Raw genomic sequence first — 227,306 nt, 5'->3', positions numbered from 1 at the left:
CGCGGCCAAGACCCCGGACACCGAACTCCCCTGGGCCGAACTGGGCCTGAAGCAGAACGAGTTCGACGAGGTCGTGAAGGTCCTGGGCCGCCGCCCCACCGGCGCGGAACTCGCCATGTACTCGGTGATGTGGAGCGAACACTGCTCCTACAAGTCCTCGAAGAACCACCTGCGCCAGTTCGGCGACAAGGTGACCGAGGAAATGAAGAAGGACATGCTCGTGGGTATCGGCGAAAACGCCGGTGTCACCAACCTGGGCGACGGCTGGGCCGTGACGTTCAAGATCGAGTCCCACAACTCGCCGTCGTTCGTGGAGCCCTACCAGGGTGCCGCAACCGGCATTGGCGGCATTGTCCGCGACATCATCTCCATGGGCGCCCGCCCGGTCGCGGTGATGGATCCGCTGCGCTTCGGCGCCATTGACCACCCGGACACCGCCCGCGTCATGCACGGCGCCGTGGCAGGGATCGGCGGCTACGGCAACTCGCTGGGCCTGCCCAACATCGGCGGCGAAATGGTCTTCGACTCCGTCTACCAAGGCAACCCGCTGGTGAACGCGCTGGCCGTCGGCGTGATGCGCCACGAGGACATCCGCCTCGCCAACGCCTCCGGCAAGGGCAACAAGGTGGTGCTGTTCGGTGCCCGCACCGGCGGCGACGGCATCGGCGGCGCCTCCGTGCTGGCCTCGGAGTCCTTCGATGACAGCAAGCCGTCCAAGCGCCCCGCGGTCCAGGTGGGCGACCCGTTCGCCGAGAAGGTCCTGATCGAGTGCTGCCTGGAGCTGTTCAAGGGATCCCTGGTCGAAGGCATCCAGGACCTCGGCGCCGCAGGCATCTCCTGCGCCACCTCCGAGCTCGCCTCCAACGGCGACGGCGGCATGGAAGTCGAGCTGACCTCCGTGCTGCTCCGCGACCCCACCCTGACCCCGGGCGAAATCCTGATGTCCGAGTCGCAGGAACGCATGATGGCCGTGGTCACCCCGGAGAACATCGCCGCGTTCGAAGCGGTCATGGACAAGTGGGCGGTGGAGTACTCCTGGCTGGGCGAGGTGACCGATACCGGCCGCCTCATCATCACGTGGGAAGGCGAAGTCATTGTCGACGTCGACCCGCGCACCGTGGCCCACGACGGTCCGGTCTACGACCGCCCGTACGCCCGCCCCGAATGGCAGGACGCCGTCCAGGCCGACTCCTTCACCGGGTCCGTGCAGGACGCCGGACGCCCCTCCGCCCCCGCGGAGCTGGCCGCCGCCATCACCGAACTCGTCGCCTCGCCGAACATGTGCGACAAGTCCTGGATCACCAAGCAGTACGACCGCTACGTCGGCGGCAACACCGCCATGGCGTTCCCGGACGACGCCGGCGTGGTCCGGGTGGACGAGGAAACCGGCCTGGGCGTGGCCCTGGCCACCGACGCCAACGGCCGCTACACCTACCTGGACCCGTACCACGGCGCGCAGCTGGCCCTGGCCGAGGCCTACCGCAACGTCGCCACCTCCGGCGCCGTGCCGATGGCCGTCAGCGACTGCCTGAACTTCGGCTCCCCGGAGGACCCCGACGTCATGTGGCAGCTGGCCGAAGCCATCCGCGGCCTGTCCGACGCCTGCATGGTCCTCGGCATCCCGGTCACCGGCGGCAACGTCTCGCTGTACAACCAGACCGGGACCACCCCCATCCACCCCTCCCCCGTGGTGGCTGTACTGGGCAAGTTCGACGACGTCGCCCGCCGCACCCCGTCGGGCTGGAAGGAAGACGGCCAGGCCATCTACCTGCTGGGCACGACGGCGGCTGAGCTGGACGGCTCGGAATGGTCCAACATGCGCGGACACCTGGGCGGCCTGCCGCCGAAGGTTGACCTCGATGCCGAGCGTGAACTCGGTCAGATCCTGATCAACGCCTCCCGCGACGGCATGGTGGATTCGGCCCACGACCTCTCCGAAGGTGGCCTTGCCGCGGCCCTCGTGGAGTCGTCCCTGCGCTACGGCGTGGGCGCCCGGATCGCCCTGCAGGACGTCCTGGACCGCGACGGCGTGGACCTGTTCACGGCGCTGTTCTCCGAAACCCAGGGCCGCGCCGTCGTCGCTGTGCCCCGCTCGGAGGAAATCCGATTCACGGACATGTGCACCGCCCGCGGCTTCGCGCACGTCCGGATCGGTGTGGTGGACGCCGAGGGCGGCACGCTGGAGATCAACGGCGTCGAGACCATGAGCCTCGACGCGCTCCGCGAAGCCCACGAGGCGACCCTGCCGAAGTACTTCGGCTAACAAGATCCATCGATTGCTCCGCAGCTGCCCTTTTGAACCCTCAAAACGGCAGTTGCGGAGCAATCGTTCGTTAACGGCCGGGCCGCCAGCCCGCCTGCAGGAGCGCGGCACGGACCTTGGCCACCGCGGCCTTGGCATCATCGTGCATGTGCCGCTTGGAGATCCGGACCTCGGTCCAGCTGAGGGCCGTGTACTTCTCCGAACGGGCGATGTCCCGGACGATCTGGCCCTCCTCACCGTGGAGTTCGCCCTCGTACTCGACGCCGATTCTGTATTTCCGGTAGGACAGGTCGGGTTCGTGGTGCCGGGTTCCTGCATCGTCGATGATCGGCACGTTCAGCTCTGGTTCGGGAAGACCGGCCCGGACTATGGCCAGCCTCAGCAAGGACTCCTGCGGCGAATCCGAGCCCACGCGGATGAGGGCGATGGCTTCCTTCGCCTTGCGGAGCCCGCGTTTTCCCTTGTGGCGGTCGATCATCCGCTGCAGATCCTGCAGGCTGCAGAGCGGCACATCCCTGCCGTCGAGCTCAGGCCGGGGCATCCGGACGCAGCTGTCGCCGGCCACGACGAGTTGGTCTACGGTCAGCATTTCGGCCAGATCCAGCCAGGTCCGCTCCGGGGTGGTGATGGGAATCCCGTCCAGCAGCGTGATCTCGTCGTCGTAGAGCTTCATGCGGTGGACGATTACGTGTGGCCGGTTGAGATGGGCCGCGCCCTCGGGCCTGATCACGTGGTACATCGGTGCTGCCTCCTTCTGCTGCCGCACGGGAAGCGAACCAAGCTCCGCCGCGGTGAAGTGCGACGCGGCGCATCGCTCATTGACCTCAATGAATGGCCGCACCCGCACGCACAGGGGAAGCCCCGGCGTCGGGCTTTGCACCCGGATTCCCCGGCCCAGCGCGGCCAGGGACCGGTGGCGGAGCCTTTTCGGGGACACACCGGCCGCTGCCGCTTCGACGACGGTAAAGGGGCGTCGCCGGAAATCGTCCGGCAGCGGGCGCGCGGTCTTCATGGCTTCATCAGACCAGTTCGGCGCGTACGCCGCAGGAGTTATCCACAACGCCCATCGACTGCTCCATAAGTGCCGTTATGAGGCCTCAAAAGGGCGACTACGGAGCAGTCGACGGGGGTTGGCGGAGCAATCCGCGGGGATCAGTCGTCGCTGCGGAGCTCCCGTTGCCGTGTGCTGAGGAGTTCGAGTTCGGGCCGGGCTGCCACGAAGCGTTCGACGGCGGTCAGCACCTCCACGACGTGTGCCCGGTCTGCTGCCACCAGGCCGGCGCCCAACTGCGTGCGCCGGTGCTGCTCATGGTCCCCGACCTCGGCCACGGAGACATCAAAGCGGCGCTTCAGCTCGGCCAGGAGCGGCCGCACCACGGAGCGCTTCTCCTTCAGGCTGTGAACGTCGCCCAGAAGGATGTCGAATTCAATCCAGCCGATCCACATGCCTGAATTTTCCCATCGATTACTCCCCACCGGCCCCCTCGCCTCGCAAGCTCGGCCAGGGAACCCTGCCGTCGGTTGCTCCGCAAACGCCGTTTTCAGGCCTCAAAAGGGCGGTTACGGAGCAATCGACGGGGTGAGACGGGCGAGATGGGTGAGCCGGGGTCAGATGGTGAGCTCGCCCATCCGGTCCCAGCCGTCGCCGTCGAGCTGCCGGCTGATGATCCGGGGCGTCTCGGCCAGCGCCTGCGGCATGTCCGCCATGGCCTGCTTGAAGTGGGCGCTGTTCACGTGGTCCCCGGCGGCGTCGTCCTTGAAGGCTTCTACGAGGACGAATTCATTGGGGTCCTCCACACTGCGGGACCAGTCGAACCACAGGTTGCCGGGCTCCTGGCGGGTGGCCTGGGTGAAACCGTCCACGAGTCCCAGCCAGCGCTCCGACCAGTCCGGCTTGACCTTGAATTTGACGACGATGAAGATCATTGGAAAGTGCCTTTCGGTGCGGCGGGACGGTCTTCCATTCTTGCAACAACCCAACGCGGGGTCACTTCCGGCCCATTCCGGGGGCATCTATGGGCCGTAAGTGACCCCGCGTTGCAGTTGAAGGGCGGATCAGCAGGCCTTGATGGCCTCGCGGGCGAGTTCCTGCTGCCGCGGGGTGCCGATCCGGTCGGCCCACTGTTCCGCGAGCTGGAACTCCACCATGGCCTCGGTGCAGCGGCCGGCGTCGTGCAGCGTCCAGCCGAGGTTGTTGTGCAGCGAGACCACCCACCGTTTGGTCCGCTCGTCGTGGACCGTGGAGGCATACTCCAGGGCGCTCCGGGTCCAGGTCTCGGCGTGGGCGGAGTCGGCGATGGCGAGCATGTGCAGCGCGTCCACGGCCAGGAATTCCTCGCCCAGGTGGTCTGCCAGTTCGGCCGCTTGCTCAAAGAGCGGCACAGCCATCTCCGGATGGCCGCTGGAATTGAGCACCCGGCCGCGTTCCAGCAGCACCCGCACGGCCACGGTGGGCTCGTCGGCGTCGACCGAATCCAGCAGGGCGTCGGCTTCCTCGAAGCGGCCCTGCAGCCCGATGGCCCGCCCCAGCTGGGTGGTGAGTTCGGCGCGTTCGTCGGCGTCGTAGCTGTCATCCGCCGCGGCGGCCCGGAACCGGGCTTCGGATCCGGCGGGGTCCTCGAAGTTCCACAATTGGTCAAGGGTTTTCTGTTCCAGCATCCATCTGCTCCTGATCAGCTTTCACCTGCGGCGAGTTGACGTGCCCCTTCAATGTATCGGGAAGTGATGCGCCGCTGCGCCGACCGGGCCAGGAGGCCGCCGGCTGCGTAGAACCAGTTGGAGTGCCGGCTGAAGGCGGTGATGGTCAGGAAAACAAGCCCCGCAGCATCGATCTCCACTTCAAACGCCTCTTCGCCGCGCTCCGGATGACCCGGCAGTGTGCCGTACCCGAAGCCCGCGCTTTGCGGCCCGCCGCCGGGCACCGGCCGGCGCACCCACACCACCTCGCAGGGCGCGTTGATCCGGAAGGGTCTGACGCCGAATCCGCTCACCACCCGCGCTCCGGGCACCACGGCGTCGGAGGTGGTGCGGACGCGCAGCCCGGACCGCTTCTGAAGCTCCCAGGCAAGGATTCCCTGCGCCACCCTCCGATAGGTTTCCGGCCCGTCGCCGAGGTAGGTCCGGGACACTAGGGACGGGTATCCCGGAGGGGCCTGGCCGTGCTCGGTGGAGCCAATGCCCGGATAGTTCAGCGCGCCCCGCGCGATGCGGCCGGCGGGGTTGCCGCTCATGCGCCGTCGCCCCGGGTGAGGCCCGCCCAGCCCAGTTGCTCCCGCTGCTTTTGGCTGAGGGATGCCACCACCAGGTCGTAGGAGTCCTCCACCATGTCCCGGATCATGTCATCCGGCAGCGAGCCGTCCAGCCGGACCCCGTTCCAGTGCGTTTTGTTCATGTGCCAGGCACCGGTGATTTCCGGGTGGAGGGCGCGCAGCTGTTCGGCCAGGGCCGGCTCGCATTTGAGGCTCACGGACCAGTCGGCCGGGTCCATAGCCGACGCCGCGAACATCTTGGCATCCTGCCGCGCGCCGCCTGCGACGGCAGCCCGCACTTTGAAGACGGATGTCTCCGGCCCGAAGGGAAAGTCCTCAAAGGCGCCGGGGAAGCTCAGGCAGATCTCGCGGAGGGTGGCAACGTCCATGGCACGAGCCTATCCGGCTGCGGGCTATCCGGCAGTGCGGGCGTCGCCGATGCTGTGCAGCCCTTCGGGAGTGGTGCCGTTGACTTCGTAGTCGCCCACGGTGCGCGCCTTGAACACGGCGGGGTTGTGGGTGGCCACGGTCCGGGCGTTGCGCCAGTGCCGGTCCAGCGATTTCGACTTCGACGTGGCGGACGCTCCGGTCACGTCGAAGAGCTGCTGGGCCGCGGACTGGACAAGTTCGGGCACCAGCAGCTGCGCCTTTTCCACCGCGATCTCGCCGCGGACGTAGCGCTCCCCCGCGGTGAGGTCCAGGCCCTGGTCGGCACCGGCGTCGAGCTCCCGGGCGGCGGCCAGCACCACGGACTCCGCCGCGAAGACTTTGGCCGAGAGCTGGCCCACGAGCTGCAGGATCAGCGGGTCGCTGCGGAACAGGTCGCCGGACCCGGTGTTGAACGTGCGCTTGCGGTCGCGCACGAGTGCCCTCGCATCGGACAGCGCCGCCCGGCCGATGCCCGCCAGGACGGCGAGCAGGACCAGCTGGAAGAAGGCCGGCTCGTGCGTGGTGGATTCCGAGCGCCGGATGATATTGGCGTCCGGCACCACGGCGTCGCGGAAAATCGTGGTGCCGGTGCCGGTCAGCTGCTGGCCGAACCCGTCCCAGTCGTCGAGGATCTCAACCCCCGGCTGGGTGGTGCTGACCACGGCGTACTGCCGGCCCTCCACGCCCTCGGTGCTGGCCATGACGGCAATCCACTCGGCGAAGATGGTGCCCGTGGTGTAGTACTTCCTGCCGTTGAGCAGCCAGTCCCCGCCGTGGCGCGTCAGCTTCGTTCCGGTGGTGCCGAGGACATTTCCGGACTTCTCCGTGGCGGCGTTTCCAAAGATCTCCCCGGCCACCACCTTCGGGTACCAGCGGTTCCGGAAAGCCACTGATTCCAGCCCGACGGTTTCCACGAAGGCGAAGTGCGAGCGGTAGAGGTGGGCCACGGAGGAATCCGCCGCGGCGAGTTCGATGAGCAGCCGGAAGAAGGGCTCGAAGCCGATGCCGTCGCCGCCGTGTTCCGTGGGCACCCGCAGCCGGCCGAAGCCTTCCTCGTTCAGCCAGCGGACCTGTTCGAAGGGCAGGACCCGGTCCTGCTCGCGGGCCAGCGCGCCCTCCGCGATCCGGGCAAACACGGGCCGGAAACGCTGCGCGAGCGTCTCGTAGGCAGCTTCAGCCGAAGGTGCTCCGGCCGATGGCGCTGCGGGGGCTGTGGTCTCTGGTGCGTAGGACATGCGTTCCCTCGGTTGCTGGTGGCCGGACTAGAACTTGGCGACGTCGGCGGCGGGATCCTGGTCCCAAGGGGTGGGCAGGATGCCCTTCTGGTAGCTGGCAAACCAGGCTTTGACCTCCGGGGACTGGAAGGCGGCCTTGAGTGCCGCGGCCTTCTCCGACCCGGCGAAATCCTTCCGCCCGGCAACCACGATCCGGAACGGGACCTGGTCCGCATCCGTTTCGAAGGCCAGCGCGTCGTCTTTGCTGTGCCCGGCGTCGGCGGCCATCCGGGCGACGAGGAAGCCGGCGTCGACGTCGGGAAGGGTCTTGGCGAGGGACTGCTGGTCCACTTCCACGAACTGCAGCTTCTTCGGGTTGGCGGTGATGTTCTTCTGCGAGGTGTGGATCACGGTTGCGTCGGACAGCCCCAGCAGGCCGGCATCGCGCAGCATGAACAGGGCCCGGCCGTTGTTCGCCGGGTCTACGGGGATGCCGATCTTGGCGCCGTCCGGGAGCTCGTCCAGGGACTTGTACTTGTCAGACCAGATGCCGCCCGGCGCGCTGTAGACGTAGAACAGTCCCACGTTCTCCAGGCCCTTGTCCTGGTTGAACTGCTTCAGGTAGGCATTGTGCTGGAAGAAGTTGGCGTCGAATTCGCCGTTGGCCACGGCCAGGTTGGGCTGGATGATGTCCGTGACGTACGTGGGCTCCAGGGTCCAGCCCTGGGCCGCGAGCAGCTTCTGGGCCAGCTTGGTCGGTTCCTGGTACGGGGCGGACTCGGTGACGATGATCTTGATCGTCTTGCCGCCGCTGGCGCCGGCACCGCCGGGGTTGGTGAGGCCGCAGCCGGTCAGTGCCGCGGCGGACACTGCGCCAGCGCCGGCGAGGGCATACTTGAGGAAATTTCTACGCTGCATGGTCTTGGTCCTTTGTGGTGGTTCGCGCTGAGCTATGACTGGGCGGTGACGGTCGCGGGCTGGTTTTCGGCCGCCGCGGAGAATTCGGCGAAGGCTCCCCGGAAGGCGGCGGCGGGGTGGCGGCCGTTGAGGCGCGGCCCGGCGCCGAAGAGCTTCTCGCGCAGGGTTCCCGGCGCGTAGCCGGTCTGGGCCAGGCCACGGCTGCGCAGTTCCGGCAGCACCCCGTCGATGAAGTCGGTGTAGGAGCCGGGGATGGTCTGGTTGATGATGTTGATGCCGTCGATTCCGGCGTCCTGCCACTGCTCGAGGCGGTCGGCTATCTGGTCCGGCGTTCCCACCACCCGGTTGGCCCGGCTGCGGTAGAGCGCAATGTCGCGGAGGGTGGGGTTGCCGCCGCGGACGGAGGCACGGATGGCCGTGAGATGGCCCTGGCTGCCTTCGGTCTCCAAGTCACCGAGCGGGGTGTCCAGCGGCAGGCCGCCGAGGTCAACGCCGAACCCGCCGCCCACGTGGGCCAGCAGGGCCTCAATGTCCAGGCTGTCCTCGAGTTCGTCGGCCTTGCGGTTCGCCTCGGCCTCGGTGCCGCCCACCACGAAGTGCATGCCCTGCAGGAACTTCACGTCATCCGGATGGCGGCCGGCGGCAACGGCCTGTTCCCGGACGGCCGCGGTGTACTTCGCGGCCACCTCGGTGCTCGGCGCGAGGGTGAAGGTGGCCTCGGCGTTGGCGGCGCAGAACTGCTGGCCGCGGCCGGAGCTCCCGGCCTGGAAAAGCACCGGGGTGCGTTGCGGCGACGGGGCCGCGAGGTGGGGCCCGTCGATCGAGTACCGGGGTCCGCGGTGGTAGATCTTGCTGACTTTCTCCGGGTCCGCGTGGACTCCGGTCTCCTTGTCCCGGACCAGCGCATCGTCTGCCCAGGACCCTTCCCACAATTTGTAGGCAGCCTCGACGTATTCGTCCGCCCAGTCGTAGCGTTCGTCATGCTTGGTCAGCTCGGTGGCGTTGAAGTTCCGGTGCGCGTTTTCCAGCACGCTGGTGACGATGTTCCAGGCCACGCGGCCGCCGCTGATGTGGTCCAGCGTGGACATCTGCCGGGCGAACTGGAACGGGTGGCTCTGGATCACCGACGACGTCGCGGCCAGTCCGATCTCCCGCGTTCCGGTGGCGAGCGCGGACAGCAGGATGAGGGGGTCGTTGGAGGGCACCTGCAGGCCCTTTTTCAGCAGCGACGCCCAGCCGCCGTCGTAGTCGCCGTAGAGACCGACGACGTCGGCGAAGAAGATCGCGTCAAACTTGGCGTCCTCAAGCTGGCGGGCCAGGTCGACCCAGAGCTGGAGTTCGTTGAACCGGTGCTGCTGGGCCTCCGGGCGCCGCCACTGGCCGCCCATGATGTGGCTGGACGTGTTCATCACGAAGGCGCTGATCAGCAGGCGGGGGCGGGGTCCGTCGAAGCGGGTACTGGGTGTTGAAGTCATGGGGTGCTTTCCGCTGGGGAGGTGGGAAGAGGGTGCTGCGGGCGCTCAGAGGCGCTTGTCCAGGCGCCGGGCAACATAGGACCCGCCCAGCTGAACGATGGTGACCAGCAGGATCATCAGGACAATCGCGGTGATCATGAGCGGAGTTTCGTAGCGGTAGTAGCCGTACCGGATGGCGAAGTCGCCGATTCCGCCGCCACCCACCAGGCCGGCCATCGCCGAGTAGGAGATGAAGCTGACGGTCATGATGGTGATGGAGCTGACGAGTCCGGGCTTCGCCTCCACAATCAGGACGTCCCGGACGATCTGGGACCGGCTGGCGCCCATGGACCGTGCCGCTTCGACCACTCCGCCGCCGAGCTGGCTCAGGTTCTGTTCCACAAAGCGGGCGAAATAGGGGATGGCGTTGAGAGTCAGCGGGACAATGACGGCGGCCGTGCCGATGGTCGTGCCGACAATGAACCTGGTCACGGGAATGATCGCGATCAGCAGGATCAGGAACGGGAACGAGCGGAGCAGGTTGACCAGTCCGTCCAGGACGCGGTGCAGCTTTGGCCGGTGCTTGAGCCCGTTGGGACCGATGGTGTAGAGCAGGACACCCAGTGGTGTCCCGAGGAGCACCGCCAGCGGGATGGCCACCAGCAGCATGGTGAGGGTCTGGCCCATGGCGACGCCGATTTCGGGCAGGACTTCCAGGATGCGGTCAAACATTGATCAGGCCCTCCGACGCGGCTGTGGTGTGGGTGCCCCTCCCGGAGCGGTCCAACTGGATCTCATCGGAGACCAGGTAGCGGCCGATCGACGTCGCCGGGTGGAAGCCGGGGCGCTGGAGTTCGGTGAGATCGAACTGCTCCACCACCCGGCCCTCTTCCATGACCGCGACGTTGTCCGCGATGGCCTTGATGACGTTCATCTCGTGGGTGACCACCACGATCGTGATGCCGAATTCGGCGTTGACATCGGCCAGGTACTGCAGGACCGATGACGTCGTCCGGGGATCGACAGCCGACGTCGGCTCGTCGCAGAGCAGCACCTTGGGACCGGTGGCGAGGGCGCGGGCGATCGCCACCCGCTGTTTCTGGCCCCCCGAGAGTTTGGCCGGATATGTCCCCGCTTTGTCGGCGAGGTCCACGATTTCCAGGGTTTCGGCGGCCCGCCGGCGGCGTTCTGCCTTCCCGACGCCGGCGAACTTCAGGGACAGCTCCACATTTTCCTGGGCCGTGAGGTTGTTGAGGAGATTGAAGTGCTGGAAAATCATGCCGATGTCGTGCCGCTTGGTCCGGAGCTCGGCGTCGGAGAGGGTCACCAGGTCCACGCCGTCCACCAGGACGCGTCCCGACGTCGGGCGCTCGAGGAGGTTGATGTTGCGCAGCAGCGTGGATTTGCCGGCGCCGGAGAACCCGATGATGCCCTGGATGGTGCCCCGCCTGATGTGCAGGCTGACATCGTCGACGGCCGTGAAGGGGCCTGCGGCCGAAGCGAAGGACGTGCTGACATTCTGGATCTCGATCACAGGCCCCCACCTGCTCGGGGCCGCGGCGCTGCCGCTGTCTGCGTGTTCATGATTTCCTCCGGGCTCGCCCGAGGAAAGCCCTGGGTCCTGGCTTCCGGGCAGCGCTGAGCGAAGCCGCGGAGCCTAAGAACACAGTGGTTCTCCATCGGTCCTGGCGGTAGCACCGTCCTCAAAGAGGGGGTTGCTGCGGCGTCACAGAGCCAGATCTCTCAGCCGCTCGGGATGGTTACGAGTCCATCTCACACGGCAATGCGGCGAATACGGAAAAAGCCGGTCACATTTTGTAACCGACTCTTCCCAACCTGTTGATCGTCATTCCCGGGCCGTTAGATGCCCACGCGCCAGCCTTCGCGGGCCGGGCACGCGTCCACGACGACGTCCAGCCCGGCGGCCTTGGCGCGGTCCGCCGCGGCGTCGTCGAAGACGCCCAGCTGCAGCCAGACGGCCTTGGCGCCTACGGCGATGGCCTCGTCTATGACTGCCCCCACCCTGTGGGAGTTGACGAAGCAGTCCACGACGTCGATCGGGTGCTTCTCCGCCGGGATGTCCGCGAGGGAACGGTACCCCTTCTCCCCGTGGACGTCGTCGCCGGGAAGGTTGACCGGAATGATGGTCATGCCCATCCGGTCCCGGACATAGAGGGAGACTTCGTACGCCGAGCGCCATTCGTTGGTGCTGAGGCCGACCACCGCCCACGTGCCTTTGGTTCGCATGAGGCGGTCAATGACTGCCGGATCGTTAACATGGGCCATGCGTCAACCTTACTCCTGCGGCCTTTCCGGGCAATCGTCGAATAAATGAATGATTTCGACCGGACGCAGGCCGGGTGAACGAATATTACAGCGCTCCCGGGCGCCGATTTTGTGGAATCCTGCATCTCGGCTCTAGTAGGTAATGACCATCCCGAGCGGCCGAGAGACCTGGATCGATGACGCCGCAGCAACCCCCGGTGACGTGAGACGACCATTCCCACGGAACTGTTCCGCCCTCCTTCGAGGAAATTCGAGGGAACCGGAGGGACCAAGGGTGCTACTGCCAGGACCGATGGAGTGCAGCAATGACCCCTGAGAATTATTCCGCCCTGCCCACCTTTGCCCGGACCGCGTCCGAGGCATTCCCACAAACCACTTCGGACGCGACGGCGAACGAAGCAGGGCCGCGTGACGCGCCCGGCTCCTCTCGCGGCTCTTCGGGATGGTCCCTGAACGAGCCCACGGACGACGCAGTGCACGGCGTCCCCACCGACGGGCCGGCGCGTCACCGCAGCACCACCCCCGGAAACTACCTTCCCCGGCACGGCGCCGCCGCGACGGCGGGAACTGCCCAGGCAGAGACGGTTGCGTTCTGGGAAACCCAGGCTCTCCGCCTCGACTGGGCGGACGTGCCCGGCGGCACAACGGAGCGTGCCAAACCCTGGCACACCGCGCACCGCCGGGTCCCGGCCGACGTCGAGGACGGCGTCGGACCGCAGATCACCTGGTTCGAAGGGGGCAGACTCAATGTCGCCCACAACTGCGTCGACCGCCACGTAGCGGCGGGGCGCGGGGACAAGGTGGCCCTGCACTTCGAGGGCGAGCCCGGTGACCGCCGTGCCGTCACCTACGCCGACCTCCAGCGCGAGGTCTCCAAAGCCGCCAACGCCCTCCTGGACCTGGGCATCACCAAGGGCGACCGGGTGGTCATCTACCTCCCCGTCATCCCCGAAACCGTCATCATCACCCTCGCCGTGGCCCGCATCGGCGCCATCCATTCCCTGGTCTTCGGCGGGTTCTCCGCGGAGGCCCTGAAGTTCCGGGTCGAGGACACCGGCGCCAAGCTCCTGGTCACCACCGACGGCCAGTTCCGCCGCGGCACCGCCGTGCCGGTCAAGGACAACGCGGACGCCGCCGTCTCCGGCGACAACGCCATCGAACACGTCCTGGTGGTCAACCGGACCACTCCCGCGGGCGAGCTGGACACCGTCCCGATGACCGCGGGCCGCGATGTGTGGTGGCACGACGCCGTCGGGTCCGCCTCCGAGACTCACGAGGCCGAGGCGTTCGACGCCGAGACGCCGCTGTTCATCATGTACACCTCCGGCACCACCGGCAAGCCAAAGGGCCTGGTCCACACCTCCGGCGGCTACCTCACGCAGGCGTCCTGGAGCTTCGAGCACCTGTTCAGCAACCCGGACCCGGCGCTGCGGGAGAAGGACGTGCACTGGTGCACGGCCGACCTCGCCTGGGTCACCGCGCACACCTACGAGCTCTACGGCCCGCTCTCCAACGGCGCCACGCAGGTCATCTTCGAGGGCACACCCAACACCCCGCACCCGGGCCGGCACTTCGAGATCATCGAACGCTACGCGGTCACGCAGTACTACACCGCGCCCACCCTGGTCCGCTCCCTCATGGGCTGGTTCCCGGACGGCGTCCCGGACACGTACGACCTCTCCTCCATCCGTCTGCTCGGCACGGTGGGCGAGGCCATCAACCCCGAGGCCTGGCGCTGGTTCCGGGCCAACATCGGCGCCGGCACCGCCCCGGTGGTGGACACCTGGTGGCAGTCCGAAACCGGCGCCACCATCCTCTCCCCCGCGCCGACGGACCCCGGGTTCAAACCCGGCTGCGCGGCCCGCCCGCTGCCCGGCGTCAGCACACGGATCGTGGACGACGCCGGCAACACGGTACCGCCAGGCGTCCAGGGTTTCATCGTGGTGGACTCCCCCGGCCCCGCGATCGCCCGGACGGTCTGGGGCAACCCGCGCCGCTACTTCGACTCGTACTGGCGCCAATACGCCGAGCAGGGCTGGTTCCTCGCCGGTGACGGCGCCAAGTACGACGACGACGGCGACATCTGGATCCTCGGGCGGGTGGATGACACCCTCAACGTCTCCGGACACCTGCTCTCCACCATCGAGGTCGAATCGGCGCTCGTCTCCCACCCGGACGTGGTGGAGGCCGGCGTCTGCCCGGTCGCGGACCCGAAGACCGGCCACGCGATCGTCGCGTTCGTGGTGCTGAAGGATTCGGCGGCCACCCCCGACATCCAGGGTGTCCTGAAGGCGCACGTCGCGCAGCAGATCGGGCCGATCGCGAAGCCGCGGGACGTCGTCGTCGTTCCCGATGTGCCGAAGACCCGCAGCGGCAAGATCATGCGCCGGCTGCTGACCCAGCTGTTCGAAGGCACAACGCTCGGTGACACCACCTCGCTGCAGAACGAACCATCCATCGCGGGCATCCAGGATGTGCTGCGCGACCGCGCGGCGGAATCCCTGGCAACAGCAAGCCCCACCCGGAAGTAAAGGAACACCCATGACTGAGATCAGCAACGTCGCCCGTCCTTCCGAACCGCTCAAGTTCGCCTACTGGGTCCCCAACGTCTCCGGCGGCCTGGTGGTGTCCACCATCGAACAGCGCACCGGCTGGGACTTCGAGTACAACAAGAAGCTGGCCAGGATCGCGGAAAACTCCGGCTTCGAATACGCCCTGACCCAGACCCGGTACGCCGCCTCCTACGGCGCGGACAAGCAGCACGAGGCCACCTCGTTCAGCCTGGCGCTGCTGGCCGCCACCGAGCGCCTCAAGGTGATCTCCGCCGTCCACCCAGGCATGTGGCACCCCGGCGTGCTGGCGAAGTACATCATCACCGCGGACCACATCTCCAACGGCCGCGCCGCCGTGAACATCGTCTCCGGCTGGCTCAAGGATGAATTCACCAACTTCGGCCTCGAATGGCTCGAACACGACGAGCGCTACGTCCGCACCGAGGAGTTCATCAAGGTCCTCCGCGGGCTCTGGACCGAGCAGGACTACAGCCAGTCCGGCAAGTACTACAACATCACCGACTTCACCCTGAACCCGGCACCGGTGGACGTGCCGGGCCGGGCACACCCGGAGATCTTCTTCGGCGGCAACTCCACGGCCGCGCAGGCCACCGCCGGCCGGGTGGCTGACTGGTACTTCTCCAACGGCAAGGACCTCGAGGGGTTCAAGGAGAACATCGCCGGCGTCGTCGCCGCCGCCGGCGACAGCGGACGCGGGGCCGGGAACGCCCTGCCCACACTCCCCTCTCCCAGGTTTGGCCTCAACGGCTTCGTGATCGCCCGGGATTCCGAGAAGGAAGCCCGCGACACCCTCCGCGAGATCGTCGAGAAGGCGCACAAGCCCGCCGTGGAGGGGTTCCGCGCCGCCGTCCAGGAAGCCGGGGCGTCCACCAAGGACGGCAAGGGCATGTGGGCCGACTCGAGCTTCGAGGACCTGGTCCAGTACAACGACGGCTTCAAGACCCAGCTGATCGGCACCCCGGAGCAGATCGCCGAGCGGATCGTGGAGTACAAGAAGATCGGCGTGAACCTGTTCCTGACCGGCTACCTGCACTTCCAGGAGGAAGTCGCCGCGTTCGGCGCGGACGTCCTGCCGATTGTCCGCGAACTCGAGGCCGACCTCGCACGGAAGAACGGCGTCGAGCTGGACCTGTCCCGGACCCCGGCGGCAACCGGCACTACCAGCAAGCTGGTGAACGCGTAATGGCTGACCGCAAGTACGGATTCCGCACCCGCGCGCTGCACGCCGGCGGCACCCCCGACGCCGAGCACGGCGCCCGGGCCGTGCCGATCTACCAGACCACCTCCTTCGTGTTCAAGGACACCCAGGACGCCGCGAACCTCTTCGCGCTGCAGAAATACGGCAACATCTATTCCCGGATCGGCAACCCCACCGTGGCCGCGTTCGAGGAGCGCATCGCCTCCCTGGAGGGCGGCATCGGCGCGGTGGCGACGTCCTCGGGGATGGCGGCGGAGTTCATCACCTTTGCCGCCCTGACCCAGGCCGGGGACCACATCGTGGCCGCCTCCCAGCTCTACGGCGGCACGGTGACCCAGCTGGACGTCACCCTGCGCCGCTTTGGCGTGGACACCACCTTCGTCGCCGGCACCGATCCGGCGGACTACGCCGCCGCCGTGCGGGAGAACACCAAGGCGATCTTCGTGGAGGTGGTGGCCAACCCGTCCTCGGAGGTCCAGGACCTCGCGGCCCTCGCGAAGGTGGCGCACGACGCCGGCGTCCCGCTCGTCGTCGACGCCACCTTGAGCACGCCCTACCTCGTGCGGCCGATCGAGCACGGGGCGGACATCGTGATCCACTCCGCCACCAAGTTCCTCGGCGGCCACGGCACCACCCTGGGCGGCGTGATCGTCGAAAGCGGCCGCTTCGATTGGGGCAACGGCAATTTCCCGACCATGACCGAGCCCGTGGCCTCCTACGGAGACGTGTCCTGGTGGGGCAACTTCGGCGAGTACGGGTTCCTCACCAAGCTGCGCTGCGAACAGTTGCGCGACATCGGCCCGGCGCTGTCCCCACAGTCGGCGTTCCAGCTGCTGCAGGGCGTGGAGACGCTCCCCCAGCGCCTCGACGAGCACCTGAAGAACGCCCAGGCCGTGGCCGAATGGCTGGAAGCGGACGAGCGCGTGGCCTACGTGAACTTCTCCGGCCTGCCCTCGCACCCGCACTTCGAGCGGGCGAAGAAGTACCTGCCGCTGGGTCCGGGCTCGGTGTTCTCCTTCGGCGTCAAGGGCGGCCGGGCCGCGGGCCAGAAGTTCATCGAGTCCCTGCAGCTGGCCTCGCACCTGGCCAATGTGGGCGACTCCCGGACCCTGGTCATCCACCCCGGGTCCACCACCCACCAGCAACTGAGCCCCGAACAGCTCGAGTCAGCAGGTGTCCCCGAGGACCTGGTCCGCATCTCCGTTGGCCTCGAGGACATCGACGACATCCTCTGGGACCTGGACCAAGCGCTGGACGCGGCGTCCCAGGCGGCCGTTGAGCCCGCCCCGGAGGAGCTGAATGCCGGGCCGGATGAAGCCGCCGCCTGCACGATCGGAGTGAACGCATGAGCACGGAAGATGCCAGGACTTGGACCGGACCGTCGGCGCCGGAGCGCCTGAACCTGCTGCGGCAGGCGAAGTCGATCGCGATTGTGGGCGCCTCGGACAAGCCGTCGCGGGCGAGCTATTTCGTGGCCACCTATCTGCAGTCCTCCACCCGGTACAAGGTCTATTTCGTGAACCCGGTGGTGAAGGAAATCCTGGGTCAGCCGACGTATGCGTCGCTCGCGGACCTGCCGGAGAGCCCGGACATTGTGGACGTGTTCCGCAAGCACGGCGATTTGCCGGGGGTGCTGGACGAGGCCATCGCCGCCGGCGCCAAGACTCTCTGGCTGCAACTGGGTTCCTGGCATGAGGACGTTGCCAAGGAGGCCGAGGCCGCCGGGCTCGACGTCGTGATGGACCGCTGCGTGAAGATTGAGCATGCCCGGTTCCACGGCGGCCTGCACCTGGCCGGGTTCGACACCGGCGTCATCTCTTCCAAGCGGCAGGTCCTGGCCTAAGTCCAGCCCACCTGCCAACCCACCCGTTGCGCTATCACTTACGGTCGTTCTCAGCGGGCAAAGTCAACTGGTCGGTGCAACGCGGGTGTTTAGGCTGCTGTTTGCAGCAGCTGGTTCAGCCGGTTGGCTGGGGTCTGCAGGTTGAGGGTGGGACGGGGCCGGCGGTTGAGTTTCGCTGCGACCTGGCGGAGGTCTTCGGGGGTGTGGACGGAGAGGTCCGAGCCTTTCTCGAACCAGAATCTCAGCAGCCGGTTGGTGTTCTCGTTGGTGCCGCGCTGCCAGGGCGAGTGCGGGTCGCAGAAGTAGAGCGTGGTGTCCAGGGCGGTCTGGATCCGGTCATACTCGGCGAGTTCGGTTCCGCGGTCCCAGGTGATCGAGCGTCGCAGGTGATCCGGGAGGTGGCCCATCTCCCGGATCATCGCGGCAGCGACGGTGTCGGCGGTGTGGTCCCCGGGGAGGTGGAGGAGGATCGTGAACCGGGTCGAGCGTTCCACGAGGGTGCCGATCGCGGTCCCGTTAGAGCCGATGATCAGGTCTCCCTCCCAATGCCCGGGCACGGCCCGGTCCTGGACTTCGGCCGGGCGTTCGCTGATCTTGAAGGCCTCCTTGTAGGGGCTGTTCTTGTGCCGGTCCGCGGCATGCGGGACGCGCTGCTTCCGTTTCAGGCTGAGCTTTTCCGCCAGGTCCGCCCGCAGACTTCCGCGGGTTTGGACGTACAGCGCCTGGTAGATCGTTTCGTGGCTCACCTGCATAGTCTGATCGTCGGCGAAGTAGAAGGCCAACATCTCCGAGATCAGTTTCGGGCTCCACCCGTCATCCATCCATACCCCGATCAGCCGGCACAACGCCTCGTCCTGGACCAGTTTCAGCGGTTTGGGCCGGCGCCTGGCCTGGTGGGCCCTCGTGTGGGCGACCGAGGCGTAATACACCCCGTCGTCGCCGGTGTTGCGGTTGACCTCACGCCAGACCACGGATCTGTCCCGGCCGATCAGCTCGGCGATCTTGGCGTAACTGAGCCCGCTGCGCTGGCCCATCTGGATCATCCCCCGCTCAGCCAGGTCCAGCGCCCGGCCCGGGCCCCCGGGCGAGGGCGCCGGATCCGCCAGGCCCCCGACTGGCCCCATGTCCATAGTCATCATCCGGCCAGACTGGGCCCACCAGTTCCTCCCGGTCCCATGCGTGGCCCCGACACACCGGGCGGCAGCAAGAATCGACCTCCCCGAGCACACCAGATCAAAGAACTCAGTGCGCGCTTCCAGGGAAAATACATTGACCATCAAACGCTCCATCAATGAGAGCGTTGCTACGACCATAAGAATTTGCCGGCGCTCGTGACCGCCCTAGGTGATAGCGCAACCGGGTTAACAAAGGGCTTTAAAGGGCGGCCTATGGCTGGCCGGGGGCCTTGGTCGGAACGACGCCGGGCAGGGTTGGCGTGATGTGGCCCGGAACGCGCGGCAGGTCCTTGCCTGCGTTTCCGCCGCCGCCCGGAAGGCCGGGTGACTCTGGCAGTCCCGGCGCCCCGGGCCGCTGGCCGGGGGTCGGCAGGATGCCGTCGCGGCCGACGGCGGGCGGCATGGCGGGCGGGGCGTGTCCGGCCGCCGGGGAGCCCGGAGTGCTCGAGTTGCTGCGCGCCGATGCTCCGGACGGGGCAGCGCCGGGCGTGCCGGGACCCGGCGTGGCGCCGGGCACGGGAAGGGCGGGGATGGTGGACGGCGAGGGCGCGACATGCTCCGGGGCCGGCGCGCCGTGGCCCGCGGGCTGGAAGATAACCCCGACGGTGTGGCTGACGCTGTGCCGGAAGTCCTCGCTGGATGCCGCCACGGCGCCGGCACCAAGGGTCATGGCACCCACGACGGCGCCGCCGACGATGGCCAGCCGACGCTTCCGGCCGCGGCGCTCGGCGAGGCTCGTGACCCCGGCTGGCAGCGATGCATCGGCGTCATTCTTCGCGGACGCGACCGTGGCCAGCGCCATCGTCGTGGCTGAGTCAGGGGCGGCTGGACCGGCTGCTCCGGCCGTTCCGGCGGCGAACAAGGCCTCGAGGTCGGCGCGGGGTGCGGGAGCCGCATCCGGGACCACGGCGCGGAGCTGTTCCAGGGCGCTCCGAAGCTCGGCCGCGGATTCGAGGCCGGAGTCGCCCAGCATCGCCTGGATGGTGTCATCCTGCTGGGGGTCGCGGGTGCCGGTCATGATGCTGCGTGGTCCTTTTCGGTTACGAGTTCGCGCAGGGCACTGAGCCCGCGGCGCTGAAGCTGCTTGATGGCACCCGGCGTCTTGTCCATGATGCCGGCCACCTGTTCGATGGAAAGGTCCGCGACGATCCGCAGGACCAGAACTTCGCGCTGCTCCTCATTGAGCCTCGCGAGAGTGTCCGAGATACCGCCCAGGGATCCGAGCGCTTCGTCCTCGGCCGATGCCGAGTACCGTGCGTCGTTCAGGGGGTCGTATTCGGTCAGGTGCGGCGTGCGTTCTGCCCGCCGCCTGTAGTCGACCAGCCGGGCGTGGGCGACGGAGAAAATGAACGTCCGCAAACCCGTGTGGCCGCCGCGGACGCCGGCCAGTTTCGGCAGCACGTCCACGAACACGTCCTGGGTGAGGGCCTCGGCGTCGTCCACGCCCCGGGCCCGGAAGTAGCCCAGCACGGCCGGGGAAATGACCGCGTACACCGCGCTGAAACCAGAAGGGTCACCAGCTAAAGCGGCTGACAATTCGTCGTCGCTTAGCTGCTGTGCCAAGAGGCTGTCCTTCCGTTACTGCTGGGGTGCGGCCCCCCGCAATTCTAGCGGCCGCACCCCCGAGCCCTTCAAAGTGAGGGCTCCCTCCTTGCTGTCAGACCCGTGCCGGGTCCAGGCAATACAGCCGGATATTACTTGTCGTGCTGGGGCAACTCGACGGACGGCTGGGCCGGAACGGCCGGCACGGCCGGAGTTGCCGGAACGCCGTCGGCGCCCGGAACCGCGGGGACGGCCGGGGTTGCCGGAACTGCGGCGTTCACGTTGGCGTTGGCGTGCGCCTCGCCGGCAGCCCCCTTGACACTGGCACCGCCCTTGACGGTGGCACCCTCCTTCGAGTCCACGGAGCCGTCGACGGAGCCCTCGGTGCCATCAACCTCGGCGTCGGCCTCGGTCTGGCCCTTGGCGGAGCCGTCAGCGGCCGGAGTGGCCGGAACGGCGGGGACGGCGGGCTTCGCCGGGAGCGTCGGAGTGGCCGGAACTGCCGGGACAGCCGGCGTGGCGGGCGTAGCGTGGTTCACGTCGGACTGCTGGGTGCTGGAAACCTGGGCCGCGTTGGCCAGTCCGATGCCGGAGAACCCTCCGACTGCCAGGATGGCGGCGCCGACGGCAATCTTGGTGGTCTTGCTAACACTCTTCATAACAGACATACATCCTTTGTTTTTTGGTGGAGGCGGGCTGATGCCTCGGGGGCAGTCGACAGCCCGCTCTCGCCGTGGAAGGCTTGCCGGCGCCCATGGGGGCAGGCGCCGGCAAGCGCTTACGGTAAAGGGCCGACCGGAGACCAGATGGGGGGAAGGCGCCGGTCGGCGCTTACGGTGGAAGGCCAGCCGGTGTCTGGTGGGGGGTCCGAACTCCGGCGGCGCTTACAAAGAGGTAATCGCTGGGCGGGCCCGAAAGGTTACGCACCGATCGGAATTTTCTTGACTTCTTTTTTAGCCGGCGCTGGCGGGGCATAAAGACGACCGCGGTCCCGCCAGGGAACCCGCCGCCGTCGTGCGCCGTGTCAGGACCGGAAGAGCCCGCTGTAGGCGTTGAGGGCGATCTGGCCGCCGAGGTGGGCGTAGAGGACATTGCTGCCGGCCCGAATCTCCCGGCTCTTCACGAGGTCGATTAGCCCGGCGAGGGACTTTCCTTCATAGACGGGGTCGGTGATCATGGCCTCGAGCGAGGCGCCAAGGCGGATGGCCTCCAGGGTGGACTCGACGGGAATTCCATAACGGTCCCCGGCCCAACCCTCCATGACGTTGATTTCGTCGTCGCGGAGTTCCCGGCCCAGGCCGATCAGCTCGGCGGTGTTCCGGGCGATGCGTTCAACCTGGTCGCGGGTCTTCGCCAGCGTCGCGGAAGCATCGATGCCGATCACGCGGCGCGGCTTGTCCTGGCCGGCGAAACCCGCGATCATCCCGGCGTGGGTGGAGCCGGTGACGGTGCAGACGATGATCGTGTCGAAGAAGATGCCGAGCTCGCGCTCCTGCTCTTCCACCTCGTAGGCCCAGTTGGCGAAGCCCAGCCCGCCCAGCCTGTGGTCGGACGCGCCGGCCGGGATCGCGTACGGCTTGCCACCGGCAGCCTCAACCTCCTCGATCGCGGTCTCCCAGCTGCTGCGAATGCCGATGTCGAAGCCCGCACTGTCCAGCCGGACGTCGGCGCCCATGATGCGCGAGAGCAGGATGTTGCCTACCCGGTCGGACAGCGGATCCGGCCAGTCGACCCAGTTTTCCTGAACCAGGCGGGCTTTGAGGCCAAGTTTCGCGGCCACCGCCGCGACCTGGCGGGTGTGGTTGGACTGGTAGCCGCCAATCGAGACGAGGGTGTCCGCACCCTGCGCCAAGGCATCCGGGACGAAGTATTCAAGCTTGCGCGTCTTGTTCCCGCCAAACGCGAGGCCGCTGTTGACGTCCTCCCGTTTCGCCCAGATTTGCGCCCCGCCCAGGTGCGCGCTGAGCCGCGGCAGCGGGTGGATGGGGCTCGGTCCAAACATCAGGGGGTAGCGCTCAAAATCGGTGATGGCCATCGTCGGTCTTTCGCTCGCGGTGGGAAACGGCTGGGTGAACAACAAATATGCAATATATTGCATTGTCGGATACCTGCCCCGGGAGGGGCAAGGGCAATATACGATATGTTGCATGCCCGTTCCCTCGCTCGCCGGAGTCCACAAGCGGCCGCTGCTGCGGGACAACGTCTTTGAATCGATCCGGAACGCGATCGTCGACGGCACTTTCGAGCCCGGCGAACGGCTAAAAGACACAGAACTGGAAGCCTGGCTGGGCGTGAGCCGGACACCCATCCGGGAGGCGCTGTTGCGGCTGGAACGCGCCGGACTGATCGTTGCACTGCCGGGCAAGGCGACAATCGTCGCCCCCTGCGACCAGGCGTCGACGCTGAGCACGCAGCAGGTGGTGGCAGGACTGCACGAACTGGCCGCCCGCCTGGCCGTCCCGCTCCTGTCGGCGGAGCACCTCTCCGCCATGGGCGAGGCCAATGCGCGCTTCGAACAGGCCCTGCAGGCCGCGGAGGTCGAGTCGGCGCTGCAGGCCGATGACGATTTCCACGCCGTCTTTGTCACGGTCAGCGGCAACCCGGTGCTCCAGGAACTCCTGGAACAAACCACCCCCGTGCTGCGCCGGGTGGAGCGGATGCGCTTCGGTTCCTTTGCCGCCCGGGAATCGGTGGCGCAACACGCCGAAATCATCCGGCTCGCCCGCCTCGGCGACGCCGAGGCCGCCGCCAGGGCATGCCGGGAGAACTGGCTCTCGCTGCAGTTCACGTCCGCGGAGGACCCCGCTGAGACCCGGCCTTAACTGCGACGGCGGCGGGCCGCCTTTGTCAGGTGACCCGCCGCCGTCGTGCGCCAGCTGGTGACGCGTCAGTTGGTGTCAGTCGGCGCTAATCGTTGATGAGGTCGTTGACCACGATTGTCTGGTCGCGGTCCGGGCCGACGCCGATCGCGGAGAACCGCGTGCCGGAGAGCTTTTCGAGGGCCAGGACGTAGTTCCGGGCGTTTTCCGGCAGGTCGTCCAGGGTGCGGGCGCCGGTGATGTCCTCGGTCCAGCCTTCGAAGTATTCGAAGATCGGCTTGGCGTGGTGGAACTCGGTCTGGGTCATGGGCATTTCGTCGTGCCGCATGCCGTCGACGTCGTAGGCCACGCAGACCGGGATCTGCTCGATGCCGGTCAGCACGTCCAGCTTGGTGACGAAGTAGTCCGTGAAGCCGTTGACCCGGGAGGCGTGCCGCGCCAGCACGGCGTCGTACCAGCCGCAGCGGCGGGGACGGCCGGTGTTGACGCCGAACTCGCCGCCGGTCTTCTGCAGGTACATGCCCATCTCATCGAACAGTTCCGTCGGGAACGGACCTGCGCCCACGCGCGTGGTGTAGGCCTTGATGATGCCGATGGAGCGCGAGATCCGGGTGGGGCCGATGCCGGAGCCCACAGAGGCGCCGCCCGCGGTCGGGTTCGAGGACGTCACGAAGGGGTAGGTGCCGTGGTCAACGTCCAGGAAGGTGGCCTGGCCGCCCTCCATGAGGACCACCTTGCCCTCGTCCAGGGCGGTGTTCAGGACGTAGGTGCTGTCGATCACCAGAGGGCGGAGGCGCTCGGCGAAGGACAGGAAGTACTCCACGATCTCGTCCACCTCGATGTCGCGGCGGTTGTAGACCTTGACCAGGAGCTCGTTCTTCTGGCGCAGCGATCCCTCTACCTTCTGGCGCAGGATAGAGGCGTCAAAGACGTCCTGGACCCGGATGCCGAGGCGGGCCACCTTGTCCATGTAGGCAGGGCCGATGCCGCGGCCGGTGGTGCCGATGGCGCGGCTGCCGAGGAACCGCTCGGTGACCTTGTCCAGGACCTGGTGGTAGGGCGCCACGAGGTGCGCGTTGGCGGAGACGCGCAGCTTGGAGGTGTCCGCGCCGCGGGCCTCCAGTCCGTCGATCTCCTGGAACAGGGCTTCCAGGTTCACTACGCAGCCGTTGCCGATGATCGGAATCGCGTTCGGGCTCAGGATGCCGGCCGGAAGGAGCTTGAGCTCATACTTCTCACCGCCTACGACGACGGTGTGCCCGGCGTTGTTGCCGCCGTTGGGCTTGACGACATAGTCAACGCGGCCGCCAAGCAGGTCAGTGGCCTTACCTTTGCCTTCGTCGCCCCATTGGGCTCCGACGATCACGATTGCTGGCATGGGATCCTCCCCCATTCGTTCGGGCCGAGCTGCGTTTAATGACCAGGCGGTCACGGCAGCTCAGCGCCGTTCATGAGAATGCCCCGAATCTATCGCTGTGTTCGTATCCAACGCCAGAGTTCCGGGGCTCTTACCACCCAAGTTTAGCCGAAATCGGTGGCCGGCATCGCTTTGGGTCCTTGCTTGGACGCGCCGCCTGGCCGGTGGTGAACGCCAGGGCGGCTTCCGCGAGGGCGGGCGACGCGTCCCGACACATAGCATGCACCACTTGCGGGACCGCGCGGTGTGGAATTGAGTGGGAGTGAGAATCCCGAGCGGCTGAAAGGAAACCGCGCCATGTCCCGGACCACCGACCACATCCGTGTGACCCATGCTGGCTCGTTGCCCCGCACGCCGGAGCTGATCGCCGCGAACGAGGCCAAGGAAACTGACGGCATCACGCCCGAATTCCTGGACCTGCTCGAAACTTCGGTGGTGGACGTCGTCCAGCACCAGAAGGACCTGGGCATCGACATCCCCAATGACGGCGAGTACGGGCACACGATGTCCAGTTCCGTGGACTACGGCGCCTGGTGGAATTACTCCTTTTCAAGGCTCGGCGGCCTGGAACCGACCGACGTGGACCGCTGGGCCGACGCCAGGGTGCACCGCTCCTCTCCCGGCCACATCGTCCTGACCTCCTTCACCGACCGGCGGGACCGGCTGAAGTTCGAAGACGCCTACGACGACCCTTCCTCCGGGATCCTGGCCCACCGCAAGGCCGTCACGCAGCCGAAGATCGCCGGGCCGCTGACGTACACGGGCCAGGAGCTCGTCGCCTCGGACGTTGCCAACCTCAAGACAGGCCTGGCCGCGGCCGGGCTCGCCGAGGGGTTCATCGCCTCCCTCTCCCCCGGTTCGTGCGCCCGGGTGGCCAACGATTACTACGGCAGCGACGAAGAACTCCTCTACGCCTGCGCCGACGCGATGCGCGAGGAATACCAGGCCATCATCGACGCGGGCCTGACGGTCCAGCTCGACGACCCCTCCCTGGCCGAGAGCTGGGACCAGATCAACCCCGAGCCGAGCCTGGCGGACTACCTGAAGTTCATCCAGCTCCGGGTCGAAGCTACCAACTGGGCGCTGCGCGGCCTTCCCCAGGAGCAGATCCGGCTGCATGTCTGCTGGGGTTCCTGGCACGGCCCGCACACCACGGACATCCCCTTCGCGGACATCGTCGACTCAGTCCTGCAGATCAATGCCGGCGGTTACTCCTTCGAGGCGGCCAACGTCCGGCACGAGCACGAATGGCGCGTCTGGGAGGATGCGAAGCTTCCCGAGGGGAAGGTCATCATCCCCGGCGTCGTCTCCCATGCCACCAACGTCGTGGAGCATCCGGACCTCGTGGCCGACCGGATCGTGCGCTTCACCGAGCTCGTGGGACGTGAAAACGTGATTGCGTCCACCGATTGCGGGCTGGGCGGCAGGGTGCATCCCCAAATCGCGTACGCCAAGCTGGAGGCCCTCGGCGAAGGGGCACGCCGCGCCACCAAGCGGCTCTGGTAGCAGCGCGGGGGCGGCAGGGTCCCGTCCGGCGCTGCATTTCGCGGGGCTTGATAGACTGATAAGGATCGACCAGGAATCGGTCCACACCACATTTTCAAACCACACCATTGCTCCGCATGCCCATATTCGGCGTGCCTGCATCCGGTGTGGCTGCTTTGCCAATCCCGCAGGAGACCCAGCAACATATGACAGCCCTGGCCACCGAAAATTTCCGCGAAGAGCTTCTGAGCCGCCGGTACGAACCTAACGTCGCCCCCGTCAACGAGCTCCTTGACGTCCTCCAGGCAACCAAAGCTGGCACCGCTGTCCCCTACGTGGACCCCATGCACGACGTCGACGAGTGCCGGATCATCAGCCTGTACTCCAACATCGGCACCGCGGACGCGTCAGGCTTCATCACCGCCGGCGACGACGAGGCCGCCACCCGCATGCTGGGCATCCAGTGGAAGCTGGGCCTGCGCCCCGAATTCGTCATGCCGTGGAACGTCCACCCGTGGCACGTCCCCGGCGAGCCGAACGGCAAGTTCACGCCGGACCAGATTTCGGCGGGCCTGAAGCCGCTGCTGAAGTTCCTGGCCCTCGTGCCCCGCGCCTCCGTGATCGTGGCCCACGGCACCGAGGCCAACCGCCTGGCCAACCTTCTGCTCAAGACCGAAGTGCCCATGATCTGGCGCCGCGGCCTGAAGACCTACAAGGTCCGCTCGCTCAGCGGCCGGGCGTTCGCCGGCACCCCGGCCCGGCAGGAAGAGTACCTGGCGGAGATGCACACCGCGTACGCCGATGCCATGGCCCGCACGGGCCTGGCCAAAGCCAGCTAGTCCCCACCCGCACCACCCATTACGAACGACGGCGGGCTTCCACCTCAGGGTGGGAGCCCGCCGTCGCCGCTTAAACCCCAACGCGGGGTCACTTACGGCCCATCCACCGGGGTGGAATGGGCCGTAAGTGACCCCGCGTTGGGGTTGATTGCCCGCCTCAGCCTTCGGCTTCGATGGCCGCCTTCGCGCCGGGATCGGAATCCTTCAGGAACTTTTCAATCCGCTCCGGCTCCTCGGCCTCGCCGATCGCCGCGGATGCACGGCCAAGCGAGTAGAGGGAGCGCAGGAAGCCGCGGTTGGGTTCGTGCTCCCACGGGATCGGCCCGACCCCGCGCCAGCCGTTGCGGCGCAGCGAATCCAGGCCGCGGTGGTAGCCGACCCGCGAGTACGCGTAGGAATCGATGGTGCGGCCCTCGTTCCAGGCCTCCTCGGCGAGGATGGCCCACAGGAGCGAGGACGTGGGGTGCTTCGCCACGAGGTCCACGGCTTCCTGGCCGAGCGCGAGATGCTGGTAGATCTCGCTCTCGGCAGGCAGGAGCGTGGGTTCGGGACCCATCAGGTTTTTGCGGAACTCGTCGGACATGGCTAGAAGGTCTTGCCGGTGGAGCCCAGCTGCTGGGCGGCCTCGACCACGCGGGCGGCCAGGCCGGCCTCGGCCGAAGCGCCCCAGACGCGGGGATCGTAGAGCTTCTTGTTGCCGACCTCGCCGTCGACCTTCAGCACGCCGTCGTAGTTGCGGAGCATGTGGTCCACCACCGGGCGGGTGTAGGCGTACTGGGTGTCGGTGTCGATGTTCATCTTGATGACGCCGTAGGAGACGGCGTCCGCGATTTCCTTGTCCGAGGAGCCGGAGCCGCCGTGGAACACGAGGTCGAACGGGTTGGCCTTGCCGATCTTGGCGCCGACCTGCTCCTGGATGTCCTTGAGGATCTCCGGGCGGAGCTTGACGCCGCCGGGCTTGTAGACGCCGTGCACGTTGCCGAAGGTCAGCGCCGTGATGTAGCGGCCGTTTTCGCCGGAACCGAGCGCGTCGATGGTGGCCAGGGCGTCCTCGACAGTGGTGTAGAGCTTGTCGTTGATGGCGTTCTCGACGCCGTCTTCCTCGCCGCCCACGGTGCCGATCTCGACTTCGAGGATCATCTTGGCGGCCGCGGTGCGCTCGAGCAGTTCACGGGCGATCCGCAGGTTTTCCTGCAGGGTCTCGGCGGAGCCGTCCCACATGTGCGAGTTGAAGAGGGGGTTGCGGCCTGCCTTGACCTCGGCCTCGGAGGCGGCGAGCAGCGGGAGCACGAAGCCGTCCAGCTTGTCCTTGGGGCAGTGGTCCGTGTGCAGGGCGATGTTCACGCCGTAGTTCTTCGCGACCTCGCGGGCGAACGCGGCAAAGCCGAGGGAACCGGCAACCATGTCCTTGGTGGCGGCGCCGGACCAGTAGGCCGCACCGCCGGTGGAGACCTGGACGATGCCGTCGGACTCGGCCTCGGCGAAGCCGCGGAGGGCGGCGTTCAGGGTCTGGGAGGACGTGACGTTGACCGCCGGGAAGGCGAAGCCGCCCGTCTTTGCGCGGTCGATCATCTCGGAGTAGATCTCTGGGGTTGCAATGGGCATGCTGACTCCTAATGTGAATTTCGTCTACGGGCTGGTGATCCTGGAGGGAACCTCGTCGGCTAGGAACCATCCTAGCCATTCCTGCGCCGGGGCCGTGTCTCCGGTCACGTGGGCCCTGTAACACTCGCGGGCTGGCACTTCGGTCATGGTTCCGGCCCGCCAGCGGACTGGCCGGCGCCGGCCTCGCCGCTGGCGTTGCGCCGGGCGCTGGCGTTACGCGTGGCACGGGCTTTCCGGATCCGCCACGTGATCACGGCGGCCACGACGACTACCGCGACCACCGCGGTGACGCCGCGTCCGGCAGACGTGGCTGCCGCGTCGTAGGAGTTCCCGGCCAGGTAACCGAGCAGGACAAATCCTGCACCCCACACCAGGCCGCCGGCGGCGTTGAAGGCCAGAAACTTCAGGTAGGGCATCCGTGAACTGCCAGCCAGTGCGGGCATGACGGCGCGGAAAAATGCCACAAACCGGCCCAGGAACACCGCCGACCCGCCTCGGAGGCGCAGGAATTCCTGGGCCTTTTCAAGTCTGGCCAGACGCCTGTTCATGACGTTCAGACTCAGAAGTCTCGGTCCCAGGTGTCTGCCGACCTCGTATCCGGCTGAGTCCCCGAAGATTGCGGCCAGCACGACCACGACCATCACGGACCACAAGGGCAGGACCCCGCGGCTGGCCACGACCCCGCCCAGAACCGCGGCGGTCTCCCCGGGGACAACGAAGCCGACGAAGAGGGCGTCCTCGGCGAAGACCAGCAGGCCCACGATGATCAGGGCCAGCCGCGGGTCGACATTCAGGACGGTGTCCGCAAACCCGCTCACCGGGTTTCCGCTCCCCTGCCGGACGGGACGGCCTCATCCGACGTGCAACGGTGATGTCCTCGTTTCTGGTCCACATCCTTCTCCTCGCGCGTTCGCCTTGCACCGACAGCGTCTGCTGGTTTGCGACCCAAGTCAACGGCTCGCCTGTCGGTACGGAACCCCCGGGGCCACGGACGCCTAGGAGTGGCTTTAGCCCGGGAGTTGGCCGAACACGTGGCGGCGGATCCAGGCGTGCATCGCGATCGCGGCGGCGGAGGCGGCGTTGATGGAGCGGGTGGAGCCGAACTGCTCGATCGACAGGGTGTCCAGCGCCGCTTCGTGGACTTCAGGGGTCAGGCCCGGGCCCTTCCTGGCCAAAGACCAGGACGCAGTCCCTGGGCAGTTCGTAGGTCTCGAGCGGCACCGAGTCCGGGAAGATGTCGATCCCGATGATCGCCAGCCCCTCCCCCTGCGCCCAGGCCACGAAGTCCTCAACGGTGGGGTGGTGGCGGACGTGCTGGTAGCGGTCGGTGACCATGGCTCCGCGGCGGTTCCACCGGCGTCGTCCGATGATGTGGACTTCCTTGGCGAGGAACGCGTTGGCGGTCCGGACCACGGTGCCGATGTTGAGGTCGTGCTGCCAGTTCTCGATCGCTATGTGGAAGTTGTGCCGCTTGGAGTCCAGGTCGGCCACGATCGCCTCGTGCTTCCAGTAGCGGTATTTGTCCACCACGTTGCGCCGGTCGCCGTCCGCCAGCAGGTCCGGGTCCCAGTGCTCGCCCTGGGGAACTTCGCCTTCCCAGGGTCCGACGCCGACCTCCGCCTTCGGTTCCGGCCCTTCCTCTGCGGCGGGAAGGGAAGGGGCGGGGATCTCGGGTTCAGTCACGCCTCAACATTAGACTGGGTGACAGGAAGCGGCACACTTAGGCGGAGGACAGCATGGCAGATCAGCGCGAAGAGCAGGGTACCGATTCAGACGAAGGCCGTTCATACGCCTCGATGTACCGCAGCGGCCAGGAAATCGAATGCTGGCTCACGGACATGGACGGCGTTTTGGTCCACGAGAACCAGCCCATCCCGGGCGCATCGGAGCTGATCCAGCGCTGGGTGGACACCTCCAAGCGGTTCCTCGTGCTGACCAACAACTCGATTTTCACGCCCCGGGACCTCGCGGCCCGGCTGAGTTCCTCCGGCCTGGAAATCCCGGAGGAGAACATCTGGACCTCGGCCCTGGCCACGGCCCAGTTCCTCAAAGACCAGGTCCGCGGGTCGGAATCGGGGAATCGCGCCTACACGATCGGCGAAGCAGGACTCACGACGGCGCTCCACGAGGCCGGCTTCATCCTCACCGACCAGAACCCCGACTTCGTGGTGCTCGGCGAGACCCGCACCTATTCGTTTGAAGCCATCACCATGGCCATCCGCCTGATCCTCGCCGGCGCGCGTTTCATCGCCACCAACCCGGACGCCACCGGGCCCTCGAAGGACGGCCCCATGCCTGCCACCGGGGCCATCGCGGCCCTCATCACCAAGGCCACGGGCCGGGAACCGTACATTGTGGGCAAGCCCAACCCGATGATGTTCCGGTCGGCAATGAACCAGATCGACGCGCACTCGGAAACCACGGCCATGATCGGCGACCGCATGGACACGGACATCATTGCCGGCATGGAGGCGGGCCTGCACACGGTGCTGGTGCTCAGCGGCATCACCCACCGGGACGACATCGCCGCGTACCCGTTCCGGCCGAACCAGATCCTGAATTCCGTGGCGGACCTCAAGAACCAGATCTGAGCAAAACCCCCGGAACCCAATACCTCAGAACGCGGTCTTCTTCCCGCCGCCGCCCGGCAGCGGGAAGAGGCCGTCCTGGAGGTTTTCGATGATGGGCCGGTAGATGAACGGGCTCCAGCCCGGGCTCGCGTGCTCCGGCCTCGCCCCGTCAGTGCGCAGGTCATCCGAGGCCATGTTGGCTTTGAAGGACAGTGACCAGGTGTCCCGGGCGGTCTCGTAATCCACCGTCTTGTCCCGGGGGTTGCCGATGAACGCCATCTTCGTTTCGCCCAGCTTCCCGATGAAACGGCTGGCCTCAAAGTGATAGATGTAGGCGGATTCGGACTGGATCAGCACGCTGGATGGCGCGATCGGGGACAGCTGCTCCAGCGTCTGGTCCACCACCTGGCCCCAACTGCGCTCATTCTTGTGCAGCATCCGCTCGCCGAGCTCGTAGCCGCCGCGCAGCACTGTGGGGAACCGGAACCCGCTTTCGTAGAGCAGCACCACGCCCTCGAACCAGCTCTGGTCCAGCACGTCGTGGCGGCTCGACGGGCTGGAGTCGAGGAGGATGAACGCCACTTCGACGCCGTGCAGTTCGCGCAGCCGGGCCGCCACCTGGGTTGCCACCATGCCGCCGAAGCTATGGCCGTAGAAGTAGAGGGTGGTGAGATTGTGGGCCCGGACGTGCTCGATCACGGCGATGACCACCTCGTCGATGTCCAGGCCTTCGTTGGAATACCCGACGGCGGCAAGCTGGCCCCTCTTGTTCAGGGAGCCGCGCAGGGCGTTCAGGATCCACAGGGCTTCTTCCCAGCTCGTTTTGTAGCCGGGGAACAGGATCCAGCTGGCGTGGGGGTAATACCGTTCGGCAACGTCATCGGGTACTTCGAGGATCCGGCTGGCACGCCGCTCGGCCTGCACGCGCTGCGTGAACAGCATGTCCGCCGCCAGCAGCGACGCGGACCCGGCGCCGATCAGGAACGATCGCCGGGAAACCCGCTTAAGCTCGACGGCGCGGCGGAGCATGCGGGCCTCGGACGCACCGGGGCCTCGCGGATGGTTCGGATCCATCTCGGCCGGCACATCTCTACCGTATCCACGGTTCGGCGGGGATGAGAAACCGGACCATCCGCGGTCCCGCAGGTCAGCCTGGAAGCGCGGTTGGAAGGCCGCTGGAGCGCGGTTGGCGCGCGTGGCGCCGTTGCCGGCTACGCGGGTTCGGACTCGCGGCCAACCTCGCGGCGGCTGATCTCCATGCCGATCTCGTCATAGGTCGCCAGGAGTTCCGAGCGGGCCATGTCAGCGGGATCATCGAGGAGGCCGAACACCGAGTCGCTCGCGGCGAAGAGTTCGTCGTCGGAGAACCGGGTCAGCTTCCCGGTGCCTGAGGGATCGATCGAAGCCATGAATTCCCCGGCCATGTCCAGTGTGGGCAATCCGGCGGAATCGTCGCGGTGCGCGGCCAGTTCCAGGGAGACGCCGCCCGGGGCCGGCATGCCGGCGACCTCCGAGCCGGGGGTCCCGCCGTCGATCGCGTTGAGGTCGTTGCGCAGGCCGGCCAGCGCCGAAGATTCCACAAAGGCGGCCAGGCCGAGATCGACGCGGATGTGCGAGATGATCCCCATGCGGCGAACGCGCTGGATAATTTGCATCAGGGCGGGGCGGGAGGCTTGCGTGAGGCTCCCCCGGACACTAATCCGGACGACGTCGGAGACGACATCGAGTTTGACGTGGGCTTGCAGTGTTTGGTCCATAGGTACTCCAAAGAAGGATGACTATGGCCGACGGCTCAACCGCATTCAGCGTATCCGCGCTAGTGGTCGCACACAAGTCATAGGCCGCTGCCGGTTCAGCCAGCCTGTCGCCGGCTCGGCTCTTCGTAGTGCGTCCGGGTAGCCGTTCCGCCGACGGATTGCACCAGTGAGGCGGCGATGTCGCGGAGTTTGACGTTGCCGTTGCTGGAGGCATCGGTGAGGATCCGGACCGCGGTTTCCTGGTCGCAGCGGTTCTGCGCCATGACGATCCCGATCGCCATGTCGATCACGGTCCGGGATTCGAGTGTGGCGCGCAGGTTCGTGGCACTGTCCGTGTGCAGCGAGAACCTCACTGCCAGCCGCAGCGCCTGCGAGATTTCACGGGTGTAGCCGCGGGCCCGGACCGCGACGTCGCCGTCGAATTTGTGCGGGACATCGGAGTACAGGTTCAGCGCCGCCTGGGCCTCGCCCTGGAGGTGGAACGGCACCGACAACACCGAGCGCAGGCCATGCGAGGCGACGGCGGAGGCGTAGTCAGGGCCCCAGCGGTCCTCGTCGAAGAGGTCCGGGACGTAGACTTCCCGTTCTTCCTTGGCGGCGGTCAGGCAGGGGCCCTGGGACAGGGAGTACTGGATCTCATCCACTTCGCGGGCGGAGTCGCTGCTCCACCCGATCGTGGCAGCCTTACGGTCCCGGAGCAGCGTAATTCCGCACAGCGCGTCGTCGCCGGAGCCGGCCACCTGGTGCGCGGAAAAACGCGCGAGCTCGTTCAGGAACTCTTCGAAGTCCGCGCTGTCCAGGATCAGGTTCTGGATCTGGTCGACCGTGCCCACCGAGATGTCGGCGCCCTGCCCTTCAGGGCCGCGATTCACACCGCTGTTCAGGGACTTTTCGGACGGGAGCATGGCGCGTGTTCTCCAGATAAAAGGATGGACGGGTATGGGACAAATGATAGGTCACGGCCCATACCCAGTCCACCTTTGGCGTCGGGCGCCGAAAGTCTAGCTAAGGCCCAGTTCGTCCTTGCCGAAGGCGAAGAGATACGGAACACCGGCTTCGGCCTCGATCTTTTCCTTGGCCCCGGTGTCGCGGTCCACGATCACGGCGACGGCCACCACGTTGCCGCCGGCCTTGCGGACGCCTTCGACGGCGGTCAGCGCGGATCCGCCGGTGGTTGACGTGTCCTCCAGGACCAGGACCTTGCGGCCCTCGACCGAGGGGCCTTCCACCTGGCGGCCCATGCCGTAGGACTTCTGCGCCTTGCGGACCACGAAAGCGTCCACCGGGCGGCCGGCGTCGACGGCGGCATGCATGACGGCGGTGCCCACCGGGTCCGCCCCCATGGTGAGTCCCCCGGCGCACTCGAAATCGATCCCGGCGTCCTCCATCAGGGAGAGCATGACCTGTCCGACGAGTTTGGACGCCTCGTGGTGCAGGGTGATGCGGCGCAGGTCGATGTAGTAGTCGGCCTCGGCGCCGCTGGAGAGGATGACCTTGCCGCGGACTACGGCCAGTTCCTTGATCAGTTCCAGGAGTCGGGCACGGGCAGCGGCAGCGTCGGCTGCGAAGTCACGGGTGGCAGTCATGGCTCCCAGTTTAGTGGCTGGTCCGCCGCGGATTCTAAGCCGGAACCGTGTATGTCGGTCCCGGGACCTTTTGCTCTGGGCGGCGCCGGCAGACGGGAGTCCGATGGAACCATGACGGCAGGAACCGAACCCTCCATCCGCTGGCCTGCGATCAACAAAGACATCGGCAGGTTCCGGGTGCAGCCGAATCTGGTGGACTACGACGCGATGTGCGCGGACTTCACCTGGGATGAGGGCCGGCGGGCCCTGTCCGGACTCCCCGGAGGCCGTGGACTGAACATCGCCTACGAGGCGGTGGACCGGCACGCGGCCGGCAGCGGCGCCGGCCGCGAGGCGTTGCGGTTTGTCCGGGCCGATGGCAGCACCCATTCCCTGGGCTACGCCGAACTCGCCGAACAGACCAACCGCTTCGCCGGGGTCCTGCGCGGTCTCGGCGTCGGCCGCGGGGAACGCGTCTTCTCCCTCACCGGCCGCGGCCCCGCCCTGTACGTCGCGGTGCTTGGCACGTTCAAGAACGCGAGCGTGTTCTGCCCGCTGTTCTCCGCGTTCGGTCCCGAGCCGGTGCGGCAGCGCCTCATGCTGGGCTCCGGCCGGGCGCTGGTCACCACGCGGGCGCTGTACCGCAAGAAGATCGCCCAGCTGCGCGGGCAGCTCCCGGAGTTGCGCCACGTCCTGCTCATCGACGCCGACGGCGATCCCGAGCCCGGAACTCTGGACCTGGCCGCCCTCATGCGCCAAGCCCCGCCGGACGGGGAGATCGCGGCCACCCAGCCGGAGGACATGGCCCTGCTGCACTTCACGTCCGGCACCACCGGCACTCCGAAGGGCGCGATACACGTGCACGACGCCGTGACCGCCCACCACGCGACCGGCACCTTCGCCCTGGACCTGCACCCCGGAGACGTCTACTGGTGCACGGCCGACCCGGGCTGGGTCACGGGCACCTCGTACGGCGTGATCGCACCCCTGAGCCACGGCGTGACGGCCATCGTGGACGAGGAGGAAATGGACGCCGACCGGTGGTACCGGATCCTCGACGAACAGCGGGTCACCGTCTGGTACACGGCACCGACGGCCTTGCGCATGCTGATGAAGGCCGGGGCCGACCGCGCCGCGGGCCACGACCTGTCCGCCCTGCGCTTCGTCGCCAGCGTCGGCGAACCGCTCAACCCGGAGGTGGTGGTGTGGGGGCAGGAGGCTTTCGGCCAGCCGGTGCACGACAACTGGTGGCAGACCGAAACCGGCGGCATCATGATTTCGAACTATGCCGCCACCGAGATCCGGCCCGGTTCCATGGGCCGGCCGCTCCCCGGCGTCGAGGCGGCCCTCGTGGCCCGGGCGGCGGACGGCACGCCGGTCATCCGCGACGGCGAAGCGGTGCTGGTCACGGCGCCGGACACGATGGGTGAACTGGCCCTCCGGCCCGGCTGGCCCTCCATGTTCCGCGGCTATCTGCACGAGGAGGAGCGCTACCGCCGCTGCTTCGCGGGCGGCTGGTACCTGACCGGGGACCTCGCCAAACGCGACGCCGACGGCTACTACTGGTTTGTCGGCCGGGGCGACGACGTCATCAAGTCCTCGGGGCACCTGATCGGGCCGTTCGAAGTGGAGAGTTCCCTCATGGAGCACCCGGCCGTGGCCGAGGCCGGCGTGATCGGGGTTCCGGACCCGGTGGCCGGCGAGGTGGTCAAGGCCTTCGTCGAGCTCCGCACCGGTTGGGAACCGTCCGGGGAACTGGCGCTGGAGATCATCGGCTTCGCCCGCAAGCGGCTGGGCCCCGCCGTCGCGCCGCGGCTGCTCGACTTCACGACCGCGCTGCCCAAGACCCGCAGCGGAAAGATCCTCCGGCGCCTGCTCAAGGCCCGCGAGCTCGGCCTGCCCGAGGGTGACACCTCCACCATCGAGACGCCCCCGGCCCCACCAAACCCAAGCCCGCCCCACGTCGAACAGACCAGCCCGGATCAGGCCAGCCCAGAACACGCCAGCACGGGGCACGCCGGCACCGAACAGGCGGCGAAATGACCGGCCCTGCAGGCGCGCGCGGAGGCACTGTGGACGCGGCCCACGGCCGGCACCTGCTGCTGCAGATGGTGCGCGTCCGCCAGCTCGAAGAGAAATGCGTCGAGCTGTACAGTGCGGCCAAGATCCGCGGCTTCCTGCACGTCTACATTGGCGAGGAGGCCGTCGCCGCCGGCGTCCTCGCGTCGTTGGGACCGGAGGACGCCGTGGTCGCGACGTACCGGGAGCATGGGCATGCGCTGTTGCGGGGCGTATCGGCCGGGGCGATCCTCGCCGAAATGTACGGCTACGTTGAAGGGTGCTGCCGCGGCCGGGGCGGGTCGATGCACCTGTTCGATGCCGCCACCCGCTTCTTCGGCGGCAACGCGATCGTCGCCGGGGGCCTGCCGCTCGCCATCGGCCTGGCACTGGCCGACAAGATGGCGGGGCGCTCCAATGTCACGGTGTGCTTCTTCGGCGAAGGCGCGGTGGCCGAAGGCGCATTCCACGAGAGCATGAATCTGGCGGCCCTGTGGCAACTGCCCGTGCTGTTCTGCTGCGAGAACAACCTCTATGCCATGGGTACCGCGCTGGCCCGTTCCGAATCGCAGACGGACATCGCCCTCAAGGCTGCCGGGTACGAGATCGCCGCGTGGGCCGTGGACGGCATGGACGTCCTGGCCGTCGAGGAGGGTGCACGCCGCGCGGTGGACGCCGTCCGCTCCGGCGGCGGACCGCACTTCCTGGAGCTGCGGACCTACCGTTTCCGGGCCCACTCGATGTTCGATCCCGAACGCTACCGGACGAAGGACGAGGTGGCGCGGTGGATGGAACGGGACCCGATCACGCTGCTGCGGACCGCGCTGGAGTCCGCGGGCCACCTCTCACCCGCCGAGTGGGAGCAGCTACAGGCGGACGCGCAGGCGGAGATCGCGGCCGCCGTCGAGTTCGCCGAGGCCGGAACCCCGGAACCGGTGGAGGAACTGACCCGCTTTGTCTACAGCGAGCGCGGGACCGGAGACGGCGCGGACGAAGCCACTGGCGCGGACGCAGCCGGGCAGCCTGCGGGGAAGGCAGCCGGGGCGCCATGAAATCCAGCTACCGCGAAGCACTCCGGGCGGGCATCCGCGACGCTTTGATCCGCGACGAACGCGTGTTCCTGATGGGCGAGGACGTGGGCGCCTACGGCGGCTCGTTCGCGGTCAGCCTGGGCCTGCTGGAGGAGTTCGGCCCGGGCCGGATCCGCGATACCCCGCTGTCGGAATCGGGATTTGTCGGCGCCGGGATCGGGGCCGCGCTTGGCGGCATGCGCCCGATCGTGGAAATCATGACCGTCAATTTCAGCCTTCTGGCCCTGGACCAGATAGTGAACAACGCCGCCACCTTGCTGCACATGTCCGGCGGGCAGTTCCACGTACCGCTCGTGATCCGGATGACCACGGGGGCGGGCCGCCAGCTCGGCGCCCAGCACTCGCACAGCCTCGAGGGCTGGTATGCGCATATCCCGGGCCTGCGGATCCTCGCCCCGGCTACCCTCGAAGACGCCCGCGGCATGCTGTGGACGGCCCTCCAGGACCCGGATCCCGTGCTGATCTTCGAGCACGGCTCGCTATACAACGTCCCCGGTGAACTGGCCAACGACGCCGGCCCGGTGGACATCGTCACGGCTGCCATCCGGCGCCCTGGCAACGACATCTCGCTGATCACCTACGGCGGGACCCTTCCCATCGTGCTCGACGCCGCAGAGCAGCTCGCGGCGGAGGGGATCGACGCCGAGGTACTGGACCTGCGCACGCTCCGGCCGCTCGATGACGCCGCCATCCTGGCTTCCGTCGCCCGGACGCACCGGGCCGTCGTGGTCGACGAAGGCTGGCGCAGCGGCAGCCTGTCGGCCGAGGTAAGCGCACGGATCACCGAGCAGGCGTTTTTCGACCTCGATGCGCCGGTGGGCCGGGTCTGCAGCGCCGAGGTGCCAATCCCCTATGCCAAGCACCTCGAGCTGGCTGCGCTGCCTTCCGCGGCAAGGGTCGTGGCCGCGGCCAAGACGGCGGTGGCCGCCGGTGGGTGACTTCCTCATGCCCTCGCTCGGGGCGGACATGCAGCACGGCAAGCTGGTCGAATGGCTCGTCAAGCCCGGCGATTACGTGCGCCGCGGCGACCTCGTGGCGGTCGTGGACACGGACAAGACCGTCATGGACGTGGAGTCCTTCCAAGAGGGCGTCGTGGCAGACCTTTTGGTGGGCATCGGTGAAAACCGTTCCGGTGGGAACCCCGCTGGCCCGGATCACCCAGACCCCTGCGGAGGTCGGGTCTCCGGCGCACGAGGCGCCCACACCGCGGGCGCCCACGAAGGCCCACGCGGTCAAACCGCAACATCCGGAAGCGCCCGGCCCTGCCCTAGGCCCCCCGATCGCGCCACCGGTGCGGCATTTGGCACACCGGCTGGGCGTGGACACCGGAAAGATCCAAGGCACCGGCAAAGACGGCGCCATCACCCGAGCGGACGTGGAACACGCAATGGCGGCCGGTGGCACAAGCAGGGTGCGTTCCTCACCGCGGGCCCGGCGGCTCGCGGCGGAGCTCGGGATCGGGCTTTCGACCGTGACCGGCACCGGTCCGGACGGTGCCGTGACAGTGGCCGACGTGCAGGGCGCTGCAGCCAATGTTCCAACGCCGGGTCCCCCGGAGCCCGGTCCCCCGGAGCCCGGTCCGGTCGCATCCGCGCCGGAATCGCCGGCCAAGGGGAGGGCGCCGGCAGAGGAGGCCCGCGAGCGGGTGACCAGCCTGCGCCGCGCCATCGGCGCCCTGATGACGCGCTCGAAGCAGACCATCCCGCACTACTACCTCAGCACCACGCTGGACCTGCGGGCCGCCGTTGCATGGATGCAGTCCGTCAACGCGCACCGGCCCGTGGCCGCCCGGCTGGTCCCATCGGCGCTCCTGCTCAAGGCCGCGGCACTCGCGGCAAGGGATGTGCCCGAGGTCAACGGCTTCTATGACGACGGCGGGTTCCGGCCCAGCGCGGCGGTGCACTTGGGCGTCGCGGTGGCCCTGCGCCGGGGCGGCCTGGTGGCCCCCGCGATCCACGACGCCGAGACCCTGCCCCTGGACGTACTGATGGAGCAGCTGCGGGATCTCGTCAGCCGGGCCCGAGCCGGGCGACTGCAGCGCGCCGAGATGGCCGACCCGACTCTGACCGTGACCAACCTCGGAGATCTCGGCGTGGACAGTGTCTACGGCGTAATCTACCCGCCCCAGGTGGCCATGGTGGGCCTCGGCCGCGTGATGGAACAGCCTTGGGCCGAGAACGGGCTGCTCGGGGTCCGGTACGCTGCCATCGCCACGCTCTCGGCAGACCACCGGGTCAGCGACGGACTGCGCGGCGCCCGCTACCTCGCCCGGATCAACGAGCTGTTACAGGAACCTGAGCACTTATGAGACCGGAGGAACCATGAACGAACAGGACGCCCGGGCGGCGGTGCACGCCGCGATCGGCGAGGTGGCACCCGACGTCGAGTTTGACGACGTCGACGAGGACGCCCGGCTGCGCCAGGACCTGGAACTCGATTCGCTGGATTTCCTGCGGCTCGTGGAAACCATCGACAAAGCCACCGGCGTGGACATTCCCGAGCGCGACTACCCTGCGGTCGCCACCGTCAAGGGCCTGATCGGCTACCTCACGCAGCACGGCTGACCCCTATCCGCTGCTCCGTAGACGCCCTATTGGAGGCTCGAAAGGGCGGTTACGGAGCAATCGACGGGGTGAGGCCGGCGCCCTGTGCGGCTAGGGCTGCGGCTGGGGTTCGGCACGCCGCGCGAAGGCCGGTGCGTGCTCGGGGCGCGGACCAAAGGCGATGAAGCGGGGAATGATCGTGCGGAACGCCGGAACGTGCCGGGCGAAGAAGAGTGCCGCGGCCGGAAATTTTGTCCGCTTCCCGGTCAGGATCGGGCCGAAGATCGCGTGTTGCATGAGCCGTTGGACGCTCTGCACAATGACGGTGGGCAGCCGGCGCCGTCGTTCGACTTTCTCCAGGTCTGCCGTGGTCACCCGGCCCCGGAGCAGCGCGGGGGCAAGGTACTCGGCGGCGGCTGCCGCGTCCTGGATGGCGAGGTTGATTCCGACGCCTCCGGCCGGGGACATCGCGTGCGCGGCGTCCCCGATGAACAGCAGCCCGTTGATGTGCCACGAGTGCAGCCGGTTCAGGCGCACGTCCAGCCAGTGGAGGTCATCGAGGGATGCGATGGCGTCAACCCGGTCCGCAAGGTCCGGGCGGAGGGCCGCGACCCGCCGTCGGAAGCCCTCGACGCCTTCTGCCCGGATCCGGGCGTCGGCGCCCTTGGCGGCGAGGTAGCCCATTTGGTAGTAGTCGTTGCGGAACAGGGCCAGCAGCGCCTCGCCGGGGCCGAACGCCGGCACGAGCCCGGCCACCTCACCCGTTTCGGAGGGATAACGGGGCAGCCTGAACCACCAGGTGTCGAAGGGCACCGGGAACTCCTTTGGCGCCAGCCCGGCCGCGGTGCGCAGCACGGAATGGCGGCCGTCCGTGGCAACCACCAGGTCGGCCAGGAGTTCGTCCTGCGTGCCGTCGGCGGTCCGGAAGCGGACTCCGCGGACGCGGCCTCCGTTGCGAACCAGGCCCGTGGCGGTGTGGCTCATGAGTAGCGTGAACCCCGGCTCCTGGGCCGCGGCGTCGGCGAGGAAGCTCAGGAAATCCCATTGCGGCATCATGGCGATGTAGTTGTACGGCGGCGGCAGGGCGTCAAAGTCGCCCATGGTCACGGCCGCCCCGCCCGGGACCGGGAAAACGACATTCTTCAGGCGGCTCTGCGGCAGCCGGCGGAACTCCTGGCCGAGTCCGAGTTCGTCAATGAGCCGGATGGTGGACGGGTGCACGGTGTCGCCGCGGAAGTCGCGCAGAAAATCGGCGTGCTTCTCCAACACCGTCACCCGCACCCCGGCCCGTGCCAGGAGCAAGCCCAGCATCATCCCCGCAGGTCCACCGCCCACCACCGCGCATCCGGTCTTCTCCATGGCCCCACGCTACGCCTGCGAGGGGTGCCGCGGGAGGGGGTTTTCGCGCCGGTTTCGGGCGTCCGCGGCGCAAAATACCCTGCGCTACCGGAATCCCCGTAGCGCAGGGTATTTTGCGCCGCGTCAGGTCAGGAACGCAGCGTGGTTCAGAGCCGGGTGTCGAAGGAGTCGCAGAAGACGTTCTCGTTGAACGTGCCCTGGAACTCCGACTTGCCCTGGATCTTCTCGATCGCGGCCCGGATGGCTGCCGGCGTGCCCGCGTGGGCGTGGATGGCGGTCTTGACCATCGGCACGTCAATGAGGTGGTTCGGCTGGTTGAGCGAGACGAACACCGTGGGGACCTCGGTGGTGTACCAGGGGATCTCGGCGGCCATCGGCGTGGACCACTTGATCCGGATCGCGGCCTCCTGCGCGAAGCCCTTCACATTGGCGAACACGAACGCGGCATCATACTTGTCCGCGTAGTCCCCGGTGGCTTCCTCGGAGATGACGGACATGAAATTCACGCCTTCCTCCCCTGCCGCCTTGCGCTGCGCCGCCGTCTTGAAGAGGTGCACCTCAAAACCGGCCCGTTCCAGTTCCCCGGCCACCACATCGAGGTAGGCCAGAGGATCCGCCATGGTGAAGTCCGCGCCGCCGGAAATGCCGTACAGCCGGATCCGCTTGTGCGTCTGCGGGGTGATGGGCAGGTTCTGCGCAGTGTCCTTCACCAGGGTGACGGTCTTGTCCGCAACCTCGGCGGCGATGGCCAAATGCGCCTCGCTGCCGATCCGTGCCAGCGCCTCCGCCGGCGGAACCAGGGCCTCCCGGGACTTGAGGTGCAGTCCGAGCGAGGCCTTGAGGGCCAGGATCCGGCGCAGGGCGTCATTCAGCCGCGCCTCGGTGATGATCCCGGACTTGTAGCCGTCCAGCATGTACCCGAAGTCCTCGGCCGGGTTCCGGAAGAACAGGAACATATCGCACCCGGCCGCAATGGTGGCCGGGACCAGCTCGCTGCGCTTCATGGCCTGGGTGAGGCCGATCATCTGGGACGCGTCGGTGAGGATCAGCCCGTTGAAGCCGAGCTCGCCGCGCAGCAGGTCCTGGAGGAGTTCCGGCGCCAGGGTCGCGGGCAGGATGTCCTGCGCCGCAAGGCCGGGGCGGAAATGCCGTGACAGGTCCGGCGCACCGATGTGCCCGACCATGATGGACTGCACGCCGTGCCCGATCATCTCCCGGTACACGTGCCCGTAGGTCTGGTTCCACTGCTCGTAGCCGAACGTGTTGTAGGACGTGACCACGTGCTGGTCGCGTTCGTCCAGGCCGTCACCGGGGAAGTGCTTCATGGCGCACACTGTGGGCGATTCGCTGATGCCGTCGAAGTACTCCTTGGCCCGTTCCACCACGATTTCCGGGGTGTTGCCGAAGGCCCGGGTGGAGATGACGGTGTTGCGCCAGTTGTAGTGGATGTCCACGATGGGCGCGAAGGCCCAGTTGCAGCCCAGCGCGGCTGTCTCCACCCCGGCAACGCGTCCCATCTGGCGGGCGATGCCTTTGTCCGGGTGCGAGCCAGCCTGCAGGTGGGTCGAGACGAACGTCCCGTCGTCGCAACTGCCGGCGCCGCCCATTTCGGGGTTCGACGCGATCAGCAGCGGCACCCGTGTCTTGGACTGCGCGTAGCGGATGTGTTCCTGTACCTCGGCCGACGGCCCCGGCCGGTACCGCATGCCGCCCACGTGGTACTGCTCCAGGACACCGTCGAGGTATTCCGGGGAGTAGTCGTTGTTGTGGTTGATGAACAGCTGGCCGATCTTTTCCTCGTCCGACATGGAGCCGATGGTGGACTCCACCCACGCAATCGCGGCATCGTCGAGGTTGAACGGTGCGGCCTTCAGGTCCACCAGGAACCGGGTGGCCCCGTCCTGCAGCCCGTCAAGGGCCGCAACGGTGTCGTCAACGATCTGGTTCACTGGCCTGGCGATATCCACTACAACACTCGCTTCGTCGGTTTGGAGTTCTTCCAGGGTTTCCAGCTGCGAATCCAGCAGCGAGAGCGGCATAAAGTGCCCGGGACGCGCGGCCATACGGCTGCTGAGCAGTTCCCGGGTCCCGTGCAGGTGCACGAACACCACGGAGGAGTCCCCGCTGCGGATGATGTCGCGGTAGGAACGCTTGAGCGCGCTGCACGCGATGACCAGGCCGGAGTCCGACGCCGCGAAGCGCCTGCCGATCTCGGCCAGCCAGGGTGCCCGGTCGTCGTCGTCCAGCGGGGTACCCGAGGCCATCTTGTCGATGTTCGACTGCGGGTGCAGCGAGTCGCCGTCGAGGAATTCCGCGCCGAGACGGTCGGCGATGGCCGCGCCCACGGTGCTTTTGCCGCAGCTGGTCACGCCCATCACCACGAGGTGGCGGCGGCCGGGACCGGCGGGCTTTAGCTCACCGGTCGTGGCCGGGTCACCGGTCGTGGCCGGGGTACTTTTCATGGCCGGATCACCAGTCATGGACGGTGCCGTCGACGAGGCGGTTGTAGGGCAGGTAGGCCTGCTGGTAGGGGAACGCGGCGGCGGCTTCTTCGTTGAATTCGACGCCGATGCCGGGCTTGTCGCCCGGGTGCAGGTAGCCGTCGGTGAACGTCATGGATTGTTCGAAGACCTCGTTGGTCGCCTCCGAGTGCTGCATGTATTCCTGGATCCCGTAGTTGTGGATCGCCAGGCCCACGTGCAGCTGCGCGGCGAACCCGACCGGGGAGATGTCGGTGGGGCCGTGGAAGCCGGACTTGATCTGGTACTGCGCGGCGTAGTCCATGACCTTCTTCAGCGGGCTGATCCCGCCGAAGTGCGTGGACGCGGCCCGGACGTAGTCGATCAGCTGTTCCTTGATCAGGGCCTGGTAGTCGTAGACGGTGTTGAAGATCTCCCCGATCGCCAGCGGGGTGGTGGTGTGCGCCCGGACCAGGCGGAGGGCTTCCTGGTTCTCGGCCGGGGTGCAGTCCTCGAGCCAGAACAGGTCGTAGGGTTCCAGCGCCTTGCCCAGCTTCGCGGCCTGGATCGGGGTCATCCGGTGGTGCCCGTCGTGCAGCAACGGGATTTCCGGGCCGAACTCGTTCCGGACCGCCTCGAACACGCCCGGCAGGTGGCGGAGGTAGGCGCGGGTGTCCCAGTCCTCTTCCTGCGGGAACGCGCCGCGCCCGGCCGGTTCGTAGTCGTACCGCTCCCCGGAGGCCTGGGCCTGGGCCGCGACGCCGTAGACGGCCTTGATCCCGGGGACCGCGGTCTGGATCCGGATCGACTTGTACCCGAGCTCCAGGTGTTCGCGGACCGAGTCGAAGAGCGAGGGCAGGTCCGCGCCGGAGGCGTGCCCGTAGGCGCGCAGCCCGTTCCGGGACGCCCCGCCCAGGAGCTGGTAGACCGGCATCCCGGCGAGCTTGCCCTTGATGTCCCACAACGCCATGTCCACCGCGGCGATCGCGGCCATCGTGACCGGCCCGCGGCGCCAGTACGAGGACCGGTACAGGAACTGCCAGGTGTCCTCGATCCGGTGCGGGTCCTTGCCGATCAGCAGCTGCGCGACGTGCTCCTTCAAATACGCGGCCACGGCCAGCTCGCGCCCGTTCAGGGTCGCGTCCCCGATCCCGGTCACACCGTCCTCGGTGGTGATCCGCAAGGTCACGAAGTTCCGGGAGGGGCTGGTGACGAACACTTCAGCGGCAATGATTTTCACAACAGGTCCTTATCTGCTCTAACGGGGATGTCTTAATTGCCCGGCACCAACGGCGCCGCGCCGGGCGAAACGGCGGGGGCGGCGCCGTCGGAATCGGAGGGCCGGTCGCCGGCCGACGATCCGTCGCCGCCGGTGCGGCGGGCCTGGATCTCGGTGAGGATCCGGGCGTGCATGGTGTCGGTGAGCGTGTACTTGGCCATGACGATCACGGCCAGGATGGTCATGACCGCCGGCAGGGCGCCGGCGGCGAGCTGGATGCCGAAGACGGCGTCGGGCGTCTGGACGGCGCCGGACTTGTAGCCGCCGAGGGCCAGGGCGTAGGCCGCGAGCGCGCCGCCGACTGCCTGGCCGGTCTTGCGGGTGAAGGAGAACAGCGCGTATGTGATGCCCTCGGTGCGGACGCCGGTCTTCCATTCGCCGTATTCGACCGTGTCGGCTTCGAGGGCCCACACCACGATGTTGACTGCGAGGACGCCCACGAGGCTGACCACCAGGCCGGTGAAACCGATCCAGACCTGGCTGGGCCGGGGTGAAGAAGACGACGGCGCCGCCAATCACGGTGAGCAGCGACGAGAGGATGTAGACCCGCTTCTTGCCGAGCTTGCGGACCAGCCTGGGCATGAAGGCGGCCAGCACGAAGGTGAGGACGAGCTGGATGATGGACAGCACCGGGTACAGGTCCAGCCGTCCGAGGACATCGCGGAGGTAGTAGAGCTGGACCGAGGTGAGGGCCAGGTAGCCGGTCAGGAAGAAGAAGGAGCTCAGGCACAGCATCAGCAGCGGCCGGTTGCCCTTGAGGGTGTCCATGCTCTGCTTGAACGTGACGTTGGGGACGGCGCGGTAGACCCGCTCCTTGGCGGTCAGGACGGTGAAGAAGTACAGGGCCGCGCCGATGACGACGAAGGACAGGGTGATGGTGGTGAAGGTTGCCTGCAGGTCGGCGCCGGGCTTGATCAGCGGGGCCACGAAGATGCCCAGGGCGGAGCCGACCAGCAGCGCGCCGATCATCCGGGCGGAGCCGAGCTTGGCGCGTTCCGCCGGGTCCTGGGTCATGGCGCTGGCGAGGGAGCCGTAGGGGATGTTGACCAGGCTGTAGGCCAGGCCCAGGGCGGCGTACGTGACGTAGGCGTAGAGCAGGGTGCCGGATTCGCCGAGCTCAGGGATGGAGAAGGTGGCCACGCTCAGCAGCAGCAACGGGATGGAGCCGAACATGATGAACGGACGGAACTTGCCGAACCGCTTGCTGTAGGTCCGGTCCACCACGCGGCCGGCGAAGACGTCCGCGAAGGCATCGAAGATCCGCACCACCAGCAGCAGGGTGCCGGCGGCCGCGGCGGAGATTCCGGCCACATCCGTGTAGTACACGAGCAGGAACATGGTGGCGGTGGTGAAGGCCAGATTGTTTGCGGCGTCGCCGGCGCCATAGCCGACGATGCTGAGCTTGTTCAGCTTTTTCATGATTGGGCTCCTTTACCCGTTGCCGGACCTGGGTCCGGCGAAAAATGTGCGGTAAGGCCTACGCCTTGGAGGTGCTGTTCTTGGTGCCGGCCAGTGCCGTCCACCGTTGGCGCAGGGCATAGGCGGCGGGTTTGGGCCGCCTGTCCCGGGTGAAGACGCCCTTCTTGTTGCCGTCCACGCGCATGATGCCGTTGGAGGTCTGGAAGTCCGCGAAGTTCCAGACCTGTTCACCGGCCATGGCGTCCACCCGGTCGAAGACCCGGTGGTACATGGCCAGGAACGCTGCCTGGTATTCCTCGCTCCAGGGCTGTTCATAGATGGAGTGGAAGCCGGGCATGGTGTCCGGTCCGTACTCGGTCATGATCATGGGCTTGCCGTACTTGGCTTCCCATTCGCGCAGCTCCTTCTCGAGGTGCTGTTCGGCGGTTTCGAGGTCGCCGTTGTCGACGTACCAGCCGTAGTAGCGGTTGAGCATGATCACGTCGAACAGCTCCCCGAGCAGTTCCTTGTCCGGGGTGTCGAACAGGACGTTGACGTAGCCGACGGGCCGGGTGGGGTCCAGACTGCGGGTCAGCTCCACGAGGGGTGCGAAGTACTCGCGGGCGCCCTCCTCGGAACCGTTCGGTTCGTTGGCGATCGACCAGATCACGACCGAGGGGTGGTTCTTGTCGCGGGCGACGAGTTCGGTAATCGCCTGCCGGTGGTTGGCGCCGGTGTTGGCGTCCACGCCGCCGTCGACGTAGGTCTTCTTGGCGATGCCGCCGAAGACGGCGCCGAAGCCCAGGTGCAGCCCGACGGCGGCGGTTTCGTCGATCACCACAATGCCGTGCCGGTCCGCGAACTCCATGACTTCCTCGGCGTAGGGGTAGTGCGAGGTCCGGAACGAGTTGGCGCCCACCCAGTCCAGGAGCTGGAAGTCGTTGACCATCTGGGCGTTGCTGTGGCCCTTGCCGATGGCCACGTGGTCCTCGTGCATGCCGAAGCCGGTGAAGTAGAACGGTTCGCCGTTGATGAGGAATTCCTTGCCGCTGACTTCCACGGTGCGGACGCCGACCGGCAGGGTGTAGCTGTCCAGCAGCCGGCCGCCGTCGCGGATCTGCGCGGTGAGGCTGTACAGGTAGGCGGCGCCGGGCTTCCAGAGCACGACGTCGGCGCGGGCGACCTCGGCGCCGTCGGCGTCGCGGAGGGAAACGGTGACCGTTTCGCTGCCGGTCCCGCCGGCGGTGGCAATCGTGTAGCCGAGGCTGCCGGTGGTTCCCTCGAAGCCGGTGACGACGGTGATGTCATCGACCGTGACCGCGGGGGTGCTGAAGAGCCAGAGGCTGCGGTGCAGGCCGGCGTAGTTGTAGAAATCGTGGAGGTAGCTCTGCTGGCGGCGGCCGTCCCCGGTGACGGTGATGGTGCCGGGCGGGATGGTGGCCTGCGTGAGCTCGTTGTTGACCGAGACCGTCAGGCGGAAGACCTGCCCCGGTGTCACGTGGTCCGTGATGTCCGCGCTGAAAGGCATGTAGCCGCCGGTGTGCTGGGCCACCAGGGTGTCATCCACCCACACCATGCCCTCGTGGGTGGCCGAGTCGAGGCGGACGTGGATCCGCTCCCCCGCCCAGCCGCGCGGGACCCGGACGTCGCGCTGGTACCAGACGTAGCCCACGTGGTCCCGGACGGCCTTGTCGGGGAAGACATCGTTGTAGCTGGCCGGGACGCCCATTTCCAGCCCGGTTTCCAGGGGCGCCTTGAACCATTCGTCCCGGTGGCCTGAGCGGTCAAAGTCGACCTTGAAGCGGTACAGGCCGTCGAGATTGACGATCTCGCGGGTTTCGCTGGCCTGGGGCTTGAGCATTGGGAGGTCCTATCGCGTCTTTGCGGGCAGTGCCGGGGAGTGTTTTTTGGGGTCCGGCCGCGGGGCCGGTTTGTGCTCTTGCTGTAATCCTAATCACTTGGCAATCAAATGGCAAGCGGTTGCCATAATTTTAGTGAAAGTTCATCCAAACACTGCTGCCCGGCTCCCCATGGTCGGGGGCCGGGCAGCAGTCCTCGCACGCAGGGCGTTACGGGGAGACAGCCTGCTCCCCGAACGTTCCGCGCAAGCCTTCAATGAGGTCCACGGCGGAACTGTCTCCGGCCAGGGCAGGATCCACCAGGGCCAGCAAGGCACGGGTCCGCTCGGCGCCCGCGAGCCGGTTGGCTGCGGCCACCTCGTCGGCCAGCGGATCCAGGAACGCGGCGGAGGCGGCGCTGTAGTCCATCCAGGCGGCAATCATGAGCGCGGCCGCCGCGCCGGGCCTGCCCGCGGCACGCTCGGCCCGCAGCACCGGAATGGCGCGCATCCGCAGCTTCGTGCTGCCGTCCACCGCGATCTGTGCGAGGTGGTGGGCAATCCGGGCGTTGCCGAATCGCTCCAGCAGGGCGGCGCGGTAGGCCGGGATCTGCAGGTCCGCGGCATGTCCCTCCGGTCCGGACAGGTTTGCCTCCGCCTCGTCCCAGAACTTCTCAACGGCCCGCAGGCACAGCGGGTCCGCCAGGGCCTGAGCCACGGTGGTGTGGCCGCGCAGCTGCCCGGCGTAGGCCAGCAGGGAGTGTGCGCCGTTCAGGAGCCAGAGTTTGCGGTTCTCGTACGGCTCGATCTCGGCGACGAACACGGCACCGGCGTCTTCCCAGCGCGGCCGCCCGGCGGGGAACTCCCCGCTGAGCACCCAGTTGGAGAAGGGCTCGGCCACCACGGGCGAATTGTCGCGGTAGCCGCACGCGGCCTGGACGGCGGCGATGTCCGCGGCCGTCGTGCGGGGAGTGATGCGGTCCACCGAGGTGCTGACGAAGCTGACGTTGGCGTCGATCCATCCGGCCAGGCCTGCGTCCCAGGCCCCGGCCATGCCTGCCACGGCGTTGTGCGCGACGGTGCCGTTGTTGGAAAGGTTGTCGCAGCAGACGACGGCGAGCGGTCCCGACCCGGCAGCCCGGCGGGCCGCGAGGGCCAGCACCAGCCGGCCCAGCGGCGTCGCCGGGCTTCCGCTGCCGGACGCCAGCAGCGCAAGGTCGGCGGCGACGTCGGGCGCGGTGCGGTCAAGCTGCCCGTCCGCGCGGAGCCGGTAGGCCGCCTCGGTGATGGTCAGGGTGATCACCGCTGTGGCCGGCGCGGCGACCAGCTCCGCGAGCCGCTGCACATCCGCCCCGTCCACGGCTTCGACGATGCTGCTGACAACGGTGAAGGAGTCGCCGCCGTCGGCCCGGTTCACGATCGTGTAGAGCCCGTCCTGTTCGGCCAGCGCCAGGGCGGCGTCGGGGCGGCGGCCGGTGAAGGCCGCGATGCCCCAGTCCGCGGCGTCGGACGCCTGGTGGGTGTACCACCCCTGGTGCGAGCGGTGGAAGGCGCCCAGGCCCAGGTGGATGATCCGCACGGGTGCCTTGGCGCCGGGGCGCAGGCGGCGGCTCAGTTGGGGAAGTTCCACGCCGGCCGGGGCCCCGGTGTGCTGTTCGACGCTCACAGTTTGAACACCCGTCGGGGTGAGCCGTCCACGATGTCGACGATCAGTTCATGGGCGCGGTCCTCGCTGACGCGGTGTTCCGCGACCAGCCGCGCCAGGAAGGAGGCCTCGATCCGGCGGGAGGCGTCGTGGCGCGCGGGGATGGAACAGAAGGCGCGGGTGTCATCGATGAAGCCGGACGAGCGGGAGAATCCTGCGGTTTCGGTCACGGCCGAGCGGAAGCGCAGCATCGCGTCGGGTGCGTCCAGGAACCACCACGGGGCGCCGAGGTAGACGGAGGGGTAGAAGCCTGCCAACGGCGCGAGTTCGCGGGAGAACACGGTCTCATCGAGGGTGAAGAGCACCAGGTGGAAGTCCTTGGCGGTGCCGAAGTCCTGCAGCAGCGGACGGATCGCCTCGGTGTAGTTGACGGCGAACGGGATGTCGTGGCCGGTGTCGGCGCCGAAGGCGTTGAACGTGGGTTCGTGGTGGTTGCGGTAGGACCCCGGGTGGATGGTCATGACCAGGCCGTCCTCCACGGACATCCGGGCCATCTGGTACATCATGTGGGCTTCGAAGTCGTCGCGGTCGGCCGCCGTGGCCTGGCCCGAGCGGGCGCGGTCGAACAGCCTGGCAGCGTCGCCGGCGTCGAGCTTGAGCGTTGCCGGGGTCCGGACGCCGTGGTCGGCCGAGACTGCGCCATGGTCCACGAAGTAGCGACGCCGGTTTTCCAGGGCGGTGATGTAGCCGGCATAGCCGGTGGCGCCGTCGCCCGCTGCCGCGACGAGCCGGTCCACGTTCGCGGACCATGTGGGGTGCGCGATGTTGAGGTAGGCGTCGGGGCGGAAGGTGGGCAGGACGCGGCCGTGGAACGTGGGGTCCTCGGCGATCGCCGCGTGGCTGGCGAGGCTGTCCAGGGGGTCGTCCGTGGTGGCCAGCACCTCGATGTTGAAGTCCTTGAAGAGCTGGCGGGGACGGAAGCCGGGCTCCAGCAGCTTGGCGGAGATCGCATCGTAGCTGGCATCGGCGGTCTCGGCGCTGATCTCCTGCCGGAGGCCGAAGACGCCGCTGAACTGGGTGCGGAGCCAGTAGCCGGAGGCCGTGCCTTCGAACAGCGGCCACGCCTTGCAGAACTCGCGCCAGACCGTGCGGGAGTCCGGCTCCGCCGCGGCCGAGCCCCGCAGCCGGTCCAGCGGGACGCCGCTGGCGTGGATCAGCCGGGTGACGTAGTGGTCCGGGCTGACCAGCAGCGCTGCCGGGTCCGGGAAGGGGCTGTTGTGCTCGATGACCGCGGCGTCAACGTGCCCGTGCGGGGAAATGATGGGGAGGTCCTGGACGCGCTGCAGGAGGTCGCGCGCAATGCTGCGCGTTCCGGGATCCGCGGGCAGGAGCCGGTCTGGGTTGGCGGCAATCGACTGTGACATAGATCAATGGTCCGGCTTGCCTCCGGCATTTGTCAACCGGTTGCCAAAAATTGCCACCAAGTTGCGGGTGGCCCTCCAGGCGTGGCTAGCCCGCGGGCAGCAGCCGCCCGCTCGAGCCGCGCAGCACCAGCTCCGTCTCGACGCGCAGGGTGGCGGCAGGTTCCCCCGCGCTGCGCGGGAGATCACTGCGCGGGAGATCGCCGTGCAGCAGATCCAGGAGCAGCGTGGCGGCGCCCGAGCCGCACTCCCCCAGCTGCGAGCGCACGGTGGTGAGCGGAGGCGTGGTGAAATCCGCCCCGAAGATGTCGTCAAAGCCCACGATGCTGATCTGGTCCGGGACTACCATGCCGGCGGCCTGGAGTTCCTGCATGAGCCCGATGGCCAGGAGGTCGTTGTAGGTCAGCACGGCTGTGGCCCCGCTGGCACGGACGTCGCGCGCCACCTGGCGGCCGCCGTCGACGGTGGGTTTGGCGGATTCCAGCCGCACGGCCTCGAGCCGGGACCATTCGCAGGCCGCCTGCACGCCTTCCCAGCGGCGCGCGGACATCCAGGACTGCGGCGGCCCGGCAACAAAGGCAACCTTGTGGTGCCCGTTGGCGGCCAGGCTGCGGACGGCCTCGCTGATGCCCTTGTTGACGTCGGGAACAACGCACGGCACGCCGTCGACCTCGCGGTTGATGACCACCACCGGCTTGTCCCGGGCGATGGCGCGGATATCGTCGTCGTCCATGCGGGGGCTGGCAAGGATGAGTCCGTCCACGGTGGCCATCATCCGGCGTGCTGCCGTCAGTTCGGTGACGCCGGACTCGGCCGACTCGGCCAGCACCAGGGTGTAGTCCCTCAGGGTGGCCGTCGTTTCCGCCCCGCGGATGATGTCGAAAAACGTGGGGTTGGTGATGTCCGCGACGATCAGGCCGAAGGTGTTGGTGCGGCCCGTGGGCAGCGCGCGGGCGAACGGATTGACCTGGTAGTTCAGCTCGGCGGCGGCGTCCTCGATGAGTTTCTGCGTCTTGGCGCTGACCCGGCCGGGCTTGCTGAGCGCCCGTGAGACGGTGGAAGGATTGACGCCGGCAACCTTGGCAATGTCGTAGATGGTGGCGTGGGACTTTCCGGACCGGGAATGCTTCTTGGCCGGCTCTGTTGTTGCGGCAGCGTCCGGCGTCTTGGGTTCAGTCACCGCCCCATCCTAACGAGGAAACAACCCAACCGGCTCGCGGCAGGGGCCGTTTTGAGCGCTCAAAACGGCCCCTGCCGCGACTGGGGCGGGTGGGCTAGGAGCGCTCGGGGAACTTGCCTTCCTCCGCGATGCGCTTGTTCAGCTCGGCGAGGAACTCGTCCTCGTCGAAGTCCAGCGCCACCTCGGTGCCGGTCCAGCTGGAGAGGTGGATGGCGTTGGCCAGGCGGACGCCCTTGATGCCGTCCGATCCCGGGGCCAGCAGCGGCGTCCCGTCCAGGATGTTGGCGGCGAAGTTCGCCAGGACGCCGGAGTGCTGCGCGCCCCAGGCGGACTCGAACTCGATGACCTCGGTGGTGTAGTACTCCCCGGGGTTCAGCTCGCCCATGAAGAGCTTGCGGACATCGTCCATGCCCATGCCGTCGCTGAGTTCACGCTCGGGCTTCTTCAGCCGGGTCACGGTGGCGGTCTTGCTGTTCTCCACCACGATCTTGCCCTTCTCGCCCAGGATCTCGAAGCGGTCGGTACCCACGAGGTCGTGCGTCGCGGTGACGAAGACGCCGGTGGCGCCGTTGCCGTAGTCCACGACGGCCGTGACTTCGTCCTCCACGGCGATGTCGCGGCGGAAGCCGTAGGCAACCTTGGCGTACACGGACTTCGGCACGCCGCAGATCCACTGCCACAGGTCCAGCTGGTGCGGGGCCTGGTTGACCAGGACGCCGCCGCCCTCGCCGCCCCAGGTGGCGCGCCATTCGCTGGAGTTGTAATAGCCCTGCGGGCGCCACCAGTTGGTGATGATCCAGTTGGTGCGGCGGATGCCGCCGATCTCGCCGCCGTCGACGATCTCTTTCAGCTTCTGGTACAGCGGGTTGTTGCGCTGGTTGAACATGATGGCGAAGGACAGCTCGGGCTTGCTGGCGGCAAATTCGTTGAGCTCCCTGACCTGCTTGGTGTACACGCCGGCCGGCTTCTCCACGAGGGCGTGGAGGTTGCGCTTGAGGGTCTCGATCCCCATTTCCGGGTGCAGGAAGTGCGGCACGCAAGTCACGACCGCGTCGACGTCGCCGCTTTCCAGCATGGCGATGTAGTCGTCGTAGAAGGGTGCGTCGGGGTACCTGGCGGCCGCCAGTTCCTTTTTCGCGGGGTCGGTGTCGCAAATGGCACCGATCACCATGTTCGGGACCAGGCCGTCGGTGATGAACTGGGCGTAGGCGCCGCCCTGCTGGCCCAGGCCGATGATGCCGAGGCGTACTTTCTTGCTCATGAGTGAATTCTCCATAGTCAGGGGGTTAGAAAAGGTCGGCGTGGCCGAGCGCCACCAGGTTGTCGTAGGAGGTCTGCAGCGCGTCCCACACGGTGCGCCCGTAGAGTTCGTCCTGCTCCACCAGCAGGTACTCGGCACCGGCGGCCTGGGCGGCCGGAATGATGGAGGCGAAGTCCAGGTTGCCTTCGCCCACTTCGGCGAACTGGACCACGTCCTTGAACTCGGCCATGAAGCCCTTGATGTCCCCGGTTTCCAGGAGCCCGAAGGCGCGTTCGGGGAGCTGGCCGATCCGGTAGTCCTTCAGGTGGACCATGGCCGTGCGGCCGGCGTACTTCTGCAGCGTCCGGACGGGGTCCAGGCCGCCGCGCTGCACCCAGTGCACGTCGATTTCCAGGCCCATGGCCGGGGAGTTCGCGGCGATGATGTCCAGCATGTAGGTGCCGTCGAACTTCGCGAACTCGATGTGGTGGTTGTGGTAGTACAGGCTCAGGCCGTGTTCCTGCAGGCGCTCCGCGTACTCGTTGGCCTGCTTGGCGAAATCAACGACCGCCGCGATCGATTTCATGGCCGGGAACGGCAGCATGCCGATCCGCAGGAGGTTGGAGTCCAGGCGCTTGGCCTCCTCCACGATCTTGTCGAAGTGTTCCGCCAGCGAATCTCCGGGACGGCCCTTGGGGGTCTCCACCGCGACGGACAGTGCCGCGATGTCCATGCCCAGTTCCCTCCGGGAGCGGTCCAGCTCGGCGACGTTCTCCGGGGTCATCGGGATCTGGGAGATCTCGACGGCGTTGTATCCGATCGCGCTCACCTTGCGGAGCGTCTCGAACGCCCCCACTTCGGCGAAGCTCTCTCTCAGCATCATCGCTTGTACGCCAATCTTGGCCACTGTATTCCTCCGTGGTGTTCCGGACCCTTAGGGCCCTCGTTGCCGGTTAGGTGCTGCCGCCAGGGCGCCGGCCGTTGTAGCCGGCCGTTCTATCTGGCGGCGCGGGTTTCCTCAGGCGAGGGCACCCGCTTGTTCGTGCTGCATCCGCTGCGTTTCGAGCAGGCGGTGCCGGTCTGCGCGGCGTTGTTCCTGCCGGTCCGGGTCCGGGACCGGGGAGGCGAGCAGCAGCCGCTGGGTGTAGGGGTGGTCGGGGTCGGTGGTGACGACGCCGGACGGGCCTTGTTCGACAATCTCCCCGTGGTACATCACGGCGACGCGATGGCTGATGTGCCGGACGACGTCGAGGTCGTGGGAGACGAAGAGGTAGGAGACACCGGTGTCCTTCTGGATCTGCAGGAAAAGGTCCAGCACCCGGGCCTGGGTGGAGAGGTCCAGGGCACTGACCGGCTCGTCACAGACGATCAGCTTGGGCGAGAGGGCCAGGGCGCGGGCGATCGCCACGCGCTGGCGCTGTCCGCCGCTGAATTCGCGCGGCAGCCGGTGGATGGCGTCGGCGGGCAGGCCCACCTGGTCCAGCAGTTCCTTGACGCGCTTCTTGGCCGCCGCTGGCTCCATGCCCTGCACGCCCAGTGGTTCGGCGAGGATGTCGCCGATTTCCAGGGCGGGGTTCAGCGAGGTGTAGGGATCCTGGAACACCACCTGCAGGTCCCGGCTCAGGACCCGCCGGTCTTTGCGGGTGGCGTGGCTGATGTCCTTGCCGTCGAAGCTGATCTTCCCGCCGGTCACGGGGGCGAGCCCCAGGATGGCGCGGCCCAGGGTGGTCTTGCCGGAACCGGATTCCCCCACCAGGCCGAGGGTTTCGCCGCGGCCGATGCTGATGTTGATGTCCGTCAGGGCGCGGAAGGGTTTGGTCCGGAACTTCTTGCTGGGGTACTCGACCACCAGCTGGTCCACTGTGAGCAGCGGAGCGCTTTCGGCGGGGCTCATGCGACTGGCTCCTTCTGGCCGGTGGAAACGAGCATGGACAGGGGTTCCTTGCCTTCAAGCATCGATGCAAGGAGTGTTTGCGTGTAGGGTTCCTGCGGATTGCGCAGGATGTCGCGGACGGATCCTTCCTCTACGAGCCGGCCGTTCTGCATGACAGCCACACGGTCGCAGAGGTCTGCCACCACCCCGAAGTTGTGCGTCACGAGGATGACGCCGATGTTCAGGCGCTGCTGGAGCTCGCGCAGCAGGTCCAGCACGTCCGCCTGCACCGTGACATCCAGGGCCGTGGTGGGCTCATCGGCGATCACCAGGTCCGGTTCGCAGCTGATGGCGCCGGCGATCAGGACGCGCTGGGCCATGCCGCCGGAGACTTCGTGCGGGTAGGCGTTGAAGGTCCGTTCCGGGCTGACGATTCCGACGTCGGTGAGCAGCTTCAGCGCCCGCTTCCTGGCCTCGGCCTTGGAGATGCCGAGGACGCGCACCATGGGAGTGACCAGCTGGTAGCCGATGGTGAAGGCCGGGTCCAGGTTGCTCATGGGCTCCTGCGGGATGTAGGAAATCCGTCTGCCGCGGAGTTTGGACAGGCGCTCCTGGCTGACGTGTTCCTCGCCGGGGGCCACGGTGTAGCTGCCGTCGAACTGGATGGAGCCGGCCACGATGCGGGCGTTGTCCGGCAGCAGCCCCAGGATGGAGAAGGCGGTCTGGGACTTGCCCGAACCGGATTCGCCCACGATGCCCAGGATCTCGCCGCGGTCCACGTGGAAGGAGACGTCGTCGACGACCTTCTTGATGGAGCCGTCCGCCTGCGGATAGCCGACGCCGAGATTGGTCACCTTGACCAGGTGGTGTTCGGTTCCGGGGTCGACGGCGGCCACGGACTTCCGCGACGGGCGGGCGGCGGGCGCCGCCGCCCGGCCTGTAACCGGGACCGTGACCGGCGCCTTGGTGCGGCGGGGCTTGATCTTTTCGCCGTCCTCGAGGGCGTCGCGGATGGCGTTGCCCAGCAGGACCAGGCCGCCGATGGTCAGCGCCATGGCCAGTGCCGGCCAGAACAGCAGCGTCGGGTTCAGGTAGACGTTCTTGAAGCCCTCCGAGAGCATGACGCCCCAGGTGGACTTGGTGGGGTCGCCCAGACCGAGGAATTCCAGGCCGGACTGGATGGCGATGGCCACGCCGGCGATCGCCGCGGTCTGGATGATGATGGGGGCGCGGACCACGGAGAAGATGTGCCGGGCGATGATGCTGAGGTCGGACAGCCCGGAGACCCGTGCGGCGTCGACATAGAGCTCGTTGCGCACCGACTGGACGGCCGTGCGGGTCAGCCGGAAGTAGGACGGGCTGATCAGGATGCCGAAGGCGATCATGGACATCCAGACCGAGGGGCCGAAGGCCGCCCGGATGGTCAGCAGCACGATCAGGCCCGGGAGGCTCATGAGGATGCCGACCACCCAGTTGGAGACTGCCTCGAATTTGCCGGCGTAGTACCCGGCGATCAGGCCGGCCGGCAGGCCGATGGCAATGGCCACGCCCGCGCAGAGCAGGGCGGAAAGCAGCGTCAGCTGCGCGCCGTACAGCAGCCGGCTGAAGACGTCGCGCCCGGCGCTGTCCGTTCCGAGGATGTTCACGGAGTCCGGGGCGGCGAGGGTCTTGGCGATGTTGGCGTAGTTCTGGTCGAAGGGCGCCAGGACCGGGGCCAGTACCGCCAGGAGCGAGACCGCCAGCAGGATGGTCATGGCAACGATGCCCAGCGGGTTCTTGAACAGGCGCCGGATGACGGTGGACCGGACCACCGTGCCGCTTTGCCCGGCGGGAGTCGCCGTGGCGGGGGCGGCGGCTGCCGCGGTTGCGGCGGCTTCTTCGGAAGAATTGTTCATGACACACGTACTTTCGGGTTGAGCCAGCCGTTGAGAATGTCCACCAGCAGGTTCACCACAATGACCACGACCACCGTGTACATCACGACGCCCATCACCACGGGAAGATCCGACTGCCCGGTAGCGGCGACCGCCAGCGGACCCATGCCGGGAAGGGCGAAGATCTGCTCGATGATCACCACGCCGCCAAGCATGCCGATCAGCTGCAGGCTCAGCACGGTCAGGCCGGCCGGCGCGGCACTGCGCAGGACATGCTTGAACAGGATCTCGCGCTCGCCGATCCCGCGGCTGCGCAGGGTGCGGACGTAGTCCCGCTCGAGTTGTTTGATGACGGCGCTGCGGATCTGCTGCGCGCCCCCGGTGACGCCGTTGATCAGCAGGGCGATTACCGGAAGGGACATGGAATAGACCCACGCGTCGGCCCCGGAATCCGGGGAAATGGTGCTCGTGGCCGGGAAGAGGCCCAGCTGGATGGCCAGGATGGTGACCAGGATGACGCCGATCACGAACCCGGGAACGGAGTCGCCGACGATGGCGCCAACCTGGACCACCCTGTCCACCCAGCCGCGCTTGACCGCGGCGATGACACCAATGAGTGCCGCACAAATTGCGATCAGGATCATTGCGGCGAAAACCATGGTCATGGTCACCGGAATCCGGGTGGCCAGGGAGTTGGCCACCGGTTCCGAGGAGAACCAGGAAGCACCCAGGTTTCCGCTGAGGGCATCGGCCACCCAGGCAAAGTAGCGGGTCAGCAGGGGCTGGTCCAGCCCCAGCTCGTGTTCCTTCATCGCCACCTGCTCAGCGGTGGCCTGATCGCCCAGGATGTTCCGGGCGATGCTCCCGCTGGACATATACAGCAGGAAGAAGGTGAGCGCCGAGACAACAAGCAGCACCACCAGCCCGCTGCCCAGTCGTTTCGCAATGAACCTGATCATGGTGTCCTACTTGGCGGGTGAGTAGTTGTAGATGGACGGAACGGCCTGCTGGATCTGGGGCGTGACGTTGACCTTGGCGTTGTGGTAGTACATCTGGTTGACGCGGAACAGCGGCGCGAACCAGGCCTGCTCCACCACGTACTTGTTCACTTCCCGGGCCAGCTTGCCCGCGTCGGCTCCGCCGGCGCGCACGGCCTCAATCTTGGCGTCCAGCTCGGGCGTCGCGTTCTTGAACGGGTTGTAGAGCGCCTTGGTGGAGATGATCTGGTTGACCGCAACCGTCGGTTCACCCTGGAAGAGGGAGAAGTACATGGTGGTGTACTTCTGGGCGGCGACATCGGATGTGAAGGTGTTGGTCAGCGCGGCGCCCACCTTGAGGGTGATGCCGACGTCGGCCAGCTGCTGCTGGACAACGGAAATCTGGGTTTCGAAACCGGGGACGCTGGGGATTTCCAGGGTTACGCCTGTTTCATAGCCGGCTTCCTTGAGGAGCTGCTTGGCCTTGGCAGGATCGTAGCTGTAGTAGTTCTCCAGCTCTTCGGTCCAGGCCCCGCTGGCCTTACCGAACGGCTGGGACGTCGGCGTGCCCTGCCCCAGCATGACCTGGTCCAGGATGGTCTTGCGGTCAAAGGCGTAGTTGATGGCCTGGCGGACCTTGACGTTTTGCAGGGCCGGGTTCTTGGCACCGTCGCGGTCCAGGAGGAGCAGGCCCTGCCAGTCAACCTCGTTGGCGGCCAGCTTCATCTTGGCGCCCTCGGCCTGCTTGCCGTTCTTGGGGTCCAGGATCGTCGCATCCACCTGGCCGGAGACGAGGGCGTTGGTGCGGGCGGTGAGATCGGTCAGGATCTTGAAGGTGAGCTTCTGGAACTTCTGCAGGTCCTTGTTCCAGTAGTCCTTGCGCGCCGTGAACACCGTCTGGGAATCCTTGACGGACGCGGCCTTGTCCATCACGTACGGGCCGGAGCCGACCGGTTCTGTCTTGATGCCTTCGGTTCCCAGCGCCTTCGGGCTGCCCATCAGGCCGGCCGCCTGGCTGAGGAAGTATTCCAGGGCCGGGTCCGGGGTGCTGAGGTTGATGTCGATGGTGTCGGCGTCCACAACGGCCACGTCTTTGACCGCACTGAGCTGGGCCATCTGCGGCCCATTGGCTTTCTTGAAGTGGTCCATGTTGGCCTTGGCCGCCGCGGCGTCGAACGTGGCGCCGTCACTGAACGTGACATCAGAGCGCAGGTCCACCGTCAGCTTGGTGTTGGCTGCGTTGTACTTCCATGCCGTGGCCAGCATCGGGCTGAGCTTGCCGTCCGGCTCGCGCAGGATCAGGGTGTCGTAGACGGCCTGGTACGGCTGGAGGACGTGGCCCACGTGCGCCTGGGCCGGGTCCCAGGACCGGACGTCCTGGATGGTGCCCAGCGTCAGGGACGTGGCCGTGGAGCCTGCGGCCGCGCCGCCGGCTGCGGTGCCGCCACAGGCGGTGAGCGCGAGGGACGCGCTGAGGATGAGGGCAGCAGCTGCTGCCTTGGGACCGAACTTCATTGTTGGCTCCTTTGGATCGCTTCTCGAGGTCCGTTACCCGGACGATGGTGGCGGCAATGTGGCCTGAGCCACACTGCCGCTTGTGGGTTCAGCGTACGTTGGGTTGCCACTTCTGGCAACCGGTTGTCATTACCTTTCTGAATTATTGCGGCCGGGGCATGGCCGGGCGGCACGACGGCGCAAGACGGCGCGCCCGAGGCGCGCACGCAGTGCGAAGGCACGACGTTCGCAGGCACGACGTTCGCAGGCACGACGTTCGCAGGCACGACGTTCGCAGCGGAAAGCGGGAGGGAGCCCGCTCTCGGCCGCAGGGGCAGTGCGCGGGGCCGTGGAGGCGGCTTCGGTTAGGACACCTTTTCCTCAGACCCGGGGTAGGACTGCCGGTAGAGCTCCTTCACGATCCGCAGCGACTTCGCCCCTTCGGCGGCGTCAATCCAGAACGGGCCCGGTTGCGCCAGCCCGGCATAGAAGTCTGCGATCAGCAGGGCATGCGAAACACCCCAGTAGGAGCGGCCGCCCGATCCGGCGGCGCGTTCACGCACCACCTCGCTGCGCCCGCCGTCGTAAGTGACCGTCAGGTCCCCGCGCAGGCTCAGTGTTGCCGCCTCGGTACTGATGTCCAGCGTGACGGGCGCGTTGCGGGTGTTGGCGAGGGTGGCGTAGAAGATGCTGCGCGCGCCGTTGCTGTGCAGCGCGGCGAACTCCGCCGTATCCTCCACCTCGATGGCCTCTGCCAGCGCGTGGGTCGAGGCGCTGCCGGCAAGCGAAACGACGTCGCCCACCAGCCATTGCAGCAGGTCCACGGTGTGGATGGCCTGGTTCATCATCAGGCCGCCGCCGCCCTCGCCCCAGCTTCCGCGCCAGGGCCGGCTGAGATAGTAGTCGGGTTGCCGGTGCCACATGACCGTGGCCGAGGCCCCCAGCACCTGGCCCAGGTCGCCCGAGTCCAGCAGCCGGCGCATTTCCTGCACCGGGGCGTTGTAGCGGTTCTGGAAACACAGGCCAATTTTCGCCGTGCTTTCGGCTGCCGCGGCCAGCAGCCTTTCACCCTCGGCCAGGGTGTGCGCCAGGGGTTTTTCCAGCACCACGTTGACGCCGCGGCGCAGGCATTCGATCGCGATCGCCGCGTGTTCATGATGCGGGGTGGTGATGTGCACGACGTCGGGAGCGGCCGCCTCGAGCATGTCGCGGTAGTCCTCGAAGCCGCGGACGCCGTGGGCTTCCTGCGCCGCGGCGCGGCGGCCCGGATCCGTGTCACAGACAGCCACCAACCCGGCGTCGTCCATCCCTGCAAGTGCTTCAAAGTGAACGACCGACACGTCGCCGCAGCCGATGATTGCCGCCTTTGGCATCCGGAGCTCCCTCTTTCCGTAGTGGTGGTGCGTTCCTGCTAAACGAGTTCGATCTGGTTCTTCGCGGCCAGCGCGGCGAAGGCACGGGCCGCGGCGCCGAAGGCCGCCGGGCCCGAGAAGCCGCCGAGTTCGTGGGCGCTGGCCAGGTGGGGTTCCAGCGAGGCGAAACCGGCGAAACCATCCGCCTTGAGGGCGGCGACGGTGGCGTCGAGTTCGCCGTCGCCCTCGCCGGAGGGGACCACTTCCCCGGTGGTGGCGAGCGCGTCCTTGACCTGGAAGTACTCGAGGTAGGGGCGCAGCAGGGCGTAGCCCTCGGTGTAGGGCTTGACGCCCACCTGGACGAAGTTGGCGTTGTCCCACGCGACGCGGAGCGCGGGCGAATTCACGGATTCCATGATGTCCAGCACGCACTGCGGCGTATCGCCATAGATGCCCTTTTCGTTTTCGTGCAGGAGCACGACGCCGGCTTCCGCGGCGAGTGCCGCAAGGGCGCCCATGCGGTCCAGGACGTCCTCGCGGATGTCTTCCGCGCTGCGTCCTTCGGCCCGGAAGAAGGAGAAGATGCGGACGTATTGTGTATCCAGCCCCTTGGCCACCGAGATGATCTGGCGGAGCCGTGCCAGCTCGTGCTCCACCGGCAGGCTCACGTCCACCTTGCCGATGGGGCTGGCCACGGCCGAGACCTTGAGGCCCTTTTCATCCAGGATGTCCTTGAGCCGGGCAACCTGCTCGGGCTCCAGCTCGGAGACGTTGGTGCCCCAGGCACTGCGAACCTCGATGTGGCTTGCGCCCAGCGCCAGGAGCACGGCGGCCTGAACTGCCGGGTCCGGATCTATTTCGTCGCCGAAGCCTGACAGCGACCAGACTGCGGGTGGTGTTTTGCTCACGCGGATCTCCTGGGTTTCGCGGCCGCCGCGGGCAGCTTCCGGCTCCGGCGCGGTGACGCAGTTCACAAACGGTGTGGGGCCCCAGTCTAACCAGCGCTTGCGTTTAATGACAACCGGTTGCCAAACTTTGACAATCTGTGGCATTCTTTGCTGACCGGTCCTGTGGCGGCAATCACAGCCCGGCCACCACGTTCAGAGAGGAGCGCCGTGGCGACGACGCAACCAGCAGCAGTGGACCGCCCGGCCACCATCCACGACATCGCCGCGCTCTGCGGCGTGGCGGCCTCCACGGTTTCCCGCGCCCTCTCCACGCCGGACCGCGTCAACATCAGGACGCGGCAGCGGATCGAGGCGGCCGCGGCCCAGCTGCACTACACACCCAACAGCCAGGCGAAGGCGCTGAGTTCCGGGCGCACGGGCGCGGTGGGAGTCCTGGTTCCGGATATCACCAACCCCTATTACTTCGACCTCATCAGGGGCACCCAGCTCCAGCTCAAGGCGGCCGGGTACACCCAATTGCTGGTGGACACGGAAGAATCCGACGAGGTGGAGGCCAGCACCGTGGAGCAGCTGCGCAAGAGCGCCGACGGCATCATCGTGGCCGCATCCCGGCTCAGCGACGAAGCCCTGCTGGACGCGGCGGCGAAGATGCCCATGGTCGCCATCAACCGTGACGTGCCCGGCGTTCCCGCGGTCCTGATCGACACCCCGTCCGGCACCAGCCAGGCACTGGACCACCTGATCTCGCTGGGACACACCCGGGTGGCCTACGTCGCCGGCCCGACGACGTCGCAGTCCAGCGAGCGGCGGTGGACCGCATTGTCCGTGGCAGCCGAGGAGCGCGGCGTGGACGTGCGCCGGCTCGGTCCGTTCGCCCCCAAGACACAGTCCGGCGCTGCAGCCGCGGACGCCGCCGTCCACAGTGGAGTCACCGCCTGCCTCGCGTTCAACGACCTCATCGCCATCGGCATGCTCCAGCGCCTTCGCGAACGCGGCATCCGCGTCCCGCAGGACATGAGCATTGTGGGCTGCGACGACATCTTTGGCGCCGACTTCTGCAATCCGCCGCTGTCCACCATGGCCTCCCCGATCGAGCAGGCCGGCCGCGTGGCGGTGTCCATGCTGCTGGCCCAGCTGAACCCGCTCGCCGGCGGCGGCACCCGAAACCGGTCCGTGATGCCCACCCACCTCACGGTCCGCGGCTCCACCGGCCCCGTGCGGCAGGAGCGCTAGGCCAGATCGCGGCCGGCCGGCGCGGCTGGAGCGCTCGCCGGAGCGCCGGTCCGGCCGCAACAGTTGAGCGTGGTTGACAGTGCTGACTAGGCTGTGAGGCATGCGTGAACTCCAGGCGAAGATCATCGAGGAAATGGGCGTGCAGCCCCGGATCGACCCTGCCGGGGAGGTGCGCAAACGCGTGACGTTCCTGAAGGAATACTTGACGGCCACCCACACCAAGGGCTTCGTCCTGGGCATCTCGGGCGGCCTGGACTCGTCCCTGGCCGGGCGGCTGGCCCAGCTGGCGGTCGAGGAACTCGAGGCCGAGGGCACCGAGGCGAACTTCGTGGCCGTGCGGCTCCCCTACGGCGTCCAGCACGACGAGGACGACGCCCAGGCCGCCCTTGACTTCGTGCGCGCCAAGACCGAATGGACGTTCAACATCTCAGCCGCGGTGGATGGCTTCGAGGACGAGTTCGAGAAGACCGTGGGCACGGAGATCTCCGATTTCCACAAGGGCAACACCAAGGCCCGGACCAGGATGATTGCCCAGTACGCCCTGGCCGGCGAGCACAACTACCTGGTGATCGGCACGGATCACGGCGCCGAGTCCGTCACGGGATTCTTCACCAAGTTCGGCGACGGCGGCGCGGACATCCTGCCGCTGTTCGGCCTCAACAAGCGCCAGAACCGCGCGCTGCTGGCGGAACTCGGCGCGCCGGCCCGGATCTGGGAAAAGGTTCCGACGGCGGATCTGCTGGACGGCAAGCCGGGCCGCACCGACGAGGACGAACTCGGCCTGGGCTATGACCTGATCGATGACTACCTCGAGGGCCGCGACGTACCCGATGCCGCTGCCGAACGGATCGAGGCGATGTACCTGCGGACCCGCCACAAGCGCACGGTTCCGGTGACGATTTTCGACACCTGGTGGAAATAGCCTGAGCCGAGAGCCCCGGGCCGGGATCGCGGGCCGGGGCTGCAGGCCGAAACGGGGCACTTTGAACAGTGGCCGGGCCCTTTTTGACCTCAACGGCCGGCGTGTCCGTGTCAAAGTGCCCCACGACAGGCTTCTTTGTGTTCTGGCCCTGCTGGGTTCCAATTACGGGATCAGCACGAGTTTGCCCCGGACATGGCCTGCGCGGCTGATGCCCAGTGCCCGGGCCGCATCGGTGAGGGGAATCCGCTCCTGGATGCTGAAGCGGAGCTTTCCATCGGCCGACAGCCGGGCCGCCTCCGCTACCCGTCCGTCCAGCAGCCTGACCGGTGCAATTCCGGCGGCGTTGGCCTCCGTTCCAGGCACAGTAGTCACCGCGGCGCCGTGGCCGCCGAGCAACTGGACCGTCGCCGTCGTCGTCTCCTCCCCGCCAAAGGTGTCCACGACGGCGGTGATGGTGCCCAGTGCGCGGACGCGTTCGACGAGCCCTTCGACATAGGCCACAGGCTCGGCGCCGAGGCCGCGCAAATAGTCGTGGTTCTGCTCTGAAGCGGTGCCGATGACCTGGGCGCCGAGGTGCCGCGCGATCTGGACTGCCGCCGAGCCGACCCCGCCCGCTGCGCCGTGGATGAGGACCGTGTCCCCGGCGCCAATGCCAAGCTGAACCAGCGCCGAATACGCTGTGCCGCCAACTATCGCGACGCACGCCGCCTGCTCAAAATCGATGCCCGCGGGCTTAGGCGTCAGCTGGTTGGCCGGAAGATTGGCCACGGCACGGTAGCCCCCGGAAATGCCATTCCAGATGACTTCGTCGCCTACCTCGTGGCCGGTCACGCCGGGGCCGACGGCGGTCACGATTCCCGCCGCCTCACAGCCGGGAACTGCCGGGAAGTCCAGGGGAAGGTACCGCTCCAGGTAGCCGGCCACGACTTTCCAGTCCATCGGATTGACGCCGACGGCGCGGATTCCCACCTGGACCTCGTTCTCCCCCGGAACCGGCAGTTCCTCTTCGCCAACGGTGACGACGTCCGGGTGGCCATAGTGATCGAAGGAGATCTTGATGTTTTTCATGAGGCTTTGCTCCTTCGGCTCGACCCGATGCGGCCTGTGCTGCCAGCTTCTGGCACCAGCGGCGGCCGCGCAAGAGTCTCCCGACAAGATGAACTTCCGAGGTGGCCTGAGCCGAATCGGGGCACTTTGAGCCCTGGATGGACCGTTTCGGCTTCAATTGCCGGCGTGTCCGTGGCAAAGTGCCCCACGATGGCCGGGCACCGGGGCGCCGCCGTCGAGGTCCAGGCCCTTGACCAGGGTCAGGCGCCCTGCAGCAGCGTCGAGATCCGGTGGGCCTCATCCATGAGCAGCCGCCCCAGCTGCGGGCGCCGGTCCTCCCGAAAGCGCGGCTCGATGCCGGTCAGGGACAGTGCCCAGGCCGGGCGCCCCCGCTGGTCGAAGACCGCCGCACCCATCCCCCAGCTGCCTTCCAGGACCAGCCCCGGATTGACCGAATAGCCGGCCTGCCGCGTCGCTTCGAGGTTCTCCCTGACAAGGGCTTCGGTGTGCGCGGCCGCGAAGCTGCCGGCGTGGGCTGCCCAGTTGGCGAGGAGCTCATCCTGCTCTTGTGCCGGCAGGAAGGCCATGATGGCGGTGCCGGCGGAAGCGACGCCCAGCGGGAACCGCACTCCCTCGTGCAGCACGAAGGAACGGACCGGGAAGCTGCCTTCCTCCCGGAGCAGGCACACGGTCTCGTTGCCGCGGCGGATGGAGAAGAACGCGCTTTCGCCGGTCTCTTCGGCGAGGCGGCGCAGGCTCGGCCTCGCGAGGTCCTCCATGGGGAAGCGCGCCGAGGCCACAGACCCCAGCAGCAGGATCTCCGGGCCCAGGACCCAGTTGCCGCTACCCGGGTCCTGGTCCAGCAGCCCCTCGGCCGCGAGCGAGCTCAGCAGCCGGTGAACGGTGGGGCGGGTCAGCCCCGATTCGCGCACGAGCTCCACCAGCGGGCAGCCCTCGGGCTTCCGGCCGACCAGGCGCAGCAGGCTGGCTGCCCGGCTGACCACCTGGGCGCCCTGAACAGGTGTTGTAGACATTGCTTGCCTCACGTCGGCCCGGAAGTGAACGATGCCTTTGCCAAGTTGCTTTTACCCACATTCTCGCATCGACTATCCACATAATGGATAGTCCCAAGGATAGCGTCCACACTATAAACTCCGCCAGTTCGCGAGGAAACTTCGCATTGACAGTGGTCTGCGACACACCATAGGCTCCTTCTTCAGACATGGAGTCCACAAAGTGGATTGCCGGAGTGGATAGCAAGATCAGCTCAATGAGGAGATGCAATGTCAAAGGTGAAATCCGGGGCAGCGGCCGCTTTGCAGGACGTACTGCGGGACGGCATGACGCTCGCCGTCGGCGGTTTCGGGCTCAGCGGGATCCCCGCTGACCTGATCGAGGCAGTGCGGGACTCCGGGGTGAAGAACCTGACGGTGGTCTCCAACAACATGGGCGTGGACGGCAAGGGCCTGGGCGTCCTGATCGAAGGAGGCCAGGTCCGCAAGGTCATCGCGTCCTACGTCGGGGAAAACAAGCTCTTCGCCGAGCAGTACCTCGCCGGCCAGCTGGAGGTGGAGTTCACCCCCGCAGGGCACGCTTGCCGAGCGGCTGCGCGCCGGCGGCGCCGGCATCCCGGCGTTCTACACAAAGACCGGCGTGGGCACCCTCGTGGCCGAAGGCAAGCCGCTGGCGGAGTTCGACGGCGAGACCTATGTCCAGGAACGCGCCATCAAGGCCGACGTCGCCCTGGTCCACGCCCACACGGCCGACACCGACGGCAACCTGATCTACCGGTACACCGCGCAGAACTTCAATCCGGTGGTGGCTACCGCCGGAGCCGTGACGGTCGCCGAGGCCGAGGTGATCGTCGAGCCCGGCCAGCTGGACCCGAACCACATCATCACCCCCGGCGTGTTCGTCCAGCGTCTGGTCCAGGCCAGCGGCCGCGTCAAGGACATCGAACAGCGGACCGTCCGCCCCCGGCTCGAAGCAGAAGCGGCGAACGCCGGCTCCACCATCTAATTCGGCCCGAGCGCTAATCCGGCCCCGGGCGCCGTCCGCCCCGGGCGCGCCGGCATTGGCGCCCCACCCTTACCACCCTGACTTTCCGAGGAGAACCACCATGGCCTGGACCCGAGATGAAATGGCCGCAATCGCGGCCGAAGAACTGAACGACGGCGACTACGTCAACCTTGGCATCGGCATCCCCACGCTGGTGGCCAACAACCTGCCCGACGGCGTCCGCGTTGTCCTGCAGAGCGAGAACGGCCTGCTCGGCATGGGCCCGTTCCCCTACGAGGGCGAGGAAGACGCGGACCTGATCAACGCCGGCAAGCAGACCGTCACGGTCCTGCCCGGCGGCAGCATCTTCGACTCCGCGACGTCCTTCGGCATGATCCGCGGCGGCCACGTGAAGGTCGCGATCCTGGGCGCCATGCAGGTCTCCGGGAACGGCGACCTCGCCAACTGGACCATCCCCGGCAAGATGGTCAAGGGCATGGGAGGCGCCATGGACCTCGTGGCCGGCACCCCGCGCGTCGTGGTCCTCACCGAGCACAACGCCAAGGACGGCACCGCCAAGATCGTCAAGGAATGCACGCTGCCGCTCACCGGGCTCAGCTGCGTGGACCGCATCATCAGCGACCTCGCGGTCTTCGATCTGGATAAGCAGGAAAACGCAACAGGCGGCGGGCGCAAGCTCACGCTCACGCGCCTCGCGCCCGGCGTCACCGTGGAGGAGATCCGCGAAAAGACCGAGGCCGACTTCGACGTCGCGCTCGAACTTGAAGGAGCCCCGGCATGAGCCTCAAAGACCAGTTCGGCAAGGACATCCTGCTCACCGGTTGGGGCCACAGCCGCTTCGGCAAGCTCACCGATGAGACCCTCGAGTCCCTGATTGTGCAGGTCGCCACCGAGGCGATCGGCAACGCCGGGATCGAGCCGGGCCAGATCGATGAGATCTACCTCGGCCAGTTCAACTCCGGCATGATGCCGCTGGCTTTCCCGTCCTCCCTCGCACTGCAGGTCTCGGACCAGCTGGCCAACGTCCCCTCCACCCGGGTGGAGAACGCGTGTGCCTCCGGCTCGGCCGCGTTCCAGCAGGGCACCAAGTCCCTCCTGGCCGGCACCGCGAAGACCGTCCTGGTGATCGGCGCCGAGAAGATGACGCAGGCCGGGGCCGACGTTGTGGGCGCGGCCCTGCTCGGCGCGGACTATGACATGGCAGGCAAGGCCTCCACCACCGGGTTCACCGGGCTCTTCGCGGAGGTCGCGAAGCACTACGGCAAGCGCTACGGCGATGGGTCTACTCTCGGCAGTCTCGGCGATGTCCTGGGCACCATCGCGGCGAAGAACCACCGCAACGGCGTCGACAACCCCTACGCCCAGCTCCGCAAGGACCTCGGCGAGGACTTCTGCCGCACCGTCTCGGACAAGAACCCGATGGTGGCCGATCCGCTGCGCCGCACCGACTGCTCCCCCGTGTCCGACGGCGCCGCCGCCGTCGTCCTCTCCGTCGCCCCGACCGGCGGCGCCACCGCTCCGGTGCGGCTCGCCGGCTTCGGCCAGGCGAACGACTTCTTCCCGGCCCGAGCGCCGGGACCCCACCGAATTCGCCGCCACGCGCGCCTCCTGGCAGCGGGCCCTGGGGATGGCCGGCGTCGGGCTGGAGGAGCTCGACTTCGCGGAAGTCCACGACTGCTTCACCATCGCCGAACTGCTGATGTATGAGGCCATGGGGCTGACCGAACGCGGCCAGGGTGCCCGGGCGCTCGAGGAAGGCTGGGTCTTCAAGGATGGCAAGCTGCCGGTCAACGTCTCCGGCGGGCTCAAGGCCAAGGGCCACCCCGTCGGCGCCACCGGCGTCTCCCAGCACGTCATCGCCGCGATGCAGCTCACCGGCACGGCCGGCGACATGCAGCTGGCCGGCCCGCGCCGGGCCGCGGTGCAGAACATGGGCGGCGTGGGCATCGCCAACTACGTCAGCGTGCTCGAAGCCGTCTAAGGCAACGCGGGGTCAGATACGGCCCATCAGCGCATCCGGCATGGGCCGTATCTGACCCCGCCTTGCTTGTCCTCGCCTGGGTGGCCGGCATTGCTCGGGACTAAACTCGTTCGCAGCCCATCCACCACAAATGCGAGGAGCACCCATGCGCGCCACCATCATCCACGGCCCCGGCGACATCCGAGTCGAAGACCGCGACTACCCCACGATCCAGCTGCCCACCGACGTGATCGTGAAGGTCACCGCCTCCTGCGTCTGCGGCTCGGATCTCTGGCCGTACCGCGGGGTCAAGCCCACCCACAAGCCGTCCGCGATCGGGCACGAGTTCATCGGGACGGTCGAAAGCGTCGGCGCGGATGTCAAGGACCTCGCCGTGGGCGACTTCGTGATCGCTCCGTTCGTGGTCAGCTGCGGGAAGTGCCCGCAGTGCCTCGACGGCATCACGGTGGCCTGCGACCACCTCGCCGGCTGGGGCGGCAAGGATGACACCGGTCACGGGATCGACGGCGGCCAGGGCCAGGCCGTCCGCGTACCACTCGCCGAGTCCACGCTGGTCAAGGTACCGGGCGTCACCGACCCGGACGACGCCCTCCGCGCCAGCCTGCTCACGCTCTCCGACGTCATGGCCACCGGCCACCACGCGGCCCTCGCCGCCAAGGCCGGTCCCGGCCGGACGGTCGTGGTGGTCGGCGACGGCGCCGTCGGGCTCTGCGGCGTCCTGGCCGCCAAGCGCCTCGGCGCGGAGCGGATCATCGCCATGTCGCGGCACGCCGACCGCCAGGCGATCGCCCGCGAATTCGGAGCCACGGACATCGTCGCCGAACGCGGGGACGACGGCGTCGCCAAGGTCCGCGAACTGCTCGGCGGTGTGCTGGCCGACTCCGTGCTGGAGTGCGTGGGGACCAAGGAATCCATGGAGCAGGCCCTGCACAGCGTCCGCCCGGGCGGCGCGCTCGGCTTTGTCGGCGTCCCCACCGGCGGCGCCGAGGCCCCGCTGCGCTTCCTGTTCGACACCAACATCTCGATCGGCGGCGGCATGGCCCCGGCCCGGACGTACATCCCGGAACTGCTGGCCGACGTGCTGGACGGCACCATCAATCCGGGCCGCGTGTTCGACTCGGTCATGCCGCTGGAGGAGGCGCCGGAGGCCTACCGCGCGATGGACGAAAGGCGCGCCATCAAGGTCCTCCTGACCCCGTAACAGTGTCTCGACGGCGGCCGCGCCTGCAGCCGCGCGGCCGCCTGCGCCGGGCTCTGGCTCCCGCCCTTGCACGGGCAAGGACGAGGGTCTAGCGTGAAGCGCATCAGCATCCGCCGCCGTCAAGGAGCCGTCATGGCCAGGTTCGTGCAGATCATCGAATTTCAGTCCTCCCGCATTGAGGAGATCGAGCAGCTCGGCCGGCCCTCCAGGACGGAGGGATCCACTGCCCCGACCTTCCGCCGCATCATGGCCACCGCAGACCGCGACCGCCCCGGAACCTACTACACGATCGTGGAATTCGACTCCTACGAGTCGGCCATGGAGAACTCCAACCGGCCCGAGACCTCCGAATTCGCCGCGAAGATGGCCGCCCTGTGTGACGGCCCTCCGGTCTTCCGCAACCTGGATCTGATGTGGGAGGACACCGGCGAGGCCGACGCCGGCCAGTAAGCCGGCAGGCTCGCTTGGCAGAGGTGCCGCTGCACCGCCGGACTCAGGGCCGGCGGCCGCCCGCGGCTTGAATACGTGGCTTGACCACGTGGCTTGAAGACGCGGACAGGACGTGGGAGCAGGGAAATGGGTTCTGCAGATGGCAGGGCGCCGGAAAGTCTCGTCATGGATCTCAGCGAACTGGGCTCCGCTCCCCTGCCGCTCGTGGGCGGAAAGGCCCTGAACCTCGGCAAGCTCACGGCCGCAGGGTTCCGCGTACCCCGCGGATTCTGCCTCACCACGGTTGCCTACCGAAAGGCGGCCCCGGCCGAACTGGACGCGCTGGCAGCCCGGCTGGACACTGCGCAGTACGGCTCGTCGAACGACGGCGAACCAGACGACGGCGAACCAGGCCGCCCCGGGTCGGCCCAGCCCGGACCAGACTTGGGCGAACTGGCCCGGCAGGCGCGGGAAATGATCGTGACCGCGCCGATTCCCGCCGACGTCGATGCCGCCCTCCGCGGCGCGTATGCCGCGCTGGGCAGCCGGGCCACAGTGGCAGTCAGATCCTCCGCCACCGCCGAGGACCTGCCCTTCGCCAGCTTCGCCGGCCAGCAGGATTCCTTCCTCAACATCTCCGGAGCAGACGCCGTCGTCGAGTCTGCCCGGCGCTGCTGGGCCTCGCTCTGGACCGAACGGGCCGTGGCCTACCGCGCCGCCAACGGGATCAGCCACCGTGAGGTGGGGCTCGCCGTCGTCGTCCAGGACCTGATCACCGCCACCAGCGCCGGCGTGCTCTTCACCGCCAATCCCGTGACAGGCACCCGGACCGAAACGGTCATCGATGCGAGCGCCGGGCCCGGCCAGGCGGTGGTCTCCGGCAGCGTGAACCCGGACCATTTCGTCGTGGATACGGCCACGGGACGCATCCTCCTCCGTTCACCGAAGGGGACCGCGGGCCGGCGGCGGCCGAGCCTGGACGACGCCCGGATCCGCGAACTCACGGCCCTGGGCGATACCGTCCAGCAGCTGTTCGGTGCACCCCAGGATGTGGAATGGGTGATCGACGTCGCGGGCAGGATCTGGGTGACCCAGTCGCGGCCCATCACCACGTTGTATCCGTTGCCGGACCCCGCCGCGCCCGAACCCCTGGGCGCGGAGGCAGGGGCCGCCACAGACACCCGCGTGTACCTGTGCGGCACCTTGCTCCAAGGCCTGACCCGGCCGCTCACCCCGATGGGGCTTTACGTACTGGGCTCAATGCGGAACGGCAAGGGGCCGTGGCTGTACGTCAACCCGGGGCTGCGCATGTATGTCGACATGACACCCATGGTGCGCAATAAATACGGCCGCCGCTATCTGCTGCGGATGCTCCCGCTGGCGGACGGGCGGTCGGGCGCGGTTTTTCCGGCACTCCTCGACGATCCACGGTTCGGCGTCCGAGAACGGCCGCGGCGCACGGCGCGTGCCGGCGGCGCGGGAACGCCAGCCCCGGCAAAGACGGGGATGGGCCCCGCTGCAGCCCGCCGTACGGACAACATAGCCAATCTGGCTCTGATCGTCCGGGTGATTCCGTCCATGCTGCGGGCCGCGGTACGGCCCTCCGCCGAACTGCGCCACGCCTTCGACTACGGCAAGCGGCTCGAGGCGCAGCTGGTCCTGCCCGAACCCGCCACCGCCTTCGGCCGGCTGGACCACGTCGTGCGCATCCTGGCGCGCACCACGGACGAGCTGATCCCGGCAACACTGCCCGGGCCGTCCGTTGGTTACCTGCTCCTTGCCGCCGCCCGCCGGCTGCTGCGGGGCATCGCGGAACCGCGGGAACTCGAGGCGGTATTGCGGGGGCTGCCCAACAACGTCACCACCGAGATGGACCTCGAGCTCTGGCAACTGGCCGTCACGATCCGCGCGAATGACGCGTCCCGCGAGGTGTTCCTGGCCCACGGACCCGGCGAACTGGCCGCCATGTACGCCGCCGGCGCGCTGCCGGCGGTGGCGCAGACCGGTCTGCATGGATTCCTGGACCGCTACGGCCACCGCGCCGTGGCGGAGATAGACCTTGGCATGCCACGGTGGTCGGAGAAGCCGGACCACATCCTCGGCATGATTTCCAACTATCTCCATGTCGAGGATCCAGAGCAGGCGCCCGACCGGCAGTTTGCCCGCGCGGAGGAACATGCCGAGGCCAGGATCCGCAGCCTGGTGGAACGGACCAGGGTCCGGAGCCGGATCCGCGCCCGGCTGGTGGAGTTCTGCCTGCGCCGGACCCGCGAGTTGTCCGGACTGCGCGAACTGCCCAAGTTCTACATCATCCTCACGCTCGCGGAAATGCGCCGCCAACTCAAAGTAGTCGGCGCCGAACTGGCCCGGTCCGGAGCGATCGCCGCCGTGGACGACGTGTTTTTCCTGGAATTCGACGAGGTCCGCGTGGGTCTGCGGGGTGCGGATCTCAGAGGTGTCGTGGCGGATCGCCGCCGGCTCTACGACGTCGAACTGCGCCGGCGCCGGATTCCCCGGGTACTGCTCTCCGATGGCACGGATGTGGAGGCCGCGGTAATGGCCAAGTCCCCCGCTTCCGACGCCCTCACCGGGACTCCGGCGTCGGCCGGCAGCGCCACCGGAACGGTCCGGGTCATCCTGGATCCGGTGGGCGCGCACCTCGAGCCCGGGGAAATCCTCGTGGCCCCCTCCACCGACCCCGGCTGGACGCCGCTGTTCATGACAGCCGGCGCCCTGGTGATGGAAATGGGCGGGGTGATCTCGCATGGCGCCGTGGTGGCCCGCGAATACGGCATCCCGGCGGTGGTGGGCGTGCCGGACGCGACCACCCGTTTACGGACCGGAGAGACCGTGACCGTGGACGGATCGGCCGGAACGGTGCGGCAGGTGGATGCCCCGCTCTCCCCCGCGACGGCCGCCGGCAGCCTGGCTGGCTGAGCCTGAACCTCCGGACTGTGCCGGTGCTGTGCCGGTGCCGGCCGTCCAATTGCGGCGGGACCTCCGCCACGCCGCCAGCAGGGGGCTATGTTAGATAGATGGTGTCTGCCGGCAGTAACGCACAGGGCGGCCAGGTTCCCGAGGGCTTTGGTTCGGGGCTGGTGGACGATGCCGCCCGCCGGGACGCCGCGTTGCCCGACTTCGATTGGGCCGTCCTTCCGGAAGGCGTGATGCGCGGTGTGTTCGAGGCACCGAGCGGGACCCTGGCGACGATCGCTGCAGGAGATCCCGGGAAGCCGCGCGTCGTGCTCGTCCCGGGCGCAACCGGCTCCAAGGAAGACTTCATTCTCATGCTGCCCGAGCTCGCCGCGGCCGGCTATTTCGTCCTCAGCTGCGACATCGCCGGGCAGTATGAATCCGCCCAGGCCGGGCCCGAAAACCTCGTTCCGCCCCGGAACTGCTACGACTACGAGCTGTTCCGCGACGATCTCCTGGCCATGCTGGACACCGCAGAAGGCGCGGTGCACGTCGTGGGGTACTCCTTCGCGGCGGTAGTTGCCCAACTGGCGTTCGCCCAGCGGCCAGAAAAGTTCCGCAGCCTGACCTTGATCAGCTGCCCGCCGGAGCCGGGCCAGAGCCTCCGCTACGTGCGCCTGGCAGGCTGGATCAGCTGTTGGGTCAACTCCAGGGTCGGCACCGCTTTAATGATTTGGGGTATCCGCAGGAATATTGCGCGGGTGGCGCCGCAGCGGCTGCGGTTCGTCAGGAGCCGGTTCGCGTTCACGCGCCGCGCCTCGGTGGTAGACATCATCGGCCTTATGAAGCGCACCCCGGATCTGCGGCGGGTGCTGGCGGCCGCGACACTGCCGAAGCTTGTCGCAGTCGGCGAACATGACCTCTGGCCGCTGGCGTTGCATCGGAGCTTCGCGCAGTCGATCGGTGCGCGGATTTCGGTCTACCGCGGGGGCCACAGCCCGTCCGAGACCTCGCCGTACCAGATCAGCCGGGACCTGATTGCGCTGTTCGACGCCACCGTCTCGGCCTGACGAAAGCGGCCGGTTCGGGACGAAGACCCCCGTCAGACCCTTGCACCGCGGCCCGTCGCACCGTACGTTGGGGACAGCGGACGAATGTCTCCGCAGCCGTTGGCCTTATGGCCGCCGGAGATCAGCAGCATTTCAGAAGGATAAAGGCATGGCTACAGGCACAGTTAAATGGTTCAACGCCGAAAAGGGTTTTGGCTTCATTGCCCCGGATGACGGGTCGGCCGACGTTTTCGCCCACTACTCGGCAATCGCTACCAGCGGCTACCGCTCGCTGGACGAGAACCAGAAGGTTGAATTCGACGTCACGCAGGGCCCGAAGGGTCCGCAGGCTGAGAACATCCGCCCGCTCTAAGTACTCCGGAAAAAGCCCCGGCCGCTTGGCCGGGACACTTTCCCCGAAGACCACAACGCCCCTCCGGAGGATTCCTCCGGAGGGGCGTTTGTGCTCTAGGCGTTTGTGTTCGGGACGTTTGTGTTTGCCGGCCCTGCTGCCGGGCGCGGTGTCAGCCGACGTGCACCCACGGACGCCGCGTGACGTCCGGCTCCGCCTCGCGCAGTACTTCGCGCGTCACCGGGGCGATCTCGCCCTCGCCGAAGGCCAGGAACCGCAGGAGGTTGGTGAACGGATTTCCCTCCGTCCAGCGGAAGTAGATGTGCGGCATCAGCCCTGTGACGTCGCGGATGTGCAGCAGCACCGAGGCGATCGTGTTCGGAACGACAGGGCCGTGGACCTCCAGGATCTGGTACCCGTGCCGGGTGACCCCGCGGACCTCCAGCGCGGTCTCGAAGTCCGAGGAGTCATCCACCACGACCTCCAGGAACAAGGCCTGGTAGTCGACCGGAAGGTGGCTGACCTCGATCGCGGACGTCAGCTTGTCCCGGTATGCCTCAGGGCTCAGCCGGAGCGGTTCGTGGGCGATGATCGCGATCGGGCCGTCCACGTTGGCGGACATGAACTCCAGAGCCTTCCGGTCCATGTGGACATGGGTGGCGTGGAGTTCGAAGGAGCGCCGGACGCGCGAGAGCAGGGAGATCACGATGATCCCGAGGATAAAGAACGCGGCGATCCGGATGCCTTCGGGCCGCTCGAAGATGTTGGCCACCGTGGTGTAGATGAACACGACGGCGATGATGCCGAAGCCGACGCTGCGCTTGCGCTGCCGGTGGCTGCGCGCCGACAGCGTCACGGCAATCGCCGCCGACGTCATCAGGACCAGGACGCCGGTGGCGTAGGCACCGCCCTGGGCATCGACGTCGGCGTCGAACAGCCAGGTGATCAGGAACCCCACCAGCGTGAACACCAGGACCAGCGGCCTGACCGCACGGGCCCATTCTGGAGCCATGCCATACCGGGGCAGATAGCGCGGTACGAGGTTCAGCAGCCCGGCCATGGCGGAGGCGCCCGCGAACCACAGGATGCCGATGGTGCTCAGGTCATAGACAGTGCCGAATCCGTTTCCCAGGTATTCGTGCGCGAGGTAAGCCAGGGCGCGCCCGTTCGCCTGCCCGCCGGGCTGGAATTCCTGCGCCGGGATCAGGACCACCGTGGTGAAGCTCGTGGTGACGAGGAACGCGCTCATGATGAGGGCCGCCGTCGTCAGCAGCCGGCGGGCACCCTTGATCCGGCCCTGGGGGTTCTCCTCGGTGTCCGTGGCGTGGCCGCGGATCTGCGGCATCACAGCGACGCCGGTCTCGAACCCGGACAGGCCCAGGGCCAGCTTGGGGAAGACGAGCAGCGCGATGCCCACCACCATCAGCGGGCTCCCGTGCTGGGTGGTCAGGGCAAGCCACCAGTTGTCGACCGCCACCGGGTGCTGCAGGACCTCGATGATCGTTGTGATGACCACGACGACGTTCAGCCCGAGGTAAATGCCCACCAGGACGACGGCGACGCCGATCGCCTCCTTGAAGCCGCGCAGGAACACGGCGGCAAGCAGGGCCAGCAGGAACAGCGTGACCGCGACGTTCTGGCCCTGCATCCAGGCGGGGGCGAACGGATTCTCGATCGCGTGCGCTGTAGCGTCCGCGGCGGAAAGCGTCATGGTGATCATGAAGTCGGTGGCCGCGAAACCCAGCAGCACCAGGACGAGCAGTTTCCCGCCCCAGCGCGGCAACAGCCGCTCCAGCATGGCGATGGACCCTTCGCCGCGAGGGCTCTCGCCGGCCACCCGGCGGTACACCGGCAGCGCGCCCAACAGGGTCACGGCGACCAGGACCAGGGTGGCCAGCGGCGAAATCACCCCGGCCGCGAGCGCGGCGATGGCGGGCTGGTAGCCGAGGGTGGAGAAGTAGTCCACGCCGGTCAGGCACATGACCTGCCACCACGTGTGCTTTTTCAGGTGGCTGTCGCTCACGGCCCCGGGCCCCTGGTGGATTCCCTTGGCGTCCTGCAGGCCGAACAGGAGCCAGTTCCTGAAGTGCTCCCCGGCTCCGGGCCGGGGCGCTGACGGGTCTGCCGGAGGCCGGCTGAGGGTGGTCATGATGTCCTTTCCACGCGGCGCACCGCGCCGCTTCCGTCCGCGACAGTACCAGTCTCCGCAGCCGCTGCGGCCGTCCGGCGAACAATCCTGATGCTTCCTTAACGCGGCCCTCAATCCCGGCGTTTCTGGTGCCGGTCCGGGTTCCCGCCGCGTCGCCGTCGTCGCCTCCAAGTGACAGAATGACGGCATGGCACGTGGAACGTTGCGGATCTTCCTGGGGGCCGCGCCCGGAGTGGGCAAGACCTACGAAATGCTGGAGGAAGCCCACCGCCTCGGCGGGCGCGGCGAGGACGTTGCCGTGGCGCTGGCGACGGACCACGGTCGCAGCGAAACGCAGGCGCTCCTGGCGGGACTCGAAGTCATTCCGCCCCGCCGCCTGAGGCACGGGGGTTACGAGTACGAGGAAATGGATCTGGACGCGGTCCTGGCCCGGGCCCCCGAGACTGCGGTAGTGGACGAATACGCCCACTCCAACGTCCCCGGCGGCCGCAACCAGAAGCGCTGGCAGGACGTCGACGAACTCCTCAGCGCCGGGATCAATGTCCTGTCCACGGTCAACATCCATGATCTGGCGTCCCTTGGCGACGTGGTCCGAGCCGTCACCGACGTCCGGCAGGCGGAGACGGTGCCGGATGACATCGTGCGCCGCGCCGACCAGATCGATCTGGTCGATATACCGCCTGACCTGTTGCGCCAGCGGTTGAGCGAGGGCAAGATTTACGCCGCGGACAAGATCGATGCGAACCTGTCCAACTATTTCCGGCTGGGCAACCTGGGCGCGCTCCGCGAGCTCACCCTGCTGTGGCTCGCTGACCGGGTGGACGAAGGGCTGGCAAAATACCGCGCCGAGAACGGGATCCAGGACAGCTGGCCGGCCCGCGAGCGCATCGTCGTGGGCCTGGCTGGGGGCCCTGAGGGCGAGGCACTCATCCGGCGTGGGGCACGCATCCTGACCCGCGTCAGCGGGGGAGATCTCCTGGCCGTCCATGTCCGGGCCGCCGATCAGGTTGCCTCGGAATCACCGCAGGCGCTCGAACAGCAACGGCGGCTGATCCAGGACCTGGGCGGCAGCTACCACATTGTGGCCGGAGAAGACCCGGCGGCCGCGCTGCTGGACTTTGCCCGCAGCGTCAACGCCACCCAAATCGTGGTCGGCATCTCGCGGCACAAAAACCTCGCGGGCCTGCTGGGCGGCCTCCTGGGCGGCGGAGTGGGCACCCGGGTGGTCCGGGACTCCGGGGACATCGATGTCCATATGGTCTCCCACCCGCTCGGGGCCCGGGGCACGGGATGGCCGCGTCCCGGCGACCTTGGCCGGGTCCGGATCGCGGTGGGCCTGATCCTGGCGGTGCTCCTGCCTGCGCTGCTGCAACTGCTGCTGGTCTTCGTGAATCCGGAGCACAGCGTCGCCACCGCCATGCTCGTCCAGCTGAGCGGCTCCGTGGCGGTCGCGCTGGTGGGCGGGCTGTGGCCGGCGGTCCTGGCAGCCCTGTGGAGCAGCCTGCTGGTGAACTATTTCTCCACGCCACCGACCGGCAACCTGATCATCAGCGATCCGCAGAACGTCCTGGCGCTCTTCGTTTTCCTCGGGGTGTCGTCGGCGGTAGCAATGGTGGTGGACCTGTCCGCCCGCCGTTCGAAGGAGGCCGCCCGGGCCACGGCCGAGGCCACCACACTCAGTGATCTCACCCGCGGGGCGGCCGGCTCCGAGGACACCGTCCAATCGCTGCTCAACCAGGCCAGGACAGTCTTCCAGGTCCGCGGGACGGCTCTTCTCCGCCGGGGCGATGACGGCGACGGAACCTGGCGGGTCCTGGCGTCCGCGGGCGAGGTTCCGGCTCCGACACTGCGGCCGGCCCCGGAGGCGCCCGACCCGGAGGGGCCCGACCCGGCAACCGGAGAAAGTCCCGACCGCGAAAACGTCGAGGAGATCGACTCCGCCACCCGGCTGGTTCTCTACGGACGGATCCTCCCGGCCAGTGACCGGCGGCTCCTCGCGGCTTTCGGTGTGCACCTGGCCGCTCAGCTGGAGCGCCAGCACCTCGTGGCCAGCAGGCGCGAAATGATGCGCCTGGCCGAGAGCAACAGCATGCGCACCTCCATCCTCCGCGCAGTCTCGCACGATCTCCGGACGCCGCTGGCCGGGATCAAGCTCGCCGTCGGCGGTCTCCGGCAGAACGGTGTCCCCTATACCCCGCAGGAAGAGCAGGAACTGCTGGCCACGATCGAGGAATGCTCCGACCGGCTCGAAGTGCTGGTCGGCAATCTGCTGGACATGTCCCGTCTCACGTCCGAGTCAGTCAGTCCCCAGCTACACCCCCTCCGCTGGTATGAAGTCATCCCCGGCGCACTGCACGGCATCCCTCCGGGCCGGGTGCGGGTGGAGCTTCCGGCCAACATGCCCGAGATTGATGCCGATCAGGGCATGCTGGAGCGCGTCGTCGCGAACATCGTCGAGAACGCAGTCAAGTACGCCCCGGATTCAGACATTGTGGTGGCCGGGGCCGCTGGCGGGCTCAGTCCGGCCGTGCTCGACGGGCGGCCCGCCGGAGAGCTGCGCATCATCGACCACGGCCGGGGCATCCCCGCGGAACGGGTCCTGGACATGTTCCGCCCGTTCCAGCGCCTCGACGACTCCGCCCAGGCCGCCGGCGTCGGGCTGGGATTGGCCGTGGCAAAGGGATTCACCGAGGCGATGACCGGACGGCTCGCGGCGGAGCCGACGCCAGGCGGCGGCCTGACCATGGTGATTACCCTCCCGCTCTCCACCGGAGAGCCCTTCGATGCCCGTCCCGGCGGGGACCTGTTGGAGCCCCAAGCGGCGCTGACCGGTCGCCGCCACCTGCCAGCGCCGGCGTCGCCGTCGGCGTCGTCGGTTTCCTCGCCGGACGCAACATGACCGCCGTCCTGGTGGTTGACGACGACCCGCACCTGCTGCGTGCACTGCGCATCACCCTGCAGGCCCATGGCTATGAGGTCGCCACATCGGCGGACGGCCGGTCTGCGCTGCTGCAGGCCAGGCAGGGGCCGCCTTCGGTGGTGATCCTGGACCTCGGCCTGCCGGATCTGGACGGCACGGCTGTGATCAAGGAGCTCCGCGGATTCAGCAGCGTGCCCGTCCTGGTGCTGTCCGCAAGGCACGGCTCCGAAGACAAAGTCGAAGCTCTCGACGCCGGCGCGGATGACTACATCACCAAACCGTTCGGCCTGGACGAGCTCCTGGCCCGGCTCAGGGCCCTGCTGCGCCGCAGCGTCGAACCGGAGCTCGAAGCCGTGGTCCGGACCGATGCCTTCACCGTGGACCTGGCCAAGCACCGGGTGACCAGGGACGGCGCGGATGTCCGCCTGACCCCCACGGAATGGAAGATTCTGGAGGTTCTGGTCCGGAATCCGGAAAAACTCATCACCCAGCAGCAGTTGCTCTCCAGGGTCTGGGGTCCGGCCTACGCGAAAGAGACCAACTACCTCAGGGTCTACATAGCTCAGCTGCGACGCAAACTGGAGCCGGACACCGCCAGCCCGCGGCATTTGCTCACCGAGGCCGGCATCGGCTACCGGTTCATGCCCTGATGGTTTTCGTATGCCGCGTACGGCATGGATACTGGGGCAATGACTAAACGTAGCCCGCTCAACAGGGACGATGCCGGCACATCGCCGTTGCCGGAGATTCCGGCGCAGCTGCGCGCCGTCCTCAACGGGATCCCGGCCATGGTGGGCTATTGGGACACGGGACTCCGCAACCGCCTGGCCAATGACGCCTACTGCGAGTGGTTCGGGTTCGCGCCCCGGCAGCTTCACGGCATGCACGTCCGGGACGTGCTCGGCGAGACCGTTTTCGAGGCCAACCGGCCGCACATCGAAGGGGCGCTCGCCGGGGAGCCGCAGCAGTTTGACCGGACCCTGGTGGATGCCGCGGGCCAGTCCCGGTTCACCGAGGTGACTTACACCCCCGATTCCCAGGACGGCGCGGTGCAGGGCTTCTTCGTCGTGGTCACGGACATCACCGGGCGGGTGCTGGCCGACCGGCGCCGGCAACAGGACATGGACCGGTACCGTGCCCTGGCGCGAAGCGTCCCCGGCGTCTTCGTCCTCCTCTTCGACGCCGAGCTGCGCTACCTGATCGCCGAAGGCCAGGAGCTGGAGACGTTCGGCTACCGCAGGGAAGAACTCGAAGGCCAGCGCATCCAGGACGTGCTCAAGGGCGATCTCGCCAGCGAGCTCGAGCCGCGCTACCGTGAGGCCCTCGCCGGCCGCGACGTGTCATGGAACCGGCAGATCGGCCACCGCACGTACCGGCTGAACGCCGGGCCGGTCTTCTCCGACGACGCGGCCGCGGCCGGCATGGTGGTGGCGGTTGATATCACCGAGCGCCTGCAGCAGCAAAAGGTTTGGGAGGCTTTGCATGAGATAGCCACCGAGGTCGCCCGCAACGCCGCCCCCGCAGCCATCTCCGAGAGGGTGGCCGCGATTGTCCGCGACCTGTTCAACGTCGATTCCGCCGCCGTCGTCCGGTTCACGGGCGCGTCCTCGGCGGAAATCGTCGCCATGGCGCCGACGCTTCCGCCGACGCTGAGCCGGCGGCAGATCTTCGCACCGACGGACGAGTCCGCCACCGTCCGGGTGGCTGTGACCGGCAAACCGGCCCTGGTTGTCTACGGGGCGGAAGGCGGACAGGCCGCGGAGCAGATGCGCGCCGGAGGCTTCCAGTCCGCGGCGGCGGCACCGATCAGGGTCCGCGGCAGCCTGTGGGGCGCGGTGAGCCTGACCTCGAAGTCGCGCACCGGGGTCACGGAAGCGATGACGGAGCGGCTGGCCCAGTTCGCGGAGCTCGTCGAGATCGCCATCGGCAACACGGAGGCACGGACCGACCTGGAGCAGCAGGCCACCACCGATGCCCTCAGCGGCCTGCCCAACCGGCGGGCCCTGGAACGGCACCTCGCCGAACACGTTGCGCAGGCCGCGAGCCGCGGCACGCGCCTGAGTGCCGTCGTCCTGGATATCGACCACTTCAAGAGGGTCAACGACACCCACGGCCACCTGACGGGCGACGTGGTCCTGGCGGAGGTCGCGGCCAGGCTCCGGATGGTCGCCCGCGCCGAGGAGATCGTGGCCCGATTCGGCGGCGAGGAGTTCGTGTGGCTGCTTCCGGAGACGGACGGCACCGAGGCCCTGCGCGCCGCCGAACGCGCCCGCGAGGCCATCGCGTCAGAACCGTTCGGCGACGTTGGTTTCCTGACGATCTCCGCCGGAGTCTGCGAGCAAAGCGACGCCGCGGCCGGCTCGCTCCTGGACTGCGCGGACCGGGCCTTGTACGAGGCCAAGAACGGCGGCCGCAACCGCACGTCCCGCTACGGCCACGCCAGCCCGGCCGCGCAGACCCAGGCAGGCCAGGCGCAGGACGGCACTCAGACGCGGGGAGCCTAGACGAACGCGGACTTTCCCGTCACGGCCCGCGCCACGATCAGTGAATTGATTTCGTAGCTGCCCTCATAGGTATAGAGGATCTCGGCGTCGCCGAAGAGCTTGCCCATCTCGTAGTCGCTGCTGATGCCGTTGCCGCCCATGAGGGACCGGCCCATCGCCACCGAGGCACGCGCCAGCCGCGTGGTGGTCGCTTTGGCCATGGCGGCCTGGACCATCTCGAGCTTGCCCTCCTCCTGGATGCGCGCCAGCTGGGCCATCAGGGCCAGGGAGGCGGTCGCGTTGCCCAGGATCTCGGCGAGCTGCTGCTGGATGAGCTGGAAGCGGGCCAGTTCCTTGCCGAACTGGCGGCGCTGCAGCGAATAGGCGCGCGCGACGTCGAACGCGGCCAGCTGGATGCCGGCACCCTGCCAGCCCACCCAGGCCCGCGAATCGCGCAGGAGCTCGTTGGCCTTGGAGAAGCTGGTGGCGCCGGGGAGCAGGTTGGCCGCCGGGATGCGGACCTCGTCGAGGACGATGTCCGCGTTCTGCATGATGCGCAGGCCGATCTTGTTGGCGATCTTCGTGGCGGTGTAGCCCGGCCGGTCCGTCTCCACGATGAAGCCCTTGATGTGCTGGTCGGCGACGTCCCGGGCCCAAACGAGGGCGAAGTCCGCGATGGTGCCGGCGCCGATCCAACGCTTGGCGCCGTTGATGACCCACTCGTCGCCGTCCAGCCGTGCGGTGGTTTCCAGGCCGCCGGCGATGTCCGAGCCGTGGTCCGGCTCCGTCAGGGCGAACGCCCCGAGCTGGGTGAACGCGGTGAGGCCGGGGAGCCAGCGTGCCTTCTGTTCCGCCGAGCCCAGCTCGTCGATCATGCCGACGATCAGCTCGTTGTGGATGCCGACGAGCGCCGAGAGGGAGACGTCGGCGCGGGCCACCTCGACGTACATGAGCCCCTTGAAGAGCTTGGACGTGCCGTCCGTTTGCAGCCCGCCCAGACCGTATTTGCCGAGTTCGGCGAGCAGTCCGAAGGGAAACTCTTCGCGGTTCCAGTAGTCGATCGACGCGGCCCGGATCCGGGACTGGAGGAATTCCCGGACCTCCTGGTAGCGGAGCTGTTCGTCCGGCGGCAGCAGGTCCACGATGTACATGAGGTCGGCGTCGGGAAACGGCGGCTGCGGTGCGGCAACGGCGGCGTTCGATCCGGTGTTTGTTTCCGCTGTTTTTACGGCTGTGTCCGATTCCGTGTTTGTTTCGGCTGTTTTTTCCGCTCTCGCGACCGGTCCGCTGGCACGTCCTTGTGGCTGCACGGGCACGTATCCCTTCGTCATGCAACGCCTGCAGAGCAGCGCCGCCCTTCCAAACCCTTGGATGTCCTAGTATATTGCACAGTGACGGGGATCACTAGGCAGGCACTGCCGGCCGGTGGATCCCAGGCAACGGCGCCGTGCCACCGACCGCCCGGAACGGCAGCGCCAGAGGACTTCGAAAGGTGCACCATGACCGTGACTGAGGAATTCCGGGCCGCGCGGGACCGGCTGCTGGCCCTGCGCGGGGACTACGACGGCGCCCGCAGCGAATTCCAGTGGCCCCGCTTCGAGGAGTTCAACTTCGCACTCGACTGGTTCGACCAGCTCGCCGCAGACCCTGCCAAGGCCGACAAGCCTGCGCTGGTGATCGTCGAACAGGACGGGTCCGCGACCCGGCGCAGCTTCGCGGACCTCTCCCGGCGCTCGTCCCAGGTGGCCAACTGGCTGCGCGGGGCGGGTGTGCGGCGCGGGGACCGGATGATCATCATGCTCGGCAACCAGGTGGAACTCTGGGAACTCATGCTGGCCGGCATCAAGCTGGGCATCGTCATGATTCCCACCACCACACTGATGGGACCTGCCGACCTCCAGGACCGGGTGGAGCGCGGCGGCGCGGCCTGGGCCGCCGTCGGCAGTGCCAACATTGCGAAGTTCGCCGACGTCGCCGGCGACTACACGCTGATTGAAATCGGCGGCAGCGCCGGGGACCCCGCCGCCGCTGCCCAGGAGAATGACCAGGACAATGCCTTGCAGTACTACGGGGCCGACGCGGCCGCGGCCGGTGCGGACTTCACCCCGGACGCCCCCACCCTGGCCGACGAGACGCTCCTGCTCTACTTCACCTCGGGCACCACGTCCAAGGCCAAACTCGTGGAACACACGCACACCTCCTACCCGGTGGGACACCTGTCCACGATGTTCTGGATCGGGATGGAACCGGGCGACGTGCACCTCAACGTGGCCTCGCCGGGCTGGGCCAAGCACGCCTGGTCCAATGTGTTCACCCCCTGGATCGCCGAGGCGTGCGTGTTCATCTACAACTACGAACGCTTCGACGCCAGGGCGCTCATGGAGCAGATGGACCGCGAGCGGGTCACGAGTTTCTGCGCCCCGCCCACGGTCTGGCGGATGCTGATCCAGGCCGACCTGACCCTGCTGAAGAATCCGCCCACCAAGGTGGTGTCCGCCGGCGAGCCGCTCAACGCCGAGGTGATCGACCAGGTCCACCGCGCGTGGGGCCAGACCATCCGGGACGGCTTCGGGCAGACCGAATCCACCGTGCAGATCGCGAACACACCGGGACAGCCGATCAAGATCGGCGCCATGGGCAGGCCGCTGCCCGGCTACGACGTCGTGCTTGTGGACCCCGCCACTGGTGAGGAGGCCGACGACGGCGAGCTCTGCCTGCGCCTCGACCCCCGCCCCGTGGGGCTCATGAAGGCGTACCACGGCGACCCGGACAAGACGGCGGAGGCGTTCCGTGACGGCTACTACCACACAGGGGACATTGCGAGCCGGGACGAGCGCGGCATCATCACGTATGTGGGCCGCGGCGACGACGTCTTCAAGTCCTCCGACTACCGGCTGTCCCCGTTCGAGCTGGAGAGCGTGCTGATTGAGCACCCGGCGGTGGCGGAGGCCGCCGTCGTTCCCTCCCCTGACCCGCTCAAACTGTCGGTGCCGAAGGCGTTTGTGGTCCTGGCGGCCGGGCACCAGCCGGGACCTGAGCTGGCGGAAGACATCCTGCGGTACTGCCGGGAGCACCTGGCGCCGTTCAAGCGGATCCGCCGGCTGGAGTTTGCCGAGCTCCCGAAGACGATCTCCGGCAAGATCCGGCGCGTGGAGCTGCGGCACAGCGAGGAAGTGCGCCACGGCGGCGGGGCCGTCCCGGAAGGCCTCGGCGTCGAGTACTCCGACTCCGATTTCCCCGGGCTCAAGGGTCAGGGCTGAAGATGGGAACACCGCTGCCGCGAGATCCGATCGCCGACGCCCGGCTGAACTGGGAACGCCACGGCTGGTCCGACGTCGCCGCCCCGATGGCCGCCATCACCGCCATCATGCGGACCCAGCAGATCCTGCTCGGCCGGATCGAGGCGGTGCTCAAGCCGTTCGGGCTCACCTTTGCCCGGTACGAGCTGCTCGCGTTGCTCAGCTTCGCCCGCAGCGGGGCGCTCCCCATGAACAAGGCGAGCGCGCTGCTGCAGGTCCATCCCACCTCGGTCACCAACGCCGTGGACCGGCTCCAGGAGGCCGGGCTGGTGATCCGCTCGCCGCACCCGACAGACGGCCGCACCACCTTGATCGAGCTCACCTCCGACGGGCGCGCCCTGGCCAAACGGGCGACGGCGGTGCTGAACTCCGAGGTCTTCGGCCAGTCCGGCTTCGGCGACCAGGACGTGGACCAGCTGATCCGGATCCTGGGCACCTTCCGCCGGAACGCCGGTGATTTCAGCGGCTAACGCCCGGGCCATGGCGGGCAACGGGTGAAGCCCGGTGGCCGCGGCTAAGATCATGAAGTGAAAAAACAATCCTGCGGTGTCTGCGGTTCGAGTGTGTACTTTGAAAATTCGGTCTGCCTGCACTGCGGAACTGACTTGGCCTACCTGCGGAACGCCCGCGCCATAGTCGCGACAGGCAATCAGGGACAGTACACCGATGATTCGGGAGCAACCTGGTACCGGTGCGCCAATTCTTTGCTTTCCGGTTGCACTTGGCTTGCCCCGGAGGGCGGCGGTCAATGCTTCAGCTGTGAACTCACGCGGACTCGACCCAACGACAGCGACGCCAAAGGCCTATCGCAGTTCGTTGCGGCTGAGCGGGCCAAGCGTCATCTCATTGCTGAGCTCGATGGGCTGGGCCTGCCGGTCATCACGCGCGCAGAAGACCCTGACGGGGGACTGGCTTTCGACCTGTTGTCCAGCGTCAAGGAAAATGTGGTGATCGGTCATGCTGACGGTGTGATCACCATCAATCTGGCCGAAAGCGACGATGCCTATCGGGAACGGATGCGTACCCAACTCGATGAGCCGTACCGGACGATGCTCGGGCATTTCCGGCATGAAGTGGGGCACTATTTTGAGACGGTGCTGGTGTTCAGCGATGACGGACGGACGCGCGAGGCCCGTCATCTCTTTGGCGACGACACCAAGGACTACCAGGCAGAGGTAGACCGCCACTACAGCGAAGGCGCCCCGGCGGACTGGAATGAACGGTTCATCTCAAAGTACGCAACCATGCACCCCTACGAGGACTTTGCGGAGTCGTTCGCCCATTACCTTCACATCTGCGACACCCTCGACACCGCCCGGGAATTCGGGCTCATCCCCAGCAGTTCCCGGGGGACCTCTTTCCAGGAACGTGTGGAAACCGAATGGCTGCCGCTCTCCCTTGCCCTGAACCAGGTCAACCGCAGCATGGGGAAAGATGATCTCTACCCCTTCGTCCTTTCCGGCGCAGTTATCGACAAGCTTGAGTTCGTCCACGGGCTGCGCACCGCCGCGACGGCCGCCGGCTAAGGAACGCCCCGCCCGCTGACAACGAAGGTGCCTAGGCGTCCGGGCAGGCGGCAGGAGGCCGGGCCGGAGCTATTCTGCGCGGGATCGGACCGGAGTATCGTGGTGCGGAGCCGGACAGTGCCGTCCGGCCACGCAGCAAGCAGTGCTCACAGCGCGTCCATTGGCGATCGCCCAGGAGTGGCCATGACTTCGCCCAGCGTCCCCATACCGCAGCCTCCCACGAAGCCGGTGGTCGGCAATTTGGCCGACATCGACTCCAGCAAGGGAATCCTGGGAATAGTCGAGGTGGCCGAGCGGTACGGCCCCATTGTGCGGATCCAGTTCTTCAACCGCAGCGTCATCGCCATCTCCTCCCAGGAACTCGTCAACGAGGTGTGCGACGAGTCCCGGTTCGGCAAGGTGCTGGGCGTCTCCCTGCGGCAGGTACGCGACTTCATTGGCGACGGCCTTTTCACGGCAAGAACCGAAGAACCAAACTGGCAAAAGGCCCACCGGATCCTGATGCCCGCATTCGGGCCCGCCGCGCTGAAACGGATGTTCACCGGCATGGACGACATCGCCGAGCAGCTGCTCCTGAAATGGGAGAGGCTCGGCCCCGCGGCCCGGATCGACGTTCCGGACAACACCACCCGGCTGACCCTGGACACCATTGCCCTGTGCTCGTTCAGCTACCGTTTCAACAGCCTCTACCGCGAAGAGATGCATCCCTTCGTCGGAGCCATGGTCCGCTCCCTCGTCGAATCCGGGGAACGGGCCCGCCGGCTGCCGGTCCAGAACAAAATCATGCTGCGCCGACGGCACCAGCTCGAGGAAGACCACGCGCTGATGTTCGAGGTCGCCGACCAGATGATCAGAGACCGGCGGCGCAACCCCAGCCCGGCAGGCAGCGAAGACATCCTGGACACCATGCTCAACGCCGCGGATCCGGTGACCGGCGAGCGCTTGGGCGAGGAAAACGTCCGCTACCAGATGGTCACCTTCCTGGTGGCCGGACATGAGACCACCAGCGGCCTGCTCTCCTTTGCGCTGTACGAACTACTGCGCCACCCGGAGGTCCTCGCCAAGGCGCGCGCCCAGGTGGACGAGGTCCTCGGCACCGAAAGCGCCCGGTTCGAGCACCTGCCCCGGCTGGGGTACCTGGACCAGATCCTCAAGGAGACCCTCCGGCTGTGGCCCACCGCCCCGGCGTTCAACGTCGCCCCGTATGAGGACACGACACTTGGCGGCCGCTACGAGGTCCCGGCAGGCCAGCCGATCCTGGTCCTGATCCCGCAGCTGCACCGGGACAAGGCGGCGTGGGGCGAGGACGCCGGGATCTTCGATCCGGACCGGTTCTCCCCCGTTCGGGCCGCCGAAATCCCTGCCAATGCCTGGAAGCCCTTCGGCAACGGGCAGCGCTCCTGCATCGGCCGGGGATTTGCCCTGCAGGAGGCCATGCTCTTCCTGGCCAAGCTCCTGCAGCGTTTCGAGGTCACGGCGGCGGACCCGGGCTATGAGCTGCAGATCAAACACACGCTGACCATGAAGCCTGAGGGGCTGTTCATCCACGTGCGCAGGCGGGACGTCACCATCGCGGCCGGCCCCACTGCCGCCGTCGAAGCGCGGCAGGCCGAAGCCGCAGCGGCGGCGGCCGCGCCCAACGGCGTCCCGATCCGCGTGCTCTACGGTTCCAATGCGGGCACGTCGAAGGACTTCGCCCAGCGCCTCGCCAACGACGCCGGACGGCGCGGCTACAGCCCCACCATCGGTCCGCTCGATGAGGCCGCCGGCGGGTTGCCAACGGAGGGGCTCGTCGCGATCGTGACGTCCTCCTACGAGGGGCAGCCGCCGGACAACGCCCGAAAATTCGTGGCCTGGACCGAGGGCCTGCGGCCGGGCGCCCTCGCCGGGGTGCGGTACACGGTCTTCGGCAACGGCAACAAGGACTGGGCGCGAACCTACCAGGAGGTGCCCAAGGCCATCGACGCACGGCTCGAGGACGCCGGTGCCACGCGGATCTATGCCCGGGGCGAAGCCAACGCCCGCGGCGACTTCTTCGGCGATTTCGAAGAGTGGTACGCGGGATTCTGGCCCGCGGTGGACGCCGCCCTGGGGCAGCGGACCAGCCCGCCGACAGCGCAGCCCGAACTGGAACTGCAGTTCGTCGGCAACGTCAGGGACCCGATGCTGCGCCAGAACGGGCTGGCGCTGGGTACCGTCGTCGCGAACCGGGAACTGGTCGACCTGGCCAAACCCGACGCCCGGTCCAAGCGGCACGTCGAGATCGCCCTGCCCGAGGGGATGAGTTACCGGACCGGGGACTATCTGGCCGTGCTGCCGCTGAATCCCAGCGAACTCGTGCAGCGGGCCCTGGCCCGCTTCAACCTCGACTACGACTCGCACGTCCAGCTGACCATGGAGCGCGGGGACACGTTCCTGCCCACGGGCGCACCGGTGGCCGTGGGCGAACTGTTGAGCAGCTACGTGGAGCTCGCCGTCCCCGCCACCCGCACCCAGCTCGAGGACCTGGCCGATGTCGCGGCGGATCCTGCCCACCGCGCCGAACTTGAGGCCCTGGCGCAGGACCGCGTGCGGTACGCGGCCGAGATCCTCGACAAGCGCGTTTCCATCCTTGACCTGCTGGAGACGTATCCGTCATGCCAGCTGTCGTTCACCTCGTTCCTGCAACTGCTCACCCAGCTGACCCCCCGGCGGTACTCCATCTCCTCGTCCCCGCTCTGGAGCCCCGACCACGTGACCCTGACCTTCGCCGTCATCCAGGCTCCGGCGTGGTCCGGCCGCGGCGTCTTCGAAGGGGCCTCGTCCACCTACCTCGCCCAGGCCAGGCCCGGGTCAAGGGTCGCGGTTACTGTCCGGCCCTCGAACGCTGCCTTCCACCCGCCGCCGTCGCTGGCGGTCCCGCTCATCATGGTCTGTGCGGGGACGGGGCTGGCCCCGTTCCGCGGGTTCGTCCAGGACCGGGCGCTGCGGGCCGAGGCCGAGGACACGACGCCGGCGCCCGCCCTGCTGTTCTTCGGCTGCCGCGCCCCGGACACCGATTTCCTCTACCGCGCGGAACTTGCGTCGTGGGCGGACCAAGCCAACCTCGATCTGCGGCCGGTCTTTTCCACCGCACCCGAGGACGGCCTGAAATACGTCCAGGACCGGCTGTGGGCAGACCGGGCCGACGTCGTCGAGCTGGTCCGGCAAGGCGCCACGGTCTACGTCTGCGGCGACGGCAAGCACATGGCGCCTCAAGTCCGGGAGACGTGCGCCCTCATTTACCAGGAAGCGACCGGCGCCTCCAAGGCGGAGGCCGAGGCCTGGATGGATGAAGTGGAGCGCACCCACGGCAGGTACGTGGCCGATATCTTCACCTGATGCCGGCCGGCCGGCACCGCTTAGCGGTGGTTGAACTCCGGCTGCCGCTTCTCGGTGAAGGCGGCCATGCCTTCCTTCTGGTCCTCGGTGGCGAACAGCGAGTGGAACACGCGCCGCTCAAACAGCACGCCCTGGGCAAGCCCGGTCTCAAACGCGGCGTTCACCGCTTCCTTGGCCACCATCGCCACCGGCTTGGATTTGGACGCGATCACCTCGGCTGCCTTCAGCGCCTCCGCGACGACGTCCGCGGCGGGGACCACCCGGGAGACCAGGCCCGCGCGTTCGGCCTCCTCGGCGTCCATGAAGCGGCCGGTCAGGATCATGTCCATCGCCTTGGACTTGCCCACCGCGCGGGTCAGGCGCTGCGAGCCGCCCATGCCGGGGAGCACGCCAAGGTTGATTTCCGGCTGGCCGAACTTGGCGTTGTCCCCGGCGATGATGAAGTCGCACATCATCGCCAGCTCGCAGCCGCCGCCGAGCGCGAAGCCGGACACGGCTGCCACGACGGGGATGCGGAGCCGGGTGAAGTCCTCCCAGCCGCGGAACCAGTCCGCCGCGTACATGTCCATGTAGCCCTTGGACTGCATTTCCTTGATGTCCGCGCCGGCGGCGAAGGCCTTCGCCGAACCGGTCACCACCACGGCACCGACCCCCGGGTCCGCGTCCATCCCGGCGACGGCCTTCACGAGTTCGTCCATCGTGGCCTTGTTCAGGGCGTTGAGGGCTTCGGGCCGGTTGAGCGTCACGAGGCCCACGCGGCCGCGGCGCTCCACCAGGATGTTTGCGTACTGTTCCGTCATGGGTGGTCCCCTTAGGTGGTGCTCGTCTGGTTCTGGTTCTGTTGCTGCGGGTAGAGCCCCGGTCCGGGGCTAGTGCCCTGCCGTGCCGGCTTCAGATGTGCCTGCTTCCGACTTTTCACGGATGTCGGTGATGATGCCGGAGAAGTCCCGGCCGGCACCGCCTTCCGCGGCAAAGGTATCGTAAATTTCGGCCGCGAGGGGGCCGAGCCGGGCCGCGACGCCGGTGCTCTGCAGCGCGTTGAGGGCCAGGTTGAGGTCCTTGGCCATGAGCGCCCCGGCGAAGCCCGGCTGGTAGTCCCGGTTGGCGGGGCTCGTCGGGACGGGACCGGGCACGGGGCAGTTGGTGGTCAGCGCCCAGCACTGTCCCGAGGCGGCGGAGGCCACGTCGAACAGTGCCTGGTGCGTCAGGCCGAGCTTCTCGCCCAGCACGAACGCCTCGCTGACGGCGATCATCGAGACGCCCAGGATCATGTTGTTGCAGATCTTGGCCGCCTGGCCGGCACCGTGCGCGCCGCAGTGGACCACCCGCTTGCCCATGACTTCCAGCAGCGGGTGGACGGCCTCGAAGTCCTCGGGGAGGGCCCCGACCATGAACGTGAGCGTGCCGGCCTCGGCGCCCACCACGCCTCCGGACACGGGGGCGTCGACGGCGCGGTGACCGGCCGCGACCGCGAGTTCTGCGGCCTCGCGGGCCTCGTCCACGTTAATCGTGGAACAGTCCAGGAACATGGTGCCCGGGGCGGCCGCTTCGAGCAGGCCGGGCGCACCGCCCGTGCCGCGGTAGGCGTCAAGGAGGTGCTTGCCGCTGGGCAGCATGGTCAGCACGACGGCGGCGCCCGCCGCCGCCTCGCCAGCCGTCCCGGCAGTGGGAATACCGTGCTCCCGGGCGGCGTCCAGGGCCGCGGGCACGACGTCGAAGCCGGTCACCCGGTAGCCGGCCTTGACCAGGTTGACGGCCATGGGGCCGCCCATGTGGCCCAGGCCGAGGAAGGCGATGGTGCCGGTTTCAGGGGCTCCTGCGTCAGACATTGTTCTTCTCCTTGTTCTTCTCTTTCGGAGAGAGCATCAGTTCGCTCCCGCCCAGCGGGGCGAAGTAGGCCGCGACGTCCGTCCCGGTCACCTCGGCGAGGGTGGCGGGCTTCCAGCGGGGATTGCGGTCCTTGTCCACCACCTGGGCCCGGATGCCTTCGCGGAAGTCGGGGCCGGCGAGGAAGCGCAGGCCGACGCGGTACTCCTGCTCCAGCGCCTGCTCCAGGCTCAGTCCGCGGACCCGGCGCAAGGATTCCAGCGCCACCTTGACCGCCGTCGGCGACTTGGCCTCGATGGTGTCCGCGGCTGCGGCGGCCTCCCCGCCCCGCTCTCCGCCAAAGGCCCGCAGCCGGCGCAGGATCTCCTCGGCGTCGTCGCTGGAGTAGCAGGCGTCAATCCATTCCTGCTGTCCGGCCAGTACTGACGTCGGTGCCGGTTCGGCGAAACGGGCGACGGCGGCCTCCGCCGCCTCGGTTTCGAGCGCGGCCGCCAGTTCCGGCAAACGGCCGGAGGGCACGAAGAAGTCGGCGAGGCCCAGGAAAAGCGCGTCCGCGCCGCTCAGGTGGGCACCGGTCAGGGCCGCATGGGTGCCGGTCTCCCCCGGCGAGCCGGAGAGCAGCAGGGTGCCGCCGACGTCGGGAACAAACCCGATCGTCGTTTCGGGCATGCCCGTGCGGGTACGTTCGGTGACGATCCGCAGGGACCCGTGCGCCGAGATCCCGACGCCGCCGCCCAGAACCAGCCCGTCCATGAACGCGACGTACGGCTTGGGGTACTCGGAGATGAGCAGGTTCAGCCGGTACTCGACCGCCCAGAAGTCCGCGGTGGCATCCCCGCCGTCGAGCATGTCCCGGTAAATGGCCACGATGTCGCCGCCGGCGCAGAGGCCCCGGTCGCCGGCGCCGCGGACCAGCACCGCGGCGACGGCGTCGTCGTCGGCCCAGAGCGTGAGCTGTTCGAGCATCGCGGCGGCCATGCCGGCTGTCAGGGCGTTGACGGCCGCGGGCCGGTTGAGGGTCACGACGCCGAGGCGGCCGCGCCGTTCAAACGTCACGTCCCCGGTCAAGGGTTCGCCGGCCGCTGCTCCGCTGTCCGCTTCCCGCGGAACTTCCGCCGCCATCAGCTGCCTTCCGGCATGACGAAGCTGCTGCCGGAACGGATGCCGGAAGGCCAGCGGCTCGTGACCGTCTTGGTCTTCGTGTAGAAGCGGAAGGCGTCGGCCCCGTGCTGGTTGAGATCGCCGAATCCGGAGGCCTTCCAGCCGCCGAAGGTGTAGTACGCGATCGGCACGGGGATGGGGACGTTGATCCCCACCATGCCCACCTGGACCCGGCTGGCGAAGTCGCGGGCGGCGTCGCCGTCGCGGGTGAAGATGGCCACGCCGTTGCCGAACTCGTGTTCGCTGCAGAGCCGGAGCGCCTCGTCGTAGTCTTCGGCGCGGAGCACGCTGAGGACCGGGCCGAAGATTTCCTCCTTATAGATCTTCATGTCTTTCGTGACGTTGTCGAAGAGCGTGGGCCCGACCCAGAAGCCGCCGTCATAGCCTTCCACCTTCAGGCCGCGGCCATCGGTCACCAGGCTGGCGCCTTCGTCGACGCCGGAGGCGATGTAGCCTTCGATCCGGGCCTTCGCAGAGGCCGCCACTACCGGGCCGAAGTCGGAATCCTTGGCGAGGCTGTGGCCGACCTTGAGGCCGGCGATCCGCTCCTGCAGCTTCTCCACGAGGACGTCCGCGGTCTTCCGGCCGACCGGAACGGCCACCGAAATCGCCATGCAGCGCTCGCCAGCGGAGCCGAAGCCTGCCCCGATGAGGGCGTCCGCGGCCATGTCCAGGTCCGCGTCGGGCATGATCACCATGTGGTTCTTGGCGCCGCCGAAGCACTGCGCGCGCTTGCCGTTCGCCGCGGCGGTGGCATAGATGTACTGGGCGATGGGCGTGGAGCCGACGAACCCGATGGCCTGGACCCGGGGATCCTCCAGCAGCGCGTCCACCGCTTCCTTGTCCCCGTTGACCACGTTGAACACGCCGTCGGGGAGGCCCGCCTCGGTGAAGAGCTCGGCCAGCCGCAGCGGCACGGAGGGGTCCCGTTCGGAGGGCTTGAGGATGAAGGAGTTGCCGGCGGCGAGCGCGGGCCCGGACTTCCAGAGCGGGATCATGGCCGGGAAGTTGAACGGCGTGATGCCAGCGACGACGCCGAGGGGCTGGCGCATCGAGTGCACGTCGACGCCGGTTCCGGCGTTGTCCGAGAACTCGCCCTTGAGCAGGTGCGGGGCGCCGGCGGCGAATTCGACGACTTCGATGCCGCGCTGGATGTCGCCCTTGGCGTCGGGGAAGGTCTTGCCGTGCTCGGAGGACAGCAGCGTGGCGAGCTCGTCCATGTGCTCGTTGACGAGGTCCACGAACTTGAGCAGGATCCGGCCGCGGCGCTGCGGATTCATCGCAGCCCATTCCACCTGCCCCTTTTCGGCGCTGGCAATCACATTGCGCACTTCCTCCGTGCTGGCCAGCGGCAGCCGGGCCTGGACCTCGCCGGTGCAGGGATCATAGACATCGCTGAACCGGCCGGAGGTGCCGTCAACCCGCTGCCCGTCAATGTAATGGGATAGTTCTCGAACCATGACCGAATGCTCCTTTGCATGTGACCTAGATCATCTCTGCAGCCGAATATACTCGGACTTCCTACTAATTTCCAGAGGACGGAGCCGGCTGGCTGCTTCGTCCGGGGGCCAAGTTCGGTAAGTTAGGGACTGTGAAGATTGCTACCTGGAATGTGAACTCGCTCCGTGCCCGCGCCGACCGTGTGGAGGCCTGGCTTCAGCGCACGGACTGCGACGTCCTGGCTATCCAGGAAACCAAGTGCAAGGACGAGAACTTCCCCTGGGAGCTCTTCGAGAGCATGGGCTACGAGGTGGCGCACTTCGGCCTGAGCCAGTGGAACGGCGTCGCGATCGCCTCCCGGGTGGGGCTCGACGACGTCGAACGCACCTTCCTGGACCAGCCCGTGTTCGGCAAGAGCGGCAAGGACGCCGTCCAGGAGGCCCGCGCCATCGGCGCCACGTGCGGCGGCGTCCGGGTCTGGAGCCTCTACGTCCCCAACGGCCGCGCCCTCGACGATGAACACATGCCCTACAAGCTCAACTGGCTGGACACCCTGAAAACCCACGCCGGCACCTGGGTCAAGGAGGACCCCCAGGCGCAGATTGCGCTGATGGGCGATTTCAATATCGCACCCCTGGATGACGACGTCTGGGACATCGACTTCTTCCGCGCCAACGCCATGACCCACGTCAGCGAGCCTGAGCGGGCCGCCTTCCACGCCTTTGAGGAGGCCGGCTTCCAGGATGTCGTCCGCCCGCACACCCCGGGGCCCGGCGTCTACACCTACTGGGATTACACGCAGCTCCGCTTCCCGAAAAAGGAGGGAATGCGGATCGACTTCATCCTCGCCTCCCCGGCCCTGGCGGCACGGGTCACCGGTGCGATGATCGACCGCGAGGAGCGCAAGGGCAAGGGCGCCTCGGACCATGCCCCGGTGATTGCGGAACTGGCGGACTGATGGCTGCCGCCCAGAGAAGCGTCGTGATCCAATGACGGGGAGCATCTACCACGGACAGGCCGGGCTGCCGTTCTCTTCCGCGCTCCGGATCTACGAGCCCCTCGAGGCGTTCCCCGAGCAGCAGCAGGAAACCCTGAGGGCCGCCGGCGCCGGCCAGGCGTCCCGCGCGGCTGTGGAGAACGCCGAGCTGCTGGCGTCCCTGGGCCGCATCACCCGGCCCGACGGGGACCCGTTTCCCACCGGCCGGACCGATCTGGTGCGCGTTGTCCCGGCTCCGGCCAGGCGGGCGTCGTCCGGCGCAGCGCACGAGGGCGCCGAGACCGGGACTGCCGCCGCCGCGCCGGCCGACCGGTTGCTGTACTGTCCCAGCCAGCTGGTCCTCCGCGCCGGGCTGGCGGCCAATGCGCTGATGGAAGGCATCCACGGGCCCCTGGCCCAGCTGCTGATCCCGGAAGAGCAGCGGGACAAGCACCAGGAACGCATTGATGAGGTGCGGGCCCACGATGGCCTGAGCCGGGTCCACACAAGGGCGTCCACGTGGGGCATTCCCTTCAGCTGGTTCTGCCTCTTCCAGGAATCGGATCCCACCGACGTCGTCGAAGCCGAGGGCCACATTGTCACGGTCCGCATCCGTACGGGCATCGGCAAGGCACTGGAACGGGTGAGCTACGCGGTGGCGCACCTGGCCCTCGCCGCGCCCGATCTGGACATGCTCGAGGACCTGACCCAGCTCACGGAATGGCTTGAACTCTTCCACCCGGATTCGGCTGTGGAACTCGATTACGGCGGGGTGGCGGACAAGGTCTATCCGGATGATTCGCCGCTGGATGTGCGCCTCGGCATCGAGTGCCTGGCGGAGGGGGACATGACCGGCGCCGCCGCGGCCTACCGCCGGCTGGCCTCGCGCTGGGTGCCGATCCGCCAGCTCGCCCGCGCGTCCTAGCCGCTAGCGGAGCCGCGCGGACTGGCGCAGCGGCGGCGCCGTCGTCGTCCGGACGATCAGCCGGTGCGGCGCCACCGCGGACTGCACGGAACCGGCGATGCCGTCGAGCTCGTCCAGCAGCATTTTGGTGCCAAGTTCGGCCTGCTGGTCCGGGCGCTGCCCGACCGTGGTCAGGCCCATGGCCTCGGCGAAGTCGTGGTCGTCGATGCCGATGACCGACAGGTCCTCCGGGACGCGCACACCGGCTTTGTTGGCCTCGAAGATGATGCCCATGGCCATCTCATCGGAGGCGCAGAAGATTGCGGTGGGCTTGGGACCGTCGGCGGCCCAGAGGCGGCGGAATGCCTCCTGCCCGCTGCGCACGGTGAAGTCCCCCCAGAGGTCCCATTCGGTCCGGACGGGCAGCCGCGCCTCGCCCATGATGTCGTGGAAGGCCTGGATCCGGACCCTGGGGACGTCGAAGTTGAGATCGGTTTCGTCGTCGCCGTGCAGGAGCGCGATGTCAGTGTGGCCCAGCCCGATCAGGTGGCGCACTGCGGTGGCGGCCGCGGCGTAGTCGTCGATGCCAATGTAGGGGCACTCCTCGACATGGCCTCCCACCACCACCAGCGGGATGTCGATTTTCTGCAGATGCTCGATTTCCTCGTGGGTGAGCGCCATGCAGAGGACCAGCAGGGCGTCGATCTGCTTGTAGACCATGGTCTTGCTGAAGAGCCGCTCACGGTGGCTGCCGTGCCCGCCGAGGTTGAAGAGCGACAGGTTGTACTGCCGGGAGTGCAGTTCCCGGTCGGCGCCCTCGATGGCCTTGGAGAAGAACCAGCGGCTGACGAACGGGGCCAGTACACCGATGGTCTTGGTCCGGCCCGTCGCCAGGCCGGACGCCGAGGACGACGCGACGTAGCCCAGGGATTCGGCAATGCCGAGGATCTTTTCCCGGGTCGCCGGGGAAACACGGGGCAGTCCGCGGACGGCCCGGGAGACGGTGGCAGTGGACACGCCCGCGGCGGCGGCTACATCCTCAATGCTGACGCCGGAGTGGCCGCCGCGCTGCGCCCTTTCTATCCGTGCCACCTGTGCCCCCTTGTAAACGGTCCGTGGAAGCCTGGCGGCTGCCCGCAGACCTGTTGCGTCCGCCTCCCCCGGCGGCTGAATAATCCTGTCCCTGGCGGCTGGCCCTTGCTAGGCGCGCCGGCTGGCCGTCCGGCGCGGCAACCGCCGGCGCAACCGGATCATCCCATAGAGGGCCAGCAGCATGGCGAGCAGACCCAGGGCCCAGCCGAGGGCGTCCTGGGCGGTCACTTCCATCCAGACGGTGACCACCAGCAGCACCACGGCCCAGAAGCCGAGGAACCCGATGATGATGTCGAAGTCCTCGCCGGAGCGCACCTTTCGACGCGTCGCCGGCACGTGGCCCTGGTTCTGCTCGTCAGTCATCATCCCTCAGTCACTTAACCGCGCCGGCCGTGAGGCCCGCGACAATCTTACGCTGGAACACCAGCACCAGAATGACCAAGGGAATGGTCACGATGGTGCCTGCAGCCATGATGGCGGTGTACGGAATCTGGTTCGGCTGCGCACCCGCGAAGCTTGCAATGGCCACTGTGACCGGCTGCGTTGCGTCGGACGAGAGCTGGCTGGCGATCAGGAATTCATTCCACGAGGAGATGAAGGCCAGGATGGCGGTCGTGAAGATGGCCGGGGCGGCCAGCGGCATGATGACCTTCCGGAACGCCTGTCCCTGCGTGCACCCGTCCACCCGCGCCGATTCCTCGAGCTCCCACGGCATCTCCCGGAAGAAGGACGTCATGGTGTAGACGGTCAGCGGCAGCACGAACGAGATGTTCGGGATGATCAGGGCCTGGTAGGTGCCCATCCAGCCGATGTTCGTGAAGAGCTGGAACAGCGGGGTGATGAGGGCGACGCCGGGGAACATGGAAGCCCCCAGGATGAAGCCCAGCACCAGGTACTTGAACTTGAAGTTCAAGCGGGCCAGGGCGTAGGCGGCAAACACGCCGATCACCAGCGACACCAGGGTGACGACGGTGCCGATGAACAGGCTGTTGAGCAGAGCCTGGCCGAAGTGGTTGCCGAAGGACGTGTCGAACGCCGTCTTGAAGTTGTCCAGCGTCACGTGGGTCGGCAGGATCGAGGTGTCGTAGGTGTAGCCGACGTCGCGGAACGCGGTCACCACCATCCAGTAGGCCGGAGCCAGGCACCAGAAGAGAATCACGGCCGCGCTGATGTACGTGCGGCTCTGGGCCCACTTCTCGCGGTTCTGCGCGGCCTTCCGCCCCCGGTCCTGCTCTGCGCGCAACTCGGTTGCGGCGCTCGTCGCGGCGGTCATTTCTTCCCCTTACCTGCGCCGGTCTGCTGTTCCACGACGTTCGCCCCGAGGAAGCGCACGAAGATGAAAGCCACCAGAAAGATGATGATGAACGTGATGGTGGACAAAGCCGCCGCCGCGTTGAAGCCCTGCCTGATCTGGTTGATCACCAGGATGGACAGCGTCGTGGTGTTGTTCGCTCCGCCCGTCAGGATGTACGGGAGGTCGAACATGCGCAGTGCATCCAGGGTGCGGAACAGGATGGCCACCATGAGCGCGGGCTTGACCAGCGGCAGGGTGATCATCCGGAACCGCTGCCAGGCGCTGGCGCCGTCGACCTTGGCCGCCTCATACACTTCAGCGGGAATCATCTGCAGGCCGGCAAGAATCAACAGCGCCATGAAGGGAGTGGTCTTCCAGACATCCGCGATGATCACGGCCCACCTGGCCGGCCATTCGCTGCCGGTCCACAGGACGGTGGTGTTGAAGAGCTTGTTGCCGATGCCTTCGAAGGCGAAGATGAACAGCCACAGCTTGGCCGTCACGGCGGTGGGGATGGCCCAGGGCACCAGGACAGCGGCGCGGACCAGGCTGCGGCCCTTGAAGGCACGCGCCATGATGACGGCCATCCAGAAGCCGAGCACAGTCTCAAGTGCCACCGTGACGATGGTGAAGAAGAATGTGGTTCCGGTGGCGGACCAGAACTGCGCGCCCAGGGTTCCCGGCGGGCAGTCAACGGTTCCGCCGGACGGTGCCGGGCATTGCTGGAAAATCCAGTTGTAGTAGTTCGAGAAGCCGGCCGGGCCACCCTCAACGAAGAGACCCGTGGCGGGGTCCAGACCGGCATCCTTCTGGAATGACATCACAATGGCGGTGATGATCGGGTACACGATCACGACCGACAATGCGAGGATGGTCGGCGCCAGCAGCCATGCTGCCCAGCGCCCCTGCGTCGCGATGCGGTTGTCCTCTCCAACACCCTTGGGTGCGTGGTGGATCGGAGCCCCGCCCGACGCCGGTGCCTTGACCGACGTCGGGCCTACTTCAGTTGCCATGATGGACCTACTGTCCCGCGCTAGCGGACTCGATGGACTTCTGCATGTCGGAGAGGGCCGCGTCTACGGTCTTCTCGCCCTTGATGGCCGAGTACGCGTTTTCCTGGATAGCCTTGGTGACGGCCGGGTAGAACGGGGTGACCGGGCGCGGCACGGCGTTCTCGATCGAGGTCTTCAGGACCGGCAGGTACGGCAGCTTGGCGACGAGTTCCTTGTCGTCGTAGAGCTTGCCGAGCACCGGTGCGAGCGAACCCTGCGTGGCGAAGAACTTCTGGGTCTCTTCGGTGGTGAGGAACTTCAGGAAGTCCACCGCGGTGGCCTTGTTCTTGGAGTAGACGCTGATCGCGGCGCTGTGGCCGCCGAGGGAGGAAGCGCCCGGACCGTCCTTGCCGGGGAGTGCGGTCATGCCCAGGACGTCCTTGACCTTCGAGGAGCCTTCGGTGGTGGCCAGGTTGTAGACGTAGGGCCAGTTGCGCAGGAACAGCAGCTTGCCGTCCTGGAACGCCTGGCGGCTTTCCTCTTCCTGGAACGTGATGGCTTCCTTGGGGATTGCGCCGTCTGCGTAGGCCTTGGTCAGGTTGGCCATGCCGGCCTTTGCTTCCGCGGTGAGCAGGTTGGGCTTGCCGTTCTCGTCCAGCACGGCTCCGCCGGCGGAGTTGATTGCCTCGGAGGCGTTGACGGTCAGTCCCTCGTACTTCTTGAACTGGCCCGAGTAGCAGCCGATGTTATTGGTCTTGGCGATGGAGCACATGCTCATCATCTCGTCCCAGGTCTTCGGGGGCGTGGGGACCAGGTCCTTGCGGTAGTACAGGATGCCGCCGTCGGATGATTCCGGTGCCGCGTACAGCGTGCCCTTGTAGGAAGCGGCATCAACGGTCGGCTTCAGCATGGCCGAGGTGTCCAGCGCCATCTTGTCCTTGAGCGGCTGCAGCCAGCCCTTGGCGGCGAACTCGGCGGTCCAGACGACGTCGACGCTCGCGACGTCGTAGCCGGCGTCCTTGGCCTGGAAGTGCTGGACGAGGTCGTCGTGCTGCTGGTCGGCCTGGTCCGTCTGCTCCTTGAAGGTGACCTTCTCGTTCGGGTGGGCGGCGTTCCACTTCTCGATCAGCGGGCGGACCACGTTGCTGTTGTCCTTGCCCTGAACGTAAGTGATGGGGCCGCGCCCGTCCAGGCCCTGCGAGGCGGCGTCGCTGCCGCTGGTAGTGCCGCCACCTCCTCCGCCACACGCCGAAAGAGTGATAGCCAAAATGCCTGCCGTGGCGACGGGAAGTAGGAAATTGCGGGTTTTCATACTGGAGTGCTCCTCGCTGAGTACCTGTGAAAAACGGCCGTAGTGTTGGCGTGCCGACCATCACAGTAATCAACAGGCAGCCCGGAATGCAAGCGTTTACATGAAACCTTTATGCAAAGGAGATTCCGGGGCCGGCCGTCCAGCCCGCGCGGCCATGCCGCCACCCCGGGCGTCATTCCAGACGATTCAGCCGCCATTCCGGGCGCTTTGGCCGCCGACCGGCCCCGTGGCGCCTACTGGGAAGGCTGCCTCAGCCTCACCGCCGGCTCAGCGGACCCGCTCGGACCGGCCGAACCGCGACCGTGCGCCGGATCCGATGTGGATCAGCACCGGGGTGCGTTTGCCGATCACCGCGTCGAGCGCCTCCACCAGGGCGGAAACTTCGGCGGCGAGCCGGTGCGGGGCAACGCCCTGGCGCGGTTCCACCCGGATCTTGAGGGCCGGCTCCCCGCTGATTTCGTAGGCGGCTACCGTGACGCCGGCCAGGTCGGGCCGGTCCGCGAGCGCCGCGCGGAGCGTCTGCTCCGCCACGCCGCCGCTGATTCCGACGTTGCCGGGCACCTCCCCCGGGTCCTCCTCTGCCACGAGCAGGCTGGTCCGGCCCTTACCCTGTTGGGCAATCCAGGCGATCATTAGGCCAAGCACCACCAGCAGCGCCAGGCAGATGGCGAGCCACAGCCAGCTCCCTTGGCGGCGCGGGAACTGCGTCCGTTCGAACAAATCGAGCCAGAAGCTCAGGACGCCGCCTGCCCACTCATGCCACCACACACCGACGATCGGGACGGTTGCAAGCAAAATCAGGAGGACGCCGATGGCGAGGAGGATGATGCCAAGGATGCCAATCAGTACGCGGTTCAGCACCCGGGGAGTGTTGTTCATGCCCCCACCACCCCTGCCGTGGATACCTGGATCCGCACTTCCGGCATCGGCCAGGGGCGCATTTCCTCGACTTCCCGGCGCACAGCCTCCAGGACGGCGTCCGGGCGCAGCGGCACACCGGAGGTCGGCCGGACGTTGACCGTGATCCGGTTCCGCGACACGACCACCATCACTTGTTCCTTGGCCACGTTGGCGGCCAGCCGGGCCCGGCGCGCCAGGGCAGCGGCGATCACCTCATCGTCCACCACGACGCCGGCCCGGCGGTCCGGGAGCAGGTGGCGTGCCCGCCGGCCGGGCAGCACGGCGTTGAGGAAGAAGAACAATCCGGCCATCGCGACCACGGCGCCCGTGACGCCCAGCAGGAGCGGCGGGATTCCCGCCGGGAGCGCGACCACCCGCTCGGCCGCGGTCTGCGGATCCACGAGCCACGGCGGCTGCCCGATCGCACGGACCCCGGTCTCAAGCAGCGCATAGCCGAACACGGCCATGACCAGGCAGGCCGCGATCACGGACACAACGGCGCGCGAGGTGTGCGTCTCCCGTTTCAAAATCCGGCCCATGCCCGCGGCGCCGGAACCCAGCGGCGCGCTCCCCGGCACCGCATCGGCGTCGTGCCCGCCGGAGCCCGTTCCGGTGTGTTGGATGTCCTGGCTCAATGTACCCGGCCTCCCCCGCGCACTGCGGCTCCGCTGATGCGGATGTCCACCCGGCTCAGCTGCGCCCCGGTCAGTTCCGTTACGCGGCGCAGGATCTGGGCCTTGGCGGCGACGGCACGTTCCCAGATGGAACCGCCGAATCCGGCGACGCGGCCGGGGTCCCGGACCACAGCGGTGAGGTTCGGGACCGCGACGGGCATGACAAGCGACAGCGCGAGCAGTCCGTCATCGTCCGACCAGTTGGCGCGCACGTCGTGCGCCGGGACACCGAGGGCCTCCCCCGCGGCCGCCCGGGCCACGCTCGTCAGGGCCTGGGTGCTGATGCGGTTGTGCCCGGCCATCGCGGCGCCGGCGATCGGCGCTTCAGCCGTGATGCTCATGAGGAGGAACGCCGGCCTGTGAGGGCGTCAAACACGCTGCGCAGGTCCAGCTTCCCCTCTGCGGCCCGGCCCAGGAGGGCGCCGATGGCCATGAAGAACAGGGCGCCGAGGAAACCCCAGACACCGAACTGGAAGGACATGAAAGCCACGAAGGCCCCCATGGCGATTCCCACTACCGTCAGACTCATTGGATAGCCTCCCTGACCGGCCGGGCCTCAGCGGACGCGGCCGGTTTGGCCGGGCCGGGCACATAAACGTCATTGATCTCGATATTTACCTCGATCACCTCGAGCCCCACGAGTTCCCCGACGGCGGCGTAGACGGCGGCGCGGACCTGGTCCGCGAGGGCCTGAAGGGGGGTGCCGTACACCGCAACAAGATCGATGTCCACGGCGACCTGCGTTTCGCCGACTTCCACGCGGACGCCCGCGGCGTGATCGGCGTTGCCGACGGCGTCGCGGATGGCCCCGAGGGCGCGTGAGGGTCCTGATCCCAACGAGTAGACGCCGGGTACCGATCGGGCGGCGATGCCCGCGACCTTGGCGACGGCGGTTTCCGCTATGACCGTGCGGCCGGTGCCGGCCGGTGCGGACAGACCGTCCGCGGGACTGGCCAGAGCACCAGCCACGGGCTGACCGGCCGCGAGGCCGGCAACGTGCTGACCGGCCGCGGGACCGGCGACGGGTTGAGAATTCTGGTATTCCATAACGCACTCCCCCTTCTCTTTGACACAACCCTAGTCCCTGCCTTGGGGCGCGTGGGGGAATCTTGCGGCGCCCGTTCCCACAGTCCATGCAGGTGGGGGCGGGAACGGGCGACCTGCTGCGGGGGCAGGGCCGGCCGTGTGTCAGCTGCGGGATGCCAGCCGGGAGCCGACGCGGGCGATGGCCTGGCCGAACGCCCTACTTGCAGTTGGTGGCGATCCAGGTCGTGACCGGCGCCATGGCGGCCTGGAGCTTTCCGCTGGAGAAGACCGTCTGGTCGGTGACGCCGGCAACGGCCACCTCCTTGAGGTTGGCGAAGTCGGCCTTGAGGCTGTCCGGGACGCGCTCGGCCGTCTCGGCCAGCTCCGTTTTGAACTGTTCCAGTTCCGCCGTCTTGCCCTGGGCGGCCGACAGCGGAAGGAGCGTGGCGCCGGTTGCCTGCTCCGAGATCTTGGAGCACGCCTCGGCGGCGCTGGTGAAGCCGCCGAACGGTCCCGAGGTCTTGCTGGGGCTCGGCGCAGCGGACGCGGAAGCAGTGGACGAGCCAGTGGCGGACGACGTCGCGCTGCCGGCCTGCGGGCCCGAACAGCCGGTGAGTGCCAGGGCGGCGAGGACGGCGGTTGCGGCGAGAGGGCGGGCAATATTCTTCGAAGTCACGTTGCAGAATCACTTTTCGGTTGAGATTGCGCCGCCCGCCCGGACCGGGCTGCCGGCGGCCTTGGTGTTCTTTCCCCAGCGTGCGAGTCTAGCCGGGCCAGCTGGACGGCCCCCAACCGGTCGCCGGAACCCGCCGCCGTCGTCCGCCCCGTCGATAGCTCCGCAACTGCCCTTTTGGCCCGTCAAAACGGCACTTGCGGAGCAGTCGATAGTGTTTACGGCTCTGCCAGTGGTTTCTGCGGGTATCAGCATCGCTACGAGAGGCAGGAACGGTCCCTGTTTAACCTCAGCCGGCTTCGAGGACGAAGAAGATGAAGGACAGGAACGCTGTCTTCTCGCCGTTGAGGATGCGCGGCGGAAGGAGTTCGTGCGGTGTGTCTGGAGATGGCGCTGGCTCGCTCACGGTGGCTACGCGGTATCCCGCCGACGTGAAGGCGTTGATCATCGCGTGAAGTGGCCGGTGCCAGAAGGTCAGGACCGCAGGCTCGCCAGCGAACTCGTAATCCTCCGAGTACTGCCGGATCGCGAAGTAGTCCTCGGTTGGTTGGGTGATCACGCTGACCGTGGGGTGGTTGACCGAGAGGATCAGGCGACCGCCGGGCTTCAGCACGCGCCGAAGTTCGGCAAGTGGTGCCGACCAGTCCTCCAGATAGTGCAGGACCAGGGACGAGACAACGTCGTCGAAGGAGCCATCGGCGAAAGGGAGAGGCCTGCTGAGGTCGGCCACGTACAGGTCCGCGGTCGCGCCCAAGCGCTGTCTTGCCAACTCGAGCATGGCAGGACTGGAATCGAAGCCGGTCATGATTGCGCCTCTCGCGCTCAGTGCCGCGGACAGGGGCCCGGAGCCGCACCCTGCGTCCAGGACCCGGTGGCCGTCAACGTCGCCGGCGAGGCCAATCATCGCCGGCCGCTCGTAGTAGGCGTTGAGGAGGCTGGACTCGTTCTCCGCCGAATAGCTCTCGGCGAACCTGTCATAGTGGTCGGCTTTCACGGATCCTCGCTCTCCGGAGAACGCTCATGGTCAGGACGGTCGGCCCGATCCTAACAACCTGGCCGCCGAATCCGCATCCATCCAGAAGCCGCAGACGAACCCTTCGAGAGCAGGGGCCAGTGGGTGATCCAAGGGGTGGGCCCCCGTCGATTGCTCCGTAACTGCCCTTTTGACCCGTCAGAACGGCAGTTACGGAGCAGTCGATGGAGTTAAGGCGGAGCAGCCGATGGCGTTAAAGAAGAAAAGCACCAGTTCTCAAAGAACTGATGCTTCCCAGTGGTGGCTCCGACCGGCGTCGATCCGGTGACCTTTCGATTTTCAGTCGAACGCTCTACCAACTGAGCTACAGAGCCTAGGTGACACGTCACCTTGAAGGCCGAAATTTCTTCCGGCAATCAGAGCGACCCTGACGGGACTTGAACCCGCGACCTCCGCCGTGACAGGGCGGCGCGCTAACCAACTGCGCTACAGGGCCTTGCTTGTTTACTGCTTGTTCTTGCTCTCTGCGGTATCGCTACCGCAAATTTTCAAGGCCTTTAGCCTACCAGACTTTTTCATCCGGTTTGACCAGTTCCTTGCGTACCCCCAACGGGATTCGAACCCGTGCCGCCGCCGTGAAAGGGCGGTGTCCTAGGCCGCTAGACGATGGGGGCCAGGACGCCATCCGGTGAAACATATCAGGGCAAAAATTAAGGGCCGAAGCCTGTCGTTTTTGTCCTTTCGGGTTCCTCCGAACTGGACTATAAAACTATAAGGGCAGACCCCCGGAATATCCAAAATCGCCTCCTCCGCAGGGGCAAGACCCGGGCAAAGTGGGTGCAAGATGGACTGATGGATGCCATCGATGCCCTCAATGAGATCGCGTTCTGGCTGGAACGCGAGCTGGCCCCCACCTTCAAGATTCAGGCGTTCCGAAAGGCAGCGGGGATTATCGGCGCCCTGGACCCGGACGAGGTCGCAGCGCGGGCACGCAACGGCAGGCTCAAGAGCATGAAGGGCATCGGGGACAGAACGTTCGAAGTCATCCGGCAGGCGGTCGACGGCGGCGTGCCCGACTACCTTGAGGGCTTGCGGCAACGCGGGCAGCAGCCTCTGGCGACCGGCGGCACCGAACTGCGCTCCGCCCTCCGCGGGGACCTGCACAGCCACAGCGACTGGTCCGACGGCGGGTCCCCGATCGGGCTCATGGCTGACGCCGCCCGGACGCTGGGCCGGGACTACCTCGCCCTGACGGACCACTCCCCCAGTCTCAAGATCGCCAACGGACTGAGCGCCGAACGGCTTCGGGAACAGCTGGACGTTGTAGCGGACATCAACGGGGACGGCGGGGTCTTCCGCCTCCTGGCCGGGATCGAGGTGGACATCCTGGAGGACGGCACCCTTGACCAGTCCCCGGAGATGCTGGACCGCTTGGACATCGTGGTGGCGAGCGTGCACTCGAAGCTCCGTTCCGACCGGCGCACCATGACCGAGAGGATGTTGGGCGCCATCAATGATCCGCACATGAACGTCCTCGGTCACTGCACCGGCCGGCTGCTGCAGGGGTCGAGGGGAACCCGGCCGCAGTCCGAGTTCGACGCGGGGCGCGTGTTCGCGGCGTGCGCCGAGAATAATGTGGCGGTCGAAATCAATTCCCGCCCCGAACGGCAGGATCCGCCTGACGAACTGATTCGGCTGGCCCTCGATGCCGGCTGCCTGTTCAGCATCGACAGTGACGCCCATGCGCCGGGCCAGCTGGATTTCCTGCAGTACGGTGCCGAGCGGGCGGCCTCGAACGGCGTGCCCGCCGAGCGGATCGTCACCACCTGGCCGCTGGATCGGCTGCTGGAATGGTCCGGAGGCGGCAAATAGCGGGCGGTCCAACTGCTTTGGGCCGGGCCCCGGGCCTCCCCCAGCCCGACGACGCCCTAGGCCCGGGACTGGTCCGGCCCCTCGGGCCGCCACGGCGTGGGCCTGGGCAGCCAGCGCGGGACGTTGCTGCGGTACTCCTCGTAGGCCGCACCGAACTTCCGGGTCAGCGCCGGTTCCTCGTACAGCCGGACGAAAGCCAGCACCGGGATGGCGCCGATGCCCAGGGCCAGGAAGAGCTTCGGCTGGCCGAGCAGGAGCCCCTGGCCTGCGACCGCCGCCGCAATGGATACGTACATCGGATTCCGCACGTACCGGTAAAGCCCGCCAACCACCAGTTGCCTGGGCGGGGCAAATGGCGCGGGGGTCCCGATGCCCTCGACGGCGAAATGCACAAAGGAGTTCGCGATGACGGCCGCGCCCGCGCCGATCATCAGGGCGCCGGCGACCTGCGCGGGCACCCCTCCGGGGACCGGGGACTCCACTTTCCAGCGGGTCAGCAGCCACGGAACCACGCCGGCGGCGGTTGCGGGGGCAACCGCGAAGGCGGCTGTGCCGATGGCTGCACGCCGCCGCTCGCGGGCGGAAGCTGGGGCTGCGGTCATACCAGCAATCGTGGCCCCGCCACGTTGAACGGGCAAGGGCCCGCCCGCCCCACGGGGGGTGGATCAGCTTGGGCTTTCCCCACACCTTGCGGCAGCGCGCGTTGGGAGGGTCGGTGGGCGGGCGCGTGTCAGGTCAGCAGCAGCACGGCAAGGGTGACCATCACGACGGCGATTCCGGCGTCGAGCACGCGCCAGGCCATCCGGCGCCGGAACAAGGACGTCAGGAACCGTGACCCCGCGCCGAGGGCGGTGAACCAGGCAATGCTTCCAAGGCCGGCCCCGGCGGCGAACCACCAGCGCCCGGCCTCGCCCTGGGCGGCAGCGAGGGACCCGAGCAGCAGCACCGTGTCCAGGTAGACGTGCGGGTTCAGCCAGGTGAAGGCCAGGCAGGTGCCAAGGACGGCGGCCCGGCCGGCGGCCGGCGTGCCGCCGGGATTCTCCATCTGCTCCCCGCGGACCGCACGCCGGGCCGCTAGCGCCCCGTAGGCGAGGAGGAACGCGGCCCCGGCCCACCGGATCACGATGAGGGCAGCGGGCGCCCGGTCCAGGAGGATGCCGATGCCCGCGACGCCCAGCAGAATCAGCACGAGGTCCGAGACCGCGCAGACGGCCACCACCATGACCACGTGCGAGCGCTGGATGCCCTGCCGGAGGACAAAAGCGTTCTGCGCGCCAATGGCAACGATGAGGGACAGTCCGGCGGAGAGACCGGAAAACAGGGAGAGGATCACCACTCCACGGTAGGCGCCCGCCAAAGATGAAACCAGTTAAAGATTCTGCTGATACGTAAGATGGGCTAATGATGGAGATCACCCCAGAGCAGGCCCGGACACTGGCCGCGATTCTGACGCACGGGAGCTTCGACGCCGCGGCCGCGCACCTGTCCGTGACGCCTTCGGCGATCAGCCAGCGGGTGCGGGCCCTCGAGACCGCCGTCGGCCGGCCGGTCCTGACCCGGGCGCGTCCGCCCGGACTCACGGAGCCCGGCGAGGCCGTGGTGCGCTTCGCCCGGCAGCTGGAATTGCTCTCCGCGGACCTGGCCGAGGAGCTGCAGCCGGACCAACCCCGCGGGGCGACGCGGCTGACGCTGGTGATCAACAGCGATTCCTTGCACACCTGGGCGCTGGCCGGCCTCGCGGCGGCCAGCGACAACGTCCAGCTCGAGATCCTGCGCGAAGACCAGGAGCATTCGTTGGACCTGCTGCGCGCCGGAGCCGCCGCTGCCGCGATCACGGCGACGGCCCAGCCCGTGCCCGGCTGCTCGTCCAGCAAACTGGGCACCATGCGCTATCTGCCGGTGTGCGCTCCGGAGTTCACGCGCCGCTGGTTTGGGGCCGGGGCGACCGGCGCGACGCTGGCCGCGGCTCCCGTTGTGGTCTTCGACCGCAAGGACGATCTGCAGGACCGCTGGCTGCGCCGGATCAGCCGCGCCCCACTTCAGCCGCCGCGCCACTATGTCCCGGCCGCCCAGGAGTTCGGCGATGCCATCCGCTGGGGCATGGGCTGGGGCATGATGCCCGAGATCGAGATCGGCGAGGACCTGTTGGCCGGCCGGCTCGAGGCGCTCGCCCCGGGGGCGCACGTGGACGTTGCCCTCTACTGGCAGCAGTGGCGGCGCGGCTCGGCGGCGCTGACCGACGTCGCGGCCGCTGTCCGGGCGGCGGCGCGCGTCCTGCGCTGAGGCCATCCGGGATGTTGGCAGGATCTCGACTAGACGTGACCGATTCCCGCCAGCCGGGCGACGGCGGGAACGGCTAGATTGACAGCATGGCAACAACCGCCCCATCCGGCCCCACTCCGTCCGCAGGCCCCCACGAAGGGTCTCCGCACGCTGCCCCCGCACCCGCCCCGCAACCCTCGCCGCCCCCTGCCGGGCAGCCGGGCACGATCAGCAGACTCGGCATCGCCGCCGTCGTCGTCACCGTGGTCCTGTGGGCCTCCGCGTTCGTGGGCATCCGCGCCGTGGGCCCGAGCTTCTCCCCCGGCTCCCTGACGCTCGGCCGGCTGGCGGTTGCCGCCGTCGTGCTGGGCCTGCTGGTGGTGCCCAAGCTCAGGGGCCTGCCCCGGGGCCGCGAGTGGTGGCCCATCCTGGCCTACGGCGTCATGTGGTTCGGAGGCTACAACGTGGCCCTGAACGCCGCCGAACACATGCTCGACGCCGGCACAGCCGCCCTGCTGATCAACGTCAACCCCATCCTGGTCGCCGTCATGGCCGGCGTGATCCTGAAAGAAGGGTTTCCGCGCTGGCTCATCATCGGCAGCCTGATCGCGTTCGGCGGCGTGGCCGTGATCGCGCTTGGTTCCGGCCAGCGGTCGACGGCGGATGTGGCCGGCGTGCTGCTCTGCCTGCTCGCGGCCGCGCTGGCCGCGGTCAGCGTGATCGTCCAGAAGCCGGTGCTCCGCAAGTTCCCGGCCGCCCAGGCCACCTGGTTCGGCATCATGGTGGGCGCCCTCTGCTGCCTGCCCTTCAGTGGCCAGTTGATCACCGAGCTGCAGGCCGCTCCCCTGCCGGCCACGCTGGGCCTGGTCTATCTGGGCATCTTCCCCACCGCTATCGCGTTCACCACCTGGGCCTACGCGCTTTCGATGATTGATGCCGGACGCCTCGCCGCCACCACCTACCTGGTCCCGGGCACCACAATCCTGATCTCCTGGCTGGTCCTGGGCGAGATTCCGACCATCTGGGGCCTGGTGGGCGGCGCGATCTGCCTCGTGGGCGTGGGGCTGACCCGGCGCCGGTCCCGCTAGAGTTTGCCTATGCCCTCCTCCCTGCCGCCCGGCCTGCCAATCGATCCGAACGGCGGGGACGGCGGTGACAATGGTGACGGTGGTGACGGCCCCTTCCCGATGTCCGAGGCCGATTTCGAGGCCGCCGTGAGTGATGCCCTGGACCGGATCCCGCCCGATCTGGCAAAGACCATGAGCAATGTCGCGATCTTCATCGAGGACGACTACACCCCGCAGCCCGGGGAGGATCCGGACACCGTGCTGCTGGGACTCTACGAGGGCGTCCCCCTGACCGAACGGGACTCCTGGTGGGACGCCGGTTCGCTGCCGGACCGAATCACCATCTTCCGCCAGCCCATCCTGGACATCTGCGCCTCCCGCGAGGACGTGATCGAGGAAGTCACCGTCACCGTGGTGCACGAGATCGCCCACCACTTCGGCATCAGCGACGCGCGCCTGCACGAGCTCGGCTGGGGATAGCCTTGTAGGCATGGGACACGACCACAGCCACACGCACGGCGTTACCGCCACAGGGAAGCACCGCAAGCGTCTGGTCGCCGTCCTGGCCATCACGCTCGCCGTGGTGCTCGTGCAGACGATCGGCGCCGTGGTCTCCGGATCCCTGGCCCTGCTCGCCGATGCCGGGCACATGCTCTCGGACGCCGCCGGCGTCTTCATCGCCCTGCTGGCCGCGTGGATCGCCACCCGGCCCGCCAGCGATCTGCGCACCTACGGTTACCAGCGCGCCGAGGTATTGGCGGCGCTGGCAAACGCCCTGGTCCTGATTGTCATCTCGGTGGTCATCTTCACCGAGGCCATCCGCAGGCTCGGCGCCACCCCCGAGGTCCACACCGACATCATGCTCGCCGCGGCGGTCCTCGGCGCCGTCGCCAACCTCGTTTCCCTGCTGATCCTGCGCGGAGCCCAGAAGGACAGCCTGAACGTCCGCGGCGCCTACCTCGAAGTCCTGGGGGATCTGCTGGGCTCCTTCGCCGTGATCGCGGCGGCGGTGGTTATCATGGTCACCGGGTTCCAGGCGGCCGACACCATCGCCTCGATCCTCATCGCCCTCATGATCCTGCCCCGGGCCTGGCACCTGCTGCGCGACGTCGTGGACGTGCTCCTCGAGGCCACGCCCAAGGGTGTGGACGTTCAGATGATCCGCGAACACATCCTCGCAGTGGACGGAGTGGTATCCGTCCATGACATCCACATCTGGACCATTACCTCCGGCGTCCCCGTCTTCTCCGCCCACGTGGTGGTGGAGGACGCGGCGCTCGGTGCCAAGGGCGCCGACCGGGTCCTGGACAAGCTCACCAGCTGCCTGGGCTCCCACTTCGACACCGAACACTGCACGTTCCAGCTCGAGCCCGCCACGCATTCGGAGCACGAGGCCCACCAGCACGCCTGATCCGGCGGCGGGACACACCCGCCGCGGAAGTGGCCAAATGACACCAGTGTTGTTTATGTTATTCATGTGACTCGTGTTGCCAAAGTGACCTTTGGCACGTAGCCTCATGCCTGCTGGGTGATCCGCAGAGGGGCTTGCACGCGCCAAAATCCGACCTCGCTCATTCCAGCCTGAAACTTCGCGAGGTTTGCCCATGAGTTGGACCGGATCCGGCCGCAAGACGGCTGTGCTCTGCACCGCCGTCTTCCTCCTTGGAACGCTCGCGCTCCCCGCCCAGGCCGCACCGCTGACTTCCGAGCCGGCGGCTGCCGGCCGGGTTCCGGCCTCGCCCGAGATCCCCTCACCGGAAGAAATCGCTGCCGCCAAGTCCAATGCGAGCTCGACGGCGGCAGAGGTCACCAGGATCGACGGGCTGCTGGCCGACGCGTCGGCCGGCCAGGAAACTTCCCTGGCCGCATCCCTGCAAGCAAACAACGCATACGGCGAGGCACTCGTGGAGCTGGCCACACGCCGTGACGCGGCGGCTGTGGCGGCCGCCCGGGCTGCCGCCGCCGGGACGGAACAGGCCAAGGCCCGCAAGCAGGTTGGCCAGCTGGCCGGCGACCTGTACCGCAACGGCGGCCTGAACCCGGCCCTCAGCAGCTTTGTCAGTGGCTCCGGGCGGGCCCTGGAGGATGCCGCCACGCTGGAGGCTGTAACGGCGGGACGTGCGCGGGCCTTCGAGTCCGCGGAAAACGCGGCCACTGCCGCGCAGTCCCTGACCGAGGCCGCAGCGGACGCCAACCGCGCCGCCGACGAGGCCGCCGCGACCGCCGAGGACCGCAAGGCCGACGCCGACCGCGCCGCCGCCGCCCAGCGCCAGGTCGTGGCCGATGCCAAAGCGCAGCGCAGCGCGCTCGTCGACCAGCTGGCAAGCCTGAGAAACACCACCGCGGCGCTGGAATCGGCCCGGGTGGACGCCCTGGACCGCCAGCGCCAGCAGGCTCGGCTCGCAGCATTGACCGCGGCGGCCGGCCCCGCGCCGCAGCCCGGCACGGGTTCACAGCCTGCCCCCGCAGCACCGGCACGGGACGATTCGGCTGCAGGGCAGCCCGCCGCTCCGGCTCCGGTCGACGCGCCGGCCCCCGCCGCAGCGCCCGCCCCTGCGCCCGCTCCTGCACCCGTTCCGGCACCCGCATCCGCGCCGGATCCCGCGCCGGCACCCGCCCCGGTCCCGGCACCCGTTCCTGCGCCCGTTCCGGCGCCAGTTCCTGCGCCAGTACCCGTTCCGGTTCCGGCGCCGATTTCCGGCGGGTCAAACCAGACCGCGATTTCGGTGGCGCTCGGCAAGACCGGATCGCCGTTCTTCTACCAGTACGGCGGAACCGGGACCCGTGGCTTTGACTGCTCGGGCCTGGTGCAGAATGCGTTCGCCTCGGCCGGCAAGTACCTGCCCCGCACGGCCTCCCAGCAGTTCGCCCAGGCCCCCGTCCATGTCCCGCTCGCCCAGGCGCGTCCGGGCGATTTGCTCGTCTGGGGTTCGGCACCGGGCTTCTACCACGTGGCGATCTACCTCGGCGGCGGCCGCGTGGTCCAGGCACTGAACCCCGACGCCGGCATTACCGTGACCGATGTTGCCGCCATGTCCGGGATGCAGCTGTACGGCTACGCGGCCCGTTACTGAGACCCGCCACTGAGACCCGTTCCGGGGCGCCGTTCCTTGGGTTCCGTTACGGCCGCTCTGGCGGCTAGGAGAGCACATCCTTGGTGATGAACCTGCCGTAAGCCAGCGCGCCAAAGACGGCGACGTAGCCGCCCTGGAGGAGGGCATTGGCGGCAAGGGAATCCCAGGAGACCGGCTGCCGGAGGAGATCGCCAAAGTCCAGCCAGTAGTGGCTGAAAAGCCACGGATGCAGCCACTCGAGCTGCGGCAGCGCGTCCAGGACCTGTGCGACGACCGAGAGCACCACGGTGGCCGCCATGGCCCCCACCGGAACATCGGTCAGGGTGGAGATGAACAGCCCGATCGCCGACAACCCCAGCAGCGAAACCGCCAGATAGGCGGCAATCAGCAGGAGCCGGATCATGGCCTCGCCCGTGCCGATCGTGTCGCCGGAAAGCAAAGTCACCGGCCCCACGGGGAAGAGCGCCGCACCGATTCCGGCCCCGGTCAGGGCCACCACGAGCGGGGCAACGACCACGAACACGGCCGCCCCGGCATACTTGATGATCAGCAGGCGGGTCCGCCCGGCGGGAGCCACCAGCAGGTACCGCAGGGTTCCCTGCCCGGCCTCGCCGGCGATCGTATCTCCGGCCACGACGCCGACGGTGAGGGGCAGGAACAGCGGAACCGAGACCACCATGGCCGTGACGCCCACGAACAGGCCGTTCTGGGCGATCCGGTCCAGGAAGGCCGGCCCGCGGCCCGGCGGCACGGCCGAGGAGACCCGCACCGCCACCGCGACCAGGATCGGGATGGCCGCCAGCGCGCACAACATGGCCCACGTCCTGCGGCGGCGGAACAGCACCCCGAGCTCGGACGCCAGCAGTCCGCCGGTCAGGGACCCGCGCCGGGACGAAGGGGCGCCTGCCCCGCCGTCGCGGCCTGCGGCCCCTGCACTGCGGCCAGGGGCTGGTCCGCGCCGGCCGGCCGCCGGGGCAAGTGCTGGTCCGGCGGCCGGATCGCCCAAGGATGAGCTGCTACTGGACAACGTCGAACCCCTCCCCCGTCAAAGCCACGAAGCGGTCCTCGAGGCTGGCCTGTTCGGTCGCGAAGCCGCGGACCCGGACCCCCGCCGCCACCAGGGCGGCCACCACAGCTTCCGGCTGCACGGCCGCCCGCTCCACGGCCGGGGCCGATCCTCCGTCTTCCCGGGCGGCCGCCCCCGGCGGAGCCACAACCGGGGCCGCAGCCGGAGCCGAAGGCAGCGACGCGAACAGGGCCGCGTCCGTCCCGGGGCCGGCGGCACCGGAACCATCGCCGCCGGATGTACGGCCGTCGGCGCCCAGAGTCGCGGTCAGGCCCAGGCCCGCCAGCACCTGCGCCGCGGTCCCCGGATCCGGGGTCAGCACGCGGATCCTTGCCTGGCCAGCCCCGCGAAGTTCCGCCAGGGTTCCCTGCGCCACAAGCCGGCCAGCGCTCATGATGGCCGCATGGGTGCAGATCTGCTCCACCTCGGCCAGCAGGTGGCTGGAGACGAACACCGTGGCGCCGTCGGCCGCGAGCGATCGCACGAGGCTCCGCACTTCACGGGTGCCCTGGGGATCCAGCCCGTTGGTGGGCTCGTCCAGCACCAGCAGTTCCCGCGGGGCGAGCAGGGCGTTGGCGATACCCAGCCGCTGCTTCATCCCCAGTGAATAGGCCCGGACCTGCTTGTCCGCGGCGTGCGTCAAACCCACCCGTTCCAGGGCTGACTGGACGCGGGCACGCCGCGTCGCGGCCGAACCATAGGGGTCCGCGGCGTCCATGCGGCGCAGATTGGCGGCACCGGAGAGGAACGGATAGAACGCCGGTCCTTCCACCAGCGCCCCGACCCGGGGCAGCACGGCGTTCAGTTTCCCGGGCATCTCCTCGCCCAGCACGCGCATGGAGCCCCCGGTGGCCGTGGCCAGGCCGAGCAGGAGCCTGATGGTGGTGGTCTTCCCCGAGCCATTCGGGCCCAGGAAACCAAAGACCGCGCCTTTCGGCACGGCCAGGTCGACGCCGTCGACAGCCAGCTGCTGGCCGAACCGTTTGGTCAGGCCCCTGGTCTCAATGCTCAGCTCGGCCGCCGGCCCGGCGGCACTCACGCGGCCGTCACCGGGCAGTCACCGCATCCCGCGCCCGTCATCACTTCTGTGCGGCAGCGGCCTGGAGCCGCTCCAGTGGCACGGAGCCGGCAACGACCCGGCCGTCGTCGAGCACCAACACGTTCACCAGCGCGGTGGACAAGAGCCGGCCGCCCTGGACCGGAACGGTGGCCTGTTCGAGCAGGGCCGTGGCGTCCGACGCCGGTCCGGCCGTTCCCGCCGGGAACTCAACAACCGAGTCCCAGCCGGACCCGGTAACGGCCGGCTTGCGGTTGCTGTCCCTGGCCGCCGGGGCCGTCGCGTTCCCGGCGTCGTTGCCGTGCTTGTGCTCCTTTACCGGAATCTCCTCGACCGTGGCGCCCGGCGGCGGAGTGAACGCGAAGACCGACGCGTCGGGGGCCCCGAGCGTCAGGCTGGTGTAGGCGACGCGGAAGGCGGGATCCGACTGTCCGCGCGCCTTGATCTCGACACCCAGCGGCAGCCCGGTCTGGCCGTCAACAGCTACTGCGATGGACCCGACCAGCGTCGCATCGGACTTCGGTGTGAGCACCAGGTTGTAGGCGGCCCGGCCGGCTACCTGGACATCGGCGCCCACCGCCACGTCCGTGCCCGGTTCGATCTTGGCCAGAAGCATCGCGGCGAGCTGGTCGGGGGTGGCGGTGATGTCGCTGCCGGCGCTGTGACGGCCGGTGTCACCGGCGTCGTCGGCCGGGAGCTGGGCGTGGGCGGCCGTGTTGTCCTTGGAGTTGTAGAACCACACGTCGTTGCCGTGACGGATGGCGTTGCGTTCGGCCAGCCGGTCCATCACCTGGATGCGGGCGTTGTCCGGGCCGTCGCGATATATCCGCGCGGTGTGCGGACCTGTCAGCAGCTCGAGCCATGCCGTCCCTGACGCGTCCGAGCCGGCACCGGTCTTGGGCAGTTCGGGAAGCCCGAGCTCAGAGGACTGTTCCAGGGTTCCGGACAAGGCGGCCTCGCGGTGCTGGGCGATCAACTGCAGCACCTGCTCCGGCGTCTTGGGCGGCAGGGGGTCCCCGGCGCTGGCGGGCAGGGATCCGGCCAGCGCGCCGGCGGCAATAACGGCCGGAACGGCGACGGCGGGCAGCCAGCGCAGCCATTTGGGCGTCATCGTAACCGCGCCCCGGAAAGAGATGTTCCAACTATCCGCGCCTGGGGAATGCGCGCTTCAGTGCAGCTCATAGGTCAACAGTACGCCTGGCCCCGGCAGCCCGGTCCTCCTACTTCAGCACATTAATGGTCAGTTCCACCGCGCCCAGCAGGAACGCGAGCACGGACGTGCCAAGGCCCGCCACGAGCAGCAGGCCGGGATGGGCCAGGCCCACCACCACCCGCCTCAGCCGGGGCCTGTCCCGCAGGAACTTCTTGGGCACGGCGCCAGGTTCCGGCGTCTGTTTCCAGCCCCGGAGCCGCCGCAGGAACCAGGCGCAGCGAATGATGAAAGCCAGCCACAGAACGGAGACCACCAGCGGGATCGCGGCCAGCAGGAGGTTGAAGCCCACCGCGGTGACCTCGCGTTCGGACGCCCCGACGAGTGACTGAAGGGTGGTCGAAATGGAGGCGCTCATGACCACGGACGCGCCCCACACAAGGAAGGCGGCGATCAGGGCCAGGAAGCGGACGAAAAAATGGCCCAGGACCGAGTCCCGGCGCGGCTTCAGGTAGCGGCGCGGGGTGGCGTGCAGAAGCGCGATGCTTGCCAGCAGCGTCGGCAGGGCGGCCAGGCCAACCAGCACATACCAGGACCAGCCGGCCAGATCCAGGAATTCATCGGCCACGATCAGCACTGCCCAGAACCCCGCCCACGCCCAGCCGGCCGTGAGCGGACGCCCCACGAACCAGTCCGGCAGCCACGCGTCCGGGTCCGCGGGCGCGGGGACTCCGTCCGGGGCAGCCGCGGGCGCTGGGGCTCCGGGCGCGGGGATTTCGGGCGGCCCGGTATCAGGCGCCGGGGTGCCGGCCGCGGGCATTCCGGCGGTCCCGGGCTCCCGGCCCTCGGAACCGCGCTCTTCGCTCATGGGCCCACTGTAGCGAGCCGGCCGGCCGCATGATGCGGGGGCGGCATGGGCCGGCGCTAGTCGGCCGGCGTCACGGTGCCGGCGGCGCCGTCGACCGTAATGCTGTGGCCCGTGGTGATCCTCGCTGTCGCGTCGGGGACCCCCACTACTGCGGGGATCCCGTATTCCCGCGCGACGACGGCGCCGTGGGAGTTGGGCCCGCCCATTTCCATCACGAGGCCGCCGGCCGTCAGGAACAACGGCGTCCAGCCCGGATCGGTGGACGGCGCCACGAGGATCTCGCCGGGTTCCAGGTGCGCGCCGTGGGGGTCGAGGATCACGCGGGCCCTGGCCGTGATGGTGCCGGCCGAGGCCGGCGTGCCGGAGAGCCGCCCCGCGCCGCCGTCGGAACCCGCCGGCCCCCATCCGCCGGCGGCGGTTCGCACTGCACCGGCCTGGGCAGCACCGGTCTGCACCGCCTCGGGCTCGGTGCCGTCCGAGAGCAGCACACGGGGAATGTGCCGGCGGCCCAGTTCAGCCGCATACGCCTCCCGGCGCTGGGCCACAAGCCCCTGCAGCGTGGCGCCGCCGAGCCCCCGGTGCGCGTCGGTCAGATCGAGGAAGAAGATATCGTCCGCCGCATCGATGGCACCGGCCGCGGCGAGTTCGGCCCCGACCGTCGCCAGCTCCTGCCGGACGGCGCCGAGCGCTTCCACGAGGTGGTACTTGGGCAGCTCACGCAGCCCGGCGAACATCCGGGTCCGCCGCAGCGCGGCCCGCACGAGTGCACCGCGAAGGCGGCTGCGCTGCCCCGCGGCGGCCACAAGCCGACCTACCTGCGCCTCCGCCTCCCTGGCCGCCTTGCCGAACTGCCGGTCCGGGGCGAGCGCAGAATCATCCATGCGCAGATAGTTGGCCAGGACCCCCAGGATGTGGGTCGGGTCATCAGACCAGCGGGGCATGCCGACGTCGATCTCCGCCACGGCGCGGTGGCCGTACCGGCCCAGGAAGTCCCGCAGCCCGGATTGCACGACGCCGGGGAGGTCCGCCGCCCGGTAACGCCGGGCTATCTCGGGCAATGCGGCGTCGCCGAACACCGCCGCCGACGCCGGGTCGTTGCGGATGGCAGTAGCCAGCGGCCACAGATCCAGGTCCATTTCGGTGGTCACGTTGTTGGGCAGCCCCCGCAGGACTTCCTGCAAGGCCCCGTTCCCCGGGTTCCCGGCGAGTTTTCTGGCCGCAGCCAGCAAGGCGAACCCCAGGGCAGGCAGCGGCAAGATCGCGGGAACCACGGGAAAGACATGCTGGCCGAGGATCCGCTCGACGTGGTCCAGGCGCTGCGTGGCGGTGGCGCCGGCGGGCACTGCGAGTGCGGCGCGGAGCTGCTCGCCCACGCGGTCTGCCTGGCGCAGTGCCGCCTCGGGCCGGATGAGGCCGCGGATCAGGGTCTCCGGGACTTTCGCCCGGGCCGCCACCGGGGCGACGTGGCGCAGGAGCCGCCACGGGGTTTTTGTGGTCACGGAGAACCTGGGATCGGCGAAAAGGTTGCGCATCACGGTGGCCGAGCGCGCCTCCATGACGTCAAACACGCGGGGGACGATCGCGCGCCCGGACTGGCTCCGGACCACCGGCGTGAGATCGAAGAAAATGCGCTGACCGGCTTCCGTGTAGGGCGCGGGCCCGTCACGGGGCACCGGCACCGGGAAATGCGCCGCCCCCGCAACCGAGGACGCAATCAGCCGGATGCTGGCGAGGCCCATCGGGGTGAGGGGCCGGGTGAGCCCCTGGGCCAGGCTGAAGCACAAATAAACGCGCGGGGTTGGCCCGGAGGGATGCCGGTCCGGCATCGGATAGAGCGTGGTGATGGGCCTGGACTGCGTAAGCCATACGGCACCGTCCTGGCCGATGGCCCATTCGAGGTCCTGCGGCGAGCCGAAGTGCACCTCCGCGCGGCGGCCCAGGAGCTCCAGGGCGGCCAGTTGGGCATCGTCGAGGCTGGGCGTCAACCCTGCGTCCGGTTGCGCCACCCGCTCGGTGCCGCCGCCGGGCAGGGGGCGGATGAGCAGGCCCTTGTCCCCGAGTCGCCGCTCGAGAATCCGTCCGGTGGTGCCGTCGATCACGAAGTGGTCAGGGTTGACCGCCCCGGACACCACGGCCTCCCCCAGCCCCGGGCTGGCGTCGATGACGGCCTCGTGCCGCCGGCCGGTCACGGGATTGGCTGTGAACAGCACTCCGGCCACGGCCGCGTCCACCATGCGCTGGACCACCACGGCGAGGGACACCGCGGAGGGCTCGATCCCCTGCACCGCGCGGTAGGTCACCGCGCGGTCTGTCCACAGCGAGGCCCAGCACCGGCGGACGGCAGCCAGCACGGCATCCGCGCCCACCACGTTCAGGAATGTGTCCTGCTGGCCGGCGAAACTGGCGAACGGCAGGTCTTCGGCGGTCGCCGAGGACCGCACCGCAACGGCCGTGTCAGCGCCCAGCGCCGCGTAGGCGGCGCGGACGGCGGCGTCGATGCCGGCGGGGACACCGGCGTCGAGCACCAGTGCGCGGGCCTTCGCGGCAAGCGAAGCCAGCCCCGCCAGGTCATCGGGGGCTGTTGCGGCGAGGGCGCGGTGCACCTCCGCCAGCGCCGGGGAGGCCGTGGCCTCCAGATAGGCCCGGGTGGTCAGGCAGAAGCCGGCGGGTACCGGAAGGCCGGCGCGTGCCAGTTCGCCCAGGTTGGCCGCCTTGCCGCCGACCGTGGCCAGCATGTCCGGGCCAAGGCGTTCCAATGCCAGGACCGGCCCGCCCTTGGCAGGGTCCGGCGTCCCGGGGTGCTCCATCCGCAATCCGTCCTTCCGCCGCCGGGCCCGTGGCCTCGGGATCCTAAGAGTCGCCGAGCATCGGGCCGAAGCTGGCCCTGTCCGCCAGCCGCGGGTCGTCGCGGTCCGGCACCACCATGACCGGCCCCTTGGCGTGGTGGAGGACGCCGTCGGACGTGGAGCCCAGCAGCATTCCGGTGAAACCGCCGCGTCCGCGGGTGCCGACCACCACGAGCTCCACGTGCCGGCTGGCATCGACGAGGATGTCGACGGGTGAGCCGTCCACGAGCTGCGTCTCCACCTGCAGGGCGGGGAAGTGGCTCCGCAGCCAGGCCACGCCGGCGTCGAGCTGGACCTTTATGTCGGCGAACAGGGCGTCGCGGTCCATCGGGGTGGGCACCCAGGCCAGCGAGCCGGTGTACTGCGGCACCGCGCACACCACGCGAAGCCGGGCGGAGAGCCGCTCCGCCTGGGCCGCGGCCTCCAGCACGGCGACGCGGGCCTGCTCGGAGCCGTCGACGCCGACGACCACGACGTTCTCGACCGGCTGGCTGCCCGACTTTGCCCGTTCGGCGAGGACGTGCTTGTCCTCTGTGGTTTCGCCCAGGCGGTCCGAGCAGATCAGCGGCACAGTCACGGTGGGGCACTTCGAGTGGGCGGGCAGCGCGCTGCTGACGGAGCCGAGCAGCCGGCCCACGAAGCCACCCCGGCCGCGGGTGCCGAAGACCAGAAGCTCCGCGGTTTCGCTCATTTCCAGCAGCACGCCGGACGCGTCCCCGTTTTCGACGGACGCGTCGACGTCGATGTTGTAAAACGCGACCTTGTCCATGGCGTGCTTGAGGATGGCTTCGGCGCCCTCGCGGATGACGGAGTCGTCCACCGTGGCGTAGCCGCCGTCGAGCCCGGAAGCAGCGAAGATCGGAACGGAATAGGCGGTCACGATGTGCAGCGGGCGGCGGCGGCGCTCAGCCTCGCGGGCTGCCCAGACCAGGGCGCAATGGCTGTGGTCCGAGCCGTCCACTCCCACGACGATTCCGCGGGGCGGCGCCGGCTCGCCACCGGTCTCCCATGCCGGGTCCGGATGCACCTGTTCACGGCCCATGGGGTCCGCCTCCTCGCGATTCTTGCCTGATGTTGCGGCTATTCTGCCAGAAGTACTGCCGCCCGGCGTCCACCGGCGAGGCGACCCGGAATCCGCGTACAGGAACCCCTGATTTTCCTCACTATTCTCGGTTATTTGCGAACATTCAAGACGGCGGCGGGGGCGTCCCCGGCGGGCCTTGACGGAAGGATTTACGCAGAGTTAACACGCTGTTTCATGGCCCGGATTCCCGGGACTTTGGGACGGTTTCCATTGGATCCGGGTGCGGAAACCGCCGAAATCCGGGACCACAGCCGATGTCCTACCTCCTCTATCCACGGGCGGGAATCTTAGGTATCCTTCGAGGCACTGCTGAACCGAGACTGGTATTCCAGAAAGCAGCCGCTGGGGCTGTGGGACCAGGACTGGGTTGGCGTCCGGGGTTTTCCCCGCGACTCGCACCATTTCAAGGAGGTACCCTGCAGTGTCGAGCATGCCTTTGTACGGCGGGATTGAGCGGACCACCGCCGTAGTCATCGGGACGGGGCTCTCCGGCCTGGCCGTGGCCAGCGAGCTCCAGCGCCGGGGTGTCTCGTCCATCATTGTGGACGGGCTCGACCTCCTGGGAGCCGGCCATCCGGCCAACACCTCATCGCTCCAGCGCTGCGACGCGGCGGACGCCGCCAGCCTGCGGGAGCGCAACGAAATCCTGCGTCACCTGCGCAACTACGCCGCAAGCCACAAGCTCGACGTGCGGAACAACATCCGGGCCCTGCAGCTGGACCTCCTCGAGGCCGGCACGGAAGGCTCAGCCACGGAGAAGTGGGCCGTCCGGACCCCGGACGGCGTCCTGCTGGCCGACCACCTTGTCCTGACCCGCTGCGCCCACAGCCAGCTGCGCCGCATGCTCTCGGAGCTTGGCATGGCGGCCGGGCAGAACCTCATGGCGGCGATGCATGCCCTCGGAATGTACCTCGTGGGCGTGGGCGAGCTCATTACCCCGACGCCCAAGGAAGTCCTGCGCCAGGCCAAAGTGGTGGGACAGGCGATCTCCGCCAAGGTCCACCCGAACGGGATCCCCGCCCTGCTGCCTGGCGGCTTTGCCCTGGCGGCCCCCGCCTAGGCGCACTTCGGTCGCGCTGTCAGGGGCGCGTTGGGTTGGTTCAGCCTTCGGTGTCGCTGCCCTCGTCCGGTGTGAGGCGGCGTTTGGCCATCAGGCCCAGGGCCACCAGGATGCCGACCCCGACGGCGACGAAGACCATGACGCTCCAGGGAAACTGCTGCGACCCGGCCGGCGCAGGGGCGGGCGCCGGTGTGGTGCCCGGCTGGGCGGTGCCCATCGTGGGGACGCCGGCGCCCGCCGTCGGGCCCGCTGCCGCCGCCGTCGCGGTGAAGGTGAAGCTGCCCTCGATCGGGTGGCCGTCGGAACTGGCCACCCGCCAGTTCACGGTGTACTGCCCCGCGGGGGCGCCGGACTTCAGCTTCTGCGCAGCGACGTTGTCCACGATCTTCACAGGGCCGTCCGCCCAGTTGGCGCCCGTGGAGTCGTTGACCAGGATCTGCGAGCCAAGGGCGAGCGGATTATGGTTGAACGTGACCGAGACCTGCTCCGGCGGTGCCGCGACGGTTGCTCCGGCGGCCGGGCTGGTGGACTCCGCGGTGTCGTGCGCCGACGCCGGGCTCACGGCTCCCAGCAGGACGGCCACGAGGACGACGGCGCCCAGCAGGGCACTGCGAAGCTGGCGGATACGGCGCATGGGCAGGCTACTCCTAGTGTTGGCTTCCTTACAGACTAGGCGAAAACGCAGGGTTGGCCGTTGGACGCCAAATAGGATTTAGGCAACACACATCACTCCCGGAGGACTAATGCAAGACCTAATGCTCAAGCAAGGCTCCGCACTCGACCGGTATTTCAAGATATCCGAGCGGGGGTCGAACGTCTCGCGCGAGATCCGCGGAGGGTTCGCCACGTTCTTCGCCATGAGCTACATCGTGGTGCTGAATCCCCTCATCCTCTCCGGGCCTGATTCCACGGGCGCAACGCTCGGCTTCCCCGCCGTCGCTGCCGTCACGGCCTTCGTGGCCGGCATCCTCACCATCCTCATGGGCGCGTGGGCCAAGCATCCCTTCGCCCTGGCCACCGGGCTCGGCGTCAACGCGTTCGTCGCCGTCACGGTGGCCACGAACCCCGGCCTGACCTGGCCGGACATGATGGGCCTGGTGGTGCTCTCGGGCATCACCATGCTGATCCTGGTCCTCACCGGCTTCCGGACGGCTGTGTTCAAGGCCGTTCCCGAGGGGCTGAAGACCGCGATCGTGGTGGGCATCGGCCTGTTCATCGCCCTGATCGGCCTCGTCAACGCGGGCTTCGTGCGCCGCATCCCGGATGTCGCCGGCACCACCGTGCCGGTCGGCCTGGGCTTCGACGGCAAACTCCTGGGCTGGCCCACGTTCGTGTTCGTCTTCGGCCTGGTCCTGACCATCGCGCTGGTGGTCCGCAAGGTCAAGGGCGCCATCCTGATCGGCATCGTCGCCTCGACCGTCCTGTCCGTGATCCTGGAATCCATCCTGCACATCGGGCCCAGCTTTGACGGCAAGAACCACAACCCGCAGGGCTGGTCCCTCGTGGCCCCGACGTTCTCCGAGTGGGCGGCCCCGGACCTGTCCCTGATCGGCAAGGCAAACCCCTTTGGCGCCTTTGAGCACCTCGGCTTCGTCGCGGCAACGCTGCTGGCGTTCGTGATCCTGCTCAGCATCTTCTTCGATGCCATGGGCACGATGGTGGGCCTGGCCACCGAGGCCGGCACCATCGACAAGGACGGCAACATCCCGAACGTCGACCGCGTGCTGCAGGTCGACGCCCTGGGCGCGATCATCGGCGGCGGCGCCTCCGTCTCCTCGAACCAGATCTACGTCGAATCCGGTGCCGGCATCGGCGAGGGCGCACGCACCGGCCTGGCATCCGTCGTCACCGGCCTGCTGTTCCTCGTGGCCATGTTCTTCACCCCGCTGATCAACCTCGTGCCGTTCGAGGCCGTGGCCCCCGCGCTCGTGATCGTCGGCTTCATGATGGTCTCCCAGGTGGGCAAAATCGACTGGCAGGACTGGGGCATCGCGATCCCGGCCTTCCTGACCTTCACCCTCATGCCGTTCACCTACTCGATCGCCAACGGCCTGGGCGCCGGCTTCATCAGCTTCGTGCTGATCCGGCTGTTCCAGGGCCGGGCCCGCGAGGTGCACCCGCTCATGTGGGCCGTGGCCGCCGCGTTCCTGCTCTTCTTCGCGATCGGCCCGATCGAGGCCGCCCTCGGGATCCACTAAGAACGCCCGCTCCCCCGGTCCCGCCGGCCGTTTAAGCCCAGTTTCCGGGATTCCGGACAGTCCGACGGCGGCGCCGCTGGTTTTCCGGCCCGGGCTGCGGTGAGCTAGGGACATGGTTTCTCCCGCGCTCCCCGTTGATGTCCCTCCCCAGCCCTGGACCGGACGGTTCGACGGCGACGGCGACGAGCACCGGCGCTGGTGGCAGGCGGTGACCCCCTACGCTCCCCGCACGGTTCCGGCAGGTTCCCCCGCTGCCCGCTCCGCCGTCATCCTCGGCTTCGGCAGCGACGCCGGAGTGCGGCGCAACAAGGGCCGGACCGGCGCCGCGGCCGCCCCCGCCGCCATCCGGGCCGCGCTCGGGCCGCTCGCGTTCCACCTGACGCGGGCCGTGCACGACGCCGGTGACGTCACCGTGGCCGGGGACGCGCTGGAGGCGGGGCAGGCACGTGCCGGGCTCGCGATCACCAGGCTGCTCGACGCCGGCCGGCTTCCCGTGGTGCTGGGCGGCGGTCACGAGACCGCCTTTGCCAGCTATCTCGGCGTGGCGGGGTCGGCGGCCGTGCGCGAGGGCCTGAGCGTCGGCGTGCTGAACCTCGACGCGCACTTCGACCTCCGCGATGAGCCGGTGCCCAGTTCCGGCACGCCGTTCCTCCAGATGGCCCGCGCGGAAGCCGCCGCCGGCCGCGAACTGCGCTACGCCGTCGTCGGGATCTCCGAGCCGAACAACACCCGTACGCTGTTCCGGACGGCAGAGGAGCTCGGCGTGGACTACCTGCTCGACGAGGACTGCTCGGCGGACGCCGCGCAGGCGTTTGTGGCGGCCTTCCTGGCCCAGGTGGACGCGGTGTACCTGACCATCGATCTGGACGTGCTGCCGGCCTCTGTGGCCCCCGGGGTGAGCGCGCCTGCGGCCTTTGGTGTGCCGCTGCCCGTGATCAGCGCCGTGTGCCGTCAGGTGGCCGCGAGCGGGAAGCTCCTGCATCTGGATATCGCCGAGCTGAACCCGGAGTTCGATATCGACGGCCGCACCGCCAAAGTGGCCGCCCGGCTGGTCAATACGCTGCTGGGATAGGTGGCGGTCAAGGCACGCTGCCGCCTCAGATTGGCGTTTTCGGCGCCTTACCTTCGTCGCCATGCTGCTGCGCAGCCTTCCGTTCGCGGAGCCGGTCCAGCCGGTTCATGACGGGAGCGGTTGTCGCCCCGTGCAGCACGATGGACATTCCCACCACCAGGCCGATGAAAGCCCACAATTCCTCGGCCTGGGCGTTGAAGTCGCCCTTGCTGAGCGCGTAGGCGAGATAGTAGAGCGAGCCGATGCCGCGGATGCCAAAAAAGGCAATGGCGATCCGTTCCCGCGGGCCGGTCTTACCCCGGGCCAGGCCAATCCAGCCGGCCAGCGGACGGACGAGCAGCAGGAACGCCAGCGCCACGAGGACCTCGGCCCAGCCAATGCCTGCCAGCAGGCCCCGCGCAATCGCGCCGCCCAGCAGCACCAGGATGATCACGGTCATGAGACGTTCGAGCTGCTCCACGTAGGAGTGCATGACGCGGTGAAACCCATGCGTGCGCTCAGCGGCCCGAATGGTCACGGCGCATACAAAGACGGCGATGAACCCGTAGCCTTCCAGCATTTCCGTCACCCCGTATGCGAGGAACGTCGCCGCCAGCGCCACGAAGCCCTCGGAGTGGTTGGAGAGCCGGACGCTGTCACGGGCGGAGAAGAACAGCCGGCTCAACGCTTTCCCTGCCAGCCAGCCGACGGCCAGCCCCATGCCGATCCGCCACAGGACATCGGTGAGGAACCAGGGCAGCAACCACTCGGACGGCGCGGAACCGAACAGGCTGATGGCGATGGCCAGGTAGACAAACGGGAAGGCCAGCCCGTCATTCAGCCCTGCCTCGGAGGTGAGCCCGAAACGGATCTCGTCTTCGCCGCGCTCGGTTTCTTGCTCGTCGTCGGCTGGCTCGCCCACCTGCACCTCGGAGGCCAGTACCGGGTCGGTCGGTGCGAGCGCGGCTGCGACCAGCAGCGCCGCTCCGAGCCCTAGCCCCAGCGCCCAGAGTCCCAGCAGTGTCAGGGCAACAATGCAGACCGGCATGGCGATCCCCAACATCCGCCAGGTGGTGGACCATTCGCGTCGTCCTACGGGACGGTCGAGTGCGAGGCCGGCGCCCATCAACGAGATGATGACGCAAACTTCCGTCAGGTGGGTGGTGAACTCCCCGTATTTCAGGGGGTCCGGGTCCGGCAGTCCGGGGATGAAGGAAAAGGCAAGCATGCCGGCCGCCAGGAAGACCATCGGCATGGACAGCGGCGCGTTGCGCAGCAGCTTGGGTAAGAGTGCGGCAGCAAAGACGGCAATGCCTGCCGCCGCAAAGACGATGCTGGGAGCCTCGAACATTGCTTATTCCTCCCGCCGGGGCCCCGATGTCCGGGGATGAAGAGGGGCGCCGTCCCTGCGGAACGGCGCCCCTCTCACCAAGATACTCGCGTGCGGCGTGAAAACGGTCAGCCTAGCTGCGGCGGACCTGCACGCCGTCGGACTGCAGGAAAAAGCTGCGTCTCGGACGGTCCGGCAGGGACCAGCCAGAGCACATTTCCGCTCACTGAGACTTCTTCGACCTCACCGGCCGCAATGACCTGTGCGTGCTTGACAATTTCGACTCGTTCGCCGACCCGGAGGCCGCTCCAGTCGGAAACCGTAGCTGCGGATGCAAGGCGCCTGGACAGTACCGTGCCGCGTGCTTTCATAGAACTTTTACCCCTTTGTATGTGTTCTTTGCCACAACTTCGTTGGTGTGGACTCTCCATTTGTACTACAGTTCCCGGGCCCCCGCCGTCCGTGTCGCCAAAGATTTCGGGGACGCCGGGAATTGTTCAGCCGCCGTGCATTTTGTTTCTTCTCAGGCGAGATTTCCGACGGCCGATTCGGCTGCCGCCCGGACCCTGCCCGACGCCACCAGGGCATCCGCCGCTTCGAGCTCCGGCGACAGGAACCTGTCGGTGCCCGGACCGTCGACGACGTCGCGCAGCGCGGCGATCACGGCCGCGCCCGCAGGTCCCGGCGTGAGTTCGCCGCCGGAGAGCTGGGTGCGGATGTCCAGTGCCCGGGCCGAGGTCACCAGTTCGATCGCCAGGACCCGGCGCAGGTTCTCCACCGCGCGGCGGAGCTTGCGGGCCGCGTGCCAGCCCATGGAGACGTGGTCCTCCTGCATCGCCGAGCTCGGGATCGAGTCCACCGAGGCCGGGACGGCCAGCCGCTTGTTGTCCGAAACCAGGCCGGCCTGCGTGTACTGGGCGATCATGAGGCCCGAGTCGACGCCGGGGTCCGAGGCCAGGAAGGCGGGCAGCCCGTGCGAACGGGCCGGGTCCAGCATCCGGTCGGTCCGGCGCTCGGCGATGGAGCTCAGGTCCGCGACGGCGATCGCGAGGAAGTCCAGCACGTAGGCCACCGGGGCGCCGTGGAAGTTGCCGTTGGAGCTGACCCGGCCGTCGGGCAGGACCACCGGGTTGTCGATCGCGGCGGCCAGTTCGCGGGAGGCGACCAGGGCGGCATGGTCCACGGTGTCGCGGACGGCGCCGGCCACCTGGGGGGCGCAGCGCAGCGAGTAGGCGTCCTGGACCTTGGTGTCGTTGATCCGGTGCGAGGCCACGATCGGGGAGTTGGACAGCACGCGGAGCATGTTGTCGGCGGCGGCGGCCTGGCCCGGGTGCGGGCGCAGCGCCGCGTGCAGCTCCGGCAGGAACACCTGGTCCGTGCCGAGCAGCGCCTCTACGCTGAGCGCGGCGGTGATGTCCGCCGTCGTGAGCAGCTGGCGGATGTCCGCGATGGCCATCAGCAGCATGCCGAGCATGCCCTCGGTGCCGTTGACGAGGGCCAGGCCCTCCTTTTCGGCCAGCGTGACGGGTTCGATGCCGTGCGCGGCGAGGAGCTCAGCCACCGGGCGGGCATCCTTGCTCCCATACAGCGTGCCGTCGGGGCCAGTCGCTTCGCCTTCGCCCATCAGGACCAGGGCGCAGTGGGACAGCGGCGCGAGGTCGCCCGAGCAGCCGAGCGAGCCGAATTCGCGGACCACCGGGGTGATGCCGGCGTTGAGCACGTCCACTATGGTCTGCAGCACCACCGGGCGGACGCCGGTGCGGCCGGAGGCCAGGGTCTTGGCGCGCAGGAACATGATGCCGCGGACCACTTCGCGTTCCACGGCCGGGCCCATGCCGGCGGCGTGGCTGCGGATCAGGGATTTCTGCAGCTGGGTTCTCAGCTCGTTGGGGATGTGCCGGTTGGCCAGCGCCCCGAAGCCGGTGGAGATCCCGTAGGCCGGGACCTCACTGTGGGCGAGGTCGTCGATGTGGGCGCGGACCTTGGCGACGGCGTCCAGGGCGTCCTGGGAAATGGTGACGTGGGCGTCATGGCGGGCGACGGCGACGACGTCTTCGGGGGTGACACCGCTGGAGCCGAGGGTGACGGTGAGCGGCGAGTGCGTGGTGGTGGTCATGGTGTTCCTTCAATCTCATCGACTGCTCCGTAGCTGCCCTTTTGGTGGCTCAAAACGGCAGTTACGGAGCAATCGATGTGGGGTTGGGACCTTGGTTAGCGGGTTTCTGACATGGGGATGCGGACGCCGCGTTCCTTGGCGACCTCGACGGCGCGGTCGTAGCCGGCGTCGGCGTGGCGGATGACGCCCATGCCGGGATCGTTGGTCAGGAGGCGCGCGAGCTTTTCCGCGGCGAGGTCGGTGCCGTCGGCGACGGAGACCTGGCCGGCGTGGATGGAGCGGCCGATGCCGACGCCGCCGCCGTGGTGGATGGAGACCCAGGTGGCGCCGGAGGCGGTGTTGAGCAGGGCGTTGAGCAGCGGCCAGTCGGCGATCGCGTCGGAGCCGTCGGCCATGGCCTCGGTCTCGCGGTATGGGGAGGCGACGGAGCCGGAGTCGAGGTGGTCGCGGCCGATCACGATGGGCGCCTTGACCTTGCCTTCCTTGACGAGCTGGTTGAACAGCAGGCCGGCCTTGGCGCGTTCACCGTAGCCGAGCCAGCAGATGCGGGCCGGCAGGCCTTCGAACTCGACGCGTTCCTGCGCGGCGTCGATCCAGCGGTGCAGGTGCTTGTTCTCGGGGAAGAGCTCTTTGATGGCGGCATCCGTGACCGCGATGTCCTCGGGGTCGCCGGAGAGGGCCACCCAGCGGAACGGGCCGAGGCCCTCGCAGAACAGCGGCCGGATGTAGGCCGGGACGAAGCCGGGGAATTCGAAGGCGCGGTTGTAGCCGCCCTTGCGGGCCTCGTCACGGATGGAGTTGCCGTAGTCGAAGACCTCGGCGCCGGCGTCCTGGAACTCGACCATGGCCTGGACGTGCTTGGCCATCGAGGCCTGGGCCTTCTTGGTGAAGCCTTCGGGATCCGCGGCGGCCTCGGTGTGCCATTCCTCGACCGTGATGCCCTCGGGCAGGTAGCTCAGGGGGTCGTGCGCGGAGGTCTGGTCCGTGACGATGTCGACGGTGAGTTCGCCGGCGTTGTGGCGGCGCAGGATCTCGGGGAAGACGGTGGCGGCGTTGCCGACGTAGCCCACGGACCAGCCGCGGCGTTCTTCCTTGGCCTTGAGGACCTTGGCGATCGCGGTGTCGAGGTCCGTTTCGACCTCGTCGAGGTAGCGCTTGCCGGCGCGGCGGCGCAGGCGGGTCTCGTCGACGTCGACAATCAGGCAGGCGCCGTCGTTCAGGGTGACGGCGAGCGGCTGGGCGCCGCCCATGCCGCCGCAGCCGCCGGTGAGGGTCAGGGTGCCGGCGAGCGTGCCGTTCTCGTCCCCGGTGAGCTTGCGGGCGATCGCGGCGAAGGTCTCGAAGGTGCCCTGCAGGATGCCCTGGGTGCCGATGTAGATCCAGGACCCGGCGGTCATCTGGCCGTACATCATCAGGCCCTCGGCCTCGAGCCGGCGGAACTCGGGCCAGTTCGCCCAGTCGCCGACGAGGTTGGAGTTGGCCAGCAGCACGCGCGGCGCCCATTCATTGGTGCGGAAGACGCCGACCGGCTTGCCGGACTGGACCAGCAGGGTCTCGTCCTTTTCCATGGTTTCCAGGGTGCGGGTGATGGCGTCGAACGCGGCCCACGACCGGACGGCGCGGCCGGTGCCGCCGTAGACCACCAGGTCATCGGGGCGCTCGGCGACCTCGGGGTCGAGGTTGTTCATGAGCATGCGCAGCGGGGCCTCCGTCTGCCAGCTCTTGGCGGTGAGCTCGGTGCCGCGGGCTGCTTTGACCGGGCGGGCACCGGTGGTGAAATCGGCGGGTGCCATGAGGGTCTCCTTTGTCGCTGGATATGTGGCCGGATGATGCCTGTTCGGACGGGTGTCCAGGTGTATCCGGAGGAATGAGGTTCTGTATCAACTAAAGCCCCTTCGCGGCCGCGGAAACAGACCCAGCGAAGGGGTGCTGTCCGGGATTCCAGACCCTTCCCCTCCCCCGTTGCCCTATCACTTCCGGTTGCCAAAAGGCCGGCAAAGTCAACTGGTCGGTGCAACGCGGGTGTTTAGGCTGCTGTTTGCAGCAGCTGGTTCAGCCGGTTGGCCGGGGTCTGCAGGTTGAGGGTGGGACGGGGCAACCGGTCAGGCGGGGCGGCCGTGGATCCGGACCGAGAGTTCGTCGGCGACCTTCTGGACCCGGGCGGCCAGGACCGGCCACTGGTCCGCGGGCAGCTTGTCCTCTAGGAAGGTCACGGCGACGGCGGCGGTGGGCCACCCCAGGTGGTCGGTCACGGCGGCAGCGATCGACCCGAATCCGGGTGTGACCTCGCCGTGTTCGGTGGCGTAGCCGCGCTGCCGGACCTGGTCCAGATGCGAGGACAGCGCGGAGTACTTCATGATGGGCGATTCGGTTTCATGCCGGGCCGTGAAGGCGGCAGCGTTCGGGTACAGCGCCCGCACCTGCGACTTCGGCAGCGCGGCGAGGATGGCCCGCCCGCTGGCGGTGAGATGGCTGGGCAGCCGGACGCCGACGTCGGTCACCAGGGACGGCCGGTTCTTGGCCCGCTCCTCCACGATGTAGAGCACGTCGCGGCCGTGCAGCACCGCCAGGTGCGCGCTTTCGCCGATCACGTCCACGAGCGAGGCGAGCATCGGCCGGCCCAGCCGGGACAGCGGCTCCTGCCGGGAATAGGCCGAGCTGAGTTCGAAGGCGCTGATGCCCAGGCCGTAGCGCTGCTCCTCGTGCAGGTGGAGCACGAAGCCGTTCGCCTCCATTACCCCGAGCAGGTGGTAGACGCTGGAGCGCGGCAGTCCCAGCGCGGTGGCAATGTTCGACGCCGCCATCGGCCCGCGCCGGGAGGCCAGCAGCTTGAGGATGCGCAGGGTGTTCTCGGCGGCCGGCACCTTCGACGCCGCCTTGGTGCCGGCGGTCCTGTGGACGGTTTTGGGCGCGGGCGCGTCAGGCGCTGCGGACAAAGTCACGGCGGCGCGGCTCACGGCGGTGTTGGTGGGTGGCATGGATCCTCTTCAGGGTCGGGCGGTGTCCGGTATCCCGTACTTAAGCATGCGCCCCGCGACGGTCAACCGACAGCCTCCCGCAGGAACGGCTGTCTGGAATGCCGGACAAGTTCGACAAGGCAGCGCCGGGCCTTCCCCCTGGCCCGGCCCGGCCCCCGGCGCGCCGATGAACATGGGCACCGGCTTCCCGGCGGGTCCCCGGCCACCGGCACCAGCCCGTCGCCGCCTGCAGCGGCGGACATCCGGTGGTTCCGTTTCACGGACAACGGGCGGCAGGACGGACTACGATCGGGTTCATGAAGCACACGTGGGAAGCTTCCGCGGAGGGCATCATGGCCCTGCCGTCCGGCCGGCTCATCCGTGGCCGCGGCCTGCACTACCCGCTTCCGGCCGGGCCGTTTCCCGAGTTCGGCGTGTACCTGCTGGGCAAGCAGCCGCCGCCCGTGGGGTGGGAGTCCCGCTGGGTGCCCTGGCCCGACCTTCGGCTGCCGATCGACCAGCCGGATGCCCTCGAGGCGTTCCGGGAGGTGTGGCGCCGGGCCGAGGCGGAACGGGTTGAAGTGGCCTGCTGGCGCGGCATCGGCAGGACCGGCACCGCGCTGGCCTGCATCGCGATCCTCGACGGAGTCCCGCCCGGCTTGGCGGTGTCCTACGTCCGCCGCCAATACCGGCGCCGGACTGTGGAAACCCCGTGGCAGCGGCAGTACGTCGCCCGCTTCCCGGCGGGGACACCGTAGGCGCCCGCGCCGCACCAAACGGCGCAGGCCAGGCCGCGACGGCGCACAAACGAAACCGGGCTCAAATGGTGACGACGGCCTTCCCTCGGAGTTGGCCTGCGCGCAGGTCACGGATGGCCGCAGGCGCGTCCGCCAGGGCATAGCTCTTGCCGATAACGGGGGTCACCGCGCCGGCCTCGATCAGCCCGGTCAGGAACCGGAGGTCCTCCGCCCGTTCTGCGGACATGACGCCCGTGAGCCGCTGGCCGACAAACACCGAGAGCAGCCCGGCGCCGAGCGAGCGTTCAAATCCGCCCGTCAGCCGTCCGCCGCCTTCGCCGCCGACGATCGCGAGCGTTCCCTTCGGCTTGAGCGCCCGCCGCAGGACGGTGAGCGGACGGTTGCCGGCGGTGTCCACAATGAGGTCGAATTGCCGGGATCCGTCCGCGAAATCGTCATGCTTGTAGTCGATGACGTGGTCCGCGCCGATCGAGCGGACCAGATCGGTTTTCGCGGTGCTGCACACCCCCGTCACCTGCGCCCCGAACGCCTTGGCGAGCTGCACCGCGTAGGTGCCGACACCGCCGGCCGCGCCGATGACGAGGACCTCCTGCCCGGCCTGGACCCTGCCGGCGTCCCGGAGCGCCTGCAGGGCCGTGACGGCCGAGATCGGGACGGCGGCGGCCTGCTCGAAGCTGAGGTTTTTCGGCTTCAGCGCGAGCCGGCCTTCCTTCGCGCACGCGTATTCGGCGAAGGATCCCTCGCAGGTGCCGTACACCTCATCCCCGGTCCGGAAGCCGACGACATTCCGGCCGACAGCCTCCACCAGGCCGGCCACGGCCCGCCCCCGGATGCGGGTCTTCGGCTTCCTGAGCCCGTAGCCAACCACACGGGTCAGGTACGGAAGGCCCGTCATGAGGTGCCAGACGCCCTGGTCGACGCCGGCGGCCCGGACCCGGATCAGCACGTCGTCGTCGCCGGGCACGGGGGCGTCGACGTCGCGCAGTGCCAGCACCTCAACGGAACCGTAAACATCCTGGACGATCGCTTTCATGGTGCGTCTCCTCTGGGTCAGCTCGCCATTGTGTAACCGCAGGCGCCGGACGACACCTCGAATGTGAGGAAATCCTGACATGTTGTCAAGCTCTTTCGCCGCTCCCCCGCCGGTCGGGGTTCGACGACGGCGGCGGCCGCCGCCCGGCGCGGGGCGCCGCACAGTCTGAAATCGAAGACACCAAGTTCCCGTGAAACTCATCACAGCAAGGCCGGACATGGTCTGCTGGATAGCGATCCCCCTCCCAATGACGAGAAGGTATTCGCATGCAACAAGCCCAAACCGCCACGAAACCGGCGCCCGCCGAAGCAGGCACCGGCAACGCCGTCACCGCCGTCGGCGCAGCAGTCGACTCCGTACTCAGCCGGGGACTCAACGTCCGCCACATCCGTTTCATGGCGCTGGGCTCGGCGATCGGCACGGGGCTGTTCTACGGCTCCGCCTCCGCCATCCAGAAGGCCGGACCGGCCGTCCTGCTGGCCTACATGATCGGCGGCGCCGCGGTCTTCATGGTGATGCGCGCCCTCGGCGAAATGGCGGTGCGGCATCCGGTGTCCGGTTCCTTCGGCCAGTACGCGAGCCGCTACCTGGGCCCGCTGGCAGGGTTCGTGACGGGCTGGACCTATGTCTTCGAGATGGCGATCGTGGCCATCGCGGACGTCACGGCGTTCAGCATCTACATGGGATTCTGGTTCCCCGGCGTGGAACGCTGGGTCTGGATCCTGGCCATCATCTTCTTCCTGGCGGCACTGAACCTGCTCAGCGTCAAGGTCTTCGGCGAGCTGGAATTCTGGTTCTCCCTGATCAAGGTTGCGGCCATCATCGCCATGATCGCGGGCGGGGCGGCGATCATCGTCTTCGGCTTCCAGGCCGGCGGCGCCACCGTGGCGCCAGGGCTCGGCAACCTCGTGGACCACGGTGGCCTGTTCCCCAACGGGTTCGAAGGGCTCCTCGCCTCCTTCGCCGTGGTGATGTTCGCGTTTGGCGGCGTCGAGACCCTCGGCATCACCGCCGGTGAAGCCGCCGATCCGAAAACGGTCATCCCCAAGGCCGTCAACACCGTCCCCGTCCGGGTCCTGCTGTTCTACGTGCTGACCCTCGGTGTGCTGATGAGCCTGTTCCCGTGGGACGAAATTGGCAGCAACGGCAGCCCCTTCGTGCAGATCTTCAGCGGCCTGGGGATCCCGGCCGCGCCGCACATCCTCAACGCCGTGGTGATCACGGCGGCGCTCTCGGCGGTCAACAGCGACATCTTCGGCGCCGGCCGGATCCTCTTCGGCCTGGCCCGGCAGGGCCACGCCCCGGCGAGCTTCGGCAAGGTTTCCCGTCACGGGGTGCCGTGGATGACCGTGGTGATGATGACCGGCATCCTGCTGGTGGGCGTGGTGCTGAACGCCGTGATCCCGGAGGACGTCTTCCTGCTGATCGCCTCGATCGCCACCTTCGCCACCGTGTGGGTCTGGGCCATGATCCTGGCCTCCCATGTCGCCATGAAACGCGAGATCGCCCGCAAGTCCCTGCCGGCGTCGGAGTTCCCCTCACCGTGGTGGCCCGCCGCCTCCATCCTGACCATCGCGTTCATGGCCCTGGTGATCGTGATTCTGGGCGCATTCGAGGACACTCGGGTGGCGCTGTACGTGGGCGCCGTTTGGCTCGGCCTCCTGGTGCTCGCCTACCGGCTCTGGGTCCGCGGCCACGGCCGGGCGCGGGCGGAGCTGGCCGACGAGACCGCCCAGCTCCCGCAGGTTCCGGCCGGGCGGTAATGGTCCCCGCCCCTGACAGGGCACTCCCGGGCGCGCCCTCACGGGGTTAAGATCAGGCATGGTTCCCGCCGCCAACCTCCTGGCTTTTGCCCTTGCCGCCCTCGTGCTCATCGCCGTCCCGGGGCCCAGCGTGCTGTTCGTGATCGGACGGACGTTGGCCCTGGGACGCAGGGGCGGGCTGCTGAGCGTCCTGGGCAACGCGGCCGGCGAGGTGGTGCAGATCGCCGCCGTGGCCCTGGGCGTCGGCGTGGTGCTGGCCCCGTCCCTGCTGCTGTTCAGTGTGGTGAAATTCGCCGGCGCCGCCTATCTGGTCTACCTCGGGATCCAGGCGATCCGGCACCGCGGCGGCGGGCCGGCGACGGCGTCGTCCTCGAACCCGACCTCGACTGCCCGGGTGCTCCGGGAAGGCTTCATCGTCGGCGCGACCAACCCCAAGTCGATTGTGTTCTTCGTGGCCGTGCTTCCCCAGTTCGTGGACTACTCGGCCGGCGCGATTCCCGTGCAGCTCGCCACCTTGGGGGCGGTCTTCCTGCTCATTGCCCTGGTCTCGGACAGCACGTGGTCCCTCGCGGCCGGGACGGCCCGGCACTGGTTTGCCCGCTCCCCCCGGCGGATCGCCGCTCTGAGCACCACCGGCGGCGTCATGATGATCGGACTCGGCGGCACCCTCGCGCTGGTGGGCAACAAGAACTAGCACACTGCTCCAGCAGTACATCGCGGGGTCACTTACCGCCCATAAATACCTTCCGCATGGGCGATAAGTGACCCCGCGCCGGTTTCGGCGGCCGGGTTACCGCGCGGACCAGCCGCCGTCCATCGTGTAGCTGGCGCCGGTGACCATGCCGGCGTCGTCGGAAGCAAGCCACGCCACCAGGGACGCCACTTCCTCGGGCTCCACGAGCCGCTTGACCGCTGATTCGGTCAGCATGATCTTCGCGAGCACCTCGGACTCCGGGATGCCGTGCACCTTCGCCTGGTCCGCGATCTGCGATTCGACCAGGGGCGTGCGGACGTAGCCGGGGTTGATGCAGTTGGACGTGACGCCGTGCGCCCCGCCTTCGAGGGCCGTCACCTTGCTCAGGCCCTCGAGCCCGTGCTTGGCCGAAACGTAGGCGCTCTTGAACGGCGAGGCCCGGAGCCCGTGCACGGAGGACAGGTTGATGATGCGGCCGAAGTTGTTGGCGTACATGTGCGGCAACGCGGCCCGGATCAGCAGGAACGGCGCCTCCAGCATGAGGGTGATGATGCGGCGGAAGTCGGCCGGATCGAAGTCCTCGATGGGGCTGATGCGCTGGATTCCGGCGTTGTTCACCAGGATGTCGCAGTCCAGGCTGAGCGTCTGGAGGGATTCGACGTCGAGCAGGTTGACGGCCCACGCGGTGCCGCCGACCTCGTCGGCTAGCGCGGCCGCTGCGGACTCGTCCCTATCCGCGATCACAACTTTGGCCCCGCGTGCCGCCAGCGCCCGGACGCTGGCCGCGCCGATCCCGCCGGCGCCGCCGGTGACCAGGGCCTTGCGCCCGTTCAGCGTGTTTTCCATAACTCAGCCTTCCATGTCAAAAAAGTTTCGATGAGGCGGCCGGCTCCAGCATGGCTGGAGCCGGCCCAAACTCAGGCAGCTCAGCGGGTGGCTGCCACGGGGAGGCCTTCGCGTTCGGCGTCGGCCCGGTCCACGTCCTCCAGCGCGATGCCCTTGGTTTCCTTCAGGCTCAGCACTGCCACGGTGGTGATGGCGCAGGCGACCAGCAGGTAGATCGCGGTCGGCAGCCAGGAGCCGGTGTCCTTGAGCCACTGGGTGGCCAGGAGCGGCGCCAGCGAACCGGCGAAGATCGAGGTGACCTGCGAGCCGAGGGAGACGCCGGCGTAGCGCATCCGGGTCGGGAACAGCTCCGACATGAGGGCCGGCTGGCCGGCATACATGAAGGCGTGCAGGCACAGGCCGATCGTGACCGCCAGGACGATGATTACCGGGTTGCGGGTATCGAACATCGGGAAGGCGAAGAACGGCCAGGTGGCGCCGGTGACGGCACCGACGAGGTAGACCGGCTTCCGGCCCCAGCTGTCCACGAGGCGCCCGACCTGCGGGATGACGAGGAAGTGGACGACGTGGGCGATCAGCAGGGCCAGCAGCAGCGACGAGGTGTCGTACTTGTGCACGGACTTCAGGTAGACGATCGCGAAGCTGACCACGAGGTAGTACATGATGTTTTCCGCGAACCGGAGCCCCATGGCCTGCAGGATGCCCTTGGGGTATTTGCGGATGACTTCGCGGACGCCGTAGCTGGCGGACTGATCCTCTTCCAGCTGGGCCTTGGCCTCGAGGAAGATGGGCGATTCGGAGACGTGGGTGCGGATGTAGTAGCCGACGAACACGATCACGGCGGAAAGCCAGAACGCCACCCGCCAGCCCCAGCTGAGGAAGTCGGCGGAGCTGAGCACGTTGGACATGATGAACAGGACCAGGGTGGCGAGCAGGTTGCCCACGGGAACGGCGGCCTGGGGCCAGCTGGACCAGAAGCCACGGGACTTGTTGGGGCTGTGCTCGGCGACGAGCAGGACTGCGCCGCCCCATTCACCGCCGAGGGCGAAGCCCTGGATGAACCGCAGGAAAACCAGCAGCGCCGGCGCCAGGTAGCCGAGGGTGGCGAAGCCCGGGAGGCAGCCCATCAGGAAGGTGGAGACACCGATGATGATGATGGTGAGCTGCAGGGTGGGCTTGCGGCCGAGCTTGTCGCCGATCTGCCCGAAGACAATGCCGCCCAGCGGGCGGGCCACGAAACCGACGGCGTAGGTCAGGAACGCCTGGATGATGCCGTCCAGTTCGTTGCCCGTGGCGGGGAAGAAGTACTTGCCGAACACCAGGGTGGCGGCGGTGGCGTAGAGGAAGAATTCGTACCACTCGACGACGGTTCCCACCATCGATGCTGCGACGATTTTCTTGAGCCCGGAACCCTTGGATGCGGGTGCTACGGGGGTTGTTGCAGAGCGTTCGTTTACGCTCATCTGGTTCTCCTTAGTGTCCACGGTGACACGCGCTGTGACGCACAGCACTGAAATGGCTCCATTGAGTATTGCCGCACATCCACGGCGATTCAATGGCCAAACCGGCACCCTGTATGTGCAGAATTGCAGATATGAACGCCAATCCCGATGACCTGTTGGTCCTGCTCGCGGTGTCCCGTTCGGCGAAATTTACGACGGCGGCCCAGGCGCTCGGACTGAACCACACCACCGTCTCCCGGCGGATCGCGGCGCTGGAGAAGGCGCTGGGCGGCCGCGTGCTCTCGCGCGCCTCCGGCGGCTGGGAGCTCACCGAGCTCGGTGCCGAGGCCGTGCGGGTGGCCGAGCAGGTCGAGAGTGCCGTGCGCACCCTGGAACAGCCCGGGCACACGCCGGACCCCATCACCGGCGTCGTACGGATGACCGCGACGGACGGTTTCAGCGCCTACATCGCCGCCCCGGCCGTGGCCCGGCTCCGCCGCGACCATCCCGGCCTCAGCGTCGAGATCATCACCGTGACGCGCCGGGCGCTCCAGCAGCGGTCCGGCCTGGACATCGAGGTGGTGGTCGGCGAGCCGCAGGTGCACCGGGCAGAGGCCGCGCGGCTCGGCGAGTACATGCTGGGAATGTATGCCTCCCGCGGCTACCTCGCCGAGTACGGCACCCCCGCGACCGTGGAGGAACTGACGGCCCACTCGCTGGTCTATTTCGTCGATTCGATGCTGCAGGTGGACGATCTGGACGCCCCGCGGCGGCTGGTGCCCACCATGCGGGACGGCCTCAGCTCTACCAACGTCTTCGTCCATGTGGAGGCCACCCGGGCCGGCGCCGGGATCGGGTTCCTGCCCTGTTTCGCGGCCGACCTGCATCCGGACCTCGTCCGGCTCCTGCCGGAGGAATTCGCGGAGCTGCTCCCCTACTGGATGGTGCTCCGGCCCGATTCGATGCGCCGGCCGGCAGTGGCCGCGCTCGTGCAGGCGCTGCGGGAGCAGACCGCGGCGCATCGCGATGCCCTGCTGGGGCGGGGAGCAACCACATCGATTGCTCCGTAGCCGCCGTTATGGTGCCGCAAAAGGGCCGCTACGGAGCAGTCGGCGTCCCTGCGCGGGGCCCGGCCGGGAGCTCGACGGGCGGCTCCGCGAGAACGGGCGGCTCCGCGAGAACGGGCGCCTTCGGGTCATGCCGGACGGCGGCGCCGGCCGCGAACGCCCGCACCTTTTCGTCGTTCCAGATGTGGGCCGGCACCGCACCGCCGAGCAGGCGCCGCGCGAGGCCGGGGTCGTCGTCGAACGGCACATCGCTGCCGGCCATGACCATGTTGCCGTAGCGCCGGCCCTTCAGCATGGCCGGATCCGCGATGATCACGGTGTACGCAAAGGCGTCGGCGATGGTGGCGGCGTCCTCGCGGGCATTCCTGAGGTCCGGGGCGTCGCCGGAGTTGACCACATATATCCCGCCCGGCGCCAGGACCCGCCTGGCGTGCCCGATGAATTCCCGGGTGGTCAGCGGCCGCGGGGTCAGCGAGCCGGCGAAGACGTCGCGGATGATCAGGTCCCGGGTCTGCGGGGTCAGGCTCTCCGTGACCTCGCGGGCCTCCCCCACGCGCAGGCGCAGCAGCGGTGCCTTGGGCAGGTCAAACCAGCCCCGGACGTAGTCGGCGAGCTTGCCGTCCAGCTCCACCACCACCTGGCGGGCGTCCGGATAGGCGGCGTGGAAATAGCGCGCCAGCGAGCATGCTCCCCCGCCGAGGTGCAGGGCGCGCAGCCTGGGCCCAGGCTCCCGCGGCCAGCGCGACTCCACCAGGGCCGCGATCCATCGCATGTACTCGAAGTCCAGGAACAACGGGTCCGCGAGGTCAATGTGCGAGCTCATGACACCGTTGATGCGCAGGAGCCAGCCGGTGGAATTGTCCTGGTCCGGAATCAGCTCGCAGTCCCCGGTATCGATGTAATACACCCCCGCCACAGGACCGGCCGGGCGGGAACCCTTGGGCACTTCCACCACTCCCGGCCCGGCGGTTTGGGCGCCCCGCCCTTTGCCCCGCTTGGCCATCAGCTTTCCCCCGCAATGTGCATGCTTCAACCCTAGTTCACCGGCAGCCCCGCCCCCGGCCGCGGGAACCGGGACCCGGGCACCGGGACCCGGGAACCGGGTCCGGGCGGCACCGCACCGCGGGCCGCGGGCAGCCCGCGGGACCAAAGCCCCTAGCCATTCCCGGGCCGCAGGGTTCTACTGGGGCTGCACAGAGTGCCGGGCGAAGGGGTGCGTCCGCCGAGCCGGGAGGGAAAATGTCGGCACCCACAGGGCAACAGGGCGGCACCGTGGCGGTCGGCTACGGCGGGTCCGGGGCCGCCCAACTCGCCGTTCGCTGGGCGGCCGAATACGCGGCCGCGGCCGGGCTGAACCTCCTGGTGGTCCATGCCTGGGTGTGGCCGGTCTTCACCAAGAACCTGGGCCCCGTCAAAGGGGTGGCCGGCAGCGGGCTGCGGCACTCCGCCGAAGCCATCCTCGCCGAGGGCGTAGAACTGGCCCGCAAGGCCGTCCTCGAAGCAGTCGGAGCCGCGCCGCCGGGCCTCGAGCCAACCGTTTCCGAGGATGGGCCGGAACGCCCGGGCCCCGCCGTCGACGGGCTCATGGAAGCCGGGCTCGCGGCACCTGTGCTGCGCGACGCCGCCCGGGACGCACGGCTGCTGGTAGTCGGCAGCCGCGGCCTCGGCGCCGTCCTGGGCCAGGTGGCCGGCTCGGTCTGCATTGATCTGGCCGGCTCGGCACCCTGCCCGGTGATGATCATCCGGCGCCCGCGCCGCCGTGCCCACCCCGTCGTGGTGGGAGTCGATGCCTCGCCCCGCAGCCCGGCCACAGTGGCCGAGGCCGTCCGGCTGGCCAAAGTCCTGGGCGCCCCGCTGCACCTCGTCCACGTCGAGCCGCTGCGCGGCGGGGCGCGGGAAGAGCACGGCCGCCACGCCATGCTCCAGGGACAGGAGCTGCTCGACCGCGCCATCGACGAGGCCCGCGGGCTGGGGCCAGGGCTGGAGGTTTCCGGCGTCCTGCGCGAGGGCCATGGCGCCCGGGAGCTCCTCGACGCCGCGGACGACGCCGACGTCCTGGTGCTCGGGACCCACAACCCCGCGGCCGGAGCCGGCAACACGGTCTCCGCCGTGCTGCACAAGGCGCGCTGCAACGTGCTGGTCACCCGCTAGCCGCCGCGAACGTAACCGATGCGGACCTGCACAGGCTGCAGAGAAGGAGGCCGCGGTGCGCGCCTGGCAAGTTGGACGTCCCGGGCCCATGTCCAGCGGGCCCCTCGTGGCCGCCGACCGCCCGGACCCTGTGCCGGGCCGCGGAGAGGTCCTGCTGAAAGTGCGGGTCTGCGGTGTGTGCCGCACGGACTTGCACCTGGCCGAGGGCGACCTCCCGCCGCGGCACCCCGGGATCATCCCGGGCCACGAGGTAGTGGGCGAGGTGATCGGGCAGGGCCCGGGGGCCGCCAGGTTCGGCCTTGGCGAACGGGTGGGCGTGGCCTGGCTGGGCAGTACCTGCGGCGCCTGCCGGTTCTGCCTGCGCGGCCAGGAAAACCTCTGCCTGTCGCCCACGTTTACCGGCTGGGACCGCGACGGCGGGTACGCAGAGCTCATCACGGTGGCGGAGAACTTCGCCTACCGGATCCCGGAGGCGTTTAGCGATGAGGAGGCCGCACCGCTCCTGTGCGCAGGCATCATCGGCTACCGTGCCCTGACCCGGGCCGAACTGCCGATCGGCGGGCGGCTGGGCATCTACGGGTTCGGCGGCTCCGCGCATCTGGCCGCCCAAATCGCCCTCTACCGCGGTGCCCGCGTGTACGTCATGACCCGGTCCGCGCAGGCGCGCGCGCTGGCCCTGGACCTGGGCGCGACGTTCGTGGGCGGGGCCGAGGAGCAACCGCCCGATCCCCTGGATGCCGCGATCCTCTTCGCCCCCGCGGGCGGGCTGGTGCCGGTTGCGCTCCGCGCCCTGGACCGCGGCGGGACGCTCGCCGTCGCGGGCATCCACCTGAGCGATATTCCGTCCCTGCACTACGCCGACGAGCTCTTCGAAGAGCGCCAACTGCGCAGCGTCACCGCCAACACCAGGGCCGACGGCGAGGAGTTCTTCCGGATCGCCGCCGAGATCCCGCTCCGCCCGACCACTGTGGCGTACCCGTTCGAGGCCGCGGACCAGGCCCTGCGGGACCTGGCGGAGGACCGGATCACCGGAGCGGCCGTGCTGCACCTGGACGCGACGTAGCCCGGAACCATCGCAGGCGAGTCGCCGCAAAGACGCCCAGGTCACGCCCCGCGCGTCCAGCCGGGGGTCCCGGCGTCCCGGCGGAACTCGTGCTCCTGGCCCGCCCGGAGCAGCACCTTCTCGACGCCCACCCGCACCAGCACCGGAGACGCGTCCCCCGGGGCGGCCGACACCCGCAGCCGGTCCGGGCCGAGGTGCACGGCCAGCAACTGGTCACGGTAGCGGACCTGGAACTCCACCCGGGACAGCTCGGCGGGCAGCCGCGGGGTGAAGTCCAGGGCGTCCCGGGTGATGCGTAGCCCGGCGAAGCTGCGCTGGATCACGTCGATCGAGCCTGCCATGGCGCCCAGGTGGATGCCCGCGCGCGTGGTGCCGCCCTGGGTGTCGTCCAGGTCCGTGTCCAGGGCTTCCCTGAAGGTCGCCCACGCCCGCTCCGGATCGTGCTGCGCCAGCACCGAGGCATGGGTGACCCGGCTAAGGGTGGAGCCGTGCGCGGTCCGGGCCAGGTAAAAGTCCACGGTGGCCGCGATCTGCGCCGGCTCGACGTCGTAGCCCATCCGGCGCAGGAACCCCAGGAGCTGGTCCTCGCCCAGGACATACAGGAGCATGAGGACGTCCGCCTGTTTGGCCAGCCGATAGTGGTTGGTGCTGTCCCCTTCGGCTTCGAGAATCAGGTCCAGCCGTTCGATGTTGCGGTAGGCGCGGCGGTAGTGATTCCAGTCGAGTTCCCGCAGGGCTCCGTAACCGTCGAACTGGCTGATGATGCCGCCGTCGTGGAAGGGAACGAACATGCGCCGGCTCAGGTGCGCCCAGGCGTCGATTTCCGCGCCCGTGATCCCCAGCCGTGCCCGGAGTTCCTCCATGTCGAAACCCCGTACTGAATGCATGATCCAGACCGCCTGGTCAAACACCCAGGCCGCCATGATGTTGGTGTAGGCGTTGTCGTCCAGCCCGCCGCCGGGGTTGCCCGGATGGCCGGTGTGGTACTCATCCGGACCCATGACGCCTTTGATGTGGAACCGGTCCTGGGCGGCGTCGTGCTCCGCCAGGGAGACGAACAGCCTGGCGACGTCCACCACAATCTCGGCGCCGTGCCGGGTCAGCCAGCCCCGGTCCTGGGTCGCTTCGAAGTACTGCCAGGCGTTGTAGGCGACCGCCAGTCCAACATGCCGCTGCAGGCGTGAGTAGTCCGGCATCCAGTGCCCGGAAAGCTTGTTGAACAGGAACTTGGGTGTCTGCTCGGTGCCGTCGCTGCCGCTCTGCCACGGAAAAAGCGCGCCGCGCAGCCCGGCCTTCCGGGCCGCGTCCCGCGCGGTTCCCAGCCGCCGCCAGCGGTAGTCAATCAGCTCGCGGGCCACCGCGGGCAGCCGGGAGTTCAGGACCGGCAGGACGAAGAGTTCATCCCAGAAGATGTGCCCCCGGTACCCCTCGCCGTGGAGCCCCCGGGCCGGGACACCGGCATCGAGCTCGGCGGTGTGGGTGGTCAGTGTCTGCAGCAGATGGAAAACGTGCAGGTTCAGGATCAGCTGGGCCTGGGACGGGGCATCGGATTCGATGATGAACGGTGCCAGCAGCAGGCTCCATGCCGCGTCGTGGTCCGCCAGCAGCGCGTCGAACTCCTGGGGTGCGCGCGAGAGCACCGCGAGCGCCCCCGAGACTGGCGAGGCCACGGCGTGGTCCCGGGAGGTGGCGACGGCGGCTGTCTTGGTGACCGTGACGGGGATGCCGTCAGTGACCTGCAGCTCGAAGCGGTGGCTGTACATGCCTCCGGCCGACTCGGGAACCGCGCCGGCCCCGACAGTCCCGGGAACTCCGCCGCCGGAAATCCGGGTCCGCAGCGCCAGGGCGATCCCGATCCTGCTCCCGGACGTCTGCACCTGAACCGTCAGCTCCGCAGCGTCCGAACCGTCCTCAGACGAAGACACCGACGAGGACACGGCCACCGCTGTCAGGTGCCGGTTGGCCAGTTGGGCGTCCTCGGGCACGTTGGAGTTGGTGACGCCGGTGTCGCAACCGCTGCGGATGCTGATGGACCCGCTCCACCCGACGGCGGTCAGCGTGGTTTCCAGTGCGGCCAGGTGGGGCTCGGCCATGGACACGAGCCGGCGCTGGAGTACCTGAAGCTGCCGTCCGGCGTCGTCCGCCAAGAGCGCTTCCCGGCTCAGCAGGGCCCGCTTGAGGTCAAGGGTGCGCCGCTCGCTGCGGAGCGTCAGGCCGCCGTCGGACCACCACGCACCGTCGCCCACCCGGACATCCAGCGGCAGCCAGTCCGGGATGTTAACCATGTGCTCGTCCACGGTTTCTACGCCCTGGACGACGCTCGCGAGGCTGTTGTAGACGCCCGCAAGGTAGCTGCCGGGATAGTGGGCGTCCCCCGCGCGGTGTTCCGGGGCGGCGCCGCGGGTGGCGAGGTAGCCGTTGCCGAGCGTGGTCAGCGCCTCCCGGTGCCCTTCGTGGGCGGGATCGAAGCCCTCGTACACCAGCAGCCACGGGTGCGTAATGACCAGCCCGATGTCCAGTTCACTGACGTCTTCAACCACGACGTCGGCGCCCGCGGCTTCCAGCGCGGCCCGCCGCCCGGCCCGGTCGAGGCCGACCACGAGCCCGAATCCCCCACGCCGCCCGGCGTCCACCCCCGCCGCGGCCCCGGCGATCACCATGGCCCGGGCCGGGGTGATCTCCAGCCGGCGGGCGGCCTCCAGGGCCAGCTCCGGCGCTGGCACTCCGGCGGCGCCGTTGTCCAGGGCGCCCTGGCCGTCCACGATATGGTCAAAGACATCGACAAGGCCCGCTGCGGCAACGATCGCGGCGTCGTTCAGGCCGGACGTGGCGAGGACCACCGGGATCCGCCCTGCCCGGAGGCGTTCAAGAAGCGCGGCGGTGCCGGGGAAGACGGGGACGGGCCGGCCCGCGGACAGGGCTTCGAAGATCTTGTTCTGGCGCCGCGCGAGCCCGAACGCCGTCCACCCTGCCGGGCTGTCCGCGGGCGAGCCGCGGGGAATGGCGACCCCGCGCGAGGCCAGGAACCCGGCCACGCCGTCCTCCAGGGTCCGGCCCTCGATGCAGCGTGCGAATTCGTCGTCCGTGAGGGACCCGCGCCGCGCGCCGGCGGGAAGCCGGGGGTCCTTCATGAGCTCGTCCACGAGCTGTTTCCAGGCCGCGGCGCGGAGCTCGCCGGTGTCTGTCACGACTCCGTCAAGCTCGAAGATCACGGCATCGACGGGCGCCAGCGCGGCGGCAACTGTGGGCGACTCCGTCATGGCCCAGCCCTATCAGCGATCGGTGCGGGGCGACAGCGGCGTTTCGCCCGGCTGCGCTCAGCCCAGGAGTGCATCGAGGGTGGTGAAGTCGTAGCCGGCCTGGCGGACGCGGCTGATGACCTGGGGCAGCGCATCAGCGTCCAGGGTGGTCCCGTCGTCGGGATTGGAGCCGATATGCATCAGGACTATTTCCCCCGGTTTCAGGCCCGCCAGGACCCGGTCCGCCACGAGCTGCGCTGTCACGCCGCCGCTGGTGCCTTTCCAGCCCAGGGTGTCAACGCTCCAGCGCACCGGAAGATAGCCGAGGTTGTTGGCCGCGGCGATGGTCCTGGCGTCGCGGTCACCGAAGGGAAAGCGGAAGAGCGGCCGCGGGTCCGCGCCGGCCGCCCTTATGGCCTGTTCGGCCGAGCGGAGCTGGTCCGCGATGCCGGCATCCGACAGCCCGGTGAAGGCCGGGTGCGTCATGGAATGATTGCCTACCCGGTGTCCGCCGGCGACGATCGCCGCCACCCCTCCGGGGTTCGCGGCTGCCCAGCTACCGGTGAGGAAGAACGTGCCCCGCACGCGCGCGGCGGCGAGGCTTTGCAGGATGCTGGGCAGTCCGGCCGAGTTGGCGCCGGCGTCAAAGGTCAGGGCGACGGCGGCGCCCGCACCCGGGATGGTTTCCACGTCGCGGCCGGCGAGCGCGCCGGGGAACGACGCCGCGGGCGGCGCCGTAGCGGGAACTGTCGGTTCCGGGGTGGGAGCTGTCGGTTCCGGGGCGGGCGGCGGGACGGGAACCGGCACGGCCGGAGCAGGCAGGCCGGTTCCCGGGGGCGGCGATGTCGCGCTCGTCAAGGCAGGGGCCTGTGTCCCGGAGGCGGAGGCAGTTGCGGGGACGGAGGCAGTTGCGGGGACGGACCCGGATGCCGTCGCGGTGACAGGCGTGGATGCGGGCGGGAACGCCGTCGGCGTCCCCGGCAACAGCAGGACCACGGCGCCGGCGGCGAGCAGGCCCAGCGCAGCCACCACGGCCGCGATCACCATCAGCCGGCGCCGGCCGCCCGCAACCATGGACCGCATGGTTCACTGTGGCCTCGCCGGTCACGGCCGGTCCAGTGCTGAAAGGCCCGCGCGGCCGTGTCGCAGCCTAGGACGCCGCCGGAATCAAGCGGTCCGCACGGTAGCGGTCGAACAGCTGCAGGAATGCGTCTTCCGTGCGGCGGTACCCGGTAAAGCCGGCGAGCCGGCTTTTGCTCATGTCCGTGACCACCTCGAGGTTCCGGCCCAGGTCGCCGTCCGTGTGCCACCAGGATGCCAGCCGTGCCATATCGGGTTCGGCCAGCCCGTGGCGGGCGGCGATGTCCGCCCACACGCCTTCCATGCCGCGCATTTGCTGCTCCAGGGGGCGGGGTTCGTTGAAGTAGCCCACCGGTTCGACCCCGAAGTAGCCTGCCAGCGCAGGCCACATGCGCCGCCAGCGGAAGACGTCGCCGTTGACGATGTTGTAGGCCTCGTCCCTCGCGTTGTCCGCTGTGGCCGCCCAGATCATGTGGTCCGCCAGCAGACCGCTGTCGGTCATGTCCGTGAGGCTGTTCCATTGCGTCTCGGAACCCGGGAAGATGAACGGTTGGCCCAGTTCCTTGCAGATGGATGCCTGAACGGCGAGCGTGAGTCCCATGTTCATGGTGTTCCCGACTGCATGCCCGATCACCGTATGCGCCCGGTGCACGGACCAGCCAAAGCCCTGTTTCGCGGCCGCTGCCCACAACTCGTCTTCCTGGGCGTAGTAGAAGTTCGGCGTCGGCAGCCTCGGCTCGCTCTCCCGGAAGGGGGTGTCCGGCATTTCCCCGGCCGCATACGCTTCAAAGGGGCCCAGATAATGCTTCAGCCCGGTCATGAGGGCGACGTGCCTCACAGGCTTGCCGTTGAGGCTGGCGAGGACGTTCCGCAGCATGCCCGCGTTTGTGTCGATGTTCTCTTGTTCGGTCTTCCGCCTGGACCAGGCGGTGTAGAACACATGGGTGGGTGAAACACCTGCCAGGGCCTCGCGCAGGTTCCCGACCGAGGTCAGGTCCGCGCTCACATGGCGCACGCCGCGGCGGCGAAGGGGATTGCGGGAGAGCCCCACCACGTCCCAGCCCTCCTCGGCGAGCCTGTCCACCAGGGCGGATCCGGCAATTCCGCTTGCCCCCACCACCAGGGCGGTCCGGGTGTCGACGGTCTCTGGACTGCTTTGCACGTCATTCCTCCTGGCATCGCTTGTGCTGCCGCGGGCCGTTACATTTGTTGGGTCCCTGCGCACCGGCCCGGATTGGTCGGGACAGATGTTCTTCCAGCCTCTCATGCCGGGTCCGGGGACGGTCCGGGAGGCTGCCGCGGCAAGCCGGTTGCGGCCGCGCAGTAGGATTCAGGGAGACGCCAAAACTGATACGAAGCTAAGGCGGAACCTCCGTGAAATTCGTGCTCCGGTATCCGCTCGTGGCCGGGACCCTCCTTGTCCTGCTGGCGGTGCTGGTCCTTGTGGCTGCAGGCCAGGACGGCATAGCCCGGGCCGCTGCGAGCGTCTATGCCCTGGCCGTGGCGGCCTACCTCGCCGTCGGGATGGCGCGCCGGCTCGCAAGCGGGCAGTTCGGCATCGACATCCTGGCCGTCACCGCCATCGTCAGCACCGTGCTGGTGGGCGAGTACATCGCTTCGATGATCGTCGTACTCATGCTCGCGGGCGGCACTGCCCTTGAGGACTACGCCGCCGGCCGGGCCAAGGGCGAACTCACCGCGTTGCTCGAACGCGTCCCGCAGACGGCCCACCGGGAGCGCAATGGCTCCGCCGCTGCCGGAACCCACACAGCCGGAACCGAAACAGCCGGAACCCAAACAGAGAGCCAGCACGAGGACGTGGCGGCCGCCGACATCGAGATCGGGGACATCCTGCTGGTCAAGCCCGGCGAGGTGGTGCCGCTGGACGGCGTCCTGCTCTCCGAGTCCGGATCTTTCGATGAGTCCTCGCTCACCGGGGAAAGCCTGCCGGTGGAGCGGTCCGCCGGGGACGGCCTCATGAGCGGGTCGCTGAACGGTGAGGCCGCGGTCCGGATGCGGGTCACGGCGCGCATGGAGGATTCGCAGTACAGCCGGATCGTCGCCCTTGTGAAGGAGGCGGCGGAAAGCAAGGCGCCCATGGTCCGGCTCGCTGACCGCTATGCCGTGCCGTTCACTGCCCTCGCGTACTTGCTCGGCGCCGTGGGCTGGATCATCAGCGGCAGCCCGGAACGCTTCGCCGAGGTCCTTGTGGTGGCCACGCCGTGCCCCCTGCTGATTGCCGCGCCGGTGGCATTCCTCGGCGGCATGAGCCGCGCCGCGCACTCCGGCGTCATCGTCAAGTACGCCGGGGTGCTGGAACAGCTGAGCCGGATCAAGACGGCCGCCTTCGACAAGACGGGAACCCTTACGTACGGGCGCCCGTCCCTGGTGCATATCCGGACGGCCGGGCCCCTCGCAGAAGACGAGGTCCTGCAGTTGGCGGCGTCCGCGGAGCAGTATTCCTCGCATGTCCTGGCCGCCTCGGTGATGGACGCCGCCCGGAACCGGGCCCTGCCCTTCGCGGCCGCCACCGAAGCCACCGAATTCGCCACCCACGGGGTGCGCGCCAGGTTCGACGGCCAGGACGTGGTGGTGGGTAAGCCCGCGTTCGTCGCGGAGTGGGCGTCCGGCGTGGTGGAGACGGGGCTGGCCAGCGGCGAGCTCGCCATCTACGTCGGTGCCAGTGGAAATTTCGTGGGCTCCCTGGTGATGAGCGATCCCATCCGCAAAGAGGCCCGCCGCACCCTCGGCGACCTCAAGGACCTGGGCGTGCGCCGGACGGTCATGCTGACCGGGGACGCGCTCGCCACGGCCCGGCACATCGCGGACGAGGCAGGGCTCACCGATGTCCGCGCCGAGTGCCTGCCGCGGGACAAGGTCGAGGCCGTCAGGTCGCTGCCGGACCGTCCGGTCATGATGGTCGGCGACGGCGTCAACGATGCCCCCGTCCTGGCGGTCGCCGACGTCGGAATCGCCATGGGCGCCCGCGGCTCGACGGCGGCCGGCGAGTCGGCCGACGTCGTGATCATCCTCGATGACCTCTCCAAGGTGGCGACCGCCGTCCGGATCGGCCAACGCACCGTGCAGGTGGCGCTGCAGAGCATCTGGATCGGCATCGCCCTGAGCGTGGCCCTCATGCTGGCCGCGGCAGCGGGCTACGTGCCGGCCATCGCCGGCGCCCTGTCCCAGGAACTCGTGGATCTCGCCACGATCCTCAACGCCCTGCGCTCTCTCGGCCCCGGCCGCCAGGGCGCAGCCGCCAGGGTGCGGTCCGGGGAAAGCGCGCGGCAGGCCCCGCTACCGGGCTGAGTTTCCCGGCTTACACCGTCTTGGCTGACGCTGCCTTCGCTGATTCTGCCTCCGCTTCCGCGATCCGCGGCACGGTCTTGAGGTAGCTGTCCGGATTCAGGGAGATCGAGTCGATCCCTTCCCGCACCAGGAACGCGGCGAACTCCGGATGGTTGCTCGGCCCCTGCCCGCAAATGCCGATCTTGATGCCGCCGGCGTGGGCCTTCCGGATGGCTTCGCTGATCATCGCCATCACGGCCTCGTCCCGCTCATCGAAGAGCGCCGCGAGCTGGCCGGAGTCACGGTCCACGCCCAGGACCAGCTGTGTGAGGTCGTTGGAGCCGATCGAGAACCCGTCGAACCGCATGGCGAACTTCTCGGCCAGGACCACGTTGGACGGGATTTCGCACATCATGTAGACCTGCAGACCGTTGCTGCCGCGGACCAAACCATGCTCGGCCATCACGGCCAGGACCTTGTCCGCCTCTTGCGGCGTGCGGCAAAACGGCACCATGACAATGACGTTGGTGAAGCCGAGCTTCTCGCGGACACGCTTGAGCGCGGCGCATTCGAGCGCGAACCCCTCGCGGTAGCGGGGGTCGTAGTAACGGGAAGCACCGCGGAATCCAAGCATGGGATTCTCTTCCGGTTCCTCGAAGGCGCCCCCGCCGAGCAGGTGGGCGTATTCGTTGGTCTTGAAGTCACTGAGCCGGACAATCACGGGGCGCGGATAATACGGTGCGGCGATCTTGGCGATGCCCTGCGACAGGGCGTCCACGAAGTACTCGGTGGGGTCCGCGTAGGCCTGCGCCAGCTCCCGGATCTGCTGCGTCTCGGCGGGGTCCGTGACCCGTTCCGGGTGGACAAGTGCCATGGGATGGACGCGGATCAGGCTGCTGATGATGAATTCCATCCGGGCGAGCCCGACGCCGTCCGCCGGCAGCCGCCACCACTGGAAGGCCGCGGCCGGGCTGGCGATGTTGACCATGACCGCAGTGTGGGTTTCTGGCAGCGCGCCCAGGTCCACGTCTTCCGTTTCAAATGCCAGGGTGCCGTCGTAGACGCGGCCCAGATCGCCCTCGGCGCAGGAGATCGTCACGGGCCGGCCCTCGGCCAGGACGGCCGTGGCGTTGCCGGTTCCGACGACGGCGGGCACACCCAGCTCGCGGCTGACGATCGCCGCGTGACTCGTGGGGCCGCCGTGGTCCGTGACGATCCCGGCGGCCCGTTTCATGATGGGCACCCAGTCGGGGTCGGTCATTTCGGTCACGAGGATGGCGCCGTCGCGGAACTTCGCGATGTCCGCCGCGGTCCGGATGACGCAGGCAGTGCCGTGCGCAATGGAGTCGCCAATGGCCGAGCCGGCGGCCAGCACCGTCCCCTGTTCCAGCAGGTGGTGGACCGTGAATCGGGGACCGGTCCGGAGCGAGTGGACTGTCTCGGGCCGGGCCTGGACCATGAAGAGTTCCCCGGTCTCGCCGTCGCGGGCCCATTCCATGTCCATGGGCCGGCCGTAGTGGTTTTCGACCGTGACGGCCCAGCGGGCGAGGGCAAGTATCTCGGCGTCGCCCAGCACGAAGGCACGGCGCTCAGCCTCCGAGGTGTCCACCATCCGGGTGCGGGCGCTCCCGCCGCGGCTGTAGACCATTTTCCGGGCCTTGGAGCCGAGGGATTTCTCGATGATCGGGGCGATGCCCTCCGCGGCCGCGGGCTCCGTCAGGAGCGGCTTGAAGACCAGGTACTTGTCCGGATTGATGGTGCCCTGGACGACGGTTTCGCCGAGGCCCCAGGCCGCGCTGATGACGGCGGCGCGGGGAAAGCCCGAGTCGGTATCGATGGAGAACATCACCCCGGATGCCCCGACGTCGGAGCGCACCATCCGCTGGACGCCGATGGAGAGGGCGACGTCCATGTGGTCGAAGCCTTTGACCTCGCGGTAGCTGATGGCCCGGTCCGTAAAGAGTGAGGCGTAACAGCGGCGGCAGGCGTCCAGCAGTTCCCGCTCACCCGCGATGTTCAGGAAGGTCTCCTGCTGCCCGGCGAAGCTCGCGTCCGGGAGGTCCTCCGCCGTCGCGCTGCTGCGTACCGCCACGGCGAGCCGGTCCAGGCCGGCCCGGTCCCCCAGGGTCCGGTAGTGGGCGCGGATGGCTTCGGCGATGTCGTTGGGGAACTCGCTTGCCAGGAACAGCTCCCGGACGGCCTCGCCGGTGGCGCGCAGGGTGGCGGCCCCGGACCGGTAGGCGGCAATGCGCGACCGCATGGCGGCGTCGATCCCGTTGGCCGCGACGAACGAGCGGTACGCGGCGGCCGTGGTGGCGAACCCGTCGGGGACCCGTACCCCCTCGCTTTGGAGGGTCCGGATGAGCTCGCCGAGCGAGGCGTTCTTCCCGCCGACCCGCGGGACGTCGGCCATGCCGATCTCGTCAAACCACATCACGGGCGATTCAGCCATGTCGGAACTCCTGTGCGTTGTCGGTGGACCCATACTGCGCGGGACCGGTGTCCCGGGGTCAGGGGCTTTGGACCCGCGCGCCGCCCCCGGCTCCGGCGCCACCTGAGGGAAAGCCGCCGGCGGGAGGGCTTCCGGGGGAACCAGCCCGCCGGTGGCGGACGATCTTGTACAGCCAGTCGGCGAGCAGGACGGCGGGAACGGCGGCCAGCGCCACCGCCAGCCCGCCCCGGCGTCGGCGGCGCCTGACCCAGCAGCGCCGCCAACGGTCCGAGGAACAGGAACACGCACAGCAGCCCCAGCTCGGCCAGCACGGCCCACAGCAGCAGCCTGTTGGTGAACCAGCCCAGCCGCCAGGGCGGGACGGTGGCGCTGCGGCAGGCGAAGGCGTTCGCCAGCTGGGCCAGGACAACCGTGGTGAAGGCAGCTCCGGACGCCGCCATGAGCACGTCGCTAGCCGGCAGCGCGGCGCCGGGCCGCCACCCCGCACCGAGCAGCACCACCGTGTACGCCGTCATTTCCATCAGCGCCTCCACCGGTCCCAGCAGCCCAAACACCCGGAACATGAGGGCGCGGTCCATCAGGTGCCGGCGCTCGGGCGGCCGCTTCAGCGTCCCCTTGCTGGGCGCCTCGCTGCCCAGGGCCAGGGCGGGCAGCAGGTCGGTGCCGATGTCCAGGGCCAGGATCTGCAGCACGCCCAGCGCCAGGGGGAAGTGGCCGCCGGACAAGGCCCAGATGACGAAAGGGGTGAGCTCCGCGACGTTGTCCGTCAGGTGGTACGTCAGGAAGCGCCGGATGTTCGCATAGGTGGCACGGCCCTGCTCCACCGCGGCGATGATCGTGGCGAAGTCGTCGTCCAGCAGCACGAGGTCGGCGGCCTCACGGGCGACGTCGGTGCCGCTGCGTCCCATCGCGACCCCGATGTCGGCCTGCTGCAGCGCCGGGCCGTCGTTGACGCCGTCGCCGGTCATGGCCAGGACATGCCCGCGGCCCTGCAGGAGCCGGGCCACGCGGAGCTTCTGTTCCGGCGTCACCCGGCTGACCACCACTCCGTCGCGGTCCAGCAGGGCGGCCAGGACGGCGTCGTCCCCGGGCAGGTCCGGTCCCTGCAGCACGGTTTCCGTGGGGCCGAGCAGCCCCGTCTCGCGGGCGATGGCGGCGGCGGTGAAGGCGTGGTCGCCGGTCACCATCGCCACTTTGATTCCGGCGTCGCGGGCGGCCTGGAGGGCCACTTTCACCTCGGTCCGGGGAGGATCGTGCAACCCCATCAGGCCGAGCAGCGTCAGCCCGGCCTCGACGTCTTCCAGCCTGAACGTGGCGCCGGGCGGCCCGGGCAGGCTGCGCTGGGCGACGGCGAGTACCCGCAGGCCACGGGCGGCCATCTCATCGACCATGTCCATGGCCCGGTTCGGGCCGGGATCCGAAGCCCCGCCGCCGGGGGCCAGGCACAGCGGAATCACGGACTCCGGGGCCCCCTTCACGAAGAGGGCGGTGCCGACGATCGCCGACTCCCGCAGCCGGCGGGAGTCGAACGCGTACCGGTGCGACGGCGTCGGCCATTCCGGCTGTTTGCCCGGAAGGGCGAGGCGGACGGCGAGCGCGTCGATGGCCGCCTCCATCGGGTCCCCCTCGGCTATCCAGCGGTCTTCGTGGAAGACGGCGCGCCCCACCGAGGCGGCGCGGGCAGCGACGCTGAGCCGCCGGGCTTCTTGAAGGCCGCCGCCCGTAATCTCGGCTTCGGGGCCGTAGCCCTGGCCATTGATGGTCAGCAGCCCGGCCGGGGTCCAGACCTCGACGACGTTCATCCGGTTCTGCGTCAGGGTTCCGGTCTTGTCGGTGCAGATGAAGGTCGTGGAGCCGAGGGTCTCCACGGCTTGTAGGTTGCGCACGAGCGCGTTGCGCTTGGCCATCCGCTGCGCGCCGACGGCCAGGGAGAGCGTGACGGTCGGCAGCAGGCCCTCGGGGACCAGCGCGACGGCCACCCCGATGGCGAAGAGGAAGGCATCGCGCCAGGAAATGCCGACCACGAGCGAGAGGACGAAGAACAGGGCGCCGATGCCCAGGGCCATGGTGGCGGTGATGCGGACGATTCTTTGCAGTTCCAGCGACAGCGGGCTGGTGGGGGCTTCGACTTTACCTGTCAGGGACGCGATCTCCGCGAGCCGGGTCTGGCCGCCCGTCACCGAGACCACGCCTTCGGCGTGCCCGTTGACCAGGAAGGTCCCGCCGAAGGCGGCGTCGCCCGGGTTTTTGGCAACCGCCTCGCTTTCGCCCGTGAGCATCGACTCGTCCACCTCGCAGCCGGTGGCAAGGGCAAGCCGGAGGTCCGCCGGGACGCGGTCGCCGGCCACCAGCACCACGACGTCGTCCGGCACCAGTTCGGTGGAGTGGACCTTGATGACGCGGTGGTCCCGGCGGACCGACACCATGGCCGGGAGCAGCTCGCGGAGTTTGGCGGCGGCATGCTGGGCCCGCTCCTGCTGGATGTAGGCGAACACCCCGTTGACCAGGATCACCGCCACGATGGCGATGCCCAGTTCCGGCATGCCGGCAATGATCGCGAAGACGGCCGCCACCCAGAGCATGATCGCGAAGAAGTGGGTCAGCTCAGCCAGAAGCCTCCGCCAGCCGGGGACCGGACGGGGCTCGGGCAGTTTGTTGGCACCGAATTGCTTCAGCCGCCGGGCAGCTTCGTCGGCGCTGAGTCCGGCGATGGCTGACAGCGAGTCCTGCCCCGGCCCGGGATTCACCCCCGCGCTCCGCCCCTCACGGGCACTGCAGGCCGGCCGTCGCCGTCGAAATCGCCGGAAGGCTGCGGGCCCGCCGGAACTTTACGGCGGTGTGGCGCGTATCCGGCGAACTCGCGGCTAGGGGGCGGCGTCACGTGCGTCAGTCTTCGGCGGCGCTGAGCCCGAACTCGCTCTTCAGCCGCACGCGGGCGCCGCGCTCAACGAGTGTGGGTATGTAGGTCCTGATCCGGCCGGCGTTCAGGGCATCGAATTCCTCGCCGACAATCCCGGCGATGTGGATTCGCGGTACGTGCGGAAACCTGGCAGCCAGACGCTCGACAACCTGATCAATGCTGGGTTCTTTCGCATCGTCCGTCACTTCTTCAGTGTGGAGCGGCGCGGTCCCGGCGTCAATGAACCTTCAGACGGCAGGCGGCAGCAGGTGGCCCAGGCTCCGCAGGTAGGTGCCAAAGCCGTCGGGTGCCCGGGCATGGGTCCGGCCGGAGGTCATGACCCTGATGCTGTCCGTTGCCGTAACCGTAAAGGCGCGGCTGCGGAGGCTGTGCACCAGGGTCCGGTCTTCTTCGGAGGTGACCCGGGCGAACCCTCCGGCGGCAAGATAGGCGGAAGCCCGGACCCCGAAATTCGCGCCATAGATGTGGGGGTGGTCCTCGCGGAAGGGGTGGCGTTCGTGCCAGCGCCGGAGCAGTTCAGGGTCCATCCCGGCGGGGTCCGGTTCCACGGAACCCAGCACGGCGTCGGCCCCGGCGTCGGCGAACTCCAACTGGCGCACCAGCCAGTTCTCCGGCACCCGGGAGTCGGCGTCGGTGTTGGCCAGCCAGGTCCGGCCGGCCCAGGGCGGCGGCGTCCAGCGCTGGCCGGGCGGCCGCCGCCGGATCACGCCGATGCCGGAGGCCCGGACGCCCGCGGCCCGGCTGGCGCCGGCGCTCCGGTAGCTGACCTCCAGTGCGCTGAACCGCGGGTCCGAGGCTGCGAAGCGGGCCGTGACGGCGGCGGAGCCGTCCGTGCAACTGTCCAGCACCACCGTCACACGGGTGTCGACGTCGGACCGGACCCTGTGCAGGGCGTCCGCGGACCGCTGAACGGCCTCCAGCGCCAGTTCCAGGTGGTCTTCTTCGTTGTTTGCGGGCATGACGACGGCGACCCGGTCGATGCGGTGCCCGCGCGGCAACGGCAACGCCGCCACCGGGGTCACCGCATCCGTTCGGGGCCGCCCAGGCCCGGCCCGGCACCCGGTGCAGCGTCCGGCGCAAGGAACACCTCGAGTACAAAGTCGCGCTCCTGGTAGGTCCCGCCGCCGGCCCACCCCAGATGCCGCCGGGCCGCGGCGTGGACCGCGTCGCCGTCGAGTTCCCAGCCGGAAATGGGGTGCCGCCAGTGGCACAGCGCGAGGGTCCCGCCGGGCACGAGCGAGCCTTCAATCCGGTCGAACAGTCCGGCAAGCTCTGCCGGCGAGAGGTAGTAGCCCACCTCTGAAACCACGATCAGGTCGAACGATCCGTCCGGCCACTCGTTCGGGACGGTCAGGTGGCGCGTCGTTACCGCGGGCAGGTGCTCGAGCCGCCTGGCAGCATGGTCCAGGGCGGTGCCGCTGGCATCGACGGCGAGGAAGCTTCCGCACCGCGGCGCGAGTTCCACGCTCAGGGTCCCGATGGAGCAGCCGATCTCCAACCCGGCCGTGTAGCTGCTGCCGGGCAGCGCGGCGAGCGTGAGGGTACGTTTGCGCTGCTCGTACCAGCTCGAGGTGTACTGCCACGGGTCCTCCTCCCGGGCGTGGACCGCATCGAAGACGCGCTCCGCGTCGCCCGCGGCGAAGGGCCGTGGGGACCCGTCATCGCCCGGGCCGTCCGCACGGGCCACCGCAGGGATGACCGCCGGGCCGTCAGCCGGGGCGTCAGCCGGGGCGACCGCTGGGTGCCAGGCAAACGTCTCCCAGGTCCGCTCAAAGTGCGCCAGGAAGGCCGGGGGCAGGAGCACCTCGTCACCCGGCAGCCCGGAGAGCGGGCGCACCTGGGACACATGTGCCGCCATCGCGGCGGCCTTGGACTCCAGCTCCGCCGGGCGCAGCGGCAGCCGGAACCAGCCGCGCCATGCCCCGCCGGCCGGGCCGTCAGGTCCGGCCGGGGCGGCCATCCCGGCCGGGACGTCGCCGTCGTCCGGTCCGTCTGGTGCCGCCCACAACCAGTACCAGATGGGGTATTCGAGGAGAGCGTGGCCCGCCGCGGCGCTGAGCTCGGCGGCAACGGATCCGAGGACGTCGTGGTCGGTGTGCCCGTCGGAACGGTAGGGCGCCACGAGAACCACCTCGCCGGCGGCGCGCCCGCATGCGGCCGTCGCCTCCCGGACCGCGGCCCGGATCTCTTCCCGGTGCCCGGCCAGCTGTCCGTCGGGCAGGCCCAGGCACTGCCACGCTGTGTCCCCGGCCCCGTTCCCGGAAAGGCGTTTCAGGGCGTCGCCGAACTCCTGCAGCCGGACCGCGGCGAGCTGTTCCGGCGTCGTCGTGGGCGAGTCGGGGTGGGATCCTTCCCCCGCCGTGCACAGCACCACGCGGACCGTAGCGCCGACGGAGTGCAGTCGGGCCAGCAGCCCGCCGGCCCCGAGCGATTCGTCGTCCGGGTGCGCGGCCAGGACCATGAAGGCCCGGCCGGCGAGCGCTGCGTCATCCAGCGGCAGGTCCGGCAGCCCGGCGGCACGGCTGCCGGCCCAGGCGGCCTCGGACGTCCCGGCATCGTTGTGGGTGAAAGTCACCATGGGTTGCTTTCGGCCAGCGCCAGGGCGCCCAGCTGCGCGTCGTCGCGCATCGCGTGGTGCTGGCGGATGTACAGGGCGAGATCGGCCATCCGTTTTCCGTAGCGCTCATCAAAGGCGAGCGGGGCCGGACCGAGATTTTGGCTCACGAGAGTCTGGACGCGTTCGACGGCGGTGGCAACGCTGCCGCGCACACGCAGGGCTTCCTTCCACGCACCGCGGTCCGAGAGCTCCCCGGCGTCGATCCTCGCGGCCGTGCCGGCCAGGTAGGCGGTCAGGGCGGCCAGCGTTCGGTCAATCTCACCGAGGTGGGCCAGCGCAATCTGGTCCGGTTCCCGTCCGCCGTCGGCGGCGTGCCGCAGGGAGCCGGCGAAGCTGCGCGCCACGGCGACGGCACCGCCGAGCCAGCAGGCGGCCACGCCCATGCCGCCCCAGGCGAAACCCGGGCGCTGGTAATACCAGCCGGCACCGCCGAGGGGCACGGCGGGAACGGCCTCGAAGTGGACTGTTCCGCTGGGAATCTCGCGCAACCCCCGGCTGGTCCACTCCGGATTCGCGAAGCCCACGCCGTCCGCGTGGAGGTCGACGGCGAAGGCGGCCCGGCCGCCTGCCTCCAGATGGGCCGTCAGCACGGCATGGTCCAGCTGCGCGGCGAGCGAGCACCAGGGTTTGGACCCCTGGAGGATCCAGCCGTCTGAGGATTCCTTGGCTTCAAGCCGCAAGCCGGGCGCCTCGGCGGCGAACACTCCCCAGGTCCCCTCGAAGTCGGTATCGTCGGGATCCGGGCAGTCCCGGCCGTGCTGTGCGGCGTCGTCGCCGGCCTGGGCCAGGATCGCCACGGCGTCCAGTTGTGGTTCCAGCACACGTCCGGCGGCGACATCGACGGCGGTCACAGAGGCCAGAATCTCCCACAGGAACGCGGTCCGGCCGTCCCCGGGTTTGGGCGCCGCCGCCGCTGCCGACTTGGCCAGCTCCAGCAGCGCCGGGACATCGCCGACGGCGGCCTGCGCCTCGGACAGCAGGGGGCTGATCGTCTCCAGGTCTGCGGCCGCGGAGCTGATCCGGACAGGTAGGGGGTGGTGGGAGATGGGGATCCCGTTCATTTCGACTGCCTGTGTTCCTTCGGGCTGGGCTGATTCGGGCTGTGCGGATCGGGAGCGGGCCCGGCCACGTGACTGAAGTCCTGCGCATCCGCGGCCGCGCCGCCATCGCTGGCGCCGTCGACAAGCAATCTAAGCATACTTAGCACTTGGGGGTTGCCGGGCGCTTCACGGGGTCCGCTGCCGCAGGCGCCCGTGCATCTGGCGGACATTCTGTGCCTAGCGGACGATCGCGAGGGCGAAGCCGTCCCAGCCTTTCGAACCCACGGTCTGGATCACGGTGCCATCCAGCCGCGGGTCATCGCCCATCATCTGGAGCGTGCTGATGATTCCGGGGGCGTTGACCGGGTCCATCGACGCGTCCAGCACCGCACCCTCCCACACGACGTTGTCCACCACGATGGTGGTGCCGGGCCGGCCAAGCCGGATGGCCCAGTCCAGGTAGTGCGGGTTGTTTTCCTTGTCGGCATCGATGAACACGAAATCGAAGGGCGGCCCGGCCTCGCTTTCCAGTTCGGGCAGGGTGTCCAGCGCCGCGCCGACCCGGATGTCCACCTTGTGGCCCAGCCCGGCGTCGTCAACGTTGGCGCGCGCGACGCGGGCGTGCAGGGGGAGGTATTCGCAGGTGACCAGCCGGCCGTCGTCGGGCAGCCCCTGGGCCAGCCAGATGGTGCTGAATCCGGCCAGCGTGCCGATCTCCAGGACGCGGCGGGCGCCGGAGAGCTGGACCAGCAATTTCAGGAGTTTGCCGGCGTTGGGGGCCACTTCGATGGGCGGCATGCCTGCCTCAAGGGCGCTGGTCACGGCGCGCTTGAGGGAACGGTCCGGGCGGACCACTGCGTCCGAGAGGAAGTTCTCGACGGCGACCCAGCCGGGGGTGGACTGATGCTCGATCATGCCCCCAGTGTTCCAGCCGCCCGGGCCCGGCGGTACCCCTCCGCGCGCGGTTCTCCCGCCCGGGTTTCGGCGTGCGGTCCGGCCCTAGGTTCCGGGCCGGGCAGGAATTTGCGGCCCGGTCCCGCCGGCGCCCTGGCCGTCGATGGCGTTTTCCAGCCGTTCCACCTTGCCGGTCAGCTCACCGCTGTAGCCCGGCCGGATGTCCGCCTTGAGGACCAGCGAGACGCGGGAACCGTAGGCGCCCACCGCCTCCGTGGCCCGCTTGATGACGTCCATGACCTGGTCCCACTCGCCCTCGATCTCGGTGAACATGGAACTTGTCCGGTTGGGCAGGCCCGACTCCCGGACGATCCGCACCGCCGCCGCGACGGCGTCGTGGACCGACGCGTCGCCGGGCGCCTGCCCGTTGGCGGGGTCACCGGAGGGTGCTACGGAGAATGCGACCAGCATGTGGTGGTTCCCTTCACTCAGTCGGGACAGCCGGGGCGAAAATTTCCAGGGCTGCCCTGCACCAGTCTTTCATGTGATTCCACCCCTGCAGCGGCCGGGCGCACCCCGGCCGCCGTCACATAACTCACTACCCGCCGGTAACAGGTTCGCGCACCCTCAGCATTGCTACCCTAGGCAAATGAACCGGGCAGTAGACCGCAGGCCGCTTCGCGCAGATGCGGCGCGCAACGTGGACAAAATCATCGCCGCGGCCCGCCAGTGCTTCCGCGAGCACGGCCCCGAGGTTCCGCTGCAGACCATTGCCGTCACCGCCGGGGTGGGTCCCGCCACCCTCTTCCGGAATTTCGCCGACAAGGAAGAGCTGGTGCTCGCTGCCCTGAACCAGCAGCTCCGGCTGCAGGTGGATCCGGCCATCGATGAGGCCCTGGCCGATCCTGACGCCGCTGCGGGGCTCTTCCGGGTCATCGATGCCACGATGCGTGTTGCCAGCGAAGAGGCCAACCTGCTGGGAGCCGTCGCGGGCCGTCGCGGGCTGCTGACCGGCATTACGGGCGGCCTGATTGAATCCATCGCCGTGCTGCTGGGCCGGGGCCAGGGGCAGGGCACCCTGCGCAGCGACATTTCCATGACGGACATGATCCGCCTGCTGGCCATGCTGATCGGCGTCGTGGACACCATGGAGCCGGGCTCCGACGCGTGGCGGCGGCCCGTGGCGCTGGTTGAGGACGCCATCCGGACGGAGCGGCCGGACCGGGCGTTGCCGCCGCAGGCCCCGCTGACGGGCAACGCGTTTGACGCCGTTCTCGGCTAGGGCCATATGATCTAGCCATGGGATGGGAAACTGTTGCCGGGGTCATCGGCGGCGTACTGGCGGTCTATGCCGTCCTGCTGTTGCTGCTGTGGGCCTATGCCCGGCGGCACCCCGAGACCGTCACTATGAAGGACGCATTGCGGCTGTTGCCGGACCTGCTTCGGCTCATCCGCCGCCTGCTGGCGGACCGGTCGGTGGCGGTGGGGGTCCGGGTCCGGCTGGCACTCCTGCTCGTCTACCTGGCCTCCCCGATCGATCTCGTTCCGGACTTCATCCCCGTGATCGGGTACGCAGACGACGTCGTGATCGTGGCGCTGGTGCTGCGCTCGGTGGTCTCGCGCGCCGGGGCCGACGCCGTCCGGCGCCACTGGCCGGGCACCCCGGAAGGCCTGGCCGTCATGTTGCGGCTCGCCGGACTCGGGACGCCGGTTTAAGCGCCGGATCCTGCAGGTGCCGGCAGCCTGGTTCCCGGCGCTAGTCTTCGGCCGGCTTTTCCTTGGCCTCGAGAAGGTGTTGCTGAAGCTTCTCTTCGGCTTCCCGACGGCGGCGGGACATTTCGCGCATTTCCCGGGTGGACTCAGCCCCGCCGGAAACATACGGCTCGTGCTGCTTGGAGCGCTGGTCCTTGCGCGGCTCCGCAGCCTGCCCGTCGGCGGCATGCTGCTCCGCGGCCTGCGGCTCGGCGGGCTGCCGGTCGGCGGCCTCGTTCTCGGCAGCCGGCAGCTCGCCGTCGTGTTCAGTCATGTTCGGATGCTCCCACGCGATCCCGGCACCAAGTAGGGACTAAAGACCGTTCCGGCCGAGCCCAGCCGGCCGGCGGTCCAGCACGGTCAGCCGTCCCACGGGCGGGTCAGTCCCAGCCCAGCGCCCGGAGCCCGGCGGCTGCGGCCGCGCCGGCTATCACCACCACCAGGAACGGGGCGCGGAACCACAAGGCGATGCCCGCCGCCGCCAGTGCGCCCAGCCGGGCGTCCAGGACGAGCGACTGGCCGGAGGCGACGGCATTGACCACCGTCAGGGACGCCAGCAGCCCGATCGTCATGGTCCCGGCAATCCTGGACATCCGCGGGTTGCGGAGCAGGCTGGCGGGCACCAGGTAGCCGAGCAGCTTCCAGGCGTAGGCGAGCAGGCAGGAGAGCAGCAGCCACATCCAAAGGTTCATGCGTCGTCTCCGGTGCGGTCGCCGCGGGGATCGCGGGCAGGGTCGTGGTGGTGGTGCACGTGGTCCTCCGCGTAGGGATCGACGTCCGGTTCCAGGCCCTCGTCGCTGCGGCCGTGGCTGAACCAGCCGATCCCTGCCGCGACCATGGCGGCGACGAGGATCGGCACTCCCGGGGGCACGAACGGCACGGCGAGCACGGTGGCCAGCGCGCAGACCATCGCGATGGCCACAGGTTCCCGGCCTTTCAGCCGCGGCCAGAGCAGTCCCAGGAAGGCCGCCACGGCTGCCCCGTCGAGTCCCCACTGCTTGGGATCCCCAAGTGCCCCGCCGGCCAGGGCGCCGAGGGCGGTGAACAGGTTCCAGAGGACGAAGACTCCGATTCCGGCGGTCCAGAAGCCGCGCTTCTGCTCGTCGGGGTCCGTCTGCCCGGTGCTGGTGGCGGTCGACTCGTCGATGGTCAGCTGGGCAGCGGCAAACTTCCGCCACCCGCGCGGCTGCAGCAGGGCATTGATCTGCATGCCGTAGATGCCGTTGCGCATGCCCAGCAGCGTCGCGGCGCCCATCGCGGCGACGCCGGACCCGCCTCCGGCCACCACGCCGATGAAGGCGAACTGCGAGCCGCCACTGAACAGCAGCAGGCTCAGGGCCATGGTCTGCCAGAAATCCAGGCCGGAGGTTACGGACAGCGCGCCGAAGGAGACGCCGTAGAGACCGGTGGCGATGCTGATCGACAAACCGATCCGCACCGCCGGTGACTGCAGGATTTTCACGGGCGCCGGTTCCGCCGCGTCAGGGTCCAGGCCCATGCGATGAGGGGCGCCTGGAGCGGGAGCCGCAGGGTGTGCACGCGTCGCCGGCGCGGCGAGCCCTCCGGCCCGTAGGCCTTGCGCAGTGCGCCCACGTGTCCGGAGAGGAAGGCGGCGAACAGCGCCGTGACGCAGCCGGCGGCGGCCCTCCGGGTGGCCGGGACCAGGAGCCCGACGGCGGCGGCGGCTTCCAGCAACCCGCTCACTGCCACCCATTCCTCACGGGACAGGACGGCCAGGGGCCCGTTCGGCTGCTCGCCGGAGTCGTCCCGGCACAGGAGGTCAGGAACCACCGGGTGGAAAAATTCAGGCTCGCGGAAGTGCTTGGCGGCGCTGGTGAGCAGCAGCGCGCTCATCGCTGCCGCGGACAGCGTCTGGAGGTCCGGGACGGGCCGGCGAAATGGCATGCAACAACTCAACCACAGCGGCCACGCCGGCCGTAATCCGCCGGGGACGCAAGGGGAGGTGAAGGTGTCCGCCAGGATCCGCGGAGCGGCCAGGCGGCTACCGCGGGGGCCGGCTGTCCGCCATGAGCTGGGACAGGACCTGGGCCGGCCAGTTGGTGGTGATCTCCTGGATCCCGAGTTTCCGGCAGCGTTCGACGTCGTCCTCGGTGTCGACCGTCCACACCCGGCACCGCAACCCCGAGGCGAGCCAGCGCTGAACGGCCGGGCCGTGCGTGCGGACGTACCCGATTCCGGGCCCGGCAATTCCTGCCTCGGCCGCCCCCAGGATCCGTTCGCCCTCAGCCTGGGCGGCCTTCATCACATTGGCCAGCGCCCCGCCGGTCAGGGCACCGAGGCCCAGTTCCTCCCGGATGTCCGCCACATTGACGTCGTCCACGAGCTGGCAGACGGCCGCCGCCGGGACGGACTCCAGGAGGTGTTTTACGGAGTCGGGGCTAAAGCTCATGAAGGAAACCGTGATGTTGTCCAGCATCGACGTCCGCGGATCCCAGCCCCGGGCCCGCAGGACCTCGAGGGCCCGGTCCTCGAGTCTGAGCTGGTACGGGCTCGGGTGTTTGAACTCGATCGCCAGGCCGATCCCGCGGCCCGCCGCGCGCAGGATGTCGAGCAGGTCCGGCAGGGTCAGGAACTGCCCGGACTTGGCACCGTAGGCCTCCGGGATCCGCACTCCCTTCCAGGAGGAGAAGTCGAGTTGCTGGAGCTCTTGCAGGGTCCGGTCGGCCACCTGGCCGGTGCCGTCCGAGGTGCGGTCCAGGGTGGCATCGTGCAGGAGCACCACATGCTGGTCCCGGGTCAGGTGGACATCGCATTCCACACCGTCGGCGCCGTCGGCGATTGCCTGCAGGTACGCGGCCCGGGTGTGCTCGGCGAAGGTTCCGCTGGAGCCGCGGTGGGCATAGACCAAAGGCCGGGCGGCGGCAGGCTCATCAGTCGTCATGGTGCCACGTTAGCGGACCGTCCGTTTCCGTGGCGGGCTAGGCTGGGCTCATGCAGGTGAATACTGAGTCAACTTCCCTGACCGGCGCCGCGGGACGTCCGGGCGGCGCCCGGCCGGACAGTCCCCCCGGCCAGCGTCCCGCTGCCTCCAGCGACGTCGAGAAGGCCGCGGCGCTGCGCCGGATGAAGCTCCTGGCCCTCTCGCTCCTGGTCGTCATGGCGGTGATCTTCATCATCGCGTTCGCCCTGCAGAAGCAGTATCCCGGGCTCGAATACGTCCGTGCCGCGGCCGAGGGCGGCATGGTCGGGGCCCTCGCGGACTGGTTCGCCGTCACGGCCCTGTTCAAGTACCCCATGGGCATCAAGATCCCCCACACCGCGATCATCCCGCGCCGCAAAGACCAGATCGGCGCCTCGCTGGGCGAATTCGTGGAAACCAATTTCCTCTCCGAACAGGTGGTGCAGGAGAAGCTGGCGTCCGCAGACATTGCGCGCAAGGCCGGCGCCTGGCTCTCCAGCCCGGGCGGCCCGGACCGGGTCGCCAAGGAGGGTGCCGCCGTCATCCGCGGCGCGTTCAAGGTCCTCAACGACGACGACGTCCAGGCCGTGATCGAGTCCATGGTCCGCAAACACCTGCTCACCCCGCCGTGGGGCCCGCCGGTGGGCCGGCTCGCCGAGCGGATCTTCGACGACGGGCACCACCATGCACTGGTGGACCTACTGGTGGACCGCACCGTGGACTGGGTGCGGGACAACCAGGAGACGGTCAACCGGCTGGTCACCGACCGGTCCCCGACGTGGGTGCCGTCGTTCGTGGACGGGCTGGTGGGCGACAAGGTGTACGTGGAGATCCTCAAGTTCACCCGCGCCGTGCAGTCCGATCCGCGGCACCAGGTCCGCCTCTCGATCGACAAGTACCTCAAGGAACTCGCGCAGGACCTGCAGCATGATCCGGTCATGATCGCCCGCGCCGAGGGCATCAAGGCCCAAGTGCTCGGTGACCCGGAGGTCCGCGAGCTCGCCTCCCGCACCTGGGACACCATCAAGACGGCCCTGCTCACCGCCGTCGATGACCCGCACAGCGAACTGACCGTCAAATTCAAGGCGGCCGTGCATGACTTCGGCACCCGGCTGCTGGTCGATCCCGAGCTCGCCGGCAAGGTGAACGCCTGGATCGGCGACGCGGCCGGCTACCTCGTGAAGAACTACCGCTCGGACATCGCGGGGGTCATCACGGACACCGTGGCCCGCTGGGATGCCGAGGAGACGTCCCAGAAGATCGAACTGCAGGTCGGCAGGGACCTGCAGTTCATTCGGATCAACGGCACGGTGGTGGGTGCCCTGGCCGGGCTGGCCATCTTCACGCTGGCCACCCTGCTGTTCGGCTAGCCATCCTCCGCGGACCGGCGCCGGCTAGGCGGCCGCGACCTTCGCCTTGGGCCGGCCCTGCATGGCGAACACGGTGAAGGCCAGGGCTGCGAGCGCGGTGACGACGAGCAGCAGCAGCCCGATCGAGTAGCTGTGCGTTGCGGCGTCATAGGTGGCACCCATGATCAGCGGCGGGAAGTAGCCGCCCAGGCCTCCGGCCGCGCTCACCACCCCGCTGATGCTGCCGACCTTCCCCTGCGGCGCGAGCACGCCCACCCAGGCGAACACCCCGCCCGTGCCCAGGCCCAGCGCCGCCGCCATGGCGACGAACGTCAGGCCGGCGGGGACGTCGCCGTCGGGCTGCAGGTTCACCACCCAGGCGAGCCCGGCGACGCCGGCGAGCGCGGCGATCACCACGGGTTTGGGACCGACCTTGTCGGCGAGCACGCCGCCCACCGGCCGCGCCAGCACGGCGGCGAGCGCAAACCCCGCCGTTCGGGCGCCGGCCGCGCTGGGATCGAAGCTGTAGACATCCCGGAGGTACGTGGGCAGATACGTGGCGAAGGAAACGAAACCACCGAAGAGGACCGCGTAGAGGAAGCACAACTTCCACGTGACCGGGGTCTTCACGGCGTCGATCAGCTTGGGCATCACGGGCGCGTTGCTGCGGGTCCAGCCCGGTGCCTCCTTCAGTCGGAACCAGATGATGGCGGCCATGACCGCCAGGATCGCGGCGATCAGCAGATGGGTGGGAAAGTAGCCGATTGCGGCGACAAGCCGGGGGTTCAGGAAGGCCGCCAGGGCCGTTCCGCCCATGCCCGCGCCGAAGACGCCGGTGGCGAAACCCCGCCGGGCGGGCTCGTACCAAGCGCTGACGAAGGGGATCCCGACGGCGAAGACGGTTCCGGCGACCCCCAGCAGCACGCCGGCGCCCAGCACCAGGGCGAAGGAGTCGAGGCTGCCGCCGACGGCCACCAGCAGGATCGGGACGATGGAGGCCAGCAGGACAAAGGTGAACATGGCGCGGCCGCCGTACTTGTCCGTCAAGGTGCCGACGACGATCCGCCCCAGCGAGCCGACGAAGACGGGCATGGCCACGAGCACGCCGGTGGTGGCCGGATTGAGGTGCAGGTGCTGGGTGTAGTACGCGCTCAGCGTGGCGATGGAGTTCCAGGCCCAGAAGCACACCACGGAGGTCGAGGTGGCGAGCGTCAGGTTGAGCGCCCGGCCCGCGGGGGCGGCGACGGGCGGGGACACTGCTCCGGCCACGGTGGTCTCCTTCCTCGTTTCAGCAACGCAGTTCAGTAACGCAGTTCAGCAACGCAGTTCAGCAACGCACCTTCGGCTACGGCACGGAGTCACCGGTTCCTGGTGTCCCGGTCACGGGTTCCGACGGCGGACCAGCCCCGCCGCGCGCCGGCCGTGGAGCTCCGGGCGCCGGCAGCGCCGGCTGTGCCTTTGGCCCCGGCCCCGCCGGTGTCCCGGTCCCGGGAGCGGTAGACGATGTAGGGGCGGAAGAGGTAGTGGAACGGGGCCGTAAAGGCGTGGACCAGGCGGGTGAACGGCCAGATCACGAACAGTGCCATGCCCACGAGGGTGTGCAGGTGGAAGGAAAAGGGCGCCGCGGCCATGGCCGCGATGTCGGGCTGGAAGATGAACAGGGATCTGAACCACGGGGCCACGGTCTCGCGGTAGTTGTGTCCGTGCTCGCCCTCGAAGACACTGGCGAGCGTGGTCCACAGCCCGAACACAATGGCCGCGGTGAGCACCACGTACATGGTCTTGTCGTTCCCGGTGGTGGCCATGAAGACCGGTCCGGTGGTCCGGCGGCGGTAGATCAGCAGGAGGATCCCGCCCAGCGTTCCCACCCCGGCGATCCCGCCGACCAGCAGGGCGTTGAAGTGGTAGAACTCCTGGCTCATTCCGGCCGCCTGGGTCCATGCCATCGGGATGACCAGGCCGAAGAAGTGCCCCGCGATCACGGCGAGCAGGCCGAAATGGAACAACGGGGACGCGATCCTCAGCAGTCTGGACTCATAGAGCTGGGAGGACCTCGTGGTCCAGCCGAACTGGTCGTATTTGTAGCGCCAGACGAGTCCGCCGACAAGGACCACCACCATGACGTACGGCAGCACGCCCCACAGCACGATGTCCAGTGCGGAGAGTCCGACGGCGGATCCGGGTTCCGCTTCAAATGCCAGCATGGTCAGGGCCCCTTCACCGGCAGCAGGCGCGGATCGTAGGGGTCCAGGCCCACGGCCTCGGTGGGCGGGCCGTAGCCGGCCATCCGCATGACGGCCTGCTCGTCCGCCGGGGATTTCCCGGGCAGCGTGGCGCAGACGGCCTGCAGGATCCGGGCGTGCGGCAGCCCGTCCCGGAGCAGCCCGAAGCGGAGCATCTCCAGGCTCGCCCGGAAGCGCGTCAGCAGCCCGCGGCCGGCGGCGAGGTCCACCAGCGCGGCGTATTCGAGGACCATCGGGAGGTAGTCGGGCAGTTCGCCGTGGGTGTCCACCAGGATGTCGCTTTGCCGGTAGGTCTTCTTGAAGTTGCCCAGAACCTCGCCGCGGCGCCGGGTGTCCCCGTCCGTCCAGTAGGACAGGTGCAGGGCGTGGCGCTTTCCGAGGTCGAACTCGCGCACATACTGGGACTGGAGCTGGATCGGCGGCGTGGACTCCAGCTGGTCCAGGACCTCCACGAAGTCCGCCGCGGCGCCGGGGAACTCGGCCAGCGCCGCCCGCATCAGCGGGACCCGGCCGGTCAGTTCCTCGTCCGGGTAGGACAGGCACCAGGCCGCGGCGAGGTAGAGGACCTGCTGGCGGCGGGTCATGGCTGCTCCCCCGCCGGAGGGGAGTCCACGGATCCTGCCGGTTTCGGCGGCGGCGGTTTTTCCGGAGGCGGTTTTTCCGGGAAGAGCCCGGAGGGTGCGCCGGTGCCGTCCCAGTTGAGCAGGTTCACCCTGCCGCGCAGGGTGGTTTCGCCGGGTGCGGTGCCGGAGGTCTGCCGGTCGCGGAGGGCGTTGAAGGTTTCCACCGCCACGGGGACGGGCCGGCCGCTGGCTTCGCCGAAGTGGGCCGTATCCTGCATGCCGGGCCCGCCCTCGAAATCGAGTGAACAGCCCATTTCCTCGAGGTCGTGGGCCTGCTCCACGTGGGCCTTCGGGATGACGTAGCGCTCCTCGTACTTCGCGATCGCCATCAGCCGGTACATCTCGTACATGCTCTGGCTGTCCATCCCCACGGCCTCCGGGATGGCGTCGTCCGGGTCGTTGCCGAGGCTGATGCCGCGCATGAAGGAGCGCATGGCCGCGAGCTTCTTCAGCACCGCGGTGACCCGGTCCGCGTCGCCGGCGGTGAAGAGTTCCGCGAGGTACTCCACCGGGATGCGCAGCGCGTCAATGGCGCCGAAGAGGTTGCCGGTGTCCTCGCCGTCGTGCCCCTGGTCGCGCAGCAGATCCACCACGGGTGAGAGCGGCGGCACGTACCAGACCATCGGCATGGTCCGGTATTCCGGGTGCAGCGGCAGCGCCACCTTGTAGACCTTGGCCAGGGCGTAGACCGGCGAGCGCCCGGCGGCGTCGATCCAGTCTTCGGGGATGCCCTGGGCCCGGGCCTCTGCCTGGACGGCGGGGTCGTGCGGGTCCAGCAGCACGTCCATCTGGGCGTCGTAGAGTTCCTGCGGGTCCGTGACCGAGGCCGCCTCGGTGACGGCGTCGGCGTCGTACAGAAACAGCCCCAGGTACCGCAACCGGCCCACGCAGGTCTCCGAGCAGACGGTCGGGAGCCCCACCTCCACCCGCGGGTAGCAGAAGGTGCACTTCTCGGCTTTGCCGGTCTTGTGGTTGAAGTAGATCTTCTTGTAGGGGCAGCCGGTGACGCACTGGCGCCAGCCGCGGCACTTGTCCTGGTCCACCAGCACAATCCCGTCCTCCACCCGCTTGTAGATCGCGCCGGAAGGGCAGGAAGCCATGCAGGACGGGTTCAGGCAGTGCTCGCAGATCCGCGGCAGGTAGAACATGAAGGTTTGTTCGTAGGCGAACTTGATCTTGTCCTCGGATTCCCGCCGCACCTTCTCCACGATCGGGTCCAGGTGGCCGTTCTCGGTGGAGCCGCCGAGGTCGTCGTCCCAGTTCGCGGACCAGGTGATCTTGGTGTCCTCACCGGTGATCAGGGATTTGGGCCTGGCCACGGGGAAGTCGTCGCCCAGGGGCGCGTCAACGAGGGTTTTGTAGTCGTAGGTCCAGGGCTCGTAGTAGTCCTTGAGCTCGGGCTGGACCGGGCTGGCGAAGATCCCGAGGAGTTTCTTGACCCGGCCGCCGGCTTTGAGCACCAGTTTGCCGTGCTTGTTCAGCGCCCAGCCGCCGTGCCACTTCTCCTGGTCCTCGTAGCGGCGCGGATAGCCCTGGCCGGGGCGGGTTTCGACGTTGTTGAACCAGACGTATTCGGTGCCCGCACGGTTGGTCCAGGCCTGCTTGCAGGTCACGGAACAGGTGTGGCAGCCGATGCACTTGTCCAGGTTCATGACCATGCCCATTTGGGCCATGACACGCATCAGTACTGCACCTCCTGGGAACGACGCCGGACGGTGGCCACCATGTCGCGCTGGTTTCCGGTGGGGCCGAGGTAGTTGAACGCGTAGGACAGCTGGGCGTAGCCGCCGATCAGGTGCGAGGGTTTGACCAGCAGCCGGGTCACGGAGTTGTGGATGCCGCCGCGCCGCCCGGTGGCCTCGGACTTCGGCACGTCGATGGTGCGTTCCTGCGCGTGGTGGACGTAGACCACGCCGGCCGGCATCCGGTGGCTGACAATCGCCCGGGCCACCAGGACGCCGTTGATGTTCAGGCACTCCACCCAGTCGTTGTCCTTGACCTCGATGGCCGCCGCGTCGGCGGGGCTCATCCAGACCGTCGGCCCGCCCCGGGAGAGGGAGAGCATCAGCAGGTTGTCCTGGTATTCGGAGTGGATGGACCACTTGGAGTGCGGCGTCAGGTAGCGGACCACCACCTCCATGGCCCCGTCCTGGCCGAGTCGGGGTTCGCCGAAGAGCTTGTGCATGTCCAGCGGCGGCCGGTAGATCGGCAGCGCCTCGCCGATGTCCCGGATCCAGTCGTGGTCGAGGAAGAAGTGCATCCGGCCGGTCAGGGTGTGGAAGGGCTTGAGCCTTTCGACGTTGATGGTGAAGGGGGCGTAGCGCCGCCCGCCCGTTTCGGAGCCGGACCATTCCGGGGAGGTGATCACAGGGACGGGGCCGGCCTGGGTCTGGGCGAAAGTGATGAATTTTTCCTCGGAGCCCTCGGCCAGGTCCGCCAGTTTCCGCCCGGTGCGGAGTTCCAGGTCCTTGAAGCCCTGCACCGACAGCGCGCCGTTGGTGGTGCCGGAGAAGGCCAGGATGGCCTCGGCCATTTTCGCGTCGGTGTCGATCGCGGGGCGTCCGTCCGCGGCGCCGCCCAGCATCACCCCGTTGGAGCGGCTGAGCCGGTCCAGCGCTCCAGCGAGTTTGTAGGTGACGTTCTTGACCGTGAAGCCCAGTTTGTCGGCCAGCGGCCCGACGGCGGCGAGCTTGTCCGCGATGGCGGTGTAGTCCCGCTCCACCACGGAAAAGATGGGCATGTTCTGCCCGGGGACCGCGGGGATGGACGTGTCCCGCCAGTCCCGGACGATCCCGCCGGGCTGGGCGAGCTGGCCGGGGGTGTCGTGCTGCAGCGGCACGCTCACGAGGTCCCGGCGCACGCCGAGGTGGGTTTTGGCCTGCCGGGAGAACTCCTGGGCCAGCAGGTGGAACATGTCAAAGTCCGTTTTGGTCTCCCAGGGCGGGTCGATCGCCGGGGTGAAGGCGTGCACGAAGGGATGCATGTCGGTGGAGGACAGGTCGTGCTTCTCGTACCAGGTGGCGGCCGGGAAGACGACGTCGGACAGGAGCGTGGTGGAGGTCATCCGGAAGTCCGCGGAGACCAGCAGGTCCAGTTTCCCTTCGGGCGCCTGGTCGTGCCACTTCACGTCCCGGGGTTTGAGGCCTTCGGCGTGGTCCTGGCCGAGGACATTGTTGTGGGTTCCCAGCAGGTTCCGCAGGAAGTATTCGTTGCCCTTGGCGGAGGAGCCGAACAGGTTCGAGCGCCACAGCACGAGGGTCCGCGGCCAGTTCTCCGGGGCGTCCACGTCCTCGATCGCCGGGTTCAGGGCGCGGCTCTTCAGGGCATCGGCGATGTAGCCGGGTGTGTTCGTCGCGGTGCCGGCGGCGACAGCCGCCTCGGCCTCGTCCGCGAGGTCCAGCGGGTTCCGGTCGAACTGCGGGTAAAACGGCATCCAGCCGAGCCGGGCGGACTGGGCGAGGGCGTCCGCGGTGTGCATGCCGTCCAGGGCCCCGGTGGAGAGCGGGGACTTCAGCGCATCCGCGGAGTAACCGTCCTGCCGCCACTGGTCCGTGTGCATGTACCAGTAGCCGGTGCCGATCATGGTCCGCGGCGGCCGGGACCAGTCCAGGGCATTGGCCAGCGACAGCCAGCCGGTGACCGGCCGGGTCTTTTCCTGGCCGACGTAATGCGCCCAGCCGCCGCCGTTGCGGCCCATGCAGCCGGTCAGCATCACCAGGGCCAGCACCGCCCGGTAGGTGGTGTCGCCATGGAACCACTGGCAGATCCCGGCACCCATGATGATCATGGACCGGCCCTGGGACTGTTCGGCGTTGCGGGCGAATTCGCGGGCCACCCGGATGCAGGCCTGCGCCGGGACGGAGGTGATCTCCTCCTGCCAGGCCGGCGTGTAGGGTGTCGCGGCGTCCTGGTAGCCGGCGGCCCAGTCTCCCGGGAGCCCGTCGCGGCCGACCCCGTACTGGGCCAGCATCAGGTCGAAGACGGTGGTGACCAGTTGGCCTTCCACCTCCAGGACGGGCACGCCGCGCCGGAGCACGCTGCCGTCCCCGCCGGCGTCCTCGAAGCACGGCAGCAGGATCTCCGCGCTTTCCGTTGATACTTCCCGGAGGGACAGCGCCGGTTCAATCCCCTCGAGGTCCAGGTTCCACTTGCCCTCGCCGCTGTCTGAGTAGCGGAAGCCCAGGGAGCCGTTGGGGACCGCCGGCAGCCCGGTCTTCTTGTCGAACAGGACGGTGCGGAACGCCGCATCCTCGGCCCCGGCAGCGGCCGGGAGGTCCCGGGCGGTGAGGAACTTGGCCGGGGTGAGGGAGCCGTCGTCGCGCCGTTCGAGCCGGACCAGGAACGGCAGGTCGGTGTACTGGCGGACGTAGTCGACGAAGAACGGCACCTCACGGTCGACGAAGAATTCCTTGAGCATGACGTGCCCCATCGCCATGGCCAGCGCGGCGTCGGTTCCGGCCTGTGCGGGGAGCCATTCGTCGGCGAATTTTGTGTTGTCCGCATAGTCCGGGCTGACCGTGACCACCTTGGTGCCGCGGTAGCGCACCTCGGCCATCCAGTGCGCGTCCGGGGTGCGGGTCACCGGGACGTTGGAGCCCCACATCATCAGATACCGGGCGTCCCACCAGTCCCCCGATTCCGGGACGTCGGTCTGGTCCCCGAAAACCTGCGGGCTGGCCACAGGGAGGTCGGCGTACCAGTCGTAGAAGGACGTCATCACCCCGCCGATCAGCTGGATGAAGCGGGTCCCCACGGCATGCGAGACCATGGACATCGCCGGGATGGGCGAGAAGCCGGCACAGCGGTCCGGGCCGTAGGCCTTGATGGTGTTCACGTGCGCGGCGGCGGCGATTTCGACCGCCTCCTGCCAGGAGACACGCACCAGGCCGCCCTTGCCGCGGGCCTGCTGGTAGCGGCGGCGCCGCTCAGGGTCGCCCACGACGTCGGCAAAGGCCAGCACCGGGTCACCCAGCCGGGCCTTGGCCTCGCGGTACATCTCGACGAGGACGCCCCGCGCATACGGAAAACGCACCCGGGTGGGAGAATAGGTGTACCAGGAGAAGGCCGCGCCGCGCGGGCAGCCCCGCGGCTCGTATTCCGGGCTGTCCGGGCCCACGGAGGGGTAGTCGGTCTGCTGGGATTCCCAGGTGATGATGCCGTCCTTGACGTACACCTTCCAGGAGCAGGAGCCGGTGCAGTTCACCCCGTGCGTGGACCGGACCACCTTGTCGTGGCTCCAGCGGTCCCGGTAAAAGATGTCGCCCTTGCGGCCACCCTCGCGGAACACCGCCCTGCCGTCCTCGGTCTGGTCCCATTTCGTAAAGAATCGGCCCAGTTTCAACATTGCATCCGAGGCGGGTCCGTCCAACCCCGCGGCGCCTCCGGCAGTCATGCCCTCAAGCTAAGGGGCACCTTCCGGGCCGGATAGGGCCTTAGGACACTGGGGCAGCCCCGGGCCCGCGGTTCAATGCCCGCGGTTCAGGCGAAGCTCTCCAGCTCGACGCCGGCGGCCTCCAGCGCCGCACGGATCGCCGCCGCCGTGGCAACTGAGCCGGGCGTGTCCGCCCGCAGGCACAGCGAGTGCGGCTCGATCCGGAGCACGGTGCCGTCGACGGCCTCGACTTCGCCCTTCGTGGCGAGCCTGACCGCCCGCTCGGCAACCTGTCCGGCGTCGAGGATCAGGGCCCCTTCCTCCGTGAGCGGCACGAGAGTGCTGTCGGGGAAGTAGGCGCGGTCCGCGAAGGCCTCGGAGAAAACGGGGTGCCCGGCTTCCTTGGCGATTTCCAGCAGGGCTGAGCCGGGGAAGCCGAGGACGGGCAGCCCGGGATCGTAGGCCTGGATGGCGGCGATCACGGCGGAGGCCTGCTCGGCGTCATGCACGGTCCGGTCGTAGAGCGCCCCGTGCAGCTTGACGTAGTCCACCGAGGCGCCCACGGCATGGGCGACGCCGTCGAGCGCTCCGAGCTGGTAGAGGACGGCGCCGAAGAGATCGTCAAAGGTCATGTCCAGCGAGCGCAGGCCGAAGCCGGCCAGGTCCGGGTAACCGATGTGGGCGCCGACGCTGACGTCGAGTTCGTACGCCGCCCGGCAGGTGTCCAGCATCGTCACGGGGTCGCCGGCGTGCATTCCGCAGGCCACACTGGCGCTTGTGACCAGCGGAAACATCGCGGCGTCGTCGCCCTTGGTCCATGTCCCGAAGGACTCCCCCAGGTCAGTGTTCAGATCCAAAACGTGCCGCCGTCCTTCCTTGAAGTCTTCGGCGCGCCGCTGCCCAGGGTGCCGCTGCCCGGGGCTGAATCCGGCTGCGCGTCCAGGGACGTGTCGTAGAGCGCGGCCGGCCCGGTGGTGTCAGCCAGGGCCTGCAGTTCGCCCGGGATCGTGTCCGGGAGGGGCCCGAACGCTTCCTTGGCGTTCGCGACGACGGCGCGGCCCATCACACGGTTGCCGACTCCGCCGACGACCGCGCCGACGCCGAAGGGCAGGGCACGGCCAAGCAGGGCAGTGCCCTGGGTCTTGAGCAGGGAGCGCAGGAACATCGTCTGGATCTTGGCCCGCACGGTGCCGAAGCCGGCGAGGGGCATGCTCCGGGTGAAGGCCGTAGTCCAGGCCTGCGACGGCCCCCTGCCCCGTCCCGCCGCTTGCCCGCTCAGCGAGCTCAGCAGCTGTGTGCCTTCCTCGCCGAGCATGATCGCCATCACCAGGGTGCTGGCCCTGTCCGGATCCACCATCCGGACGCCGTGCAGTTCAGCAAGCGCCGTGGAATACAGGGCGGTGGCTTCGAGGAACCCGACGGCCGCGGCGGCCGAAAGACCGAGTGCTGCCGCTGTTCCGACGCCCGGAATCACCGCCGCCCCGCCGACCAGCGCACCGCCGCCGGTGACGGCGAGCAGGTAGTCGCGCTCCAGGATGGCGGCGAGCTGGGCCGCCGTGGCCTGCGGGTGCCTGCGCTGGAGCCTGCGGATATTGGCCAGCACCAGGGGCCGCTGGACTTCAACCGCCCGCAGGAGCACCTTGTGGAGTCCGGGCCGGGGCCGGCCGGCGGCGTCGAACATCGCACTGTGGGCTGTTTGCTGGGCAACCTTCATTGCCGGGTTGCTGCGCTTGGCCATGATCGCCTCTCGTCGGAACCAAAAAAGTAAGTTCACTTAACACTAGGGCACGGCCCGGCAGGCGGGTCGCCGATGGACCCCGGAGTGTTCCAGCCCGGCCGCGCGGCTGGCTACTAGACTGGGCCCATGCCCGCCCTGCGAGCCCTCCGCCCCTTCGCGCACCGGGAGTACCGCGTGCTGATCACGGCGCTGGCCATCTCCATCTTCGGTTCCGGGATGTGGGCCGTCGCGATGGTCTACGAGGTGATCCACCTGGGCGGCGGACCGCTGGAGCTCTCGATCGTGGCCGCGGCGGGCAGCGTCGGGCTGGTGACGTTTCTGCTGGCCGGCGGCATCGCCGCGGACCGCGTACCCCAGCGGCTCCTGATCATCGCCGTCGAGGGCGCCAACCTCGCCGTCGTTGCCACTGTCAGCGGGCTTGCCATGGCCGGCTTGCTCGAGCTGTGGCATCTGGCCCTGGGGGCCTTCGTGCTCGGCGTCGGGGCCGCGTTCTTCTTTCCCGCCTACTCCGCCATCCTGCCGCGGATCCTGCCGCCCGAGGACCTGCTCGCGGCCAACGGCCTGGAGGGGACCATGCGGCCGCTGTTGCAGCAGGCCGCAGGACCGGCCGTTGCGGGCATCCTGGTGGCGGCCCTGTCCCCTGCCTACGCCGTCACCGGTGTTGCGGCCTGCCACCTGCTGGCCTTCGCCATCCTGAACCTCCTCCACCGCCAGCCCGCGGCAGGGGCGGAAGTCCAGGATGGACCAAGCCAACGGGCCAAGACGTCCCTGCGCCACGATCTCCGCGAGGGCGTCAGCTACACCGTCCGGACGCCCTGGCTGCTGTGGACCCTGCTCTGGGCGTGCATTTCGGTGCTGTTCCTGATCGGCCCCATCGAGGTCTTGGTCCCGTTCGTGGTCCGGGACCAGCTCGGCGGGGACGCGCGCATGTTCGGCTTCCTGCTCGCCATCATGGGCGTGGGCGGCGCCGCAGCCTCGCTGGCCACGGCTTCTTTTCCGCTTCCCCGCCGCTACCTCACCGTGATGATGGTGTCCTGGGGCGCGGGAAGCCTGCCGATCGCCGCCGTCGGAATCATGGACAGTTTCTGGGCCGTGGCCGCCGCCCTTTTCATCTTCGGCGCCACCGGCGGCGTGGGCATGGTGATCTGGGGAACCTTGCTCCAGCGCCGGGTGCCGCCGCATCTGCTCGGCCGCGTCTCAAGCCTGGACTTCTTCGTGTCCCTGGCCCTCATGCCGGTCTCCATGGCACTGTCCGGGCCGGCCGCCGAGGTGTTGCCGCTGTGGCTGATCTTCCTCGTCGCCGGGACCGTGTGCCCGGTGATGGCCGTCGTCGCGATGGTGGTGGCGCGGATGCCGGCCGATGAACTGGCCCACCCGCTCGCCGACGGTGACGACTTCGCGGATGCCACGGCCCCTGCCGAATCCTCCGGGTCAGGGCAGCCCGGCCCAGAGCAACGCGGGGTCATTTAGCGCCCATGTCCGGGGGGATTATGGGCTGTAAGTGACCCCGCGTTGGTTTGGCGGCGGTTCAGACTGCGGCGCGCACCACCGGGATCGACGACGTCGGAAGGCCGCTGGGGAAGATGGTCGGTTCCGGGGCGGTGACGGGCGCCAGCGGGACCCGGACCGGGCCGCCGTCGACCGTGAGCAGTTCCCCGCGCACGTCGACCTGCAGCGGCGCGCCGTCACGGACGGTCAGGCTGATCGAATCCTGCTCGAGCCCGACGTGCAGGAGCCTGCCCTGGATCTTCAGATGGAACTCAAGTCCGTCCCATTCGGCAGGCAGCCGCGGATCGAAGTACGGCACCGCACCCTGGTCCCGCAGCCCGGCGAAGCCGCTGACCAGCGAACTCCACACCCCGCCGGTAGAGGCGATGTGGACGCCGTCGATCGTGTTGCCGTGGGTGTCGTCGAGGTCGATGAACAGGGCGTGGGTGAAGTGGTCCAGTGCGGCCTTGCCGTAGCCGACCTCGGCCGCCATGATGCCCTGGACGCAGGCGGACAGCGTGGAGTCGCCGGTGGTGATGGGGTCGTAGAAATCGAAGGCGCGGCGCTTTTCCTCGGCGGTGAAATCCTGCCACTGCAGGAACATGGCCAGCACGGTGTCGGCCTGCTTCAGGACCTGGTGCCGGTAAATCACCAGCGGGTGGAAGTGCAGCAGGAGCGGGTACTTGGACCGGGGCGTGGTCCAGTCCCACGGTTCCAGGGTCATGAAGTCGTTGTCCTGGGAGTGGACCTGGAGGTCCTCGTCGTAGGGCAGCTGCATGCGGTTGGCGGCCTGCTCCCAGAGCTGGCGTTCGGCGTCGTCGATCTCGGGGTGGTCCAGCGCCGCCGCGGCGCGCAGGTTGAAGCGCGCCATGACGTTTGTGTACAGGTTGTCGTTGACGACGGCGGTGTACTCGTCGGGGCCTGTGACGCCGTGGATGTGGAACAGCCCGTCCTTGCCGAAGAAGCCGAGCGAGACCCACATCCGGGCGGTCTCGATCAGCAGATCGGAGCCCAGGGTGGCCTGGAACTCGGTGTCCCCGCTGGCCCAGATGTACCGGTTGGTCGCGAAGGCGATCGCGGCGGCGATGTGGAACTGCGCGGTGCCGGCCGCGTAGTAGGCGCTGGCCTCGAGTCCGTTGATGGTGCGCCAGGGGAAGAGGGCGCCGTCAACGCTGAGCTCCTTGGCGCGGATCTTCGCCTCCGGCAGGAGGTCGTGCCGGAATTCCAGGACCTGGCGGGCGTTGCCCGGGTTCGTGTAGGTCAGGTAGGGCAGCAGGTACACCTCCTGGTCCCAGAAGTAGTGGCCGTCGTAGCCGGAGCCGGACACGCCCTTGGCCGGGATGCCGGCCACATCGGCGCAGGCCGTGGCCTGCGCGAGCTGGAAGAGGTTCCAGCGCACGCCCTGCTGGAGCTCGGTCTGGCCCGCCAGGACAATGTCGCTCGTGCTCCAGTAGTCGCGGTAGTGGTCCGCGCTCTGGGCGAAGATCTCGCTGACCGGTTTGAGGCTGGCTTCGGCGCTGTCGGCGAGGTCCTCGGCGGCCTGGCCCACGGCGTAGCTGACGCTCTTCTCCAGCACGAACGGTGCGTCCGCGCTGACGGCGAGCACGTAGCGGACGCTGCTGTCGTCCTGGTCCACCTGGGTGTCGAACGGCTGCACGCCGGCCGAGGTCCAGTGATCCACGGCCATCCCGAGCCGCTGCTTGGATTCCGAGGCTTCCCAGGACAGGCGCAGGGAGCCGTCCCCGCCGTCGAGCCGCAGGGGCAGCAGCACCCGGCCGGCGTGGCGGCCGGCGCGGCGCGGATCATGGGCGGAGTGGTCCTCCACCGGCTGGTCCTGGCGGTTGATGACCGAGGACGTGACGTCCGCGGAGATATCCCGGTCGGCCGCCACTTCGAGGCTGATGCCCAGCGCGCCGCGGGACGCGTAGCCGACGGCGCGCCGTTCGGTGGTGGTCACGGTCGCACCGGAACGGCACTGCCAGGTGATCCGGCACTCATAGATACCCGTGGCGAAGTCCACCGAGCGGCGGTAGTCCAGCACAGTGGACTCATCCAGGCTCAGCGGCTCGCCGTCGATGATGACGGTGAAGTTGTTGGCATCCGGGACATAGAGGATCCGCTGGCCGGTGCGGGCGAAGCCGTACGCGTTTTCGGCGTGCTTGATGTCCCAGGTCTCGTGGAAGCCGTTGATGAAGCTGCCCGGAAGTTCGGCGTCCGCTGCACCCCAGTGCGCGCCGCGGATGCCCAAGTGCCCGTTGCCGAGGCTGAACAGGGTCTCCAGGGTGCCGGCATTGCCGGGGAGATGGACGGTCTCGACCAGCTGCCAGGGATCGTTGGGGAACCGGGCGCGGTCCGAGGTGATGAGAGCCATGGTTTAGGGGATTCCTTCGGCGGGAGGGGGCTGGGCGGTGGGGTGAGCGGTCCGGGCTAGAGCAGTTCGGCGAGGTCGTTGACCACGACCGTGGCGCCGGCGTCGAGCAGGGTCTGCCGGCCGGCGCCGCGGTCGACGCCGATCACCGAGCGGAAGTCTCCCGCGCTGCCGGCCTGGACGCCGGAGACGGCGTCCTCCACCACGACGCACTCCTGGCTCGGCAGGCCCAGAAGCCGCGCGGCGTATTCGTAGGTGGCCGGGCTGGGCTTGCCGGGCAGCCCCTCGGCGACGGCGACGACGCCGTCGACCACCACCGGGAAATAATCGGACAGGCCGGCGGCCTTCAGCACGGCAGGGGCGTTGCGGGAAGAGGAGACGACGGCGAGCTTGAGCCCGCGGGCCAGCGCGGCCTCAACCAGCCGGACGGAGCCCTCGTAGGGCTGGACTCCGCCGGCCTCGACGATGTCATTGAAGACCTTGTTCTTGCGGTTGCCGAGTCCGTGGACGGTGTCATGCGCGGGCTCGTCGTCCGCCGGGCCCTCGGGCAGCACAATCCCGCGGGAGGCCAGGAAGTCCCGGACGCCGTCGAACCGCGGCTTGCCGTCGATGTGGTCGAAGTAGTCGCTCTCACGGTACGGCGCGGCCCCGGGGACCGAGGCCAGGAAGCCGTCGAAGAGCTGCTTCCAGGCGTGCTCGTGCACCACAGCGGTGGGGGTCAGGACGCCGTCGAGGTCAAAAAGGATGGCGGATGCACCGGAGAGCGCACCGGCGAGGCCGGAGGTATCGGGAACTACAGTCATGAGGCGAGGTCCTTTCAGACAACGGGCAGGCAGGACGGTCTGGTCAAAGTGATGGTGGTCTGGCAGTCAGCTCAGGGCTGCTCTGCTTGGGGGCTGCTCTGTTTGGGCGCCGTTCCGGCGGCGGACACCGTCCGGATCAGCGCCGGCGCGTGCTGGTGCGCTCTACCAATTTGGTGTCCAGCAGATGGTTCGACGGCGGACTGGCAGGCGGCGGATTGGGAAGTCCTGAGCGATGAAGTCTGTCAATCAGCAGGTTGGCCGCCAACGCGCCCTGGTCGGCAACTGGCTGGGCAATTGTGGTCAGGCCCAGAAACCAACTCATCTGATGATCGTCTATTCCTATGATGGACACGTTTTCCGGCGCTGACAAACCGAACTCCCGCATTGCCATGAGCGCGCCGAAGGCTGCCTCGTCGCAACCGGCGAAGATCGCGGACGGCATCCTGCGGTTTTCCACGAGCTCCACCATAGCCAGCCGGCCGCCTTCGATGCTGGAGCCGGCGTCGAGCACGAAGTCCGGATCGACGGCGAGGCCGTGGCCGGCCAGGGCCTTCTCGAAGCCCCGCCGCCGCTCGCTGGCGGTCACGAGGGAGGGTGCGCCGGTTTCGCTGCCGGCAAGGATGGCAATGTCCCGGTGGCCCAGGTCCAGCAGGTGGTTCGTGGCGGTGCGGGCGGCTTCGGCGTTGTCGATGCCCATGTTGTCCCACGGCACGCCGTGCATCCCCACGCTGGCCACGGCGAGGCCCGACCCGGCGAGCGCGGCCGTTTCGGCCTCGTCCAGGGCGATGTTGAACAGCAGTACGCCATCCACCCGCTGCGCCAGGCCGGCGAGGTCGCCGAAGAGATTCCGCTTCACGCTGGGCCGGTTCCGGAGGCTGATCAGCACCGTGTCATAGCCGCTGTCGGCGAAGACTTCCTCGGCCGCTTCCACGGCCCGGGCAAAGAACCATGCCGTGGCCGTCGGCGCGATGATGGCCACCGAGCCGGTGTTGCCGCCGGCCAGCCGGGATGCCGCGGAGGAGGCTTTGTAGCCGAGCTGGGCCGCCGCGTCACTGACCCTTGCCTTGGCCTGTGCGGAGATGTTGGGAAGCTGCCGGAGGGCACGGGAGACGGTGCAGATGGAGAGCCCGGAGAGCGCGGCGACGTCCTGGATCCTCACGCGCGGGGAGTTGGCCTGCGGCACGGGCTCAGCCCTTTCTTCCCCCTGAAGTAGTGGGCCCGGTGTTCATGGCCGAGGTCGATTGTAAGCGCTTACATATTTGGCATGCAAGTGGATGATCCGGGGTTTCGGCTGCGGGATTGGCGCGCGTTGGCGAGGGTCCCCGGCGCCGGGTCAGTGCCCGGTCATCAGTCGGTCATCACTTTTGTCGACGCCCGGTCAGCGCAGGACGTAGTGCCGCAGGAACGCGCTGACGTCCACGAGTTCTGCCTTCGAGATCGTGTGGCCCATGCCCGGATAGGTCCTGGCCGTGAGCTGGGTGTTCCGGTTCAGCCACGCCTCGGTGTGCTCGGTGGCTGCGTCGTTGATGACGACGTCGCCCTTGTCCCGGCCCCAAAAGAACGGCGGCCGGGCGGTGAAGGATTCGCTCATGGCCAGGAGTTCGTTGTCCAGGACAAAGCCCGAGAGCCCCACAGCTGCGCGGAATTGTTCCGGCCGGAGCCGCAGGAGCGTGCTGGCCATGGCCATCCCCTGCGAAAATCCGAACAGGCTGACGCTGCTGTGCCGGGCTTTGACGGACTCGATCCAGGCGAAGACCGCGTTCGTGGAGGCGATGACGTCGGCAAAGTCGTGGGTGAGGAAATAATCCAGCAGGAACCAGCCGTAGTGGTCTCCAATGTCCTTCGGTCCACGCAGTGCGGCGCAGCTGAACTCGGGCGGCAGGGAAGCGAACAGCTTGGACATGCGGAATTCGTCCGTACCGTAGCCGTGCAGCATCACCAGCAGCGGGGTGCCGCCGCGTTCGTGCTCGGGTTTTGACCAGATCACCGTCTCCATTCGCCCAGCCTATCCAGCACCGCCGCACGCTCGGCCGCGCGCCCGGTGGTGCTGAATGGTTTCCGCCGAGGAATCGGACCTCCGCCCCCCGGATCGGTGGCGCATCCGTCCGAAAAGGGCGCGGCTGGCCGAAACCGGCGCGAAAATTTCCCCGCGGGGCGGAGGGCGCTTCATTGAAACAGCCGGGGCGGGGTTGTAGCGTGACGCTGGACAGCATGCTTACCATCATCGGCCCGTCCCGGGCATCAAGGAGCACGTTATGAGAATCGGTTCCGCAATCTTCCTCATCGCCATCGGCGCCATCCTCGCCTGGGCCGTCGCCCCGGGGCTGATCCCCAACGTAAACCAGGCCATGATCGGCTACATCCTGATGGCGGTCGGCGTGATTGGACTCATCGCCTCACTCGTCCTCGCCGGCCCCGGACGCGGCCGCACGCGCCGGGTCAGCGAAAGCCGCACGGTAGTGGACCCCAACACCGGCGAGACCATCACCCGCAATGAGAGCCGCGACGCAGGCATCTGAGATTTCCCCGCACCCACTGCGCGGCGCGGAACCCAACGACCCGGAAGCCGGGCCGGACCTCGAGGTCGGGCCCGGCTTCCGTCATGTGGCCCAGCCGCGCACAACCGCAGCACATGCCCAGCCCGCGGGGCGGCCCATGGACATAACCCCACAATGCCCACTCCCCAGCCCGACCACTGGACATGTCCCCCGGCGCCCAGCCCGGCCACTGGACATGCCCCCCGGCGCCGGGCCCGCAACCACCCGCACCGCAGCACATGCCCAGCCCGCGGGGCGGCCCATGGACATAACCCCACAATGCCCACTCCCCAGCCCGACCACTGGACATGTCCCCCGGCGCCCGGCCCGGCCACTGGACATGCCCCCAGCGCCCGGCCCGCAACCACCCGAACCGCAGCACATGCCCAGCCCGCGGGGCGGCCCATGGACATAACCCCACAATGTCCACTCCCCGGCCCGGCCAGTGGACATGTCCCCCGGCGCCCAGCCCGACCACTGGACATGCCCCCAGCGCCCGGCCCGCAACCACCCGAACCGCAGCACATGCCCAGCCCGCGGGGCGGCCCATGGACATAACCCCACAATGCCCACTCCCCGGCCCGGCCACTGGACATGTCCCCCGGCGCCCAGCCCGACCACTGGACATGCCCCCCGGCGCCGGGCCCGCAACCACCCGAACCGCGGCACATGCCCAGCCCGCGGGGCGGCCCATGGACATAACCCCACAATGCCCACTCCCCAGCCCGACCACTGGACATGTCCCCCGGCGCCCAGCCCGACCACTGGACATGTCCCGCGGCAAAGGCACCCTTTCTGCGTTCATGTGGTTTTTCATTGACAAACCAACAAGAACAAAGATAAAGTCAAACAATTCCACTTCATGTGACGGGAGTCACCGAAGCGGTCAGAGCGCATTTCCAGCACTAAAGCAGGCAAGAACCAGGACAGACGCAGTACGCAATGGAGGGTAAGTGTTCGCCGAAGAACGCCAGCAGCTGATCGTGGGGCTCATCTACGCCAGCGGCCGGGCCAGCGTCACTGACCTGGCCGAGCGCTTCAGTATCACCACCGAAACCATCCGCCGGGACCTCGCCGCCCTGGAAGCCTCCGGCAGCGTCCGCCGGGTGCACGGCGGCGCGGTCTCTCCGGACCGGTTCAGCACCACGGAAGAAAGCATCCTGGAGCGGACCGTCCAGCGGCAGCCCGAGAAGACCCGGATCGCCGAAGCCGCCCTGGCCCTCATCCCCCAGGGCCTCACCGGCAGCATCCTGATTGACGCCGGCTCCACCACGGAGGCCCTCGCCGAACTCCTGTCGGCCCGGGCCGCGGGAGCCGCCGCGCAGGGCACCGCGCCGGGACCCGGGTCCGACGCCGAACTCGTCGTCATCACCCACTCCCTGCCCATCGCGTCCAGGCTGTCGGGCGGCCCCGGGATCGCCCTGCACCTGCTCGGCGGCAAGGTCCGCGGCCTGACCCAGGCCGCCGTGGGCCAGTCCACGGTGGAAGCCGCCCGCCGGATCCGCCCGGACATCGCCTTCATCGGCACCAACGGAATCCATGCAGCCTTCGGGCTGAGCACACCCGATCCTGAAGAAGCCGCTGTCAAGGCTGCCTTCGTCCAATCAGCGCGCCGCATTGTGGTGCTGGCTGATTCCTCCAAGCTGGACGCGGAAACGCTGGTCCAGTTCGCCTCGTTGAAAGATCTGGACACCGTGATCACAGACACGCAACCCAGCCGGGAACTCGCCGACGCCCTTGCGGAAGCCGGAGTGGAGGTGGTGGTCGCGTGATTGTCACCCTCACCGCCAACCCCAGCCTGGACCGCACCGTGGCGCTGCCCGGCCCCCTGCTCCGCGGGGAGGTTCAGCGGGCCATCTCCGTCCGCCAGGAATCCGGCGGCAAGGGAGTCAACGTCTCCCGCGCCCTCGTCGCGTCGGGGCTGAAGACAGTCGCCGTTCTCCCCGGCGCCGAGGCCGACCCTGTCCTCACCGGGCTGCGGGAGACCGACGTTCCGTTCGCGGCCCTGCCGATCGGTGAGCCGCTGCGCAGCAACGTGGCCCTCACCGAGCCCGGCGGCGTTACCACCAAGATCAATGAACCCGGACCGGCCCTCAGCGAGGACCAGCAGGAGGCCCTGATCAGCCTCCTGCTGGACCACGCCCGCGGCGCCGCCTGGGTAGTCCTGGCCGGCTCGCTCCCACCCGGGGTCCCGGCCGACTTCTACGCGACCGTCACCCGGCGGCTGCGTTCCCTGTTCGACGGCGAGGCCGCACCACGGGTCGCCGTCGATTCCTCCGGCGAGCCCCTCGCCGCAGCGGTCTCCGGCGACACCTCGGGAAAACCGGACCTCTTGAAACCCAACGCCGAGGAACTGGTGGAACTGGCTGCCGCAGCCGGTTTCGCCACGAACAAGTCCGCCGAGGAGCTCGAAGCGGACCCGGAGGCTGCAGCAGCGGCCGCCTCCGCCGTCGTGCGCTCCGGAGTGGGTGCCGTACTGGCCACCCTCGGCTCCAAGGGTGCCGTTCTAGTGACGGCCGACGGCGCGTGGCTGGCCACGCACCCGCCGGTCACCGCGGTCAGCACTGTCGGCGCCGGCGATTCCTCGCTGGCCGGATACCTGCTCGCATCCAGCCAGGGCGCCGCCCCGGTCGATTGCCTCCGTCAGGCGGTGGCCCATGGCGCCGCCGCCGCTTCCCTGCCTGGCTCCACTGTCCCGGCAGTCAACCAAACCACCCCTGATGCCGTAACCATCACGGCCCTCCGGAAGGATTGACAGTGACACAGCTCATTACCACCGAACTGGTCGAGCTCGACCAGAATCTGGGCAGCTCGCCCGAGGACGTGATCCGGCATCTGGCAGGCAGGGTTGCTGACACCGGACGCGCTACCGAGGCCGAAGGGCTTTTCGCCGACGCCTTCGCCCGCGAATCCAAGACCGCCACGGGCGTCCCGGGCGGCATCGCGATCCCGCACTGCCGCTCGACGGCGGTCACCGAACCCACCCTGGCGATGGCGCGACTGTCCCAGCCGGTCGACTTCGGCGCCAAGGACGGCCCCGCGGACATCATCTTCTTCATCGCCGCTCCCGAGGGCGCGGACCAGGACCACCTGAAGCTGCTTTCGAAGCTGGCGCGGTCGCTGATCAAGAAGGACTTCACGGCCAGCCTGCGCGCCGCGAGCACCGAGGCGGAAATTGTCGACCTCGTCGACGCCGCCCTGGCGGACAAACCGGCCGCCCACACCGCTGCCGAAGCGACCGGCGCCGCATCGGCGGCAGCCGCCTCAACCGCCGCCGCCTCAACCGCAGCGGCCGCAACCGGTGAAGGTGCCGGCGCAGCGAAGGCCAAGGGGCCCAAGCGCCTCGTCGCCGTCACGGCCTGCCCCACCGGCATCGCCCACACCTATATGGCCGCCGACTCGCTCGTCGCCGCGGCCAAGGAAGTCGGCGTGGACCTGCAGGTGGAAACCCAGGGATCCTCCGGCGCCAAGGCCCTCGACCCCGCCGTGATCGCCGCCGCCGATGCCGTGATCTTCGCCGTGGACGTGGACGTGCGCGGCAAGGAGCGCTTCGCCGGCATGCCCGTGATCAACGCGCCGGTCAAGCGCGGCATCGACGAACCCGACAAGATGGTCGCCGAGGCACTCGCCGCAGCCGACAACCCGCATGCCCACCGCGTGCCCCACTTCGGCGCCGAGGAGCAGGCTGAGATGGCCGCCGAGGAAAAGAGTGAGCACATTGGCACGAAGCTGAAGAAGGCCCTCCTGACCGGTGTCAGCTACATGATCCCGTTCGTGGCTGGCGGCGGTCTGCTGATCGCCCTCGGCTTCCTGCTGGGTGGCTACAACATCACCGCCTTCGCGGACAAGATCCTGGCGGAGAACAGCCTCACGAACTTGCCCACCGCGTACCCGGAGCTGGCCTGGGGCCCGCTGGGCGCCTACCTGGGGGCCGTGCTCTTCAAGATCGGCGCCCTGTCCCTGGGCTTCCTCGTGCCCGCCCTGGCCGGCTACATTGCCTACGCCATCGCTGACCGGCCCGGCATCGCCCCCGGTTTCGTTGCCGGTGCCACCGCCGTCTTCATGGGTGCAGGCTTCCTCGGCGGCATCGTGGGCGGCCTGATCGCCGGATACGTGGCACATTCGATCGGCAAGCTTAACGTGGCCCGCTGGCTGCGCGGCCTGATGCCGGTGGTCGTTATCCCGCTCGTGGCGTCGCTCGCGGCGTCGGGCCTGTTGTTCGTATTCCTGGGTGCCTACATCGCCCGGGTCACTGTCGGGCTCAACGAATTCCTGTCCGGCCTCACCGGTGCCAGCGCCATCGCCCTGGGCGTCATCCTGGGCCTGATGATGTGCTTCGACCTCGGCGGTCCGGTCAACAAGGTTGCCTACTCCTTCGCAGTCGCCGGCCTGGGCGCAGCCTCCATCACCAACCAGGCCCCGTGGCAGATCATGGCGGCCGTCATGGCCGCCGGAATGGTCCCGCCGCTGGCCATGGCACTGGCCGCGACCGTGCTGAACAAGAGGCTCTTCAGCCTTGCGGAACAGGAAAACGGCAAGGCTGCGTGGCTGCTGGGGGCCTCCTTCATCACCGAAGGCGCCATCCCGTTTGCCGCCGCGGACCCGCTCCGCGTCATCCCCGCCAGCATGCTCGGCGGCGCCGTAACCGGAGCCATCTCAATGGCGGCGGGCGTGGGGTCGAAGGCCCCGCATGGCGGAATCTTCGTCTTCTTCGCGATCGATTCGTTCCTGTGGTTCTGCATCGCCATTGCGGTCGGTACCGTCGTAGGTGCCTTCGCCGTGATCGCGCTCAAGCGCTGGGCAGTCAAGAAGCCGGTTGATACGGTGGAAACTGTTCCCGTAGCCGCCTGAACCAGGACACTTTTTCCAAGCAGATTTTCACAGCTGACAAACACCCAAGCTGACTTCAAGGAGCAGAAATGACCGAACGTAACGCCACCATTGCCAGCCGCGTCGGGCTGCACGCCCGTCCGGCCGCCATCTTCGCCGAGGCTGCAGGCGAGTTCGACAACCTCGAGATCACGATTGCCCGGTTGGGCGAGCCCGAGGACGAGGCAATGGACGCCGCCAGCATCTTGTCGCTGATGAGCCTTGGCGCATCGCACGGCGAAGTTGTGGTGTTGCGTGCCGAAGGTGAAGGCGCCGACGCCGCACTCGACCGCCTGGTGCAGATCCTTGAGACGGATCACGACGCCGAATAGCCTCACCTTCCGGCCCCGCGCCGGAAGACCGGCAGCTTCAGTTGGCCCGGCCGCCCCCGATGAGGGGCCGGCCGGGCCTTCGCGTTTTCTGCCGCCAAGTTCAATGGCAACGCGGGGTCACTTACGGCCCATTCCGTTGGGGAACTTGGGCGCTAAGTGACCCCGCGTTGCTCTGGCGGCGGACCGACAGCCACCGCTTTTGTCAGTGAACTTAGCAAATGCTTGTCACGGCCCGGCGGCGCGGCTAGTTTGGAATCCCCGGCGGCACCGACCGCGGGCCGCCGCCCAAGTGGTTCCGGCCGAAGGAGATGATCGCGCAGCCATGCCAACGAAGAAGGGCGAGCCCCAAGGCTCGGAGAGCCCCAGCATCAAGGACCCCGAGCTCTATGAGAAGTTGCTCGAGGACGGCGCTTCCAAGCAAAAAGCCGCCAGGATCTCCAACGCCGCCGCCAAGCGGGGCCGTTCCGCAGTCGGCCGCAAGGGCGGCAAGGCCGGGGACTACGAGGACTGGACAGTGCCGCAGCTGAAGGCACGCGCCAAGGAGATCGGCCTCACGGGATACTCGGCCAAGAAGAAGAGCGAGCTCATCTCCGCCCTGCGGAACTCCTGATTAGCGTGCACGACGGCGCCGGCAGGCACCCGGGTTCAGGCACCCTTTCGGGCCGTCTTCGCGGCGGTCGCCTTGGGAGCCGCTTCAGTCTTGGCAGCCGCCGCAGTCTTGGCAGAAGCAGTCCGGGTGGACGCCGTCTTGGTGGCTGTGGATTTAGTGCCAGTGGACTTGGATGCCGACGCCCTGGCGGCCGCCTTCGGGTCGGCCTTGGCAGCCGAACCGGATCTCCCGGCAGGAGTCTCCGCCGGCCCTCCGCCGCGCTTTTTCTCGATGCTGCGCTTGAGGGCTTCCATCAGGTCGATAACTTCGCCCTCGCCGGCCTCGGCTGGGGCACCGAAGGTCTCCTCCGTGTCCAGCGATTCCCCCTTGTCCAGCTTCGCCTCAATCAGCTGGCGCAGCTGCTCCTGGTACTCGTCCGTGAACTGGTCCGGCTCAAAGTCGGAGGCCATCGAGTCAACCAGGGCGGCGGACATCTCGCGTTCCTGCGCCGAGATCCGGACGGAGGTCTCGAGTGCGGGGAAGCTGGCCTCGCGGACCTCATCGGCCCACAGCAGCGACTGCAGCACCAGGACCTCGTCGCGAATCCTCAGCGCGCCAAGCCGTGTCTTGTCCCGGAGCGCGAACTGCACAATTGCCACCCGGTCCGTGTCCTCCAGGGCGCGGCGCAGCAGCACATAGGCCTTGGGCGACTTGGAGTCGGGTTCAAGGTAGTAGCTCTTTTCAAACATCATGGGATCGAGCTGGTCGACCGGAACGAACTGGACCACTTCGATTTCGTGGCTGTTTTCCGCCGGGATGGACTTGAGCTCGTCGCGGGTCAGGACCACTGTGCGGCCATCGTCCTCGTAGGCCTTGTCGATGTCCTCGTAGTCGATGATCTTGCTGCAGACCTCGCAACGGCGCTGGTAGCGGATCCGGCCGCCGTCGGCGTTGTGGACCTGGTGGAGGCTGATGTCGTGGTCCTCGGTGGCGCTGTAGACCTTGACCGGCACGTTGACCAGCCCGAACGCTATTGCGCCTTTCCAGATGGCTCTCATGGATCAAGTGAACATCACAGTTGCGCGGAGGTGAAGGGTTTTGCCCAACGGTAAGGAACGCGTCCGGGTGGACGGACGCGAACTGGTGCTCACCAACCTGGAAAAAATCATGTACCCGGAGACGGGCACCACCAAGGCCGACGTCCTGGCCTACTACGCCGCCGTCGCGCCCGTGCTGATCCCCGCCGCCCGCAACCGGCCGGCCACCCGGAAGCGCTGGGTCCACGGCGTCGGGACCGCCGACGCCCCGGGAGAGATGTTCTTCCAGAAGAACCTGGACCATTCAACGCCCGGCTGGGTGCCCCGCGCCTCCATCACGCACAAGGACCGGACCATCCAATATCCCTTGGTCAATGATCCCGCCACCCTCACCTGGCTGGCCCAGATCGCAGCCCTGGAGATCCACGTGCCGCAGTGGCGGGTTGACTCCCACGGCAATGCTTCGCCGCCCGACCGGCTGGTGCTGGACCTGGACCCGGGCGAGGGCGCGGGACTGGCGGAGTGCGTGGAGGTGGCCCGGCTGGCCCGCACCATCCTGCAGGACGTCGGCCTGGATCCCGTGCCGGTGACGAGCGGCAGCAAGGGCATCCACCTCTATGCGGCCCTGGACGGGTCGCAGAGCTCGGACCAGATTTCCGACTTCGCCCGCGAACTGGCCCGCTCGCTCGAAGCCGACCACCCGGATCTGGCCGTCAGCGACATGAAAAAGGCCCTGCGCACCGGCAAGGTGCTAGTGGACTGGAGCCAGAACAACGCCGCCAAGACCACGATCGTGCCGTACTCGCTGCGCGGCCGGCTCCGGCCGACGGTGGCCGCGCCGCGCACGTGGCGGGAACTCAGCTCCCCCTCGCTGCACCAGCTGGACTACCAGGAGGTGATGAAGCGCGTCGCGGCCGGCAAGGATCCGTTCGCCCCGGTTTCCGGCGGCCGGCATGGCGCCGGCACCCCGGCGCCGCACTCACCGCACGCGCCGGACCATCCGCCGGACCACCGGGCGGACCATCTGCTCGGCGGAAGGGCTGAAATCTCTCCCGAGCAGGCCGGCGACGGCGGCGACACCGACCCGCGGCTGGAAAAGTACCGCACCAAACGGGACAGGGCGGCCACTCCCGAGCCCTTCACCGCCGACCGGCACCACGCCGGGGACGAGGGCGGGACACGCCGGGAGAAGTTCGTCATCCAGGAACACCACGCCAGCCGGCTGCACTACGACTTCCGGCTGGAACGCGACGGCGTGCTGGTGTCCTGGGCACTGCCCAAGGGCGTCCCGACCAGCAAAACCAAGAACCACCTCGCGGTCCAGACCGAGGACCACCCGATGGACTACGCCGACTTCGAAGGTGCGATTCCCAAGGGCCAGTACGGCGCCGGGACCGTCAGCATCTGGGACCACGGACACTACGAATGCGAAAAATGGATCGCGGGCAAGGAGGTCATCGCCACCCTGACCGGCGCGGAGGGCGGGGGCCTCGGCGGACCGCGCAGGTTCGCCCTGATCCACACCGGTCAGGCCGATGACCAGTGGCTGATCCACCTGATGGACCCGGCGGCCCCGCACGGCCGCCCCAGCCCGCGGCGCCCGGCCCGCACAGCGGACGATGCGGAGGACGACACAGCGGACGAGGCAGCGAAGGACGCCGATGGGGACGGCGGCCGCCGCGAGGACGGGGACGGCGGCCGCCGCGAGGACGGAGCGGAAACCGGCACCGGCGCCGAACGCGCCCCCGACGCCTCCGGATTCAGCCCGATGCTGGCCACGTCGGGGACCCTGGCGGACCTTCCGGACCTGGACTGGCAGATCGAGCTCAAGTGGGACGGAGTGCGGGCACTGGTCGTCGGCGACGCCACGAAGATCCGGCTCATCAGCCGCAACGGCATAGACATGTCGGTGAGCTACCCCGAGCTCACGGACCGGTCCCGCTGGCCGGAACAGGGCTTCGTCGCCGACGGCGAGATCATCGCCGTCGGGCGCACCGGCCGGCCCGACTTCGGGCTGCTGCAGGGCCGCATGAAACTGAGCAAGGCCGCCGACGTCGCCCGGGCTCAGGAGTCCACGCCCGTGCGGCTGGTGCTGTTCGATCTGCTGTTCGACGCCGGCCAGGACCTGCGGCGCCAGCCGCTGAGTGAGCGCCGCCGCCGGCTGGAGCAGTTCTTCCGCCCTTCCGCCGCCCCGGTGGAGCTCTCCGGCGTGATCGACGGCGACGTCGCGCACATCCTGGAAAGCGCCGCCGAGCTCGGGCTCGAGGGGGTCATGGCCAAGCGCACGGACGGGCGCTATGTCGGCCAGCGCAGCCGGTCCTGGCTCAAGCTCAAGGTTGAACGGACCCAGGAAGTGGTGGTGGGCGGCTGGCGGCCCGGTAAGGGCGGCCGCCGGGAATCCGTGGGTTCGCTGCTGCTGGGGATTCCGGACGGCTCGAAGCTACGCTACGTGGGCCGGGTGGGCAGCGGCTTCAGCACCCGTGAACTCAAGGAACTCCGGCAGCAACTCGACGCCCTGCCACGGAAGACCTCCCCGTTCCGGGAGGTGCCGGACGCTGACGCCGCAGACGCCAACTGGGTGAGCGCAAAACTGGTCGGCGAGGTCACCTTCGGGGAATGGACCGGCAGCGGGAAGCTCCGGCACCCGGTGTGGCGCGGCTGGCGCCTGGATAAGGCGCCAGCCGACGTCGTGGCCGACCCTGCCGCCGGCCCCTAGTCGTGTGGGGCCGGCCGTGATGGGGCTAGTCGTGGTGGGGCAGCTGCGGACGGCTCTGCCGGTGCATGGCTCCGGCGGCCACTTGCTGGCCTTGCCGCCCGCGGGCGCTGTCGCGGTCCTTGGGGTGCCGCTGTTTGCCGCTGCCGTCCGGCCATTGCTGTCCCTGGCCAGGCCCGGGGGGAGCGGGATGCAGGGTCTCGGGTCCGGGGGCTTCAGCCATGGATTGCGCCAGATGGCTCGCGACCTCGGGCTCGATTTCTTCTCCGAACTGATGATCCGCCATTGATCTTCCTTTCCGCTGTAATTAACCGCTGTGAAATGAAGTGTCCATCAATCGTAGGACTGCCCCGATGAGATGTCTGTAGCGCCCGCCGTCGGACTTTCCGCCGGCCCGAATCCGGCCGAAAACCCCCGCATCTGAGGGCTGGCACGGAAAATTTTGGCCGCGGCGCCGCAGCGATGGCCGGTTCCCAGTAACCGCGCGGCGAAAGCGGGCAAAAGAAATTGGTGAATTGCCCCCAATTAGCACCCGAAATGGGCGATCATACGGCACGCAACTCGGAAACTCCAGAGAATTCCCGTAAAATTGAAAGCCTGCCCAGAGCGGGGCAGCTACAAGTCGCAAGCAAATGATCTCCCTAGGAGCTTCCCAAATGCCCACAGACCGAAGCACGACCGACTCTTCAGCAGGCGTCATCGACGCCAGCAGAACCAACCAAGGCGCACCCAAGGGTGTGAAGAAACCGAAGCTACGTCGCCGTCGACTCCGCGAGTCCGACGTCAACGTTGTCGACCAGCCGATGCTCAAGAAGGCACTCGGCGGCACCATCGTGGGTAACACCATGGAGTGGTACGACGTCGGCGTGTTCGGCTACCTGATCACCACCATGGGACCGGTGTTCCTGCCGGAAGCGGACAAGTCCGTCCAGACTCTGTTCCTGCTCGGAACCTTCGCCGCCACCTTCATTGCCCGCCCCCTCGGCGGAGTCGTGTTCGGCTGGCTGGGCGACAAGATCGGCCGACAGAAGGTCCTCGCCGCGACCCTGATGATCATGGCCGCCAGCACCTTCGCCGTCGGGCTCCTGCCCGGCTACGCACAGATCGGCATCTGGGCTGCGGTCCTGCTGGTCCTGTTCAAAGTTATCCAGGGCTTCTCTACCGGTGGTGAATACGCCGGCGCCACGACCTTTGTGAGCGAGTACGCCCCGGACAAGCGCCGCGGATTCTTCGCCAGCTTCCTGGACATGGGCAGCTACCTCGGTTTCGCCCTTGGCGCGGCCCTCGTTTCGGTGCTGCAGCTGACCCTCGGCCAGGACACCATGGAGCAGTGGGGCTGGCGCATCCCGTTCCTCATTGCCGGCCCGCTCGGCCTGATCGCCGTGTACTTCCGGAGCAAGATCGAGGAATCCCCCCAGTTCCAGGCGACCCTGGATGCCCAGGAGAACCTCGCCAAGGACGCAACCGCCGCGGACACCGCAGCCTCCAAGGGCCCGGTGGGCATCGTGAAGGCGTACTGGCGCTCCCTCATCGTCGCGATGATCCTGGTCGCGGCAGCAAACACCGCCGGCTACGCACTGACCTCCTACATGCCGACGTACCTGACGGAGTCCAAGGGCTACGACGAACTGCACGGCACGCTGCTGACCATCCCCGTGCTGGTCATCATGAGCCTCTGCATCCCGCTGACCGGCAAGCTTTCTGACCGGATCGGCCGCCGCCCTGTGCTGTGGATCGGCGCCATCAGCACTGTCGTCCTCGCCACCCCCGCCTTCCTGTTGATCGGCATCGGTGAAATCTGGTCCACTCTGGCCGGCCTTTCCCTGATTGCCTTCCCGGTGACGTTCTACGTGGCCAACCTGGCCTCGGCCCTGCCGGCCCAGTTCCCGACGGCCAGCCGCTACGGCGCCATGGGCATCGCGTACAACTTCTCGGTGGCCATCTTCGGCGGCACCACGCCGTTCATCGTTGCCGCCCTGATCAGCGCAACCGGCAACGACATGATGCCGGCCTACTACCTGATGGCCACCTCGGCGATCGGCGCAGTAGCGATCTACTTCCTGAAGGAATCCGCTCAGATGCCGCTGCCCGGCTCCATGCCGAGCGTGGACACCCAGGCCGAGGCCCGCGAGCTGGTCGCGACGCAGGACGAGAACCCGCTGATCGACCTCGAGCACATGGACATGCCCATGGTCGCACCGGCCGTCGATTCCACCGCAGGGCGCGGGGAAGCCGAGAAAGTCCCGGCCAACGCCTAAGCCTGCTGGTCCGACCGGACCGGCAGCAGTAGCCCAGGCTACGTAGCTGACAGCCCCGCCCTTTGAGGCCTGTTCCGGATGCTTACCCGTTGGGGGACGCATCCGGGCAGGCCTTAGGCGTGTCCGAACCACTATCAGCTCCCGCGAAAGCAGGGACAGCCGGGAAAGCCCGGCCCCCGGGCACCCCGCGAAAGTTAGGGAACCGGAGAAACCCGAGAGGCAGTTGAGATGTCCCTGTTGCACCACATCCGCTCTCTGCACAGCCTGGCCCCGGCCAACAAGGACCATGTGTCGGCTTGGCGGGTGGCGATCAGCGTGGCCGTTCCGTCCCTGGCGCTCCTGGCGGCCGGCCGCCCCGAGCTGGCCGGCTACGCCGTTTTCGGCGCGCTGACCGGCATGTACGGCCGCACCGAGCCTCACCAGCTCCGGCTCCGCCATCAAAGCCAGGCTGCTGTCCTCCTGGTTGCCGGCGTAGGAGTCGGCGTCTTCCTCTCTGTCCACCACATTCATTCGTGGGCCCTGGTGATCATTGAGGCCGCGTTTGCCGGCGTGGGCTCGCTGTTCACGGACAGGACGGCCCTGAAACCCGCCGGTCCCTTCTTCGGGATCCTGGCCCTGGGCGCGTGCGCCTCCGTTCCCGCCGCCGACCCCTGGCAGACGGGCGTTCTCATCGCCGCGGGATCGGCCGGGTTCTCGATCATGGTCGGCTTTGGCGGCTGGTTTGTCGGCCGCGCCTGGCACCGCGGGCGGCGGCGGGACGTCACGGTGCTGCGCGGGGCAGGCCGCCGGGCGGCGTGGCTGCATGCCGCCCGCTACGTCACCGCCGTCGGCGGCGCCGGGATCCTGGGGGTCCTCAGTGGCAGCGGCCACCCGCACTGGGCCATGGCCGCGGCGGCGGTACCGCTTGCCGGGGCGGACCTGCCCAGCAGCGTGTACCGCGGCGTCCACCGGATCGTCGGGACACTGGCCGGACTCGTGGTGGTCGCGGCGGTCCTGTTCCCGTGGCCGGGCTCGCCGCTGCTGGCCTTCCCCGGCCAGGAGGCCGCCGTCCTGGTCTGCCTGGTGATCGTCTTGCAGTTCAGCACCGAGCTGTTCATGACCCGGCACTACGGCCTCGCCATGGTCTCCTTCACCCCGGTGATCCTGCTGGTCGGACAGCTTGCCGCGCCGGCCGATCCCGGCGTGCTGGTGACCGAACGGGCCGTCGAGACACTGGTGGGCGCCGCCGTCGGGATCGCCGTCGTCTTGTTGATCCGCCGACGACGGTAACGGTCCCAGCCGCCGACGCTGCACGTCATGCGGCCGCCCGCCTCTATAGCGGGGCAAGAGGCGGGCAGCCGCCCTGACGCGATCGGGCTACTGCGGCTCGGCCGCCAGCAGCTCGGCATGTTCCTCGGGCGAGAGGTCCCTTTGTCCGTCCATGACCGGGGGCGGGGAGAGCTTGTACGCGGCATAGTACAAGCCGGCGGCGAGCGCCATGGTGATCATCGGAGTGAGCTGCGAGACCACGGGCAGCGCCGTCTGCTCGGTCAAAATGATGCCCGTGGCGGAGGCAACCACCCACGCGATGGCTCCGGCGGTGACCGGCTTCAGCCGGCCCGGCCGGACTTCCGGGAAGTACCGCTCCTCTTTCCAGTTCACTGCAATGTACGTCAGCGCGATCGCCACCCAGGCCGTGACGAAGACGCCCTGCCAGGCGAGCGCCTTCAGCAGGTAGCTCAGCACGTCCGTGAGCATCAGCAGGAACGCCAGCACTCCGGAGACAATCACCCAGACATACCGTGGCAGGTTGAGGCCGAACACCCGGTGGGCGAAGGCCGAGAGGTTCGTCGACGCGAGGAAGTAGTTGGCCGTATTGATGCGGGTCTGCGAGATGAAAATGACCAGCAGCCCCCAGACTCCCAGCGAAGATATGAACGCCGTGACCACGCCCGTCTCGGACGCCTCCAGGCCCCACGCACTCATGATGTAGATGCCGACCAGGCCGTTCAGCCCGAACGTGAAGGCATAGAACACCCAGCCGAACGTGACGCTGCCGAGGAATTTGCGGTCCTGGCGTTTGCCCATCCGGGCATAGTCGAAGGTGTACATCATCATGATGTAGACGCCCATGTAGATCAGGTAGGACGTCAGCCAGCCGGGCAGTGCGGAGCTTGCCGCGGCCTCGCCGATCCAGTTGGTGGGCACGCCCTGAATCAGGGTCGCGGCGATGACCACTGCGACGAGCCCGGCGAAGTAGAACGGGAGCAGGAACCCATTGAGCCGGTCCAGCCAGTGCTGGACACCGCCGACTGCCAAGGGGACGGCGTAGACCACTACCGCGGCGTACCAGAGCACGAGTTCGCCGCCGAAATATTCGTGGAAGGCGACGGCGATGATGGAGCCCTCAAAGACGGCGTAGTAGATGGCCGTGGCCGCGAAGATCAGTGACGCGAGCGCCGATCCCAGCAGTCCGAACAGGGTCCGGGAGAAGACACTCACCGTCAGGCCGGTGCGGGCCGCGTAGCGCGAGAGCACCAGGTTGATGATCCCGTACGTGGCGATTGTGAGGACCATGCCGATGATGGTGTTGGGCACCCCGACGGCCCCGGCCGAGGCCACTGCCACGTAGATCCAGAACATAGCCGAGAACAGGGCCCACCAGGCCATGGTCAGCGACCATTTGCCGACCCGCTGGTCGACGGGCATTACTAAATTTGAGTACGACAAAGCGACACCTCTGGTGTTGTAGTGATGCAATTGTGCAGCCGGGCCGGGCGCCACGGGGCTGTGGGGGCGTTGGTTATCCCCAGATGGAACGGCGGAGGGCCTTCCCTTCCGAACGGGCAGCGACGGCTTCCTCCATGCTCACCGCGACGAAGCGCGTCTTGGTCCCCGGTGCGCTGCGGGCAAGTGAGTCCATATCCGCGCTGATGACGGTTGCGACCATGGCGTAGCCTCCTCCGGACACGGCGTCGCGGTGCAGGACGATCGGTTCTTTGCCGCCGGGGATCTGGATGGAACCCACCGCATATCCGGCGTCGACGATGTTGGAGGGATCGGAACCGGCACCGAAGGGCTGCTCCCGCTCCTTCCATTCGACCTCCGGCCCGCTGTAGCGCAGGCCCGTCCTGTCGGCCACCGGAGTGAGCGTCCAGGTCGACTCCAGCAGGGTCGCCAGTCCGGCCGCAGTCAGCCGGTGGTCGTAGAGGCCCAGAAGGACCCGGATCTCCGTTTCGGCCGGGAATGCCGGGCGCAGCTCCGGGGCGATCGCGCCCAGGACCTCCCCGGATGCCGTGTCGCCCACAGGTACCTGGTCCCCGGCGGCGAGCTTGCGGCCCTGATAGCCGCCCAAGGCACCAAGGGCGTACGTGGAACGGCTCCCGAGCACCAGCGGCACGTCAATGCCGCCCCGGACTGCCACGTAGTACCGGGTGCCGCCCTGGAGGAATCCGAACGAGACCTCGTCCCCCGCCGCCAGTTCAATGGCCTCCCATTGCGGGGCGGTGGCTCCGTTGACTTTCACCTCCACCGGCGCGCCACCCACGGCAATCACCGCGGGCGCGGAGGTGCGGAATTTCGGGCCCAGATAGGTGCATTCGAGCACCGCTTCCTCGGCGGTGTTGCCCACCAGGGCGTTGACGATCTCCGCGGAGAGCTGGTCCATGGAGCCGCCTTGTGGGATTCCCACGTTGTAGTGGCCGAATCTTCCCCGGTCCTGGACCGTCGTTGAGAGGCCTGGTTCCAAGATCTCAAGAGTCATTGAGGTTCTCCAATAGCTTGGTGTTGTAGCTCTCGGGGTCGCCGAGGGCCTCGGCCAGATCGAAGGTGACCGGCACCTGCTTGTAGACGAAGGTTCCCGCGTCCACCTGTTCCTTGATGCTCTTGTATTCGTCCTCATCGACGGGGCGGAACTTGACGATGTCGCCGGGTTTGAAGAAGACCATGAAGTCCTTGAAATCGGCCAGGGACTGCGCCGGGTCGAAGATCGGAGCCGCCGCGATGCCGAACATCTGGTAGCCGCCGGCCCCGCGTACGGAATAGATGCAGGCGAAGCAGCCGCCGTGGCCGACGGTGAGCGGAGGCGTATCCGTGCGCGGGCTCAGGTATTTCGGCACCTCCAGCTGTTGCTCGCGCGGCACCATCTGGAACATGAACGGCAGACCGGCCACAAACCCGACCATGGAGACCAGCCAGGGACTGCTGTGGTGGCGCCTGATGAACTCGTCGGCACCGGAGAGATCGTTGACCTCGGCCGCAAAGTCCAGGTCGGTCCCCTCCGGCCGCTGGTGACCGCTGCGGAACCGGGCACCGGTTTCCCGCGTGTACGGATCGTCGTACCAGACCGGAATCTCGATCAGCCGGGTGTTCAGCACCGGGTGGGAGGCGTTGTCCACTTCGACTTCGATCTCCCGCATGGCGGATTCGAGGTCCGCCGCGTCCAGCAGGTCAGGATCGAAGCGGACCAGCAGGGACGCGTTGGCGGGGCAGATTTCGGTCACGCCGGCCAGCGCCCGGCCACCGAGCCGGGTGGCCATCGAGTTGGATTTGAAGTTCGCGGCCAGGCTCATGGCCTCGGAGATTTCCACGAACAGGAACTCGTCGCCGCCCCAGGTGTAGCGTGCCGTGCCTTTGAGCGAGTCGGCGCTCAGATTGTCGCTCATGACAGCCCACCCAGGATCTCCGGGGTCGTCTCGATGAACTTGGTGTGGTGCTCCACCGACTTCAGTTCCGGCCGGTGCAGCACGGCACTCAGCAGCGGGATGGTGGTCGACACACCCTCGATCGTGATCTCGTCCAGGGCCCGGATGGACCGCCCGATGGCCTCGTCCCGGGTTTCGTCCCAGACAATGATCTTCGCCAGGAGCGAGTCGTAGAACGGCATCACCGTGGATCCGGCAACGAACCCGGAGTCAATACGGACACCGGGACCGCCCGGCCAGTCGAGGCGTTCCAGCAGCCCGGGGCTGGGCATGAATCCCTTGGCCGGGTCTTCGGCGTTGAGCCGGAACTCGAAGGCATGGCCGCGGAAGACGACGTCTTCCTGGCGCATCCGAAGCGGCTCGCCGGCGGCGATGAGCAGTTGTTCCCGGACCAGGTCAAGGCCAGTGACCATCTCCGTGACGGGGTGCTCCACCTGGAGCCGGGTGTTCATCTCGATGAAGGAGACTTCGTGGTTGACCGCGTCATAGAGGAATTCGACGGTGCCGAGTCCCTTGTAGTGGCACTGCCGGGCAAGCTCCACCGAGGAATCCAGCATGTGCTTGCGGACGGCGTCCGGCAGGTCAGGGGCGGGAGCCTCCTCCAGTATTTTCTGCTGCCGCCGCTGCATGGAGCAGTCCCGGTCACCGAGGTGGACGACGTTGGTGCCGTCCCCGAGGACCTGGACCTCAACGTGCCGGGCGCGTTCCACAAACTTCTCCAGGTAGACGGCGGCACTGCCAAACGCGGCGGCAGCTTCGGCCTGCGCCACGTCGACGGTCGAGGCCAGGTCTTCCGCGCGGGTCACGAGCCGGATTCCGCGCCCGCCGCCGCCTGCGGCCGCCTTGACCACCAGCGGGTAGCCGATCTCGGCCGCGATCTCCAGCAACGCGTCGCCGGTGGGGGCCTCCCCGTGGGTCCCGCGGAGGGTGGGAACGCCCGCGGCCTCAGCCGCCTGCCGTGCCCGCGCCTTGTCCCCCATCAGCTCGATGGCTTCCGGGGACGGGCCCACCCAAATGAGCCCGGCTTCCATGACGGCCCGGGCGAACACCGCATTCTCGGACAGGAAGCCGTAGCCGGGGTGCACCGCGTCGCAGCCGAAGTCGATTGCCGCTTTCAGGACGGCGCCATGGTTCAGGTAACTTTGGCTGGCGGGGGCGGGACCAATGACCGCGTATTCATCCGCAAGGCGGGCAGCCAGCCCGTCGACATCGGGTTCGCTCGCCACCACCACCGTGCGAATCCCCAGTTCGCGTGCTGTGCGGATAATCCGTACGGCGATCTCACCCCTGTTGGCTATGAGCAGTTTCTTCATGGTTTTTCCTCTATCACTGCAATCACGTCACCCGGATTGACCGTGCCTGAATCCGACACCTCGAACTTGACCAGGTTCCCGGCCACTTCTGTCTTGACTTCGCTGAACTGCTTCATGATTTCGACGACGCCGATCGTCTGGCCCGCCTCGACGTCGTCGCCTTCCTGCACGTAGGGATCCTTGTCCGGGCCGGGCTTGCGGTAGAACACTCCGGGAAGCGGCGAGGTGACTTGGTGTGACATGGTGTGCCTTTCAGTTTGCGGTGGGGTGGGCGGTGCGTGACAGGTCATGGCTGCCGTTCGCCGAGGGCCGCCCGCACGGCTTGCGCCACGGCCGGCGAGTTGGGGGCATCAGAGTGGACGCAGATGCTGGTGAAGTCGATACCCACGGTCGAGCCGTCGGAGGTCTCCACGAGACCGTCGTCCAGGACCCGGCGCACGCGTTCGGCGGCCTTGGCGGGGTCCGTGGCCTCGGGCCGGCGCTGGATGATCAGCTGGCCGGCGGGGTTGTAGTTCAGGTCCACGTAAAGTTCGCCGACGAACGGCACCCCCATCTCCGCGCAGACGCTTTCGTGCGCGGTGCCGGCAAGCCCGAAGATGGGGACACCGTACAGTGCGGCGACTTTCGCGGCGGACCGCATCAGCTCCGGATCACGCGAGAGCATCCCGTACAGGGAGCCGTGGGGTTTGATGTGGTTGAGTTCCACTCCGGCCTTCTTCAGGAAGCCCACCAGTGCACCCGTCTGGTACAGGATGAGGGACTCGACCTCGGCCGGAGTCAGTTTCATTTCGCGGCGCCCGAAGCCGGTCAGATCCGGCAGGCCCGGGTGCGCACCGATCCGGACGCCGTGTGCCTTGGCGGCGGCTACGGTTTCCTCCATGGTGTCCGGATCGCCGGCGTGGAAACCGCAGGCCACGTTGGCCACGTCAATGATTTCCATGAGCGCCCGGTCATTGCCGAAGCTGTGCAGCCCGAAGGCCTCGCCCAGGTCCGAATTTATCTCGATGCCAGCTGTGACGCTGCCCACATTAACATTGTTCATGCGTTCAACAGTAGGGACTGCCCCATCCCTTACATAGTGGGCAAATGTCCACTAACTTGGAGAGCAAGTGTGCATGATGCACACCGAATTCGGACGGCGGCGGCGCACCGGGAGGGCACGATGAGAGTCTCGGACCTCCTGGCGGAGGATTCACTCCAGCTCAGGCTGCACACGCCTTCCACAGCCAAGAGCCTGGCGACGTCCATCAGCTACAGCGCACCGGCGGAGTTCCTGGACCCCACCCCGTTCCTGGGTGCCAACTGCCTGCTGATCACCCACGGGATCGGCTTCAACTTCTTTGACCAGCGGACGTGGGATGCCTATGTCGAACGGTTGGCCCGCGTCCCCGTCTGCGCCATCGCATTCGTTACGGGGGTAGCCCACCGGCTGATCCCAAAGCCGTTGGTGGAGGCGGCCAAGGCCCACCAGATTCCCCTGTTGGAGGTTCCCAGCGTCGTCCCGGCCCTCCAGCTGCAGCGCTTCGTCACGAGCGTCCTGGAAGCCGAGCGGTTTGCCCTGACCCGGCAGTCGTGGGAGCTGGCCGACAGGTGCGCCAAGGCGGCGCGATCCGGCGGGTCGCTCAGGGCCGTGCTGGCGCAGGTGGCCGCGGCGGCGGACGGACAATGCGCCGTCTTTGACACCACCGGCGCCTTGGTCAGCTGCTGGCCGGCCGGTTCACGCTGGACGGCCGAGGACCTCCGGCAGGATGGTCGCGGGGCCCCGGGGTCCAGCTTCGCGCTCCCCACCGGCGGCACGGATCATTTTCAGCTGGTGGTCCGGGGCGGGACCACCGGGGAACCGCTCGCAACCCTGATCGGGCCGGCGTCCTCCATTCTTGCGATGCAGCTAAACAGTGCGTTCAAGGCCGGCGTCCCGCACCAGGGAAAGCTGGAACGGCTCATGCTCCAGCTGGAGGACTGGCAGGGGGTGGCCCTGAAAGAGCTGACACGGACCTTCCGCGCCACGGGGCTGGACGCGCACGCCCCCACATTCCTGCTGGCGGCCGAGCCGGACAGGACCCAGCTGCCGAACGCATGGCGGATCCGGCTGGCCGTGCAGGATCACCTGAACAATGCCCATGTCTTCACGTATCGCGGCTCGATCTACGCCCTCGCCCAGGCCAGGACGGACACCGCGGCGGACTGGCAAGTGATTCCGGACCGGCTGCTGGCCTCGCTCCGGCAGATCGTTCCCGGGCTCCCCCTCGTCATCAAGGGGCCACTGCGCAGCGTGGATGAGCTGAGGCTTGGCCTCGCCCATGCCCAGCGGCTGGTCCGGCAGGTCAGCGAGCCCACCATCGCTGCCCCGATGAGCATCGAGTCCCTGGTGGTGGCCACGGCCGGCAGCGGCGCCCACGCCGCTGCGGAGAATCTGCTCGCGCCGCTCCTGGAGTACGACCGCGCCAACAACGGCCGGCTGTTGCCCACGCTCAGGGCCTACCTCGACCACGACGCCCAGCCATCCAGGGTCTGCCAGGCGCTGTATATCCACCGGAATACCCTCAGCAAGCGGCTGGCCCTGATGTCGCGGCTGCTGAACGTCCGCCTGGACACCCTGGAGGGGCTCACGACCTGCATGCTGGCGGTCCGCATCACCGATGCCGCGCCCTGATCACCGCCGGCCCCGCCGTGCCGGACCTGTCCGCCCAGTCCAGGCCGCGGCCCGGCGGCTACTTGGCTCGCCGCGCCGGCCCGGCGACGAGCTTTGACGGCAGCACCCGCGCAACCGAGGTCAGGACTTTGTAGCGCTTGCTGGGGATCGAGACGGCCTTGCCCTTGGCGTTGTCCGCCAGTCCCTCGCTGACCACCTGCCGGGCCTCGAGCCACATCCAGCGCGGCGTCGCCGTCTTGTCCATCCCCATCCGGTCGTGGAACTCGGTGTGGGTGAAGCCGGGGCACACGGCGGTGACCTTCACCCCGCGCGCGGCGTAGGCCATGTTGGCCGAGCGCGAGAAACTCAGCAGCCAGGCCTTCGCCGCGGAGTACGTGCCGCGGGGCAGGAAGGCCGCCACGCTGGCGACGTTGATGATCCTGCCGGACTGTCGCCCGAGCATGCCTTGCAGGGCGGCATGGCTGAGCTCCATGGCGGTTTCGACATGGAGCTTCAGGTGCTTCTTTTCCTCGGCAATGCCGTTGTCCTCGAAGGGCCGCAGCAGGCCGATTCCAGCGTTGTTGACCAGGATCTCCACCGGCCGGGCCGGGTCGCTGAGGCGAGCGACGACGGCCGCAATCCCGGCGTCGTCGGTCAGGTCCGCGGCGATTGTCTCCGCCGCGGTCCCGTAGCTGTTCTCCAGCTCCGCCGCCGTGGCCGCGAGGCGGCCGGCGTCGCGGGCCACGAGCACCACGCGGTGGCCCTGTTCGGCAAGCTGGCGGGCGAACTCGGCGCCAAGGCCTGCCGTCGCGCCCGTGACCAGAGCGGTGCTGCCGGGTGTAGAGGCTGTTTGAGGGTTCATAGCGACAGCCTAGTCTCGTCCCGGCTCAGGCCAGGGCCGTGTCTTGCGCCAGTTCGTCCCCTGCGGGGTCGTCGCCGTCGAGCAGGTGGCGGTTCTGAAGCTCTTCAGCCGCGAGCTCGTACCAGGTGTGCGCCCCGAAAGACGGGGTGCTGGTGTCGAGGTGGCGGTAGAGAGCGTCGGCGAGCTGGCACAGCGCGGTGTCGGACAGTGCCCGGACCGTGGCCACAGGATCCAGCGTTCCCTCGAAATACTCCGAAAGCGCCAGCCCATTGATGGAGCCAAGGTCGTCGGCGCCTCCGGTTTCCGCGGCCAGCGGGCTGTTGGCCTCCGCCAGCCCGGAGCCGGGTCCGGAGCCGGGCCCGACGTCGAGCAGTCCGGCAGCTTCGCTGTATTCGTTCCCGGCGACGGCGACGGGAGCCGGGCGGTAGCCGGTGTCGAGTCCGGCGAGGACTTCGGCGTCGGCGCCGACGTGCACGAGGCAGATTGGCAGCACGGCCGGCTCGTCCAGGGCGAAACGGAGCGGCCCTGCCTCTGCGGAGTCCGCGGAGTCGACAGAGGGCAGGTGTCCGGCATCCGCGATCCGCCGAAGCTCCAGCAGCACTTCCGGGTCCAGGTGGGAGGCGCCATGGAGGTCGATGACCACGACGGCGCCCGGTTCGAGGCGGCAGGCGCGGCGAACGATATGCAGGAGGGCTGCTGAATCAGACTGGGTAACGCAACCGGTAATTTCAAGGGTGACCTGTGCGGGATCGACGTCCACCCGGACAAGCACACGCAGTTTATGGTTCATGGGGGTACTCCAAAGTGACCTGTCCAAGAGCCAACTGCATAACTCTGGTCAAACTTTACGAGGTTGTTCTCCAGCTCACAAGCGGGCAGGCCGCCGGCGCCGTTCCGGTTTCCCGGGCCAGGCGCTCAGGCTCCCTCGGGGACCCGTTCCGGCCAGTCCACATACTGGTGGTACGACTCATGTTTGCGCAGGTAGCGGTACATGAACGGGCAATTCGGGATGATCCGCTTGCCGGATGCAACCACGTCATCGAGGGCGAAGTGCGCCAGCACTTTGGCGAGCCCTTGGCCCTGGAACTGCTCTGCTGTATCCGTGTGGATAAAGTCGATATGCCCCGGTCTGTCGATGAAGCGCACCTGGACGGCAAGCTTGCCGCCGACACGGAGTTCGTAACGGTGCAGCTCGTCGTTCCGGGTGGTGGAGACGTCCGGGGCGAAGGTATCTTCCGTGGTTGCCGAGTTCTCCGTCATGGTTCGACATTGGCACTTAATGGCGGGCGTGGCAATGGCGGTTCCGATCCGCCCTGCCCGTCAGGCGGCGTTGTGAGCCGGACCGGAATCCGGCCCAGGAGCACGACGGCGAGCGCGAAGCAGGCGGCGCCCCCGCCGAGGAGCCCGGGCGTGAGCCCGGTGAGCGCAGCGTTGACTGCCGGGACAAAAACGGCGACGGCGGCGAGCAGCACGGCGGCCGCCGGCCGGCTCGGCGACGGTCCGGACGCCGTCGGACGCTCCTCCAACCGGCCAAACAATGCCACCACCGGCAGCAGCAGCGCGATGACTCCCGTCAGCACCAGGGGCCGCCCCCACCACCAGGCCGGGCTCCCTCCGGCCGGCTGGGGGAAATTCGTCAGCAGCAGCACCCCGGACATTGCCGCCAGCAGCGGCAGATGCCACAAATAGACAGTCATGGACCGCCGGCCGGCCACGCCCATCATCCGGCGCACCCCGGCCATGGACGCGATCCGGGACAGCCCCGGCCGGAAGAGCTGGAGGGCGGCGGCCTGCGAGACGCCCAGGAGCAGCAGCGTCACATTGGGCGGATTGAGGTTCACCAGCATGTTCCCGGAATACAGCCCCAGCAGGACCAGCAACCCCAGCAGCATGTTGCTGGCCACCATGATGCCGAAGTGCGCCGGCCGGCCCGGCAGCAGCCGCGGGCCATCTGCCACGATGAATCCGAGCTGCTGCACGGCGCACCACAGGAACACCATGTTCAGGTATGCCAGCAGCGGCAGCACTCCCCGCAGGCAATCGACTGTCACCACCAGGGCGGTGAGACCGGCGAGGGTCAGCCATGGCGCGCGGGCGTGGAGGGCCGCCAGCCAGGGAAGGTTGAGTTGCGCGGCGAGGTACGCGGCCAGGAACCACAGCGGCATGCCGGCTCCGCTGGTGAGCAGCCCGATGACCTGGGGGTCAACCCCTGCGAGGCGGGCCGCCGACAGGCCAAGGAACATGACCGCCAGCAGGACAGCGGCCGGACGGATCAGGCGCAGCAGCCGGCCCTGCATGAAATCGAAGGCCGTGCCGCCCCTGGCGCGGAGCCGGCGCCAGGACTGCAGCCCGGTGATGCCGCCGGCGACAAAGAACAGCGGCATGATCTGGAAGACCCACACCACAGGTTCAAACCAGTGCTGATCGCCCAGGGTGTTTTCGGAGGTCACGGTGCCGTCCGGGTGCAGCACGGGACTCACCATCATGGTGTGGGCCACCACCACCAACGCCAGGCAAAAGAACCGGACAAGATCGATCACCGGGTCGCGGTCCGGCATCGGCGCCGGGCCGCCGGCTGGCCGCTGCTGCGCAAGCATGGCACCCCTCGGGAAGGCAGGCTGTGTTGCCATCATTGTCGGCGAGGGGCGCCATGAGTGCCAGAGCAGTTCGGCCCGGATGCGCTCCGGTCGCGGGCCAGCTCAGGGCGTCAGCGCGAGAGTGTGGCCAGGGCGGTGGCCGCGAAGGTCCTGGCCGAGAGATTCCACAGGCCCAGCAGTGCCTGGAGGTTCTCGCCGTCGGCCCGGTGCGACGTGGTCTGTTCCTCAAGGACCGCCAGGACGCCGGTGCGCAGCTCGGTGTTGAAGTTGACCTTGCCCACATTCATCGCCGCGGCCTTGACCAGTTCCTCGGCTGGAATGCCGGAGGCGCCGTGCAGGACCAGCGGGATCCGGGTCCGCACGGCGATGTCCTGCAGCACGTCCCAGCGCAGCCGGGGCTCGCCTTTGTACTTGCCATGGACATTGCCCACGGCCACGGCGAGCAGTTGCGCCCCGGTGCGGGCCACGAAGTCCTCCACCTGGGCGGAGTCGGTGAGCCCGGCGGGGGCGTCCGCCACTGTGCTGCCTGCGCTGTCCGCGGCGTCGGTCCCGAAGGCCCGGTCCTCGTCGCCGGCGAGTCCGCCGAGTTCTGCTTCAATGACGACGTCGGCCCGGCCCTGCGCCGCCAAGGCGGCCCGGACGTTCCGGACCAGGGCGATGTTGTCCTCGTACGGCAGCGAGGACCCGTCGACCAGCACCGAGTCGGCCCCGGCGCTGACGGCGTCGGCGATCACCTGCGGGTCGGTGGCATGATCCAGCTGCACCGCAATCGGCACGGAGGCTGCGTCGGCGAGTCCTCGCAGGGCGGCGATCAGCCGCAGCCCGTTGGGCGTTGCCGCGGTCTTCGGCGCGACCAGCAGGATGGCGCCCCGGCCGGATTCCTCGGCCGCCCCCACCACGGCGAGCGCGGTGGTGAAGTCGTAGCAGGTGAACGCCGGAACGGCAGAGCCTTGCTGCAGGGCGCCGGCCACCAGGGTGTCGAGTTGGGTACGCATCAGGCGCTCAGTCCTCCCACCAGCATCCAGGCGACGAATGTCAGGGCGAAGCCTGCCAGTCCCAGCACGGTGGTGAGCACGGTCCAGGTCCTGAGGCCGTCGGCGACGGTCAGCCCGTAGTACCGCACAACCACCCAGAAACCGGCGTCGGTCACGTGGGAGAGGCCGAGGGCGCCGAAGCCGATGGCGATCACAATCACGGCGGTCTGCGCAGGCGTGTAGCCGCCGCCGGCCACGGCGGAGGAGAGCAGGCCGGCCGTGGTGACGATCGCGACCGTGGCCGAGCCCTGGGCTGCGCGGAGCGCGAGGGAGATGATGAAGCCAAGCAGCAGCAGCGGAACGCCGAGCGTGTCGAGGGATTCGGAGAGCGCCTTGCCGATTCCGCTCACCTGCAGGACGCTGCCGAACACGCCGCCCGCCGCGACGACCAGGAGGATGGAGGCGATCGGCGGCAGGGCGCCTTCGAAGATTTCGCCGGTTTCCACGAGCGACCACCGGCGGCGGACGGCGAGCAGGTAGAAGGACAGGGCGACGGCAACCAGAAGGGCGAAGACGGGGTTGCCGACGAACGCCGCGACGCCGTACCAGAAGTCGTTCTTGTCGATCACGAGGGTGCCGACGGTGCCGAGGAGGATCAGCGCGATCGGGGTGGCGATGAGGAAGATGATCAGTCCCGGACGGGGCGGGGCCAGGGCTTTGCTGCCCGGGCCCTCGTGACCAACACGGACCACGGTTGCTGAGCCGAACTCGTCCACTTGGGTTTTGACGGCTGGCAGGAGCTCGTAGGTCTTGCGGTTCATGATGGATGCGACCCAGTAGGACAGGAAGCCCAGGGGCACGCAGATCGTCAGCGAGATCAGGGCGATCAGTCCGATGTCGGCGCCGAGCACGCCGGCACCGGCGACAATCCCCGGGTGCGGGGGCACGGCCACGTGGATGGCCAGCATGATGCCGGCCATGGGCAGGCCGAACTTCACCGGGTGGACGTTGGCGATTTTGGCGAAGGCGTAGACGACCGGCACCAGGACGATGATGCCGACCTCGAAGAACACCGGAATCGCGACCAGGAAGCCTACTGCGGTGAGGGCCACGGCCACCCGCCGGGCGCCGAGCTTGGCTGTGAAGTGGTCGGCGAGGGACTGGACGCCGCCGGAGACCTCGATCATCCGCCCCAGGATCGCGCCGAGCGCAATCAGGAGGGCGACCTTGCCCATGGTGCCTCCCACCCCGGCGGCCACCACGGTGAAGACGTCCTTGAGCGGGATCTGCGCGGCCACGGCCACCAGGATGCTCACGGTCAGCAGGGCCACGAAGGCCTGGATCTTGAAGCGGATGATCATCACCAGCAGCAGGGCGACGCCGGCGGCCGCGATTGTCAGCAGCAGCGGAGTTCCCAGCTCCACGGCCGGCTTGATGACGGGCGCGTCCGCGGCGCGCACCATCAGGGAATTGAGCAGGGGGGTCATGAAGAGGTGTCTCCTTTGACAAGGTCGCCCAACGAGTCAGTCGTTGGGGAACAGTGGCGGGGTGGGACCCGGCGACGGCGGAGGGGGGACCGCCGTCGTCGGGCGCGGAAAGTCTGGTTAGGGGGTGCGCCTGGTGGGCGCGACGACTTTGATGACGGCGGAGTCGTCGGCGGCGGCGAGGCCCTGGGCCTGGCCGAGGAGGTAGAGCTGCTCGGCGGCGGCGGCCACCGGGGCGGCGAGGCCTGCTGCGCGCGTGGCCTTGCCGACGATCCCCATGTCCTTGACGAAGATGTCCAGCCGGCTGAGGACTTCGGCGCCGCTCTCGGTGTAGGCCTCCAGGATGCGCGGGCCGCGGTTGGAGAGCATGAAGGAGCCCGCCGCGCCGGCTTCGAGAGCGGCGAGGGTCTTGGCCTGGTCCAGGCCCAGGGCGTCGGCCAGGGCCATTGCCTCGGCGGCGGCTGCGATGTGGATGCCGCAGAGCAACTGGTTGACGGTCTTGAGGGCCTGGCCGTCGCCGGGCTTGTCGCCGACCACGGTCAGGGTGGAGGCCAGCAGCTCAAGGGCCGGGCGGGCCTTTTCCTGGGCCTCGGGCGATGCGCCCACCACAATCAGCAGGTCGCCTTCGCCGGCACGCTTGGGGCCGCCGGACAGTGGAGCGTCAACCAGTTCGACGCCGTATTCGGCCAGGCGGTCGACGGCGGCCGGGATGGCCTCGGTGCCCACGGTGCTGCCCAGGATCACGACGGCGCCCGGCTTGAGCACGGAGGCCACGCCGTTCTCGCCAAAGAGGACATCGCTGAGCTGTTCACCGTTGCGCACGGCCAGCAGCAGCGCGTCGGCGCCTTCCGAGGCTTCCCGTGCGGAGGCGAACGTGCGGATGCCGGCCTCTTCGGCCAGCCTCAGGCGCGGCTCGGCGATATCGAAGCCGTGGACGGTGAGCTCGCTGGCCAGGCGCGTGGCCATGGGCAGGCCCATGGCGCCAAGGCCCAGGACGGTGATGGTGTAGTTGCTGGTCATGGTGTTCTCCATCGAATGACGCGTTGTGGCGTGCGGTGTTGATCGTGCGGGGTCAGAAGGTGTTGCTGAGCTTGCGCGTGACATCGGCGAGGGACTGGTCGTCGCCCACGTTGCCGGCGAAGACGATGTACGGGATGCCCTTGGCCGGACCGTCCACCGGTTCCCACAGGCTGACGATGCCCGGCAGCATGGGCCCGCGGACGATCGCGTGCCGGATTTCCAGTCCGTGTGCGGCCACGTCCGAGGACGTGATGCCGCCCTTGGCGATCACGAAGCGGGGTGGGAAGGTCTTCAGCGTGCGGTTGACCACGGCGACGACGGCGGCCGAGACGGTGCGGGCGATCCGCAGGCTTTCGGCGGCGTCGGAGGTCTTGATCAGGAGCCGGCTCGTGTGCACGATCACGTCGCCGCCGCGGAGGGCAGCGACCACCGTGTCAACGGTTTCGTCCAGGTACTCCCCCGCGTTGTCACCGAAGAGCTTTTCGACGTCGATCTCCACGATCCGGGCCGCGCTGTGCTGCTCGGTGAGGGCGTTGAGCTGGCGGGTGGTGACACCGACATGCGAGCCGACCACGATCAGGCCGCCGGCTTCCGAGGGGGTGTTGCCCGCATAGGCTTCCTCGCCGCTGAGTTCGGTGCGGATTTCCTGACCGATCCGTGCCCGGACAAACGGCGGGCCCACGCGGTAGAGCAGCTTCTTGCCGCGGCTTTCCGCCTCTTCCAGGCCCAGGGCCAGGGCCCGCAGATCGTTTTCGGTGACGATGTCCGCCACGATCGGAGTCGAATCCGTAGCGGCGTCGATGGCATCGGCAATGGCCTTGGCGGAGATCTTCGGATCGGCGGAGGCCCGGATGATGTCCAGATCCAGCACGATCACCGAATCGGCGGGGAACCGGCCGTTCGACTTCTCCTCGACGTACTTGGCCATCTCCGAGTTGGCGAAGCCGAAGCTGGCGTCCCGGGCGAATTCGGTCTCGGCCACGGGAGTGAGCTGCCCGGCGTCCTCGCCTGTGCCGCGGGTGAAGTGCACGCCGCCGACCGTCACGCGGCCGGCGTCGGGGAACGCGGGAACGATCACGACGCCGTCCGTCTTCTCGCCGTTGACGGCGGTGACGGTGGCGGCGATGACGTCCGGTTCGAGCGGGTAGTGGCCGCGGAGGGTGGAATCACTCCGGCTGACAAAGCTGAGCCGCAGCGCGGGTTCAGCGGATGAGGCGGCCGCGAGGGCGTTGCGGACGATCTCCTCGTTGCGGGCAGCCGCCTCGGCAGGGTCAAGGCTGCGGGTGTTGGTCAGCACGTAGACCGCGCGCTGGCGCTGGCCGTCGACTTCGTACGCGAACGCCCATGCAAAGTCCGCCACTTCCCAGCGGGTGAGGACCGGCAGGTTCGCCACGGACTGGGTGCCGGTGGGGTCGTCGTCGAGTACGACCAGGACTCGGGGGGATGCCTCGGAGGAGGCGGCCACGCTGTCGGCCACCAGCCGGGCGGGGATCTGTACTTCCGCGGGGAAAGCGGCCAGCACGTCTGCTTCGAGGGGCACTATGCACTCCATTGTGTGTGGATCTATCAGTGGAAAAACTGCGGTTCTCCGCGAGCCGCAGCAGGGACAAAATGTAAGATGTCAGACATCTTGCATATGAATGCTAGTGTGGCATATGGCACAACGACGCGCAAGTAGACTTGGCCATCAGGGAGCACGCCATCAGGCAACAAGTCGCTGGACGGGGAGAATTGGCTAGGAAATCGCTGGTCGGCGTTGTGGCCGACGAACTGCTGGACCGGATTATTGCCGGCGAGTTTCCGCCCGGCGCGAGCGTCCCCGGCGAACTGGAGCTCAGCTCCCGGCACGAAGTCAGCCGCATGACCGTGCGCGAGGCCATGAAGACCCTTGAAGCCCAGCGGATTCTCAGCGTGGAGCGCGGCCGGGGCACATTCGTGAACCCGGTGAACCGCTGGGGCTCCCTGGACGCCGTACTGCGGGCCGCCTCGGAGGGCACAAACGACGCCTCGGCCGCCATCCAGCTCATTGAGCTCCGGCGGATGCTGGAGACGGGCGCCTGCGAACTGGCTGCCGGGCGCATGTCGGATTCGGACATCCAGGCCCTCCGCGCGCACGTCGACCGGATGCGGCTGGCCCACGAGAGGAATGATCTCGCGGCATTCGTGGAGGAGGACCTCGCCTTCCACGACCTGATCCTGCAGGCCTCGGAAAACGTCTTCGTCGCCGTGCTGTTCGAACCGCTGCATCGCGTGCTGGAAAAACGGCGGACGGAAACATCCAAGGTGCCGGAGATCCAGGAGCACGCCATCGGGCACCACCAGAACATCGCGGACGCCCTGGCCTCCCGCGACCCGCACCGCGCCCGCGCCGCCATGGACGCCCACATGCAGCAGACGCTCGACGATCTGAAGACCTTTGTGCTGGCCGGTGGCCCCGCCTGACGCGGGCCTGCGCCAGGCGAGCGAGAGGTCCTGCGTCAGGCGAGCGAGAGGAAGAGTTTCTCGAGTTCGGCCCGGTCCAGGCTGGGGTCTTCCTGCTGCATGCACTGCTGCAGGCCCGTGGCGATGATGGAGAATCCCGCCTTGTCCAGGGCGCTCGACACGGCCGCCAGCTGGGTCACGACGCTCTTGCAGTCACGGCCCTCCTCGATCATCCTCGTGACTGCCGCAAGCTGCCCCTGGGCACGGCGAAGCCGGTTGATGACGGGCTTCATGTCGGTGGGATCGAGTTCCATGGGTTCCTCCGGTCTGATGCGTCAGGCTCCACATTATACCCCCACGAGTATTTTGCCTCCCGGGTGGCGGACTGCCTCGCGCGGCCGCCGACGCCCCCACGCCGCCTCGCTAGGGGCATAAGTACCTAGCGAGGCATGGAATATCGGCGTATTGCTGGTGATGTGAACGCCGCCAGGTTCCTCGAGCCGGACGCCGGCCATACCGGCGTCAACATCCCCGCCGCGGGGCCGTGGCATTCAGGGGATCAGAGCTCCGTACGCGGGCATTCAGGTACCCCGCGTTCACGGCCCTGGAGCCGGTATGTCGCCTTGGGCGACTCGTTCACGGCGGGCGTCGGCGATCCGGAACCGCTGAGCCCAGGGGGCATGCGGGGGTGGGCGGACCGCATTGCCGAGGAACTCGGCGAGGGCCGCCGCGAATTCGGATACGCAAACCTTGCCATCAGCGGCCTGGTGCTGCGCGAAATCCTCGACCAGCAACTCGAACCGGCCCTGAACCTGAAGCCCGACCTCGTCTCCCTCTCCGCTGGCGGGAACGATCTCGTGTTCCACCGCGGCGATCCGGACCGGATGGCCGCGGCCCTGGACGACGCCGTGGCGGTGCTCTCGGCCACCGGGGCCACGGTGGTCCTGTTCACCGGCCCGGACTGGGGCGAGACTGCCGTGTTCGGACACATCCGGGGGAAGGTCGCGGTATTCAACGAGAACATCCGGGTCATCGCCGCCCGGCACGATGTCGTCATCGCTGATTTGTGGGCCCTGCGGCAACTGAGCGATCCGCGGATGTGGGATCCGGACCGCCTGCACTTCTCGCCGCTCGGACACCACACCATTGCGGCCATGGTCCTGGACACGCTCAGCGTGCCACACCGCCTGCACCCGCTGGAGCCCAAGCCGATGCCGCCGGGCAACTGGCGGGAGACCCGGGCCAGTGACCTGGCCTGGATGGCGCACTACATGCTGCCCCTGGATGGTGAGCCGGATCAGGCCGCGCGCGGACGCCCCGCCCCGGCAGGCCAAACGCCCACTGCCGGGACCGCCTCCCGGGGTTCCGGACTCCGGGCACAAACCCCTAGTCCGGCCGGGTTCGGTCGGCTAGTCTGCAGGAACGGCCCACAGCCGGGCATCGATGGCGATCACGAGGAGCGAAGTTGTCTAATCACACTTACAGCATTTCTGAAATTGTCGGAACCTCGAACGAGGGCGTCGATGCGGCCGTCCGGAACGGCATCGCCGAGGCCGCCAAGACCCTCCGAAACCTTGACTGGTTTGAAGTCAAGGAGATCCGCGGCCACCTTGAAAACGGGCAGGTCGCCGACTGGCAGGTCACCATCAAGCTGGGGTTCCGCCTGGAGCGTTGACGCCAGACTCCGGAGCGGGACGGCACGCACCGCCCCGCTCCGGAGCAACCCGCAACCCGTCAGGGCAGAGGAGGCCAGGGCGGAGAGGAAAACTTCATGCGCTACACGCATCTGGGCCGCTCCGGCCTGACAGTCTCGCGCCTTTGCCTGGGCACCATGAACTTTGGCCCGCAGACCGAGGAGACGCAGGCCTTCGCCATCCTGGACACCGCGCAGGCCGCCGGCATCAACTTCGTCGACACGGCCAATGTGTATGGCGGGTCGAGCCACCGCGGCTGGACGGAGGAGATACTCGGCCGCTGGTTCGCCCAAGGCGGCGAGCGCCGCGAGCGCACGGTGCTTGCCACCAAGCTGTTCGGCACCATGACGGACAGGCCGAACGAGTCCAAGCTCTCGGCACTGCACATCCGCCGGGCGCTCGATGCCAGCCTGAAACGGCTGCAGACGGACTACATCGATCTGTACCAGTTCCATCACGTGGACCGGAACACGCCCTGGGATGAGATCTGGCAGGCCATCGAGGTCGCCGTCAAGCAAGGGAAGATCCTGTACTCCGGCAGCAGCAACTTCGCCGGGTGGCACATCGCCCGGGCGCAGGAAACCGCCGGCCGCCGCAACTACAACGGGCTGGTCAGCGAACAGTCGATTTACAACCTGCTGACCCGGGACGTGGAACTGGAAGTCATCCCTGCCGCACAGCAGTATGGCCTGGGGATCCTGCCATGGTCGCCGTTGCACGGCGGCCTGCTCGGCGGAGTGCTGAAGAAGGAGGGCGACGGCGTGCGCCGCATCGCGGGCCGGGCCCTCGATGCGCTCAAGTCGCACCAGAAACAGATCCGGCGATACGAGGACTTCTCCGCCGAACTGGGCCAGGAACCCGCGGACGTGGCACTCGCGTGGCTGCTCCACCAGCCGGCAGTCACCGCTCCGATCATCGGCCCGCGTACCCTTGAGCAGCTCGAAGCCTCCGTCAGGGCGCACAAATTGAAGCTCGACGCCGACGCGCTAAGGCGCCTCGACGAGATTTTCCCGGGCCACAGAACGGCACCGGAAGACTACGCGTGGTAGGGCGCGGGGGCCGGTTTTGGCACCCCGCCGGACACACCCGCAGGAAGCCGGGTGGCTCTTTGATACTAAGCATGATTAGTATTAGGGCAGAAGGATGTAGCGCACCCGGCGATCCGGGTGCCTCCTCTATGAAAGAAGAAGGAACGAAAAATGGGTTTTCTCGCATTTCTGATTCTGGGCCTCATCGCCGGAGCCATCGCTAAGGCCATCCTCCCGGGACGTCAGGGCGGTGGCATCATCATCACTCTGATCCTGGGCGTCGTCGGAGCGCTGCTCGGCGGCTTCATTGGCAGCGCACTCTTCGGCGTGGGCATCAACGAGTTCTTCTCGCTGTCGACCTGGCTGCTGGCCATCGGCGGTGCGATCATCGTCCTGCTCGTTTACGGCATGATCAGCAAGCGCTCAGCCCGCTAACACGGAGACTGACCGGAAACCGGCCCTGGGTTATTCCCGGGGCCGGTTTTTTGCAATATTTTGACAACAGGGTGGCCCGCGGGCCGCAAGAGCCGGCCCCGCCACGCACTGTCCAGGAACTGTTCAGCAACATCTTCTTTCCACCTACGTCAGGGAGCAGGAGCACAGCATGAAGGGCAAATTTCTTTTCGCCACCGGACTGGCCGCAGGATATGTCCTCGGATCGCGGTCAGGCCGCGCAGCCTATGACAAGCTCAAGGCCAGGTCGGCAGAGCTCTGGCAGAGCAAGCCGGTCCAGGACAAGGTGGCCGTAGCCGCCGAGACGCTCAAGGAAAAGGCCCCCGAGGTTTCCGGGCAGCTCGGTGAAGCCGCCCGGCGCGCAGGCACGGTCATCAGCTCGGCCGTCCACCGCGACGCCGGCAAGGAGAGCACCTCCGCGGCCACGCAGGGAACAACCGCGGCCACGCAGGGAACAACCGCGGCCACGCAGGGAACAACCGCGCCGGGAACGTCCGTGCCTGTGGCCCCCGACGTGCGTTCCGATCCGGCGCTCAGCGATCAGGACGGCCAGGACTGGTCGGACGAGGGCGGCGCCACGCCGGCGGGCCCCGCCACCAGCGCGGACCCGGACAAACTGCCCTAGGAGCTTGTCGAGGGGCCGCCGTAGCCGCCTCTGCCAGCAGCTACCGCCCGGCGGAGGGCAGCAGCGCGCCGGCCACCACAGTGGCCCCCAGCTCCTCCGAGCGCAGCACCCGGGCCGCCAGTCCGTGCCTGCGAAGGATTCCGGCCGTCTGCGCGGCCTGCCGGCGGCTGGTCTCTATCAGCACGTGGCCGCCGGGCGCGAGCCACTGCCGCGCGCCGGCGGCGACCCGCCGCTGCACCTGAAGCCCGTCGGCGCCGCCGTCGAGGCAGGCCCGGGGCTCGTGGACGCGCGCCTCCTGTGGCATGGTTTCGATGTCTGCCGACGGAACGTAGGGGGCGTTGACCGCCAGCAACCGGACGCGTCCCCGGAGGCCCGCCGGGAGCGGAGCATAGAGGTCGCCTTCGTGAACCTCCCCGCCCAGGGGCAAGACGTTCGTGCGCGCACAGGCCGCGGCCGCGGGGTCGATATCGGCGCAGTGGAGCTCGGCGGGGCCGGCGAGGGCGGCAAGCGCCGCACCGACAGCGCCGGATCCGCAGCAGAGATCGACAACGACGGGCGCCGGCCCGGCGCTCAGCGCCAGGCGGCTTGCGTCCAGCAGCGCAGCGGCCTGCCGGACGAGAAACTCCGTCCGCCGACGGGGCACGAAGACTCCGGTGTCGACCGCGATGCGGAGTCCGCAGAATTCCGCCCAACCGAGAATGTGTTCAAGGGGAAGGCCGGCAACCCTCCGCCCGGCCATCCGTTCCAGCGCCTCCGGCGTCGGGGCCGCGTCGATCAGCAGGCGGGCCTCGTCTTCGGCAAACACGCAGCCGGCTGCCCGGAGCCTGGCGGTGAGTCTCTCGTGCGGGGAAACATGGCGGATTACTGGCATGGGAGCGCCTTTCGGTCGGGTGTCAGACGCCCTCACCGTGAACTGGCCGCAGCCGGCAGCGCTGGGCGGGCATCCCTTCTGGACTTGCGTGAACGGGACCCACCTCCTTTTGCTGCAGTTGCTCGATTTGCCCATGCTACCGAAGCCGCCCGCGGCCAGCTGTGATTGGCCTGCGGTTTGCGGTGGCGAAATGTGGCGCCCGTTTCCGGGCCCGTTTGGGATGCCGTGGCAGCGCCGGCTGGCAGGATGTCAGCATGGACTCCATCCCTGCACACGATCTCATCTGGACCGGCTCCTACACGGCAGATTCCGGCGGCCGCGGTACGGGGATCGGCGCGGTTGCCGCGGCGGCCGACGGCACACTGCGGTGGCTGGGTGTTGCGGCGGCAGCCGACTCGCCGTCCTTCCTGGCGGTCCACCCTTCACTCCCTGTGGTCTATGCCGTGGCCGAGCACGCCAGGACCGTCCGGGCCTACCGCCGGGCCGGCGCCTTTGGTCTGGAGCCCGCGGGCCCGGCGTGGCCGGCCGGCGACGCGGCCTGCCATGTCGCCGTCGAGCCTTCCGGCCGCTTCCTCGTGGTCTGCTGCTGGGGCGACGGCCAGGTGCTGTTCTACGGGCTCGACGCCGACGGCGGCATCGTGGGCCGGACGGCCGGCGTCGAATCGCGCGACCCGCACGGCGAGGCTCCCGACGGCGGACCTTACGAAAGGGAAAAGCGGCCCAGCCGCGCCCATGCGGCGCTCATGCTGGCCGACGGAAGGGTGATGACCACCGACCTCGGCCACGACCTGCTGCGGATCTGGAATGTCCACTCCGGGCCGGGACGGGCTTTGGGGCCGGCCCTGGACCATGAGGTGGTCCTGCCGCAGGGCAGCGGCCCCCGGCACCTGGTCCAGCATCCGGGCGGCCACGTCTTTGTGGTGACCGAGTATTCAATCGAGGTGGCTGTGGCCGGGTTGCCTCCGGACTCCGGGGACTTCCGGCTCGGCTTCGTCGGGCCTGCCACCGCCGGCGGGGCGCAGCCGGAAGATTCGGCGGCCGAGATCGCGTTGGCGCCCGATGGCAGGCACGCCTATGTGGGCGTCCGCGGTTCGAACCGGGTCTGCGTGCTGGAGGTGGAGGCCGGAGGCGCGGCGCTGCGTCCGGTGGCCGATGTCCCCAGCGGCGGCATCTGGCCCCGGCACCATCTGGTCCGCGATGGCCTGCTGCACGTCGCCCACGAACGCTCCGGCGACGTCGTGACGTTTCCTCTGGACGCGGCATCAGGGTTGCCGGGCATCCCTGCGGACCGGCTGCAGGTGGACTCCCCCACCGCGCTGGTGCCGGCGCGGCCCCGGCTTACGCCCGGGGAGTGAGGAGCCGGCGCCCGGCAGACGCGGTTCGGCGGTGAAGAGCAGGCAGTGAAGAGCAGGCGGTGCGAAAGCAGGCGGCTGGGTCAGCAGGCCGCGGCAAGCCCCGCAGCACCGTGATCGACACCTTGTCCGACACTATCGAGCTGGAGCACGCCCTCCAGGTCGAACCCGCCGTCGAACTGGCCCCCCTCCCCCAGCTGGAACCCGCCGTCGAGCTGGAACCCGCAGGGGCAGCGCCACAGGGCCGGGAGATCGAGGGACGGGTCCGCAGGCCCGAAGGAGTACGAGGGCATCGCACCCGGCTCCGGCGAAGTCCACTGCATGGGTGCGCCGCAGTGCAGCGGGGCGTTGGGCGGGAGAACTGTCGCTGGGTCCCCGGTCAGGGTTGCGGATTCAGCCACGGCGCCTACTCTCGTTGAGATCGAAAAACCAAGTAGTAAGCATACATATAACTAGTTAAACGAGCTAGTTGTGCCGCTCGGTGCCGATGGCCGCGCTCATCCGGCGCAGGAAAGTGATGACCACGCGGGCGTCCTCGGCGCTCATCGACTCGGCCACCTCCATCATCCGCCGGTGCATGTGTCCAAGCGTGGCGCGGACTTCGGAGTCCGTCGCCACCGTCGGCACGATCACAAGTGAGCGCCGGTCGGTCGGGTGCGGCTCACGCCGGACGTGTCCGCTGGCCACCAGCCGGTCGATCAGCGACGTCGTGGAAGCGGTCGTGATGCCCAAGACACGGCTGAGGTCCTTCGGGCCAACCCGCTCGCCTGTCGCGCTGGCCCGCAGCAGGTACCGCAAAGCCAGCAGGTCCGTCTCACCCATCCCCATCGAATCGCGGGTGGACCGCCTGGTCGCGACCTCCGAGATCCGATAGTCGCGGAGGGCCTGCAGGATCGCCGCAGGAGGATCCAGGCTGTCATCGGGGCCATACCAGTATCCGGAGGCGCCGTGGGAGTCCATTCGCCAAGCCTAGCGGAACTGGTAACTAGCCAGCCGTACAATCCAGGCGGCCGCAGTTACAGCGTCCCGCAGCACAGGGGCCGCGGACCGAGGGGAAAGGACCGGACGGATGGGCCCCGGGTAGGCACAAAAAACCCCGGCTTCCTGTTGCCAGGAATCCGGGGTTCTTCCACTCTTCGCTAAAAGAGTGGGCCCTGTGGGGATCGAACCCACGACCCACGGATACAATCCACCAACATCTGCCCGGATATGGCCACGACTTGATAGGCCGAAAACCCAAAGATTTCGGCCCCAAACATCCCACGCCCCTCATGCGGCCCAGATCTTCCCGTCACTGGACCTCATGTCTCCAAAATGTACCCACGCATCAAAGCCGAAGCGGGTCCACCAGGCCAGACGATGAGGGCATGAAACCGCCAGATTACCCCGGCAGGGCGGAATCTCTGGGGAACCAGATCGCGGACCCAAAATCCTTGAGCCCGACAGGTATGCCGCCGCCAATCTTGTCGAGGGCCCGCCGTCGTCCTCATAAGCTGCCGCGGCCATTTGGTCCGCCAGCTACCGGTACAACGCCAACATGGCCGCGTGCTCGTCGTCAGAATCCCAGCGCCTGCGGCAATAGTCGCCTCCAGCGCGTCCCGTTGACCGTCGATGATTCCTAGACTCCTGTCTGCTGTCCATTCCAGCCCAGCCCCAGGGGCAAAAACCCAACGGAGAGACGGATCACTGCCGGCAACTCGCGTTTCCTGTGCCAGCTGAAGGGATTGCGACGGCCCTACGCCGGGCGTCCGGGCAGCCAGGTCGAGGGGGCCGGCGAAGTATCGCTGACCGGGCCCATGCACCGCGCACACTGGAAAACGGGGCTCCCGTTTACGACGAAGGTCGAGTAGTGAGGTCCCTCGTTGTCGCAGCTGTAGCATTCGTTCATTGTGTAGAGGTTGCCCTCGGCGTCCAGTCTGATCGTCATGCCCCTGATCCTAGGGCTAGCCGCGCGATGTGCCCAGATCCCAAGAGCCGGGGCGACGGTGGAAGGCCGTCCGCACATGGGGGACGCCCGGCAGGGTAATCTCAGCGACGCCGAGCGGCTGGAACACCGAGACGGAGAACCGGCACTCAGTCCTTGATCTTTTGGCCGGACCGGCTGGACGAAGTCTCCGCCGCCCCTGAGACGACCAGGACGACAGCCCTCGAACCCGTCGGCAATGTCTCCGGAATGCACCCACGGACGGCCTAGCCAGGAAATGGCAAAGGGCCGGAATCCCGCATTTCTGCGGGATTCCGGCCCCTGTGGGTGGGCCCCTGTGGGGATCGAACCCACGACCCACGGATTAAAAGTCCGATGCTCTACCAACTGAGCTAAAGGCCCCAGCCGATGGCCCCGAACCAGCGGATAAAATCCGCTGTTGCGGCGCGTTTCGGCCCAGTCCATTTCTGGACGTTAACACTGTACCCCAGACCTGGGCCGGGTTTTTTCACGGTGCCCGCAGCGGCGGCGTCGGCCCCCGGGTCTCCGGCAGCTGCGCGCACCGATCCTCGATTCCCTTGCGGCACTGGAGTAGCGTGGGGGCATGAGCGAGCAAGCAGGATCAAGCGCCCCCGGCCCGCGGCACCACAAGCCGAAACCCTTCGCACCGATCGACTTTGAGCCCTTCGCCGGAGGGGCCGATCCTGCCCGCGTCTCGGAGGCGGCCCATCTGGCCGCGCAGGCGCTCGTGCGCCGCGGCCGGGACAGCGACGACCCTAAAGTCACCAAACGGCTCGTCAAACTCGCCGATGAGCAGGGCCTGGAAGCGATCGCCGAAATGTGGGCCGAAAGCCCCGCCCGCTCCCTTCCCGGCGCGCTGTGGCGCCTGTACGCCCTGCGGGCCGCCACCATCCAGGATCCCGAGCGGATCTCCGTCTACTTCAAGGCGGGCAAGGACACGGCCCAGGTATCGCACGTGGTGGCCGGCGCGGCCGAACCGCCCGGCGCCGATGAGATGAAATCCATGGCCGACGCCATCCTCTCCGGGGCGTTCGACGGCGAATTCGACGTCGCACTGGAACGCTCCGCAGCGTTCTGCCGCGTGGTGGCCCTGGGCCAGGCGACACTTGCGGACAACGCCGAGCACAGCAACGAGAACCACGCCAGCAAACTCACCCGCAACTCGCACCTGCTGGTCAAGACGGCCGAGGACCTCGAACACGCCGCCAATGCGTGGCGGCTGGGCGAACTGGACTAAGAGCCAGCCGGCCCGGGGCGGCAGGCGCCCGGATGCCGGGCAGCAGGCACGACGTGGGCTGGCTGTCAATGTTGACTTGCATGAACCTACGTAGAAAACTGAAAGCGGTGCCGAACCGCGAAACCCCCGGGCTTCAACATTTAGCCGCCTAGAGCGGCCTACCGCCGAGAGGCGTATCCGGTTCGGCACCATTTTCATGCCCTCGTTGCCCGGTGTTCGCCTGCCTCGCCCCCGTTTCTTCCTGTTTTCCGCCTGTTTTCGCCTGTTTTCGCCTGCACCTTCACATGCCGCGTCGGGCCGGCCCGGACCCGCAGCGGACGGTAAAGTAATGCGTATGCACCGGTCTCCGTCAAGTCACACGGCTGGCCGACTCCACCCGCGAACCTCCTCCCGGAAGACCGGTGACACCACGTGAAGCTGCGCCTGTTCCCCCAGGAGTCCGCCGGACTGAACCTGCTCTCCCAAATGGCGCACCAGATCGTGCTGGGGACCGGAACACTCTCAGAGATCCTCGGCGCCCCGGCCAGTGAGCATGCCCGGCTGGTGGAGGACATGCACAACCACGAGGCAAAATCGGCGGAGCTGCACTTTGCCCTCCTGACCCACATGCGCACCAGCTTCGTGAACCCGCTGCCGCGCGAGGACATGTACACACTGTCCCGGTTCCTCAACGAGGCCATGGAGAAGCTCGATGCCGCCGCCGAGCTCGTTTCCCTCTACAAGCTCGAACGGCTGCCCAGACGCGCCGCGGACCAGCTGGAAATCATCAGCCGCCAGGCTGAACTCACAGTCGATGCGATGCGGCGGCTGAACAACCTGGACGATCTCGAGGACTACTGGATCGAGATCCTGCGCCTGGCCAAGCGTGCCGAGCGCACGCACCGGGTCTGGGTCGCGGACATGCTCCACGAGATGAAGGCGATGCAGTACGCGCGCAACCGCGACGTCGCGAACCAGCTCGTGGAAGTCACGAAGGACATGCGCCGGATCGCCACCCAGGTGGGCAGCATCATCGTCAAGGAATCCTGACGTGATGCTCTTCTTCCTTGCCCTGGTGCTGCTCTGCGCCGGGGTCTTCGCCTTCCTCAACGGTTTCAGGGACGCGTCCTCGTCGGTGGCGCTGGCCGTGCGGACGCGGTCGCTGACGCCAACGGTGGCGGTGCTGCTGGCGAGCCTGTTCAACTTCATCGGGGCCGCGCTCAGCGCCGCCCTGGCCCTGGCCGTCACCCAGGTGTGGCTGACGCTGCCGAAGGGCACGAACGGCCTGACGATTCTCCTCGCCGCGCTACTGAGTGCCATCCTCTGGGGCCTCTACATGTGGTGGCGCGGCATCCCGGCGTCCTCCACCCATGCCCTGGTCGGCGGGCTCGCCGGGGCGGGGGTCGCGAGCGTCGCCGGCGGCGGGAACCCCGTCACCGGCGTGGACGCCTCGCTCCTGTCCCAGGTGGTGCTCCCGCTGCTGATCTCACCGGTGATCGCCTATGCAGGGTCGTTCCTGCTGGTCTGGCCTGCGGGCTGGGCCGCCCGCTACACGCCGCCCAACGTCGTCAACACCCGCTCCCGGCGGGCTCAGGCGGGTCGCCGCCGGCGCCGTCGCTTTTGGGCACGGGCTGCAGGACGGCCAGCGCATCAGCGCGGTGGTGATCCTGGCGCTGCTGGCGGCCGGGCTCTCCGACGGCGGTTCAGTGCCGGTGTGGGTGGCCCTGCTGACGGCCATCTTGTTGGCGGCGGGAACCCTGGCGGGCGGGTGGCGGATTTCCTACACCATCGGCTACCGGCTGACCCGGATCGACCCCCTGCGCGGATCCGTCGCGCAGATGTACAGCGCGGTGATGCTGCTGGTGGGCGCGATCGGGCTGCACTGGCCTGTCTCCACCACCAATACGGTGACGGCGGCAACCTTGGGCGCCGGCGCCAACCAGTGTTTCCCGGGCACCAACCGCCGGCTGGTGATCCGCATCCTGGGGTTCTGGGTACTGACCCCGATCGCCACTGCCGCCGCCGCGTTCATCCTGCAGTTGGCGCTCTCGACGGTGGCCGGCCTGTAAGGGCGCTGCCGGTTATCCGAAGCGGCCGGAGACGTAGTCCTCGGTGGCCTTCTCGGTCGGGTTACTGAAGATCGTCGGGGTGTCGCCGAACTCGATCAGCTTGCCCGGCTTGCCGGTGCCGGCAATGTTGAAGAAGGCCGTCTTGTCCGACACGCGGGCCGCCTGCTGCATGTTGTGCGTCACGATCACCACCGTGTACTGGTCCTTGAGCTCGTTGATGAGGTCCTCAATGGCCAGCGTCGAGATCGGGTCCAGGGCGGAGCAGGGCTCGTCCATGAGGATCACCTGGGGTTCGACGGCAATCGCGCGGGCAATGCACAGGCGCTGCTGCTGGCCGCCGGACAGTCCCGAGCCGGGCTTGGCCAGACGGTCCTTGACCTCGTTCCACAGGTTGGCCCCCTGCAGGGAACGCTCCACCAGGACATCGGCCTCGCCCTTGGAGATCTTCGTGTTGTTCAGCTTCACGCCGGCCAGCACGTTGTCCCGGATGGACATGGTGGGGAACGGGTTCGGGCGCTGGAACACCATGCCGATCTGGGACCGGACCGTGACCGGGTCGACGCCGGGGCCGTAGAGGTTGTCCCCGTCCAGCAGCACTTCGCCTTCAACCCTCGCACCGGGAATGACCTCGTGCATACGGTTCAGGGTGCGCAGGAAGGTGGACTTGCCGCAGCCTGAGGGGCCGATGAAGGCCGTGACGGACTTGGCGTCGATGTTGATGTTAACGCCTTCGACGGCCAGAAATTTGCTGTAGTAGACGTTCAGGTCCTTGACGTCGATGCGCTTAGACATGGTGTTCCTTCACTTGCTGGAGGTAGGGGCGGCGGGCGCTGTGGCCTAGCGGCCTGTCTTGGGGGCGAAGATGCGGGCAATCAGGCGGGCGCCGAGGTTGAGCAGCATCACCAGGATGATGAGCACCAGGGCCGCGCCCCAGGCCCGCTCGGAGGACGGATCCGGATTCGACGGCGAGGTGGGGTTCAGGATCTGGGTGTAGATGAATGTCGGCAGCGAGGCCATCCAGCCGCTGAACACATTGGCGTTGATGGTGGTCGCGAATCCGGCGGTGACCAGAATCGGCGCGGTTTCCCCGATCACGCGGGCGATCGCCAGGGTGATGCCGGACGCGATGCCGGAGATCGCCGTCGGGAGGACCACCTTGAGGATGGTCCGCCACTTGCGGACGCCGAGGGCGTAGGCGGCCTCGCGGAGTTCGTTTGGCACGATCTTGAGCATTTCCTCGCTGGAGCGGACCACCACCGGGATCATCAGCACCGACAGCGCGACGGCGGCCACGGCACCTGTCTTGGTGCCCGGGCCGACCACCGCGAAGAACGCGGCGGCGGCGAACAGGCCGGCGA

196 protein-coding genes, 4 tRNA genes, 9 pseudogenes and 1 riboswitch (2 of these 210 running past the window's edge) are annotated in these 227,306 nt (G+C 68.3%); of the genes and pseudogenes, 74 read left to right on the top strand and 135 right to left on the bottom strand.

From position 1 onward, the window contains the following. Positions 1 to 2,263, top strand: partial view of a phosphoribosylformylglycinamidine synthase subunit PurL gene (gene purL, locus ABH915_RS03210; protein WP_370117716.1) — the 3' portion only. 71 nt of this gene lie to the left of the window's left edge; only the last 2,263 of its 2,334 coding nucleotides appear in the window; the start codon falls outside the window, past its left edge; its stop codon occupies positions 2,261 to 2,263. Between the two features lie 70 nt (positions 2,264 to 2,333). On the opposite strand, the gene ABH915_RS03205 is transcribed toward purL, so the two are convergent. From ABH915_RS03205 to ABH915_RS03150, 12 genes are all read right to left on the bottom strand, one after another. Continuing rightward, positions 2,334 to 3,275, bottom strand: a complete 942-nt coding sequence (locus ABH915_RS03205) for a hypothetical protein (protein ID WP_370117713.1) — start codon at positions 3,273 to 3,275, stop codon at positions 2,334 to 2,336. Positions 3,276 to 3,415: 140 nt separating this feature from the next. After that, a complete protein-coding gene (locus ABH915_RS03200; RefSeq protein WP_018776114.1) occupies positions 3,416 to 3,709 on the bottom strand; it encodes a DUF503 domain-containing protein in 294 nt (97 codons plus the stop codon). A 162-nt stretch (positions 3,710 to 3,871) separates the two neighbouring features. Further along, positions 3,872 to 4,189, bottom strand: coding sequence for a putative quinol monooxygenase (locus ABH915_RS03195; RefSeq protein ID WP_370117710.1), 318 nt, complete (start codon positions 4,187 to 4,189; stop codon positions 3,872 to 3,874). 129 nt (positions 4,190 to 4,318) lie between these two features. Further along, a complete protein-coding gene (locus ABH915_RS03190) occupies positions 4,319 to 4,921 on the bottom strand; it encodes a hypothetical protein (RefSeq protein ID WP_370117707.1) in 603 nt (200 codons plus the stop codon). A gap of 14 nt (positions 4,922 to 4,935) precedes the next feature. Next, on the bottom strand, positions 4,936 to 5,493 hold the full coding sequence (locus tag ABH915_RS03185; RefSeq protein ID WP_370117704.1) for a DUF1990 family protein: 558 nt from the start codon (positions 5,491 to 5,493) through the stop codon (positions 4,936 to 4,938). After that, a complete protein-coding gene (locus tag ABH915_RS03180) occupies positions 5,490 to 5,900 on the bottom strand; it encodes an MmcQ/YjbR family DNA-binding protein (protein ID WP_370117701.1) in 411 nt (136 codons plus the stop codon). Before ABH915_RS03180 ends, ABH915_RS03185 begins: the two co-directional genes overlap by 4 nt. Positions 5,901 to 5,924: 24 nt before the next feature. After that, positions 5,925 to 7,175 carry an acyl-CoA dehydrogenase family protein gene (locus tag ABH915_RS03175; protein WP_370117698.1) on the bottom strand — a complete coding sequence of 417 codons (1,251 nt, stop codon included), beginning with the start codon at positions 7,173 to 7,175 and terminating at the stop codon, positions 5,925 to 5,927. Positions 7,176 to 7,202: 27 nt separating this feature from the next. Continuing rightward, positions 7,203 to 8,072, bottom strand: a complete 870-nt coding sequence (locus ABH915_RS03170; RefSeq protein WP_370117695.1) for a MetQ/NlpA family ABC transporter substrate-binding protein — start codon at positions 8,070 to 8,072, stop codon at positions 7,203 to 7,205. Positions 8,073 to 8,104: 32 nt separating this feature from the next. After that, positions 8,105 to 9,547: an LLM class flavin-dependent oxidoreductase gene (locus tag ABH915_RS03165; RefSeq protein WP_370117692.1), complete on the bottom strand. Its 1,443-nt coding sequence runs from the start codon at positions 9,545 to 9,547 to the stop codon at positions 8,105 to 8,107. A gap of 45 nt (positions 9,548 to 9,592) precedes the next feature. Next, positions 9,593 to 10,258 carry a methionine ABC transporter permease gene (locus ABH915_RS03160; protein WP_018776122.1) on the bottom strand — a complete coding sequence of 222 codons (666 nt, stop codon included), beginning with the start codon at positions 10,256 to 10,258 and terminating at the stop codon, positions 9,593 to 9,595. Further along, the gene (locus ABH915_RS03155) at positions 10,251 to 11,060 is read right to left on the bottom strand and encodes a methionine ABC transporter ATP-binding protein (protein WP_026539332.1); all 810 of its coding nucleotides are present in this window, start codon (positions 11,058 to 11,060) and stop codon (positions 10,251 to 10,253) included. Before ABH915_RS03155 ends, ABH915_RS03160 begins: the two co-directional genes overlap by 8 nt. A 139-nt stretch (positions 11,061 to 11,199) precedes the next feature. Then, a riboswitch (SAM riboswitch) is annotated at positions 11,200 to 11,289 on the bottom strand. A gap of 97 nt (positions 11,290 to 11,386) precedes the next feature. Beyond that, positions 11,387 to 11,812, bottom strand: coding sequence for a CoA-binding protein (locus ABH915_RS03150; RefSeq protein WP_370117688.1), 426 nt, complete (start codon positions 11,810 to 11,812; stop codon positions 11,387 to 11,389). Positions 11,813 to 12,117: 305 nt separating this feature from the next. Here ABH915_RS03150 and acs point away from each other — a divergent pair, with 305 nt between their 5' ends. Genes acs through ABH915_RS03130 form a run of 4 tightly spaced genes read left to right on the top strand, consistent with a single transcriptional unit; the run spans position 12,118 to position 17,426 of the window. Continuing rightward, a complete protein-coding gene (acs, locus tag ABH915_RS03145; protein WP_370117685.1) occupies positions 12,118 to 14,343 on the top strand; it encodes an acetate--CoA ligase in 2,226 nt (741 codons plus the stop codon). Between the two features lie 10 nt (positions 14,344 to 14,353). Continuing rightward, positions 14,354 to 15,568, top strand: a complete 1,215-nt coding sequence (gene sfnG, locus ABH915_RS03140; protein ID WP_370117682.1) for a dimethylsulfone monooxygenase SfnG — start codon at positions 14,354 to 14,356, stop codon at positions 15,566 to 15,568. Next, on the top strand, positions 15,568 to 16,932 hold the full coding sequence (locus tag ABH915_RS03135) for an O-acetylhomoserine aminocarboxypropyltransferase/cysteine synthase family protein (RefSeq protein WP_370117679.1): 1,365 nt from the start codon (positions 15,568 to 15,570) through the stop codon (positions 16,930 to 16,932). The genes sfnG and ABH915_RS03135 overlap by 1 nt, the downstream gene beginning before the upstream one ends. Continuing rightward, positions 16,929 to 17,426 (top strand): CoA-binding protein, encoded by a 498-nt coding sequence (locus tag ABH915_RS03130; RefSeq protein ID WP_370117675.1) that lies wholly within the window; start codon positions 16,929 to 16,931, stop codon positions 17,424 to 17,426. Before ABH915_RS03135 ends, ABH915_RS03130 begins: the two co-directional genes overlap by 4 nt. 89 nt (positions 17,427 to 17,515) lie before the next feature. Here the strand turns inward: ABH915_RS03130 and ABH915_RS03125 are convergent, their stop codons facing one another. From ABH915_RS03125 to ABH915_RS03105, 5 genes are all read right to left on the bottom strand, one after another. Beyond that, entirely contained in the window at positions 17,516 to 18,703 is a 1,188-nt protein-coding gene (locus tag ABH915_RS03125; protein ID WP_370117672.1) for an IS30 family transposase, read from the bottom strand. Between the two features lie 109 nt (positions 18,704 to 18,812). Continuing rightward, positions 18,813 to 19,619, bottom strand: coding sequence for a hypothetical protein (locus ABH915_RS03120; RefSeq protein WP_370117669.1), 807 nt, complete (start codon positions 19,617 to 19,619; stop codon positions 18,813 to 18,815). Further along, positions 19,616 to 20,164, bottom strand: coding sequence for an RNA polymerase sigma factor (locus ABH915_RS03115; protein WP_370117666.1), 549 nt, complete (start codon positions 20,162 to 20,164; stop codon positions 19,616 to 19,618). Before ABH915_RS03115 ends, ABH915_RS03120 begins: the two co-directional genes overlap by 4 nt. Positions 20,165 to 20,295: 131 nt before the next feature. After that, positions 20,296 to 20,802, bottom strand: coding sequence for a hypothetical protein (locus ABH915_RS03110; RefSeq protein ID WP_370117663.1), 507 nt, complete (start codon positions 20,800 to 20,802; stop codon positions 20,296 to 20,298). 365 nt (positions 20,803 to 21,167) lie between these two features. Further along, positions 21,168 to 22,178 (bottom strand): 1-aminocyclopropane-1-carboxylate deaminase, encoded by a 1,011-nt coding sequence (locus ABH915_RS03105; protein ID WP_370117660.1) that lies wholly within the window; start codon positions 22,176 to 22,178, stop codon positions 21,168 to 21,170. A gap of 112 nt (positions 22,179 to 22,290) precedes the next feature. Between ABH915_RS03105 and ABH915_RS03100 the strand changes: the two genes are divergently transcribed. Continuing rightward, positions 22,291 to 22,965: a GntR family transcriptional regulator gene (locus ABH915_RS03100; RefSeq protein ID WP_370117657.1), complete on the top strand. Its 675-nt coding sequence runs from the start codon at positions 22,291 to 22,293 to the stop codon at positions 22,963 to 22,965. Between the two features lie 85 nt (positions 22,966 to 23,050). Here ABH915_RS03100 and ABH915_RS03095 read toward each other — a convergent pair whose 3' ends face one another. Then, on the bottom strand, positions 23,051 to 24,340 hold the full coding sequence (locus tag ABH915_RS03095; RefSeq protein WP_370117654.1) for an adenylosuccinate synthase: 1,290 nt from the start codon (positions 24,338 to 24,340) through the stop codon (positions 23,051 to 23,053). A 336-nt stretch (positions 24,341 to 24,676) separates the two neighbouring features. Between ABH915_RS03095 and ABH915_RS03090 the strand changes: the two genes are divergently transcribed. Together ABH915_RS03090 and ABH915_RS03085 are read left to right on the top strand one after the other, a co-directional pair. Beyond that, entirely contained in the window at positions 24,677 to 25,885 is a 1,209-nt protein-coding gene (locus tag ABH915_RS03090) for a cobalamin-independent methionine synthase II family protein (protein ID WP_370117651.1), read from the top strand. Between the two features lie 185 nt (positions 25,886 to 26,070). Then, positions 26,071 to 26,703: a uracil-DNA glycosylase gene (locus ABH915_RS03085; RefSeq protein ID WP_028277428.1), complete on the top strand. Its 633-nt coding sequence runs from the start codon at positions 26,071 to 26,073 to the stop codon at positions 26,701 to 26,703. Positions 26,704 to 26,860: 157 nt separating this feature from the next. Here the strand turns inward: ABH915_RS03085 and ABH915_RS03080 are convergent, their stop codons facing one another. The 4 genes and pseudogenes from ABH915_RS03080 to ABH915_RS03065 form a co-directional block, all read right to left on the bottom strand. Next, positions 26,861 to 27,286 (bottom strand): DUF3151 domain-containing protein, encoded by a 426-nt coding sequence (locus ABH915_RS03080; RefSeq protein WP_018776136.1) that lies wholly within the window; start codon positions 27,284 to 27,286, stop codon positions 26,861 to 26,863. Positions 27,287 to 27,288: 2 nt separating this feature from the next. Continuing rightward, a complete protein-coding gene (gene fbaA, locus ABH915_RS03075) occupies positions 27,289 to 28,308 on the bottom strand; it encodes a class II fructose-bisphosphate aldolase (protein WP_370117648.1) in 1,020 nt (339 codons plus the stop codon). Between the two features lie 143 nt (positions 28,309 to 28,451). Further along, positions 28,452 to 29,126 (bottom strand): DedA family protein, encoded by a 675-nt coding sequence (locus ABH915_RS03070; protein ID WP_370117646.1) that lies wholly within the window; start codon positions 29,124 to 29,126, stop codon positions 28,452 to 28,454. Positions 29,127 to 29,315: 189 nt separating this feature from the next. Then, positions 29,316 to 29,991: pseudogene (locus tag ABH915_RS03065) on the bottom strand (TrmH family RNA methyltransferase). A 53-nt stretch (positions 29,992 to 30,044) separates the two neighbouring features. On the opposite strand from ABH915_RS03065, the gene ABH915_RS03060 reads away from it, so the two are divergent. After that, on the top strand, positions 30,045 to 30,899 hold the full coding sequence (locus ABH915_RS03060) for an HAD-IIA family hydrolase (protein WP_018776140.1): 855 nt from the start codon (positions 30,045 to 30,047) through the stop codon (positions 30,897 to 30,899). 24 nt (positions 30,900 to 30,923) lie between these two features. Here the strand turns inward: ABH915_RS03060 and ABH915_RS03055 are convergent, their stop codons facing one another. The 4 genes from ABH915_RS03055 to pyrE form a co-directional block, all read right to left on the bottom strand. Further along, positions 30,924 to 31,952 (bottom strand): thioesterase domain-containing protein, encoded by a 1,029-nt coding sequence (locus ABH915_RS03055; protein WP_370124920.1) that lies wholly within the window; start codon positions 31,950 to 31,952, stop codon positions 30,924 to 30,926. 137 nt (positions 31,953 to 32,089) lie between these two features. Continuing rightward, positions 32,090 to 32,635 (bottom strand): hypothetical protein, encoded by a 546-nt coding sequence (locus tag ABH915_RS03050; protein ID WP_370117643.1) that lies wholly within the window; start codon positions 32,633 to 32,635, stop codon positions 32,090 to 32,092. A gap of 95 nt (positions 32,636 to 32,730) precedes the next feature. Continuing rightward, the gene (locus ABH915_RS03045; protein ID WP_370117640.1) at positions 32,731 to 33,540 is read right to left on the bottom strand and encodes a GAF and ANTAR domain-containing protein; all 810 of its coding nucleotides are present in this window, start codon (positions 33,538 to 33,540) and stop codon (positions 32,731 to 32,733) included. A 96-nt stretch (positions 33,541 to 33,636) separates the two neighbouring features. Then, positions 33,637 to 34,221: an orotate phosphoribosyltransferase gene (pyrE, locus tag ABH915_RS03040; RefSeq protein WP_223914541.1), complete on the bottom strand. Its 585-nt coding sequence runs from the start codon at positions 34,219 to 34,221 to the stop codon at positions 33,637 to 33,639. A gap of 111 nt (positions 34,222 to 34,332) precedes the next feature. Between pyrE and acsA the strand changes: the two genes are divergently transcribed. The 6 genes and pseudogenes from acsA (at position 34,333) to ABH915_RS03010 (ending at position 39,913) form a co-directional block, all read left to right on the top strand. Continuing rightward, positions 34,333 to 36,243 (top strand): acetate--CoA ligase, encoded by a 1,911-nt coding sequence (gene acsA, locus ABH915_RS03035; protein ID WP_370117637.1) that lies wholly within the window; start codon positions 34,333 to 34,335, stop codon positions 36,241 to 36,243. Then, positions 36,240 to 37,310: a pyruvate dehydrogenase (acetyl-transferring) E1 component subunit alpha gene (gene pdhA, locus ABH915_RS03030; protein WP_370117634.1), complete on the top strand. Its 1,071-nt coding sequence runs from the start codon at positions 36,240 to 36,242 to the stop codon at positions 37,308 to 37,310. Before acsA ends, pdhA begins: the two co-directional genes overlap by 4 nt. After that, positions 37,307 to 38,287, top strand: a complete 981-nt coding sequence (locus ABH915_RS03025; RefSeq protein WP_370117631.1) for an alpha-ketoacid dehydrogenase subunit beta — start codon at positions 37,307 to 37,309, stop codon at positions 38,285 to 38,287. Before pdhA ends, ABH915_RS03025 begins: the two co-directional genes overlap by 4 nt. Beyond that, positions 38,202 to 38,417 (top strand): annotated as a pseudogene (locus ABH915_RS03020) (biotin/lipoyl-containing protein); the annotation flags it as partial. The gene ABH915_RS03025 and the pseudogene ABH915_RS03020, both read left to right, overlap by 86 nt. Before the next feature lie 49 nt (positions 38,418 to 38,466). Further along, on the top strand, positions 38,467 to 39,657 hold the full coding sequence (locus tag ABH915_RS03015; RefSeq protein ID WP_370117628.1) for a 2-oxo acid dehydrogenase subunit E2: 1,191 nt from the start codon (positions 38,467 to 38,469) through the stop codon (positions 39,655 to 39,657). A 13-nt stretch (positions 39,658 to 39,670) separates the two neighbouring features. After that, entirely contained in the window at positions 39,671 to 39,913 is a 243-nt protein-coding gene (locus ABH915_RS03010) for an acyl carrier protein (protein ID WP_018776149.1), read from the top strand. Between the two features lie 90 nt (positions 39,914 to 40,003). Here ABH915_RS03010 and ABH915_RS03005 read toward each other — a convergent pair whose 3' ends face one another. The 17 genes and pseudogenes from ABH915_RS03005 to ABH915_RS02925 form a co-directional block, all read right to left on the bottom strand. Then, positions 40,004 to 41,251: an FAD-dependent oxidoreductase gene (locus ABH915_RS03005; protein WP_370117625.1), complete on the bottom strand. Its 1,248-nt coding sequence runs from the start codon at positions 41,249 to 41,251 to the stop codon at positions 40,004 to 40,006. A gap of 146 nt (positions 41,252 to 41,397) precedes the next feature. Next, positions 41,398 to 43,731, bottom strand: a complete 2,334-nt coding sequence (locus ABH915_RS03000) for a gluconokinase, GntK/IdnK-type (protein ID WP_370117623.1) — start codon at positions 43,729 to 43,731, stop codon at positions 41,398 to 41,400. Next, positions 43,721 to 44,950 carry a D-mannonate dehydratase ManD gene (gene manD, locus ABH915_RS02995; protein WP_370117620.1) on the bottom strand — a complete coding sequence of 410 codons (1,230 nt, stop codon included), beginning with the start codon at positions 44,948 to 44,950 and terminating at the stop codon, positions 43,721 to 43,723. The genes ABH915_RS03000 and manD overlap by 11 nt, the downstream gene beginning before the upstream one ends. A gap of 32 nt (positions 44,951 to 44,982) precedes the next feature. Further along, positions 44,983 to 45,429: an MFS transporter gene (locus ABH915_RS02990; protein WP_370124919.1), complete on the bottom strand. Its 447-nt coding sequence runs from the start codon at positions 45,427 to 45,429 to the stop codon at positions 44,983 to 44,985. 100 nt (positions 45,430 to 45,529) lie between these two features. Continuing rightward, a pseudogene (locus tag ABH915_RS02985) lies at positions 45,530 to 46,327 on the bottom strand (glycoside-pentoside-hexuronide (GPH):cation symporter); the annotation flags it as partial. 139 nt (positions 46,328 to 46,466) lie between these two features. After that, positions 46,467 to 48,248, bottom strand: coding sequence for a beta-glucuronidase (gene uidA, locus ABH915_RS02980; protein ID WP_370117617.1), 1,782 nt, complete (start codon positions 48,246 to 48,248; stop codon positions 46,467 to 46,469). Between the two features lie 208 nt (positions 48,249 to 48,456). Further along, positions 48,457 to 49,890 (bottom strand): mannitol dehydrogenase family protein, encoded by a 1,434-nt coding sequence (locus tag ABH915_RS02975; protein WP_370117615.1) that lies wholly within the window; start codon positions 49,888 to 49,890, stop codon positions 48,457 to 48,459. Then, positions 49,887 to 51,293: a glucuronate isomerase gene (gene uxaC / locus ABH915_RS02970; RefSeq protein ID WP_370117612.1), complete on the bottom strand. Its 1,407-nt coding sequence runs from the start codon at positions 51,291 to 51,293 to the stop codon at positions 49,887 to 49,889. Before uxaC ends, ABH915_RS02975 begins: the two co-directional genes overlap by 4 nt. Before the next feature lie 85 nt (positions 51,294 to 51,378). Then, a complete protein-coding gene (locus ABH915_RS02965) occupies positions 51,379 to 52,470 on the bottom strand; it encodes a LacI family DNA-binding transcriptional regulator (protein WP_370117609.1) in 1,092 nt (363 codons plus the stop codon). Between the two features lie 94 nt (positions 52,471 to 52,564). Further along, complete coding sequence (locus tag ABH915_RS02960) at positions 52,565 to 53,731, bottom strand: Gfo/Idh/MocA family protein (RefSeq protein WP_370117606.1); 1,167 nt, start codon at positions 53,729 to 53,731, stop codon at positions 52,565 to 52,567. Positions 53,732 to 53,756: 25 nt separating this feature from the next. Further along, positions 53,757 to 54,617, bottom strand: coding sequence for a sugar phosphate isomerase/epimerase family protein (locus ABH915_RS02955; protein ID WP_370117603.1), 861 nt, complete (start codon positions 54,615 to 54,617; stop codon positions 53,757 to 53,759). 111 nt (positions 54,618 to 54,728) lie between these two features. Beyond that, entirely contained in the window at positions 54,729 to 55,604 is an 876-nt protein-coding gene (locus tag ABH915_RS02950) for an ATP-binding cassette domain-containing protein (RefSeq protein ID WP_370117600.1), read from the bottom strand. After that, positions 55,601 to 57,478: a dipeptide/oligopeptide/nickel ABC transporter permease/ATP-binding protein gene (locus ABH915_RS02945; protein ID WP_370117597.1), complete on the bottom strand. Its 1,878-nt coding sequence runs from the start codon at positions 57,476 to 57,478 to the stop codon at positions 55,601 to 55,603. The genes ABH915_RS02950 and ABH915_RS02945 overlap by 4 nt, the downstream gene beginning before the upstream one ends. Then, entirely contained in the window at positions 57,475 to 58,416 is a 942-nt protein-coding gene (locus ABH915_RS02940) for an ABC transporter permease (RefSeq protein WP_026539362.1), read from the bottom strand. Before ABH915_RS02940 ends, ABH915_RS02945 begins: the two co-directional genes overlap by 4 nt. A 6-nt stretch (positions 58,417 to 58,422) precedes the next feature. After that, positions 58,423 to 59,949: an ABC transporter substrate-binding protein gene (locus tag ABH915_RS02935; RefSeq protein WP_370117594.1), complete on the bottom strand. Its 1,527-nt coding sequence runs from the start codon at positions 59,947 to 59,949 to the stop codon at positions 58,423 to 58,425. Between the two features lie 344 nt (positions 59,950 to 60,293). Next, on the bottom strand, positions 60,294 to 61,301 hold the full coding sequence (locus tag ABH915_RS02930) for a Gfo/Idh/MocA family protein (protein WP_370117591.1): 1,008 nt from the start codon (positions 61,299 to 61,301) through the stop codon (positions 60,294 to 60,296). Positions 61,302 to 61,339: 38 nt separating this feature from the next. Beyond that, positions 61,340 to 62,188: a sugar phosphate isomerase/epimerase family protein gene (locus ABH915_RS02925; RefSeq protein WP_370117588.1), complete on the bottom strand. Its 849-nt coding sequence runs from the start codon at positions 62,186 to 62,188 to the stop codon at positions 61,340 to 61,342. Between the two features lie 207 nt (positions 62,189 to 62,395). Here ABH915_RS02925 and ABH915_RS02920 point away from each other — a divergent pair, with 207 nt between their 5' ends. Both ABH915_RS02920 and nadE read left to right on the top strand, forming a co-directional pair. Further along, positions 62,396 to 63,421 carry a LacI family DNA-binding transcriptional regulator gene (locus ABH915_RS02920; RefSeq protein ID WP_370117585.1) on the top strand — a complete coding sequence of 342 codons (1,026 nt, stop codon included), beginning with the start codon at positions 62,396 to 62,398 and terminating at the stop codon, positions 63,419 to 63,421. Positions 63,422 to 63,521: 100 nt separating this feature from the next. Further along, positions 63,522 to 64,343, top strand: coding sequence for an ammonia-dependent NAD(+) synthetase (nadE, locus tag ABH915_RS02915; protein WP_026539367.1), 822 nt, complete (start codon positions 63,522 to 63,524; stop codon positions 64,341 to 64,343). Between the two features lie 162 nt (positions 64,344 to 64,505). Here the strand turns inward: nadE and ABH915_RS02910 are convergent, their stop codons facing one another. Next, the gene (locus tag ABH915_RS02910; RefSeq protein WP_370117581.1) at positions 64,506 to 65,411 is read right to left on the bottom strand and encodes an NADP-dependent oxidoreductase; all 906 of its coding nucleotides are present in this window, start codon (positions 65,409 to 65,411) and stop codon (positions 64,506 to 64,508) included. Positions 65,412 to 65,650: 239 nt separating this feature from the next. Next, complete coding sequence (locus tag ABH915_RS02905; RefSeq protein ID WP_370117578.1) at positions 65,651 to 66,424, bottom strand: IclR family transcriptional regulator; 774 nt, start codon at positions 66,422 to 66,424, stop codon at positions 65,651 to 65,653. Positions 66,425 to 66,673: 249 nt separating this feature from the next. Between ABH915_RS02905 and ABH915_RS02900 the strand changes: the two are divergent. The 8 genes and pseudogenes from ABH915_RS02900 (at position 66,674) to ABH915_RS02865 (ending at position 75,355) form a co-directional block, all read left to right on the top strand. Further along, a pseudogene (locus tag ABH915_RS02900) lies at positions 66,674 to 67,409 on the top strand (CoA transferase subunit A). A 100-nt stretch (positions 67,410 to 67,509) separates the two neighbouring features. After that, complete coding sequence (locus ABH915_RS02895) at positions 67,510 to 68,190, top strand: CoA transferase subunit B (protein ID WP_370117575.1); 681 nt, start codon at positions 67,510 to 67,512, stop codon at positions 68,188 to 68,190. After that, positions 68,187 to 69,390 (top strand): annotated as a pseudogene (locus ABH915_RS02890) (acetyl-CoA acetyltransferase). The gene ABH915_RS02895 and the pseudogene ABH915_RS02890 overlap by 4 nt, the downstream one beginning before the upstream one ends. Positions 69,391 to 69,535: 145 nt before the next feature. Then, on the top strand, positions 69,536 to 70,591 hold the full coding sequence (locus ABH915_RS02885; protein ID WP_370117573.1) for a zinc-dependent alcohol dehydrogenase family protein: 1,056 nt from the start codon (positions 69,536 to 69,538) through the stop codon (positions 70,589 to 70,591). A 93-nt stretch (positions 70,592 to 70,684) separates the two neighbouring features. Continuing rightward, positions 70,685 to 71,041: a hypothetical protein gene (locus tag ABH915_RS02880; RefSeq protein WP_231494397.1), complete on the top strand. Its 357-nt coding sequence runs from the start codon at positions 70,685 to 70,687 to the stop codon at positions 71,039 to 71,041. A gap of 165 nt (positions 71,042 to 71,206) precedes the next feature. After that, positions 71,207 to 73,957: a PEP/pyruvate-binding domain-containing protein gene (locus ABH915_RS02875; protein ID WP_370117569.1), complete on the top strand. Its 2,751-nt coding sequence runs from the start codon at positions 71,207 to 71,209 to the stop codon at positions 73,955 to 73,957. A gap of 98 nt (positions 73,958 to 74,055) precedes the next feature. Next, complete coding sequence (locus ABH915_RS02870; protein WP_370117566.1) at positions 74,056 to 75,003, top strand: alpha/beta fold hydrolase; 948 nt, start codon at positions 74,056 to 74,058, stop codon at positions 75,001 to 75,003. Between the two features lie 148 nt (positions 75,004 to 75,151). Beyond that, the gene (locus ABH915_RS02865) at positions 75,152 to 75,355 is read left to right on the top strand and encodes a cold-shock protein (protein WP_009357211.1); all 204 of its coding nucleotides are present in this window, start codon (positions 75,152 to 75,154) and stop codon (positions 75,353 to 75,355) included. Positions 75,356 to 75,506: 151 nt separating this feature from the next. Here ABH915_RS02865 and ABH915_RS02860 read toward each other — a convergent pair whose 3' ends face one another. After that, positions 75,507 to 77,483 (bottom strand): amino acid transporter, encoded by a 1,977-nt coding sequence (locus tag ABH915_RS02860; RefSeq protein WP_370117560.1) that lies wholly within the window; start codon positions 77,481 to 77,483, stop codon positions 75,507 to 75,509. 187 nt (positions 77,484 to 77,670) lie between these two features. On the opposite strand from ABH915_RS02860, the gene ABH915_RS02855 reads away from it, so the two are divergent. From ABH915_RS02855 to ABH915_RS02845, 3 genes are read left to right on the top strand one after another with little or no spacing between them, the layout of a single operon-like run. After that, positions 77,671 to 80,382: a DUF4118 domain-containing protein gene (locus ABH915_RS02855; RefSeq protein WP_370117557.1), complete on the top strand. Its 2,712-nt coding sequence runs from the start codon at positions 77,671 to 77,673 to the stop codon at positions 80,380 to 80,382. Beyond that, positions 80,379 to 81,053: a response regulator gene (locus ABH915_RS02850; protein WP_370117554.1), complete on the top strand. Its 675-nt coding sequence runs from the start codon at positions 80,379 to 80,381 to the stop codon at positions 81,051 to 81,053. The genes ABH915_RS02855 and ABH915_RS02850 overlap by 4 nt, the downstream gene beginning before the upstream one ends. Before the next feature lie 39 nt (positions 81,054 to 81,092). Continuing rightward, positions 81,093 to 82,907 carry a diguanylate cyclase gene (locus ABH915_RS02845; RefSeq protein WP_370117551.1) on the top strand — a complete coding sequence of 605 codons (1,815 nt, stop codon included), beginning with the start codon at positions 81,093 to 81,095 and terminating at the stop codon, positions 82,905 to 82,907. On the opposite strand, the gene ABH915_RS02840 is transcribed toward ABH915_RS02845, so the two are convergent. Continuing rightward, a complete protein-coding gene (locus ABH915_RS02840; RefSeq protein WP_370117549.1) occupies positions 82,904 to 84,217 on the bottom strand; it encodes an acyl-CoA dehydrogenase family protein in 1,314 nt (437 codons plus the stop codon). The genes ABH915_RS02845 and ABH915_RS02840 overlap by 4 nt on opposite strands. Positions 84,218 to 84,385: 168 nt before the next feature. Here ABH915_RS02840 and ABH915_RS02835 point away from each other — a divergent pair, with 168 nt between their 5' ends. The 4 genes from ABH915_RS02835 (at position 84,386) to ABH915_RS02820 (ending at position 91,071) form a co-directional block, all read left to right on the top strand. After that, positions 84,386 to 86,146 carry an AMP-binding protein gene (locus tag ABH915_RS02835; RefSeq protein ID WP_370117546.1) on the top strand — a complete coding sequence of 587 codons (1,761 nt, stop codon included), beginning with the start codon at positions 84,386 to 84,388 and terminating at the stop codon, positions 86,144 to 86,146. Between the two features lie 2 nt (positions 86,147 to 86,148). After that, positions 86,149 to 86,655, top strand: a complete 507-nt coding sequence (locus ABH915_RS02830) for a MarR family winged helix-turn-helix transcriptional regulator (RefSeq protein ID WP_018775963.1) — start codon at positions 86,149 to 86,151, stop codon at positions 86,653 to 86,655. Positions 86,656 to 86,712: 57 nt separating this feature from the next. Next, positions 86,713 to 87,711: a putative zinc-binding metallopeptidase gene (locus ABH915_RS02825; RefSeq protein WP_370117543.1), complete on the top strand. Its 999-nt coding sequence runs from the start codon at positions 86,713 to 86,715 to the stop codon at positions 87,709 to 87,711. 183 nt (positions 87,712 to 87,894) lie between these two features. Next, positions 87,895 to 91,071, top strand: coding sequence for a bifunctional cytochrome P450/NADPH--P450 reductase (locus ABH915_RS02820; protein ID WP_370117541.1), 3,177 nt, complete (start codon positions 87,895 to 87,897; stop codon positions 91,069 to 91,071). Between the two features lie 20 nt (positions 91,072 to 91,091). Here the strand turns inward: ABH915_RS02820 and ABH915_RS02815 are convergent, their stop codons facing one another. From ABH915_RS02815 to ABH915_RS02800, 4 genes are all read right to left on the bottom strand, one after another. Next, positions 91,092 to 91,871 carry an enoyl-CoA hydratase gene (locus tag ABH915_RS02815; protein ID WP_026539393.1) on the bottom strand — a complete coding sequence of 260 codons (780 nt, stop codon included), beginning with the start codon at positions 91,869 to 91,871 and terminating at the stop codon, positions 91,092 to 91,094. Between the two features lie 69 nt (positions 91,872 to 91,940). Further along, positions 91,941 to 92,900 (bottom strand): 3-hydroxyisobutyrate dehydrogenase, encoded by a 960-nt coding sequence (gene mmsB / locus ABH915_RS02810; protein WP_370117538.1) that lies wholly within the window; start codon positions 92,898 to 92,900, stop codon positions 91,941 to 91,943. Continuing rightward, positions 92,893 to 94,020, bottom strand: coding sequence for an enoyl-CoA hydratase/isomerase family protein (locus tag ABH915_RS02805; protein ID WP_370117535.1), 1,128 nt, complete (start codon positions 94,018 to 94,020; stop codon positions 92,893 to 92,895). Before ABH915_RS02805 ends, mmsB begins: the two co-directional genes overlap by 8 nt. Next, positions 94,020 to 95,519, bottom strand: a complete 1,500-nt coding sequence (locus ABH915_RS02800; protein ID WP_370117533.1) for a CoA-acylating methylmalonate-semialdehyde dehydrogenase — start codon at positions 95,517 to 95,519, stop codon at positions 94,020 to 94,022. Before ABH915_RS02800 ends, ABH915_RS02805 begins: the two co-directional genes overlap by 1 nt. A gap of 131 nt (positions 95,520 to 95,650) precedes the next feature. Between ABH915_RS02800 and ABH915_RS02795 the strand changes: the two genes are divergently transcribed. Both ABH915_RS02795 and ABH915_RS02790 read left to right on the top strand, forming a co-directional pair. Beyond that, the gene (locus ABH915_RS02795; RefSeq protein WP_370117530.1) at positions 95,651 to 96,457 is read left to right on the top strand and encodes an exodeoxyribonuclease III; all 807 of its coding nucleotides are present in this window, start codon (positions 95,651 to 95,653) and stop codon (positions 96,455 to 96,457) included. Positions 96,458 to 96,488: 31 nt separating this feature from the next. Next, positions 96,489 to 97,400 carry a hypothetical protein gene (locus ABH915_RS02790; RefSeq protein WP_370117528.1) on the top strand — a complete coding sequence of 304 codons (912 nt, stop codon included), beginning with the start codon at positions 96,489 to 96,491 and terminating at the stop codon, positions 97,398 to 97,400. Positions 97,401 to 97,403: 3 nt separating this feature from the next. Here the strand turns inward: ABH915_RS02790 and ABH915_RS02785 are convergent, their stop codons facing one another. From ABH915_RS02785 to ABH915_RS02715, 15 genes are all read right to left on the bottom strand, one after another. Then, positions 97,404 to 98,471: a LacI family DNA-binding transcriptional regulator gene (locus tag ABH915_RS02785; RefSeq protein ID WP_370117525.1), complete on the bottom strand. Its 1,068-nt coding sequence runs from the start codon at positions 98,469 to 98,471 to the stop codon at positions 97,404 to 97,406. 108 nt (positions 98,472 to 98,579) lie between these two features. Further along, positions 98,580 to 98,834, bottom strand: coding sequence for a hypothetical protein (locus ABH915_RS02780; RefSeq protein WP_026539400.1), 255 nt, complete (start codon positions 98,832 to 98,834; stop codon positions 98,580 to 98,582). A 10-nt stretch (positions 98,835 to 98,844) separates the two neighbouring features. Further along, a complete protein-coding gene (locus ABH915_RS02775) occupies positions 98,845 to 99,744 on the bottom strand; it encodes a carbohydrate ABC transporter permease (protein WP_018775975.1) in 900 nt (299 codons plus the stop codon). Beyond that, the gene (locus ABH915_RS02770; RefSeq protein WP_026266860.1) at positions 99,741 to 100,778 is read right to left on the bottom strand and encodes a carbohydrate ABC transporter permease; all 1,038 of its coding nucleotides are present in this window, start codon (positions 100,776 to 100,778) and stop codon (positions 99,741 to 99,743) included. Before ABH915_RS02770 ends, ABH915_RS02775 begins: the two co-directional genes overlap by 4 nt. Before the next feature lie 7 nt (positions 100,779 to 100,785). Continuing rightward, positions 100,786 to 102,069, bottom strand: a complete 1,284-nt coding sequence (locus ABH915_RS02765) for an ABC transporter substrate-binding protein (protein WP_018775977.1) — start codon at positions 102,067 to 102,069, stop codon at positions 100,786 to 100,788. A gap of 267 nt (positions 102,070 to 102,336) precedes the next feature. Further along, the gene (locus ABH915_RS02760) at positions 102,337 to 102,948 is read right to left on the bottom strand and encodes a hypothetical protein (RefSeq protein WP_370117521.1); all 612 of its coding nucleotides are present in this window, start codon (positions 102,946 to 102,948) and stop codon (positions 102,337 to 102,339) included. Further along, positions 102,945 to 103,604: a hypothetical protein gene (locus ABH915_RS02755; protein WP_370117518.1), complete on the bottom strand. Its 660-nt coding sequence runs from the start codon at positions 103,602 to 103,604 to the stop codon at positions 102,945 to 102,947. Before ABH915_RS02755 ends, ABH915_RS02760 begins: the two co-directional genes overlap by 4 nt. Continuing rightward, positions 103,601 to 103,984, bottom strand: coding sequence for a hypothetical protein (locus tag ABH915_RS02750; protein ID WP_018775980.1), 384 nt, complete (start codon positions 103,982 to 103,984; stop codon positions 103,601 to 103,603). Before ABH915_RS02750 ends, ABH915_RS02755 begins: the two co-directional genes overlap by 4 nt. Then, positions 103,981 to 104,172, bottom strand: a complete 192-nt coding sequence (locus tag ABH915_RS02745) for a hypothetical protein (RefSeq protein WP_026266861.1) — start codon at positions 104,170 to 104,172, stop codon at positions 103,981 to 103,983. Before ABH915_RS02745 ends, ABH915_RS02750 begins: the two co-directional genes overlap by 4 nt. Next, complete coding sequence (locus ABH915_RS02740; protein ID WP_018775982.1) at positions 104,169 to 104,690, bottom strand: Asp23/Gls24 family envelope stress response protein; 522 nt, start codon at positions 104,688 to 104,690, stop codon at positions 104,169 to 104,171. Before ABH915_RS02740 ends, ABH915_RS02745 begins: the two co-directional genes overlap by 4 nt. 196 nt (positions 104,691 to 104,886) lie before the next feature. Further along, the gene (locus ABH915_RS02735) at positions 104,887 to 105,345 is read right to left on the bottom strand and encodes a hypothetical protein (RefSeq protein ID WP_370117513.1); all 459 of its coding nucleotides are present in this window, start codon (positions 105,343 to 105,345) and stop codon (positions 104,887 to 104,889) included. 286 nt (positions 105,346 to 105,631) lie between these two features. Further along, positions 105,632 to 106,336, bottom strand: coding sequence for a class I SAM-dependent methyltransferase (locus ABH915_RS02730; RefSeq protein WP_370117510.1), 705 nt, complete (start codon positions 106,334 to 106,336; stop codon positions 105,632 to 105,634). A 277-nt stretch (positions 106,337 to 106,613) separates the two neighbouring features. Beyond that, a tRNA-Phe gene (locus ABH915_RS02725) sits at positions 106,614 to 106,689 on the bottom strand. Positions 106,690 to 106,737: 48 nt separating this feature from the next. Beyond that, positions 106,738 to 106,811 (bottom strand) — tRNA-Asp (locus ABH915_RS02720). 105 nt (positions 106,812 to 106,916) lie between these two features. Continuing rightward, positions 106,917 to 106,989 (bottom strand) — tRNA-Glu (locus tag ABH915_RS02715). A gap of 178 nt (positions 106,990 to 107,167) precedes the next feature. On the opposite strand from ABH915_RS02715, the gene ABH915_RS02710 reads away from it, so the two are divergent. Next, a complete protein-coding gene (locus ABH915_RS02710) occupies positions 107,168 to 108,187 on the top strand; it encodes a PHP domain-containing protein (RefSeq protein ID WP_370117507.1) in 1,020 nt (339 codons plus the stop codon). A 56-nt stretch (positions 108,188 to 108,243) separates the two neighbouring features. On the opposite strand, the gene ABH915_RS02705 is transcribed toward ABH915_RS02710, so the two are convergent. After that, entirely contained in the window at positions 108,244 to 108,789 is a 546-nt protein-coding gene (locus tag ABH915_RS02705; protein WP_370117504.1) for an isoprenylcysteine carboxylmethyltransferase family protein, read from the bottom strand. Positions 108,790 to 108,917: 128 nt separating this feature from the next. Beyond that, positions 108,918 to 109,520, bottom strand: a complete 603-nt coding sequence (locus tag ABH915_RS02700; protein ID WP_370117502.1) for a LysE/ArgO family amino acid transporter — start codon at positions 109,518 to 109,520, stop codon at positions 108,918 to 108,920. 68 nt (positions 109,521 to 109,588) lie between these two features. Here ABH915_RS02700 and ABH915_RS02695 point away from each other — a divergent pair, with 68 nt between their 5' ends. From ABH915_RS02695 to ABH915_RS02675, 5 genes are all read left to right on the top strand, one after another. Then, complete coding sequence (locus ABH915_RS02695) at positions 109,589 to 110,470, top strand: ArgP/LysG family DNA-binding transcriptional regulator (protein ID WP_370117499.1); 882 nt, start codon at positions 109,589 to 109,591, stop codon at positions 110,468 to 110,470. 86 nt (positions 110,471 to 110,556) lie between these two features. After that, positions 110,557 to 111,537 carry a DMT family transporter gene (locus tag ABH915_RS02690; protein ID WP_370117496.1) on the top strand — a complete coding sequence of 327 codons (981 nt, stop codon included), beginning with the start codon at positions 110,557 to 110,559 and terminating at the stop codon, positions 111,535 to 111,537. A gap of 9 nt (positions 111,538 to 111,546) precedes the next feature. Beyond that, positions 111,547 to 111,996, top strand: coding sequence for a metallopeptidase family protein (locus ABH915_RS02685; RefSeq protein ID WP_370117494.1), 450 nt, complete (start codon positions 111,547 to 111,549; stop codon positions 111,994 to 111,996). Between the two features lie 10 nt (positions 111,997 to 112,006). Beyond that, positions 112,007 to 112,927 (top strand): cation diffusion facilitator family transporter, encoded by a 921-nt coding sequence (locus ABH915_RS02680; protein WP_018775991.1) that lies wholly within the window; start codon positions 112,007 to 112,009, stop codon positions 112,925 to 112,927. A 193-nt stretch (positions 112,928 to 113,120) separates the two neighbouring features. Beyond that, entirely contained in the window at positions 113,121 to 114,590 is a 1,470-nt protein-coding gene (locus tag ABH915_RS02675; protein ID WP_370117490.1) for a C40 family peptidase, read from the top strand. A gap of 64 nt (positions 114,591 to 114,654) precedes the next feature. Here ABH915_RS02675 and ABH915_RS02670 read toward each other — a convergent pair whose 3' ends face one another. From ABH915_RS02670 to ABH915_RS02645, 6 genes are all read right to left on the bottom strand, one after another. Continuing rightward, positions 114,655 to 115,467 carry an ABC transporter permease gene (locus tag ABH915_RS02670; protein WP_370124918.1) on the bottom strand — a complete coding sequence of 271 codons (813 nt, stop codon included), beginning with the start codon at positions 115,465 to 115,467 and terminating at the stop codon, positions 114,655 to 114,657. Between the two features lie 139 nt (positions 115,468 to 115,606). Continuing rightward, entirely contained in the window at positions 115,607 to 116,695 is a 1,089-nt protein-coding gene (locus tag ABH915_RS02665) for an ABC transporter ATP-binding protein (RefSeq protein WP_370117487.1), read from the bottom strand. A 40-nt stretch (positions 116,696 to 116,735) separates the two neighbouring features. Then, complete coding sequence (locus tag ABH915_RS02660; protein WP_370117485.1) at positions 116,736 to 117,824, bottom strand: outer membrane lipoprotein carrier protein LolA; 1,089 nt, start codon at positions 117,822 to 117,824, stop codon at positions 116,736 to 116,738. A gap of 109 nt (positions 117,825 to 117,933) precedes the next feature. After that, a complete protein-coding gene (locus tag ABH915_RS02655; RefSeq protein ID WP_370117483.1) occupies positions 117,934 to 118,731 on the bottom strand; it encodes a hypothetical protein in 798 nt (265 codons plus the stop codon). A gap of 56 nt (positions 118,732 to 118,787) precedes the next feature. After that, positions 118,788 to 121,538, bottom strand: a complete 2,751-nt coding sequence (locus ABH915_RS02650; RefSeq protein ID WP_370117480.1) for a PEP/pyruvate-binding domain-containing protein — start codon at positions 121,536 to 121,538, stop codon at positions 118,788 to 118,790. A 43-nt stretch (positions 121,539 to 121,581) separates the two neighbouring features. Continuing rightward, on the bottom strand, positions 121,582 to 122,619 hold the full coding sequence (locus tag ABH915_RS02645) for a universal stress protein (RefSeq protein ID WP_018775998.1): 1,038 nt from the start codon (positions 122,617 to 122,619) through the stop codon (positions 121,582 to 121,584). 472 nt (positions 122,620 to 123,091) lie between these two features. Here ABH915_RS02645 and ABH915_RS02640 point away from each other — a divergent pair, with 472 nt between their 5' ends. Next, entirely contained in the window at positions 123,092 to 123,721 is a 630-nt protein-coding gene (locus ABH915_RS02640) for an FAD-binding protein (RefSeq protein ID WP_370124917.1), read from the top strand. Between the two features lie 40 nt (positions 123,722 to 123,761). Here ABH915_RS02640 and ABH915_RS02635 read toward each other — a convergent pair whose 3' ends face one another. Continuing rightward, positions 123,762 to 124,355 (bottom strand): copper resistance protein CopC, encoded by a 594-nt coding sequence (locus tag ABH915_RS02635; RefSeq protein ID WP_370117477.1) that lies wholly within the window; start codon positions 124,353 to 124,355, stop codon positions 123,762 to 123,764. A gap of 121 nt (positions 124,356 to 124,476) precedes the next feature. On the opposite strand from ABH915_RS02635, the gene ABH915_RS02630 reads away from it, so the two are divergent. After that, positions 124,477 to 125,919, top strand: coding sequence for an NCS2 family permease (locus ABH915_RS02630; protein ID WP_018774811.1), 1,443 nt, complete (start codon positions 124,477 to 124,479; stop codon positions 125,917 to 125,919). 112 nt (positions 125,920 to 126,031) lie between these two features. Beyond that, on the top strand, positions 126,032 to 126,991 hold the full coding sequence (gene hutG / locus ABH915_RS02625) for a formimidoylglutamase (RefSeq protein WP_370117474.1): 960 nt from the start codon (positions 126,032 to 126,034) through the stop codon (positions 126,989 to 126,991). A gap of 25 nt (positions 126,992 to 127,016) precedes the next feature. Here hutG and ABH915_RS02620 read toward each other — a convergent pair whose 3' ends face one another. The 5 genes and pseudogenes from ABH915_RS02620 to ABH915_RS02600 form a co-directional block, all read right to left on the bottom strand. Next, the gene (locus ABH915_RS02620; protein ID WP_370117471.1) at positions 127,017 to 128,321 is read right to left on the bottom strand and encodes a cation:proton antiporter; all 1,305 of its coding nucleotides are present in this window, start codon (positions 128,319 to 128,321) and stop codon (positions 127,017 to 127,019) included. Positions 128,322 to 128,433: 112 nt separating this feature from the next. Continuing rightward, positions 128,434 to 128,671: pseudogene (locus ABH915_RS02615) on the bottom strand (hypothetical protein). Between the two features lie 152 nt (positions 128,672 to 128,823). After that, positions 128,824 to 130,416: a histidine ammonia-lyase gene (gene hutH / locus ABH915_RS02610; protein WP_370117468.1), complete on the bottom strand. Its 1,593-nt coding sequence runs from the start codon at positions 130,414 to 130,416 to the stop codon at positions 128,824 to 128,826. A gap of 95 nt (positions 130,417 to 130,511) precedes the next feature. After that, positions 130,512 to 132,209 (bottom strand): urocanate hydratase, encoded by a 1,698-nt coding sequence (gene hutU / locus ABH915_RS02605; protein ID WP_370117465.1) that lies wholly within the window; start codon positions 132,207 to 132,209, stop codon positions 130,512 to 130,514. 309 nt (positions 132,210 to 132,518) lie between these two features. Further along, the gene (locus ABH915_RS02600) at positions 132,519 to 133,394 is read right to left on the bottom strand and encodes an IclR family transcriptional regulator (protein ID WP_370117462.1); all 876 of its coding nucleotides are present in this window, start codon (positions 133,392 to 133,394) and stop codon (positions 132,519 to 132,521) included. A 296-nt stretch (positions 133,395 to 133,690) separates the two neighbouring features. Here ABH915_RS02600 and ABH915_RS02595 point away from each other — a divergent pair, with 296 nt between their 5' ends. Then, the gene (locus ABH915_RS02595) at positions 133,691 to 134,131 is read left to right on the top strand and encodes a protein-tyrosine phosphatase family protein (protein WP_370117459.1); all 441 of its coding nucleotides are present in this window, start codon (positions 133,691 to 133,693) and stop codon (positions 134,129 to 134,131) included. A 61-nt stretch (positions 134,132 to 134,192) separates the two neighbouring features. Here the strand turns inward: ABH915_RS02595 and ABH915_RS02590 are convergent, their stop codons facing one another. Continuing rightward, the gene (locus ABH915_RS02590; protein ID WP_370117456.1) at positions 134,193 to 135,164 is read right to left on the bottom strand and encodes an NAD(P)-dependent alcohol dehydrogenase; all 972 of its coding nucleotides are present in this window, start codon (positions 135,162 to 135,164) and stop codon (positions 134,193 to 134,195) included. A 266-nt stretch (positions 135,165 to 135,430) separates the two neighbouring features. On the opposite strand from ABH915_RS02590, the gene ABH915_RS02585 reads away from it, so the two are divergent. Both ABH915_RS02585 and ABH915_RS02580 read left to right on the top strand, forming a co-directional pair. After that, positions 135,431 to 136,927, top strand: a complete 1,497-nt coding sequence (locus ABH915_RS02585) for an amino acid permease (protein WP_370117453.1) — start codon at positions 135,431 to 135,433, stop codon at positions 136,925 to 136,927. Between the two features lie 58 nt (positions 136,928 to 136,985). Next, the gene (locus ABH915_RS02580; RefSeq protein ID WP_370117450.1) at positions 136,986 to 137,621 is read left to right on the top strand and encodes a LysE family translocator; all 636 of its coding nucleotides are present in this window, start codon (positions 136,986 to 136,988) and stop codon (positions 137,619 to 137,621) included. 96 nt (positions 137,622 to 137,717) lie between these two features. On the opposite strand, the gene ABH915_RS02575 is transcribed toward ABH915_RS02580, so the two are convergent. Further along, complete coding sequence (locus ABH915_RS02575; protein ID WP_026539430.1) at positions 137,718 to 138,467, bottom strand: 3-hydroxybutyrate dehydrogenase; 750 nt, start codon at positions 138,465 to 138,467, stop codon at positions 137,718 to 137,720. 80 nt (positions 138,468 to 138,547) lie between these two features. Next, a complete protein-coding gene (locus ABH915_RS02570) occupies positions 138,548 to 139,930 on the bottom strand; it encodes an MFS transporter (protein ID WP_026266668.1) in 1,383 nt (460 codons plus the stop codon). Between the two features lie 131 nt (positions 139,931 to 140,061). Between ABH915_RS02570 and ABH915_RS02565 the strand changes: the two genes are divergently transcribed. Next, complete coding sequence (locus ABH915_RS02565) at positions 140,062 to 140,979, top strand: LysR family transcriptional regulator (protein ID WP_018774824.1); 918 nt, start codon at positions 140,062 to 140,064, stop codon at positions 140,977 to 140,979. A gap of 28 nt (positions 140,980 to 141,007) precedes the next feature. On the opposite strand, the gene ABH915_RS02560 is transcribed toward ABH915_RS02565, so the two are convergent. Next, positions 141,008 to 141,979 (bottom strand): spermidine synthase, encoded by a 972-nt coding sequence (locus tag ABH915_RS02560; RefSeq protein WP_370117446.1) that lies wholly within the window; start codon positions 141,977 to 141,979, stop codon positions 141,008 to 141,010. A gap of 236 nt (positions 141,980 to 142,215) precedes the next feature. Here ABH915_RS02560 and ABH915_RS02555 point away from each other — a divergent pair, with 236 nt between their 5' ends. Together ABH915_RS02555 and ABH915_RS02550 are read left to right on the top strand one after the other, a co-directional pair. Further along, entirely contained in the window at positions 142,216 to 143,127 is a 912-nt protein-coding gene (locus ABH915_RS02555; RefSeq protein WP_370117443.1) for a universal stress protein, read from the top strand. Positions 143,128 to 143,182: 55 nt separating this feature from the next. Next, the gene (locus ABH915_RS02550) at positions 143,183 to 144,190 is read left to right on the top strand and encodes a zinc-dependent alcohol dehydrogenase family protein (RefSeq protein ID WP_370117440.1); all 1,008 of its coding nucleotides are present in this window, start codon (positions 143,183 to 143,185) and stop codon (positions 144,188 to 144,190) included. Positions 144,191 to 144,231: 41 nt separating this feature from the next. On the opposite strand, the gene ABH915_RS02545 is transcribed toward ABH915_RS02550, so the two are convergent. The 3 genes from ABH915_RS02545 to ABH915_RS02535 all read right to left on the bottom strand — a co-directional run bounded on the left by ABH915_RS02545 (position 144,232) and on the right by ABH915_RS02535 (position 149,671). Next, entirely contained in the window at positions 144,232 to 147,450 is a 3,219-nt protein-coding gene (locus ABH915_RS02545) for an HAD family hydrolase (protein WP_370117437.1), read from the bottom strand. A gap of 57 nt (positions 147,451 to 147,507) precedes the next feature. Then, positions 147,508 to 148,512, bottom strand: coding sequence for a polysaccharide deacetylase family protein (locus ABH915_RS02540; RefSeq protein ID WP_370117433.1), 1,005 nt, complete (start codon positions 148,510 to 148,512; stop codon positions 147,508 to 147,510). A 67-nt stretch (positions 148,513 to 148,579) separates the two neighbouring features. Next, positions 148,580 to 149,671, bottom strand: a complete 1,092-nt coding sequence (locus ABH915_RS02535; protein ID WP_370117430.1) for an SDR family oxidoreductase — start codon at positions 149,669 to 149,671, stop codon at positions 148,580 to 148,582. A gap of 212 nt (positions 149,672 to 149,883) precedes the next feature. On the opposite strand from ABH915_RS02535, the gene ABH915_RS02530 reads away from it, so the two are divergent. Then, a complete protein-coding gene (locus ABH915_RS02530; protein ID WP_370117427.1) occupies positions 149,884 to 151,818 on the top strand; it encodes a heavy metal translocating P-type ATPase in 1,935 nt (644 codons plus the stop codon). A gap of 10 nt (positions 151,819 to 151,828) precedes the next feature. On the opposite strand, the gene ppsA is transcribed toward ABH915_RS02530, so the two are convergent. The 8 genes and pseudogenes from ppsA to ABH915_RS02490 all read right to left on the bottom strand — a co-directional run bounded on the left by ppsA (position 151,829) and on the right by ABH915_RS02490 (position 162,191). Next, positions 151,829 to 154,249 carry a phosphoenolpyruvate synthase gene (ppsA, locus tag ABH915_RS02525; protein WP_370117424.1) on the bottom strand — a complete coding sequence of 807 codons (2,421 nt, stop codon included), beginning with the start codon at positions 154,247 to 154,249 and terminating at the stop codon, positions 151,829 to 151,831. Between the two features lie 58 nt (positions 154,250 to 154,307). After that, positions 154,308 to 156,996, bottom strand: a pseudogene (locus ABH915_RS02520) (cation-translocating P-type ATPase). Positions 156,997 to 157,135: 139 nt separating this feature from the next. Beyond that, positions 157,136 to 157,354, bottom strand: a complete 219-nt coding sequence (locus tag ABH915_RS02515) for a three-helix bundle dimerization domain-containing protein (RefSeq protein WP_370117421.1) — start codon at positions 157,352 to 157,354, stop codon at positions 157,136 to 157,138. Positions 157,355 to 157,396: 42 nt separating this feature from the next. Beyond that, a complete protein-coding gene (locus tag ABH915_RS02510; RefSeq protein WP_370117418.1) occupies positions 157,397 to 158,191 on the bottom strand; it encodes a glycosyltransferase family 2 protein in 795 nt (264 codons plus the stop codon). Next, on the bottom strand, positions 158,188 to 159,747 hold the full coding sequence (locus ABH915_RS02505) for a PIG-L family deacetylase (RefSeq protein WP_370117415.1): 1,560 nt from the start codon (positions 159,745 to 159,747) through the stop codon (positions 158,188 to 158,190). Before ABH915_RS02505 ends, ABH915_RS02510 begins: the two co-directional genes overlap by 4 nt. Continuing rightward, positions 159,741 to 160,847: an acyl-CoA dehydrogenase family protein gene (locus ABH915_RS02500; protein ID WP_370117412.1), complete on the bottom strand. Its 1,107-nt coding sequence runs from the start codon at positions 160,845 to 160,847 to the stop codon at positions 159,741 to 159,743. Before ABH915_RS02500 ends, ABH915_RS02505 begins: the two co-directional genes overlap by 7 nt. 216 nt (positions 160,848 to 161,063) lie before the next feature. Beyond that, on the bottom strand, positions 161,064 to 161,741 hold the full coding sequence (locus ABH915_RS02495; protein WP_370117409.1) for an O-methyltransferase: 678 nt from the start codon (positions 161,739 to 161,741) through the stop codon (positions 161,064 to 161,066). A gap of 84 nt (positions 161,742 to 161,825) precedes the next feature. Beyond that, positions 161,826 to 162,191 (bottom strand): thiamine-binding protein, encoded by a 366-nt coding sequence (locus ABH915_RS02490; RefSeq protein WP_018774839.1) that lies wholly within the window; start codon positions 162,189 to 162,191, stop codon positions 161,826 to 161,828. Between the two features lie 178 nt (positions 162,192 to 162,369). Here ABH915_RS02490 and ABH915_RS02485 point away from each other — a divergent pair, with 178 nt between their 5' ends. Together ABH915_RS02485 and ABH915_RS02480 are read left to right on the top strand one after the other, a co-directional pair. Then, positions 162,370 to 163,002 carry a TetR/AcrR family transcriptional regulator gene (locus ABH915_RS02485; protein ID WP_370117406.1) on the top strand — a complete coding sequence of 211 codons (633 nt, stop codon included), beginning with the start codon at positions 162,370 to 162,372 and terminating at the stop codon, positions 163,000 to 163,002. A gap of 17 nt (positions 163,003 to 163,019) precedes the next feature. Further along, entirely contained in the window at positions 163,020 to 163,436 is a 417-nt protein-coding gene (locus tag ABH915_RS02480; protein ID WP_018774841.1) for a YkvA family protein, read from the top strand. 40 nt (positions 163,437 to 163,476) lie between these two features. Here ABH915_RS02480 and ABH915_RS02475 read toward each other — a convergent pair whose 3' ends face one another. The 5 genes from ABH915_RS02475 to ABH915_RS02455 all read right to left on the bottom strand — a co-directional run bounded on the left by ABH915_RS02475 (position 163,477) and on the right by ABH915_RS02455 (position 166,374). Then, complete coding sequence (locus tag ABH915_RS02475) at positions 163,477 to 163,746, bottom strand: hypothetical protein (protein ID WP_370117403.1); 270 nt, start codon at positions 163,744 to 163,746, stop codon at positions 163,477 to 163,479. Between the two features lie 106 nt (positions 163,747 to 163,852). Continuing rightward, positions 163,853 to 164,164: an AzlD domain-containing protein gene (locus ABH915_RS02470; protein WP_026266674.1), complete on the bottom strand. Its 312-nt coding sequence runs from the start codon at positions 164,162 to 164,164 to the stop codon at positions 163,853 to 163,855. Next, positions 164,161 to 164,970, bottom strand: a complete 810-nt coding sequence (locus ABH915_RS02465; RefSeq protein ID WP_370117400.1) for an AzlC family ABC transporter permease — start codon at positions 164,968 to 164,970, stop codon at positions 164,161 to 164,163. The genes ABH915_RS02470 and ABH915_RS02465 overlap by 4 nt, the downstream gene beginning before the upstream one ends. After that, a complete protein-coding gene (locus tag ABH915_RS02460; RefSeq protein WP_370117397.1) occupies positions 164,931 to 165,377 on the bottom strand; it encodes a hypothetical protein in 447 nt (148 codons plus the stop codon). Before ABH915_RS02460 ends, ABH915_RS02465 begins: the two co-directional genes overlap by 40 nt. 97 nt (positions 165,378 to 165,474) lie before the next feature. Beyond that, complete coding sequence (locus tag ABH915_RS02455) at positions 165,475 to 166,374, bottom strand: glycerophosphodiester phosphodiesterase (protein WP_370117394.1); 900 nt, start codon at positions 166,372 to 166,374, stop codon at positions 165,475 to 165,477. A gap of 50 nt (positions 166,375 to 166,424) precedes the next feature. Here ABH915_RS02455 and ABH915_RS02450 point away from each other — a divergent pair, with 50 nt between their 5' ends. Then, positions 166,425 to 167,762, top strand: a complete 1,338-nt coding sequence (locus ABH915_RS02450; RefSeq protein WP_370117391.1) for a DUF445 domain-containing protein — start codon at positions 166,425 to 166,427, stop codon at positions 167,760 to 167,762. A 24-nt stretch (positions 167,763 to 167,786) separates the two neighbouring features. Here ABH915_RS02450 and ABH915_RS02445 read toward each other — a convergent pair whose 3' ends face one another. The 7 genes from ABH915_RS02445 to ABH915_RS02415 all read right to left on the bottom strand — a co-directional run bounded on the left by ABH915_RS02445 (position 167,787) and on the right by ABH915_RS02415 (position 177,716). Beyond that, positions 167,787 to 169,010 (bottom strand): nitrate/nitrite transporter, encoded by a 1,224-nt coding sequence (locus ABH915_RS02445; protein ID WP_370117388.1) that lies wholly within the window; start codon positions 169,008 to 169,010, stop codon positions 167,787 to 167,789. Positions 169,011 to 169,099: 89 nt separating this feature from the next. Continuing rightward, complete coding sequence (gene narI, locus ABH915_RS02440) at positions 169,100 to 169,945, bottom strand: respiratory nitrate reductase subunit gamma (RefSeq protein ID WP_370117385.1); 846 nt, start codon at positions 169,943 to 169,945, stop codon at positions 169,100 to 169,102. A 2-nt stretch (positions 169,946 to 169,947) separates the two neighbouring features. Then, positions 169,948 to 170,568 carry a nitrate reductase molybdenum cofactor assembly chaperone gene (gene narJ, locus ABH915_RS02435; protein ID WP_370117382.1) on the bottom strand — a complete coding sequence of 207 codons (621 nt, stop codon included), beginning with the start codon at positions 170,566 to 170,568 and terminating at the stop codon, positions 169,948 to 169,950. Beyond that, positions 170,565 to 172,289: a nitrate reductase subunit beta gene (gene narH / locus ABH915_RS02430; RefSeq protein WP_370117379.1), complete on the bottom strand. Its 1,725-nt coding sequence runs from the start codon at positions 172,287 to 172,289 to the stop codon at positions 170,565 to 170,567. The genes narJ and narH overlap by 4 nt, the downstream gene beginning before the upstream one ends. Next, complete coding sequence (locus ABH915_RS02425) at positions 172,289 to 175,999, bottom strand: nitrate reductase subunit alpha (protein ID WP_370117377.1); 3,711 nt, start codon at positions 175,997 to 175,999, stop codon at positions 172,289 to 172,291. The genes narH and ABH915_RS02425 overlap by 1 nt, the downstream gene beginning before the upstream one ends. A gap of 86 nt (positions 176,000 to 176,085) precedes the next feature. After that, on the bottom strand, positions 176,086 to 176,835 hold the full coding sequence (locus tag ABH915_RS02420) for a 5-oxoprolinase subunit PxpA (protein WP_370117374.1): 750 nt from the start codon (positions 176,833 to 176,835) through the stop codon (positions 176,086 to 176,088). Further along, positions 176,826 to 177,716, bottom strand: a complete 891-nt coding sequence (locus ABH915_RS02415) for a hypothetical protein (RefSeq protein WP_370117371.1) — start codon at positions 177,714 to 177,716, stop codon at positions 176,826 to 176,828. Before ABH915_RS02415 ends, ABH915_RS02420 begins: the two co-directional genes overlap by 10 nt. A gap of 126 nt (positions 177,717 to 177,842) precedes the next feature. Here ABH915_RS02415 and ABH915_RS02410 point away from each other — a divergent pair, with 126 nt between their 5' ends. Then, the gene (locus tag ABH915_RS02410; protein ID WP_370117369.1) at positions 177,843 to 179,186 is read left to right on the top strand and encodes an MFS transporter; all 1,344 of its coding nucleotides are present in this window, start codon (positions 177,843 to 177,845) and stop codon (positions 179,184 to 179,186) included. 58 nt (positions 179,187 to 179,244) lie between these two features. Here ABH915_RS02410 and ABH915_RS02405 read toward each other — a convergent pair whose 3' ends face one another. The 4 genes from ABH915_RS02405 to ABH915_RS02390 form a co-directional block, all read right to left on the bottom strand. Continuing rightward, positions 179,245 to 181,575, bottom strand: a complete 2,331-nt coding sequence (locus ABH915_RS02405; protein ID WP_370117366.1) for a glycoside hydrolase family 65 protein — start codon at positions 181,573 to 181,575, stop codon at positions 179,245 to 179,247. Positions 181,576 to 181,631: 56 nt separating this feature from the next. Continuing rightward, positions 181,632 to 182,375 carry an HAD family phosphatase gene (locus tag ABH915_RS02400; protein ID WP_018774857.1) on the bottom strand — a complete coding sequence of 248 codons (744 nt, stop codon included), beginning with the start codon at positions 182,373 to 182,375 and terminating at the stop codon, positions 181,632 to 181,634. A 136-nt stretch (positions 182,376 to 182,511) separates the two neighbouring features. Continuing rightward, entirely contained in the window at positions 182,512 to 183,558 is a 1,047-nt protein-coding gene (locus ABH915_RS02395) for a LacI family DNA-binding transcriptional regulator (protein WP_370117363.1), read from the bottom strand. 195 nt (positions 183,559 to 183,753) lie between these two features. Beyond that, complete coding sequence (locus ABH915_RS02390; RefSeq protein ID WP_079552210.1) at positions 183,754 to 184,371, bottom strand: alpha/beta hydrolase; 618 nt, start codon at positions 184,369 to 184,371, stop codon at positions 183,754 to 183,756. Positions 184,372 to 184,630: 259 nt separating this feature from the next. Between ABH915_RS02390 and ABH915_RS02385 the strand changes: the two genes are divergently transcribed. The 6 genes from ABH915_RS02385 (at position 184,631) to ABH915_RS02360 (ending at position 190,723) form a co-directional block, all read left to right on the top strand. Further along, complete coding sequence (locus ABH915_RS02385; protein ID WP_018774860.1) at positions 184,631 to 184,894, top strand: DUF6458 family protein; 264 nt, start codon at positions 184,631 to 184,633, stop codon at positions 184,892 to 184,894. Positions 184,895 to 185,865: 971 nt separating this feature from the next. After that, a complete protein-coding gene (locus tag ABH915_RS02380) occupies positions 185,866 to 186,684 on the top strand; it encodes a DeoR/GlpR family DNA-binding transcription regulator (protein ID WP_018774861.1) in 819 nt (272 codons plus the stop codon). Then, positions 186,681 to 187,667 (top strand): 1-phosphofructokinase family hexose kinase, encoded by a 987-nt coding sequence (locus ABH915_RS02375; RefSeq protein ID WP_018774862.1) that lies wholly within the window; start codon positions 186,681 to 186,683, stop codon positions 187,665 to 187,667. The genes ABH915_RS02380 and ABH915_RS02375 overlap by 4 nt, the downstream gene beginning before the upstream one ends. A gap of 2 nt (positions 187,668 to 187,669) precedes the next feature. Next, entirely contained in the window at positions 187,670 to 189,763 is a 2,094-nt protein-coding gene (locus tag ABH915_RS02370) for a fructose-specific PTS transporter subunit EIIC (RefSeq protein ID WP_370117357.1), read from the top strand. A 68-nt stretch (positions 189,764 to 189,831) separates the two neighbouring features. Next, on the top strand, positions 189,832 to 190,113 hold the full coding sequence (locus tag ABH915_RS02365) for an HPr family phosphocarrier protein (protein WP_018774864.1): 282 nt from the start codon (positions 189,832 to 189,834) through the stop codon (positions 190,111 to 190,113). A gap of 322 nt (positions 190,114 to 190,435) precedes the next feature. Then, positions 190,436 to 190,723 carry a Rho termination factor N-terminal domain-containing protein gene (locus ABH915_RS02360; RefSeq protein WP_370117353.1) on the top strand — a complete coding sequence of 96 codons (288 nt, stop codon included), beginning with the start codon at positions 190,436 to 190,438 and terminating at the stop codon, positions 190,721 to 190,723. A gap of 35 nt (positions 190,724 to 190,758) precedes the next feature. On the opposite strand, the gene ABH915_RS02355 is transcribed toward ABH915_RS02360, so the two are convergent. Beyond that, positions 190,759 to 191,760 carry a Ku protein gene (locus ABH915_RS02355; RefSeq protein WP_370117350.1) on the bottom strand — a complete coding sequence of 334 codons (1,002 nt, stop codon included), beginning with the start codon at positions 191,758 to 191,760 and terminating at the stop codon, positions 190,759 to 190,761. Positions 191,761 to 191,869: 109 nt separating this feature from the next. Between ABH915_RS02355 and ABH915_RS02350 the strand changes: the two genes are divergently transcribed. After that, complete coding sequence (locus ABH915_RS02350; RefSeq protein ID WP_370124916.1) at positions 191,870 to 194,455, top strand: ATP-dependent DNA ligase; 2,586 nt, start codon at positions 191,870 to 191,872, stop codon at positions 194,453 to 194,455. Between the two features lie 25 nt (positions 194,456 to 194,480). Here the strand turns inward: ABH915_RS02350 and ABH915_RS02345 are convergent, their stop codons facing one another. Next, the gene (locus ABH915_RS02345; RefSeq protein WP_026539459.1) at positions 194,481 to 194,738 is read right to left on the bottom strand and encodes a hypothetical protein; all 258 of its coding nucleotides are present in this window, start codon (positions 194,736 to 194,738) and stop codon (positions 194,481 to 194,483) included. A gap of 370 nt (positions 194,739 to 195,108) precedes the next feature. On the opposite strand from ABH915_RS02345, the gene ABH915_RS02340 reads away from it, so the two are divergent. After that, positions 195,109 to 196,710, top strand: a complete 1,602-nt coding sequence (locus tag ABH915_RS02340; RefSeq protein WP_018774869.1) for an MFS transporter — start codon at positions 195,109 to 195,111, stop codon at positions 196,708 to 196,710. Between the two features lie 228 nt (positions 196,711 to 196,938). Continuing rightward, a complete protein-coding gene (locus tag ABH915_RS02335) occupies positions 196,939 to 197,979 on the top strand; it encodes an FUSC family protein (protein WP_370117346.1) in 1,041 nt (346 codons plus the stop codon). 87 nt (positions 197,980 to 198,066) lie between these two features. Here ABH915_RS02335 and ABH915_RS02330 read toward each other — a convergent pair whose 3' ends face one another. The 6 genes from ABH915_RS02330 to pxpA form a co-directional block, all read right to left on the bottom strand. Further along, positions 198,067 to 199,398, bottom strand: coding sequence for a cytosine permease (locus ABH915_RS02330; RefSeq protein WP_370117343.1), 1,332 nt, complete (start codon positions 199,396 to 199,398; stop codon positions 198,067 to 198,069). A gap of 94 nt (positions 199,399 to 199,492) precedes the next feature. Beyond that, positions 199,493 to 200,452: a biotin-dependent carboxyltransferase family protein gene (locus ABH915_RS02325; RefSeq protein ID WP_026266678.1), complete on the bottom strand. Its 960-nt coding sequence runs from the start codon at positions 200,450 to 200,452 to the stop codon at positions 199,493 to 199,495. Further along, entirely contained in the window at positions 200,442 to 201,353 is a 912-nt protein-coding gene (locus ABH915_RS02320) for an allophanate hydrolase subunit 1 (RefSeq protein ID WP_370117340.1), read from the bottom strand. The genes ABH915_RS02325 and ABH915_RS02320 overlap by 11 nt, the downstream gene beginning before the upstream one ends. Further along, positions 201,350 to 202,705: an acetyl/propionyl/methylcrotonyl-CoA carboxylase subunit alpha gene (locus tag ABH915_RS02315; protein ID WP_018774874.1), complete on the bottom strand. Its 1,356-nt coding sequence runs from the start codon at positions 202,703 to 202,705 to the stop codon at positions 201,350 to 201,352. The genes ABH915_RS02320 and ABH915_RS02315 overlap by 4 nt, the downstream gene beginning before the upstream one ends. After that, positions 202,702 to 202,947, bottom strand: a complete 246-nt coding sequence (locus ABH915_RS02310) for an acetyl-CoA carboxylase (RefSeq protein WP_018774875.1) — start codon at positions 202,945 to 202,947, stop codon at positions 202,702 to 202,704. The genes ABH915_RS02315 and ABH915_RS02310 overlap by 4 nt, the downstream gene beginning before the upstream one ends. Before the next feature lie 44 nt (positions 202,948 to 202,991). Beyond that, entirely contained in the window at positions 202,992 to 203,747 is a 756-nt protein-coding gene (pxpA, locus tag ABH915_RS02305; protein WP_051082321.1) for a 5-oxoprolinase subunit PxpA, read from the bottom strand. Between the two features lie 120 nt (positions 203,748 to 203,867). Here pxpA and ABH915_RS02300 point away from each other — a divergent pair, with 120 nt between their 5' ends. Beyond that, the gene (locus ABH915_RS02300; RefSeq protein WP_370117335.1) at positions 203,868 to 205,358 is read left to right on the top strand and encodes a helix-turn-helix domain-containing protein; all 1,491 of its coding nucleotides are present in this window, start codon (positions 203,868 to 203,870) and stop codon (positions 205,356 to 205,358) included. 58 nt (positions 205,359 to 205,416) lie between these two features. On the opposite strand, the gene ABH915_RS02295 is transcribed toward ABH915_RS02300, so the two are convergent. The 8 genes from ABH915_RS02295 to ABH915_RS02260 form a co-directional block, all read right to left on the bottom strand. Further along, positions 205,417 to 206,199, bottom strand: coding sequence for an SDR family NAD(P)-dependent oxidoreductase (locus ABH915_RS02295; protein ID WP_370117332.1), 783 nt, complete (start codon positions 206,197 to 206,199; stop codon positions 205,417 to 205,419). A gap of 25 nt (positions 206,200 to 206,224) precedes the next feature. Then, positions 206,225 to 206,989, bottom strand: a complete 765-nt coding sequence (locus ABH915_RS02290) for a hypothetical protein (protein WP_370117329.1) — start codon at positions 206,987 to 206,989, stop codon at positions 206,225 to 206,227. A 125-nt stretch (positions 206,990 to 207,114) separates the two neighbouring features. Next, positions 207,115 to 207,459, bottom strand: a complete 345-nt coding sequence (locus ABH915_RS02285) for a GNAT family N-acetyltransferase (RefSeq protein ID WP_018774879.1) — start codon at positions 207,457 to 207,459, stop codon at positions 207,115 to 207,117. After that, complete coding sequence (locus ABH915_RS02280; protein ID WP_370117326.1) at positions 207,456 to 208,796, bottom strand: acyltransferase; 1,341 nt, start codon at positions 208,794 to 208,796, stop codon at positions 207,456 to 207,458. Before ABH915_RS02280 ends, ABH915_RS02285 begins: the two co-directional genes overlap by 4 nt. A gap of 110 nt (positions 208,797 to 208,906) precedes the next feature. After that, complete coding sequence (locus ABH915_RS02275; RefSeq protein WP_370117323.1) at positions 208,907 to 209,791, bottom strand: class II fructose-bisphosphate aldolase; 885 nt, start codon at positions 209,789 to 209,791, stop codon at positions 208,907 to 208,909. After that, entirely contained in the window at positions 209,791 to 211,257 is a 1,467-nt protein-coding gene (locus ABH915_RS02270) for a GntP family transporter (protein WP_018774882.1), read from the bottom strand. The genes ABH915_RS02275 and ABH915_RS02270 overlap by 1 nt, the downstream gene beginning before the upstream one ends. Before the next feature lie 117 nt (positions 211,258 to 211,374). Beyond that, positions 211,375 to 212,274 carry an NAD(P)-dependent oxidoreductase gene (locus tag ABH915_RS02265; RefSeq protein WP_370117319.1) on the bottom strand — a complete coding sequence of 300 codons (900 nt, stop codon included), beginning with the start codon at positions 212,272 to 212,274 and terminating at the stop codon, positions 211,375 to 211,377. Positions 212,275 to 212,326: 52 nt separating this feature from the next. After that, positions 212,327 to 213,814 (bottom strand): four-carbon acid sugar kinase family protein, encoded by a 1,488-nt coding sequence (locus ABH915_RS02260; RefSeq protein WP_370117317.1) that lies wholly within the window; start codon positions 213,812 to 213,814, stop codon positions 212,327 to 212,329. A gap of 191 nt (positions 213,815 to 214,005) precedes the next feature. On the opposite strand from ABH915_RS02260, the gene ABH915_RS02255 reads away from it, so the two are divergent. After that, on the top strand, positions 214,006 to 214,716 hold the full coding sequence (locus tag ABH915_RS02255; protein ID WP_370117314.1) for a FadR/GntR family transcriptional regulator: 711 nt from the start codon (positions 214,006 to 214,008) through the stop codon (positions 214,714 to 214,716). Positions 214,717 to 214,751: 35 nt separating this feature from the next. Here the strand turns inward: ABH915_RS02255 and ABH915_RS02250 are convergent, their stop codons facing one another. Then, the gene (locus ABH915_RS02250; RefSeq protein ID WP_018774886.1) at positions 214,752 to 215,009 is read right to left on the bottom strand and encodes a metal-sensitive transcriptional regulator; all 258 of its coding nucleotides are present in this window, start codon (positions 215,007 to 215,009) and stop codon (positions 214,752 to 214,754) included. 162 nt (positions 215,010 to 215,171) lie between these two features. Here ABH915_RS02250 and ABH915_RS02245 point away from each other — a divergent pair. From ABH915_RS02245 to ABH915_RS02225, 5 genes and pseudogenes are all read left to right on the top strand, one after another. Next, positions 215,172 to 216,108: pseudogene (locus tag ABH915_RS02245) on the top strand (SGNH/GDSL hydrolase family protein). A gap of 52 nt (positions 216,109 to 216,160) precedes the next feature. Then, complete coding sequence (locus ABH915_RS02240) at positions 216,161 to 216,370, top strand: dodecin (RefSeq protein WP_011690139.1); 210 nt, start codon at positions 216,161 to 216,163, stop codon at positions 216,368 to 216,370. Between the two features lie 96 nt (positions 216,371 to 216,466). Further along, positions 216,467 to 217,438 carry an aldo/keto reductase gene (locus ABH915_RS02235; RefSeq protein WP_370117310.1) on the top strand — a complete coding sequence of 324 codons (972 nt, stop codon included), beginning with the start codon at positions 216,467 to 216,469 and terminating at the stop codon, positions 217,436 to 217,438. Positions 217,439 to 217,588: 150 nt separating this feature from the next. Further along, entirely contained in the window at positions 217,589 to 217,852 is a 264-nt protein-coding gene (locus ABH915_RS02230) for a GlsB/YeaQ/YmgE family stress response membrane protein (protein WP_018774889.1), read from the top strand. 169 nt (positions 217,853 to 218,021) lie between these two features. Next, the gene (locus tag ABH915_RS02225) at positions 218,022 to 218,495 is read left to right on the top strand and encodes a hypothetical protein (protein ID WP_370117306.1); all 474 of its coding nucleotides are present in this window, start codon (positions 218,022 to 218,024) and stop codon (positions 218,493 to 218,495) included. A 40-nt stretch (positions 218,496 to 218,535) separates the two neighbouring features. Here ABH915_RS02225 and ABH915_RS02220 read toward each other — a convergent pair whose 3' ends face one another. Further along, positions 218,536 to 219,366 carry a putative protein N(5)-glutamine methyltransferase gene (locus ABH915_RS02220; RefSeq protein WP_370117303.1) on the bottom strand — a complete coding sequence of 277 codons (831 nt, stop codon included), beginning with the start codon at positions 219,364 to 219,366 and terminating at the stop codon, positions 218,536 to 218,538. Positions 219,367 to 219,620: 254 nt separating this feature from the next. On the opposite strand from ABH915_RS02220, the gene ABH915_RS02215 reads away from it, so the two are divergent. Continuing rightward, positions 219,621 to 220,721, top strand: a complete 1,101-nt coding sequence (locus tag ABH915_RS02215; protein WP_370117300.1) for a lactonase family protein — start codon at positions 219,621 to 219,623, stop codon at positions 220,719 to 220,721. 80 nt (positions 220,722 to 220,801) lie between these two features. Here ABH915_RS02215 and ABH915_RS02210 read toward each other — a convergent pair whose 3' ends face one another. The 4 genes from ABH915_RS02210 to ABH915_RS02195 form a co-directional block, all read right to left on the bottom strand. Next, positions 220,802 to 221,119, bottom strand: a complete 318-nt coding sequence (locus ABH915_RS02210) for a hypothetical protein (RefSeq protein ID WP_370117297.1) — start codon at positions 221,117 to 221,119, stop codon at positions 220,802 to 220,804. A gap of 64 nt (positions 221,120 to 221,183) precedes the next feature. Beyond that, positions 221,184 to 221,678 (bottom strand): MarR family winged helix-turn-helix transcriptional regulator, encoded by a 495-nt coding sequence (locus tag ABH915_RS02205; protein WP_370117295.1) that lies wholly within the window; start codon positions 221,676 to 221,678, stop codon positions 221,184 to 221,186. 775 nt (positions 221,679 to 222,453) lie between these two features. Further along, positions 222,454 to 222,645: a hypothetical protein gene (locus ABH915_RS02200; protein WP_370117292.1), complete on the bottom strand. Its 192-nt coding sequence runs from the start codon at positions 222,643 to 222,645 to the stop codon at positions 222,454 to 222,456. A gap of 325 nt (positions 222,646 to 222,970) precedes the next feature. Continuing rightward, positions 222,971 to 223,044, bottom strand: a tRNA-Lys gene (locus tag ABH915_RS02195). 202 nt (positions 223,045 to 223,246) lie between these two features. On the opposite strand from ABH915_RS02195, the gene ABH915_RS02190 reads away from it, so the two are divergent. The 3 genes and pseudogenes from ABH915_RS02190 (at position 223,247) to ABH915_RS02180 (ending at position 225,948) form a co-directional block, all read left to right on the top strand. Further along, positions 223,247 to 223,900, top strand: a complete 654-nt coding sequence (locus tag ABH915_RS02190; protein ID WP_018774895.1) for a hypothetical protein — start codon at positions 223,247 to 223,249, stop codon at positions 223,898 to 223,900. Between the two features lie 411 nt (positions 223,901 to 224,311). Beyond that, positions 224,312 to 224,929 (top strand): DUF47 domain-containing protein, encoded by a 618-nt coding sequence (locus ABH915_RS02185; RefSeq protein WP_018774896.1) that lies wholly within the window; start codon positions 224,312 to 224,314, stop codon positions 224,927 to 224,929. A 4-nt stretch (positions 224,930 to 224,933) separates the two neighbouring features. Continuing rightward, positions 224,934 to 225,948: pseudogene (locus tag ABH915_RS02180) on the top strand (anion permease). Between the two features lie 12 nt (positions 225,949 to 225,960). On the opposite strand, the gene pstB reads toward ABH915_RS02180, so the two are convergent. Further along, entirely contained in the window at positions 225,961 to 226,740 is a 780-nt protein-coding gene (gene pstB, locus ABH915_RS02175) for a phosphate ABC transporter ATP-binding protein PstB (protein ID WP_018774898.1), read from the bottom strand. A gap of 45 nt (positions 226,741 to 226,785) precedes the next feature. Next, positions 226,786 to 227,306: the 3' portion of a phosphate ABC transporter permease PstA gene (gene pstA / locus ABH915_RS02170; protein WP_018774899.1), read on the bottom strand. The gene runs 589 nt beyond the window's last position; 521 of the gene's 1,110 nt are visible here — the last part of the coding sequence; its start codon lies off the right edge, out of view — the gene reads right to left on this strand; the stop codon is at positions 226,786 to 226,788.

Origin of the sequence: Arthrobacter sp. MW3 TE3886 (genome assembly GCF_041262145.1) — a bacterium.
Lineage (GTDB): Bacteria > Actinomycetota > Actinomycetes > Actinomycetales > Micrococcaceae > Arthrobacter.
Note: the sequence above shows the minus strand (reverse complement) of the source record. Positions and strands in the feature narration are given on the sequence as shown.

What these genes read in the sequence shown, in the direction of transcription:
- ABH915_RS03025 (WP_370117631.1), top strand. Translation starts at nt 37,307, where the DNA reads ATGAAATCCAGCTACCGCGAAGCACTCCGGGCGGGCATCCGCGACGCT.
- ABH915_RS02820 (WP_370117541.1), top strand. Translation starts at nt 87,895, where the DNA reads ATGACTTCGCCCAGCGTCCCCATACCGCAGCCTCCCACGAAGCCGGTG.
- ABH915_RS03180 (WP_370117701.1), bottom strand. Translation starts at nt 5,900, where the DNA reads ATGGACGTTGCCACCCTCCGCGAGATCTGCCTGAGCTTCCCCGGCGCC.
- ABH915_RS02745 (WP_026266861.1), bottom strand. Translation starts at nt 104,172, where the DNA reads ATGAGTCTGACGGTAGTGGGAATCGCCATGGGGGCCTTCGTGGCTTTC.
- ABH915_RS02910 (WP_370117581.1), bottom strand. Translation starts at nt 65,411, where the DNA reads ATGAAAAACATCAAGATCTCCTTCGATCACTATGGCCACCCGGACGTC.
- ABH915_RS02760 (WP_370117521.1), bottom strand. Translation starts at nt 102,948, where the DNA reads ATGAACAACACTCCCCGGGTGCTGAACCGCGTACTGATTGGCATCCTT.
- pyrE (WP_223914541.1), bottom strand. Translation starts at nt 34,221, where the DNA reads ATGACTGCCACCCGTGACTTCGCAGCCGACGCTGCCGCTGCCCGTGCC.
- ABH915_RS02690 (WP_370117496.1), top strand. Translation starts at nt 110,557, where the DNA reads ATGGCAACAACCGCCCCATCCGGCCCCACTCCGTCCGCAGGCCCCCAC.
- ABH915_RS02865 (WP_009357211.1), top strand. Translation starts at nt 75,152, where the DNA reads ATGGCTACAGGCACAGTTAAATGGTTCAACGCCGAAAAGGGTTTTGGC.
- pdhA (WP_370117634.1), top strand. Translation starts at nt 36,240, where the DNA reads ATGACCGGCCCTGCAGGCGCGCGCGGAGGCACTGTGGACGCGGCCCAC.
- ABH915_RS02190 (WP_018774895.1), top strand. Translation starts at nt 223,247, where the DNA reads ATGAGCGAGCAAGCAGGATCAAGCGCCCCCGGCCCGCGGCACCACAAG.
- ABH915_RS02360 (WP_370117353.1), top strand. Translation starts at nt 190,436, where the DNA reads ATGCCAACGAAGAAGGGCGAGCCCCAAGGCTCGGAGAGCCCCAGCATC.
- ABH915_RS02470 (WP_026266674.1), bottom strand. Translation starts at nt 164,164, where the DNA reads ATGAACCTTTGGATGTGGCTGCTGCTCTCCTGCCTGCTCGCCTACGCC.
- ppsA (WP_370117424.1), bottom strand. Translation starts at nt 154,249, where the DNA reads ATGGCTGAATCGCCCGTGATGTGGTTTGACGAGATCGGCATGGCCGAC.
- ABH915_RS03100 (WP_370117657.1), top strand. Translation starts at nt 22,291, where the DNA reads ATGCCCGTTCCCTCGCTCGCCGGAGTCCACAAGCGGCCGCTGCTGCGG.
- ABH915_RS02490 (WP_018774839.1), bottom strand. Translation starts at nt 162,191, where the DNA reads ATGCTGGTCGCATTCTCCGTAGCACCCTCCGGTGACCCCGCCAACGGG.
- ABH915_RS02575 (WP_026539430.1), bottom strand. Translation starts at nt 138,467, where the DNA reads ATGGAAAACACGCTGAACGGGCGCAAGGCCCTGGTCACCGGCGGCGCC.
- ABH915_RS02410 (WP_370117369.1), top strand. Translation starts at nt 177,843, where the DNA reads ATGCCCGCCCTGCGAGCCCTCCGCCCCTTCGCGCACCGGGAGTACCGC.
- ABH915_RS02570 (WP_026266668.1), bottom strand. Translation starts at nt 139,930, where the DNA reads ATGAGCGTAAACGAACGCTCTGCAACAACCCCCGTAGCACCCGCATCC.
- ABH915_RS02350 (WP_370124916.1), top strand. Translation starts at nt 191,870, where the DNA reads ATGTACCCGGAGACGGGCACCACCAAGGCCGACGTCCTGGCCTACTAC.
- ABH915_RS02840 (WP_370117549.1), bottom strand. Translation starts at nt 84,217, where the DNA reads ATGACGAAGGGATACGTGCCCGTGCAGCCACAAGGACGTGCCAGCGGA.
- ABH915_RS03055 (WP_370124920.1), bottom strand. Translation starts at nt 31,952, where the DNA reads ATGGATCCGAACCATCCGCGAGGCCCCGGTGCGTCCGAGGCCCGCATG.
- ABH915_RS02325 (WP_026266678.1), bottom strand. Translation starts at nt 200,452, where the DNA reads ATGACTCTTGAGATCTTGGAACCAGGCCTCTCAACGACGGTCCAGGAC.
- ABH915_RS02620 (WP_370117471.1), bottom strand. Translation starts at nt 128,321, where the DNA reads ATGTTCGAGGCTCCCAGCATCGTCTTTGCGGCGGCAGGCATTGCCGTC.
- nadE (WP_026539367.1), top strand. Translation starts at nt 63,522, where the DNA reads ATGCGTGAACTCCAGGCGAAGATCATCGAGGAAATGGGCGTGCAGCCC.
- ABH915_RS02895 (WP_370117575.1), top strand. Translation starts at nt 67,510, where the DNA reads ATGGCCTGGACCCGAGATGAAATGGCCGCAATCGCGGCCGAAGAACTG.
- narH (WP_370117379.1), bottom strand. Translation starts at nt 172,289, where the DNA reads ATGCGTGTCATGGCCCAAATGGGCATGGTCATGAACCTGGACAAGTGC.
- ABH915_RS03000 (WP_370117623.1), bottom strand. Translation starts at nt 43,731, where the DNA reads ATGACTGGTGATCCGGCCATGAAAAGTACCCCGGCCACGACCGGTGAC.
- ABH915_RS02945 (WP_370117597.1), bottom strand. Translation starts at nt 57,478, where the DNA reads ATGAACAATTCTTCCGAAGAAGCCGCCGCAACCGCGGCAGCCGCCGCC.
- ABH915_RS02885 (WP_370117573.1), top strand. Translation starts at nt 69,536, where the DNA reads ATGCGCGCCACCATCATCCACGGCCCCGGCGACATCCGAGTCGAAGAC.
- ABH915_RS03130 (WP_370117675.1), top strand. Translation starts at nt 16,929, where the DNA reads ATGAGCACGGAAGATGCCAGGACTTGGACCGGACCGTCGGCGCCGGAG.
- ABH915_RS02780 (WP_026539400.1), bottom strand. Translation starts at nt 98,834, where the DNA reads ATGACTGACGAGCAGAACCAGGGCCACGTGCCGGCGACGCGTCGAAAG.
- ABH915_RS02250 (WP_018774886.1), bottom strand. Translation starts at nt 215,009, where the DNA reads ATGGAACTCGATCCCACCGACATGAAGCCCGTCATCAACCGGCTTCGC.
- uidA (WP_370117617.1), bottom strand. Translation starts at nt 48,248, where the DNA reads ATGCTCAAGCCCCAGGCCAGCGAAACCCGCGAGATCGTCAATCTCGAC.
- ABH915_RS02875 (WP_370117569.1), top strand. Translation starts at nt 71,207, where the DNA reads ATGGATCTCAGCGAACTGGGCTCCGCTCCCCTGCCGCTCGTGGGCGGA.
- ABH915_RS03060 (WP_018776140.1), top strand. Translation starts at nt 30,045, where the DNA reads ATGGCAGATCAGCGCGAAGAGCAGGGTACCGATTCAGACGAAGGCCGT.
- ABH915_RS02320 (WP_370117340.1), bottom strand. Translation starts at nt 201,353, where the DNA reads ATGAGCGACAATCTGAGCGCCGACTCGCTCAAAGGCACGGCACGCTAC.
- ABH915_RS02710 (WP_370117507.1), top strand. Translation starts at nt 107,168, where the DNA reads ATGGATGCCATCGATGCCCTCAATGAGATCGCGTTCTGGCTGGAACGC.
- ABH915_RS02870 (WP_370117566.1), top strand. Translation starts at nt 74,056, where the DNA reads ATGGTGTCTGCCGGCAGTAACGCACAGGGCGGCCAGGTTCCCGAGGGC.
- ABH915_RS02675 (WP_370117490.1), top strand. Translation starts at nt 113,121, where the DNA reads ATGAGTTGGACCGGATCCGGCCGCAAGACGGCTGTGCTCTGCACCGCC.
- uxaC (WP_370117612.1), bottom strand. Translation starts at nt 51,293, where the DNA reads ATGTCACAGTCGATTGCCGCCAACCCAGACCGGCTCCTGCCCGCGGAT.
- ABH915_RS03135 (WP_370117679.1), top strand. Translation starts at nt 15,568, where the DNA reads ATGGCTGACCGCAAGTACGGATTCCGCACCCGCGCGCTGCACGCCGGC.
- ABH915_RS02500 (WP_370117412.1), bottom strand. Translation starts at nt 160,847, where the DNA reads ATGAACGGGATCCCCATCTCCCACCACCCCCTACCTGTCCGGATCAGC.
- ABH915_RS03010 (WP_018776149.1), top strand. Translation starts at nt 39,671, where the DNA reads ATGAACGAACAGGACGCCCGGGCGGCGGTGCACGCCGCGATCGGCGAG.
- ABH915_RS02300 (WP_370117335.1), top strand. Translation starts at nt 203,868, where the DNA reads ATGAGAGTCTCGGACCTCCTGGCGGAGGATTCACTCCAGCTCAGGCTG.
- ABH915_RS02835 (WP_370117546.1), top strand. Translation starts at nt 84,386, where the DNA reads ATGACCGTGACTGAGGAATTCCGGGCCGCGCGGGACCGGCTGCTGGCC.
- ABH915_RS02830 (WP_018775963.1), top strand. Translation starts at nt 86,149, where the DNA reads ATGGGAACACCGCTGCCGCGAGATCCGATCGCCGACGCCCGGCTGAAC.
- ABH915_RS02365 (WP_018774864.1), top strand. Translation starts at nt 189,832, where the DNA reads ATGACCGAACGTAACGCCACCATTGCCAGCCGCGTCGGGCTGCACGCC.
- ABH915_RS02390 (WP_079552210.1), bottom strand. Translation starts at nt 184,371, where the DNA reads ATGGAGACGGTGATCTGGTCAAAACCCGAGCACGAACGCGGCGGCACC.
- pxpA (WP_051082321.1), bottom strand. Translation starts at nt 203,747, where the DNA reads ATGAACAATGTTAATGTGGGCAGCGTCACAGCTGGCATCGAGATAAAT.
- ABH915_RS02950 (WP_370117600.1), bottom strand. Translation starts at nt 55,604, where the DNA reads ATGAGCCCCGCCGAAAGCGCTCCGCTGCTCACAGTGGACCAGCTGGTG.
- ABH915_RS02450 (WP_370117391.1), top strand. Translation starts at nt 166,425, where the DNA reads ATGCAGGTGAATACTGAGTCAACTTCCCTGACCGGCGCCGCGGGACGT.
- narJ (WP_370117382.1), bottom strand. Translation starts at nt 170,568, where the DNA reads ATGACCCGCCGCCAGCAGGTCCTCTACCTCGCCGCGGCCTGGTGCCTG.
- ABH915_RS02660 (WP_370117485.1), bottom strand. Translation starts at nt 117,824, where the DNA reads ATGACGCCCAAATGGCTGCGCTGGCTGCCCGCCGTCGCCGTTCCGGCC.
- ABH915_RS02845 (WP_370117551.1), top strand. Translation starts at nt 81,093, where the DNA reads ATGACTAAACGTAGCCCGCTCAACAGGGACGATGCCGGCACATCGCCG.
- ABH915_RS03195 (WP_370117710.1), bottom strand. Translation starts at nt 4,189, where the DNA reads ATGATCTTCATCGTCGTCAAATTCAAGGTCAAGCCGGACTGGTCGGAG.
- ABH915_RS02775 (WP_018775975.1), bottom strand. Translation starts at nt 99,744, where the DNA reads ATGACCGCCGCGACGAGCGCCGCAACCGAGTTGCGCGCAGAGCAGGAC.
- ABH915_RS02415 (WP_370117371.1), bottom strand. Translation starts at nt 177,716, where the DNA reads ATGGCCAAGCGCAGCAACCCGGCAATGAAGGTTGCCCAGCAAACAGCC.
- ABH915_RS02400 (WP_018774857.1), bottom strand. Translation starts at nt 182,375, where the DNA reads ATGACTGTAGTTCCCGATACCTCCGGCCTCGCCGGTGCGCTCTCCGGT.
- acsA (WP_370117637.1), top strand. Translation starts at nt 34,333, where the DNA reads ATGACGGCAGGAACCGAACCCTCCATCCGCTGGCCTGCGATCAACAAA.
- ABH915_RS02355 (WP_370117350.1), bottom strand. Translation starts at nt 191,760, where the DNA reads ATGAGAGCCATCTGGAAAGGCGCAATAGCGTTCGGGCTGGTCAACGTG.
- ABH915_RS02695 (WP_370117499.1), top strand. Translation starts at nt 109,589, where the DNA reads ATGATGGAGATCACCCCAGAGCAGGCCCGGACACTGGCCGCGATTCTG.
- ABH915_RS02290 (WP_370117329.1), bottom strand. Translation starts at nt 206,989, where the DNA reads ATGAACCATAAACTGCGTGTGCTTGTCCGGGTGGACGTCGATCCCGCA.
- ABH915_RS02740 (WP_018775982.1), bottom strand. Translation starts at nt 104,690, where the DNA reads ATGGAATACCAGAATTCTCAACCCGTCGCCGGTCCCGCGGCCGGTCAG.
- ABH915_RS02460 (WP_370117397.1), bottom strand. Translation starts at nt 165,377, where the DNA reads ATGCCATTTCGCCGGCCCGTCCCGGACCTCCAGACGCTGTCCGCGGCA.
- ABH915_RS02495 (WP_370117409.1), bottom strand. Translation starts at nt 161,741, where the DNA reads ATGATCGAGCATCAGTCCACCCCCGGCTGGGTCGCCGTCGAGAACTTC.
- ABH915_RS02220 (WP_370117303.1), bottom strand. Translation starts at nt 219,366, where the DNA reads ATGCCAGTAATCCGCCATGTTTCCCCGCACGAGAGACTCACCGCCAGG.
- ABH915_RS02630 (WP_018774811.1), top strand. Translation starts at nt 124,477, where the DNA reads ATGCTCAAGCAAGGCTCCGCACTCGACCGGTATTTCAAGATATCCGAG.
- ABH915_RS03200 (WP_018776114.1), bottom strand. Translation starts at nt 3,709, where the DNA reads ATGTGGATCGGCTGGATTGAATTCGACATCCTTCTGGGCGACGTTCAC.
- ABH915_RS02565 (WP_018774824.1), top strand. Translation starts at nt 140,062, where the DNA reads ATGAACGCCAATCCCGATGACCTGTTGGTCCTGCTCGCGGTGTCCCGT.
- ABH915_RS02590 (WP_370117456.1), bottom strand. Translation starts at nt 135,164, where the DNA reads ATGAAAGCGATCGTCCAGGATGTTTACGGTTCCGTTGAGGTGCTGGCA.
- hutG (WP_370117474.1), top strand. Translation starts at nt 126,032, where the DNA reads ATGGTTTCTCCCGCGCTCCCCGTTGATGTCCCTCCCCAGCCCTGGACC.
- ABH915_RS02340 (WP_018774869.1), top strand. Translation starts at nt 195,109, where the DNA reads ATGCCCACAGACCGAAGCACGACCGACTCTTCAGCAGGCGTCATCGAC.
- ABH915_RS02860 (WP_370117560.1), bottom strand. Translation starts at nt 77,483, where the DNA reads ATGACCACCCTCAGCCGGCCTCCGGCAGACCCGTCAGCGCCCCGGCCC.
- ABH915_RS02505 (WP_370117415.1), bottom strand. Translation starts at nt 159,747, where the DNA reads ATGGTGACTTTCACCCACAACGATGCCGGGACGTCCGAGGCCGCCTGG.
- ABH915_RS02335 (WP_370117346.1), top strand. Translation starts at nt 196,939, where the DNA reads ATGTCCCTGTTGCACCACATCCGCTCTCTGCACAGCCTGGCCCCGGCC.
- ABH915_RS02585 (WP_370117453.1), top strand. Translation starts at nt 135,431, where the DNA reads ATGCAACAAGCCCAAACCGCCACGAAACCGGCGCCCGCCGAAGCAGGC.
- fbaA (WP_370117648.1), bottom strand. Translation starts at nt 28,308, where the DNA reads ATGCCCATTGCAACCCCAGAGATCTACTCCGAGATGATCGACCGCGCA.
- ABH915_RS02905 (WP_370117578.1), bottom strand. Translation starts at nt 66,424, where the DNA reads ATGTCTACAACACCTGTTCAGGGCGCCCAGGTGGTCAGCCGGGCAGCC.
- ABH915_RS02280 (WP_370117326.1), bottom strand. Translation starts at nt 208,796, where the DNA reads ATGCTTGCGCAGCAGCGGCCAGCCGGCGGCCCGGCGCCGATGCCGGAC.
- ABH915_RS02770 (WP_026266860.1), bottom strand. Translation starts at nt 100,778, where the DNA reads ATGGCAACTGAAGTAGGCCCGACGTCGGTCAAGGCACCGGCGTCGGGC.
- ABH915_RS02960 (WP_370117606.1), bottom strand. Translation starts at nt 53,731, where the DNA reads ATGAGCAAGAAAGTACGCCTCGGCATCATCGGCCTGGGCCAGCAGGGC.
- ABH915_RS02475 (WP_370117403.1), bottom strand. Translation starts at nt 163,746, where the DNA reads ATGACTGAACACGACGGCGAGCTGCCGGCTGCCGAGAACGAGGCCGCC.
- ABH915_RS03085 (WP_028277428.1), top strand. Translation starts at nt 26,071, where the DNA reads ATGACAGCCCTGGCCACCGAAAATTTCCGCGAAGAGCTTCTGAGCCGC.
- ABH915_RS02465 (WP_370117400.1), bottom strand. Translation starts at nt 164,970, where the DNA reads ATGGGCCTGGACCCTGACGCGGCGGAACCGGCGCCCGTGAAAATCCTG.
- ABH915_RS02215 (WP_370117300.1), top strand. Translation starts at nt 219,621, where the DNA reads ATGGACTCCATCCCTGCACACGATCTCATCTGGACCGGCTCCTACACG.
- ABH915_RS03045 (WP_370117640.1), bottom strand. Translation starts at nt 33,540, where the DNA reads ATGCTCCCGTCCGAAAAGTCCCTGAACAGCGGTGTGAATCGCGGCCCT.
- ABH915_RS02385 (WP_018774860.1), top strand. Translation starts at nt 184,631, where the DNA reads ATGAGAATCGGTTCCGCAATCTTCCTCATCGCCATCGGCGCCATCCTC.
- ABH915_RS02330 (WP_370117343.1), bottom strand. Translation starts at nt 199,398, where the DNA reads ATGCCCGTCGACCAGCGGGTCGGCAAATGGTCGCTGACCATGGCCTGG.
- ABH915_RS02655 (WP_370117483.1), bottom strand. Translation starts at nt 118,731, where the DNA reads ATGAGCGAAGAGCGCGGTTCCGAGGGCCGGGAGCCCGGGACCGCCGGA.
- ABH915_RS02685 (WP_370117494.1), top strand. Translation starts at nt 111,547, where the DNA reads ATGCCCTCCTCCCTGCCGCCCGGCCTGCCAATCGATCCGAACGGCGGG.
- ABH915_RS02750 (WP_018775980.1), bottom strand. Translation starts at nt 103,984, where the DNA reads ATGAGCATCACGGCTGAAGCGCCGATCGCCGGCGCCGCGATGGCCGGG.
- ABH915_RS02650 (WP_370117480.1), bottom strand. Translation starts at nt 121,538, where the DNA reads ATGGAGCACCCCGGGACGCCGGACCCTGCCAAGGGCGGGCCGGTCCTG.
- ABH915_RS02600 (WP_370117462.1), bottom strand. Translation starts at nt 133,394, where the DNA reads ATGCCACCCACCAACACCGCCGTGAGCCGCGCCGCCGTGACTTTGTCC.
- ABH915_RS03120 (WP_370117669.1), bottom strand. Translation starts at nt 19,619, where the DNA reads ATGACCGGCACCCGCGACCCCCAGCAGGATGACACCATCCAGGCGATG.
- ABH915_RS02790 (WP_370117528.1), top strand. Translation starts at nt 96,489, where the DNA reads ATGACGGGGAGCATCTACCACGGACAGGCCGGGCTGCCGTTCTCTTCC.
- ABH915_RS02805 (WP_370117535.1), bottom strand. Translation starts at nt 94,020, where the DNA reads ATGGCGGCGGAAGTTCCGCGGGAAGCGGACAGCGGAGCAGCGGCCGGC.
- ABH915_RS03205 (WP_370117713.1), bottom strand. Translation starts at nt 3,275, where the DNA reads ATGAAGACCGCGCGCCCGCTGCCGGACGATTTCCGGCGACGCCCCTTT.
- ABH915_RS02285 (WP_018774879.1), bottom strand. Translation starts at nt 207,459, where the DNA reads ATGACGGAGAACTCGGCAACCACGGAAGATACCTTCGCCCCGGACGTC.
- ABH915_RS03105 (WP_370117660.1), bottom strand. Translation starts at nt 22,178, where the DNA reads ATGGCCATCACCGATTTTGAGCGCTACCCCCTGATGTTTGGACCGAGC.
- ABH915_RS02935 (WP_370117594.1), bottom strand. Translation starts at nt 59,949, where the DNA reads ATGAAGTTCGGTCCCAAGGCAGCAGCTGCTGCCCTCATCCTCAGCGCG.
- ABH915_RS02205 (WP_370117295.1), bottom strand. Translation starts at nt 221,678, where the DNA reads ATGGACTCCCACGGCGCCTCCGGATACTGGTATGGCCCCGATGACAGC.
- ABH915_RS03090 (WP_370117651.1), top strand. Translation starts at nt 24,677, where the DNA reads ATGTCCCGGACCACCGACCACATCCGTGTGACCCATGCTGGCTCGTTG.
- ABH915_RS02815 (WP_026539393.1), bottom strand. Translation starts at nt 91,871, where the DNA reads ATGACGGAACAGTACGCAAACATCCTGGTGGAGCGCCGCGGCCGCGTG.
- ABH915_RS02275 (WP_370117323.1), bottom strand. Translation starts at nt 209,791, where the DNA reads ATGCGTACCCAACTCGACACCCTGGTGGCCGGCGCCCTGCAGCAAGGC.
- ABH915_RS02595 (WP_370117459.1), top strand. Translation starts at nt 133,691, where the DNA reads ATGAAGCACACGTGGGAAGCTTCCGCGGAGGGCATCATGGCCCTGCCG.
- acs (WP_370117685.1), top strand. Translation starts at nt 12,118, where the DNA reads ATGACCCCTGAGAATTATTCCGCCCTGCCCACCTTTGCCCGGACCGCG.
- sfnG (WP_370117682.1), top strand. Translation starts at nt 14,354, where the DNA reads ATGACTGAGATCAGCAACGTCGCCCGTCCTTCCGAACCGCTCAAGTTC.
- ABH915_RS02315 (WP_018774874.1), bottom strand. Translation starts at nt 202,705, where the DNA reads ATGAAGAAACTGCTCATAGCCAACAGGGGTGAGATCGCCGTACGGATT.
- ABH915_RS03160 (WP_018776122.1), bottom strand. Translation starts at nt 10,258, where the DNA reads ATGTTTGACCGCATCCTGGAAGTCCTGCCCGAAATCGGCGTCGCCATG.
- ABH915_RS03165 (WP_370117692.1), bottom strand. Translation starts at nt 9,547, where the DNA reads ATGACTTCAACACCCAGTACCCGCTTCGACGGACCCCGCCCCCGCCTG.
- ABH915_RS02405 (WP_370117366.1), bottom strand. Translation starts at nt 181,575, where the DNA reads ATGGCTCTCATCACCTCGGACCGCGCCCGGTTCCCCAACGATCCCTGG.
- ABH915_RS03110 (WP_370117663.1), bottom strand. Translation starts at nt 20,802, where the DNA reads ATGAAGAGTGTTAGCAAGACCACCAAGATTGCCGTCGGCGCCGCCATC.
- ABH915_RS02480 (WP_018774841.1), top strand. Translation starts at nt 163,020, where the DNA reads ATGGGATGGGAAACTGTTGCCGGGGTCATCGGCGGCGTACTGGCGGTC.
- ABH915_RS02225 (WP_370117306.1), top strand. Translation starts at nt 218,022, where the DNA reads ATGAAGGGCAAATTTCTTTTCGCCACCGGACTGGCCGCAGGATATGTC.
- ABH915_RS03080 (WP_018776136.1), bottom strand. Translation starts at nt 27,286, where the DNA reads ATGTCCGACGAGTTCCGCAAAAACCTGATGGGTCCCGAACCCACGCTC.
- ABH915_RS02345 (WP_026539459.1), bottom strand. Translation starts at nt 194,738, where the DNA reads ATGGCGGATCATCAGTTCGGAGAAGAAATCGAGCCCGAGGTCGCGAGC.
- pstB (WP_018774898.1), bottom strand. Translation starts at nt 226,740, where the DNA reads ATGTCTAAGCGCATCGACGTCAAGGACCTGAACGTCTACTACAGCAAA.
- ABH915_RS02930 (WP_370117591.1), bottom strand. Translation starts at nt 61,301, where the DNA reads ATGCCAAAGGCGGCAATCATCGGCTGCGGCGACGTGTCGGTCGTTCAC.
- ABH915_RS02425 (WP_370117377.1), bottom strand. Translation starts at nt 175,999, where the DNA reads ATGACTGCCGGAGGCGCCGCGGGGTTGGACGGACCCGCCTCGGATGCA.
- ABH915_RS02645 (WP_018775998.1), bottom strand. Translation starts at nt 122,619, where the DNA reads ATGGGCCGTGAACAGGTGCATCCGGACCCGGCATGGGAGACCGGTGGC.
- hutH (WP_370117468.1), bottom strand. Translation starts at nt 130,416, where the DNA reads ATGACCACCACCACGCACTCGCCGCTCACCGTCACCCTCGGCTCCAGC.
- ABH915_RS02200 (WP_370117292.1), bottom strand. Translation starts at nt 222,645, where the DNA reads ATGACGATCAGACTGGACGCCGAGGGCAACCTCTACACAATGAACGAA.
- ABH915_RS02230 (WP_018774889.1), top strand. Translation starts at nt 217,589, where the DNA reads ATGGGTTTTCTCGCATTTCTGATTCTGGGCCTCATCGCCGGAGCCATC.
- ABH915_RS03050 (WP_370117643.1), bottom strand. Translation starts at nt 32,635, where the DNA reads ATGGACCAAACACTGCAAGCCCACGTCAAACTCGATGTCGTCTCCGAC.
- ABH915_RS02680 (WP_018775991.1), top strand. Translation starts at nt 112,007, where the DNA reads ATGGGACACGACCACAGCCACACGCACGGCGTTACCGCCACAGGGAAG.
- mmsB (WP_370117538.1), bottom strand. Translation starts at nt 92,900, where the DNA reads ATGTCTGACGCAGGAGCCCCTGAAACCGGCACCATCGCCTTCCTCGGC.
- ABH915_RS02555 (WP_370117443.1), top strand. Translation starts at nt 142,216, where the DNA reads ATGTCGGCACCCACAGGGCAACAGGGCGGCACCGTGGCGGTCGGCTAC.
- ABH915_RS02545 (WP_370117437.1), bottom strand. Translation starts at nt 147,450, where the DNA reads ATGACGGAGTCGCCCACAGTTGCCGCCGCGCTGGCGCCCGTCGATGCC.
- ABH915_RS02540 (WP_370117433.1), bottom strand. Translation starts at nt 148,512, where the DNA reads ATGCGGTCCATGGTTGCGGGCGGCCGGCGCCGGCTGATGGTGATCGCG.
- ABH915_RS03125 (WP_370117672.1), bottom strand. Translation starts at nt 18,703, where the DNA reads ATGGTCAATGTATTTTCCCTGGAAGCGCGCACTGAGTTCTTTGATCTG.
- ABH915_RS03175 (WP_370117698.1), bottom strand. Translation starts at nt 7,175, where the DNA reads ATGTCCTACGCACCAGAGACCACAGCCCCCGCAGCGCCATCGGCCGGA.
- ABH915_RS02635 (WP_370117477.1), bottom strand. Translation starts at nt 124,355, where the DNA reads ATGCGCCGTATCCGCCAGCTTCGCAGTGCCCTGCTGGGCGCCGTCGTC.
- hutU (WP_370117465.1), bottom strand. Translation starts at nt 132,209, where the DNA reads ATGGCACCCGCCGATTTCACCACCGGTGCCCGCCCGGTCAAAGCAGCC.
- ABH915_RS02455 (WP_370117394.1), bottom strand. Translation starts at nt 166,374, where the DNA reads ATGACGACTGATGAGCCTGCCGCCGCCCGGCCTTTGGTCTATGCCCAC.
- ABH915_RS03095 (WP_370117654.1), bottom strand. Translation starts at nt 24,340, where the DNA reads ATGCCAGCAATCGTGATCGTCGGAGCCCAATGGGGCGACGAAGGCAAA.
- ABH915_RS02270 (WP_018774882.1), bottom strand. Translation starts at nt 211,257, where the DNA reads ATGACCCCCCTGCTCAATTCCCTGATGGTGCGCGCCGCGGACGCGCCC.
- ABH915_RS02265 (WP_370117319.1), bottom strand. Translation starts at nt 212,274, where the DNA reads ATGACCAGCAACTACACCATCACCGTCCTGGGCCTTGGCGCCATGGGC.
- ABH915_RS02800 (WP_370117533.1), bottom strand. Translation starts at nt 95,519, where the DNA reads ATGGTTCGAGAACTATCCCATTACATTGACGGGCAGCGGGTTGACGGC.
- ABH915_RS02940 (WP_026539362.1), bottom strand. Translation starts at nt 58,416, where the DNA reads ATGATCAGGTTCATTGCGAAACGACTGGGCAGCGGGCTGGTGGTGCTG.
- ABH915_RS02705 (WP_370117504.1), bottom strand. Translation starts at nt 108,789, where the DNA reads ATGACCGCAGCCCCAGCTTCCGCCCGCGAGCGGCGGCGTGCAGCCATC.
- ABH915_RS02640 (WP_370124917.1), top strand. Translation starts at nt 123,092, where the DNA reads ATGCCTTTGTACGGCGGGATTGAGCGGACCACCGCCGTAGTCATCGGG.
- ABH915_RS02855 (WP_370117557.1), top strand. Translation starts at nt 77,671, where the DNA reads ATGGCACGTGGAACGTTGCGGATCTTCCTGGGGGCCGCGCCCGGAGTG.
- ABH915_RS03185 (WP_370117704.1), bottom strand. Translation starts at nt 5,493, where the DNA reads ATGAGCGGCAACCCCGCCGGCCGCATCGCGCGGGGCGCGCTGAACTAT.
- ABH915_RS02310 (WP_018774875.1), bottom strand. Translation starts at nt 202,947, where the DNA reads ATGTCACACCAAGTCACCTCGCCGCTTCCCGGAGTGTTCTACCGCAAG.
- ABH915_RS03190 (WP_370117707.1), bottom strand. Translation starts at nt 4,921, where the DNA reads ATGCTGGAACAGAAAACCCTTGACCAATTGTGGAACTTCGAGGACCCC.
- narI (WP_370117385.1), bottom strand. Translation starts at nt 169,945, where the DNA reads ATGCTGGCATTTGAAGCGGAACCCGGATCCGCCGTCGGACTCTCCGCA.
- ABH915_RS02560 (WP_370117446.1), bottom strand. Translation starts at nt 141,979, where the DNA reads ATGGCCAAGCGGGGCAAAGGGCGGGGCGCCCAAACCGCCGGGCCGGGA.
- ABH915_RS02765 (WP_018775977.1), bottom strand. Translation starts at nt 102,069, where the DNA reads ATGAAAACCCGCAATTTCCTACTTCCCGTCGCCACGGCAGGCATTTTG.
- ABH915_RS03170 (WP_370117695.1), bottom strand. Translation starts at nt 8,072, where the DNA reads ATGCAGCGTAGAAATTTCCTCAAGTATGCCCTCGCCGGCGCTGGCGCA.
- ABH915_RS02235 (WP_370117310.1), top strand. Translation starts at nt 216,467, where the DNA reads ATGCGCTACACGCATCTGGGCCGCTCCGGCCTGACAGTCTCGCGCCTT.
- ABH915_RS02295 (WP_370117332.1), bottom strand. Translation starts at nt 206,199, where the DNA reads ATGAACCCTCAAACAGCCTCTACACCCGGCAGCACCGCTCTGGTCACG.
- ABH915_RS02485 (WP_370117406.1), top strand. Translation starts at nt 162,370, where the DNA reads ATGAACCGGGCAGTAGACCGCAGGCCGCTTCGCGCAGATGCGGCGCGC.
- ABH915_RS03005 (WP_370117625.1), bottom strand. Translation starts at nt 41,251, where the DNA reads ATGGAGAAGACCGGATGCGCGGTGGTGGGCGGTGGACCTGCGGGGATG.
- ABH915_RS02850 (WP_370117554.1), top strand. Translation starts at nt 80,379, where the DNA reads ATGACCGCCGTCCTGGTGGTTGACGACGACCCGCACCTGCTGCGTGCA.
- ABH915_RS02580 (WP_370117450.1), top strand. Translation starts at nt 136,986, where the DNA reads ATGGTTCCCGCCGCCAACCTCCTGGCTTTTGCCCTTGCCGCCCTCGTG.
- ABH915_RS03150 (WP_370117688.1), bottom strand. Translation starts at nt 11,812, where the DNA reads ATGGCCCATGTTAACGATCCGGCAGTCATTGACCGCCTCATGCGAACC.